Source organism: Streptomyces yongxingensis (genome assembly GCF_055597465.1).
The window spans coordinates 6567709-6798394 of sequence record NZ_CM145717.1 but is presented as its reverse complement, the minus strand read 5'-3'; the positions used below and the strand labels follow the sequence as shown (position 1 = coordinate 6798394).

Sequence of the window (230686 nt, the reverse complement as noted above, 5' to 3'; positions counted from 1 at the left end):
AGCACCAGGTCGATGTCACCGGGTTTGACGCCCGCCCGCCACTGCGCCTCGTGCACCGCCCGCGCGATGCCCTTGGGGTCGGGGGCGGTCACATGGTTGGCGTCGCAGTTCATGCTGACGGCGCGCACCCGGCCGAGCGCGCGGGTCTCCGCGCCGGGCTCCTCCCGGCGCAGCACCACGGCGGCCGCGCCGTCGCCCATCAGCACCCCGCGGCGGTCCCGGTCGAACGGCCGGACACGGTCGGGGGGTTCGCTGTTGACGCGGTCCAGCAGCCCGTACATCGACTCGGTGAGGGTGTCGACTCCGGCCACCACGACGGTGTCCTCGGCCCCCGTGGTCAGCAGGTCGGCGGCGAGTGCGAGCGCGTAGAGGGAGGCCGAGCAGGCCCCGGAGAAGGTGTGGGTGCGCACCGCGCCGAAACGTGCCCGCAGCGCGGTGCCGAAGTGCAGCCTGCCGATGTCGAAGGGGGTGCCGTCGCGCCAGGCGAGTTCGGCCGAGCGCAGTTCCCGCAGCCCGGTGCCGATGAGGACGGGCACCTCGCTCAGGTCCTCGCCGAGCCCGGCCTGGGCCGCGGCCTCGCCGACCGCGCGCAGCAGCCAGTCGGTGGCACGGCCGGGGAGGTCGGCGCCGGGCTCGGGGCGGTCGTCGATCTCGTAGGCGTGACGGGTCCGGTACCGCTCCCGGTCGAAGCCGCGCAGTTCGCCGAGTCCGCTGGTGCCCGCGCACAGGGCCCGGAAGACCTCGTCGACGCCCTCGCCCACGCTCGCCACCGCGCCCGCGCCCGTCACGAGCTGGCTCATGACCAGTCCGCTCGGGCCTTGCCGAAGATGACGACGGCGTTGTTGCCGCCGAAGGCCAGCCCGTTGTTCTGGACCACCTTCAGGTCCGCTGCCACGGCCTGGTTGGGCACACAGTCAAGACCGCACTCGGGGTCGGTGTGCTCATGGTTGATGGTCGGCGGGATGAAGCCCTCGGTGAGCGCGAGGGAGCAGGCGATCGAGGCCAAGGCCCCGGCGGCGCCCATGGAGTGGCCGATCATCGACTTGATGGAGACCGTGCGCGGCGGGGCGGTGTCCCCGAAGACCTGGCGGATGGCGCGGGCCTCGGTGATGTCGTTGGCCTTGGTGCCGGTGCCGTGCGCGGAGATGAAGTCGACCTCGTCCGGCTTGACGCGGGCGTTGTCCAGGGCGAGCCGCATACAGCGGACCACGCTGTCCTGATTGGGGGCCACGGGGTGGTCCGCGTCGCAGTTGAGGCCGTAGCCGAGCACCTCGGCGTAGATACGGGCGCCCCGGGCCAGCGCCGACTCCAGGCTCTCCAGTACCAGGATGCCCGCGCCCTCGCCGGTCAGGATGCCCTTGCGGTCCTTGTCGAAGGGCTGACAGCGCTCGGGGGCGATGGTGCCCAGGCGGTAGAAGCCGGTGAAGGTCTTGCGGCACAGCGCGTCGGCCCCGCCGCACAGCGCCAGGTCCACGTCACCGCCGCGGATGGCGTCGTAGCCGTAGCCGACCGCGTAGTTCCCGGCGGCGCACGCGGTGGGAAGGGTGACCGCCTCGGCGCGGGTGAGGCCGAACTCCTGGGCGATCGCGCTCGACAGCCGTCCGGCGGGCACCCGCCGGGCGACCGTGGGATCCATCCGCTCGGGCCCCAGGTCCACTTCCTCCTCGACCAGATGGTCCAGGTCCCTGGACTCGCCGTCGGTCGTGCCGACGGAGATCAGACAGGGTATGTCGCGCAGCGCGCTCTCCGGTTCGGGGAATCCGGCGTCGGCCACCGCCATACGGGCCGCCGCGACCGAGAACCGGCTCGCCCGGCCCAGCGTCCGCATATCGAGATTTCGAATCCACCGGCCCGGTTCGAAATCCTTGACCTCACACGCCGTAGAGCGGTCGAAGCCCTCCGTGTCGAACGCGGTGATGGGTCCCGCCGCGCTCTTCCCGGCGCGCAGTCCGGCGAGGAATTCCGCCGCGCCGATGCCGATGCCGGACACCGCCCCGAGGCCGGTGACAACGACCCTACGACCCGGCTCACCACGCATTTCGCCCTGCCTTCCAAGGAGTCCGCCAGGATCCGGCGGTCACCAGCCCGCCGCGTCGGAGACAACCTCATAGACGCCCCGGAGGTTCACCATCCGGCTGAGTTCGGACTGGTCTATGACAATGTTGAAGGTCTTCTCCAATGCCGCGAGTATTTCAATGGCACGCAGTGAATCCGCGTCATGCTCTTCTTTGAAGAGACTGGTCTCGGTGACCTCGTCGGGGTCGATCTCAAGAATATCGGTGACGATTTCCTTGATGGTTTCACGACGCTCTTCGACGATGGCGGTCATTACCGCGCACCTCCATTTTCGGGCATGGGCAAAGCGACGAAGCTTCCGCTGACGCTAGGCGCCGGTCCGGGAGGGGACAACCCCAGAGTCCACTAGCTGTCACGCGCCCGATGAACACCAGCGTTCGACTAGTCAGCGTGTCATAAAGCTGCAGACGGCAGCCGGTTACCCCACGGTCAGAAGATGGAATCTGCAGGAAGTTGCCAGGCCGTCGACGGACAGAAGCGTGCCAATAACGTTCAAACCGCCAACAACCCGGCTGCCGTCCCGGCGCGAGGGCCCGCCCCCTACTCGGAGTCGGACTCCATCAGCCCGGCGCGCACGGCGCGCACTCCGGCCTGGAACCGCGATTCGACCTGCAGGTCCCGCATGATGTCGGCCACATAGCGACGGTAAGTACGCACCGAAAGACCCAGCTTGCGGGCCGCGGCATCGTCCTTGTAGCCCTCCGCCATCAGCGTCAGCACCTCGCGCAGCACCCGGCCGCGCGCGCCGCCCTCGAACGACAGCGGCCGCATCGGGCGCTGGGCCGTGTCCCACATGCCGCACAGCAGTTGGTGCAGCATATCGGCCACGGTCGAGTTCTGGATCATCGAGGCGCGGGAGCCACCGGGCTCGCCCGGCGAGGCGTCGGGCGCGATGACCGCCGCGCCGTCCACGACCACCAGCTCCTGCCGCACCCCTTCGAAGACGCGCACCTCCAGGCGCGCCACGGTGCCCACCGAGCGCTGCCACACCGCGCCCCGGATGACCGCCGGGGGGCAGAGCATCCGGGTCCTGACCCCCTTGCCCGCCAGCTGGGCGAGCGTCTGCCCGACGAGCCGGGCGTGGTCCTCGCCCGTGACCTCCGGCAGACTCCAGATCACATCCCGCTCGGCGCGCAGCACCAGCCGCGCCACCCACCCGGCCACGGCCTCCCCGTCCACCGGCAGTTCGGCGGACGCCGAGGCCAGCGCGGAGCGGCGGTGGTGGTGCACGGCGGACTCCAGGAGGCGTAACGCCTGGCCCAGAGTCTCCTCCAGGTTGTCCGACCCCATGTCCGGCTCCGTTCGAACCGCCCCCGTGCCCACCTCCCCGTCAAATCCGTCAATAGGCACTCGCCCATTTGGTTGAATTCCGAAATGGCTCAAAGGACACCCCCGTTCCCTTTCCGGGAACAGTAACGAGCCCCCTGGCACACGGCAAGGAAGATCGTTCCTTATGGGACACTTCCCGCCGGGAAATACCCTCGCGTTCCGGCCACGACACCTCCCCGTGCCGGCAAGGGGCTGCGCCTCCGCTCGGCGGATTGGTAACTTCCTCTGGAGCCAGCACGCCATCCCTTGCCATACGACGCGGACCCCCCACCTTGCCTTGGGTCCCGAAAGGCGCCGCCACCATGGCTGCACAGAACACCGCGACCACCGATGCCACCCAGGCCGATGCTTCCCGCTCCCCCACCGGTCGCCAATGGCTCGCACTTTCGGTGCTCGTCCTGTCCCAACTCGCGGTGTGGCTGGACAACACCGTGCTGAACGTCGCCCTCAAGACCCTCGCCGACCCCACCGAGGGGCTCGGCGCCAGCCCCAATCAGCTCCAGTGGAGCATCAGCTCCTACACCCTGGTCTTCGCGGTGCTGCTGTTCACCGGCGGAGTGCTCGCCGACCGCTACGGCCACCGCCGCTTACTGCTCATCGGCATGGTGCTCTTCGGCGCGGCCTCCGCCTGGGCCGCCTACTCCGGCTCGGCCACCGAACTCATCGTGGCCCGCGGCGCGATGGGCATCGGCAGCGCCCTGATCATGCCCGCGACCCTCGCCCTGATCGCCCAGGTCTTCGACGAGCGGCACCGGGCCACCGCCATCGCCATCTGGTCGGGTTCCAGTGGAATCGCGATCGCCACCGGGCCGATGCTCAGCGGAGTACTGCTCGACCACTTCTGGTGGGGCTCGGTCTTCCTGGTGAACGTGCCGATCGTGCTGCTGTGCGTGGCCGGATCGTTCGTCTTCCTCCCCGGTGTGGTCACCCGGGTGCGGCAGAAGTTCGACCCGCTGGGCGTGGTGCTCTCCACCGCCGGGCTCTTCGCCATCGTCTGGGGCGTCATCGAGGGCGGCCACCGCAACGACTGGACCGACCCGGCCATCGTCGGCTCGCTGGCCGGGGGCGTGGTGCTGGTCGGGATCTTCGTCCTCGTCGAACTGCGCGTCGCCAACCCCAGCTTCGACGTCCGGCTCTTCCGCGACATCCGCTTCACCGGCGCCAGCGTCGCCGTCATGCTCACGTTCTTCGGGCTCAACGGCTCGATGTACTACACCAGCTTCTATCTCCAGGGCGTCCACGGCCAGACCCCGCTGGAGTGCGGTCTTTCCATCGCCCCGGTCGCGCTCGGCGTGCTGCTGGGCGCCCCGCTCTCGGCCAAGCTGGTACGGGCCCACGGGGTGCGCCCGGTCGTCACCGCGGCCATGCTGATCGCCACCACCGGATTCGCCGCGTACGTGTTCCTCGACGAGACCAGCGGACTGCCGCTGTTCTGGGTCTTCCTCATCCTCCAGGGCCTGGGGATGGGCGCGGCCGTCGCCCCCACCACCGAGGCCATCATGGCGATCCTCCCCGCCGACCGGACCGGCGCGGGCTCCGCCGTCAACAACTCACTGCGGCAGATCGGCGGCGTCCTCGGGGTGGCGGTCCTCGGCTCGGTCCTGGTCAGCGTCTACCGCGACCAGGTCACCCCGCGCCTCAGCGGACTGCCGTCCCGCGCCGCCGACAGCGCCGCGGAGTCGCCCGAGGCCACCCGGCTGCTCGGCGCGAAGATGCGGCTGCCCCGGCTGTCGGACATCGCCGACGAGGGGTTCGTCCACGCCATGCACGTGGCCTCCGTCGTCGGCGCGGCCGCCGCCGCAGCCGGAGCCCTGATCATCTGGTGGGGCTTCCGCAGGACATCTTCCGGAGCGCGATCCAGCATGTGATCGTTCTTCCTTGCCACCCCCGTCGCCCCGGCATAGCCTCCCGGCACAACGTCCTTAATCCGGAAGGCAGTTCACATGCGTACAGCTGTCATCACGGCGGCAGGCCAGGTGGAGACCAGAGAGATACCTGTCCCCGACATCGGTGACTCCGAGGTGCTGGTACGCATCGCGGCCTGCGGCATCTGCACCATGGAGGCCAATCTCTACGCGGGGCGGATGACGGTCTACCCCGCCGCCGCCGGACATGAGATATCCGGCTGGGTCGAACGGATCGGCGCCAAGGCCGCCACGCTGGAGGACATGCCCGCCGTCGGCTCCCTCGTCACCCTCGACGGGCTGCCGCGCTGCGGCGCCTGCCGTAGCTGCCGGCGCGGCCAGACCGCCATCTGTGTCGCGCTCCAGGGGCACAAGCGGGAGGACGGCGCGATCACCATGGGCGCGGGACTCGCCGAGTACATCGCCCTGCCCGCCTCGCGGGTGTGGTCGGTCGGCGACACCGACCCCGCCGTAGCCGCCATGGGCGAGCCGCTGGCCTGTGTGGTCCACTCGCTGCGCCGCGGCGGCTTCCGCGCCGGGGACCGGGTCACCGTCATCGGCGCCGGCTACATGGGCCATCTCCACCTCGCCGTCGCCGCGCATCTCCAGGCCCGCGGCGTCGCGGTGGTCGAACGGGACGAGCAGCGGCTGGCCGCCATCGCGGCGGCGGGCGCCGACGCGGCCGTCACGCCCGACGAGGTCGGCCAACTATCGCCCGCTGACGTGGTCTTCGTGACCATCGCGTCCAAGGAGGCCATCGCCTCGGCGCTCGCCGCGGTCGCCGACGGCGGCACCATCGTCCTCTACGGCGGCGGCCCCGGCGGCCCGCCCGCCGAGCTCCCCGGCTATGAGGTGCACCGCCGCCAGCTCACCGTCACCGGCTCCTTCAGCCATGAGCCGGACGACTGGCGCGCCGCCGCCGAACTGCTGCGCGGCGGACGGCTGTCCGGGCGGCTGGAGACGCTGGTCACGGCGCGCTACTCGCTGGACGAGGTCGAGAAGGCGCTCAAGCAGGCCGCGGAGACGCCCGTCTACCGCGTGGTCGTCACGCCGTAGCCGCCCGCGGCCCCCCGTCCGCCGCGGGCGCTCCCCGGGCGCACCGCCAAGAGAGCCGAACCGCCAAGAGTCGCACCGCGAGGAATGCCGACCCGCCAAGAGTCGCACCGCCAAGAGAGTCGCACCGCCAAGAGAGTCGCACCGCCAAGAGCCGCACCGCCAAGAGAAAGGATTCCCCTCCGTGTCCCTGCGCGTAGGCGTCCAACTCCACCCCCAGCACACCGGAATCGCCGAGCTGCGCACCGCGTGGCGGGAGGCCGACGCCATCGGGGTCGACTCGCTGTGGACCTGGGACCACTTCCTGCCGCACACCGGCGACCCCGCCGGACGCCACTACGAGTGCTGGTCGCTGCTGTCCGCGATGGCGGTCGAGACCCGGCGGGCCACCATCGGGCCGCTGGTGAGCTGCACCGCGTTCCGCAATCCGCATCTGCTGGCGGACATGGCCCGCACCGTCGACCAGCTCAGCGGCGGGCGGCTGGTGCTGGGTCTTGGCGCGGGCTGGTTCGAGGCCGAGCACGCCGAGTACGGGCTGCCCTTCCCCGGACCGGCCGGGCGCATGGACGCCTTCGCCGCCTCCGTCACCGCCGTCAAGGAGCGGCTGGCCAAGCTCAACCCCGGCCCGGCGGGCCCGCTCCCGCTGCTGATCGGCGGCGCCGGGCGGCGGCGCACCCTGGAGCTGGTGGCCCGGGAGGCCGACTGGTGGAACTGGTACGGCTGGGCCTCCGAGGACCCGGTCGCCGAGTTCCGCGAGCTCACCGGCGTGCTGGACGAGTGGTGCGAACGGGTCGGCCGGGACCCGGGCGCGGTGGCCCGTACGGTGATGGTCAACCCGGACCAGCTACCGCTGGTCGAGGGGTTCGCCGAGGCCGGGGCGGTCCATGTGGTGCTCTCCCTCCCGGCCCCGTACGACCTGCGCAGGGTCGAGGAGCTGCTCAAGGTGCGGGCCGCGCTCACCTCGTGACGGCCGTACGCGCCACGGCGCCCCGTACGCCCCTGGGGCGCCGCTTCGGCCTGCTCATGGGCGCGCTGCTGCTCTCCAGCCTGGGCAACGGGCTGTGCTTCCCGTTCACCTCGATCTACATCAGCCAGTTGCTGGGGCTCGGCGGCCGGGCGGCGGGCGGCTACTTCATCGCGATGGCCGCGGCCAGCTTCGCCGCCGCCCTGGCCGGCGGACCGCTGGCCGACCGGGGCAGCCCGCACCGGGTGGGCGCGCTGGGCGGCGCGGCGCTCGCGGTCGGGTACGCCCTGCTGGCACCGGCCGGTTCGGTGGCGCTGGTGCTGGCCTCGGGGGTGTGCGTCGGCGCGGGCTTCGGGCTCTTCTACGCCTCGATCGTGGGCATCGTGGACACCGCCGTCCCCGAGAGCGGCCGCCGCTCGGCCTTCGCCATCCGGCACATCGTCAACAACGCCGGGATCGGGCTGGGTTCGGTCGCGGCCGGACTCGCGCTGCACGGCGCGGCCACCCCGGTGGGGGCGCTGCGCTGGCTGTACCTGGCCAACGGGCTGGCGGCGCTGCCGCTGATCGCGGTGATCCTGGGCGTACGGCCCCGGACCCGGCCCGAGCCGGGGGCCCGGCCCGAGCCGGAGGAACGGCCCGAGGCCACTATGGGGGGCCGGACGGATCTGTCCCCCTCCCCGCCCCTTCCCGAAACTGGGGCTCCGCCCCATACCCCGGGGTCCAGGGGCGGAGCCCCCCACGCGGCGGAGCCGCAAAACGATGCTGCCGGGAAGGGGCGGGGAGGGGATCTGACGCCACCTGAGCCGTCCGGGGACGGGCCCACCTATCGCACGCTGCTGCGGGCCCGCCCGATGGCGCTGCTGATCCTGGCCCAGGCGCTCTTCGCGATCGTCGGCTTCACGCAGATCGAGGCGACCGTACCGCTGCTGATGCACGACCGCATGGCGGTCACGCTGGGCTGGGTCAGCGCGGTGGTGGCGGCCAACTCCTTCGCCCTGATCGCCCTGCAGCCGCTGCTGCGCCGCCGACTGGAACGGCTGCCGGAGACCGTGAGCCTGGCCGCCGGTCCGGTGCTGTGGACCGGGGCGTTCGGCTGCGGTCTGGGCGCGGCGCTGGCCGGGGAGGCGGCCCCGGCCGCCGTGCGGTACGGACTGCTGCTGGCCTTCGCGGTGATCTTCGCTGCGGGCGAGCTGATGTACTCCTCCGCCTTCTATCCACTGCTGCTGCGCTGGTCGGGCGAGGAGGCGGTGGGCCGGGCGAGCGCCCTGGCGTCGCTGGCCTGGAACCTGGGCACCGCCTCCGGCCCACCGATCGGGCTGTTCGTCGTGGCCAACGCCTCGGCCACGGGTAGCTGGCTGGCCCTCGCCCTGGGCGCGGCGGCCGCGTTCACGGTGGCCGCCGCGCTGCACAGCCGGACGGCGGGCAGCACCTGACCACCCGCCGGTCCCGGCTACGACTTGGGCAGATACGACGTGTCGTAGGCATCCTCAGGAGTGACGCTCTTCTCCAGGAGCCCCTGGTCATACATGAAGTCGGCCATCCGGGTCCAGGTCTGCGGATCGATCGCGCCCAGCTCGCCCTGGTCGTTCTTCATCAGCGGCGCCGTGGCCTTGAGCACCGCGCGGGCGTTGTTCCGCTGCTTCTCGCCGCGCAGTCCGGGGACGTACTTCTCGCTGAGCTTGATGGCCTCGTCCTGGTGGTCGATCGCATAGCGCAATCCGCGCAAAGAGGCGTCGACGAACTTCTTGATGTCATCGCCGCGCTTGTCGAGCGTCTTCTTCTTGGCGCCGAGACCCACGCCGACCAGTTGGTCCCCCGCCGAGCCCGAGTTGAGGGTAATGGACCGGACGTCCTTGCCCGCTTCCTTGAACGAGACGGCGTCATTGTTCAGATAGCCCATCACCCCCTCGACCTTGTTTCCGGTGAGGGCCGCCTGCTGGGTGAAGCCGATGTTCTGTACCTTGGCGTCCTTGGTAGAAAGGCCGCCCTCCTTCAGGAGCGCCAGCAAACCGAAATAGGTCTCGCCGAACGCACCGGGGGTGCCGATCTTCCGGCCCTTGAGGTCGGCGGGGGTCCGGATGTCGGAATCCTTGGGCACGATCAGCCCCACCGGGTACTTCTGGTAAAAGGTGGCGATGTCCACGACGGGCACATTCTTGGCGCGCGCCTGAAGCATCTCGTCGCCGCCCGCGTAGATCACATCTTCCTTGCCCGATGAGAGGGCCCCGAAAAGATCTTCGGCCGCGCCGTGGTGGCGCAGCGTCACATTGAGTCCGGCGTCCTTGTAGTAGCCCTTTTCGGCGGCCACGTAGAACGGCGAGAACTGGATGTTGGGGGTGTAGGTCAGCCCCACCGTGATGCTTGCGCCGCCCTTGGCCCCCGCGTTCTTCGGCTCCTCGGCGCATGAGGTCAAAGTGGCCAGTGCCACCACCGAGGCGAGGGCGGCCGCGCCCGTGACCCGATGTCTGTGAGCACGCCGCATGGACGTCTGCACGAAACGCACGTACTTCTCCTCTTGGGTGAAAGTTGTCAGTCGCGCTGAACGAGCCGCTCGACCAGGCGGACCACTCCGTACGAGACGGCGGCGAGAAGGCCGAGCATGACGAGCGTCGAGAACAGTCCGATGGTGTCGGCCTCCTGGCGCTGCACCGACAGCAGCTGCCCCAGTCCGTCGCCGCCCATCACGAATTCGCCGACGACCGCGCCGGTGATGGAGAGCGTGAGACCGTTGCGCACCCCTGCGAGGACGCTGGGCAGGGCGAGCGGAAACTCGATGTACCAGAGCATCCCCCACCACCCCACCCCGTCCACCCGTGCGGCCCCCATCACATCGGGGTCCAGCGAACGCAGCCCCAGCACGGTGTTGACGAGGATGGGGAAGAAGACCAGCAGCGCGCAGAGGACCGCGATGGGCAGCAGCCCGTATCCGATCCACAGGGCCAGCAGGGGGGCCAGCGCCACCGCGGGCATGGCCTGCGAGGCGGCCACATACGGCTGGAGGGCCGCCGCGGCGATCTCGCTGCGGGCGATCAGATAGCCGAGCGGCAGCGCCACTCCGATGCCGATACCGCTGCCCGCCAGCGCCTCCCACACCGTCTCCTTGGTGTAGTCGACGAGATCACCGTGGAACACGTCATCGAGGAATTGCCGCGCGAGGTCCAGCGGAGCCGGAAGATAGAACTCCGCAACGGCGCCGGTCCGGGTCACGACGTCCCAGACGACAAGCAGCAACAGCCCGAATACCAGCGGCGGCAGCACACCCCGGAGCAGCGTTCCGCGCCGACCGGCGAGAGCCGCTCCGGATGCCGCTCGGGTCATTTTCCGGCCGGCCCCGGACCGCGATTTCTCACCATTTCCGCCGCCGTCGCCGGTCTTTCGCGCATGTCCCGGTCGGGGTGAATGCGACTCGTCCGTGGCCGACTCGCCGTCCGCGCCCGCCGTGGCGGTCGCGCCCCTTCCGTGCCCTTCGGTCATCCCCAAATCCCCTTGCATTACCGGCTGTTGCCAGATCTCGGCACGCCCCAGGCAACCTATCGCCAGCACGCTCCGGATCACAATGTCGACGGGGAAAACGAAATTATCATGTGGACGTATTTCCAAGGATGCCGAGCTCAGTGGCGCGCACCCCCGCCTGGAAACGGGAGTTGGCCTCCAGCAGCTCCAGGATCCCGGTGACATAGCGGCGGTACGTACGCACCGAGATCGCCAGGTCGCGGGCGGCCGCCTCGTCGGTGACCCCGTCGCGCAGCCGGGCCAGCACCCGGCGGACCATTTCGGTGCGGGCGCGGTTGCCGAAGTCCAGCGGGCGGGCGGCGGGCACGGCACCGCCCCAGATGGAGCGGAACATGCCGTACAGGGTGGCCACCACCACCGGGTCCTCGATGACCGAGGTCTGCCGTCCCTCCTCGGCCTCGGTGCACACCAGGGCGGTCCGGCCGTCGGCGATCACCGCCGTGGGCAGCGGCACCGACGCGATCCGCACCTGCGCGGGGCGCGCGGCCCGGACGTCACCGGGCGCCTCGGCGGGCGGCGCGGGCCCGGGGATGGGCCGCGGCACGGGCCCGGACGGTGCCGCCCCGGCGGCCGGCCCTGGCCCGGAGGTGGGTCCGGCGGACGCCGTGGCCCCGGAAGCGGGCCCCGTGGATCCGGGGCCAGGGACGGATCTGCCGCGCAGCACCCGCACCCCGACCGGCTCGCCGAGGTCCGTGAGCAGCGCGCCGAGCGCGGCCTGCGCCGGCGCCATCCGGGCCGAGCACTCGGGGAAGACGGCGTCCACGCTCCGCCCCGCCTGGCCGATCACCTCCTCGGCGGCGGCGAGGAACGCGGCGTCCTCCACCCCCACCTCGGTGAACCGCGCGTCCCGGGTCCGCCGGGCGCGGTGCTGGATCACCGTGGACTCAATGAGGTCCCGGACCTCCCGTAGCGTCCCCTCCAGGGTGCTCCCCGCGAGCGCGGCCTCCGGTCCAGGATCGCGTCCGCGCTCCATCATGTCGACATTCCCGCACTTTCCGCCTCGTGACGTGGTCAAGGTCTCGAGCGCCGTCAGTGACGGCTGGGCAGCAGCCCCATTTCCACCGCCCGCACCCCCGCCTGGAAGCGGGAGCTGGCCCCCAGTTCGCGCATGATCTCCGCCACGTACCGGCGGTAGGTGCGCAAGGAGACCTGCATCTGGCGCGCCGCCACCTCATCGGTGTGGCCGGTGCGCAGACACTCCAGGATCCGCCGTACGGAGTCCGGGCACAACCGCCCGCCCAGCCGCGGATAGTCCGCGAGCGCCACGGCGTTCCCCCAGGTCCCGGCGAACATCATCTCCAGGGCCCGCACCGTGGCGGGGTCCTCGACGAGCGACGCCTGCCCCGGCCCCCGCCCCGGCTCCGACGGCCCCCTCCTGAGGTAGACCACCTCGCCGTCGATGAGCAGCGCCTCGGGTAACGCCGGAAGCCCGCCGTCGCAGATCCGGATCTCGCAGCGCGGATCGGTGCGCGCCAGCGCCCGCACCGCCCCCGAGGCCAGCACCGGCTCCTCGCACAACAGCCGTACGGCGACGGTGCGCCGGGCTCCCCTGGCCGGGCGGGCGAGCGCGGCGCAGACGGCCCGCGTCTGCTCCTCGTTCCCCGACAGCACCACGCTGACGGTCCGCTCGGCGCAGTCGACCAGGGTGTCGACGACCTCGGCGAGCGGCACCTTCCCCAGAGCCGTCCCCGCCCAGGAGTCCTGGGCCAGCTCCCTTCGGTGCCGGGTGACCGTGGACTCGATCAGGTCACGGGCGGCCAGCAGCGCGTGCTCGACATAGTCGATGGCGCCTGACGAGGGAGTCTCCGTGCTCTCCGTGCTCATGGGAGAAGGCTCGGACACCCTCACAAGACCAACCATGACTTCCCCTGCCGGGCGACAGTGACCTGGTTATGCGAATACCGGCCTGATTCTCGTCAATTTCGCCGCCCCGAAATGCGCGGGCAGCATTGTGCGAAATCCATGACGACACTAATTCGCACACAGCGACCGCGTCAACGCGGGGCGTGAGGTAAAGAGTTGTCAAAGCGTCGTGCGACGGCGCGCGTCGTGCTGTCGCGCCACCGGTGCGCCGGGGGCGCGTGTCCACAAGTTACCGGCGAGTGCACCTTCCGGACCAGGGAGACTACGGAGCGCAGCGAATCGACGCCGCTCGGCGACGCGGAGTGGGGCCGGTGTCCGGTTACTGCCAACTCGACACCGGACGTCCCCTCCCCTCATCCGGGGGTGGCCGCCGGTCTCAGCCACGGCCGATCGGCATCAGCCGAAGCTGATCGGCCCGTGGAAGTCCCGACCCTGGATGACCGGGCCGGTGATACGGGCATCGCCCGTGATGGAGTTGTGCACGGCACCCGGCTCCCCGGCCGCCTCGCCGTGCTCACGCATCCAGGCCGCCAGGTCACGGCCGAACTCCGGGTCCTGCCGGGCACGTTCGACCAGCAGATCGGCCAACTGGCGCAGCCGGGCGCGGTCGTCGTACGGAATCGCCACCGGGTCCGGACCCGGCTCCGGCTCACCGGCCGGTTCGCCCTCGCCCCGCCGCAGGACCCTGCGGACCAGCGTGCCGAAGGAGTCCAGGGCCCGCCGCCCGGCCTCGCCGCCGGCGCCCGACGCCGCCGCGTTCACCGCCGCGACCAGCGCACCCACCGTCACCGGGTCCATGGCCCACCCCCTGCCCTCGGTCGGGGCCCCACGCTACCGGCGCCGCCGGTCACGGTTCCAGCGCTTCCGCGCGGAGGGTGAACCAGACCGTCTTGCCCATCGGCGTGAGATCCGTGCCCCACTCATGGGCGGTCTTGCTCAGCAGGAACATCCCCCGGCCGCTCTCGGAGAGGAAGTCCGGCTCCTTGACCACCGGCATTGCGGACTCGGTGTCGCTGACCGCCGCGCGGATCCCGTACGGAAGGTTCTCCAGGGTGAGGACGCATTCGGGAGAGGCCGCGTGCTTGTGGACATTGGACAACAACTCGGTGACGCACATCCCCGCCGCGCTGATGAGCTCCTCGCGCCCCCACAGCCGCAGTCGCGCCCCTACGGCGCGGCGTACGTCGGCGAGTATCCGCGGATGGGCACGGAGGCGCAGTTCGTATCGCTGTGAGATGTTCTCAGCCATATGCTCCGGGGCCCCTCCACAGCACGGCGCGCTGCCGTGTCCCCTAGCGATCCTGGCCTATGGAACGTCCCACTCGCAATGTTTCGACCCACTCGCACAAGACTGGCATATGCCCGGCTGGTAGGCGTAGTTGGCAATACGACAGACTGGCGACATGTCCTACCAGCCAGTGCCCACCGTTCGGCGCAGGCGCCTGGGCTCCACGCTACGGAAACTGCGCACCGAAGCGGGGATGACACTGGACGCGGCGGCCGACGCACTCAATGCGGCCGCGAACGGATCGTCCGACGCCCGCCGCTGGACGGCGCCGAAGCTCTCCCGGATCGAGAACGCCAACGCCACGATCCGCACCACCGAGGTCGAAACCCTGCTGAGGGCCTATGCCGTCACCGACCCGGGCATCCGTATCGCCTTGGAGGGACTGGCCAAGGACGCGGGCAAACGCGGCTGGTGGCAGACCTATCGCGGCGTCGTGGGCCCCGCCTACGCCGACTACATCTCGCTGGAGAGCGACGCGGAGAGCGTCCGCGACTACGCCCCGCTGGTCGTCCCCGGTCTGCTCCAGACGGCCGACTACGCCCGCGAGACCATCGCGGCGAACGCCGTGGCCCGCACCGCCTCCGAGGTCGACGCCCTCGCCGAGGTACGCCTGGCCCGCCAGGCCGTTCTCACCCGCTCCCGCCACCCGCTGCGGCTGTGGGCCGTCATCCATGAGGCGGCGCTGCGCCGCCGGTTCACCGGCCGGCCCGGCATCATGGCCGCCCAGCTACGGCGGCTGCTGGACGTGGCGGACTGGCCCACGGTCACCCTGCAGGTGATGCCGATCGACGCGGCGCCCAATCCCGGGGACGCGGGAGCGTTCACACTCGTGGCCTTCCCGGGCCCGATGCCGGATGTGGTCACCCAGGAGAACCTGCGCGGCCCCACATACGTCGAAGGAGTCGACGACGTCAACGTCTTCGCCGACGCCTTCGGCCATATCGTGGACTGCGCGCTGTCCACGGATGCGACGAAGGCCCTCATCGCTGGTCTGGTAGGAGAAAGAGGGCCCCACATATGAACACCTCTGCAACGACCGCGCATCGCCACCCCCACTGGCGCAAGTCCTCGCACTCCGTGGGCGAGGGACAGTGCGTCGAGGTCGCCGCCGCCGGCGGCCGCGTCCGGCTGCGGGAGAGCGACGACCCCGGCACCGTCCTGACCACCGTGCCGGCGGTGCTCGCCGCCTTCGTCCGGAGCGCGAAGGCGGGCGCGTTCGACGCCTGATCGTATGACGACGGTGTGGTGCCGCCCCTGGACGGCACCACACCAGCGACGTCAGAAGACGTCAGAACTGGACGTCCGAGCAGGCGTAGAAGGCGTTCGAGGTGTCCGCGACGGTCCACACGGCGAGGATCACGTGTCTGCCGGTCTTACCGCTCGGGATGGTCCCCGAGTGGGAGAGCGTGGACGGCGGGCGCTGACCGTTGTACGGAACGGTCAGGAAGGGCTGGGACTCCAGGCTCGCACGGGTCAGCTTCTGGCTGGGGTTCCAGCCGTTCTTGGTGATGTAGTACTTGAAGTCCGTGGTCGCGTGGGAGGCCGTGAACCGCCAGTTGAAGGTGTAGCTGCGGCCGGCGGTCAGCTTGGTCGCGGGCCAGTTGCCGCCCCGCGGATCGTCGAGCTGCGAGAACCGGCTGTTGCCGCCCGCGCAGATGGTGCCGTCCGCGGGACCGCCCGAGGGGAAGCCCTTCGGACCCTCGACGCTCTGGGGCTCGTACTGGATCTCGCCGCAGCCCGTCACCGTGCCGTTGGCGCACAGCTTCTGGCGGCTGATGGGCGAGTCGGTGTAGCCGTGGCTGGAGGCGCTGCCGCCGGTCGCGAGGACGGAGATCGCCGCGAGCCCGATGCCGATGACGGCGGCGCTGATCTTCTTGCGCATGCTTCGCTCCTGAAGACGTGGGGAGTGCTTCGACGAGCCGTGCACGGCGGTCTAGACCAAGTTGAGAGTATCCAGGCCGAATAGTCATGTCCATACCAACGGACCAGGGTGAGCGCGGTGGGTGGACGCCGGGTGGGCGGACCCCGGCGGCGTCCTGAGCAGCCTCCCGGGTCGGGTAGGATTTCCACGTCAGCAGGCGCCGCTAGCTCAGTTGGTTAGAGCAGCTGACTCTTAATCAGCGGGTCCGGGGTTCGAGTCCCTGGCGGCGCACCTTGGCTTACGCCACCGACCTGGGGCTTCTCGGTTCTCCGAGAAGCCCCGGTCGCTTTTCGGCGGAGCATGGCGGCCTTCCTGGCCGCCATGACACCCGCCCTCCGAGTCCGGAGATAGTGACCAGAGACACATATCAACCCTCTGTATACCGTGCTCGTCGCCCATGAGTCGCTTTATCCCCTCATGGGGGACGCACCCGATACTTCCTCCGTGACGGCCCGCCACCGGAGGGTTCGGCTCCATTCCCCGCCCCGTCCAGACCCCTTGTCCAGGGCCATGACCAGCCCATAAGTTCCGTGCGACCACAGCGCGGAAAGCGCTTGTTGCCGCGTCGGGCCTTGGGGAGAGGCCCCCGCGTTCTTCGCTCTCATCAGCCTTCACGGGAGGGGTACGTCCATGTCCACGATCCTCAGATCCACCGTCGGTGCCGCCCTCGCCTCCGCCGCGGCCGCCGTCCTCACCCTGACCGCGCCCCCGGCCTCCGCCGCCGAGCGTCCCTCGGCGACCGACGTGACGGTGTCCCCGCGGGCATCGGCCGAGACCAGGGCGTTCGCCAAGGCCAACCCCGGGCCCACCGCGGCCGCCGCGACCGTGTGCGGCACCGGCTACGCGCTGGACAGAGCCATTCCGCTGCCCAAGGGCACCGACCCGAGCATGCGCCTGGCCACGCTGTTCAGCTACACCAACAGCAGCGGCAAGGGCTGCGCGATCCTGGACAACAACTACGGCGCCTCGCAGTACATGTACCTCAAGGTCTGCAAGATGGACGGCACCGGCTGCGACACCGACTCGGGCAACTTCAGCCAGTACGCGGGCCCGGTCTACGTCTCCGCCTTCGTCTGCGCCCCGGTGACCGCCAAGATGGGCAAGACCTCCAGCAACCTCTACATCGACTACAAGTCCGACTACGTCTTCGCGTGCAACTGACCCCCGTCACTCGGCACTGAAGGAGACGTCATGGCCGACGCCTTGGTCGTGCGGGCGCAGAAGTTCATCAACGACACGTACGGCGGGAAGCTGGGAATTCCGGCGCTCGAGGAAGACGGGAAGACGAGCTGGACCGTGATGTACGCGCTCACCCGGGCGCTCCAGTACGAGCTGGGCATCACCAGTCTCTCGGACAGCTTCGGCCCCACCACGCTGAGCACGCTCCAGTCGAAGTACCCCAAGCTCAACGCCAGTACGACGCCCTCGGCCAAGTTCACGAAGATCATTCAGTCGGGGCTGTACTGCAAGGGGTACAACGGCGGCGGGATCGACGGGGTGTTCAGCTCCACGGTGGCGAACTCGCTCACCGAGCTGATGACCGACATGGGCGTGGCGGGCGTCTTCGAGGCGGGCACCCTCTCCCCCAAGGTCTTCAAGGGGCTGCTCACCATGGACGCCTACATCGTCACCGGTGACGGCGGCACCGACATCCGCACCGTGCAGCAGCACCTGAACGCCAACTACGTCAAGCGCCAGGACTACTTCATCATCCCGTGCGACGGACACCACTCGCGGACCGTCGCCAAGTCCATGCTGCTGGCGGTGCAGTACGAGCTCGGCATGGCCGACGGCGTGGCCAACGGGAACTTCGGCCCCGGCACCCAGTCCGGGCTGAAGCAGCACACCGTCGCCTCGGGCGAGACCAGCACCTGGGTGCGGCTGTTCTCCGCCGCGATGATCCTGAACCAGCGGCCCAATGTGCCGTTCAGCGCCTCGTTCGGATCGGCGCTGCAGTCCGCGGTGAACGGCTTCCAGGACTTCGCCAAGCTCCCGGTCACCGGAAAGGGCGACTACTCCACCTGGGCGTCGCTCCTGGTCTCCTACGGCGACCAGGACCGCAAGGGTCAGGCGTGCGACGGCGTCACCAAGATCACCCAGGCCCGTGCCACCACCTTGAAGGCCGCCGGATTCAAGTACATCGGCCGCTATCTCACCAACCCCCTCAGCAACGACCTCCCAGAGAAGGCCATCCAGATCGGCGAGCTGGAGACCATCGCCGACAACGGGCTCCGGTGCTTCCCGATCTACCAGACCTTCGGCCGCGACGCCTCGGGCTTCAACTACGCCGCGGGCAACGCGGCGGCCATCGCGGCGGCGAACGCGGCCGACGACCACGGCTTCAAGGACGGCACCCGGATCTACTTCGCCGTGGACTTCGACGCGTACGACTACGAGGTCACCGACAATGTCCTGCCGCACTTCAAGGGCATCGAGGACGGCATGGCCATCGCCGGGAACCGGTACAAGATCGGGGTCTACGGACCGCGCAACGTGTGCATCCGGGTCTCCGAGGCGGGCCATGCCACGGCGAGTTTCGTCTCCGACATGTCCAGCGGCTTCTCCGGGAACTACGGCTATCCACTGCCGCCCAACTGGGCCTTCGACCAGATCGTCACCAAGACCATCGGCTCCGGCGACGGCTCCATCAACATCGACAACAACATCGCCTCCGGCCTGGACACCGGACAGGGGTCGTTCAACCCCCCGGTGGCGTCGATGCCGGACAGCCTCTTCAACCAGGCCTATTTCCCGGGGCTGCTCGCCGACGTCCAGACGTACATGAAATCCATCGGCTTCCCCGAGGACGACGGCCGCATCTACACCACCACCCAGTGCCTGGAAACGATCATCGCCGGGGATGTCGCCGTGACCAATACGGCACGGGCCTACGGCATGCGGAAGGCGCTCATCCAGACCACGGCGTTCTGGGAGTTCCGGCACTACGGCAATGAGGACCTGGTCAAGGACGCCGGGGTGTGGCTCTACCACAACGACTATGTGCCGGACTGGGCCAAGGACCTGCCCGGGGTGGTGTCGTTGCGCGACAGCAGCACCGGTGTGGCCCAGATGTTCGGACTGGTGGGCGTGCTCTGCTGGAACAACTCCATCAGGACCGGCCTGGTGACCGGCACCCCGAAGGACCCGGACAAGGACGCCGACATCTTCGCGATGTGGGACAGGCTCCGCACGGACAACGACTTCGCCCTCACCTCCGTCGGCCACGCCCACATCTGGGGAGCCGACGGCAAACCCGGCAGCGTCGACAAGGAGATAGGGATCCGCCGGCCCTCGCTGGACTACAAGGAGTCGGAGATCTACGAGGTGCTGCGGCGCTACCAGGGCCCGAAGGAGCCCGCCTTCACGGACGCCAAGAAGCGCATGCCGCTCTACTACATCTTCGAGAAGTACAACAGGATGATGCGATGAGCGAAGCGCCTTCATCCCATGCGTCCGATTCGGCGAACGGGATCGACTCGATCCTGCTGCTGTTCATCTGCCTGATCGGGGTCATCGTCATCTTCACCCTGGTCGGCATGGTCGGCTCCGGCATCGCCAAGCGCACCGGCCGCCGGAAGACGCGGGACGAATGGCTCGGGGGGATCGCCCTGCTGTCCGTCTGCGCGACCGTCGCCCTGTACATCTGGGGCGCGCTCCACGTGATGTTCATGGAGAGCTACAACATGCGCGAGGCGTGCGCCAAAGCGGGCGGGGAGGCGAAGGCGGCCCAGGTCGACCGCTACTCGGCGAGCTACTTCCCACTGCGCTTCACCTGCCGGATCGACGAGGGCGGCAGTTACGACGCCGCGGTCCCCGGATACGTCAACCCGGCCATGGCCATCGCCTTCGTCCTGGCCATCGCCACGGGCGCCGCATCCGTCGTGGCCCGCGACCAGAACCGGTCCACCAGCCCTACCGTCACGAGGGGACGATGAATGAGCGTGTTCGACCCATCCCGTAGGCAGGTACTCGCCCGCTCCGGTGCGCTGTTCGGCGCGGCCGCGCTGGCCTCCCTCCCCGGTTCCGCGCTGCTGGCGACGCCCGCGTACGCCGCGTCCTCGCACTCCAAGACGCCCACCGGCGAGGAGATCCGGACCGCGTACCGCCGCTTCCGGGCGAACCGGGCCCGGGTGCTGACCGGCAGACCGAGCCCCAACGGCTGGGAGATGGAGAAGGTCGCCGACGGCGGCGGAGCCATCTGGTCCCGCCCGGTGCCCGGCACCCCGCTGGAGGGCGTCACCGTCCGCATCGGCGCACCGGAGACCGTGCTGGTCCATGTGATCCGCCGCTTCCACTACGAGATCGACGAACTCCGCAAGGGCGATGTGATCGGCTGGCGCAGCCCCGGCACGGTCCACAAGGGGCTGCCGGAGGGCAACCAGGCATCCGGTACGGCGATCCGGATCCGCCCCGGCCACTACCCGACGGGCGTCAAGGGCGGCTTCTTCCCGCAGCAGGAGGTCGTGATCCGCGACATCCTCGCCGAGCTCGACGGCGTGGTCCGCTGGGGCGGGGACGACCGGAAGCCGGACGAGTCGCTCTTCTACGTGGCCGTCCATCCCGGCGATCGGCGGTTGACCGAGGTCGTGGCCCGGCTGGACCACTGGCGCGAGACGCCGGGCAGGGGCGCGGGCGCCCCCGTCGACGTCCTCGCGCCGGGGCGCCGCAAGGCCGCGACGTCCTTGGCCCGCAGCCAGCGCGCGGCGGCCTGACCGAAGTTCCGCGGAGGACTGGGGAGCCCCGGCGCGTGGGGCGCCGGGGACTCCCTTTCGCGATCAGTCGCAGGAGGGACAGGGTGTGCAGGCGCTGACCCTTACGTCGTCGATGACCGGCCCGTAGGCGCCGGTGCCGGTGCTGGTGCTGGCGAACGCCAGCGTCGTGGAGGTGCCACGGGCCACGAAGGTCACCTCCCGGGTGACATAGCCCATGTTCGCCATGGTCTTGCCCGTGACGTCGAAGCTGAAGTCCTGGAAGTTCTGCCCGTCGATCAGCACCTTCCCGGTCCTCACGGGCGGGCCTCCCGCCGGGTTGCCGGCCAGCGAGTACGTCACCGAGTACTTCTTCCCGGGGACGGTGGTGAAGGTCTGTGCCACCGTGCCGGCGTCATGACCATTGAGATCCACGGACTGGCCGCCCTCGGCCGCCTGCCAGAAGCCGTCCCCGATCAGATCCACGTCTCCGGCCGTGACCTTCCACGGTCCGATGGACGCGCCCGTCCCCAGGTTCACGAACGTGTTGTCCCCCACCGTGGGCGTCTCGAAGCTGCCGTCGTCGAAGCGGCTGACGGCGGCGGCTGTCGCGGTGCCGGACCCCATACCGACCAGCACTCCGGCGACGGCGAGCGATGCGAGAAAGATGCGAATAGGCGACATGTTCCCCTCCAGTGCGACTCATTCGGCAATACACCGAATTGATGGCGCAGCAGAATCTTCCGTACCGGAGGGACGCACGCCAGGGTTCGGCCCCCGGCGCACCGTGGTGCGGACCGGGTCGAGCGCGGCGGATGCGCCGGTCGATCACGGGTGGGCGCCGGTGGCGGCTACGGCGGTGATCCGCGCCCATACGGTCTTGCCCGGCCCCCTTCGCTCCCTGATGCCCCAGCGATCCGCCAGCGCCTCGACCAGGAGCAGGCCCCGCCCCTCCTCGTCGTCCGACGTGGGCGCCTTCGGCACGGGGCACTTCTCGTGGGTGTCGCTCACCTCGATCTCCAGGACGCCGCCCCGCTCGTCGTACGCCAGCCGCACCGCGAAGTCCCGCCCCGGTACGCGCCCGTGGAGCGCCGCGTTGGCGGCCAGCTCGGCGACGATCACGATCGCGGCGTCGTAGCCGCCCGTCCCCGGGGAGAACCCCCACGCGGCGAGCTGATGGGCGGCCAGCAACCGGGCGAGCCGGGCGCCGCGCCGGGTGGCGGAGAATCGCTGCGCGAACGTACGTACGGTGACGGGGACTTGGCCCTGTGGTGCGGTCATGGCGGAAGCGTCCCGGGCTCGCGGCGGCCACTGCCAGGCACGACACCCACCCAGTTTCGCTTGTACCAGTTCACCGACTGGACCGGGCCGGTCACCGCCCGTGACGATATGAGGATGACAAAAGACAGCGAACCGGAAACGTCGGAAAGCCTCAAGACCTTTGGCGCGGTACTGAAGGCGCTGCGCGATGAGGCAGGGCTGACGCAGGAGCAGTTCGCGCCACGGGTCCGGTACTCGGCGACGTACGTCGCGAAGATGGAACAGGGCAGGCGCTTCCCGCCGAAGGAACTCATCCCGCGCGCGGAGGAGGTCCTGGGCGCCCCGGCCGCGCGGGTTCTGGGCGCGGCGTACCGCAGTCTGACGCGGAGGGTCGGACTCGCGTCGTGGGTCCTGCACTGGGCGGGGATCGAGGAGGAAGCCGTCTCACTCCTCGCGTACGACTGCGCGGTGGTGCCGGGGTTACTTCAACCCGAGCCGTACATCCGCGCCGTCTTCGACCGCTACATCCCGCATACCCCTACGGAGGAGTGCGAGCAGCAGGTGATTGCACGCCTAGCGAGGCAGCAGCTGTTCACGGACCTGCCGAGCACCTCGTTCTGCTTCATCATCGAACAGGCGCTCCTGGACAGGCACTTCGGCGGCTCAGAGATCACCAGGGCCCTGCTCGACCACCTCCTTGAGCAGCAGCAGCGCCGCAACGTAGAGATCCAGATCATGCCGCTCCGGCAGGAGGATCACTCTGGTGCCGATGGATCGATGCGCCTCGCCGAAACGATGGAACACCGTTGGCTCGGCTACATCGAAGGGCACGGCAGCAGCATCCTGATCACCGATCCGAAAGCCGTCAGTGCCATGCACCAGCGCTATGGCAAACTGCGCTCACAGGCTCTGAGCCCTCAGGACAGCACGAGCCTGCTGGAGCAGATGCGAGGAGCGCTATGAGCAGCAGCACCACCACCGAACTCGACTGGTTCAAGAGCAGCTACAGCGGCGGCGGAGGCGGCGAGTGCGTCGAGGTCGCGATACGCCCCGAAGCCGTCCACATTCGCGACTCCAAGGACACCCAGCGGACCCCGCTCACCGTGTCCCCCGAAGCCTGGACCGCCTTCATCGCGCACATCTGACCTGCTCGCGCCGCCGCCGCTAAGCTGTTCGGATCGGAGGTGGCGGTGGCGGCGCACATACAGGAACGCATCAAGCGGCTGATCATCGACCAGCGGCTCCCCTCGGGCGCCCCGCTGCCCACCGAGACCGAGCTGATGGAACTCCTCGGCGTCAGCCGCAACTCCGTACGCGAGGCGCTCAAGGCGCTGCAGGCGATGGGGATCGTGGAGATCCGGCACGGCTTCGGGACGTACGTCGGCCCCATGTCGATGGCGCCGATGATCGAGGGGCTGATCTTCCGTACCGTCGCTGGGCACTACCGGGGCGAGGACAGCCTGCTCCAACTCCTCGAGCTGCGCGAGGCCGTGGAGACGGGGCTGATCGCGCGGCTGGCCGGGCGGATCCCGGAGGCGGACCTCGCCGAGCTGGACGCGGTCGTGCGGCGGATGGAGGCGGAGGCGGCGGAGGGCTCGGTGCGGGCCGAGACCGACCGGGCGTTTCACGCCGCGCTCTACGGGAGTCTGGACAACACGCTGCTGAGCGAGGTGCTGGAGGCGTTCTGGGACGCCTTCCACCGGGTGCGCACCGACCTCGTGGACGTGCCCACCGATCCGCGGGTCACCTGCAAGCAGCACCGGGAGATCCTGGAGGCGGTGCGTTCGGGGGACGCCCTACGGGCCGAAGAGGCGATCCGCGACCACTTCGGCAACATCCGCATCCGCCTGCGTTCGGCGGCGCACCGCGACTGAACGGCTCACGCCTGGGCGAGCAGAGGGTCGTAGGCCGTCGATCGTCGGCGGCCGGACATGAAGGCCAGGAAGTCCCCGATGAAGGCGCCGCGCGTGTAGGTACGGTCGGTGCCGACGGTGTCGCGGTGGAACGCGGTCTGGAACAGCGTCCGGTATTCGTCCGCGTCGATGTGCTGGTCGCCGTCCTTGTCCGTGGCGTCGAAGAGGACCTCGGCGACCTTGATCAGTGCGGGTCCGGCCAGGGAGGGAACGGCGGTGGCGTACTCGCGGGCGCTGACGCGGCCGTCCCCGTCGGTGTCCAGTGCCGTCTGGAGTTCACGCCACCAGTCGGCGTAGGCGTTGTAGAGCCTCGTTTCCTCGGGCTCCTCCAGATCGAGGCGGGTGGACAGTTCGCGGGCCATGGCGGCGAGGTCCGGCCAGTCCACGTACCCGTCGCCGGTCTGGTCGAGCACCTCGCGGAAGAACTCCTCCGCACCGCGTTCGGTGCCGGTGCGGGAGGCGGGTTCCGGTTGCGGAGGGAGCGGCGTGATGAGCCGGATCAGGGCACCGGCCCGCCGCATTTTGTCGTGCAGGGCGGTGACCGCCCGGGCTCGCGGGTCGTCGCTGTGGGGCGAGAGAGCCAGCAGGTCGGCGATGGCCTCGGCGCGGACCCAGCCGTTCGGCAGGAACCGGGCCAGGCCGACGGCCAGATACGCACCCTGCATCAGGGTCTGGGCTCCGGGCATCTCGGGCAGCCCGGCACGCCGGCGGAAGGGCTCCGGGAGCGAGGCGACGATGATCGCCCCGATGAGCGGGCCGGCGACGGCCCGGCCGGTGGCCCACAGCGTGGGCACCCCGCCCAGCAGGGCCGGAGCGGGCAGATGGTCGAACAGCTTGTAGAGGATGATCCGCATCGCCTCGGTGTTCTCCAGCTCCCGTTCCACCACGTGGTCGTAGTAGGGCCAGAACTCGGAGAGGGTGGGCGGCAGGTGACCGGACTCGTCTCCCATGGCGGCCAGATACGCCTGGAACTCGGCGTACAGCCGCTCCATGGCGTGCTGCTCAAGGGGCTGTCCGCTCAGTCGGCACATGGTCACGGTGGACTCGAAGATGGTCGCCACCACCCAGGCCCGTACAGCGGGGTCCATCGCGCTGTAGGTCCGGCCTCGCGGGTCGGTTCCGCTGAGTCGTGCGTGGAGGCGGTTCAGCCGTGCCGCCTCGCGGCGCCGTACCTCTTCGTCGTCCCCGAACATGCGCTGCAAGCTGCGGATGGTGTTGCGCAGCCGTCGCCACGGGTGGGCGACGAACGTGGAGTTCTCGATCAGCGCGGCGCCGACCTGCGGGTGCGCGGCCTCCAGCACGGTCGCCCGGACCATGGCCAGCGCCCACCGCGGATCGTTGACGAATTCCTGGAACCGCGAGCCCGCGCCGAACAACGGCTCCTGTCCGTTCGCCGCACTCGGCCGTGACGTACCGCCGTCGAACTCGGTCGCACCGCCCTGGGCACTGTCGGGGTGCCCGCCATCTGCGATGGTCACTATCGGGAGTCTCCGTTCCGCTCGGGCAGCACGCCGCCGAAGCGGCGATCGCGTTGCCGGTAGGTGTGCAGGCATTCGAGGAAGTGCGGCGCGCGGAAGTCGGGCCACAGCACGGTCGGGAAGACCCATTCCGCGTAGGCGACCTGCCAGAGCATGAAGTTGGAGATGCGCTGTTCCCCCGAGGTTCGGATGACCAGATCCACGTCGGGTGTGTCAGGGAAGGGCAGATGGGCGGCGAAACTCCGCTCGTCCACCGCCTCGGCCGCCACACCCGCGCGGATCAGTGACCGCGCGGCCGCGACGATGTCCCCGCGCCCGCCGTGATCGAACGCGACGGTCAAGGTCATGCCTCGGTTGTCGCCGGTCAGTGTCATCAGGTCGGCGAAGTCGCGTGCCAGCGCCCGAGGGATCCTCGGGTCGCTCACCCCGAGGAAACGGCAGCGGATCCCCCGCGCGTGCAGCAGCGGCGCGTGCTTGCGCACCACCCCGCGCACCAACCGCATCAAATAGTCGACCTCGGCACTCGGCCGGCTCCAGTTCTCGGTGGAGAAGGCGTACAGGCTCAGCCATTCGACGCCCGCAGTCCGGGCCGCCTCGATGACGTCGATCACGGTCGCCTCCGCCGCCCGATGACCCGACGTACGCGGCAGCGACCGCTGGGCCGCCCACCGTCCGTTGCCGTCCATCACACACGCCACGTGACGCGGCACGCCAAGCGACCGGTCACCATCGGCGAACCGCGACGCGGGAGTGGGATCGGCGAACGCATCGCCCACGGTGTGCCCAGCTATCACGCCAGCCCCCTTGGCCCACCACCACAGATCGACACGGCGATCGCATCTGAAGCAGATTGCCAGCCCCCGAGCCCGAATGCCGCACCGGAGCCACACATTCACCCTTGGAACAATTGCCCGAATCCAGTCTTCGGCGGGTCGCTCGCCTCTTCCTTCCACTTCGGCCACAGTCATCCCGCGATGACCGTTTTGGCATTACGTGCCCTGGCTGTCACAGCCGCGCCGATCATCGCCTGGCGGTGGACCGTCCGCCAGGAGAAACGGAACACGCAGCCCGCCCTTGGGGGACGATAAGAAGTGAAGTACCGACCGAGTCGCCGCACCCGCCGCTTCGGGATCGGTGCGGCGGCTGTCTTCGTGCTGGCCGGGATGAACGGCCCCGCCCTCTACCGTTTCAGCTCGGACAAGTACCACGCGTACAAAATCAACCAACCGGAGTACAAGGCGGAGAACGGCCACTGGGATGTGGTCGATGTCCCCGAGGAATACCGGATCAATACGATCCACGCCGCCCTGCTGCACACCGGAAAGGTGCTGCTGGTGGCCGGATCCGGGAACAACGCCAAGAACTTCGCCGCCAAATCCTTCCGCAGCGTCCTGTGGGACCCGGAGAAGAACACCTTCACCAACATTCCGACCCCCAAGGACCTCTTCTGCTCCGGGCACAGCCAGCTCCCGGACGGAAAGCTGCTGGTGGCGGGCGGCACCCAGCGCTATGAGAAGCTCAGGGGCGATGTCGAGAAGGCGGGCGGACTGATGTTCGTCCACAACGAGAACCCCGACAAGCCGAAGACCCTCCCCGCCGGGACCCGCTTCACGGGGAAGGAGAACGGCAAGACCTTCGAGTCCAAGGACCCGATTCTCGTTCCGCGTGCGAAGAAGGCCAAGAATCGCAAGGGGAAGGTCACCGTCACCGCGAGCACGGCGCGGGTCTATGTGGAGGCGCTGCGCAAGGGGAAGAAGTACCAGACGGGCACCGAGGACAATTACCGGATCTCCGGGCTGAAGGGAAAGGACAAGCGGAACTTCTACGGAATCGCCCAGAAGCTGTCGTTCGACAAGAAGGACTTCCAGGGCATCAAGCAGGCGTATGAGTTCGACCCGGAGGCCGAGCGGTACGTCCCGGTCGATCCGATGAACGAGGCCCGCTGGTACCCGACGCTGACCACCCTCCAGGACGGCAAGGTGCTCGCGGTCTCCGGGCTGGACGAGATCGGCCAGGTGGTGCCGGGGAAGAACGAGGTCTACAACCCCAGGACCAACAAGTGGAAGTACCTGCCCAAGAAGCGCTTCTTCCCGACCTACCCCGCGCTGTTCCTGACCGACAAGGGCCGGATCTTCTACACCGGCTCGAACGCCGGATACGGTCCGGACGACAAGGGCCGCACGCCCGGCGTCTGGGACCCGAAGACCAATCGGTTCGATGTGGTCCCGGGGATCAGCGACTCGGACGCCCTGGAGACGTCGATGTCGGTGCTGCTGCCGCCCGCGCAGGACCAGCGGTACATGGTGCAGGGCGGGGGCGGGGTCGGCGAGGACCCGAAGTCCACGGCGAAGACCCGGATCGTCGATCTGCACGCCGACAAGCCGCGGTTCCGCGATGGCCCGGATCTGTATGCGAAGGTGCGCTATCCGAGCAGTGTCATCCTGCCCGATGACACCGTTCTGACCACGAACGGCTCGGGCGACTACCGGGGGCGCGGCGCCACCAATGTGCTGAAGGCCGAGCTCTACGACCCGAAGAGCAACACCGCGCGCGCGGTGGCCGATCCGCTGGTGGGCCGCAACTACCACTCGGGGGCGCTGCTCCTGCCGGACGGCCGGGTTATGACCTTCGGCTCGGACTCGCTCTTCGCCGACAAGGCCAACACCACGCCGGGTGAGTTCCAGCAGCAGATCGACCTCTACACCCCGCCGTATCTCTTCCGCGACTCCCGTCCGAAGCTCGCCGACACCGCGCCCAGGACGGTCAAGCTCGGCGGGAAGACCACCTACCGGACCGCGCAGGCATCGGCGATCACCACGATGCGGCTGATCCGGCCCGGCTCCTTCACGCATGTGACCAATGTCGAGCAGCGGTCGATCGCGCTGGACTTCACCCGGACGGAGGACGGGGACGGGGTGACGGTGACCCTGCCGAAGGACTCGTCCGTGGTGCCGCCGGGGTGGTACATGCTCAACGCGGTGGATGGCCGGGGGACGCCGTCGAAGGCGGTGTGGGTGAAGGTGCCCGCGCCCAAGAAGAAGTGACGGCTAACTACTTCTACGGTCGGCGTTACGGGCGAGATCGAGCGCGTACCGGGGCCACCACCGACCTGCGGTGGGACCGCCCTTGCAGGTGCCGTCCGACTCGCCCGGACGCTTGATCCACAGATACGCGTCGATCCGCTTGTCCCCGGTGTCGACGGTCGGCCTCTCGCCCAGCGCCCGGCCCTTCGGATTGCACCACGCCTGCGGGTCGTTCTTGCCCGGGGCCGGGCCATTGCCGTTACGGCTGGTGTCGATCACAAAGGGCTTGCCGCCGATCAGCGCGGACAGCCGCTTGCCGTACGCCCGGTTCTCCTGGGTCGTCTGGTAGTTCGAGGTGTTCAGCGCGAAGCCGTCGGCCTTACGGATACCGGCCCGCTTCAGCGGCTCGACCATCCGCCGCGGGTCCTTGATCCAGTGGGGGTTTCCGGCGTCCAGATAGACCTTGGTGTGCGGCAGCCCCTTGAGCTTGTCCACGGCGCCGGTCAGTAAGTCGTACCGCTCTTCGTGGAACTTCTTGGGCGTACAGCCGTCCACCACGTGCGGCAGCGCGTCGGGCTCCAGGACGACCGTCGCCCGGCGGTCGCCGATCCCCCGGACCACCTTGTCCAGCCAGGCGCGATAGGCGTCGCCGTCGGCCGCGCCGCCCTTGGAGTACTGCCCGCAGTCGCGGTGCGGGATGTTGTAGAAGACCAGCAGCGCATCCCGGTTCACCTGGTCCGCGGCCGCGGTGAACCCCCGCGCCTGCCCCTCCGGGTCGTCCACCCCCAGCCACTCCGCGACGGGCTGCGCCGCGATCTTCTCTATCAGCCGGGCCCGGCCGTCCTCGCCCTTCTTCCGGTACGCCGCGGCCTGGCGCGCCGCGCTGCCGTCCGGATTCACCCAATAGGGGATCGTGGACTTGGGCCGCTGCTTCGGCTGCTGCCCGGCGAGCGAGGCACGCTCACTGTCCCCCTTCGAGGCCCCGAAGCACCCGCAGACGACGACGCACGACAGGAGCGCCCCGGCGATGGAGAGCACGCGGGTGCGGGTGCGGGTGCGGCTGCGGCTGCGGCTGCTGGAGTGGGTACGGGCAACGTGACCCGAACGGCCGGCGCAACTGCCGTACGTCCACTCCCCCTCGAGTGCACGCCCCAGGGAACGAACGGCGCTCCCCCGGCGGGACAAGACCGACCGAATCACCCCTCACACACCACCCCGAACCACCGTGCCCTCATCCACAACCCGCCCAGCTCTTCGCCCGTACGCCCGCGCCGGGCTGCGGCTTGGCGTATGTGACGGGGTGTCCGGCGAATCTCTCCCCTCCCCGCCCCTTCCCGTAACAGGGGCTCCGCCCCTGGACCCCGGGCAGGGGGCGGAGCACCGAGGGGGTCTGGGGCGCAGCCCTGGGTGGGGTGCAGGGGGCGGAGGCCCCTGGTTTCGGGGAGGGGCGGGGTGGGGGCTTCGCTCGCCGCAGGCGCCCACCCGCCGCCCGCACGCCCACCGCGCCCCGACTACCGCGCATTGCGGCTGCCCGCCGACACGTTGCCGGCAGAGCCCGTCGTACCCGTCAGGTAGGCCGAGACGACGACGTTCGCCGAGTACGTTCGGGTCGAGCGGTTGTACTTCCCCCCGCACGTGATCAGCCGCAGCTCCGCGCGGTCATGGGACCGCGCCCCGTACACCCGTCGCGCGTCGAAGTGCTTCTCCGGCACCACCTCGACGTCCTCGACCGTGAACTCCGCCGTCGTCCCGTCCGATCGCGCGACCCGCACCCGCTCCCCCCGCTTGAGGTCGCTCAGCTCGTGGAAGACGGCCGGTTTGCTCTTCGTGTCCAGGTGGCCGACCAGCAGCGCGGCGCCCGGGGAGCCGGGCTCGGGGCCGGCGCGGTACCAGCCGACCGTGCCGGGGCGGCTGAAGGGCGGAGGCATCACCGCCCCGTCGCGGTCCAGGCCGCTGGCGACGATCGGGGCGCGGACCCCCGCCGCCTCGATCACGACCCGCTTCGGCCGGGCGGAGGCCAGCGGCGCGTGCGCCGGGGGCAGCGGATGGGCGGACGGCCGCCCGACCGCGGCCACGTCCCCGGTCATCGGCGCCGGTCCACCCGTCCCCTCCGTGGTGTCCCGGCCCCACATCCACAGGCCCAGCAGCAGCGCCGCCCAGGCGAGTCCGATGGCCAGTCGCCCGAGGCCGGAGAAGCGATTCCCGATGCCGTCCATGTTTCCGTCGTTTCCGTCCGTCTCGGTGTCCAGGCCCATGGCGATCACGATCAGCTCGCGGTACGGGAGGGATGGCGGCGGCGGTGGACCGCGAGGCCGCCGACGGCCACGGCCGTACCGCCCGAGAGCACCAGGCCGTACGCCTCCGCGCCGCCGATGTCGTCGCGTGGCCGCGCCTCGTCGGGCGCGGTGCCGCCCCCTCCGGCGCGGACGGGGGCGACGGGCGAGGGCGGGCGCTCCACGGCGAGGGCGACCCCGCCCGCGCCGCCCTGCCCGTCCCCGCCCGCGCCGTCCGCGCGGTCCGCGCCGTCCGCGCCCGTTACGTCCTCGCGTACGAGGCCGGCGCCCGCGCAGTCGAGGGTGACCCGGTGCGCCCCCTTGGCCGCCGTCGAGCGGATCGTCGCCTCGCTGAAGAGCGCGTCCCCCTCCGGCGTCAGCTCCGCGTCGTCCACGAACACCGGTGACGAGGCGGTGGCCACCCGGTCCGGGCAGCCGAAGGCCCAGACCTCGACCTCGGCGCCTGGGGCGAGGGCCCTTGGACTGATCCGGATCGTGGTGGTGGCGGAGTGGCGCTGGTCGGCGAGGGCCGGAGCGGCGGCCGTCACCGCCACGACGGCGGCGCATGCTGCGATACAGAGAGTGAGTGCGACAACGCGCATGGTGAAACCTCCCGATACCAAGAGGCTCACGCGCCCGGCAGAGCGCCGCATCCGCTGCGGGCGCCTACTGCGCCATCCGGGGCACAGGGCTCACCGGCGGGTCACACCCGGGTTCACCATCGGGGTCACGCGAGGGCTCACCGGCGGTCATGCCAGCGCTCACCGGCGGGTCATACGACGCGTTCCACGAGGTCCGCGATGGACTCGACGACCGTGGACGGGCGGTACGGGTACCGGTCCACCTCTCCCGCCTTGGTCACCCCGGTGAGCACCAGGAAGGTCTCCATACCGGCCTCGAGCCCGGCCCGCACATCCGTGTCCATCCGGTCGCCTATCATCGCGCTGGACTCGGAGTGGGCGCCGATCGCGTTCAGCCCGGACCGCATCATCAGCGGATTGGGCTTGCCGACGAAGTAGGGCTTCTGGCCGGTCGCCTTGGTGATCAGCGCGGCCACGGAGCCGGTGGCGGGCAGCGCGCCCTCCGCGGAGGGGCCGATCTCATCGGGGTTGGTGGCGATGAACCGCGCACCGTCGTTGATCAGCCGGATGGCCTTGGTGAGCGCCTCGAAGCTGTACGTACGGGTCTCGCCGAGCACCACATAGTCCGGCTCGACATCCGTAAGGACGTAGCCGATGTCGTGCAGCGCGGTGGTCAGCCCCGCCTCCCCGATGACATAGGCGGTGCCGCCGGGACGCTGCTCGTCCAGGAACTGGGCGCTGGCCAGCGCCGACGTCCAGATGTTCGCCACGGGGACGTCCAGCCCGATCCGGGACAGCCGGGCGTGGAGGTCGCGCGGGGTGTAGATGGAGTTGTTGGTGAGCACCAGGAACGGCGTGTCCGAGTCACGCAGCCGCTTGATGAAGGCGTCGGCACCGGGCACCGGTATGCCCTCGTGCATCAGCACACCGTCCATATCGGTGAGCCATGACTCGATCGGCTTGCGCTCTGCCACTGGTTGCTCTCCGCTCGGAATCGGCGTCTGGCGACGACCTCAGCCTAACCGGGGAAAGTGCTGGGGAGACCGCCCTGTGTTCCGGAGCACGGTCCGTTCGCCGTGCGTTCGCGCTCCGTCCCAGCGCGACAGATCCGCACAGGTGTCTGATCCTGGGGAAGGGGCGGAATCCGCCCCTCCGTGGAACGAGCCGGACCGTAAGGCCGGACCGTAAGGAGGCCGCGATGGGCATGATGGACAAGCTCAAGGGCGCGATCAGCAGGAACCCGGACAAGGCTCGGAAGGGCGCTCGCAAGGGGGCCGAGACCGCGGACAAGAAGACCGGCGGCAAGTACTCGGAGCAGGTCCAGTCCGGCTCGGACAAGATCGACGACGAACTGCGCCGCCGGGGCGAGGGGCCCCGGGGCCAGTAGTTCGTCCGTGCGCCGGACGTGAGGGTGCCGGGGCGCCGGGGCTTCAGACCCCCGAGCGCCGTGACTTCACCATGAGGACGGTGCCGCAGGTCACGAGCGCGGCGCTGATGACGCCGAGCCCCGCGAGCAGGGCGGTGTGACGGCCCGTCGCGGCGAGTTCGGGCATCCGCTCGTTCTCGCGCTCGTGGCCGCCGTCCTCCTCGTGACGGCCGTCGCCGCCGGTACCGGTGCTGGGCTCGGCCTGGGGCTCGCGTCCGGGGTCGGTTTCGGTGCCGGGATCGGTCTCGGCATTGGGGTCGGTTTCGGAGCCCAGGTCGGAATCGGCGCTGGGGTCTTCGGTCTCCGTGCCCAGTTCGGTGTCGGTGCCGAGGTCGGTCCCCGCGTCGGTGCCGGGATCGGTCTCCGTACCGAGGTCGGTACCCGTGTCGAGGCCCTCGTCGAGGTCGGTGCCGGTGTCAGTACCCGCCTCGGTGCCGGTACCCGTCTCGGTGTCCGTACCCGTCTCCGTCTCGGTGCCGGTACCCGCATCGGCGTCCGCGCTTGAGTCCGAGCCCGCCTCGGTGTCCGCCCCGAGGTCGGTGTCCATGTCCGTATCGACATCCGCGCCCAACTCGGTATCCGTATCGGTATCGGTATCCGCTCCGGTCCCCGCGTCCTCTTCGGCGCTGGGATCGGTGTCGATGTCGGCCTCCGCGCCGACGTCGGCGTCCGCCTCCGTGTCGGCATCAACGTCGCTGTCGGCACGGGGCGGCACCGCGGCCGGGCTGCTCTCCTTACGGGTTGCGCCGGGACTTCTGGTGGCGCTCGGCTTCCGGCTCGGCGCGGCCGAGGCGGTCTCCTCGGACGTTCGGCTCGGCGTGGCCGTGGGGCGCTTGGAACGGGTGGTCGGCTGAGGAGCGGGCTTGGTCTCGGTGTCCCCGTCGGTGGCTTTCTGGGTCTCCGTAAGACCGCCGGAGCGCGTGGCCGCCCTCGTACGCGTTCCGGCGTCCGGACCCGTGGTTCCGGCACCGGTGCCAGGAGTACCGGCATCCGCGCCCGAACCCGTGCCCGTACCCGACCCCGAACCCGTGCCCGTACTCGTACCCGCCCCAGTACCCGACCCCGAACCCGAACCCGTACTCGTACCCGAGCCCGTGCCCGTGCCCGAACTCGTACCCGCCGCCGTCGCGCCGATGCGGAAGACGTAGTCGTTCGACTGCCCCACCCAGTCGCCGTCGTCCGCGCGCCGCTGTACGGCGATCGCGTTGGCCGTCACCGGCCCCTCGGGCGCGTCCGCGGTGAAACGCGCGCGCACCTGGACGTCGACGGTCTTGTGCGCGGGCACGGTGAAGCCCTTGAAGTGGTCGTCGAAGACCCCGATGTTCTCGTCTTCGTCCGTGGTCTGGAAGGAGACGGTCCGCCAGGTGGCGCCGCCGTCCGCGGAGGGGTCCAGGAACTCGAAGCCGATATGGCGGGGCCGCAGTTGATGGGCCTGGTCGACCAGGACGGCGATGGGGTGGATGGCGCGGCAGCCGGTGTCCGTGGCGTTGCGCAGTTCGAGGTGCCAGCCGCGCCAGCCGCCGCCCAGGGCGTACTGGTCCGGCCCGCCGCGCAGATGGGCTTCGATCGGGAAGTCGGAGGTGTTCCGGTCCCCGCAGGCGGCGGGCTCGGCCTCGGCGGCGTACGCCGGGACCCCGTAGAGGGCCGGGGCGAACGCGAGCGCGGCCGCCGGAAGGACAGCTCGTAGGGACAGTGCGGTGGGCAAGCGCATGAGTGACCTCTGCTGGCTGCGGTTTTCCCCGAGCACTCCGCTACATTCCGCGTCCGCACGCCGACACACCGCACCAGGCCCGGATTGCCCCCGACTGGCGGTCAGGATCCCCCTCGATCAGCCCAGTGCGAACAGCGGTGCGAGCACCAGCCGGGCGGCGCCCTCGACGACGGCCCGCTCGCCCCGCTCCACGACGTCCACGGAGACCGGGGGGCGGCTGGCGCGGGCGGAGTCCTCGGCGATCATCGTGGCCACACCGCGAACGTACGGCTCGGGGTCGGCCAGCACCATCCGGCCGCCCAGGAGCACCCGGTCGATGTCGAGGAGCCGTACGAGGTTGGTCGCGCCGATGCCGAGCAGCCGCGCGGCGTCCGTACGGTCGCCGCGCGCGACGGCGGCGAGGCACAGCGCCTCCAGACAGCCGTTGTTGCCGCAGTCGCAGGGCGGCCCGTCGAGCTGTATCACCTGGTGCCCGAACTCCCCCGCGTCGGTCCGCGCGCCCCGGTACACATCCCCGCCGAGCACCAGACCGGCGCCCAGGCCGGTGCCCAGGTGGAGATACGCGGCCGACTCGGCGGTCCCGGCGGTCACCAGCCCGAGCGCCGCGGCGTTGGTGTCCTTGTCGAGGACGACGGGGAGGGCGAGCCGCTCGGCGAGCGCGTCGCGCAGCGGGAAGCCGTCCCACTGGGGGAAGCCGGTGACGCGGTGCAGCACGCCGGAGCCGTGGTCGAGCGGTCCGGGCGCGGCGACACCGACGCCGAGCAGCCCGCCGCCCAGCGCGAAGCCGCTACCGGCGCCCGCGAAGCCGCTACCGGCGCCCGCGAAGCCGCTACCGGCGCCCGCGAAGCCGCTACCGGCGCCCGCGAAGCCGCTACCGGCGCCCGCGGCGCCGCCGGTCCCGACGCCTGCCGCGCCGCCGGTCCCGCCGAGGTCCGCGCCGCCAGTCCTGCCGAGGTCCGCGCCGCCGGTCCCGCCGCCCGCCGCGATATCTCCGCCCGCCGTTCCGCCCGCCACGCCGCTGGCCGCCGCGTCCGCCAGAAGCGCCCTGACCTCGGCCGTCGCCGCCGCGAGCGCCTCCTCCGCCGGCGCGCCGAAATCGAACGGGGCCGAGCGGGCCGCGACCGGGGTGCCCGCGAGGTCGACCAGCACCGCCGTCACCTCGTCGCGGTCGAGCTGGAGCCCGATCGCATGGCGGGCGTCCGGGACCAGCCGAAGGGCGGTGGGCGGTTTGCCGCCGGTCGAGGCGCGCTGACCGGCCTCCGCCAGCAGCCCCTCCGCCCTCAGCCGGGCCGTGATCTTGCTGACGGCCTGGGGGGTGAGGCCGGTGCGCCCGGCCAGCTCCGGGCGGCTGACGCCGTCCCCGCCCGCGTCCCGCAGCAGTCGCAGGACGAGTGCGGCGTTGTGGCTGCGCAGGGCGGTCAGATTGGCTCCGGGCCCGGCCGCTCCGGACATCGTGCTGTTCACCCCTCCATTGTGGCCACCGCTTGCACTTTGGCAACAGTGTTGCCAAAGTGGCTTCATGGATGCCACCGATGACAGCAGCACCACCCGAGTGGGACTGATCGGCTACGGCCTGGCCGGATCCGTCTTCCACGCCCCCTTGATCGCGGCCACCGAGGGGCTGGTCCTCGACACCATCGTCACCTCCAGCCCGGAGCGGCAGCGGCAGGCGCGCGCCGAGTTCCCCGACGTCCGGCTCGTGGACTCCGCCGATGAGCTGTGGGCCCGGGCGGATGAGCTGGACCTGATCGTCGTCGCCTCCCCGAACCGCACCCACGTCCCGCTCGCCCGCGCCGCCCTCGAGGCGGGGCTGCCGACCGTCGTGGACAAGCCGCTGGCCGCGACCGCCGCCGAGGCCGAGGAGCTGGCCGCGCTCGCCGAGGCCCGCGGGCTGCTGCTGACCGTCTTCCAGAACCGTCGCTGGGACAACGACTTCCTCACCCTCCGCAAGCTGCTCGCCGAGGGCGCGCTGGGCGAGGTGCGGCGCTTCGAGTCCCGTTTCGAGCGGTGGCGGCCGCAGCTCAAGGGTGGCTGGCGGGAGTCCGGCGACCCGGCCGAGGTCGGCGGGCTGCTGTACGACCTGGGCAGCCATCTGGTCGACCAGGCGCTCACCCTCTTCGGACCGGTCGAGTCCGTCTACGCCGAGGTCGATGTGCGCCGCCCCGGGGCGCAGACCGACGACGACACCTTCATCGCCCTCACCCACGCCGGCGGGGTCCGCTCCCATCTGTGGATGAGCGCGACCACCGCCCAGCTCGGCCCGCGCTTCCGGGTGCTGGGCAGCGAGTCGGGCTATGTGAAGTACGGCCTCGACCCGCAGGAGGCCGCCCTGCGCGAGGGGCTGCGCCCCGGCGACCCGTCCGTCGAATGGGGTGCCGAGCCGGAGGGCGACTGGGGGCGGCTGGGCGCGGGAGAGTCCCCGGCGACCGGCGGCGGCGCCCCGGTGGAGACCCTCCCGGGCGACTACCCCGCGTACTACGCCGCCGTCGCCGCCGCCCTCCGCGAGGGCACCCCGCCACCGGTCACCGCCGCCGAGGCCGCGGCCGCCCTGCATGTGCTGGAGGCGGCCCGGGTGGCGGCCGCGGAGCACCGTACCGTCCGGATCGAGGTCCCCGCATGAGCGAGCACACCGACGCGATATCCCGTGTGGCGGAGCTGGAGGAGCAGGAGCGCCGGCTGCGGCTGCCCCGGTTCGACAACGACGACGCCTGGCGCCTGGGCTGCCTCATCGCCGACCTGGCCCAGGAGCGCGGCGCCGCCGTGACGATCGGCATCCAGCGGGCCGGTCAGCGCCTCTTCCACCGCGCGCTGCCGGGCACTTCCCCGGACAACGACGCCTGGCTGGAGCGCAAGTGCCGGGTCGTGGAGCGCTACGGGGCGAGCTCGTTCCTGGTCGGCACCCGCTTCCGCGCCAAGGGCAGCAGCTTCGAGGAGTCCTCGCGCCTCGACCCCGACCGGTACGCGGCGCACGGGGGCGCCTTCCCGATCCATGTGACGGGCACGGGCGTCATCGGCGCGGTCGCGGTCTCGGGGCTGCCGCAGGCCGAGGACCACGCACTGGTGGTGGAGGCGCTGGAGCGCTATCTGTCGACGGCCGGGGCCTGAGTGGGCGGAGGGATGGCCCCACCGGGGCCACCCCTTCCGCGTTCACGTCAGCCGTCAGGCGTCCTTGAACTCCTGGCGCTGGCGGCCCAGCCCGTCGATCTCGAGCTCGACGACATCGCCGGCGCGCAGGTACGGCTTGGGCTCGGGGCGGCCCATGGCCACGCCCGCCGGGGTGCCGGTGTTGATGACATCGCCGGGGTAGAGGGTCATGAACTGGCTGAGGTAGCGGACCACCTGGGCCACGCCGAAGATCTGGTCCGCCGTGCTGCCGTTCTGCTGGAGCTCGCCGTTGACCCACAGGCGCAGGCCCAGGGCCTGCGGGTCGGGGACCTCGTCGGCGGTCACCAGCCAGGGGCCCAGGGGGTTGAACGTCTCGCAGTTCTTGCCCTTGTCCCACTGGCCGCCGCGCTCGATCTGGAAGGCGCGCTCGGAGACGTCGTGGGCCACCGCATAGCCCGCGACCGCGGCGAGGGCGGCCTCGTCGGAGTCGAGGTAGCGGGCGGTACGGCCGATGACGACGGCGAGTTCGACCTCCCAGTCGGTCTTCACGCTGCCGCGCGGGACGAGGACCGTGTCCTCGGGGCCGACGACCGTGTCCGGGGCCTTCATGAAGATGATGGGCTCTTCGGGGATGCTCGCGCCGGTCTCGGTGGCGTGGTCGTGGTAGTTCAGCCCGATGCACACGATCTTGCCGATACGGCCGAGCGGCGGGCCGATCCGCACCCCGCCGTCCTCGATCGCGGGCAGCGCGTCGTCCCCCTCGGCGGCCGCCGCCGCGCGCACCCGCGCGAGGGCGGCCTCATCGGCGAGGAGGGCGCCGTCGATGTCCGGGACCAGGGCGGACAGATCGCGCAGGGTGCCGTTCTGATCGAGCAGCGCGGGGCGTTCCGCGCCCGCCGGTCCGACTCGCAGCAGTTTCATCCCAAGACTCCCGAGGTCACAGGCCGGTGCGAGGCGCCTACCGGCCGATTGATCCTCCCTTCAGGGGCGTCCAGCCCGCAAGACCTCGTTCACGGACTGGGACATCGGTCCCAAGGGTGACCGTGGCGGGGGCCGCCGTCAGCGATGCAGCAGGGCCCGCTCCACCGCCGTCCACGTCGTGCTGGTCGCCAGGTAGAGCGCCGCCGCCAGCGGGACCACGGCGGCGGTGACGAGGGTGCCGAACGACAGCAGCGGCAGCGCCCGGGCCACTCCGGGCGCCCCGGGGACGGTCGCCTTACGGGCGCGGAGATACGTCCAGGTGGCCACTCCCGCGATCAGCGCGAAGAGCCCGAGGTAGACCAGCCCCGGCCCACCGCTGAGCACCCCGCCCCAGCGGGCGCCGAGCGGGGCCCCGGCGAGCGTGTGGTCGAGGAGGTCTCCGGCGCCACTGCCGGTGGAGAACACGTGGTACATGACGAAGAAGACCGGGAGCTGGGCGAGGGTCGGCAGACAGCCCGCCAGCGGTGACGCGCCCTCCTTCGTCTGGAGCTCCGCCATGGCGCGCCGCATCCGCTCCGGGTCGTCCCGATGCTTGCGGCCCAGCTCGGTGATCTTCGGCGCGAGCGCGGCCCGCGCCTTCTCACCGCGCACCGCGGCCCGGGCGAGGGGGTGCAGCGCGGCGCGGACGCACAGCGTGAACAGGACGATGGCGGCCGCCGCCGCGGACGCGCCGAAGAGCGGATCGAGGCCGTCCGCCATGGTGGTCAGCAGGGAGCCGAGGGAAGAGAAAAGGGACATGGGAGCCCTCCGCGGGTCTCGTCGTGCCGGAGTGAGGAAGACATCGGCGTGACGAGCCGCGTGGCGCGGCGGTACGGATCCTGGGGCTTCCGGGGCTCCGCCCCGGACCCCGCTCCTCAATCTCCCCCAGCTACCGCTGGGAGGTGCCCCCTGGAGAGGCTGGAGGTGCGCCGTACAGCGATAGGGGTGCGCCTACGCGGCCGTCGGCAGGCGACGGCCCGGCGCTCGGGGCCTCGGGCGTCCGGCGGCATCGGGATCCCGCTGCGGGAGGAACGCCGTACGGCGCTCCCGGTCCCGTATCGCGGTGCGAACCCGCCCGGCGGGGACGGGTATGCGGCCGCGGGAGGCGAGGATCGCGCACATGGCCAGCGCGGCGGCGACGGCGGTCGTGGTCGCGACGGTGGCGGCGAGGGCGACGGCGCTGACCACACCGCTCTGCGCCAGCAGAACCCCGGTCAGCAGGAACAGGCAGACGCCCAGATGCGTCCGCAGCGCCTCGAGTCGTCGCGACACCCTCACGTCCCCCTCTCCCGGCCGGTCTCCCCTCCTGGCTCCGCCAGTCTAAGCAGATCGGCGGCAGTCGGCTGCGGTTCGGAGGCGCCCCGAAAGGGCGCGGGGCATATCGATACTTCCCCCTCCCCGCCCCTTCCCGCTACCAAGGGCTTCGCCCCTGGACCCCGGGGTTAAGGGGCGGAGCCCCAGTTGTGGGAAGGGGCGGGGAGGGGAACAGCCCGCCGCAGGCGTCACGGTCCGTCGGGCGCCCCTCTAGCGGCCCCCGCCGACATCCCGTGGGGCCGCGGCCTTCAGCCGGGCCCAGACCACCAGGCGGTAGCGGGAGGTGAATTCGGGGGTGCAGGTCGTCAGCGTGAGGTAGTAGCCCGGCTCGGTGTAGCGGTAGCGGGGGTGGGCGGAGCTGTACGGCACCCGCGCGATCACCGTGCCGTCGGCGGGCGAGGTGCGCGGCAGGGTGCGCTCGATCACGTACGTATAGCGGGCGTCGGCGGTGTCGATGCGCACCGTGTCGCCCGGGCGCACCTCGTCCAACTGCCGGAAGGGCTCGCCGTGGGTGTTGCGGTGGCCCGCGAGGGCGACGTTGCCCGCCTGGCCCGGCTGGGCGGTGCGCGGATAGTGGCCCACATAGCCCTTGTTGAGCACCGCCGCCCGGCTGACGCCCTCGGCGATGGGCACCGTAAGGCCGATACGCGGGATCCGGAGCACCGCGTACGCCTGGTCCCGGCGCGGCCCTTGGCCCCCGGCACCGCTCCCGGTCGACCGGTCACGGTCACGGTCACGGCCGCGGTCGCGTTCGTCCCCCTGAGCGGAATCGGCCGATCCGGTCGCCCCCGGTGTCGGCGTCGCGGACTCCCCCGCCCCGTCCTGCCACCGCCGCTCCAGCACCGACACCTCGTGCCGGGCGCCCGCCCTCGCCTGACGGTTGGTCCACCACAGCTGGTGGACGACGAAGAGCAGCACCACGACCCCGAGGGTGACGGCGAGCTCACCGGCCGTCCACAGCCCCCGGGCGAGCACGGCACGCCCTCCACGACGTCGCACGCGCGCACCATAGGTCAGGCCGCGCACACCTTCCAGAGACGTGACGCGGCAATCCGCCCGGCACCACGAGCCAACTGCCCGCCACCCGCGGACTATCCGCCCAGCGCCCGCGAGACCGTATAGATCACCAGCCCGGCCAGGGCACCCACCACCGTGCCGTTGATCCGGATGAACTGCAGATCCCGGCCGATGTGCGCCTCGATCTTCCGCGAGGTGTGGTCCGCGTCCCAGCTCGCCACCGTCTCGCTGATCAGCGAGGTGATCTCGTCCCGATACGTCGTCACCACATAGACGGCGGCGTCCTCCAGCCAGCCGTCGATCTTGTCCCGCAGCCGTCGGTCCGTCACCATCCGCCCGCCCAGCGACAGAATCGCCGCCCGCGCCCGCCGGCGCAGCTCGCTGCGCTCGTCCTCGGCCGCGGCGACGATCATCGCCCGCACCGAGGCCCAGGCCGAGGCGATGAGGTCCTGGACGTCGCCGCGCCCCAGCACCTCGCCCTTCACCCGCTCCACCCGCAGCCGGGTGTCGGTGTCGGACTGCAGGTCCCCGGCGAAGTCGGTGAGGAAGCGGTCCAGGGCGCCGCGCGCCGGATGGTCGGGCATGTCCCGCATCTCGGTCACGAAGCGCAGCAGTTCCTTGTAGACGCGCTCGCCGACCTTGCGGTCCACGAACCGCGGCGTCCAGCCGGGGGCGCCGCCGGTCACCGCCTGCATCACCGAGTCGTTGTGCTCCACCAGCCAGTCGTGGGCGCGCAGGCACACCAGGTCCACGGCGCGGCGGTGGCCGCCGTCCGCGACCACCCGCTCCAGCAACTTGCCCAGGCCCGGCGCGATCTCCTGGCTGTCGGCCCGGCGGGTGATCGCCTCGCCCACCACCGCCTGCACATCGGAGTCGCGCAGCACCGTGAGCGCGCCGCGCAGCGCGGTGGCCAGCTCGGCGGTCACCCGGTCGGCGTGCTCGGGCTCGGCGAGCCAGGTGCCGAGCCGACTGCCGATGCCGACCGCGCGCAGCCGCATCCGTACGACGTCACCGGAGAGGAAGTTCTCCCCGACGAACTCCCCGAGGCTGGCCCCGAGCTGGTCCTTCTTGGTGGGGATGATCGCCGTATGGGGGATGGGCAGCCGCATGGGCCGCCGGAAGAGCGCGGTGACCGCGAACCAGTCGGCCAGGGCGCCCACCATGCCCGCCTCGGCGGCCGCGGCCACATAGCCGGGCCAGCCGCCGATGCCGGAGGACCGCGCCCAGGTGGCGAGCACGTACACCAGTGCGACGCCGAGCAGCAGCCCGGTGGCGAACGCCTTCATCCGGCGCACCCCGCGCCGCCGCTCCGCGTCGAGGGGGCTGTCGGTGACGAAGGGCACAGCCGCGCCCCGAGACGGCGGGGCCGCCGTCTCACCAGTCGTTCTTCGCTCCATACGCTCCACCTGGTCGACCCGTCTCCGCATGCATTGTCTCTTTCCGGTCTCAGTCGCCCATGTGTGGAACGAACGGTGAGTTCCCGTCGTCTGTCTGGGGGAGCGACCCAGCACATTGGGGGCAGGCCGACGGGCGGAGCCGGGTCCCATCATGGGATCATGAGAGACCGACCGGACCGCATCGGCACTGCCGGATACCACCCGCCGTTCCCGTCCACTTCCGGAGCCTCGGGCTCCGTCTGCCCGAGGAGACAACCCGCCCATGAGCATGCCCCCTATGCCCAGACGCACGGGGTATGCCGTGCTCGCTGCGCTGGCGGCTGTGGTGATCCTCGTCTCCACCGCGATATTCATCGGGCTCGGTGGTGACAAGGGCGGTTCGGACCCCAGCGCGCAGGGGGCCCGCGGTTCGGCCGCCCCGGCCTCGGCCGGTGCCTGGGTGGGCACCTGGTCCACCTCGGCCGCGGCCGCCGAGCCGAGGACGCTGCGCGGCGGCCTCTCGGGCATGTCGATACGGAACGTGGTGCACACCAGCATCGGCGGCACCAGCGCCCGGATCCAGCTCTCGAACTTCTACAGCAGCCGTCCGCTGACCATCACACATGCCTCGGTGGCCCTGGCCGCCGCGCCCAGCAACCCCACCGCGGCCGCCGGCACCATGCGCCGTCTCACCTTCAACAACCGCACCTGGGTGACGATCCCGCCCGGTAAGGCCGCCACCAGCGACCCGGTGCGGCTCACCGTCCCGGACGCGGCCGATCTGCTGGTCACCACCTACACCCCGCAGGCGTCCGGCTCCGTGACCTACCACCCGCACGCCCGCCAGACGTCGTACATGGCGCGTGGCGACCGTACGGAGGACACGGCGGGCGCCGCCTACACCCAGCAGAGCCCGTACTGGCGCTATCTGACCGGTGTGGACGTGTGGTCCAAGCAGGCCGAGGGCGCCGTCGCGGTGCTGGGCGACTCGATCACCGACGGCATCACCTCCACCGCCGGGGCCAACCACCGGTGGACCGACTTCCTCGCCGAGCGGCTGCGCAGCGAGCCCGGGGCGCCCCGCTTCGGCGTGCTCAACCAGGGCATCAGCGGCAACCGCGTGCTGAGCGACGGCACGCAGTTCCCGCCCAACAACCCCAGTGGACTGTCCCGCTTCGACCGCGACGTGCTGTCCCGTACGGGCGTCAAGGCCGTGATCATCGAGCTGGGCGTCAACGACATACTCCGCATCCCCCACCAGACCGACCCCAACCGGATCGTGTGGGGCCTGAAGCGGCTGACCGAGCAGGCCCACGCCCGGGGCCTGCGGGTCATCGGAGCCACCCTGACGCCCTTCTACGGGCACCGCGGCTACACCCCCCAGCTGGACGCCGTGCGCGAGCAGGTCAACGCGCGGATCCGCGCCGGGAGGGTCTTCGACGAGGTCGTGGACTTCGACAAGGCGCTGCGCGACCCGATCAGCCCGCTGCGACTGCGCCCGATGTTCGACTCGGGCGACCATCTGCACCCCAGCGACGACGGCTACCGCGCGATGGCGCGGGCGCTGAACCTGGACCACCTGCGGGGCCGCACGGCCGCCGAGCTCTAGAGAGCCTCCTCTTCACCCCCCCCGGGCACCTCCCGTAGCCCCGGGCCCCGAACGGATCAGCCGCCGGACGCGGCGGACAGGAGTACGTCCACGAGCCTGTCCGCCGCGTCCGGCCGTCCGTGCGCCCGAGCCGCCTCCGCCATCCCCGCGCGCCGCGCCGGGTCGGTGAGGAGCGGCCCGAGGGCGTTCCGCAGCCGGTCCGCGGTGACGTCCCCGGTGAGCGCGACGGCGGCGCCGGCCTTCTCGAGGTGCTGGGCGTTGTGCGCCTGCTCGTTCCCCGCCGAGGAGGCCAGCGGCACGAACACGGCCGGCTTACCGAGGGCAGTGAGCTCCGCGAGAGTGCCGGCGCCGCTACGGGAGACCACCACGTCGGCAAGCGCCAGAACGTCGGGCAACTCCGGCCCGACGAACCCGGTGAGGTAGTACCGGCCCGCGAGGCCGGGCGGGAGCGCCGCGGCGTTCCCGCGCAGGGGCTCGACGTTCGCCGGCCCGCACTGGTGCACGATGTTGGCGCGCTCCAACAGCCACGGGAGGGCGTCCCGCACGACGTTGTTGATCTGCTGCGCGCCCTGGGCGCCGCCGGTGATGTAGAGCGTCGGGAGCCGCCGGTCGAAGCCGGTCAGCCCGAGGGCGGCGACCGCCTTGTCGGCGTGTCCGGTCAGGACCTCCGGCCGCACCGGGTTCCCGGTGACGACGGCAGCGGACCGTACGGCCTCCGGGAGGAGCGGCAGCGTCGACTCCGACGACACGGCGATGCGCGTCGCGGAGCCGGCGAGCTTCCGATTCGCCAGCCCGAGCCGCACGGTCTGTTCGTGCAGTACCAGCGGGCGCTTGCACATGCGGGCGGCCAGCCCGGCCGGAACGGCGACATACCCACCCGTCGCCAGGACGACGTCCGGCCGGAAGTCCGACACGGTCTTGCGGGCCTGGGCGACACCGAGCGGCACCCGCGCCATGTCCTTGACATTCGCCGGGCTGATCAACTTCAGCGGGTTCGCGGACCGGCGGATCTTGCCCGTCGCCACCGTTTTGAAGGCGATGCCCTCGGCCGGGGCGACGCGGGCCTCCAGCCCGTCAGGCGTGCCGATCCAGAGGACGTCGAGCGTGCGGCCATCGGCCGCCAGCCGGGCCCGCAATGCCCGGACCGCGGTCAACGCGGGGTAGGTGTGGCCGCCGGTGCCTCCCCCCGTGACGATGAGGCGGAAGGTACTCGGCAGACGGGAAGCGCGTTCATTCACCCCGCGCACCCTAGTCGCTCAGCCTCGGCCCGAGCGCATATTCCGGACAGCCCGCTAGCCAGACTGGTCCTCGCGGCGTTCCTTCTCCAGGGACAGGCGGCGCTCCGCACGCTCCTCACGCCACTCATCGCGCCGTGCGCCCCGCAGTTCCCGGCGCTCGGCGCGCAGCTCCTCCCGGCGCTCGGCCTTCAGCCGGCGGCGCTCCTCCTTCATGCGCTTGTGCTCCTCCTTACGGAGCTTGCGCTCGACGCTGACCCCGCCGAAGAGCGCGAGGCCGGTCACGGTCACCCGGGGCCCGGTGGGGTCCCCGTCGGCGGACCCGGTGTGGTCGAAACCGCCCATGAGACCGATGCCACTGACATGCGTCTCCAGGTCCGGCGGGACGATGATCTCTACCCCACCCATGAGGGCGAAGCAGCGGATCACCACATCGCGGCCCTCGAACCGGGCCTCGCGCAGATCGATCTCACCGCCGCCCATGACGGTGACGGCGGTGAAGGCACGCGGGACGGTCCAGGTCCCCTTGCGCTGGAAGCCGCCCATGATCGCCACGGCCCACTTCGAGGTCGGGGTGCCGCCGATCCGCTCGGCCCAGCCGGTGCGGTCGGCGGGGGACGGCGGGGCCGGAGCGGCGCTGCCGGGCACCGGGAGGTCCCGTACCAGCGGCTCCAGCTCGCCATGGGTGCGTGCCGCGTAGGCCGCGCTCAGCCGCTCCTCGAACTCCTCCATGTCCAGGCGGCCTTCGGCGACCCCCTCGCGGAGAACTTCGGCGATCCGCTCACGCTCGGCGTCCGAGGCCCGCATCCCGGCCGGATCCGGGAGGTCGGGGCTCGCCCCCTGGGAAGAACCAGCGCTCGTCATACGGACAGACTAATGGCGGGCACCGGCCCTGACCCCTCTCACACACCGTGCCCCCGCCGTTCGCGCACCGCGTGCCCTTGCCCTCTCACACACCGCGCCCCGGTCGTTCTCGCGCACCGCACCCTGGCCCACGCACACACCGCGCCCTGGCCCCGCCCCGGCCTAGGCTCGCCCCGCCCGGTCCTCCGCCCCGTGCAGCATCCTCGCGATGACGTCCTCGATCTCGGGCTCGCGCACCGAGAGGTCCACCAGCGGATAGCCGTCGGCCACCGCCGCCACGATCGGCGCCGCGCTGCTGGTCGCCGGGAAGGCCAGCCACTGCCGGGGCCCCTCGACCCGCACCGTCCGGGCGCCGGGGACCTCGATGGGCGGCAGCTCCCGCTCCAGGTCGACCACGAGGGTGCGTTCGCTCTCGCCCACCGCGTGCAGCCCGTCCAGCCCGCCGTCGTAGACCAGCCGCCCGTGGTCGATGACCATCACCCGCTTGCACAGCAGCTCGATGTCGGTCAGGTCGTGGGTGGTGAGCAGCACGGTGGTGCCCTGCTCGGCGTTCACCTCGCGCAGGAACTCCCGCACCTTCGCCTTGCTGACCACGTCGAGCCCGATGGTCGGCTCGTCGAGATAGAGCACCTCGGGGTCGTGCAGCAGGGCGGCCGCGATATCGCCGCGCATCCGCTGGCCGAGCGAGAGCTGACGCACCGGCACGTCCAACAGCGCGCCGAGGTTGAGCAGTTCCACACAGCGGTCCAGGTTGTGGCGGTAGCGGTCGTCGGGGATCCGGTACATCCGCCGCACCAGCGCGTACGAGTCGCGCAGCGGCAGGTCCCACCACAGGGTGGTGCGCTGCCCGAAGACCACCCCGATCCGGCGCGCGAGTTTCGTCCGCTCCCTGGAGGGGTCGATTCCGGCGACCCTGAGCCGCCCGCCGCTGGGCACCAGGATCCCGGTCAGCATCTTGATGGTGGTGGACTTCCCGGCGCCGTTCGGGCCGATGTAGCCCACCATCTCGCCGCGCGGCACCCGGAAGCTGATCCCGTCCACGGCGCGCACCTCGCGGCGCTCACGGCGCATCAGCCCGGCCTTGCGCCGCACCTGGAACACCTTCTCGACGCCGTCGAGCTCGATCAGATCACCCACGGCACTCCCCGTGCCCTTCGCCACGGCATCCCCGACGCCATTCCCCACGCCCATCCCCTCAGCTCCCCGTGCTCTGATACGCCCGCAGCCCCGCCCGCCACGCCAGCCCCGCCACCGCACAGCAGCCGCACGCGACCAGCGGCGCCGCGAAGCCGATCCAGGCCGGGAGCCCCAGCGGATCGGGGCGGCCCAGGATGTGCAGCGCCGGCAGCCAGTTGACGAAGGCCAGCGGGATGACGAAGGTGACGCCCCGCAGCAGCTCCTTGCCGAAGACCGTCGGCGGGTACTCCAGCAGCGTGGTCCCGCCGAAGGTGAAGGCGTTCTGCACCTCGGAGGCGTCCTTGGCCCAGAACTGGAAGGCGCCGCCGACCACGAACAGCGCCCCGAAGATGGCGCCCCCGCTCAGCAGCATCACCGGCACCAGCAGCACCCGGTCCACCGTCCAGTCGATGTCCAGCCGGGCCAGCGACCAGCCGAGCAGCACCGCCCCCTGGGTGATCCGGCCCAGCCGGCGCAGCGCGAAGCGGTCGGCGGCCACTTGGGCGAGTATCGGCACCGGCCGCACCAGCAGGGTGTCCATCGTGCCGTCCCGCACCCGCTGCCCCAGTCGGCCCATGGTGCCCAGCGTGAGATCGGCGAGGCCGAAGGCGACGCTGGTGGTGCCGTAGAGGAAGGCGACCTCATCCAGGGTGAAGCCGCCCAGTTCCCCGATGTGGGTGAACATCAGCGCGATGGCGACGAAGTCAAGACCGGTCGCGAGGAAGTTCCCCAGCGTCATGATCAGGAACGAGGTGCGATACGCCATCGTGGAGCGCACCCACATCCCGACGATCAGACCGTAGGCCCGCAGCCCGGTGGACACGGCGGACTCAGCCACCCTGGACCACCACCTTCCGGGTCGCCGCCGACTGCAGCGCCCGCCCGGCCGCCAGCAGCGCCACCGCCCACCCCGCCTGGAAGGCGAACGCCCCCAGCAGCCCCGGCCCCCGGCGCTCCTCCAAAAAGACGTCCGCGGGCACCTGGAGCATCGCCGCCCAGGGCAGCGCGCGGGCTATCTCGCCGAGCTGCCCGGGGAAGACGTTGAGCGGCAGGATCATCCCGGAGAAGAACAGGCACAGCAGCCCGCTCAGCAGGGACAGCCCCGTCCCGTCGAGCAGCCAGAAGGAGGCGAGCGACACCAGATAGCGCACCGCGAAGCCGACGCACACCGCGAGCGCCACGGCGAGCAGGAACCACAGCCAGGTCAAGGGCGAGGCGGGCAGCCTCAGTTCGAACACCAGCGCCCCGACGGCCATCGGCACCACACCGCGCCCCAGCAGTTGGAACAGTGCCCGGCCGAGCTCGGTGGCCAGCCACCACATCTGGAGGTCGACCGGGCGGTAGAGGTCCACGGCGATGTCCCCGGAGCGGATGCGCTCCTGGAGCTCCTCCTGGAAGCCGCCGCCCATCAGCGCCACGGCCGCCAGCAGCGCCTGGCCGAGCCAGACGAAGGTCAGCGCCTGGGCGAGGTCGTAGCCGCCGAGGTGCGGCCGCTCGTCCCACAGCGCGGTGTAGGTGTAGGCGAGGATGAAGCCGAAAACGGTGTTGGTGAAGACCCCGGCCACCGTGGCGACCCGATACGTCGCGTAGCGTTTGAAGCCGCTGACCGCGACGGCCGTGTACAGCCGCATCCGCCCGTGTCTCCCTCCCTGACCGTACCGACCGGCCCGACCGACCGGCCCGACCGCACCGCCCCGACCGGCGCCAAAATCCGGAGCCTAGTGGGGTGACGGGAGAGACGGCCACGCATTATTCACCGGATGGTGTGAGCGGAATCATTCATTCCACCGGTCACAGACCAGTCACAGGTGCGCGCCACGTCCTCGGCCCGGAACGGATGATGCGACAGTGTTTTATCGGGCGTACGACGCGAATCGCCCGACCGTGCACGATCCCGCCGCCGCGCAACCCTCGACGGCGGCCGAGGAGTCTCAGGAGACATGAGCGACGAGCCCCAGTTGATCGATGGTGGCGCGGCCGGAACGGGTGACCGGCCCGGCACCGGCGATGGCAACCACGACACGCCGCACCGCGCGGACGGCCTGACGGTGGGCAGACCGGCCACGGGCAGAAAGGGGCGTCCCCAGCGCACCGGATGGCGCCGTCTGCTGCCCACCTGGCGCATGGTCCTCGGGGGCTTCCTGCTGATCGTCCTGCTGATCGCGGGCGGGCTCGTCACCGGCTATCTGCTCGTCGAGATCCCCCCGGCCAACCAGGCCGCCATCGCCCAGAGCAATGTCTTCCTCTACTCCGACGGCTCCCCGCTGGCCCGCGAGGGCACGGTCAACCGGGAGAACGTCCAGCTCAGCCAGGTGCCCAAGCGGATCCAGCACGCGGTGCTGGCGGCCGAGGACCGGGACTTCTACGCGGAGTCGGCCATCGACCCCCAGGCCATGCTCCGGGCCGCCTGGAACACCGCCACCGGCAAGGGCAAGCAGTCCGGCTCCACCATCACCCAGCAGTATGTGAAGAACTACTACCTGGACCAGGAGCAGACGGTCACCCGCAAGGCCAAGGAGTTCTTCATCGCGATCAAGCTGGACCGCGAGGTGAGCAAGGACAAGATCCTGGAGGGCTACCTCAACACCAGCTACTTCGGGCGCAACGCCTACGGCATCCAGGCCGCCGCCCAGGCGTACTACGGCAAGGACATCGGCGATCTCAACACCGCCCAGGGCGCGTATCTCGCCACCCTGCTGAACGCCCCCAGCTCCTACGACATCGTCGCCCACCCGCAGAACAAGGGCCGGGCCATGGCCCGCTGGAACTACGTCCTCGACGGCATGGTGAAGAAGCACTGGCTGAGCAGGGCCGAGCGGCAGAAGATGACCTTCCCCGGGCCCTCCGAGGCCAAGGCCGCCTCCGGCATGTCCGGCCAGCGCGGCTATCTCGTCGAGGCCGTCGAGGACTACCTCACCAGCAACGGGATCATCGACGAGCAGACCCTGGCGCGCGGCGGCTACCGCATCACCACCACGATCGACAAGGACAAGCAGGACGCCTTCACGGAGGCCGTGCGCGACCGGCTGATGAGCAAGCTCAGCAAGGACCGCAAGGTCGACGCCTACGTCCGCGCGGGCGGCGCCTCGATCGATCCCAAGACCGGGAAGGTGGTCGCCCTCTACGGCGGGATCGACTACACCAAGCAGTTCGTCAACAACGCGACCCGCCGTGACTACCAGGTGGGATCCACCTTCAAGCCATTCGTCTTCACCTCGGCGGTGCGCTACGGCGCCACCACCCAGGACGGCCAGACGATCACTCCGGACACCCTCTACAACGGTGACAACAAGCGCGAGGTCATCGGCTCCGACGGGCCCACCGGCTACGCCCCCGCCAACGAGGACGACGTCGACTACGGCGACATCGACGTCACCACGGCCACCGACAACTCGGTGAACTCGGTGTACGCGCAGATGGCCGAGGACGTCGGCCCCTCCAAGGTCAAGCAGACCGCCATCGACCTGGGCATCCCCAGGAGCACCCCCGATCTGCACGCCTCCCCCTCGATCGCGCTCGGCCCGGCCACCGCGAGCGTGCTGGACATGACCGAGGCGTACGCGACCCTCGCCAACCACGGCGAGCACGGCCGGTACAGCCTGGTCGAGGAGGTCACCAAGGACGGGGCGCGGATCAAGCTCCCGGCGCGGGAGAGCCGCCAGGCCATTCCGCGCGGCGCCGCCGACACCACCACCTCGATACTGCAGAGCGTGGTCGACGGCGGCACCGGCACCGCCGCCCAGGCCGCCGAGCGCCCGGCGGCGGGCAAGACCGGCACCGCGGAGGAGGACAAGGCCGCCTGGTTCGCGGGCTACACCCCGGATCTGGCGACCGTGGTCGCGGTGATGGGCCAGGACTCCAATACGGGCGTGCAGAAGTCGCTGTACGGGGCGACGGGCCTGGAGCGGATCAACGGCGGCGGCTACCCCGCCGAGATCTGGGCGCAGTACACGGCGGGGGCGCTGGACGGCAAGGAACCGGCCGAGTTCGATCTGCGGCTGGAGGACGGCGCGGACGCCCCCGACGGCTCCCAGACCAGCCCGCAGCCCCCGGGCTCCCTGCCGCCGGTGGTCACCACTCCCCCGACCGACACCCCGCCGGACACCTCGGTCCCCACCGCGCCGACCGACACCCCGCCGACCCTGCCGACGGACGAGCCGCCGATCACCACCCCGCCGACGGACTTCCCCACCGGCGGGCCGACGACCGAGCCCGGCCCGGGCGGTCCCGGCGACCCGGGTGGGCCGGGTGATCCGGGCGACCCAGGAGGCCCGGTGGGCGGCTGAGGGGCGCCCTGAAGGGGCGCGGGGGAGGCGCTTACGGGGACGCCTGCGGCGGGCTGATCCCCTCTCCCCCCGCCCCTTCCCGTAACAGGGGCTGGGGCGGGGAGGGGAACAGCGCGCCGCAGGCGTCACGACCCGGCGGGCACCCCTAGGGGGTCTACAGGTAGAGCCCCGTGGAGTCGTCCGCGCCCTCCAGCCGCTCGGCGGCCACGGCGTGCAGATCGCGCTCCCGCATCAGCACGTAGGCGACCCCGCGGACCTCGACCTCGGCCCGGTCCTCCGGGTCGTAGAGCACCCGGTCACCGGGCTCCACGGTCCGTACGCTCTGCCCGACCGCGACCACCTCGGCCCAGGCCAGCCGCCTGCCGACCGCCGCGGTGGCGGGGATGACGATTCCGCCGGACGACCGGCGCTCGCCCTCCGGGATGTCGGTGCGGACCAGCACGCGGTCGTGCAGCATCCGGATGGGCAGCTTGTCATGGGTCGTGTTCGCACTCACGCCATGACCGTACCTGGCCGGAGGACGGGATGACGCCTCAGGGCCGGAGCCCGCCGTCCTTCCCTCACCGGCGCCGCTTGCCGCACCACGAGGAGCGGGACGCCTTGGCGGACCGGGAGGACCTGGCCGAGAGCGCGAGCAGGCCGACCAGCCCGGCCACGAGGAGCGCGGCCGGCACGATCCGCTCCATGCGGGGCCCGCCCTCCTCCGACACCAGCTGGCCGCGCACGCCCGTCACCACTCGGTTGACGGACACATACGCCCGCCCGGCGGTCCGGTCCACGGCCGACGCCGCCTTCGCCTTCGCGTCCCCGATGATCGTCTTCGGGTGCACCCGCACCCCGATCTCGTCGAGCGTCACGGCGAGCTCCTGCCGCCTGCGGGCGATGTCCGCCTCGATCTGCGCAGGGGTCCTGGCATCCGACACCGCGCTGCCTCCGTCAATCTCGATGATTCGTAGTGGACAGTCTGTCAGCTCGCTCTCCTCGCCGCCCCGCGGCACCCCCGGACGGGAAGCTGGCTAATGTCGGGTGTGTACCCCCGATACCACGAGGAGCACCTGACCATGAGCGAGCGACTGCAGCCCGGCGACACCGCCCCCGCCTTCACCCTCCCCGACGCGGACGGCAAGCAGGTCTCGCTCGCCGACCACGCCGGCCGCAAGGTGATCGTCTACTTCTACCCCGCGGCCCTCACCCCCGGCTGCACCAAGCAGGCGTGCGACTTCACCGACAACCTCGAGTTCCTCTCCGGCCACGGCTACGACGTCATCGGCATCTCGCCCGACAAGCCGGAGAAGCTGGCCACGTTCCGCGACCAGGAGGGCCTGAAGGTCACCCTGCTCGCGGACCCCTCCAAGGAGACCCTGGAGGCGTACGGCGCCTTCGGCGAGAAGAAGCTCTACGGCAAGACGGTGACGGGCGTGATCCGCTCCACCGTCATCGTGGACGAGCAGGGCAAGGTCGAGCGCGCCCTCTACAACGTGAAGGCCACCGGCCACGTCGCCAAGATCATCAAAGACCTGGGGCTGTGACGGACCCGGGGTTCCGGCCCCGGCCCCCGTTCACCAGGCGATACCATGACCGTGCCGAGCGGCCGTGATGGAATTGGCAGTCATGCTGGGTTTAGGTCCCAGTGGGGTAACTCCCGTGAGGGTTCGAGTCCCTCCGGCCGCACGCCACGCATACACGGGCCCGGTCCGCCTCAGCGCGGGCCGGGCCCGCGGCGCTCTCCGGGGCCGCTCACCCCAGGAGTTCGCGGACGACCGGGGCGATGGCGCGGAACGCCTTGCCGCGGTGGCTGATGGCGTTCTTCTCGTCGGGGGTCAGTTCGGCGCAGGTGCGGGTCTCGCCGTGGGGCTGGAGGACCGGGTCGTAGCCGAAACCCCCGCCGCCCACGGGCTCGTGGCGGAGGTTGCCGGTGAGCCGGCCGGAGACCACGCGCTCGGTACCGTCGGGGAGGGCGAGGGCGGCGGCGCATTCGAAGTGGGCGCCGCGGTGTTCGTCGGGGACGTCGGCGAGCTGGGCCAGCAGCAGATCGAGGTTGGCGCGGTCGTCGCCGTGCCGGCCCGACCAGCGGGCCGAGAAGATGCCGGGGGCGCCGCCGAGGACGTCCACGCACAGGCCGGAGTCGTCGGCGATGGCGGGGTGGCCGGTGGCCCGGGCCAGGGCGTGGGCCTTGAGGAGGGCGTTCTCCGCGAAGGTCACGCCGGTCTCCTTGACGTCCGGGACCTCCGGATAGGCGTCGGCCCCGACGAGTTCGACGTCGAGGCCGGTCTCGCCCAGGATCGAGCGCAGCTCGGTGATCTTGTAGGCGTTGCGGGTCGCGAGGATGAGACGGCGGGGGTGCGGAGGGTGTCCCTCAGTGCGTTGCTGCATAACTCTCGATTATCGAGGGTGCGTGGCTCGTGCCGATCGAGGGGCGGTCAGGGCGAGCAGACGTTGGTCAGTTCGCCCGCGGCGTCCTTGACCGGGGTCAGATCGGGGTGCTCGCCGCTGTTCACGGACTTCTGGACGTTCTCCACGGCTTTCTGGAGGTCGTCGACGGCCTTGCCGACGTCCGCGTTGTCGGTGCGGTCGCCCACCTTGTCGATGTCCTTGTCGAGGGAGTCCAGGATCTTGTCGGCCTGCTGCGGGTCGACGGCGGCGCCGGTCAGGGCGTCCTGGAGGTTGTCCACGTCGTTGGATATCTCGACCGCGAGCTGGGCGCAGTCCAGGGCCTTCTCCACCGCGCCGCAGCCCACGGTGACCGGCACGGCGAGCGCGACGGCGGCGAGGGCGGTGACGGCGGTGGTACGGCGGTGACGGTGGCGCGGCGCCATGGAGTGGGTCCTTCCCCGGAGAGAGGTGCTGGTACCTGACTAAACGCCAGGCGCCGCGCGACGGTTGCCCGGTGCCGCCGTCAGTTCTCCTCGGCCAGTGCCGCGCGCTGGATTCCGGACAGGGTGTCGCAGCCAGCCACGGCGAGGTCCAGCAGCCCGTTCAGCTCCTCGCGGGCGAAGGGCTCGCCCTCGGCGGTGCCCTGCACCTCGACGAAGCGTCCGTCACCGGTACAGACCACGTTCATGTCGGTCTCGGCGCGCACGTCCTCCTCGTAACAGAGGTCGAGCAGGGGGACGCCGCCGACGATGCCGACGCTGACGGCGGAGACGGTGCCGGTCAGCGGCTGCCGGCTGGCCTTGATCAGCTTCTTCCCCCGGGCCCAGCCGATGGCGTCGGCCAGGGCCACATAGGCGCCGGTGATGGCGGCGGTGCGGGTGCCGCCGTCGGCCTGGAGGACATCGCAGTCCAGGACGATGGTGTTCTCGCCGAGCGCCTTGTAGTCGATGACGGCGCGCAGCGAGCGGCCGATGAGCCGGGAGATCTCATGCGTACGGCCGCCGATCTTGCCGCGGACGGACTCGCGGTCGCCCCGGGTGTTGGTGGCGCGCGGCAGCATCGCGTACTCCGCGGTGACCCAGCCCTCGCCGCTGCCCTTGCGCCAGCGCGGCACGCCCTCGGTGACGCTCGCGGTGCACAGGACACGCGTATCGCCGAAGGAGACGAGGACCGAGCCCTCGGCATGCTTGCTCCAACCGCGCTCGATGGTCACGGGGCGGAGCTGGTCGGGGGTGCGGCCGTCGATACGAGACATGGGATGAGCCTATCGGCATCGCGCGGGCCCCCGGTCCGCGTCCGGCGCGGGCCCCGCCCCGGGGACGGCGCGGTGGGCTCAGCGGCTCACATCAGGTCTTCGATCTCGGCGGCGACGGGGTCCGCGTCGGTGCCGATGACCACCTGGATCGCGCTGCCCATCTTCACCACGCCATGGGCGCCCGCGGCCTTCAGCAGCGCCTCGTCGACCAGGGAGACGTCCTTGACCTCGGTACGGAGTCGGGTGATGCAGCCCTCGACCTCGACGATGTTGTCGATGCCGCCGAGCCCCTCGACGATCTTCTCAGCCTTGCTGGCCATGTTCGCTCCCTGTCATCCGTTCGCCATGCGGCAAGTGGTCTACACCATTATGTGGGCGAAGACGTTACACGTCACTTGGAACGATAGATTCCTTCATCGGATCCCTCCGTGCTACAACAGGTCTACACCACATGTGGTTTAGACCATAAAGCGGGCCGTTCCTTCCCCCGAGAGCCCGCCTCACCAGGAGGAATCCGATGAGTACGGCCACCGCCAAGGCGGCGCCCGCCCAGAAGCGGGGTGCCGGCCTGTTCCAGGGACTCCAGAAGGTCGGCCGCAGCCTTCAGCTGCCGATCGCGGTCCTGCCCGCCGCCGGAATCATGGTCCGGCTCGGACAGCCCGATGTGTTCGGCGCCGACGGACTGGGCTGGGACAAGGTCGCCGCCGTGTTCAACAACGCCGGCGGCGCGCTCACCGGCGCCCTTCCGCTGCTGTTCTGCGTCGGAGTGGCCATCGGGTTCGCCAAGAAGTCGGACGGCTCCACCGCGCTGGCCGCCGTGGTCGGGTTCCTCCGGCCAGAGACCCTGCCGTCCCCTTCCGTGGTTCCCGGGCGGCGCCTTGTCCAGTGGAGGAACTCGTGACGACGACCAGCAGCGCCCCCGCGGCGGAGAAGAAGACGGGCGCCACTGTGATGGCTGCGCTCCAGCGCATCGGCCGCAGCCTGATGCTGCCGGTTGCGGTGCTGCCCGCCGCCGCCCTCCTGGTGCGCCTCGGCAACACCGACATGCTCGGCCGCCCGGAGTTCCCCGCCTTCATGACGAAGATCGCCTCCTTCATGGCCGCCGGCGGCAACGCGATCCTCGACAACATGCCGCTGCTGTTCGCCGTGGGCATCGCGATCGGCTTCGCGAAGAAGTCGGACGGCTCGACCGCCCTCGCAGCGGTCGTCGGCTACCTGGTCTTCAAGAACGTGCTCGGCACCTTCACCGACAAGAGCCTGCCGAAGGTGGCGACGGCCGTCGACGGCAAGGTCGTCATGGTGGACGCCCCGGCCGACGCCAAGGTGCTCGGCGGTGTGGTGATGGGGCTCGCCGTCGCGCTGCTCTACCAGCGCTTCTACCGCACCAAGCTGCCGGACTGGGCGGGCTTCTTCGGCGGCCGTCGGCTGGTCCCGATCCTGGCGGCCCTCGCCGGCCTGGTCCTCGGCATCGTCTTCGGCTACATCTGGCCGGTCCTCGGCACCGGTCTGCACAACTTCGGTGAATGGCTGGTGGGTTCGGGCTCCATCGGCGCCGGCATCTTCGGTGTCGCCAACCGCGCGCTGATCCCGATCGGCATGCACCACCTGCTGAACTCGTTCCCCTGGCTGCAGGCGGGCGACTACCACGGCAAGAGCGGTGACATCGCGCGCTTCCTGGCCGGCGACCCAACCGCGGGCCAGTTCCTGACCGGCTTCTTCCCGGTCATGATGTTCGGGCTCCCGGCCGCCTGCCTCGCCATCGTGCACTGCGCCCGCCCGGAGCGCCGCAAGGTGGTCGGCGGCATGATGCTCTCGCTCGCGCTGACATCCTTCGTCACCGGCGTCACCGAGCCGATCGAGTTCACCTTCATGTTCATCGCGCCGGTCCTGTACGCGATCCACGCGGTCCTCACCGGAATATCCATGGCTCTGACCTGGTCGCTGGGCATGCGGGACGGTTTCGGCTTCTCGGCCGGCGTGATCGACTGGGCTCTGAACCTGGGCATCGCGAGCAACCCGTTCGGACTGATGCTGGTGGGCCTGTGCTTTGGCGTCGTCTACTACGCCATCTTCCGCTTCGCCATCACCAAATTCAATCTGCCAACCCCGGGCCGGGAGTCGGACGAGGAGCTGGCAGAAATTCTGAAAGCCGAGGCCAAGTAGGACTTTCCCGAAACTCGAGCAACCGAATTCCCCGACCGCACCGCGGATCGGGGAATCGGTGTACCCGCTCCGTGAATCCCACCGAAAGCCCCCTGTTTACCAGACGCAATTTCCGGTCCGGAAGATGCAGTGATCGTTATCACGGACCCCACTCCTTGATCACTCCGAAATCCCCTGTCTAAGGTTTCGACCAGGTCGATCACGGCCGAGACCGACAACAAGTGGGGAAAAACGATGAGCCTGCAAGCTCTGCGTGAGCTGAAGTTCGCCGCTCTCAGCGACGAGGAGGCGGCCGCCGCCTCCGGCGAAGGCAAGAAGCCGAGCCGCGCCCAGTGCGAGTGGATTTTCGCTCAGATCGGCAATCCTATGGGCTGCAGCTACGGCGACTACTACAAGCTCTGGAAGTCGCTGGGCTGCGACAAGCTGTAGTAAGGATACGCGCCCGCCTCGTCCTGAGGCGGGCGCACTCTTTTCCCCGCCAGGAGTTATTCGGTGAAGTGGCAGAGGTACCACACCCATCAGTCGGGGGACACCGACTGCGGCCCGGCGTGTCTGCGCGCCGTGCTCATGCGGCACGGGGTCGTGGTCGACGCGGCGCTCCTGCGCGAGTCCACGGGACTCGGCGAACGCGGCTCCAATCTGCTCCGGCTGCGCGAGGTCCTGCGGGGTTACGGCGTCGACAGCGAACTCCTCCGGCTGGACACCGACCAGCTGCGGCAGGCCGTACGGCTGGCAGGGCCGACGATCATCCTGCTGGACGAGGACGGTGACCGGCACTTCGTTGTCGTCCACGAGGCCACCGACAGCGGCCACTTCATCGTCGGCGACCCGCTGCTCCAGCGTCCGATGCGCGTCGCGCCCGAGGTCCTCGCCGAGGTCTTCCACGGGGAGGCCCTGGTCACCGACCGGCCGATGGCGCGGCTGCCGCTGGGGGCCCGGATCCGCGCCTCCCGTGCGCAGGGTCTGGTGTGGCAGGCCGCCCGAGCCCATCGGGGGCGGCTCCTGCTGATCCTGGCGGCGACCGTCGTCGTGGCCCTGGTGGCCCTGCTGAACAGCCTGTTCGTCCAGATGGCCGTGGACCGCGTCATGCGGGACGGCTCGCGGCGGGCGCTGGCTGCCATGTCGGCCGAGTTCATCGGGATCGCCCTGGCGGCAGCGGGCGTCCAGTATCTGCGGGGCCGCGCCGTCGTGGCTCTGAGCCAGACGCTCCAACGGCAGTTGTCGGAACGCTATCTGCGCAAACTTCTACGGCTTCCGGCCGGTTACTTCAAAAGCCGCAGAGCCGGTGACCTGGTGAGCCGGATCGACGATGTGCAGGAAATCCAGGGACTCGTCACTGCGGCCTCCGTCAGGGCGGCCATCGACATCTGCGTCGTCCTCTCGGTCGGCGGATATCTGCTCGTGACCGGCCCCTCGCTCTTCCTGTTCCTGATTCCGCCCGCCGCGGTCAACGTGCTCAGCTCCGTCCTCCTCTACCCGCACATCAGGAACGCCGCGGCGGAAGCTCTCCAGCGGGACGCCACACTGAAATCCGAGACGCTCAACTCCCTCCGGGGACACACGGAGTTGACCGGCTATGGCAGGGGCGGCTACGCCTTCGACCGCATGAGCAGGGCGCTGCGGCGCAGAATCGAGTCGGAGACGCGGCTCGGCCGTCTGGAGAACGTCAACTCCGTGATCAAGACGGCCAGCCAGACCGTCTTCACGGTGGTGGCGGCCTGGGCGGGGCTGAGCCGCATGATGTCCGGGGCACTCACCGTCGGCCAAGTCTTCGGATTCCTGACCATGGCCGGCTACTTCCTCGGCGCCATGGACTCCGTCGCGTCCCTCCAGGTGACCGTTCAGCGCACCTCTGCCGCCCTGGGCCGATACCGGGACGTGGTGCTGCAACGCGACGACGCCCGGCTCTCGCTGCCGGCGGAGCAGGCGCAGACCCCACTGGAGGCGGCCGACCTCTCGATCAGGTCCCTGCGGTTCCGCCATCCCGGCGCCCGGCAGGACACGATCAGCGGGCTCGACCTCGACGTCCCGTACGGCGCAAGCATGCTCCTGCGAGGCGCGAACGGCTCGGGCAAGAGCACGCTCCTCACCCTGCTCGCGGGGATGCACCCCGGCTACGAGGGCAGTATCACCCTCGGTGGCGCCGAGATCAGCCATGTCCCATCGGCCGAGTTGCCGCGGCACGTCCTGTACGTCCCGGAGAACCCGGTCCTGCTCACCGCCTCCCTGCGCGAGAACCTGACCCTGGGTGTGCCGCACAGCACGGCCGACATCCTGGATGCCTGCCGCGTCGCCTGCTTCCTGGACGTTGTCGACAGCCTTCCCGAAGGGCTGGACGAGCCGGTGCGGGAGACCGGCGCGGGGCTCTCGCGCGGCCAGATCCAGCGTCTGTCGATCGCCCGCGCCGTTCTGCACGGCCCCCGGGTCTATCTCTTCGACGAGACGTTCAGCGGCATCGACCGGGACACCTTCACCCGGATCTGGGACGCGCTCCGCACAGTCGAGGGGACCAAGATCATGGTCTCGCACGGGCACGTCGGGGACTGTGCGTTCGACCTGGAGCACTCCCTCGCCCCCTCGTCCGACCTCTGCCCGGAAAGTCCTTTGCCGCGATGAAGTTCTCGCACCTGCTCGATCTCGTCCACGCGCCCGGAGGCATCCCCGCCTCCCGACTGGCGTCCGACCTGGCCCTGGTCACCTCCGTATCACTGGACCTCGCGGACACCCCGCTGTCCTCCGCCGACCCCGCGGACCTGGCGGCCGGCTACGCCTCGTATCGTCCCCGTCCGGTGACCGCCGTCGTGCTCACCTCAAATGAGGAGGAGCGCATCGCCGGCTGTCTGAACGCGCTCGCCGACGACGTCGACCACTGCCTGCTGGTCGATTCCGGGTCCGTCGACGGCACCGCCGAGCGGGCGCTGCGCGCCCGCGGCGACGCGCGGATCCTGTCCGCGCCCTGGGCCGACGACTTCTCCCGGCAGCGCAATCTCGCCTTCGGCGAGGTCAGCGACGGCTGGCTGTGCCACGTGGACGCCGACGAGATCCTCGCCCCGTCGCACGCGGGCCGGCTCCGCCGTGCGCTGTCAGTGCTCGACTACCTGCTGCCCGACTCCGATTTCGTCGTCTCCCCCGTCATCGCCGACGTGGGCGGCCCGGTGTACACCAACACCCAGCGGGTGCTGCGGGCGGACGGCCCGTTCCGCTTCCGGGGACGGGTGCACGAGCACCCGTACGACCCCGACGGCCACGCCCCGGCCCGAGTGCAGATCGACGCCCGCTTCGACCACTCCGGGTACCTGCCGGAAGTGGTCGACCAGAGGGGCAAGCGTGAGCGGTACGTCAGGCTGGACCGGCTGGCGCGGGCCGAGGAGCCGGACAATCCGAAGTGGGTGTATTACGAGGTCCGAGACGGGCTCGACCACCGGACAGCGTCCGAGGAGGAGCTGCGCGCGGCGTTCACACTGCTGGCCGCGCACGCGGGCGAGACCGTGCCCGCCGGTCCGCCCGGCTACCGGTCCGAGCGAATCGTCGACTCCTGGAGTCTGCTGTGCGAGCTGGCCCTCGGGCTCGGCGAGGCCGACGCCCTGCGGACCTACGCGGCCCTGCTCGGCGAGGCGGAACGGACCGTTGAGGCCACGTACTACCGCACGCTGCTGGAGTCGAGCCGGCTCCTCGGCCGACTCTCCACCCTCGTCGACGAGATCGGGGAGGTGCAGAGCGCCGAGGAACCGGCCAATCGCCACCTCATGGCCCGTCTGTTCGAACTACAGTCGACGCTGGCCCTCGCCAGCGGCCGCTACGAGACGATCCTGCCCGCGTACCGGAAGTCGGTCGAGCGTGGCGCCGGTCACAGTGTGACCGAGGACTTCGAGATGCTCGCCCGGGTGCTGGCACAGCTGCCGGACCGGGCCGCCTGACCCGGCGCGGTGCCCGCCCTGCCGCGGCTCCCGGAACTGGACCGTTCCGGGAGCCGCGGCAGGGCGGGGCGGGGCTCACACCTCGTAGACCGCCCCCGCCTTGGCCAGCTCCACCGGGCCGCCGAAGACCGCCTGGGCGTCGCGCTGGTTGATCTGGGGGTCCGTCCACGGCGGCACATGGGTGAGCACCAGGGCCCCGACCCCCGCCCGCAGCGCGTGCTCGCCCGCCTGGCGGCCGTTGAGATGCAGCCCCGGGATGTCCTCCTTGCCGTGCGTGAAGGCCGCCTCGCACAGGAAGAGGTCGCCGCCCCGGGCCAGGTCCACCAGGGCCTCACAGGGGCCCGTGTCGCCCGAGTAGACCAGCGAGCGGCCGGCGTACTCGATCCGGAAGCCGTACGCCTCCACCGGGTGGCAGACCCGCTCGGCGCGGATGGTGAAGGGGCCGATCCCGAAGCTGCCGGGCGTGAGCGTGCGGAAGTCGAAGACCTCGCGCATCGACTTCTCGTCGGGCACGTCGGCGTACGCCTGGACCAGCCGCCGCTCGGTGTCCTCGGGGCCGTAGACGGGGATCGCCTCGGCGCGGCCACCGTCGTGCCGGTAGTAGCGCGCGACGAAGTATCCGCACATGTCGATGAAGTGATCGGGGTGGAGGTGGGACAGCAGCACGGCGTCGAGGTCGTAAAGACCGCAGTGGCGCTGCAGCTCGCCAAGGGCGCCATTGCCCATGTCGAGGAGCAGCCGGAAGCCGTCGGCCTCGAGGAGGTAGCTCGAGCAGGCCGATTCCGCGGACGGGAACGACCCTGAGCATCCGACGACGGTGAGCTTCATGAAGCAGGAACCTCCTTGAGGGGTCCCCATGCCGAGGGCCATGGGCGGGTGCGGGGGGTCATGCGGTGCCCACGAGCGTAAGGCGCGAAAGCCCAGGCAGCTCCTCCACGGGCCCGCGTTGTGGGCGGAATCACCAGGACGGAGCCGGGTGGCGCCCGGCCATGCCCCGCCCGGCCATGCCCCCGCCGGCCGATCGGCCCCTACGCCCAGAGCTGGCCGTGCAGCGTCTCGATCGCCTCCTCGGTGGTGGCCGCCGTGTAGACACCGGTGGAGAGGTACTTCCAGCCACCGTCGGCGACGATGAAGACCACATCGGCGCTCTGCCCGGCCGTGACCGCCTTACGGGCGACACCGAGGGCGGCGTGCAGCGCGGCCCCGGTCGAGACGCCCGCGAAGATGCCCTCCTGGGCGAGGAGTTCCCGGGTGCGGGTCACCGCGTCCTCGGAGCCGACGGAGAAGCGGGTGGTCAGGACGGACTCGTCGTACAGCTCGGGGACGAAGCCCTCGTCGAGGTTGCGGAGTCCGTAGACGACGTCGTCGTAGCGCGGTTCGGCGGCGACGATCTGGACGTCCGGCTTGTTCTCGCGCAGGAAGCGGCCGACGCCCATCAGGGTGCCGGTAGTGCCCAGACCGGCGACGAAGTGGGTGATGGAGGGCAGGTCGGCCAGGATCTCGGGGCCGGTGGTGGCGTAGTGGGCACCGGCGTTGTCCGGGTTCCCGTACTGGTACAGCATCACCCAGTCCGGGTGCTGCTCCGCCAGCTCCTTGGCCACCCGGACGGCGGTGTTGGAGCCGCCGGCGGCGGGCGAGGAGATGATCTCCGCGCCCCACATGGCGAGCAGTTGGCGCCGCTCCTCGCTGGTGTTCTCCGGCATCACGCAGACGATGCGGTAGCCCTTGAGCTTGGCCGCCATCGCGAGGGAGATGCCGGTGTTGCCGGAGGTGGGCTCGAGGATGGTGCAGCCGGGGGTCAACCGGCCGTCCTTCTCGGCCTGTTCGATCATATGGAGCGCGGGGCGGTCCTTGACCGAGCCGGTGGGGTTGCGGTCCTCCAGCTTGGCCCAGATCCGTACGTCGGAGGAGGGCGAGAGCCGCGGCAGCCGGACGAGCGGCGTATTGCCGACCGCGGCCAATGGGCTGTCGTACCGCATCAGAGCATTCCCACCCGTCGCCCGGCCACCACCCCAGCAGGACGGGGCTCCGCCCCGAGAGCCCCACCGGCGACGGCGGGCAGGATCGTCACGCTGTCGCCGTCCGAGACCTTGGTGGAGATGCCGTCGAGGAAGCGGACGTCCTCGTCATTCAGATAGACGTTCACGAAGCGGCGCAGCTCGCCGCCGTCGACCAGGCGCTCCTGGATCCCGGAGTGCCGGCTCTCCAGGTCGGCGAAGAGCTCGGCGAGCGTGGCCCCGCTGCCCTCGACCGCCTTCTGGCCGTCGGTGTAGGTGCGGAGGATGGTCGGGATGCGGACCTCGATGGCCATGTCTGGGCTCCTGTCGGAGGGCGGGGTGGACTCCCGGACCGGGAGCGGCCGGGAAGGCGTCGTCGAAGGGCGTCGGGCGTCTCGGGGCGCGCTCAGGCGGCCACGGCGCGGCGCGGACACATCGCGCTGGCGAGCCGGCACAGGTCGACGTGGAGCCGCGCCACGAGCAGCATGCCCGGCGTCTTCTCGCTCACGTCATCGAAAACCATGGACTCATCGTATCGATTCCCGAACCGGGCTCCGGTAGGTGATCCCGCGATACGGACGGGTAGCGACCGTGATGCGAGACGATGCGGCGATTCAGCCACCCGGGACGATCTCCACCTCTTCCTCGGTGACCACGCCGTCCACGATCCGGAAGGACCGGAACTGGACGGGCCCCTCGTCATTGCCGCATTCGGCCGTGGAGACCAGGACGTAGTGGGCACCGGGCTCATTGGCGTAGGAGATGTCGGTGCGGGAGGGGTACGCCTCGGTGGCGGTGTGCGAGTGGTAGATGACGACCGGCTCCTCGTCCCGGTCGTCCATCTCGCGGTAGAGCTTGAGCAGGTCACCCGAGTCGAACTCGTAGAAGGTGGGGGAACGGGCCGCGTTCAGCATCGGGATGAACCGCTCGGGGCGGCCGCTTCCGGCCGGGCCCGCGATCACACCGCACGCCTCGTCGGGGTGGTCGGCGCGGGCGTGCGCGACGATCTTGTCGTGGAGCGCCTGGGTGATGGTCAGCATGACCACACAATAGGAGGCAGGCTCCGGACATTGGTCCGGAGCCCGCCTACTGAGATATGGCGCCCGAAAGGCGATACGGATTACTTGCGCGCGTACTCCGGCTCCGCCTCGGCCGAGGTACCCGGCTGGGCACCCCCGCGCGACTTCAGGAGGAACCAGCCGACCACCAGCAGCACGGCCCAGACGGCGCCCACGTACAGACAGACCCGCGCGTCCTTGTCGTAGGCGATCAGGCCGGTCACACCGATCAGGAAGATCAGCGCCACCCAGCTGAAGACGGCACCGCCCGGCGCCGGGAAGGACGAGGCGGGCAGCCGGCCCGAGGTCACGGCCTTCCGGTACTTGATGTGGCTGACCAGAATCATCGCCCAGGCCCAGATACCCGCGGCCGTGGCCACCGAGGTGACGTACTCGAACGCCTTCTCCGGGACCACGTAGTTGAGGATCACGCCGATGCCCATCAGCGCCACGGAGACGGTGATGCCGACGGCCGGGGTCTTACGGGCGTTGAGCATGCCGAAGATCTTGGGGGCCTCGCTGTTCGCGGCCAGGCCGCGCAGCATCCGGCCGGTGGAGTACATCCCGGAGTTACAGGAGGACAGGGCCGCCGTGAGCACCACGAAGTTGACGATGCCGGCCGCGAACGGAATGCCGATCTTGGAGAAGGCGTGCACGAAGGGGCTCTCGCCGGCCGAGAACTCGGTCCACTTGACGACGGCGAGCAGCACCAGCAGGGCGCCGACGTAGAAGATGATGATGCGCCAGGGCAGGGTGTTGATCGCCTTGGGCAGGGTCTTCTCGGGGTCCTCGGACTCACCCGCGGTGACGCCGACCAGCTCGACGGCGAGGTAGGCGAACATCACGCCCTGGAGGGTCATCAGGCTGTCGCCGATGCCGTTGGGGAAGAACCCGCCGTGCGACCAGAGGTTGGAGGCGGCCGCGGTGTCACCGGCGTCGGAGAAGCCGAGGGTGAGCACGCCCAGGCCGATGACGATCATGCCGATGATCGCGGTGACCTTGACCATCGAGAACCAGAACTCGACCTCACCGAAGATCTTCACCGAGATCAGGTTGACGCCGAACAGCACCACCAGGAAGACCAGGGCGCTGACCCACTGCGGGATCGAGGGGAACCAGTAGTTGATGTAGATGGCGGCGGCCGTGAGCTCGGCCATACCGGTCACCACCCACATCAGCCAGTAGGTCCACCCCGTGACGAAGCCGAAGAACGGGCCGAGGAACTCACGGGCGTACTCCGCGAAGGACCCGGAGACCGGGCGGTACAGGAGCAGCTCACCGAGCGCTCTCATGATGAAGAAGATGACCACACCCGCGAGGGCGTACATCAGGATGATGCTCGGGCCGGCCTTGGCGATGTTCGCCCCGGCACCCATGAACAGGCCGACGCCGATAGCGCCGCCGATAGCGATCATCTGGACCTGGCGACTGCCCAGGCCGCGCTCATAGCCCTCTTCAGGAGCCGCTGAGGTCATATTGCTGCGCCTTTCTCCCTGTGGCGGCTGGCTGCGATCGTGAAGATTTACCACGACCGCCACACTGATCGACTGCGTCGCGTGTGGTGCACGCCACAGGAAGAAGCGGACAAAAGTTGTGATGCGCAACAAAGTTAACGATCGCAGTGATGCGATCGTTATCCGGAGTTGAGCATCCTCTAAACGAACACTCAGTAATTGCCGGAGGAAATCATTCCGGCATGAGCGTCTCGATCAGGGTCTCCTGGAGCCCGCCGAGCCAGAAGTACGCCATGACCATCGGCTTGCGCGGATCGGAGTCCGGCAGCCGCAGCAGCTCACCGCCGTCGTCCTCGTCGGTGACCTCCAGCCGGGTCCCGATGGCCAGCCGCAGGTCGTTGAGCGCGCCCAGCCAGTGCCGGGACCGCTCCGGCGCCAGCTCCAGCACCGCCGGGGCCCCGCCCGAGGAGCCGGGGCCCAGCGCGTCCAGGTCACGCACCACCGTCAGGGCGTCGTCGCGCTTGCGCGCCCGCAGGTCGTTCTCGGTGAAGCGGCGGAACTCCGCGGACGCCTCCCGCGCCTCCTTCTCCTCCCGCGGCCCGAGCTCCTGGTCCGGCGGGGAGTAGGCGTCCGGGAAGAGCCGGGCGAGCGCCGGATCCTCCGGCGGCTTGGTGGGGCCGTCCGCGAAGAGCGCGTCCAGCGGGTCACCGCCCCCGGCGGGCTGGTCGCCCGGGCCGATCAGCTCGGCGAGCTGCATGGCCAGGCTGCGCAGAATGGAGATCTCCACCTCGTCCAGGGCGATGGCCGCGCCGCCGCCCGGCAGCGACTCGAAACGTCCCGACATCAGCGCTCCTGCTGGAGGGTCGCCCACAGGCCGTAGCCGTGCATCGCCTGCACGTCGCGCTCCATCTCCTCGCGGGTGCCGCTCGAGACGATCGCGCGGCCTTTGTGGTGGACGTCGAGCATCAAACGGTGCGCCTTGTCCTTGGAGTAGCCGAAGTAGCTCTGGAAGACGTAGGTCACATAGCTCATGAGATTGACGGGGTCGTTGTGGACCACCGTCACCCAGGGAACGTCGGGTTCCGGCACCGACGAGGGTGCTTCACGGGATTCGGGACGTTCGATCTCCACGGGCGTGACACTCACACGTCCCATGCTGCCACCCGGCACAGGCCGTCGCCTAAACCGGCACCCAGATCTCGTCACTCTGACGAGTACGGGAGGTAGCATCGTCAACCATGGACACTGCGGACTTGGGACTGCCGGTGGACGTACCGTCGACCGCGCTCTTCACCGACCGGTACGAACTCACCATGCTTCAGGCCGCGCTGCGGGCGGGCACCGCCGACCGCCGCTCGGTCTTCGAGGTCTTCACCAGGCGCCTCCCCGAGGGCCGGCGCTACGGCGTCGTGGCGGGCACCGGGCGGGTGCTGGACGCCGTCGAGAACTTCCGCTTCGACGCCGGCGTGCTGGACTTCCTCGCCCAGCACCGGATCGTGGACGAGCCCACGCTCGCCTGGCTCGCCGACTACCGCTTCCGCGGCGACATCTGGGGCTACCCCGAGGGCGAGGTCTACTTCCCCGGCTCGCCGATCATGCGGGTGGAGGGCACCTTCGCCGAGGCGGTGCTGCTGGAGACGGTCATCCTCTCCATCCTCAACCACGACTCCGCGGTGGCCGCCGCCGCCTCCCGGATGTCCACCGCCGCCGGCGACCGGCCGCTCATCGAGATGGGCGCCCGCCGCACCCATGAGCTGGCCGCCGTGGCCGCCGCCCGCGCCGCCTACGTCGGCGGCTTCACCACCACCTCCGACCTCGCGGCCGGATTCCGCTACAACATCCCCACCGTGGGCACCAGCGCCCACGCCTTCACCCTCCTGCACGACAACGAGCGGGACGCCTTCACGGCTCAGGTCCAGGCGCACGGCAGCGACACCACCCTGCTCGTGGACACCTATGACGTCGCCGAGGCGGTGCGCACCGCCGTGGAGGTGGCCGGCAAGGACCTGGGCGCCGTAAGGATCGACTCCGGCGATCTGCTGCTGCTCGCCCACCGGGTGCGCCAGCAGCTCGACGAGCTGGGCGCCAAGAACACCAAGATCGTGGTGACCAGCGACCTCGACGAGTACGCGATCGCCTCGCTGGCCGCGGCCCCCGTGGACGCGTACGGGGTCGGCACCCAGTTGGTCACCGGCAGCGGACACCCCACCAGCTCGATGGTCTACAAGCTGGTGGCGCGGGCCGGTTCGGACGACCGGGACGCGCCGCTGCTGCCGGTGGCCAAGAAGTCCATGGGCGCCAAGACCTCGGTGGGCGGCCGCAAATGGGCCGCGCGGCGGGTGGACGAGCACGGCGTGGCCGAGGCCGAGGTGATCGGCACCGGTGAGGTCCCCGAGGAGCTGGCCGGCCATCAACTGCTGGTGGAGCTGGTGCGCGGGGGCGAGATCGTGGCCCGGGAGCCGCTGGACGCGGCGCGGGACCGGCACATCGCGGCGCGGGCCGGACTGCCGCTGTCAGCGACCCAGCTCTCGCGCGGGGAGCCGGTCCTGCCCACCGAGTACGCGCGGTCCTGAGACGGACGGGTCATGAGCGGAATCGCGGGGCACGCCCACTGCCACAATCGACGCGGAGTGTCTACCCTCGGTGACATGCACCGGGCACTGATCGTCGTCGACGTCCAGAACGACTTCTGCGAGGGCGGAAGCCTCGCGGTGACGGGGGGCGCGGACGTCGCCGCCGCGATCACCGATCTGATCGGGGAGGCCACGCCCGGTTACCGGCACGTCGTCGCCACCCGCGATCACCACATCGATCCGGGCGATCACTTCTCGGACAACCCGGACTACGAGCACACCTGGCCGGTGCACTGTGTCGCGGGCACCGAGGGCGTCGGGTTCCATCCGAACTTCGCGCCCGCCGTCGCCTCCGGCGCGATCGACGGGGTCTTCGACAAGGGCGCGTACACGGGGGCGTACAGCGGCTTCGAGGGCACCGACGAGCACGGCACCCCGCTCGCCCAGTGGCTGCGCGAGCGGGAGGTGACCGAGGTGGACGTGGTGGGCATCGCCACCGACCACTGTGTGCGGGCCACGGCGCTGGACGCGCGCCGCGAGGGGTTCGCGGCGCACGTCCTGCTGGACCTGACCGCGGGCGTCTCCCCGGGCACGACCGAGCGCGCCCTGGAGGAGCTGCGGGCGGCCGGGGTCCAGCTCAGCGGGAAGCCGGTCGTCTGAGGGCGCCGGGGGCGCTCTGAGCGCCTCCCAGCCCCCTTCCCGGCGGCTTCCCGGCTTCCCTGCGGCTTCCCGGCGGCTTGAGCCGCCGCCCACCCGGGCCCCGGCGCTACGAGGCCGGGGCCGGCGGTCTGAGAAGGGCGGCCATGGGATGCCAGAGCTCCCCTCCGCGGTCCGGCGCGGTGCGCCAGACCACCCCGTCGGGATGGTGGAGCACCGCCGTCACCTCGTCGGGTGTCGGCGGCGCGGTGTTGCCGCGCAGATAGACGGCGCGAAGCCCGAGATTGCGGAGCCTGGTCAGGGCTCGCTGGCGGTTCGCGGCGTGTACCAGTACGCGGACGCCACCCTCGCCCAGCGGGCGCGGCAGCGTCAGTGCGACCACCACACTGCCGCCCGGCAGCTTGGTAAATCCTCCGTCGGCCATTGCGGGTCATGTCCCCCGTGAGACGTCGTGTCAACAAGAAGGTCGTAGGGGCATCTAAACGTGAACGGCCGCCGCCCGCTAGGGGGCGGCGGCCGCTACCGCTCTGACCTGCGAAGACGCAGACTGGTGTGGATCTAGGAGGCGGACGGTCCGACCTGGACGGTCATCGTCGAGCCACCCGGGAGCTCCTTGAGGATCTTGATCCGGGTGTTGGTGTCAGTAACCTCGACACTGCCGGTCGGGTTGCTCTTGTCCCAGTACGTACCCTTGTGGTCGTCGAAGACCGGGATGCCGGGCTTCGGCTTCACCTTGGCGGCCTTGCCGTCCTTGTGCAGCGTGAAGCCGTCCGAGGGGAGCCGGCTGAAGGGCGAGTCGTACGCCTGGATCCGGTTGCGCATCAGCGTGCCGTCCGCCCACTTCTCGGCGGCGGGGTGCGCGTCGATCGGCAGGATCAGACCGCTGCCCGGGTGGACGCCGACGTTGTTGTCCGGCTGCGAGGTGTCCCACTGCCAGATCAGCAGCCCGTTCTGGTACGGGAAGTGCTCGACCCAGTTGGGCCGGGTGGAGGCCCAGCCGAAGTTGTACGGACCGGTCTTGAGGGTCGTGTCGTACGACACGTACTGGCGGTTCTCGGCGAGGTAGTACTGCGGGTAGTCCTTGGTGAAGGAGCCGCCGATGCGCGAGAAGCCGTCTCCCGTCCAGCCGTTGTCATCGCCCTCGGCGCCGTCGGTGAAGACCGGGGCGCCGTCCGCGGTCAGGGTGATCGCGTCGGCCGCGAAGCCCTTCTGCGCCACACCGCCGTCGGTCTGGTAGCGGAAGCGCAGGTCGATCTTCTTGCCCGCGTAGGCGTCCAGCGGGAAGGAGAGCTTCTTGTACGCGCCCGAGGTGCCGGTCAGCGCGGGCTTGTCACCGGCGTCGCGCGGGATGGCCTTGCCGTCCGCGGTGCCGTCGATGGGCGTCCAGTTGGCGCCGCCGTCCGTGGAGACCTCGGCGTAGAGGTAGTCGTAGTTCTCCTCGATGTCCCACCAGCCCTGCAGGTCCAGACTGGCCTTGGACTTGCCCGTGAGGTCCACGGACCGGGTCAGGGTGTTCTTGAGGTCGTCACCCATCCCGCTCCACCACTGCTTGGAGCCCTCGGCGGGGGCGACCACCTCGGTGGTGACGGCCTTGGCGGGCAGTTCGACCACCAGCGCCTGCTTGTTCTTGGTGTTGTACTCGGCCACCCCGAGGGTGTGGGTGGACTTCTTACCGGCCTTGGCCGAGGCGTAGTTCAGCCAGCCGAGCTGGAGCTTGTCCCAGGCGTTCATGTCGCCGGGCAGATCGCCGATGGCGTCCTTACCGGTGCCGAGCCAGGATCCCGCGGACATCAGCGACCAGTAGGCGACGGACGACTCCCCCTTGCCGGTGGTGTCGTACTCGTCCGGCAGGCCCAGGTCATGGCCGTACTCATGGGCGAAGACGCCGAGGCCGCCGTTCTCCGGCTGCATCGTGTAGTCGCCGACCCAGATGCCGGTGTCGCCGATCTGCGTACCGCCCGACTTGTTCTCGCCGGGGCCGGTCTTGCCCGCGTCGGTGCCGTACGCGTACCAGCGGTGCGCCCAGATCGCGTTCTCGCCCTGGACCCCGCCGCCCGCGGACTCGTCCTCACCGGCGTGGACGATCTGGAAGTGGTCGATGTAGCCGTCGGGCTCGTTGAAGTTGCCGTCGGCGTCGTAGTCGTAGCGGTCCCACTGGTCGTACTTGGCCAGGTCCGCCTTGATCTGCGCGTCGGTGCGGCCGGCCGCCTTCTGGTCCTTGGCCCACTGGTTGACGCCGTCGCGGATCAGGTCCCAGGCGTTGGCGCAGTTGGTGTCGCCACAGTAGTTGGAGCCGTAGCGGGCCTCGTTCCAGTCGACCTTGACCCAGTCGGAGACCTCGCCGTCCACCGAGTAGCGGCCCGAGGACTGCTTCTCGTAGTACTTCTTCAGGGACTCCTTCTTCTTGTCCTTGGAGAAGTAGAGGTCCTGGAAGTGCTGGCGGTTGTAGTCCTTCTGCCAGGCCGTGCTGTTGTCGTCGGCGCGGTCCGGCTGGGCGATGGTGTTGTGCGCCGGGCCCGGGTCGCCGCCGTACTTCTTCACCGGCGGCTTGGGGCCGTCCCCGTCCGGGTCGTACATGGTGGTGTCGTCCACCTTGTCGCCGAACTCGACCAGGATGGTGAAGATCTTGTCGGTCTTCTCCCGGGCCAGCTCGACGTACTTGCCCTTGCCGAGCTTCACGACCTTGGACGCCCCGCGCGTGGTCGCCTTGGTGTCGCCGGAGATGACCTGACGCAGCGCCTCCTGGCGCTGGGCTTCCCGCTGCTTGCTGTACGGACCTTCGAGGTCGTGCTGGACATCCGTCTTCGCGGGCGCCGGATCATGGCGCTCAACACGCGTAGACGGTGCGTCCGCCTGAGCCATGCCGGTCGAGAGTGCCGCCGCTCCGAGCGCGGCCACCACTGTGGCTATGGCGGCCGATCTGGCCGTCCTCCGTTGGCTGTTCACTCGCTCAGTCCTCCCCTTTCCACACCAGTGCCGGACATTTGACCGGAGTGGCAGGAGAAAAGACAGACCTTGACTTGGACTGATGAGACAAGTACGTTCTGCGATCCCGACGTTCCGTTTAACGGACGGCAACGGGCGCGCCGTGCACGCCGGTTGGCACACCCGATGATTCCGTGCGCCCCCTGTGCAACGGCGCCGTGGGTGAGGTCACGCTTACTTCCGTTCCCCTCGGGCATGCAGGACCGTAGAGTCAGGACTGACGGTGCACTTCAGCCTGACTCATGCCCCCTGCATATCGCCCCTGAGGACGGATCCCGCCATGCCGCGTCCGACTCCTGCACAGCTTGCCTATGGTTCGGCCACCGTCGTTCTCTCGACCTTCGCCATGCTGCTGCTCTCCCAGACCCGATCGGGGCTCGGGGTGGCGGTGGTGACCGTGGTCGGGCTGGTTCTCGGGCTCCTCGTGGCCATCACCGTGCCGGTGGCCCGGATGTCCCGCCCCGGCCGCACCGTCCGCACCAGCCGCCCCGTGGCGGGGTCCGGACCGGCCGACCCGGCGCGGGCGCACGCCCGGGCGCACGCCGACTCACTGCACGGCTGACACCACGACGGTCCGCGCGGCCTTGTCGTGCAGACAGCGCTGGAACGGCTTGTCCCACAGCAGTGAGGCCGAGTTGACCAGCCAGAAGACCGTGCCGACCAGCAGCGGGATGAGCATCCCGGGCAGGACGTAGACCGCCGCGCGGACCCAGCCCTGACCGGCCGGCACATTCCCGTCGGACAGCATCGCCACCCGGATGCGCAGCGCCTTCTTGCCGAGCGTCTGTCCGCTGCGGGCCAGCATGACGCCCTCGTAGCCGAAGTAGAGCGCCATCGTGATGATGAGCGCGAGGGTCACCTTGCCGATGTCCTGCTCGCCCGGGTGGTCCATCGTGTACTGGAGCGCGCCGGTCGCCGTGAGCGCCACCGTCCAGATCGCGCCGAGGATGACGATGTCGATGAGCCGGGCGGCGAAGCGCTGACCAGGGGTGGCCAGCGGGGCCATCCCTGGGGGGAACACAGGCGGGGGCGAGGACAGCGGGTCGGGGGCCATGCCCCGATTACATCAGCGCCGCTGGAGGACCGGAAGCTCAGGGGGGCACCTCGGCGGCTCAGGGGCACCTCGGCGGCTCTGGGGGCACCTCGGGGCCCAGAGGGCACCTCGGGGCTCAGGGCACGGCCGAGACCACCAGCGTCTTGGCCGCCTTGTCGTGCAGGCACTGCCGGTAGGGCCGGTCCCAGGTGCACCACAACACATTGATCAGCCAGAAGAGGAAGCCGCAGCAGGGCACGATCTCGGGCAGGGCGTACACCCCGGCGCGCAGCCAGCCCGCCTGACCGACCGGCGGCCGGCCGTTCTCCAGCATGGCGACCCGGATCTTCATCGCCTTCTTGCCGACGGTCTGGCCGTCCCGGGTCAGCATCAGCCCCTCGTAGAGGAAGTACACCAGGACGTAGACCAGCGTGACGGTGGTCGACCGCGCGTTGCCCGCGACCGGGTCATAGCCCCCGGCGAGCGCGGTCACGACGAGCCCGACCGGAATGCCGATGAGCAGCGCGTCGATGATCCGGGCGGCCAGACGGCGGCCGAGGTGCGCGAGCGGGGGCATCCCGGCGTACGGCTCGGGCCCCGCGGTGTGGTCCCCGTGGTCCCCGTACGGGGAGCCGTTCGCACGCGGTTGTTTCGCGAACGGGTCGCTGCTGTCCCGGTCCCGGGGCTCATCGGGCCCGGGCGGCGGCTGGTCGGTGCTCATGGCCCGAGTCGACCCCGGAGCCGGGACTGTCGCATCCGGCGCGCCCCGTTCGGGCGACCGGGATCGTCCATCCGCCTCAGCCGGGGCGGATGTTCGGTTCGGCGGAGGGCGGCTCAGTCCGCCGAGTGCTCAGTCGGCCGACGCGACGAAGGTGCGGGCCGCCTTGTCGTGCCAGCACTGCCGCCACGGGCGGTCGAACAGGCACCACAGCACGTTCAGCACGCCGATGACGAGCACCCCCAGCACCGAGTAGACCAGCCAGCGGCGCAGCGCGGTGCCGAAGGACGGGGTGTCGTGCTCCTCGATGTCCAGCACCCGCACCCCGCACAGCCTCTTGCCGAGCGTACGGCCCCACTTGGCGGTCGGCAGCGTCTCCAGGACGACGCCGAGGACGAGCAGCAGACCGAGGACGATGCCCAGATAGCCGCTGGTGGTGCCGTCCAGGAAGTAGACCGTGACGGTCTCGCCGCTCTGCTTGGCCGCCTCGACCTTCTCGTCGATGTGGTCGCTCGCCTTGCTCCACAGCGGGAACGCGACGGCGCCGACGACACCGAGCAGCACGACCGAGTCGATCAGCCGGGCGGCGAGGCGGCGGCCGAGCGCGGCGGGCCGCCCCTCGGCCTGGGCGGCCAGCAGGAAGGGGTTGTCGACGGGCGGCTTCCAGGGGATGACGCCCTCGGGCGCGCCCGGGCCCGCGCCGTGCGGGGCCGCCTGGGGAGCGTGCGGGGCGGGCTGCGGCGGGCTCTGCGGCGTGCCGGGCTGCTGGGCGAACTGCCCCTGCGGCTGCCAGGCCGGGCCGCCACCCTGGGCGGGGATACCGCCGAAGGGCTGCGGGGGCTGGTGCGGCTGCGGGGGCTGCTGGGGCTGATGTGTCTGCGGAGGCTGGTGGGGCTGGTGGGGCTGGTGGGGCTGGTGCGGGGGCTGAGCCGGGGGTGCCGCTTCGGCGCCCTTGCGCGCACCGCCGCGGCCGATCGCCCGGATCGCCATCGTCCCGTCGTCGCGGCCGGCCGCCTGGTCCTGCCCCTGGCCCTGGCCCTGACCGGTGGTGGGTGCCGCTCCGCCGCCGCGCCCCACCGCGCGGAACGTCATCGTCCCGTCGCCCGCCGGAGCGGGGGTCTCGCCCTCGTCCGCCGGGGGCAGCTCCGGGGCCCGGCGGACCGGCGGCAGGGCCTGCGTCGAGCGGTCCGCCGTGCGCCCGCTCCCGCCCGCGCGCATGGTCAGCGTGCCGTCATCGCGCCCGGCGTCCTCACCCGGGCCCGCGCGCCGCGGGTCGGGCACCCCGGGCCACTGCCCGGCACCGGGCTGCCCGGCACCGGACTGGGCGCCACCAGGCTGCCCGGCACCGGACTGGGCGTCGCCGGGGGCGTCCGGCTCCGCGCCCCAGGAGACCCTGCGGTCCTGCTCACCCCCGAACCCGCCCTGCTGGGCGGCGTCCGCCTGCCAGGCCGACCCGGCGTCGGGGCGGGTGCCGTGCAGCCGCTGGGGATCGTTCCAGTCCACGGACGCCGGGACCCCGCCGGGCGGCACCGGCTGGGCCCCCATGCCACCGGCCGCCGCCTCGGGCGGCCCGCCCGCGCCCCGGACGTCCATCTCGGCGCTCCGGCGCAGCTCGGGCAGTGCGCTGCCGGTCTCCTCGGCAGCCCGCGGCGCCGGATCCTCGTCCAGGAACATCGGGCCCGTCTCGTCCGGCGGCGGGCTGATCACCTGGGTATGGGTGACCCCGGGCGGCGGCGCGGGCATGGCCTCGCCCTCGGCCGGGGCCGGACGGCTGGTGCCGGGCACCCAGGCGGCGCCGTTCCAGTAACGGATGTAGCCAGGGATGGACGGATCAGGATAAAAGCCAGGGATGGAGCTGCCGTCCGCGGATCCTGAGGTAGGGGCGCTCATGATCTCCGATGTCCCATATCTGCTCGGCCGTGCTGTACTGCGCTGCGCCTTTGCGGTGCCTCGCGGTGAGGGTGGGGCGTAAGCAGTTTGCCGTACAGGAGCCGCAGTGCAACCCGGAGCGCGCGGTCAAGGTCTATCAGACCGGCCCGCCGGCACCAGCCCACCGCTCCCGCCACCACTCTCCCGTGCGAGCGCCACGAAGCCAGACGAGCGGCGACGGCCCGCATGGCCCCCGACGGCCCGCATGGCCCCGCCCCGCCTAGGTTCAGCAGACCTACTCTGGCACGCTCAGACGCCCTTTCCATTGCCAATACTGGAACCCATGGACCGCAACACCGAGCTCAGTGAGTTCCTGCGGAGCCGCAGGGCACGTCTGAGTCCTGGCGACGCGGGCGTGAGCGTGAGCAACGACAGCCCCCGTCGGGTGCCTGGGCTGCGCCGCGAGGAGCTGGCGCAGCTGGCCGGGGTGAGCACGGACTACTACACGCGTCTGGAGCAGGGCCGTCACCTCAATGTGTCGGAGACGGTGCTGGACGCCGTGGCCCGCGCTCTGCAACTGGACGAAACCGAACGTGCGTACCTCTTCGAGCTGACCCGGCCGCGCCCCCGGCGCACGGTGCGCCGCCGGCCGCCCCGCCCCCAGCGGGTGCGGCCCGGGGTGCACGCGCTGCTGCGCACGCTGGACGGGGTCTCACCGGCCTTCGTCCTCGGGCGCAGGGGTGATGTCCTGGCCTCCAACCGGCTGGCCCGGGCGCTGATCATCGACTTCGAGGCGCTCCCGTACCACGAGCGGAACATGGCCCGTTTCATGTTCCTCGACGAGGCGGCCCGTTCGCTGTGGCCGGAGTGGGAGACGGTCGCGGCGGAGATGGTGGCGTCCCTCCGGCTGGAGGCCGGGCGGCATCCCGACGATCCCCGGCTGACCGAGCTCGTGGGCGAGCTCACCATCAAGAGCCCTGAGTTCCGCACCTGGTGGGCCGACCACAACGTGCGGGAGAAGACCCACGGCGTCAAGCTCTACCACCACCCGGTGGTCGGGGACATGACGCTGGCCTACGAGAACGTGACCGTGCCCGGCGATCCCGACCAGGCGCTGTGCATCTACACGGTCGAGCCCGGCTCCCCCTCCGAGGCGGCCCTGCGGCTGCTGGCGAGCTGGACCGCGACTCCCTCGGCCGATCCCGCCGCGCCCTCGTCCGAAGCGCGTCCTTCGGGGGGACCGTCCTCCGACGTCTCCCCCTGATCCCACCCTTTCCCCCGCACACCTTCCCCTTTTCCCCCGCACACCCTCCCCCTCCCCCTTCCCCTTCCTTGCTTCCCCCTTCCCTTCACCATCCCCTTTTTCCTCTTTCGTCACAGGGAGACACGATGATGACCACCAGCGTCACCGCCTACGCGGCCCCCGCTCCGAAGGCCCCGCTGGAAAGGACCACCGTCGAGCGCCGCGCCCTGCGCGAGCACGACGTGCTGATCGAGATCGCCTACGCCGGTATCTGCCACTCCGACATCCACCAGGCCCGCGAGGAGTGGGGCACCGCCCTCTTCCCGATGGTGCCCGGCCATGAGATCGCCGGTGTGGTCGCCGAGGTCGGCCCCGCCGTGACCAAGTACGCCGTCGGCGACCGGGTCGGCGTGGGCTGCTTCGTCGACTCCTGCCGCGAGTGCGAGAACTGCCTCGCGGGCGAGGAGCAGTACTGCCTCAAGGGCGAGGTGCCCACGTACAACGGCAACGAGTACGACGGCGCCCCCACCTACGGCGGCTACAGCACCCACATCGTGGTGGACGAGAACTACGTGCTGCGCATCCCCGAGGGGATCTCGCTGGACGTGGCCGCCCCGCTGCTGTGCGCCGGGATCACCCTCTACTCCCCGCTGGCCCACTGGAACGCCGGTCCCGGCAAGAAGGTCGCCATCGTGGGCCTCGGCGGCCTCGGCCACATGGGTGTGAAGATCGCCCATGCGATGGGCGCCGAGGTGACCGTGCTGAGCCAGACGCTCCGCAAGAAGGACGACGGGCTGCGGCTGGGCGCCGACCACTTCTACGCCACCAGCGACGAGTCCACCTTCACCGAGCTGGCCGGCACCTTCGACCTGATCGTCAACACGACCTCGGCGAACCTCCCGCTGGACGGCTATCTGTCGCTGCTGAAGCTGGACGGCACGCTGGTGCACGTGGGCGCGCCGGAGAACCCCAGCGCGTTCAACCAGTTCTCGCTGATCATGGGCCGGAAGTCGATGGCCGGATCGAAGATCGGCGGCATCCGGCAGACCCAGGAGATGCTCGACTTCTGCGCCGAGCACGGGCTCGGCGCGGAGATCGAGCTGATCGACGGCGAGCGGATCAACGAAGCGTACGACCGCGTCGTGAGCAGCGATGTGCGCTACCGCTTCGTGATCGACATCGCCTCGCTCAAGGCGTAATCACATCGCGCGCCGACAGCGTGATCACATCGCGTACTAACGGTGTGATCGGCTGCTGAGCCGAGGCCGTCCGGACCACCCCCGGGTCCGGGCGGCCTCACCGTCTCAGATCTTTATTTCAAGCTGCCTTCAGATGGGCGACTTCGCGCGCCCGTTCGGTGACGCTGCGCACAACCGGCAGCGACGCATACGGCTTGAGGCCGGTGCACAGGTTCCGCAGGTGCTCATCCCCCCGCGCAGAGCTGATCATCTGGTGCTCGTCGAGAAACTCGTTCCAGGTGGCACAGGCTGCCTCGACGTGCCGCATGGCCATCTGCCGTTGAGCGATCACCCCAAGGCAGTGCACTCGCCCCTGACGTTCTTGGAGGCCGCGGGCGGCGTTGGAGCGGCGCAGGGCCTTGATGCTGCCCGGCCCGTCCTTGAGTGACCACCTGACGTGCGCCTCGTGGAAGTGGAAGGCGGCTTCGTCGTACCCACCCACGGCATCCCGCCGGTTGTCCGCCTGAGCCAGGGCGGCCTCCGTCTCACGCAAGCGCGTCACAGCGGTGTTCCGGTCGCCGGTCATCGCCGCCGCGGCGGCCTGCTGCCCACGCAGGAACGCCACCAGGCGCGGCCCGGATGCGGGCGCGGCCTCCGCCGCCGCGTCCGCGAGTTCCAATGCCTTCGGCCCGTAGCCGAGGTGGGACGCCTGCAAGGACATGCCTCGCAGGGTCCGGCAGTAGGTGACGTGGTCCTCGCCGCTCGCCGCGAGGTCGAGCGCGCGCAGGTAGTACTTCTGCCCGAGCCCTTGCTTCATCTCGTACATCGCCATCCAGCCCGTGAGGTACACGAAGTCCGAGACGGCCGCGAGCATGGCCTTGCGCACCTTGTCCGAGGCGTCAGCGCGCAGATAGGTGCCGATGGTGTTGGTGATGAACGCCGCCGCCATCGGCCGAGCGTGACCAGCTCCGATCTCATCCAGGATCTCGGCGACCTTGTCCGTCATCCTGGTCACGGTCTCAACGTCGCTCATACCGATACGAAGAATGCGCCCCGCGCTGGTGCCCTTCACCCGCTGGTCCGGTTCTCCGGCCAGCTCGTCGTATGTGGGGACCACCAGCGTGGCCGCGTACATAGCCGCGGTCAGCACGCTGCGGCGGGACGGGTCCATATCCGCTCGGCTCAGCGCCATCACTCCCGAAACAACATCGCGCTCTTCGGCCGGACCGTCCCCCCAGCCGACTTCGGCGGACGTTACCGGCCGCCCGGCGAGCCGGGAGAGCGCTTCGAGGATCGCGGGCCGTGCCTGCGGCTTCGGCGTACTGCCGGCGAGCCACTGCGACACGCTCGACTTGTCGTAATGCAGCGTGACCCCGAGTTCTTTTCCGACGGCGTTTGTGCGCCGCGCCAGCTGCGCGTTTCCGATCCCCTCCGTCTGCATCAGGCCCGCGAGAGTCCTGTTCGGCGTGCGCGGTCGTCGTGCCATTCCCACCCCCGAGCTGTGTTCAACCAGTTCAACCGTGCCTCCACTCTGCTCCCTTACCCCGATGCACGCACTGGAGTTGAGTGATTACCGGCCGTTCGATGATCGAGATCGGGCGGCCGGTTGACGGTCGCACCGGTTTCTTCACCCCAACCTCCAAGAAGGACCGGCGCGGTTTTCCCCCGCCCCCTGACCAAGGCGTGATCCATGACGATGACGGCAAGCAGAGCCCGCGCGACGGGATGCCAGGGCTACAGCGAGACCCACCCGCGCAGAAAAGAGACGGCGTCCGTGGCGCGCGGCCTGGTCCGCACGGCGTGCGCCGCGTGGGGCCTCGGCGACGAGACGGCGGAAACCGCCGCGCTGGCGATGTCGGAACTCGTCACCAACGCCGTGAACCACGCCCGGGGGCACAGCCTGCGCGTGATCGTGGACCGCCCGGCGAATGACCGGCTGTACCTGGCGATCGTGGACATGCACCCGTCCCAGGTGCCGATGCTGCGCATCCCCGGCGGCGACGACACCGACGGGCGGGGCCTGGTCCTGGTCGACGTTCTTGCCGACCGGTGGGGCTACGACCTGTTGGGCCCCGCGCGGCGGCCGAACCGTAAGCGCTGCTGGGCAGAAATCAAGGCGGCCCCGTGCCTTGCCCGTGCCCGCCTCCGGGAACGGGGCGATTCGCACCGCACGACCACCGAGGCCACGCCGTCGGGGCGCGGCCGACCTGTCTCAGGAAGGAATGCGGAATGACCACAGTCACCGCTGATGTGAGGGAAGCCTTCCCGCTCGCGCCCGAGGGTGGGCGCATCCCGTACGGCAGCGCACCGCCGAGCGGACCGGACACGCGCCCATGGATTCTCCGTTTCGCCCGCGTTCCCGACGCCACGCAGGCGATCGTGAAGCCGCCGGCCGTCTACGACAACGAGTTACAGATGTCCAGGGGTTTACATGCAAACCCACAACCGTTCCTAAAGACTGAGCGGGAGTGAGTCCTGGTGCCAGGACTGGTGCTCAGCCGTGTGCCCCGAACGGTTGTGGGCACACTGGTCGCCCGCTTTCGCTCCGCGTGCGGCGCCGACGGATCGGGTCCGTGGTCCGGGAATGCGGGGGCGGGTTTCCTCACGCCCTGGGATGCCCGATGCGGCCTGGACGCTCCGATGCCCCACCGCATCGCTCCGGTGCGGTGGGGGCGGTTGCGTCCGTCGCCGGATGCGGGTATCCCAGGGCGCGCCTGCCGATCGCCACCGCTGCCGCGTGATGGCGAGTGGGCTTCCTGTTCTTGCCGGTGAGGGGTTTTTGCCAGTGCTGGGCGCCCCAGCGGCTGGTGTAGGCGGGATCGACGGCCACGACGGTGATGCCCAGCTCGGCGGCCATCGATACCAGCCGTGCCCGCAGCCTGGAGGTGGGCATGCCGCAGATCAGCTTGCGGAACCGCTTCCTGTATCCGTGCTTCTCGCGGGTCTTCTCGGCCGCGAAATCGAGGTCTTCGACCGCGATGGACACCTGGTGGCGCCTGGCCCAGTGCAGGAGGCGGATCAGTGCATGACGCACCTGCGCGTCCTGGTGCGGTGCGCGGCCGGACAGGTCGTAGCCGAACCGGCGCGGCTCGCCGACGGGGTTGCCGTGGACGTCCAGACGCCAAGCGGCCAGGTGGTCCGCGTTCATGTCGACACCGATCAGCCCGCCGGACCGGACCGCCTGCAACGGCACCGTCGTCACCGGCGGAATGTGCCAGGAGGCGGTCACGTACCAGCGGCCACGCTCCACGTCGTAGTGGATGCGGTAGGCCACGGCGCGGTTCGCCACGATGCGGTCGGCCCACTGCTCGCCCCGGTGTCCAAAGCGGACCCGGCAGGCCAGCACGTACCGGCCGTTCGGCGCGTTCGCCAGCCCGGCCAGCGGCGCCGGAAGCTTGATGCTCACTTCCCCGTCCGGCGCGATGCGGACTGTCTCGTTCCCGTACCGTTTCCCCGACTCCCCGTCGGCCTGGAGGAACCAGCGCTCGGCCTCCCACCGCGCACGCCACTGGGCCTCGGAAAGCTGCGCGGCTTGGAGGTGGTGCCGATGGCGCAGCAGCTTCTTTCCACCGCGCACCACCCGCACACGTCCGGCTTCACGGTCGGCCAGCTCCCGCTCCAGCCGGTCCTTCAGGAGGCGCAGGCGCCTTCAGGTCCCGGGAGGCCAGGGAGCCCAGCTGGCCACCGACCAGGCGCAGGACCATCGCGTCCTGCCTACTCAGGCCCTTGAGGCTGGTGCGGACGGCCACACCGGTCGGGCCGGGCGCCACGAACGGGGCAGCCACCTCACGCAAACCCCCCACCTCCACCCCCCTCACGCGACTCGAAAACTTCCCTTCACCACAGCCAACGAGCATCACCCGCAAAGGGTCACGCGTGCGATGCAAGAACTCTCGTTCCCTGCGAAACGCGTTACGCGGTCGCCGATGCTCACGCGCGCATACCAAAATGCGCTCAAGTGCTGTCAACCGACAGCAGCCCCCAACCCTCGCAAGGGCAACAGCCACACATGGGAAGACGTACAGAAAGAGCTCTGCGACGTCATCCTGACGAGCATGGTCGCGCTGCGGGCCATCGCTCCCGATGCCGCCAAGGTGTTCGTCGAGCGCCTCGACCACGTCGCCGCGAGACCCGAGGCGGGGACCTGCCAGGGCCGCCGTCAGAACAGCTTGCCGGGGTTGAGCAGGCCCAGCGGGTCGAAGACCTGCTTGATGCCGCGCTGCATCTCCACTCCCACCGGGCCCAGCTCACGCGCCAGCCACTCCCGCTTGAGGACGCCGACGCCGTGCTCCCCGGTGATGGTGCCGCCGAGCTCCAGGCCCAGCGCCATGATGGCGTCGAAGGACTCACGGGCGCGGCGGGACTCATCGGGGTCGGCGGCGTCGAAGCACACCGTGGGATGGGTGTTGCCGTCCCCGGCGTGGGCGACGACGCCGATGGTCAGGCCGTACTTCGTGGCGATGGCGGCCGTGCCGTCGATCATCTCGGCGAGCCGGGAGCGGGGCACACAGACGTCGTCGATCATGGTGACGCCCTTGACCGCCTCCAGCGCCGGAAGCGTCATCCGGCGGGCCTGGAGCAGCATGTCGGACTCGGCGGCGTCCTCGGCCGGGACCACCTCCGTGGCACCGGCCGCCGTGCACAGCTCGGCCACGGCGGCGAGGTCCGGGGCCGGGTCCGGGGTGTCGAAGGCCGCCATCAGCAGGGCCTCGGTGGACTCCGGGAGGCCCATGTTCCCCATCGCGTTGACCGCGCGGACGCTCGTACGGTCCATCAGCTCCAGCAGCGAGGGGGCGTGGCCGCGCTCCATGATCCGGCAGATGGCGTCGCAGGCGGACGCGGTGGAGGGGAACTCGGCGGCGAGCACGAGCTGTTCGAGCGGGGCGGGCTTGAGGGCGAGGACCGCGCGCACGACGATGCCGAGGCTGCCCTCGGAGCCGACGAAGAGCCGGGTCAGGTCGTAGCCCGCGACGCCCTTGGCGGTGCGGCGGCCGGTCTTCAGCAGCCGGCCGTCGGCGAGGACCACATCGAGCCCGAGGACGTATTCGGCGGTGACGCCGTACTTCACACAGCACAGCCCGCCGGACGCGGTGCCGATGTTGCCGCCGATCGTGCACTGCTCCCAGCTGGAGGGGTCCGGCGGATAGTAGAGGCCCTTCTCCATGACCGCGCGGGACAGGGTCGCGTTGATCACGCCCGGTTCGACGACCGCGATCCGGTCCACCGGGTTGATCTCCAGGATCCGGTCCATCTTGACCAGGGACAGCACGACGCAGCCGTCGGACGCGTTAGCCGCGCCCGACAGCCCGGTGCGCGCGCCCTGGGGCACGATCGGGACGCGCAGCGCGGTGGCGGTGCGGCACACGTGCTGTACCTGCTCGACCGTGCGCGGGAGGACGACCACGGCGGGCGCGCCCGCCTCGCAGAAGCTGGCCATGTCGTTGGCGTAGGCACCGGTCACATCGGGGTCGGTGAGCACCGCCTCCTCGGGGAGGCCCTCCCGCAGCAGCTCGATGAGGTCCGTCATATCTCCAGACTCGCACCCGGGAAGCGCCCGGGGAAGATCGCTGCAGCGGACGGATGACCGCGAGGAGGGCCTTGAGGGGGCCCGTGGGCAGGCCGTGAGCAGTGCCGTACGTACGGACGCTACTGCGGCTTGTAGTAGACGCTGACCTTACGGTCCCCGGCGGCGCCCGAGGCGAAGCCCATGCACAGTCGGCGCGGGCTGGAGAGCTGGACGGCCATCCCCTCGGGCTCGCGGTAGCTCAGCGAGTAGGCGGCCTCGGTGCGGGCGCGCTGGACGAGTTCGCCGGTGCGCAGATCGACGCAGGAGACGTAGGTGTTGCCGTGGCCGGAGGGCGGGTTGGCGCCGTCCTCGCCGGTGTAGGCGGTGCCGGTCAGCTGGTACACGTAGTCGCCGAGGACCGTGAAGCCCTGGAAGACCTCGCCGTCCTCGACGCCGGTCTGGGGTATGTCGTCGTACACGGCGGTGTAGTCGCCCGCGCTGACCCCGGACAGGCTCATCAGCCGGTAGCGGACCTCGCCGCCGAGGCGGTAGCGCAGCAGCAGCCGGCGGTTGAGCATGTCGACGGCGGGCTGGTTGCTGGTGGAGCCCGCCACCGGGCGGTGCTTGACCAGCGAGGACGAACCGGACGACAGCACCGTGCCGTCGGCGAACTTGAAGCGGCTGATCGCGCGGCCGTAGCCGGAGTCGGGGTTGGCGTCCGACTCGGTCCACAGATAGGCGGTGGAGCCGACCGGCTCACAGCCCATGGCGACGCCGTGCCCGAAGCCCTTGAGGTACATCGAGCCCAGCTCCGCCCCGGCCAGGGACAGCTTGGTGACGCACAGATCGCCGTGGGCGGCGCGGTCGGCGCCGGAGACGGGGGCGGACTCCCCGCTGAGCCGGATCCCGCCCTCCATCAGCTGGATCGTGTAGACGTGCCCGCCCACGTCGTCGAACGCGAAGGACTGCAGCACGGTGGAGTTGTGCGGGGTCTTCTCGCGGATGAGCTGGGTGGAGGGCACCGACAGGTCGAACCGGCCGCCCGCCACGGTGGCGGCCCCCGCGCGGGCGGCGAAGGCGCCGAGCGCGCCGGCCGCGGCGACTCCCCCACCGAGGGCGAACCTACGCCTGGTCAAACGGCCCGCAGCGTACTTTTCCGTGTGCATTGATACTCAACAACTCCCATGTGATCACGCCGTGTTGGAGTGAACAGATCGCCGTGAGTGTAGACGGTGGGAAAGCGCTCCCATTCGGGTGTTCGCATTTTCTGGCACCGACGGCGCATGGGCACGGGAGTGTGGGCGCATCTGCACGGAATTGGAGGGGGTGGGCGCGGCCGTGCGGGGTGGGCGCGGCCGTGCGGGGCGGACCCGCGGACTGCGGCCCGCCCCGCGCGGCGGTCAGAGGTTGCCGCGCTTGGCCTGCTCGCGCTCGATCGCCTCGAACAGCGCCTTGAAGTTGCCCTTGCCGAAGCCCATCGAGCCATGCCGCTCGATCAGCTCGAAGAAGACGGTCGGCCGGTCCTGGACCGGCTTGGTGAAGATCTGGAGCAGATAGCCGTCCTCGTCCCGGTCGGCGAGGATCTTCAGCTCACGGAGGGTCTCCAGCGGGACGCGGGTGTCGCCGACCCACTCCCCCAGCGTCTCGTAGTACGAGTCCGGGGTGTCCAGGAAGCTCACCCCGGCCGCGCGCATGGCCCGCACGGTGGCGACGATGTCGTTGGTGGCGAGCGCGATGTGCTGGACGCCGGGGCCGCCGTAGAACTCCAGATACTCGTCGATCTGGGACTTCTTCTTGCCGACCGCGGGCTCGTTGAGCGGGAACTTCACCTTGCGGGTGCCGTCCGCCACGACCTTCGACATCAGCGCGGAGTACTCGGTGGCGATGTCGTCGCCCACGAACTCCTTCATGTTGGTGAAGCCCATGACGTCGTTGTAGAAGCGGACCCACTCGTCCATCCGGCCCAGCTCCACATTGCCCACGCAGTGGTCGATGGCCTGGAAGTTCCGGCGCGCCGGCGGGGCGACGATCGGCTCGGCCTCGGCGTAGCCGGGGAGGTACGGGCCGAAGTAGCCGGTGCGCTCGACGAGGGTGTGGCGGGTGTCGCCGTAGGTGCGGATCGAGGCCATGACCACCGTGCCGTGCTCGTCCTTGAGCTCGTGCGGCTCCTCGATCCCGGTGGCGCCGTGCTCGAGGGCGTACGCGTACGCGGCGCGCGCGTCCGGCACCTCGACCGCGAGGTCGATCACACCGTCGCCGTGCTCGGCGACATGCTCGGACAGGAAGCGGCCCCAGGCGCTCACCGGCTTGATGACGGAGGTGAACACGAAGCGGGCGCTGCCCGAGACGAGGACGTAACTGGCCGTCTCCCGGCTGCCGTTCTCCGGACCGGAGTAGGCGACGAGCTTCATGCCGAAGGCGGTGGCGTAGTAGTGCGCGGCCTGCTTGGCGTTGCCGACGGCGAAGACGACCGCGTCCATCCCCTTCACGGGGAACGGGTCGGCGTGCCGTGCGTCCCCCTGCTGCAGCATCTCTGTCGTCTCAGTCATACTTCGAAGCGTCCCCCCGCGGCTCAAGGTGCGCAACACTTCGCGAAATCGCTGGTCAGCATGTATAGCCACGGCCGCATCCGGCAGCGCATCCTGTACAGGGTGACTACCGTCACAGAGGACACCTCGAGAGAAACCTGGGACCTGGAGGGGGACCGCATGGGAATCGACGGGCTCGACGCCCGCCTGATCGAGCTGCTCGCCGAGGAGCCGCGGATCGGGGTCCTGGAGGCGTCGCGCCGCCTCGGTGTCGCCCGCGGCACGGCGCAGGCGCGGCTGGACCGGCTGCGGACGCAGGGGGTGATCCGGGGCTTCGGCCCCGATGTGGACCCGGCGGCGCTCGGCTATCCGGTCACCGCGTTCGCGACACTGGAGATCAAGCAGGGGCAGGGGCAGGACGTACGGGCCCATCTGGCGACCGTCCCCGAGGTGCTGGAGCTGCACACCACGACGGGCCACGGGGACATGCTGTGCCGCCTGGTGGCCCGCTCCAACGCCGATCTCCAGCGGGTGATCGACCTGGTGGTGGGGTTCGAGGGGATCGTCCGGGCCTCGACGGCGATCGTGATGGAGAACCCGGTGCCACTGCGGATCATCCCGCTGGTGCGGCAGGCGGCGCGGGACTGAAAGCGGACCCAAAGAGTCCGTTGCAAAGAAAGCGTTGCAAGCACATCTTTGCATGGTTAGGCTCCGCTCATGGCAGAGAACGAACAGCCTGTGCCCGACGATGTCCGGGTGCTCGACCCACGCTCCCTGCGTGGACTCGCGCATCCGCTGCGGATACGTCTGCTCGGTGCGCTGCGCGAGTACGGACCGGCCACCGCGTCCCAACTGGCCGACCGATTGGGCGAGTCGAGCGGCGCCACCAGCTACCATCTCCGACAGCTGGCCGCCCATGGCTTCGTCAAGGACGACCCGGAGCGGGGCAAGGGGCGGGAGCGGTGGTGGAAGGCGGTGCACAGGGGTACGCGCTGGAACGCCGACAAGTTCCTGGCCCACCCCGACCCGGCCGTACGGGGGGCGGTGAACACCGCGCTGCACGAGGTGGCCACCCAGCACACGCAGGAGATGTCCACCTTTCTGGGCACCCTGCACGGCTGGTCGGATCAATGGCGGGCGGCCTCGGACCTCAGCGACTTCCACATGCGCCTCACCCCTGAACTCGCCCGCGAAATGCGCGACAAGGTGCACGAACTGATCGAGAGCTACCGCGAGAAGGAGGTGGACCGGGAGACCGAGGGCTCCGCCCCGTACCGCGTCCATCTGCACGCCTTCCCGCGCGACGAGGACTGACCGATCCCTGGGGGGAACCACACATGTACGGCGACGACATCCATCTGTGGCTGCACCACATACGCGCCGAGCGCCTCCGCGACGAGGCCCGCGAGGCGTCCCGGCCGCACCGCCGCTCCCGCCCCGCCCGCGCCCGGGTGCTGCGCGCCCGGGTCGGCTGGACGCTGGTGGAGGTCGGGCTGCGGCTGGCCACCCCACGGCTGCCGCAATCAGGTCTGACCGCCCGGTTCGACCACTGACATGACCTCCGACGACACAGGAGACGGAGAGCGCCGGGGGAACGGCGGGGACGACCGAAGACCGCTCTTACTCGTCCTCGCCGCCAACACCGTCTCCATAGCGGGCAATTCCCTCACCCTGATCGCCGTCCCGTGGTTCGTCCTGGAAACCACGGGCAGCGCGGCCAAGGCCGGGTTCGTGTCCTTCTGCGCGACCCTGCCGGTGGTCGTCTCCGCCGTCATCGGCGGGCCGGTCATCGACCGGGTCGGCCGCCGACGGGTCTCCGTCGCCTCCGACTCGCTGTGCGGGGTGGCCGTCGCCACGATTCCGGTGCTGCACTTCGCCGGGCTGCTGCGGTTCTGGCAGCTGTGCGCGCTGATGGCGTTCTGCGGACTGCTCCACGCGCCGGGCGAGACCGCCCGCCAGGTGCTCGTCCCCGCGCTGGCCGAACGGGCGGGCACCACCCTCAGCCGCGCGGCCAGCTTCTACGACGGGGCCTCGCGCGGGGCCCGGATGCTGGGCGCCGCACTCGGCGGGCTGCTGATCGCGCTGCTCGGCCCGCCGTCGGTACTGCTGCTGGACGGGGCCACGTTCGCGGCGTCCGCGCTGCTGATCATGGCGGGGCTGCGCGGACTGCCCGCCGCCGCGCCGCGCAAGCCCGTGGTGCCGGTGTCCGCCCGCGCCTACCGCGCGGAGCTGGGCGAGGGGTACCGCTTCCTGCTGCGCCACCGGCTGCTGCTGGCCATCGTGCTGATGGTCATGGTCACCAACGGCCTCGACCAGGGTCTGTCCTCCGTACTGCTGCCGGTCCACGCCGAGCGGCACCTGGGCGGTTCGGTGCACCTGGGGCTGCTCACGGCGCTGTTCGGCGGCGGGGCGCTGGTGGGGGCGCTGCTGTACGGGGCGGTGGGCGACCGCTTTCCGCGCCGGACCGTCTTCGCGGTGAGCTTCCTGGTGTGCGGGCTGCCGCGGTTCCTGATCGCCGCGTTCGTCCCCGGGGTGTCCCCGCTCGCCGTGACGATGGCGGTCAGCGGGGTCGCGGCGGGAATGCTCAACCCGATCCTGACCACGGTGACGTACGAGGCCGTCCCCGACGAGCTGCGCAGCCGGGTCTCGGGGGCGCTCACCGCGGGGGTGTGGGTGGTGATGCCGCTCGGCGGGCTGGCGGCCGGGTGCCTGGTGGAGGGGGTGGGGCTGACCGCCGCCTTCCTGGTGACGGGCGGTGTCTACTTCCTGGCCACGCTCAGCCCGCTGGTCTTCCCCGCCTGGCGCGGGATGGACGAGGGGGCGGCGGCGGACGAAGGAGCGATGGTGGACGAGGAGGCGGCAGTGGACAAGGGGGCGGCGGTGGACAAGGGAGTGACGGTGGACAAGGGAGTGACGGTGGGCAAGGGAGTGACGGCGCCGCTCAGCAGTGCGGGACCGCGCCGCCCGACCGCAGCGCCCGCAGAGCCGTCACCGCACCCTTGAGGGTGGTGACGGGGATCAGCCGCAGCCCCTTGGGCAGTTCGGACGTGGCGTCGGCGCATTCGGCCTTCGGCACGAGGAAGACCGTGGCGCCGTCCCGCTTGGCGGCCTGCGTCTTGAGCGGGACCCCGCCCACGGCCCCGACCTTGCCCTTGGCGTCGATGGTGCCGGTGCCCGCGATCGTCCGGCCGCCGGTGAGGTCGCCGCCGCGGCCGTCGCCGTCCAGCTTGTCGACGATGCCGAGGGAGAAGAGCAGCCCGGCGCTCGGACCGCCGACGTCGGCGAGGCGCAGAGTGACCTTGACGTCGCGCGGGGAGCGGTGGAGATAGCCGAGCGCGGCGCTGGTGGCCGAGGACTGGGACTCCCGCATCTCCGCGACGTTGTGCCGCTCGATCTCCTTGGTGGTGCCACCGACGTAGACCGAGTCATGCGGCATGACGGCGCGGTCGGTGGCGAACCAGCCGCTGACCACGTCCTTCAGCCGCACGGTGGCGTCCGGGCCGGTCGCCAGGATCGTCGTCATCCGAAGCTGCCCGGCGGTCTTGCGGGTGCCGGTCCCCGAAACGCTGATCACCTGCTTACCGCGGTCGGAGCCCAGGACGTTCACGGTCGAACCGGGCTGGGCCACGGTGAACGGCAGCGGCGCGAACGCGGCCACCGCGAGCAGGGCGAGCACGGGCGCGGAGCAGAGCGCGAGGATGCGGGCGCGGCGGGAGACGGCAGGCATGGTGCGAATCTAGTTGACCGCCGGGACGCGTGAGCCGCCACCCCGGCCCCGGGGGCCGCCCGGGGGGGGCCGCCCGGGGGCGGGGCCGGGCTTGTGCCGCCGGGCCGCCCGGCGCGGGCGCGGGCACGCGCGTGACGTCAGGTGCGAGGCACCTCGCTGTCCGGCGGGCCGCGATGCCCCGGGCGCCACGCGCCCGCGGCGCGCCCTCACCTCAGGGCGTCCGAGACCTCTCGGGCCGCGTCGACCACCCGGGGGCCGACGCGCTCCGGGACCGAGTCGCAGAGCATCACGACCCCGACGCTGCCCTCGATTCCCGTCACCCCGACGAGCGGGGCGGCCGCGCCGCTCGCGCCCGCCTCCAGTTCGCCGTGGGTGAGGGCGTACCCGGGGTCGTCGGGGCGGCCGGCGCGGGCGGCGAGGATCGCGCGCCCGGCGGCGCCCCGGTCGAGCGGATGCCTGAATCCGGCCCGGTAGGCCACGTGGTAGTCGGTCCAGGTCGGCTCGACGACCGCGACGGCGAGTGCCTCGGTGCCGTCGACCAGGGTGAGGTGGGCGGTCGCGCCGACGTCCTCGGCGAGGGAGCGCAGCGCGGGCAGCGCCGCCTCCCGTACGAGCGGATGCACCTGGCGGCCGAGTTGGAGCACTCCGAGCCCGACACGCGCCCGCCCGCCGATGTCCCGGCGGACCAGGGAGTGCTGCTCGAGGGTGGCCAGCAGCCGGTAGACCACGGTGCGGTTGACGCCGAGCTTGTTGGACAGCTCGGTCACGGTCAGCCCGTGGTCGGTGTCGGCGAGCAGTTTGAGGACGCGCAGTCCTCGATCGAGCGTCTGAGAGGTCTCCGCGGTCACGACGCCCCCTCCTCGGTGATGAGTGGCGGCTCTTCGTGAGGTGCCCCGCCGGTCCCGACGACGGCGCGCGAAGAGGCCGCCGGTCGCGGTGGTCACGCACCGGCTGCGCTCCGCGGCGGCGCTGCCACGGGGCGTGTGCGTGCCCGAACGCTAGCGAGCCGGTCCGCTTTGCGGAAGGGTTTGTCCAGAATCCGAGCGGAGCTGCCAATGAGTGGGGTACGCGAGCACCCCAAAACGTTCCGGTTTGCCTGGATTCATAAGGGGGGTCTGCGACCGGTTCATGAAATTTTTCGAAAGGGAGTTGCGCGGGACGGATCAGCGCCCATCCGCCTATGTCACGGCGCGGAAGTCCGACGGATCGCGACGCCTGCGGCGGGCTGCTCCCCTCCCCGCCCCTTCCCACAACTGGGGCTCCGCCCCAGACCCCGGACCAGGGGGCTTCGCCCCTTCCCGCAGCATCGATACCCGGCTCCACCACGTGGGGCGGCCCCGCCCCAGACCCCGGGCCAGGGCTCTGCCGCTTCCCGCAACCTCGATACCCGGCTCCACCGCGCGGCGCTGCCCCGCCCCAGACCCCGGACCAGGCCCCCACCCCAACCCGCAACATCGATACCCGGCTCCACCGCGCGGCGGGGCCCCGCCCCGAACCCCGGACCAGGGCTCCACCCCATCCCCACAACATCGATATGCGGCTCCACCGCGCGGCGGGGCTCCGCTCAAGACCCCGGGGTCCAGGGGCGAAGCCCCTGGTATCGGGAAGGGGCGGGGAGGGGAAAGATCCGCGCGTCAGCGCATGCGCGTCGCCCACTCCCGGACCTTCTTGATCCGCTCGCGGATCTGCCCCGCCGTCGCCTCCGCGCTCGGCGGGCCGCCGCACACCCGGCGCAGCTCGGTGTGGATCACGCCATGCGGCTTTCCGCTCTGGTGGACGTACGCCCCGACCAGTGAGTTGAGCTCCTTGCGCAGCTCCAGCAGCTCCTTGTGGGTGACCACCGGCCGCCGCTCCGCCGGAAGCTCCAGCAGATCCGCCTCCGCGTCCGGCTTCTTGCGGCTGTGCGCGATCTGCTTGGCCTGCCGCTTCTGGAGCAGCATCTGCACCTGGTCGGGTTCGAGCAGCCCCGGGATGCCCAGGTAGTCCTGCTCCTCGTCGCTGCCCGGATGCGCCTGCATGCCGAACTCGGCGCCGTCGTACAGCACCCGGTCGAAGACGGCGTCCGACTCCAGCGCCTCGAAGGGCAGTTGGTCCTGTTCGCCGGTGTCCTCGTCCTGCTGCTTCTCGGCCTCCTCGAGGAGCTTCTCCTCCTCCGCGTACGGGTTCTCCTCCTCGCCGTCCTTCTTGGGCTTGTCCAGGACGTGGTCGCGCTCGACCTCCATCTCATTGGCGAAGCCGAGCAGCGTCGGGATGGTGGGGAGGAAGACGGACGCGGTCTCGCCGCGCCGCCGCGACCGTACGAAGCGGCCGACGGCCTGGGCGAAGAAGAGCGGTGTGGAGATGGTGGTCGCGTACACCCCGACCGCCAGCCGGGGCACGTCCACCCCCTCCGACACCATGCGGACCGCGACCATCCAGCGGTCGTCGGAGTGGCTGAAGTCCTCGATCCGCTGGGACGCCGCCGCCTCGTCGGAGAGCACCAGCGTCGCCTTGGTGCCGGTGATCTCGCGGATCAGCTTGGCGTAGGCGCGGGCCGAGTCCTGGTCGGAGGCGATGACGAGCGCCCCCGCGTCCGGGATGCCCTTGCGGACCTCGGACAGCCGCTGGTCGGCGGCGCGCAGCACGTTCGGCATCCAGTCGCCGCGCGGATCGAGCGCGGTGCGCCACGCCTGGGAGACGGCGTCCTTGGTCATCGGCTCGCCGAGCCGCGCCGCGATCTCGTCGCCCGCCTTGGTGCGCCAGCGCATGTTGCCGCTGTAGGAGAGGAAGATGACGGGCCGCACGACGCCGTCCCCCAGCGCGTTGCCGTAGCCGTAGGTGTAGTCGGCCGAGGAGCGCCGGATGCCGTCGTTGCCCTCTTCGTAGGTGACGAAGGGGATGGGGTTGGTGTCGGACCGGAACGGGGTGCCGGTGAGCGCGAGCCGCCGGGTGGCCGGCTCGAACGCCTCCAGACACGCCTCGCCCCAGGAGCGGGAGTCGCCGGCGTGGTGGATCTCGTCGAGGATGACCAGCGTCTTGCGCTGCTCGATCCGGTTGCGGTGCAGCATGGGCCGGACGCCGACGCCCGCGTAGGTCACGGCGATCCCGTGGTACTCCCGGCCCAGCGGGCCCGCGCTGTACTCCGGGTCCAGCTTGATGCCGACCCGCGCGGCGGCCTCCGCCCACTGCTTCTTCAGGTGCTCGGTCGGCGCGACGACCGTCACCTGCTGGACGACGTGGTGGTGCAGCAGCCAGGAGGCGAGGGTCAGGGCGAAGGTGGTCTTCCCGGCGCCCGGGGTCGCCACCGCGAGGAAGTCCCGCGGCTGCTCCTGGATGTACTTGTCCAACGCGCCCTGCTGCCAGGCGCGCAGCTTGCTCGCGGTACCCCAAGGAGCCCGGCCGGGAAAGGCGGGCGAGAGGTGATGGCTGGTGGAGGCGGCAGTAGTACTCACGGTCTCCGTCGGGCTGACTCGGCGAGGTCGATCGGGAACCGCGTCAGCCTACCGGTGCCGTCCTTCACGCTCCGGGGTACGTGCGGATCCCACCCGAGGGTGGGATCAGACTCACATTCCCTCGTGCAGCCTGCGCAATCTGGCCGCGATGTCCCCGACGTCCTCGAGCGCGCCCGCGGCCACGCCGACCACCAGCTTGTACGCCTCGTCCTGGTCGACGTCGAGCATTTCGGTGCCGTTGAGATCGAGGAAGACCACCGTGCACATCCATGCCATCCGTTTGTTGCCGTCCACCAGCGGGTGGTTGACGGCAAGCGACTGGAGCAGCGCGGCGGCCTTCTCGAAGCGGTCGGTGTACGCCTCTATGCCGAACATCTGCGACTGCGGACGGTGCACAGCCGAGCTCAGCAATCCCAGATCGCGCACCGCGATCTGCTGCCCCCCGCAGGCGATTTCCGCCAGGTCCAGCACTTCCTGGACCGTCAGGTACTTCACTTACTCCCCCAGCCTCCGCAGAAGGTCCGCGTGGCGTGCCGCGTACTTCGCCCCCAGTCGCTGGACCGACTCCCGGTCCGCCTCTTGCTCGAGATACCGATCGATCGCCTGGAGCACTATGGCGTGCATACTGCGGCCCTCCTCCTCGGCCCGCTGCTTGAGCGCCTCTTGCTGGTCGTCGCGCAGTCGGAGATTCATAGCCATACCAAAACGGTACCATCAATGGGGTCAGAATGGTACTACGTCGTGACGGGCCGCAACCGCGTCGTCACCCACGCCCCCACCAGCGACACCGCCGCCATCGCCACGTAGACCGCCCCGAAGGCGGCCGGCTGGTGGGTGGCCGCGGTGCCGGTGGCGGCGATCTCGCCGCCGCCGAAGGTGACGAAGAGGACACCGCTGAGGCCGACCAGCGTGATGTTGCCGAGCGCGTCGGAGACCTGGAGGGAGGCGGAGTTGCTGCCCGCGTCCTCCGGGCGGGAGAGCTTCAGCAGCAGCACGCTCCCGCTGGAGATGGTCAGCCCCATTCCGTAGCCGCCGATCACCCAGGCCACGGCCACGATCCAGGCCGGGACGGAGTCGATGAGGCCCAGGAGCACCATGGCGATGGAGGCGGCGATGAGGAGCATGCCGAGGCCCATCAGCCGTTCGCGGTGCGGCTCCAGGCGAGGGCGGCTCTGGGTGTAGGAGCCCAGGGCCCAGGTGAGGCCGCCGGCGGTGAGCGAGAGCCCGGCGGCGGTCGCGGACAGGCCGCGCTGGGTCACCAGCATCAGCGGGACGAAGCTCTCCGCGCCCAGGAAGGACCCCGCCGCCACCCCGCGCAGCAGGATCACCGACGGCAGTCCGCGGGCGGCGCGGAAGGTGCCCTTGGGCAGCAGCCGCAGTACGCACGGGACGAGCAGGGCGAGCCCGGCGGCGGCCGGGACCAGGGAGAGCCAGGTCAGGTCCTGGCCCGCGTACTGGAGCAGCCCGGCGCCCACCGCGACGGCGAGCGCGAGCAGGATGCGGCGGCGGTTCATGGCCGCGGAGCGCTCGCTCGGGGGCAGGGCGCGCAGCGCGGGGAGCATCACCGCGAGCGGCGGCAGCACCAGCACCGGGATGGCGAGGAACACCCAGCGCCAGCCGGCCTGTTCGGTGACGGTCCCGGCGGCGAGCGGGCCGACGATGACCGGCAGCACCCAGGCGGCGGAGAAGGACGCCAGCACGGCGGGCTGGAGCCGCTGCGGATAGGCGCGGCCCACCACCACGTACAGCGCGACGATCACCAGCCCGCCGCCTATGCCCTGCACCGCGCGCCCGCCCACGAACATCCACATCCGCTGTGCGGAACCGGCCACCAGCAGCCCGGCGGCGAACGCCGCGATCCCGGTGAACAGCGGCGCCAGCGGCCCCTTGCGGTCGCACCACTCCCCCGACAGGGCCATCGCGAACAGGCTCGCGGTGAAGTAGGCGGAGAAGGCGTACGCGTAGAGCTCGACCCCGTCCAGCGCGCGGGCCGCGACCGGCATCGCGGTGTTGACCGCGCTCGCCTCGAAGGCGATGAGGGAGACGACGGTGACGATGCCGAGGGTGAGGGCGCGGTAGCGCCTCCCCAGTACGGTGCCGCCGGTGTCGCCGTCGCCCGCCGGGTCCAGGTCACCGGCTTCCGCCGGACCGGGGTCTCCGGCTTCCGGCTCGGGGCGGACGGCGGAGGCGGCGGCCGCCTGGGGCGGCGGGGCGCTGTCCGTGACGGCGGCGTCGGCGGCACCGACATCAAGGGGGTCACGAGGGGTCATGGCGTCAGGGTAAGTGGCGTTCCGGGATGTCACACCTGTCGCGGGACGGAGCCACGCTCGGCCGCTGGCCCTAGGACGCCCCTGGCCGTCGCCCCTGGCCCGTCGGGCCCTACGTGGTGAGCAGGACGCCCCCGTACGACGCGCCCGCGATCACCACCCACGCGCACAGCCCCAGCGCGGCGACCCGGGCGCCGGTGCGGGTGAGGGAGGGGAGGTGGACGGCGCTGCCGAGGCCGAAGAGGGCTGCGGCGAGGAGGAGTTCCTGGGCCGTGGCGGCGCTGTCCAGCACGGTGGTGGACAGGACGTCCGTGCTGCGCAGGGCGGTCATGGCGAGGAAGCCGAGGACGAAGAGCGGCACCAGTGGCGGCCGCCGCTCCGCCTTCTCCCCCTGTGCCGCCTGCCCCTCCGCCTTCTTGGCGCGCCCCCGCGCCCGTACGGACGTCGCGAGCACCGCGACCAGCGGGGCGAGCAGGGCCACCCGCACCAGCTTGACCAGCACCGCGTCGCCCAGTGCCGACGGCCCCGCGGTCTGCGCGGTGGCCACCACCTGGCCCACGTCGTGCACGCTCGCGCCCACCCACCGGCCGAACGCCTCGTCGCCGAGCCCCAAGGGGTGCTGGAGCAGCGGCAGGACGGCGATGGCGAGCGTGCCGCACAGCGTCACCAGCGCCACGGAGGTGGCCACATCGCGCTCGTCGCTGTCCGACACCTCGCTCACCGCGCCGATCGCGGAGGCCCCGCAGATCGAGTAGCCGGTGGCGATCAGCAGCGGCTGGTCGCCGCGCAGCCCCATCCGGCGGCCGAGCCACCAGGTGCCGCAGAAGGTGGCGGCGACCACGCCCAGGACCATCGCCACGGTGGCCCAGCCCAGGCCCAGCACATCGTCCAGGCTGAGCTTGAGGCCGAGCAGCACGATGCCCAGGCGCATCAGCCGCTTCCCGGCGAGCGAGAGCCCGGCGCGGCAGACGCCCCGGACCAGGCCGCGCGCCCCCGGCAGATGCGCGGCGACGATGCCCAGCACCACGGCGGCGGTCAGCAGGGGGACGGCGGGGAGCAGCCGGTGGACGCCCCAGGCTGCCGCGACCCCGGCCGCGGCCAGCCCGAGCCCGTACGCCGGGGCGGGCGGCCGCCATCCGGCGGCCTGCCGCGCCCGGCCGGGCGCGGCGGTCAGCGTCACTGGCCGTCCGCCGTCGGAAGGTGGTCATCCGCCGTCGGGAGGTGGCCGTCCGCCATCGGGAGGTGGCCGTCCGCCGCCGGGAGGTCGTAGACCCGCCGGACGCTGCTGCCCAGGCGGGCGATGTCCGCCCCGTAGACGTGGATCGAGATCGCCTTCGTCCCGCAGGCGTTCCACACCCTGTGGATATCTCCGGGCGGCGCGAATCCGCACACCGCGCCCCGCGGGTTGACCACGTCCTCCACCGCGATCAGCCGCGAGCCCGGGCCGTCCGGGACGAGGCGGTAGCGCCGCTCGTGCTCCTCGCCCTCGTGGACGCCGGTCACACACCAGGACACATGGTCATGGATCGCCGTGCGCTGGCCGGGCAGCCACACCAGCGCGACGATCGAGAAGCTGCCGTCGGGCTCGGCGTGCAGGATGTGCTGGCGGTAGCGGTCGGGGTCGCCCTCGCGCTGCTCGGGGGTGAGCAGATCGTCCGCGCCGAGGTGGGGCGCGAGCCGCTCGCCCACCAGATAGGCGGTCACATCGGGCGCCAGGCCCCGGCCGACGGCCTCGCGGACGTCGCCGACGAACGCGCCGAGGCGTGCCGTGAGAAGACGGGAGGACGGATACGCGGTCGGGGTGGTCATGGTGGCAGCGTCCTGCCGCCCGCACCATCACGTCCAACGACAGGTTGTTGAGCCGTCCCCAAGCTCCGCTTATGGATGCCTCATGGACGAGCGGTCAGTGGGTGCCTCATGGGCGAGCGGCCGGCGGGCGGCCCGCTCAGCACCCGACCCGGTTCCCGGCCACGGTCTTCAGCTCCTCCAGCACCCGCGCGGTGGCCGGTATCCCCAGGTGCTCGCGGAGGACGTACGCCGAGACACGGCGGCGGGAGGCGGGGTCCAGGGCGCGCCCGGTGACCTTCTGGTGGCACAGGAACGACAGCACCAGGCCCGGCATCATCGCCACGCCGAGCCCCGCCGCGACCATGCTCTGCACCACCAGATTGTCGTCCGTGGTGAAGGCGATGTCCGGGGCGAAGCCCTGCTCGGCGCATTCGTGGAGGAAGTTGGCGCGGCACCGCAGACATCCGGCGATCCAGCGCTCCTCGCTCAGCTCGGCCAGCTTGACCGCCCGCCGCCTGGCCAGCGGATGGCCGGTCGGCAGCAGCACCGTGAGCTGGTCCTCCAGCAACGGGATCTCCACCAGCTCGGCGGGGGTCTCCTCGCGCAGTCCGGGATAGGTGAAGGCGAGGGTGATGTCGCACTCCCCGCGCACCACCCGCCCCAGCGAATCCGGCGGCTCGCCCTCCTGCAGTTCCACCCGCACCCCCGGATGGGCGGCGGCGAGCCGGGCCATGGTCTCGGGGATGAGGGTCGCGTTGGCGCTGGGGAAGGCGCAGACCCGCACCCGGCCCGAGCGCAGCCGGGTGATGGCGCTCATCTGCTGCTGGGCGGTGGAGATGCTGGTGAGAATGGTGTCGGCGTGCCGGGCGAGGGTCTCCCCCGCCTCGGTGAGCCGCATCCCCCGGCCGACCCGGATGAACAGCGGGCTGCCCACGGCCCGTTCGAGCGCCTTCATCTGCTGGGTGATCGCCGGCTGGGTGTAGCCGAGGGCACGGGCGGCCCCGGAGTAGGAGCCGGAGCGGACCACCTCGTGGAACGTCTTGATGTGCCGGGAATCGAACACGTTCGCATCATACGGAGCCGGGGACGGAAACCATAAGCGGGATTTGGGGCCACACAAGATCGCCCCTACCCGCGCTTTTGCGTCACGCGGACCGCGGGGCCATGGAGCCGGACCACGGAGCCGCGTCACGGAGCCGCGCCGGAGCCGTCCCACGGCCCGGCGCCATGCGCGGACCACGGTCCGGCGCCGCACCCGGTGCGTGAGGACACCCGGTCAAGCACGGTCAAGACGACGAAGCTGGGGCAAGCTGACCCCATGCCGCACTACACCTCGTACGACGGAACCGAGCTGGCCTACCGCGTCCTGGAGGCCCGGGACGGCTCGGCGGGGCCACCGCTGATCTGCCTGGCGGGCGGGCCGGGGCGGAACGCCGCGTATCTGGGCGACCTCGGCGGGCTGGACGCCCATCACACCCTCCTCATCCCCGACAGCCGCGGCACCGGGGACTCCCCGCCGGCCGTCGACCCCATCGGCTACTCCTTCCCCGGGCTCGCCGAGGACCTCGAGGCGCTCCGCCACCATCTGGACCTCGTCCGCTTCCCGCTGCTCGCCCATGACGCGGCCGCCGCCACCGCCCAGGCGTACGCGGCCGCCCACCCCGAGCGGCTCAGCCGGCTGCTCCTGGTCAGTCCGGGCGCCCGGCTTCAGGGCGAACTCCCCGAGGACGCCCGGGAGATCTTCGAGTCCCGCGCCGACGAACCCTGGTGGCAGGAGGCGTACACGGCGGTGCGGTTGCTGCCCGACACCACCGACCTCGCCGAGATGCGCCGGCTGCTGCTCCAGGCCGCCCCCATGGCGTACGGCCGCTGGGAGGAGCCCCAGCGGGCGCACGCCGAGAGCGAGGGCGAGCAACTGGGGCCGGTGGCGCGGGCCGGCTTCTGGCAGGGCGTCGACGAGGCCGGGCGGCGCGCGGTGCTGGCCCGGCTGCGCGAGGTGCCGTGCCCGGTGCTGGCGATCACCGGCGACCGGGACGCGGTGACCGGGATGCGGGCCGGGGAGCTGGTGGCCGAGTCCTTCCCCGACGGCCGGGCGCGGCCGCTGCCCGGGGTGGGCCACTATCCGTGGGTCGACGAGCCGGACCTCTTCCGCCAGGTGGTCGAGGACTTCCTGGCGGACCGCCCCACGCCGTGAAGGCGGACCGTGCGCCCACGCCGTGAAGGGGCCCGGCGGGGGCGCGTCCGGCAGACCATGAAGGGCGAGCATGAACGGCGACCATGAACGCGGTGTGTCAGTCGTATGGCAGCCCCCGCCGCTCCGTTGTGCCCGCCCCGCCCCGGCCCTATCGTCGAGAACGCAAGCCGACACCGGCCGTGTGCCCGAGTGGTTGAGGGGCTCGACTGCAAATCGAGTTACGTGGGTTCGATTCCCGCCACGGCCTCCACACCCCGACGCGGGCGCCTCACTCGGCGCCCGCGCATTGGGTTGCCTCTCGGTGAACTCCCGACGTCCTCTGGACACTCGCGCCCGCAGGGCGCATGCTCATGCACGCGCTCATGCCGTTCCGGCATCGCGGATACTCCAGGTAAACACCTAGGGCCCGGCGATTTTCACAGTCTCGCCACCGAACGGTCTCTTGACCCCCGCACTGAGTGCAATTCCGTCTCATAGGGTCACGTGTGGTGCCTGCGACCGTGCGGAAAACTACTCCCGGTCGGCGGGCACATTTTCGACCGTGGTCCCATTCTCAGTGGGGGAAATGTGCAGCCCGCCGTACCGGCCACCCGTCTGCCGCTCTCGACCGGCCAGAGTGAAATCTGGTTCATAGAGCAGCTCGAGCCGCCGGAGAGCACCACCTTCCGGGTCGGTGAGTACCTGGAGATACAAGGACCGATAGACACCGAGCTATTCGAGCGGGCCCTGCGCAGGGCCGTGGCGGAGGCCGAGCCCTACAACATCCGGGTCGGCGAGGACGACGGGGAGCCCTGGCAGGCCCTCGACCCGGTGACCGACTGGGAGCTCCCGAAGCTGGACCTCACCGCCGAGGACGACCCCTGGGCCGCGGCCGAGCGGTGGATGAAGAACGACCTGGCCACGGGGGCGCTCAAGCTGGGCGACCACCCGGCGTTCTCGTTCGCCCTGCTCAAGGTGGAGGCCGAGCGCTTCCTCTGGTACCAGGGCACCCACCACATCGTCTCGGACGCCGGCTCGGCCGCCCTGCTGGGCCGGCGGACCGCCGAGGTGTACACCGCGCTCGTGGAGGGGACCGACCCGGCCGAGGGGGAAACGGTCTTCGGCTCCCTGCGGGCGATGCTCGACCAGGACGCGGAATACCGGGCCTCACCGGATTTCGCCAAAGACCGCGCGTACTGGCTGGAACACTTCGGTGATTCCCCGCGCCCGGCGCGGCTTTCCACCCACCCCACCAGGGAACTTTCCACCGTCCTCCGCCAGACCGCCTACCTGACCGAGGCGGAAGCGGTCGAGCTGCGGGCCGCCGCGCGTAAATACGCCACCCACTGGTCCGCTATGATCATTGCGGCGACCGCGCTGTATCTGCACCGATTGACCGGTAAATCGGACATCATTCTGACGCTGCCCGTATCCGGCCGTACCGATGCCACTTCCCGCGCCATTCCCGGGATGTTCGCCAATGTCGTGCCGCTGCGCATCCAGGTGCGCGCCGATATGCGAATACGGGAGCTGGTCCGGCAGATCTCACGGGAAGTGCGGCAGGCCCTTCGCCATCAGCGCTACCGCCGTATCGACCTGGCCCGGGATCTGCGACTCCCGGACGGCGGAAACGGATTGCTCGGCCCGCACGTCAACATCATGACGTACGACTACGACTTCCACTTCGCCGGTCACCGGGTCAAGGCGCACAACCTCTCCAACGGCACCGTCGAGGACCTCTCCATCATGGGGTACGACCGGTCCGACGGCACCGGTATCCGGATCGACCTCAACGCCAACTCCAACCTCTACACCGAGGATGCGCTCATCGGCCACCGGGAGCGCTATCTCGGCCTGCTGCGCACCCTCTCCGACACCTCCGACATGCAGCGCACCGTGGGCTCGCTGGAGCTGCTGTCCGCCGAGGAGCGCCGGCGGGTCCTGGGCGCGCCGGGCGACACGGCGCACCCCACCTCCGGCGCCACCCTCCCGGAGCTGCTGGCGGCCCAGGCCGCCCGGACCCCCGGCACCCAGGCCGTGGTCTGCGACGACACCGTGCTCAGCTACGCGGAGCTGGACCGGGCGGCCAACCGGCTGGCCCGGGTGCTCATCGCGCGCGGCGCCGGGCCCGAGCGCACCGTCGGCGTGGCCCTGCCCCGCTCCGCGGACCTGGTCATCGCGCTGATCGCGGTGCTGAAGACGGGGGCCGCGTATCTGCCCCTGGACCTGGACTACCCCGCCGAGCGGCTGGCGTACATGCTCGACGACGCGGGCCCCGCCCTCGTGGTCACCCGCGCCGACAGCGCCGGTGCGCTGCCCGCGCGCCACGGCGTGGGGCGGCTGCTGCTGGACGTCGTGGACCTCACGGGCACCGGCGGCGCCGCGGGCGGCTCCGCCCCGGCGGTGACGATCGACCCCGAGCACCCCGCGTACATCATCTACACCTCGGGCTCCACCGGCCGCCCCAAGGGCGTCCTGGTGCCTCACCGGGCCGTGGCCAACAGCATGGAGTGGATGCGGGACGCGTACGGCCTCGCCCCCGGGGACCGGATGCTCCAGAAGACCCCGGCCGGGTTCGACGCCTCCGTCTGCGAGTTCTTCCTTCCGCTGCTCAGCGGCGCCACCCTGGTGGTGGCCAAGCCCGGCGGCCACAAGGACCCGGCGTACCTGGCGCGCACGGTGCGCGAGGCGGGCATCACCGCGCTCCAGTTCGTGCCGTCGATGCTCCAGGCGTTCCTCGCCGAGCCGGGCGCCGCCGACGCGTGCGCGGGCGTCCTGCGGCGGGCCTCCAGCGGCGGTGAGGCGCTGCCGCGCGAGACCGCCGAGCGGTTCCACGAGCAATTCCCCGGCGTGCCGCTGAACAACCTCTACGGGCCCACCGAGACCACCATCCAGATCGCCCACCACCCCTCCGCGCCCGGCGGCGAGGGCCCGGTGCCGATCGGCCGGCCGGTGTGGAACACCCGGATGTACGTCCTGGACACCGCGCTGAAGCCCTGCCCGGCCGGGGTCACCGGCGAGCTGTACGTGTCCGGGGCCCAGTTGGCCCGCGGGTACCTCAACCGGGCCGCCCTGACCGCCGAGCGCTTCGTCGCCGACCCCTACGGCCCGCCCGGCACCCGGATGTACCGCACCGGCGACCTGGCACGCCTGCGGCCGGACGGCGACGTCGAGTACGTGGGCCGCACCGACGGCCAGGTCCAGCTCCGCGGCTTCCGCGTCGAGCTGGGCGAGGTCGAGGCGGCGCTGCGGGCGCTCCCCCAGGTGGCCGGGGCCGCCGCGGCGGTCCGCGCCGACCGGCCCGGCGACCAGCGGCTGATCGGCTATGTGACGGCCGCCGGGGACACCCCGCCGGACGCCGCCGCGGTCCGCGAGGCGCTGGGCGAGGTGCTGCCCGAGCACATGGTGCCCAGCGCGTTCGTGGTCCTCGACGCCCTCCCCCTGGACGCCAACGGCAAGCTGAACCGCGCCGCGCTGCCCGCGCCCTCCTTCGAGGCCACCACGGGCGGGCGCGCGCCCCGCACCCCGCGCGAGGAGGCGCTGTGCGCGCTCTTCGGCGAGGTCCTGGGCGTCGACGGGGTCACCATCGACGACGACTTCTTCCTGCTCGGCGGCCATTCGCTGCTCGCCTCCAAGCTGGCCAGCCAGGCGCGCGCCGCGCTGGCCACCGAGCTGTCGATGCGCGACCTCTTCGAGGCGCCGACCGTCGCCCGGCTGGTGGCCCGCCTGGACACCGCGGGACCGGCCGACGCGCACCTGAGGCAGCCGCTGGACATCCTGCTGCCGCTGCGCGGCGAGGGGACGCGCCCGCCGCTGTTCTGCGTCCACCCCGGCGGCGGCCTCGGCTGGTCGTATGCCGGGCTGCTCCGCCATCTCGCCCCGGACCAGCCGGTGTACGCCCTCCAGGCGCGCGGTCTCACCGAACCGGACGTCCTCCCCGCGAGCGTCGAGGAGATGGCCGCCGACTACCTGGAGCAGATCCGGACCGTCCAGCCGACCGGTCCGTACCACTTGCTCGGCTGGTCCTTCGGCGGGCTGATCGCCCACGCCATGGCCACCCGGCTCCAGGCGCTGGGCGAGGAGGTCGCCACGCTGGCCGTGGTGGACGCCTACCCCGACAACGCCCAGGCGCTGCCCGATGCGCCCGAGCTCAGCAAGCGCCAGTGGCTGGGGGTGCTGCTCGACGACATCGGCGGCGGCGACATCTTCGCCCCGGGCTGGCTGGAGGCGCACCCCGACGGGGCGGACGGCACCGCCGACCTGGTGGCGGACCTCTGCCGGGAGACCGGGCTGCCCGCCCGGCTGCTGGAGGGCGAGACCAGCTTCCCGCTGCTCGACATCCTGCTCAACGACCAGGAGCTGATGCGGAAGTTCGCGCCCGAGCGGTTCCAGGGCGACATGCTGCTGTTCCGGGCCCTGGAGGAGATCCCCGGCTACCGGCGCGATCCGCTGCACGTGGCGGACGCCTGGCTCGCCTTCGTGGACGGCGCCCTGGTGGTGCACGGCGTCCCCGATCACCACTACCGGATGATGCGGGAGGAGTCCCTGGCCCGGATCGGCCCGGTGGTGGCGGCGGCGCTCGCGTCCGGCCGCCCGGTGCCGAGCGGGGCCGCCGGGCGCTGAGCGGCACGGACAGTGGGCGCCCCGCTCGGCGGGGCGCCCACAACCGGCGCCTTACGGTCGCCGTACGGCCCTTACGGTCGCGGTGCGCGCCTTACGGTCGCGGTGCCCGCCTTACGGTCGTCGCGTCGTTCAGGTGCGGTTGACGACCGCCGCCTGGGGGCGGATCGGGAGGCGGTTGACCGGGCGGCCGGTGGCCGCGCGGACCGCCGCCGCCACCGCCGCCGGAGTGGTGACCACCGGCACCGCGCTGGCCGCCTTGGCGCCGAAGGGGGCCACCACGTCCCGCTCCTCGACCAGCTTCACGATGTGGATGTCGGGGACGTCCAGGGCGGTCGGCAGGGCGTAGCCGGTCAGGTCCGGGTGCCGGACCACACCGCGTGAGGTGCGCAGGTTCTCGGTGAGGGCCGCGCCGATGCCCTGGGCGACGCCCGCCTCGATACGGGTCCGTAGCTGACGCGGGTTGAGGACCCGGCCCACGTCCTGGGCCACCGTCATGTCGACGACCCGTACCGCGCCGATCTCGATGTCGACGTCCACCACGGCGCGCACCGCGCAGTAGGCGAGCCCGACGAAGGCGTCACCCTGGCCGGTCTCGTCCAGCGGCTCGGTGGGGTGCGGGCGGCACTGCGCGGTGGCCCACAGCTCCTTGCCCTCCAGGGCCTCCTCGACGGTGGTGCTGAGCACCCCGTCATACGAGGTGATCTTGCCGTCGGCGATGGTGAGCAGCTCGGTGGACATGCCGAACGTGTGCGCCAGGGGCTGCAGCAGCTGGGTGCGGACCATCTTCGCGGCGCGCTCGACCGCACCGCCCGAGACCCAGGTGTGGCGGCCGCGCGAGGCGGGCCCGGCCGGGGGCTGGTCGGTGTCGACGGGCGCCACATGGACCTCCTCGATACCGAGGACGTCCTGGACGATCTGGCGGGCCAGGGTGGTGAAGCCCTGGCCGGTCTCGACGGCCGCGCAGATGACGGTGGCCACCGGTCCGGTGACCTTGACCGTGGCGGTGGAGACCTCGTCGGTCCCCTCGGCACCGAGCATGTGGACCATGCCCAGGGCGTAGCCGACCCCGCGCCGCACCGCGGCCGGTTCGCCCGCGCCCTCCAGGCCGCCCGGCAGCAGCCACTCCTCCTCGGGGTCGTCCTTGGGGAGGGTGGGCAGCGGTGCGTCCCTTACGGCCTGCAGCAGCTCGGCGACCGGGGCCGGGCAGGTGACGGTCTGTCCGGTGGGCAGCAGATCGCCGGTCGCCATCACGTTGCGCATCCGGATCTCTACGGGGTCGAGGCCCAGCTTGGCCGCCAGCTTGTCCATCTGGCCCTCGTACGCGGCGCACACCTGCATCGCGCCCTCGCCGCGCACATGGCCGGAGGGCGGGTTGTTGGTACGCACCGCCCAGCCCTCGATGAAGGCGTGCGGGACGACATAGGGGCCGCAGGCGAAGGAGACGGCGGCGGCCAGTGTGTCCGAGGAGGAGTCGGCGTAGGCGCCCGCGTCCAGCAGGATCTGCGCCTCGACCTTGACCAGCTTGCCCTGGGAGTCCGCGTGGTGGCGGTAGCGCAGCAGGGTGGGGTGGCGGTGGGCGTGGCCGAGGAAGGACTCCTCACGGGTCGCGGCCAGCTTCACCGGATGGCCGGTGCGCAGCGCCAGCAGCCCCAGCGGCAGTTGCATCCCCGGGTCCTCGCGCTCGCCCATGGCACCGGGGACGCCGGTGACGACGACCTTCACCCGCTCCGGCTCAAGACCGAAGCAGGCGGCGGCGAGATCGCGGTCGGCGTGCGGATCGGTGGAGGCGGTGTAGATCTCCACCCCGCCGTCGGGGCGCGGAACGGCCAGGCCCGCCTCGGCGCCGATGGGCGCCGGGTCCTGGCGGCCGATGCGGTACAGCCCCTCGACGATGACCTCGCCGACCACGTCCGGGTCGCCGAAGGACAGCGGGATGTGACGGACCAGATTGCCGTCGGGGTGCAGCGGCTCGGCGGAGAACGCCTGCTCGGGGTCGGTGACCGGCTCCAGCACCTCGTACTCGACGGCGATGGCGGCGGCCGCCAGCCGGGCCGTGTCGGGGTGGTCGGCGGCCACCGCGGCGATGGGCTCGCCGTGGTGGCGGACCAGGTCCTTGGCGAAGACCGGACGGTCGGCGACCCGGCGGCCGTGGGAGGCGTCGCCGGGCACGTCGGTGTGGGTCACCACGGCCCGTACGCCGGGCATCTCGACGGCCTGCTTGGTGTCGATGGAGATGATGCGGGCGTGCGGGTGCGGGGCGCGCAGCACGGCGGCCCACAGCAGCCCCTCGGCCCACAGGTCGGCCGCGTACGGGAAGGTGCCCGAGGTCTTGGCCGCCGAGTCGGTGGGCGGCAGGGACACGCCGAGGCCCATGGTGGACGGGGGCTGGACGGGCGTTCCGGCGGCGGGGGTGGCGGTGACGGCGCCCGCGCCGTCCGCGATTCCGGTCATGCCGATGCCCTTCCGCTGCCGCTTCCGTTGACGCTCCCGTTACCGATGATGCCGTGCGGTCCCGTCTGGTGCGGGATGCGGGCCGGGTCCTGGTGGGCGTCGTGTCCCTCGTCCGCCTCGGCCTCCGCCTCCTCGGCGGCCTCGCGGCCCGCGACGACCTCACGAACGGCGTCGAGGACCCCGCGGTAGCCGGAGCAGCGGCAGAGGTTGCCGGAGATCGCCTGGCGGGTCTCCTGGTCGGTCGGGGCGTGGTTGCCCTCGAGGAGGTCGTGCACGGTCATCGCGAGCCCGGGCACGCAGAAGCCGCACTGCACGGCCCCGCACTCGGCGAGCGCGCGCTGGACGTCGGAGGGCTGTCCGCCGGTGGCGAGGCCCTCGACGGTGCGGACCTCGCTGCCCGCGGCGGTGGCGGCGGGCACCAGGCAGGAGGCGACGAGCCGCCCGTCGACCTGGACCGAGCAGGCCCCGCACTCGCCCTGGGAGCAGCCGTCCTTGGCCCCGGCGAGGCCGAGGCGCTCGCGCAGGACGTAGAGCAGCGACTCGCCGATCCAGACGTCGGTGACGGGGCGGTCGGCGCCGTTGACGTGCAGCACGTACGAGGCGAGCGGATGTTCGCTGTGGCTCGGGCTCTCGTCCGGGGCCGGGGCGGCCTCGGCGAGGACGGGCTCCGCAAGGGGCTCGACGGGGGCGTCAGCGGCCTCGGGAGCGTCCGCGGGGGTCCCAGCCGGGGCGGGCGCTCCGGCGGCGTCAGAGGCGTCAGGAGCGTCCGTGAACTCGCCCTCGGCGGCGGCCGGTTCGGGCTCGGCCGCGGGCTCGGTGAGCTCGGCCGCGGGCTCGGTGAGCTCGGGCCCGGCGTCGTCCGGCACCGCCTCGGCGGGGGCCTCGGCGGCGCTCGGCGCGGCCTCGGCGGCGTCGGTGTGGCCCGCGCCGTCCTCGGGGCCGGGGTGCGGGGCGTGGCCATGGGCATCGCCCGCGAAGGGGGCGCCCCCCAACCGGTCGTCCGTGAACGCGTCGTGCCAGGACGTCTCCTGGGGCAGCCCGGGTGCCGGGCTGCCGTGCGGCGGGGTCTCCAGCCCGGCGTGCTGCCCGTCGACCGGGAACTCGCCGGAGTCCCCGGCGGCCGGATCGCCCGGCCGCCGGCCGGGGTCGTCGGCGGCGGGCCGCCGCTCACCGGGCGCGGGGCTGCCGTGAGGCGGGGTGCCGTGAGGGGGCGTGCCGTGCGGCGGGGTGTGCAGCCCCTGGTGCCCCTCGGTCGCGAACTCGCCCGAGTCCCCGGCGGGGGGCCCCGGCCATGCCGGGTCCGCGGCCGGGGCCGGTTCGTCGCGGTCGGGCATGCGCAGCCGGCGGCGGGCGGGCGGCGGCGCGGACGCGGCCGGGCCCGGGTGGCCCTCGACCGCGTACTCCCCGGAGTCCTCCGTGCCCTCGTCGGCGGCCGGAACCGACCACTGGCCGGAGTGCCCCTGCTGCTGCCCGGACTGGGGCTGGTGGGGTTGATGCGGCTGCTGCGACTGATGGGGCTGCGGCTGATGGGGCTGCGGCTGATGGGGCTGCGGCTGCTGCGGCTGCTGCGGCTGCTGCCGGGGCTGCGCCGGCCCGGCGAACGGCATCCGCAACTGGGCCGTCGTCTGCGGGTCCTGGGGGCCGTCCGCGTGGCCGCCGTACGGAGGGGCGGCCGGGCCGGGGTGGTCGTCGACGCGGTACTCACCGGTCTCGTCCACACCCTCGTCGCCCGCGACCGGGATGGTCCACTGACTGGTGTGCACGGGCCCGCCGGTGCCGTCGTCGGACGGGGCGGGAACCGGCCAGTCGTCCACCGGCTCCTCGGCCGCCGGAGCCGGCCAGTGGCCGGTGTGCGGCGGGTGGTGGCCCTGCTGGTCCTCGGCGGGCACCGGCCACTGGCCGGACCCGTGGTGCGGATCGTGGTGGCCGCCGTAGAGGTAGCCGCCATCGGTCTCGGCAGTGGTCCAGTGCCCGGTCATGCCCTGGTCGTGGGGCGCGCCCTGGCCGTGGCCGGACGGCTGCCAGTGGCCGCCCTGGGACGGGTCACCGTGCCCGGTGTCCATCGGCGGGGGCGCGTACCCCGTGCCGGGCGCCGCGAGCGGGTCCCAACGGCCGGAGGGGTCGGTCGGGTCCGGGTGGGCGTAGTCGGGCGGCAGTTGGACGAAGGCCGTCGCCTCGGCGTCGTACTCCGGGCCGTGCGGCATCGGCTGCCATCCGCTCCCCGGCTCCGGCCGGTGCGGCTGCTGTTCATCACTCACGCGAGTGCCCTCCCCAGTGCTCGGCGGGCCAGGGCTGCCACGGTACGCCTCAGGTGGATCGCGGCGGGCGGCAGGGGGACCGGCTCGCTTCCGTCCTGCGGGGGCAGCGGATCGGGGATGCACGCGGCGGCGACGTACTCGCCGAAAGCGGTCGTGACCTGCGGGTCGAGGTGACCGCGATCACCGTCCCAGTCGATGAGCGAGGCGACCCAGCGCTCGGCCTCCAGGGGGCGCAGCGGCATGGGCGCGACCGCGCCGACGGCACAGCGCACCCCGCGCCGCGCGGGGTCCAGGACGAGGGCGACGGAGGCGGTGGCCCGGCCGGGTCCGGTGCGCCCGGTGGCCTTCAGGAAGGTCTGCGGGGCGTGCAGCAGCGGAACCCGGACGAATCCGACGAGTTCACCGGGGCGCAGCAGATCGACCCCGGCGAGCAGATGGCTGACCGGGATCTCGCGGCGGGATCCCTCGGGCCCGGCGATGATGACCGTGGCCTCCAGCGCGGCGAGCACCGGCAGCGCGTCGCCGGTGGGGGCGGCGGTGACGATGTTGCCGCCCAGGGTCCCGGCGTTGCGGATCTGCGGGGGCCCGGCGGCGCGCGCGGCCGCGGCCAGCGCCGGGATCAGCGCGGCGAAGTCGGGGCGGCCCATCCGGGCGTGGGTGAGTCCGGCGCCGAGGAGGGCGTGCCCGTCCAGATAGCGCCAGCCGCGGATTTCGCTGATCCGGCCGAGGCCGACGAGCGCGGCGGGCCGCAGCAGGCCGGAGTTGACCGCGGCCATCAGATCGGTACCGCCCGCCACGGGCACGGCGGCGGGCATGGCGGCCAGTGCCGCCACGGCCTCGTCGAGCGTGCCCGGCAACGTCACCGTGTGCGCCGCCTGCGGTGCGTGCGTGGTCAACCCAGCTGCCCCTTCCCCGGTGTCCCGGCTGTTGCGCCGTACGGTACGTGCTGACAGCCCGGACGTGGCAACTCTGGCACATCTTGCGAGCCCGCCGTCGCGGGGGTCCGTGATCCGTGGATCCGTCCCTGACCTGGGGGATGGTACGGGTTTCTTACGACGTCTCCGCCGGGAGTGGATTGCCACGTTTCAGGGACCCTTGTGCGATTTGGGCTTGCGCCGGTGGGACTACGCTCCCAGGGGCGGGGGAGCGCGGTGCGCACCTTACGGGCGGCTCACACGATCGGGGGCGCCCCCTCGCGCGGGCGTCCGAGAAGGCCGGGGCGCCGCTGCCAGGGAAGCGGCCCGGCGGGCGGGCGGTAGCTCACGCCGAGCGCGTCCAGGCGCGCGTAATGTGCCTCCATGCGCCCCTGGAACGCCTCGAAGTCCCGTTCGGGAGACGGCGGCAGAGCCGACCAGACGACCTCGGCGAAGGCGGCGAGCCGGGGGAAGACCTGGTAGTCCACCCGTCGGCGGTCCTCCATCACCTCGGTCCAGACATTGGCCTGGGCGCCCAGCACCCGGTCCGCGTACGAGCCGGTGAGCTGCGGTGGAACCGGTTCGAAACGGTAGACGTCCTCCAGGGTGCGGACATAGCCGATCGGCACCGGCTCGTCCTCGCCCGGGGCCTGCCGGTGGTCGAAGTACACCTGCTGCTCGGGGCACATGACGACGTCGTGGCCGGCCCGCGCGGCGGCGATCCCGCCCGCGTAGCCGCGCCAGGAGGAGACCGCCGCACCCTCGGGCAGCGGGGCGTCGGGCGCGCCGCCCTCGAGGATCTCGTCCCAGCCGATCAGCCGGCGGCCGCGCTCGGCGAGCCAGTGGCCGAAGTGGCGGATGAACCAGCTCTGCAGCTCGTCCTCATCGGCGAGGCCGAGGGCGCGGACGCGCTCCTGGGCGGCCGGGGACGCCTTCCACTGGTCCTTGGGGCACTCGTCGCCGCCGATGTGGACGAAGGTGCCGGGGAACAGCTCCAGGACCTCTTCCAGGACGTGTTCGTAGAAACGGAGCGTGTTGTCGGTGGGGGAGAGTACGTTCGGGTTGATGCCCCAGGTGGTCCAGACTCCGAGGGAGGCGGTGTCGATGACGTCGGTGTTGCCCAGCTCCGGGTACGCGGCGATGGCGGCCTGCGAGTGTCCGGGGATGTCGATCTCGGGCACGACGGTGATATGCCGCTCGGCGGCGTAGGCGACGATCTCGCGGATGTCGTCCTGGGTGTAGTGGCCGCCGTGCGGCCGCTCGTCCCACAGCGGGGACGCCCGGTGGCCCAGCTTGGTGCGCTCGCGCCAGGCGCCGACCTCGGTCAGCTTCGGGTAGCGGCGGATCTCGATACGCCAGCCCTGGTCGTCGGTGAGATGGAAGTGGAACACATTGAGCTTGTGGGCGGCGAGCAGGTCCAGATAGGCCAGGACGCCGTCCTTGGGCATGAAGTGACGGGCCACGTCCAGCATCAGCCCGCGCCAGGCGAACCGCGGCGCGTCCTCGACCGTCCGCTCCGCCAGCTCCCAGCCGGTCTCCGCGCCCCTGAGCGGGGCGCGGCGGAAGGCGTCGGGGCCCAGCAGCTGACGGAGGGTCTGCGTGCCCCAGTGGACGCCCGCGGTCGTGCCGCCCGCGATCTCCACCCGGCCGTCGGCCACGGTGAGCCGGTAGCCCTCGGGCTCCAGCGCGGCGTCGATCCGCAGGCTGATGGTGTCGTCGCCGCCCGGCTCGCCGTCCGGCAGGGACAGGCCGAGCGCCTGGCCGAGGGTGGTGCGCAGCAGCCGCGCCACCCCCTCGGTGCCGGGCCCGGCGGCCAGGGCGGTGCGCCGCGGGTGGATCCGCGCGCCCGCGCGGCCCGGTCGGCTCTGGTCATGGCGGGGCGCGGGAATCAGCCCCGCGGCGTCGTGAGTCATCTGCTCCCCTGTCAGCCCCTCGTCAGCTCTTGTCAGTCCTCGTCAGTTCTCATGCACTACTCGTCAGTCCTTCACCGCGCCGCCGAGTCCGGAGACCAGCCGGCGCTGGACGAGCACGAAGAAGATCAGCACGGGGATGGTCATGACGGTGGAGGCCGCCATGATCCCTCCCCAGTCGTTCCCCTCGTCCTTGAAGAAGACCAGCAGCGCCATCGGAAGGGTGGAGTTCTCGGTCGCGCTGATGATGAAGGACTTGGCGAAGAGGAAGTCGTTCCAGGCGGAGATGAAGGAGAAGACGCTCGTCGCCACGAGTCCGGGGAAGACGAGGGGGAAGAGGATCTGCCACAGGAAGCGGGAGCGGCTGGCCCCGTCCAGATAGGCCGCCTCCTCCAGCGCCTCGGGCACCGCCTTGACGAAGCCGCGCAGCATCCAGATGGCGAACGGCAGCGAGAAGGCGATGTGCGGCAGGATCAGCGAGCCCAGGGTGTTGAGCCCCACCCCCGGCACCGACTCCCCCAGATCGCGCATCAGGAAGAACATGGGGATGGTCAGCGCCTCGATCGGCACCATCTGGGCGACCAGGAACATGATCAGCAGCGTGGTGCGGAAGCGGAACCGGAAGCGCGCGACCGCCGTGGCCGCCAGGAAGGCGATCAGCGCCGAGGCGACCACCACCACCCCGGCCACGAACAGGCTGTTGAGGAAGTAGCGCCCGAAGTCCTCCTGCTGGAAGACGCGCCGGAAGGAGTCCAGCGACGGGGACCCCGTCCACGGCCGGGGCTCGGTGGACTGGATCTCCCCCTCGGGCTTGAAGGCCGAGAGCACCATCCAGTACAGCGGGAAGGCGACCACGGCCGCCACGAGCAGGGCGGTGGCCTCGGCGGCGAAGCGCCAGGGACGGCGGATGCGCAGCGAGACGCGCGAGTGGCTCACAGTTCTTCTCCCTGGCGTCGCAGCAGCCGCAGATAGACCAGCGTGACGACCAGCAGGATCAGCAGCATCACCACGCCGATCGCCGAGCCCAGGCTGTACTGCGAGGACGCGAACGCCTTCTGGTACGCGTACACGTTGAGCACCATGTTCTGGCCGGCGATCCCGCCGCCGTTCGTCATGACGTAGATCTGCGTGAAGACCTTGAAGTCCCAGATGATGGACTGGATGGTCACCACGACGAGGATCGGCCGCAGCATCGGCGCCATGATGGTGCGCCAGGTCCGCCAGGTGGAGGCGCCGTCGAGGGCGGCGGCCTCCAGCACCTCGGTGGGGATGGCCCGGATGCCCGCGTAGACGGTGACCATCACGAACGGGAACGAGCACCACACGACCTCGAACAGCACCAGGGCGAAGGCGCTGTAGCGGTCGTAGGTCCAGGAGTAGTTCTCGAAGCCGGAGAGGCCGAGCCGGACCAGGACCTTGTTCACCGGCCCGAAGTCGGGGTCGAAGAGGAAGACCCAGACCGTCGAGCCGGTGATCGCCGGGGTGGCCCAGGCGCCGAGCGCGGCCAGCATCAGCGCCAGCCGGGGAATGGCCCGTACGCGCGTCAGCAGCACCGCCAGCGCACAGCCGACCGCGAGGGTGGACACCACGCAGACGGCGGCGAAGAGCAGGGTGGCGACGACGACGTTCCAGAACTCGCCGTCGCCGAACAGCTCGGCGTAGTTGGCGAACCCCTGGAAGGTGGTCGGTTCACCGCCGCTGACCTGCGCCTGGGTGTACTCCAGGAAGGAGATCAGACCGAGCTGGTAGATGGGGTAGACGAGCAGCCCGCCCAGGACGACGAGCGCCGGGGCGAGATAGAGCCAGGGGGTCCAGGTGCCGCGCCGGGGGCCCTTCCCGGAGCGGCGCCCGGCCGGGACGGTGGGTCCCGGCCGGGACCGGCGGCCCCTGGCGGGGGCTCGCCGGGCGTGCTGTGCGGTGCCGGCGCTCACTGCTGGAATGCCTCGTCCATCTTCTTCGCGGCGTCCTGGGTGGCGGCCGGCACGCTCTTACGGCCGCTGACGATCTCCTGGAACATGGTGGGCAGGACGAGCTGCGCGTCGATGGCCGCCCAGCCGGGCGAGGCGGGCACGAACTTGGCGCTGTCGTTGAGGGTCTTCACGAAGGGCTTGACGAAGGAGTCCTTGTGGGCGACGTCGCCGCGCACATCGGTGAAGGTGGGCAGGAAGCCCATGGCGTCGTAGAGCTCGCGCTGGGTCCGCTTCCCGGCGAGCGTCTTGAGCAGGTCCACGGCGATCGTGCGGTGCGAGGTGCTCTTGAGCACTCCGAGGTTGTTCCCGCCCGCGAAGGCCGGGGCGATGTCGCCCTCCTTCACGCCCGGCAGCGGCACGACCTTGTACTTGCCCTTGGCCTTGCCCGCCTCGATGGCCTGGCGGTTGAAGTCGCCGCCGATCGCCATGGCCGCCTTGCCCGAGGCGAACGCCTCGACGGTGTCGTTGCCGCCCCACTGGGCGCACTTGGCCGCCGGGCAGTTGTCGTTGCCGAAGAGCGAGGTGTACGCCTTGACCCCCTTCTGGGCGTCGGCGCTGTCGATGGCCGCCTCGTACTCGTTGGAGCCGAACTTGCCCTTCTCGTCGGCGAGGTCGCCGCCGTTGGCCCAGATGAAGGGCATCGCGCCGTAGGTGTAGGCGCCGCCGACCGCGAGACCGTACAGATCCGGCCGCTCCGAGCGGATCTTCTTCGCGGTCGCAATCAACTCGTCCTGGGTGGCCGGCGGCTCCAGGTCGAGCTCCTTGAAGACGTCCGTCCGGTAGTACAGCGCCCGTACGCCGACGAAGAGCGGGGCGCCGTAGACCTTGCCGCCGATGGTCAGCGAGTACTTCGCGGTGGGGTCGATATTGGTCGAGTCGACCCAGGCGCCGAACTCCTTGCTGATGTCCAGCAGCCCACCGTCCTTGACATAGCCGGCGGTGTCGGTGTTGCCGAACTCGATGACGTCGGGAGCGCTCTTGGGGTCGTTGAAAGCCGCCTTGATCTTCTGCGCCCGGGTGTCGATGGGGATGTAGGTCACCTCGACATCGGTTCCGTCGTGCTCCTTCTCGAAGCCGGCGACCGCCTCGTCGATCACCTTCTTCTTGGGCGCGTTGTTGACCTCCTGGAAGAGCCAGACACGCAGCTTGCCGCTCTTCTCGTCCTCCTTGGAGCTGTTGTCGGAGGTGGAGGGGGCGCATCCGGTCGCGGCCAGCCCGGCCAGGGCGAGTGCCACCACGGGCACGGTGACACGGGAGGACAACCGGGAGAGAACAGAGAGATGGGACGGCTTCATGAGAACCCTTAACCATTTGGCGTTGCAAGTAATGCAACGCACGTTTCGCTCAGCACAATATGCGTGAGGCTAGGGAACCTTGAGCGACCCCACAAGAGGTCTGAACCACTCGGTGAGAAAACGAACCGGATCACTCCGCGACAAAAGGAACTTCGCGCTAGCGACGCGGCAACTCCTCGCCCGGATAGGCGGGTTCAACATACGGCACGGCCTCCACCCGCGCACCCGCTTCCGCCAGGCGCTCGACCACCCGGTCCCAGTCCGGCCAGGTCTTCCGGAACCGCTCCAGAACGCGGTCGCTGGCCACCAGCACCACGTCGGCGCCCGGGTCCTCCGCCCACTCCAGGAGCCTGGGAAGGGTCGGCTGGGCGACCGACATCACGCAGCCGCCGGAGAGCTGGTAGCCCCGCTCGGCGGCCAGCCGCCCGCACCGCTCCAGCTGGGCGTCCCAGTCCTTCTCGAACTGGCAGTAGGCGCTGGCGCCTTCCGCTTCGGGCTCGTCGACCTCACGCGCCCCGAACACCAGATAGGCGGCCCGCGCCGCCCCGTTCTCCGTACGCCCGCTCATGGGCCGACCCTACTGGGGCCGTCCGGCGCGCGGCAGGGCGCACAAGGCACGGCACGCCCGGCCCGCGACCCCGTCTCGGGATCGCGGGCCGGGCGTGCCGTCTGTTCGCGCGCGAGGCTTTTCGTCAGCGCCCAGGGCCGACGGGCCGGCTACTTCTTGCCGTCGCCGTCCTTGCCCTTGTCGCCGCCGGCACCCATGCCCTCGAAGATCTCCTTGCACATGGGACAGACCGGGTACTTCTTCGGGTCACGACCCGGGACCCAGACCTTGCCGCAGAGTGCGACGACGGGAGATCCGGAGAGGGCGCTCTCCATGATCTTGTCTTTCTGTACATAGTGGGCATAGCGCTCGTGGTCGCCGTCACCGTGCGACACCTGCGGTGTCGGCTCAACGAGGGTCCCCGTGCCTGCCCCGCGCTCGGGCTCAAGAGTGCTCATACAGCCCTAGGGTACTCATGCCTAGTTGAGAGAAGGGTCGTCCGGATACGTGGCGACCATGGCCAGCTCACTGCGCTGGCGGCGCAGCACCGCCCGCCACAGCCGCTCGGGGGCGGGCGAGGACACATCGCCCGGCTCGGACTCCACCACGTACCACGCGCCCTCGGCGAGCTCGTCCTCCAGCTGACCGGGCCCCCAGCCCGCGTAACCGGCGAAGATGCGCAAGGAGCCCACGGCCGCCGCCAGCAGCTCCGGCGGCGCCTCCAGGTCCACCAGGCCGATCGCGCCGTGCACCCTGCGCCAACCGAGTGGCCCGTCCTCACTGCGCGCCGAGGACCGGCCCGACTCGCCCGGTACGACGGCCACACCCAGCGCGGAGTCCAGCGAAACGGGACCGCCCTGGAAGACCACCCCCGGCTCCCCGGCCAGCGAGGCCCACGACTCCAGGATGTCGCCCACCCCCACCGGGGTCGGGCGGTTCAGGACCACGCCGAGCGAACCCTCCTCGTCATGGTCGAGGAGCAGCACCACCGCGCGGTCGAAATTCGGGTCAGCAAGCGCCGGTGTCGCGACAAGCAGCCGTCCTGTGAGCGAGGACACCTCGGTCATGGCCACATGATCCCCCATATCCGGGCCGGAGGGGGAGTGGAAGTCGAGTCCCGTATGAGAGCAGGTCGGGGCGCAAGAGGGCAGATGCGGCGCACGTGACTGTGGGCCCTCCGGCCGGAACGGAACGTGTTCCGTCGCCTACGGGGTGACGCAAAGGGTGCAAGAGCCTTACGGAGGCGGTCTCCGGGGCCATTACTCTTGCCCTTTGGCCCTTGTGCCTTTTGGCCCTTGCCCGTCTCAGGAACGCGAGACCAGATGACCCGCTCGAACGATGTCCTGCTCGTCCATGGCGGCACCCCGCTCGAAGGCGAGATCCGTGTCCGTGGCGCGAAGAACCTCGTGCCGAAGGCCATGGTGGCCGCCCTGCTCGGCAGTGCGCCCAGCAGGCTGCGCAACGTCCCCGACATCCGCGACGTGCGGGTGGTGCGCGGGCTGCTGCAGCTGCACGGCGTGACGGTGCGCCCCGGCGACGAGCCCGGTGAGCTGGTGCTCGATCCCACGCACGTGGAGAGCGCCAATGTCGCCGACATCGACGCACACGCAGGCTCCTCGCGGATCCCGATCCTCTTCTGCGGCCCGCTGCTGCACCGCCTCGGCCACGCCTTCATCCCGGGCCTGGGCGGCTGTGACATCGGCGGCCGGCCGATCGACTTCCACTTCGACGTGCTGCGCCAGTTCGGGGCGACGATCGAGAAGCGGGCGGACGGCCAGTACCTGGAGGCCCCGCACCGGCTGCGCGGCACCAAGATCCGGCTGCCGTACCCGTCGGTGGGCTCCACCGAGCAGGTGCTGCTGACGGCGGTGCTCGCCGAGGGTGTGACGGAACTCTCCAACGCGGCGGTCGAGCCGGAGATCGAGGACCTCATCTGCGTGCTGCAGAAGATGGGCGCCATCATCTCCATGGACACCGACCGCACGATCCGGATCACCGGTGTCGACCAGCTCGGCGGCTACAACCACCGCGCCCTCCCGGACCGCCTGGAGGCCGCCTCCTGGGCGAGCGCGGCGCTGGCCACCGAGGGCAGCATCTATGTGCGCGGCGCCCGCCAGCGCGAGATGATGACCTTCCTGAACACCTACCGCAAGGTCGGCGGCGCCTTCGACATCGGCGACGAGGGCATACGGTTCTGGCACCCGGGCGGCAAGCTCAACGCGATCGCCCTGGAGACCGACGTCCACCCCGGCTTCCAGACCGACTGGCAGCAGCCGCTGGTGGTGGCCCTGACCCAGGCGTCGGGCCTGTCCATCGTCCACGAGACGGTCTACGAGTCCCGGCTGGGCTTCACCTCGGCGCTGAACCAGATGGGCGCGCACATCCAGCTCTACCGCGAATGCCTGGGCGGCTCCGCGTGCCGGTTCGGCCAGCGCAACTTCCTGCACTCCGCGGTCGTCTCGGGCCCCACCAAGCTCCAGGGCTCCGACCTGGTCATCCCCGACCTCCGCGGCGGCTTCTCCTACCTGATCGCGGCCCTGGCCGCCCAGGGCACCTCGCGGGTCCACGGCATCGACCTGATCAACCGCGGCTACGAGAACTTCATGGAGAAGCTCGTGGAGCTCGGCGCGAAGGTGGAGCTCCCAGGCGACGGCAACGCCGTATAACCCTTCTCCCCCGACCCCACGGTCGGGCCCCAACTCCACCTCAGCCCGCCCCGGCACCCCCGGGACGGGCTGACCCATCCCACGCCCCGCGCCACGACGGCGACCCTCGGCTGGGGGCCGTGGGGCCTCGTAGCGGCTCGTGGGGCCTCCATAGGGCCTCATGGGGCCTCCGTAGAGCCTTGCGGGGCCTCGCAGAGGCTCGTGGACGGGCCTCAGGGCCCGTAGGAGCGCCAAAGGGGCGGCCACCCTCCCGGGTGGCCGCCCCTTTGTTCGCGGGGGCTTACTTGCCCTTGGCGGCTTCCTTGAGCTTGGAGCCCGCGGAGACCTTCACGCTGTAGCCGGCCGGGATCTCGATCGGCTCACCGGTCTGCGGGTTGCGCGCGGTGCGAGCGGCACGGTGGGTGCGCTCGAAGGTCAGGAAGCCGGGGATGGTGACCTTCTCGTCGCCCTTCGCGACGACCTCACCAGTCACCTCGGCGAGGGCGGCCAGCACGGCGTCGGCGTCCTTTCGGGTCACCTCGGCGCGCTCGGACAGAGCGGCCACCAGCTCACTGCGGTTCATGTTGTACTCCCGTGTTCATCTTGCCAATGAGGCGTGAGATCGAAGCCGATGCTGCCAGGGCCCTCGGACAGTCCCCGGACCCGGGTCTGCTGTTCAGACCCTCGCGCCCGGAACGCATCCTGCCCGCACCTGTGGCGGGAAAGCCAATCCGGAGCCCTGGAGAGTCACACGAAAAGCGCCGTGGCGGTCGTTTTCCTGCCCGCCACCCTATGGCCGCTTCCGGGACCCCGGAGCGCGCGACGCGCCGTGCCCCGCCTAGACCGCGGTGGTACCGGTCACAGCGCGCGCCGCGTCCCGCACGGCCCCGGCGACCGCCCCCGCGACCTTGTCGTTGAAGACGCTCGGAATGATGTAGTTGGCATTGAGCTCGTCGTCGTGGACGACATCAGCGAGCGCACCGGCAGCAGCCAGCATCATCTCGGTGTTCACCGTACGCGACTGCGCGTCCAGCAAACCACGGAAAACGCCCGGGAACACCAGGACATTGTTGATCTGGTTCGGGAAGTCCGAGCGTCCGGTGGCGACCACGGCGGCGGTCTGGCGGGCGATCGCCGGGTCCACCTCGGGGTCCGGATTGGCCAGTGCGAAGACGATCGCGCCGTCCGCCATGGCGGCCACGTCGTCGCCGGAGAGCACGTTCGGGGCCGAGACACCGATGAAGACGTCCGCGCCCCGCACGGCCTCGCGCAGGGTGCCCGTGACGCCCTCCGGGTTGGTGTTGTCGGCGATCCAGCGCAGCGGGGACTCCGGGTCGGCGGAGACCAGGTCCTGGCGCCCGGCGTGCACCACACCGTGGATGTCGGCCACCACCGCGTGCCGCACGCCCGCGGCGATCAGCAGCCGCAGGATGGCCGTGCCGGCGGCGCCCGCGCCGGACATGACGACCCTCACATCCTCGATCTTCTTGTCGACCACCCGCAGCGCGTTGGTGAGGGCGGCCAGCACCACGATCGCGGTGCCGTGCTGGTCGTCGTGGAAGACCGGGATGTCCACGGCCTCGCGCAGCCGCGCCTCGATCTCGAAGCAGCGGGGGGCGGAGATGTCCTCCAGGTTGATCCCCGCGAAGCCGGGGGCGATGGCCTTCACGATCGCGACGATCTCGTCGGTGTCCTGGGTGTCCAGGCAGATCGGCCAGGCGTCGATGCCCGCGAACCGCTTGAAGAGGGCCGCCTTGCCCTCCATGACCGGCAGGGCGGCCTTGGGCCCGATGTTGCCGAGGCCCAGCACCGCGGAGCCGTCGGTGACGACGGCCACACTGTTGCGCTTGATGGTGAGGCGGCGGGCGTCCTCGGGGTTCTCCGCGATGGCCTGGCAGACCCGGGCCACGCCCGGGGTGTAGACCATGGACAGGTCGTCACGGTTGCGGATGGGGTGTTTCGACGACATCTCGATCTTGCCGCCGAGGTGCATCAGGAACGTACGGTCGGAGACCTTGCCGAGCGAGACACCCTCGATGCCCCGCAGCTTCTCCACGATCTCCTGGGCGTGCGCGGTCGAGGTCGCGGCGATGGTCACGTCGATACGGAGCTTCTCGTGGCCGGACGCGGTCACATCGAGGCCCGTTACCGAGCCACCGGAGGACTCCACGGCCGTGGTCAGCTGGCTGACCGCGGTACCGCTCGCGGGCACCTCCAGCCGGACCGTCATCGAGTACGAGACGCTGGGCGCCGTTGCCATGGCCTGCTTCCTCTGCTTTCCCTTGTTCATGCTGTCCGGGCCACGCGATTGCCGGGCCACGTCCTCAGATGGTTACACCTACCTCTGGGTACGGGGTAACCCGGCCCGACTTTCGGACATATTGTTCTGACATAGCAGAGTGGGGTCAGCCGAGTGGAAAGCCCCACTCCTTCGCGGGAACGCCTGGCGAGGCGGGCCGTCCTCCGCAGCCGCCGCCCTAGGCTCTGGCGCGCTACAGCGTCGTAGGGACGTCGAGGAAGAGACAACGAGGAGCGCGGGCATGGCTCAGGGCACCGTGAAGTGGTTCAACGCCGAGAAGGGCTACGGCTTCATCGCCCAGGAGGACGGCGGACCGGATGTCTTCGTCCACTACAGCTCGATCGACGGCAGCGGCTACCGCAGCCTGGTCGACGAGCAGCGGGTCGAATTCCAGATCGTGCAGGGCCGCAAGGGCCCACAAGCCGAAGAGGTCCGCGTCCTGGGCGGCTGATGCCGCCGGGCGCGGACCTCTCACGGAAGAGATGAAAGGTGGCACCGACCCGCCATGCTCGCCTCGCGGCAAGTGGTCGCTCGAAGCGACGAAGGTTGGGCCCGGGGGCTTGGATCGAGCCGGTGCCACATCAAGGCTAACAAACAGGCCCGGGAAGGGATTCCCCTCCCGGGGGTGGATTTTTGAGGCCGTCGGAGCACCGGGCTCCGGGGTCCTCCGAGCACTTGGGTCCTCCGGATGCGGCTCCGCCGCGTGAGCGACCGAGCACGGCCGACCGTCGACAGGGGGCACCTCCCAGCGGTGGCCGGGGGAGGACGAGCCTCAAAAAGGGGGGTCCCGCAGCAGGTCCGGGACGGCGTTGCCGTCCGGCTCGTCGCGGTCGCCCGAGACCACCGTCAGCCGCTGGGTGGCGCGGGTGAGCGCCACGTACAGCACCCGGAGCCCCGCCGGGGACTCGTCGGCGATCTCGGCGGGCGAGACCACGACCGTCGCGTCGTACTCCAGCCCCTTCGCCTCCAGACTGCCCAGCGCCACCACCCGGTCGCCCAGGCCCGTCAGCCACTGACGGGCCTGGGCGCGCCGGTTCATCGCGACGACGACGCCGACGGTGCCGTCCACCTCGTCCAGCAGCCGGACCGCCTCGCGGCGCGCGGCCGCGCCGAGGCCGCCGTCCGCGCCCGGTGCGAAGCGCGGCGCCACGCCCGTGGAGCGGACCGCCTCGGGGGCGGGGGTGCCCGGCATGGCGAGGGCGAGGACCTTGGTGGCCAGTTCGGCGATCTCCGCCGGGTTGCGGTAGTTGACGGTGAGGGTGAAGCGGCGGCGCGGGCGGCTGCCGAGCGCCTCGTCCCGGGCCCGCCCCGCCTCGTCCGGGTCGGACCAGGAGCTCTGGGCCGGGTCGCCGACGACCGTCCAGGTCGCGTGGCGGCCGCGCCGTCCGACCATCCGCCACTGCATCGGGGTGAGGTCCTGCGCCTCGTCGACGATCACGTGGGCGTAGTCGGTGCGCTCCCGCTCGGCCCGGTCGGCGCGGTCGCGGCGGGGGCTGACCCGGTCGGCGTAGGTGGTCAGCTCCTCCAGACCGGTGAGGTGGTCCAGCGGATCGGCCTCGCGGGGGGCCGCGGGGCGGGCGGGGATGCCCAGGAGGGTGTTCAGCTCGTCCAGCAGCGCCACGTCGTGGACCGACAGCGGGCCCTGCCCGTCCGCGCCGAGCCGGGCCAGCGACCGGGCCACCTGACGGACCTCGCGGGAGCCCAGCACCCGCCGTGACCAGCGGCTCAGCCGCTTCTCATCGGCCATGGCGGCGAGGACGGAGCGGGGGGTGAGCTCGGGCCACCAGGCGTCGAGGAACTCCTGGAAGGAGTCCTCGGAGGAGATGTCCTCGTCGAAGCCCTCCCGCGCCTCGGCGGCCAGCTCGGGGTCGGTGTACCGCCCGGGGGCACCGGAGCGGGTCCACAGCGCGTCCAGGAGCAGCCGGCGGGCGCGGGGGCGCAGCAGATTGACGGGCGCGGTGCCACCCAGCACGTGTTGGCGGATGGTGCGCAGCTCATCGGCGTCCAGCTCGATCCGGGCACCGAAGGCGACCACGCGCAGCCGCTCGGGCGGACCGCCGGGGCCGGGCCCGGGTCCCGTGCCGGGTCTGCCGCCGTCGCCGGGGGCGCCGAGCGCCGCGTCGAGGGTCAACTGACCGTTGTCGGACGACGAGGCCGAGGACGGGGCCGAACCGGCGGGGGCGGCTCCGCGCGGCAGCTCCAGCGCGCCCCGGGCGGCGTTGCGCAGCACCTTCACCATCCGGGACGAGCCCTTGACCCGGGCCACGGCCGGGGTGTCGTACGTGGTGGCCTCGGCGCCCTCCACCAGCGAGCCCACCGCCCGGATGGCCACCTGGCCCTCCTCGCCCAGCGAGGGCAGCACGCCCTCGGTGTAGGCGACCAGCAGCGGGGTGGGACTGACCACGAGGATGCCGCCCGCGTACCGCCGCCGGTCCTGGTAGAGGAGGTACGCCGCGCGGTGCAGCGCGACCGCCGTCTTCCCGGTGCCGGGGCCGCCCTCGACCTCGGTGATGGAGGCGGCGGGGGCGCGGATCACCTGGTCCTGCTCGGCCTGGATGGAGGCCACGATGTCGCGCATGGTGTGGCCGCGGGCCTGGCCGAGCGCGGCCATCAGCGCGCCGTCGCCGACCACCGGCAGCGGCCCGCCGTCGAGGGTCACGCTGAGCTCCGGGCGCAGCAGGTCGTCCTCGACGCCGAGCACCCGGCGGCCCTTGCTGCGGATCACCCGGCGGCGGACGACGCGGCCGGGGGCGACCGGGGTGGAGCGGTAGAAGGGCGCGGCGGCGGGCGCGCGCCAATCGATCACCAGCGGGGCGTAGTCGGCGTCGAGGACGCCGATGCGGCCGATGTGCAGCGTTTCGGCGATCTCCGCGCGGTCGCCGTCCGGGCCGGTGCGGATGGCGTCGTCGGCGGGCTCCACGGAGGTGTAGGCGCCGTCGGGGCCGCGCCGGCCGTCCTTGCCCGGCAGCAGATCGATCCGGCCGAAGAGGAAGTCCTCGAACTCGCTGTTCAGCCGGTTGAGGTGCACCCCGGCCCGGAAGACCTGGGCGTCCCGTTCGGCGAGCGCGCCGGGCGTGCCGACCTGCCCGCGCTTGGCGGCGTCGTCCATGAGGAACTCCGCCTCGTGGATCTTCTCCGCGAGGCGGTGGTACACCCGGTCCAGATGCGCCTGCTCGATCCGGATCTCGCTGTCCCGGACCCCGTCCCCGCGGTTCCCCCGCGGTGCCGTCCGGTCGTCATGCGTGGCGTTGTGCGCGGCCACCCAGGGGCCCCCTTCTGTGTTCTTAAGGGCAGCCGTCAACCGTACACCTGAAGGGGAGGGGGTTTCTCAGAGCCTGACCTGGGCCAGGCGCTGGCCGTCCAGGGTGCGGACCTCGAACCGCTCGATCTCGTCGGTGTTCATGGCGGCGCCGCCCTGGGCGTAGAGCGGCTCCTTGCTCCAGCGGGAGCCGTCCCCGTCCTTGACGCCGTAGCCGGAGGTGGGCACGGCCCAGGTGGTGATGGTCTCCTCGTGGCCGTCCTTGCCGATGGCGACCAGGTCGCAGCTGCGCGGCCCCTTCAGGTTGCCCAGCTTGAGGGCGACGGAGGTCCCCCAGCCCTTCTGCTGGAGCGAGACGGAGGCGTCCACCTTGGTGACGGGGTCGACCGCGCTGAACTTCTCGCCCTGGTCGTACACCTGCTTGGAGGAGGAGGCCGCCACCTGGCCCTTGCCGCCGTCGTCGGAGCTCGCGGTGATGGCCGCTCCCGCGAGCGGGCCGCCGACGATGAGGACGGCGGCCGCGGCGACGAGGAAGAGACGCCGCCTGCCGGAGGCTTTGCGACTCACCGCGACGTCGTCCATCAGCCGGTCGAGCAGTTCGGGCCCCGGGCGGGCGGTGACCACCGCCGGATCCGGGAGCGCGGTGCCGTCGGCGGCGGTCGCGTACTCGGCCAGCAGCGGCGGGAGGCCCATCAACTCGTCGAGTTCGGCGGCGCACCGCTCGCACCCGATGAGGTGGTCCTCGAAGCGCGCCGCGTCGGCGGGGTCGAGCACCCCGAGCGCATAGGCGCCGACCGCGGTGTGCTGCTGGTCGTCCGCTGCCGGCATCATGCCGTGACCCCCCGTTCCTCGAGCGAGAGCTTCAGGGAGCGCAGCGCGTAGAAGACCCGGGACCTCACCGTCCCGGCGGGAACGCCCAGCACTTCGGCCGCCTCACTCACCGTCCGTCCCTTGAAGTATGTCTCGACGAGCGCCGCTCTATGTGCGTCGGTGAGGTCATTCAACGCGTCAGAAATGGTCATCTGACGCAATGCGCGGTCGATGTCGTCCGCGGCGGGCATCACATGGAGCGGCGCCGCGTCCACTTCGTGGGGACGTGCGCGGCGTTGGCGGTGGCCGTCGATGACGATGCGGCGGGCCACGGTCACCAGCCAGGGTCGTACCGATCCTCCGGAGCGCCGCAGTTGGTCGGCGTTGCGCCAGGCGCGCAGGAGGGTCTCCTGGACCACGTCCTCGGCGCGGTGCCGGTCGCCCGCGACCAGGCGCAGGACGAAGGCGAGAAGCGGGCCTGCGTGCTCCGCGTAGAGCGCGCGCATGAGCGCGTCGTCCGGTGTCGTCCTCTCGGTCACGAGGGCATCTTTGCGTACGCAAGCCGCCGGGTCGAGGGGGGTACGGGCTGGAAACGCTCGCCGTTCATCGGCCGACGTGTGATGTACATCCCATTTCCGGACTGAACATCTCCCGCCGTGCGGTGCGTACTTGAGTCCGAGTAAGGCCGACGCCGGGCGGGCGCCGGCCGTCAGGAAGGGCTCCCTCCCCAAATCCGCCCCGCAGGCCCCGGTCCCCCCATCCGGGGCCTGCGTCATGTCCGGGTCATGGCTGAATATCGCTCATGTTTTGCTGATGCTGGGGTTTGCGCGGCGGCGGTGACGGGCAACCCGCTCGCGGTTTCCGCAGACTTCGCTGGAGCACCAGCGGCGCCGGCGGCCGCGCGAGGTGTCGAGGTAGACCAGCGAGCAGGTCTCCCCCTCGCAGCGCCGCAACTGCCCGCGCGCCACCGGGTCGGTGAGCAACTGCACCGCGTCCCGGGCGATCTGGGAGAGCAGCGCACCGCAGTCCGGCTTCCCGGCGAGGGCGCGGGCCAGGGTGCCGTCCGGGGTCCGTACGGCGCGCAGAGCGGGCGGGGCGGTGGCGGCCAGCGCGTTCATCCGCTCCAGATCGGCGCCCGCGGCATGGCCCTCGACCTCGGTGTGGACGATGCGGTGCAGCAGGTCGCGAGCGGCCCGGAAGCGGACGAGCCAGCGGTGGTCCACGGCCTCGAGCGAGGTGCCGCCGGGCACCAGCCCGGCGCCCAGCAGCCACGCCCGGAGGGGCTCCACCCCGCCGAGCCGCTCGACGGGCGCCTCGCTGAGCCGGCCGCCGACCGTGGCCACCAGGTCCAGGCAGATCCGCCCCGAGTCGAACCGCAGGTCGTAGGGAGACGCCGACGCCATGTTCCCGTCACCCCTTCGGGGAAGGCCCGATCCGGTCACCCTTCAGAGTGCCCGCCCCGCCTGTCCCCCGGAACCCCTCAGGCCCAGGCCCCGGGCAAACGCCCGGGGAACCCTTCACGAGGCCGCGTGCGAAACCCCAGCCCCTCCGGCGGATCCAGCCCCTCCGACGAAACTCCAGCCCCTCCGGCGAAACTCCAGCCCCTCCGGCGCTTGAGGAGCGGGGCCGGGGGTAGAGCCCCACACCCCAGCCCCTCCGGCGCTCGAGGAGCGGGGCCGGAGGCAGAGCCCCACACCCCAGCCCCTCCGGCGCTTGAGGAGCGGGGTCCGGGGCGGAGCCCCGGCGGGGGCCGAGGGGGCGGCGCCCCATCGTTTCGGGAAGGGGCGGGGTGGGGGCTCACCGCCGGAGGCACCCACACCCCGCACCCACACCCCGCACCGGGCACCCCGCACCGGGCGCCCCGGCACCGGCTACGCGTCCGCGTACTTCGTGTCGGCCGACGGATCGAGCGCCAGCCGATACCCCCGCTTGACCACCGTCTGGATGAGCTTCGGCGAGCCAAGAGCCGTCCGCAGCCGGGCCATCGCCGTCTCCACCGCATGCTCATCGCGCCCGGCCCCCGGCAACGAGCGCAGCAGCTCGGAGCGGGCCACGACCCAGCCGGGGCGCCGGGCCAGGGCGCGCAGCAGCGCCATCCCGGCGGGCGGCACCGTACGCAGCTCCCCGTCCACGACCACCGCGTGGCCACGGATCTCCAGCCGCCGCCCGGCGACCGGCAACGGCCGCACCCGCCCCGGAAGTTCCGCGGTCAGCAGTTGCACAAGCGGCCCCAGCCGGAACCGTTCGGGCTGGGAGGTGGGGATGTCGTGGGCCTCCAGCGGCAGCGCGGTGACCGGCCCGACACACGCGGGCAGCACATCATGGCGGAGCGCCTCCACCAGCTCCTCGCGCATCCCGCGCCGCTCCGCCCGGTCCAGCAGGCTCGCGGCGGCGGGCGCGCTCGTGAAGGTGACGGCGTCCAGGCCGCGGGCGACCGTGGCGTCCAGCAGCCGGTCCAACGGCCCGATGTCCTCCGGTGGCATCCAGCGGTACACCGGCACCCCGACCACCTCCGCTCCCCCGGCCCGCAGCGACTCGACGAAGCCGGGCAGCGGCTCGCCGTGCAGCTGGACGGCGATGCGGTGCCCCTCGACGCCCTCCTCCAGCAGCCGCTCGAGCACCTCGGCCATCGACTCGGAGGCCGGGTACCACTCCTCGGTGAGCCCGGCGGCCCGGATCGCCCCGCGCACCTTGGGCCCGCGGGCCAGCAGCCGCACCTCGCGCAGCCGGTCGAGCAGGGCGTCGCCCACGCCCCAGCCGTCGGCGGCCTCGACCCAGCCGCGGAAGCCGATAGCGGTGGTGGCGACCACGACATCCGGTGCGCTGTCGATCAACTGCTTGGTGGCGGCGAGGAGTTCGGAGTCGTCGGCCAGCGGCACGATCCGCAGCGCGGGCGCGTGCATCACCTCCGCTCCGCGGCGCCGCAGCAGGGCGCCGAGCTCATCCGCGCGGCGCGCGGCGGTGACCCCCACGGTGAATCCGGCGAGAGGGCCGACGGGCACCTCGTCGCCCGCGGCTCCGGTCTGTTCTCGGTGCATGGCTCTCGTCCCGATCTCCCGATCCCCCGATTCACTCGCATATGGGCGCGTTCGGTTCCGCATCCTGTCGCCGTCCCGTGTCGGTGGCGGTTCACGGAGGTTTCCCAGGCGTAACGGAGCGGACGGCCGGGGGCTTCCCCGGCCGACCGTACGCCCCGGACCGCCGGGACGCCCGCCCGGAGGCCGCTCGGCGGCCTGGCCGGACGCCCTCTCGGCGCCCTCGCTCAGACACCCCTCGGCACACCGCTCAGACGCCCCCTCGGCGCCCCGCTCAGACGTCCGCGTAGGCGGGTTGCCGCTCCGACCGCGGATCATGCGCATCCGCCCGCGCGGCGGACACCGCGGCCCGGCGGCGGGCGCCACGGAGGTATACGGCCCAGGTGACCGCGGAGCACACCGCGTAGAAGCCGAGGAAGGAGACGAAGGCGGGGGTCCCGGAGTGGGCGCCCGCGAACGACTCCCGGAAGGCGAGGTTGATCCCGAGCCCGCCGAGCGCGCCGACCGCCCCGATCAGCCCCATCGCCGCGCCCGACAGCCGCCGCCCGTAGGCCGCGGCCTCCTCGCCGGTCAGGCCGCGGGCCGCGGCCTTCGCCTGGAAGATGCCGGGGATCATCTTGAACGTGGAGCCGTTGCCGAGCCCGCTGAGGACGAAGAGGGCGATGAAGCCGACGAGGAAGACGGACAGCGACTTCTGCGCGGAGGCGTAGACGACCACGACGGTCGCGGCGGCCATGGCGGCGAAGGTCCACAGCGTGATCTTCGCGCCGCCGTGGGCATCGGCGAGCCGACCGCCGACGGGGCGGATGAGCGACCCGAGCAGCGGCCCGATGAAGGTGAGCGAGGCGGCCTGCAGCGGGGTGCGGTCGAACTGGTTCTGCAGCACGAGGCCGAAGGCGAAGCTGTAGCCGATGAACGAGCCGAAGGTGCCGATGTAGAGCAGCGACATGATCCAGGTGTGGGCGTCCCGCGCCGCCTCCCTGGCCGCCCCGGTGTCGTTGCGCACCGGCGCCAGGTTGTCCATGAACAGCGCGGACAGCGCCGCCGCGACCACGATCAGCGGGATGTAGACGGCGAGCACGAGCCGCGGATGGGCCGCCCCGGCGGTGCCGATCACCAGCAGCCCGACCAGTTGGATCACGGGCACGCCGATGTTGCCGCCGCCCGCGTTGAGGCCGAGCGCCCAGCCCTTCTTGCGCAGCGGGTAGAAGGAGTTGATGTTGGTCATGGACGAGGCGAAGTTGCCGCCGCCGACACCGGTGAGCGCCGCGACCACCATGAAGGTGGTGTACGAGGTCCCGGGCTCCATCACCACGGCGGCGGTGATCGCGGGCACGAGCAGCATCCCCGCGCTGATGATCGTCCAGTTGCGCCCGCCGAACCGCGCGACGGCGAAGGTGTACGGCACCCGCAGCACCCCGCCCACCAGCGTGGGCATCGCGACCAGGAAGAACTTCCCGGCCGGGTCGACACCGTACTCCGGCCCCATGAACAGCACCATCACCGACCACAGGCTCCAGATGGAGAAGCCGATGTGCTCGGAGAGGATGGAGAAGACCAGGTTCCGGGTGGCTATCCGCTCCCCCTCCTCCCTCCAGAACGTCTCGTCCTCCGGGTCCCACTGCTCGATCCAGCGGCCCCCCTTGCGAGCGGCGGTGGTGGTCGGGGCAGTCATCACGCCTCCACAGTTCTCGGTGTCGCTGCCCGACGGTAGGGACGGCGGATTTCCGGGCTGTGGCGGCAGGTGACGCGGACGAAACCTTGCTCTCACCTGGGGGGCCGGGTGGCGGTGAGGGGGATTTCGGAGGTCCCCGGGCCGGAGTCCCGCCTCCCCGGGGTTTCCCTCGTGCGGTGGAGCCGTGCCCATCGCATACGCGACGCGAGGTATCGCCCGGTACCGTACGCGGTGCACCGCCCGCCCGCCCCGCCGGAGGATCGCATGAGCAGCCAGCCGGATCACCCGTACGACCCGGTGACCGCACAACCGGCCAGTACTCCCGAGGCGCTGCGCGCGGCAGTGGCGCAGGTCGCGCCCGGGTCCCTGGCCGCCTTCGACGCCGAGCGCGCGGAGGCGGCGCAGCAGGCCCGCGCCGAGGTGAGCGCGGCCCCGCTGCGCAGCTTCACCCGGCAATGGGCGGTCAACGTGGCGATCGCGCGCCACCCGGCGCGCGCTGCCCGTCTCCGCGAGCTGGAAGCGCTGATCGCGGAGACGGACGACCTCGTCCAGGCACGCGAGGCCGCCGCGGAGGTGGGCCGGATCCTGGACGCGGCGTTCGCCGAGGCCGGGGTGCAGCGAGGAGACGCGTGAGCGACGCATGGCGCTGGGAGTACGACCCGGACGAAGCGCACGTCGTCGCGGGGCTGCCCAGCCATGTGATCAGCGAGGTCGAGCGCCTCGCGCATGAACTGGTCGACCTCGCCGGCCTGGGCGTCGATGTCACGGATATCGGCAAGGGGCCTCAACCGGGTGTCCCGGGTGGGCTGCGCCGCCTCGGTATCGGCGGGGACGGCTGGCTGTATTTCCTGGCCATGCCACGTCTGCGGCTCATCGTCGTCACACGCGTCATTCCGCCGTACGAAGATCTCTGAGCACCCGATCCGCCTCGGGGCGCGGCAGCCATGAATCCGGTGGGCGGGCGAGCCAGCCGGACGCGGTGGCGAGCGCGCGGGCCGCGGCGTGGAGGGCGTCCAGGCCGGGGTGGGCGAGGCCCTTGCGCCACACGATGGACACCGGGGAGAGCGGAACGGGCTCGGTGAGGGGCCGCAGCACCGCGCCGGGGAGGTGGGTGAACACCTCGCTGGCCAGCACCGACCAGCGGCGCTTGGTCACCACCCGGATGAACTCCTCGTCCCCGTCGATCTCCGGGAACGGCTCCGCCATCGCGATCCCGCGTCCCGCGAAGAGCTGGTCGGCCAGGTCCGTCCACTCGGTGGTGGTGTCGTTGCCCGCCGCCGCGTACAGGGTCTCGCCCACGAGCGCGGACAGCGGGATCTCCTCGAGCCGGGCCAGCGGATGGTCCTCGCGCAGGACCACGGCGATGCGCTCGTAGCGGATCAGCCGGTGGTCCAGCCGGGCGAGCACGGCGGGGTCGAGGCCGCGGGCCCGGCCGAAGGAGACGTCGAGGCGTCCGGCGAGGAGTTCGGCGGCGGCCCCCGCCAGTCCGCTGTGGAAGCGGGCCACCAGCTCGGTCTCGGGGCCGATGCGGCGCCGCGCCTCCGCCAGCACCTGGCTTCCGGTGCTCACCGGGGCGCTCACGTCCACCAGCAGCGGGCGGTGCTCGGCCCCGCTGAAGGCCGCCGCCAGGTCGTCCTGGGCCTGGAGCACCCGCCGGGCGTACGGCAGCAGCCGTACGCCCGCGGCCGTGAGGGCGACCTGGCGGGTGGTACGGACGAACAGCTCCGCGCCCACCTCCCGCTCCAGGCGCCGGATGTCGCGGCTGAGGGCCTGCTGGGCGACGTAGAGGCGGGCGGCGGCGCGGGTGAAGTGCAGTTCGTCGGCGACGGCGGTGAAGGCGCGCAGCAGGCGCGGTTCGATGTCCCGGTTCACCCGCTCATGGTGACCGACGCGCCCCTCGATCCTCACCCGACCAGCATTGACAACAGAGATGCGTGAATGGCCCCGGATCAGGTGTTGGACCACCCCCGGCCGGGCCCGGGACCGTAGCAACATGATCCTCTTCCTCGCCTCCCGCCCCGTCGTCCCCCGCCCCTCCCGCCCCGGCACCGCCCCGCCGCGCCGCCGCTCCCCGCTCACCACCTTCGCGACCTCCGTCCGACGACTGCGGGCCCGGAACCGCACCCGCGTGGCCGAGCCGACACCCCCACCACACGCGTCCCGGTCGGCGCGACGCTGATGCCCCCGACCGGCGCGAGTCCCCTGCGAGGCCACGGCCGAGTGACCCAGCGGCGGTCATGAACCGGGCCGGCCGCCGTCGGCCTCCGCCAGGAAGGGCCTGAGCAGGGACAGCAGGGGGCCGGGGCGTTCCTCGGGGAGGAAGTGGCCGCTGTCGTCGATCACGGCGCCGCGGGTCGCCGGGGCGACCTGGCCGAGGCTGTGCACGGGAGCCGGGCCGCCGGCCCGGCCGCAGCCGATGGCCAGGGTGGGCATCGGGAGCGGAGTGCGGGCGAGTTCGGTGAGGGCGGCGGTGTCGGCGGGGGCGTTGCGGTAGTACGCGAAGCCGCCTGCCAGCCGGCCCGGGCGGGTGTAGCTGCGCAGATAGGTGTCGACGTCGGCGGGGCGGATGGCCCCGGTCTCCAGGGCGTGCCCGTAGAAGTGCTCCAGCAGGATCCGTTCCCGGCCCTCCGCCAGCTCCTCCGCGAGCCCGGGCACCGAGAAGAAACCGAAGTGCCAGAGCCCGGCGCGGGCGATCAGTTCGCTCAGCCCGAAGCCGTGCAGGGGCACGGCGAGCAGGGTGAAGCTGCGGACCCGGGCGGGGTGGGCGGCGGCCCACGCATAGCCGATCGGGCCGCCCAGGTCGTGGCCGACGACATGGACCCGGTCCAGGCCCAGCTCGGCGCGCCAGGCGTCGAGGAGGTCGGCGGCGATCTTGACGCCGTGGCCGTGCGGGGAGGAGCCCGAGTCGCCCAGGCCCGGCAGGTCCACCGCGAACACCTCGTGGTGGCGGGCGAGCTCGGGGATCACCTTGCGCCAGGCGTACCAGGTCTGCGGCCAGCCGTGGAGCAGGACCACGGGGGTCCCTGATCCCGGCCCCGCCGCCCGCACCCAGTGCAGCCGTACGCCCTCGATCGTCGTCTCGCGGTGTTCTCGCGTTTCGCTCATGCGGGCCAGTCGAACACCGGCGCGACGATGCTTTCCTCTTTGATATATGAGAGGTGAAGGGATTATCTGCGATCGGATATAGGCTTGGCTCTTATGGAGCTGCGCCACCTCCGCTACGCGCTCACCCTCTCCGAGCACGCCCACTTCGGTCGCGCCGCCGCCGCGCTGGGCATCCGGCAGCCCCCGCTGTCCCAGCAGATCAAGGCGCTGGAGACCGAGCTGGGCGTACGGCTCTTCGACCGCACCGGGCACGGGGTGCGGCCCACCGCCGCGGGTGAGGCGTTCCTGGCCCGGGCCCGTCAGGTGCTGGACCATCTCGACCTCGCCGTACGGGACGCGGCCGACGCCGGACGGGGCGAGACCGGTTCGCTCGCCATCGGCTTCCTCGGCACCGCGCTGGCCGCCGTGCTCCCCGAGGTGCTCACCGCCTTCCGGACCCGCCGCCCGCAGGTCCGGCTGGAGCTGCGGGAACTCCCCAGCACCCGGCAGATCGAGGCACTGCTGGACGGCAGCCTGGACGCCGGGGTCATCTGCGGCCCGCCGCCCGCGGCCGCCCGGCGGCGGCTGACCAGCCTGCCACTGGGCCGGGAGACCCTGGTGGCGGCGGTGCCGTCCGGCCACCCGCTGACCAGCGCCACGGCCGTGCCCGTACGGGCACTGGACAGCGAGCCGCTGATCCTCTCCTCGCGGCAGGCCGAGCCCGCCGCCGCCGATGTGGCGCTGGCCGTATGCCGCGCCGCCGGGGTCGAGCCGCGGATCGCGCACGAGGCGCACAATCTGCACACCCTGCTGGGGCTGGTCGCCTGCGGGCTCGGCATCGGCATCGGACCGGCGGGGATGCGGCGCTTCCGGCACGTGGGGGTGACCCTGCTGCCGCTGGAACCGGCCGCCGCCGGGCTGGAGTTCCACCTCGCCCACCGCTTCGGCCCGCTCCCGAGCGTCCTGGGCGCCTTCCTCCGCACGGTGCGCCAGGTCCACAAGGGCTGAGGCCCCCCGCGCTTCCGGGTACGCCCGTTTTGTCAACGGCATTGACATATCTCTACCACCCCTCGTATACCTCTCCCCATCGAAGCGCTTCGACGAACGTTGCACGTGCGCCCTTCCTTCCAACCCTCCCGGAGGCTGCGGATGTTGACGGCACGGAAACGAACGAAACGAACGGTGGCCGTCATCGCGGCCGCACTGGCCGCATCCCTGGTCATAGCGGGTTGCGGGGACAGCGGGGACGAGGCCGGGGACGGCAAGTCGCTCAAACTCTGGCACTACGAGGCGCCCAACAGCGCCATGGGCATCGCCTGGAAGCAGGCGATCGAGGAGTTCAAGAAGAGCCATCCGGGCGTCACCGTGAAGGTCGAGGAGAAGGGCTTCGAACAGATCCAGAAAACCGCCTCGATGGTCCTCAACTCCGGTGACGCGCCCGATCTGATGGAGTACAACAAGGGCAACGCCACCACCGGCCTGCTCTCCAAGCAGGGCCTGCTCACCGACCTCACCCCCGAGGTCACCAAGCGCGGCTGGGACAAGCCGCTCAGCCCCGGCGTGCGCACCACCAGCCGCTACGACGCCCAGGGCGTGATGGGCTCCGGCAACTGGTACGGGATCCCCAACTACGCCGAGTACACGATGGTCTTCTACAACAAGACCCTCTTCGCCGAGCACCACATCAAGGTCCCGACGACCTTCGCCGAATTCACCGCCGCCCTGAAGGCGTTCAAGGACAAGGGCGTCACCCCGCTCGCCGGCGCGGGCGCCGAATACCCCGCCCAGCAGTACGTGTACCAGCTCGCCCTCTCCAAGGCCGACCGCTCCTGGGTGGACGCCTACGAGCAGTACCAGGGCAAGCCGGACTTCCACGACGCCGCCTGGACCTATGGCGCGACCACCTTCGCCGACTGGGTGAAGAAGGGCTACATCGCCAAGAGCTCGAGCGGCGCCAAGGCCGAGGACGCGGGCGCGGCCTTCATCGCGGGGAAGTACCCGATGTTCTTCTCCGGCAGTTGGTGGTTCGGCCGCTTCACATCCGAGATGAAGGACGAGTGGGGCACCTTCCCCTTCCCCGGCTCCAAGCTCACCCTCGGCTCCGGCGGCAATCTCTGGGTCGTCCCCAAGGGCGCCAAGAACAAGCAGCTCGCCTACGACTTCATCGACATCACGATGAAGAAGGGCATCCAGAACACCCTCGGCAACAACGGCGGAGTGCCCGTGGCCGCCGATCCCTCGGCGATCACCGACCCCAAGTCCAAGGCCCTGATCAAGGACTTCACCACCTACGCCGACGGCGACGGCCTGGCCTTCTACCCCGACTGGCCGGTCCCCGGCTTCTACGACGTCCTCGTCTCCGAGACCCAGAAGCTGATCAACGGCAGCGCGGGGCCCGACGCCTATCTGGACGCGCTGAAGAAGGCGTACGACGCGGGCGCGCCGAAGGGATGAGCTCCCGATGAGCTCCCACAGCAAGGCACCGCTCCTACGGCGCCGCGAATATCCGTACGCCCTGTTCCTGCTCCCCGGCGCGCTGGCCTTCCTCGCCGTCATCGTCGTCCCGTTCCTGATGAACACCGGGATCAGCCTCACCCACTGGCAGGGCGTGGGCAGCCCCGAGTGGGCCGGTCTTGACAACTACCGCGATCTGCTGGACGACTCCGCCTTCTGGGAGTCCTTCCGGCACAGCCTGGCCATGGTGGTGGCGATGGCGGTGCTCCCCACCGCGCTCGGCCTGGTGCTGGCCGCCGCGCTCTTCGACTACATCGCCAAGCACATCGGCACCCGCACCGCGAGCGTGCTGCGCGCCTGCTTCTATCTGCCGCAGGTGCTGCCGATCGCGGTGGCCGGAATCGTCTGGAGCTGGATCCTGGCCCCGGAGAACGGCGCGCTCAACGAGGCGCTGGACGCCGTCGGCCTCGGCTCGCTGCGCCAGGACTGGCTGGGCGACCCGGACTTCGCGCTCTACAGCGTGATGGCCGTGATGGTGTGGGTCCAGCTCGGCTTTCCGCTGGTGGTCTTCATGGCGGGGCTGCAGCGCGCCGACCCGTCCCTGCACGAGGCGGCCGAGCTGGACGGGGCCTCGTGGTGGCGGCGGTTCTGGCATGTGACGCTGCCGCAGATCCGCCCGGAGATCTATGTCGTGCTGCTGTGGTGCACCATCGCGGCGCTCAAGGTCTTCGGCGCGGTGTATGTGCTCACCAAGGGCGGGCCGGGCGGGGCCACCAATGTCCCCTCGTACTTCTCCTTCCAGTCCTTCTTCGAGAAGACGCAGGTCGGGTACGGCTCCGCGGTCTCCACCGCCCTCACCGTGATCATCCTGGCGCTGGCCCTGGTGGCGTTGCGCCTGCAAACCCGGGCGGAGGACCAGTGAACGCCCTCGGAGGACCAGTGAACGCCGCCAAGCGACACCACGCCCCGGCCCGCTTTCCGGTGCTGGCCGCGCTGATCGTGGCGGCCGCCCTCATGGTGCTGCCGTTCCTCGTGGTGGCCCTCAACGCGGTGAAGTCGCCCGCCGACTACTCCGCGAACGGCCCGCTGAGCCTGCCCGAGGGGATCCACCTCGACGGCCTCAGGGACTTCTGGCAGCGGGTGGACTTCGGCCGGAAGCTGTTCAACTCCGCGCTGATCTCCGGCTCGGTGGCGGTGCTCGCCGCGCTGCTGTCGGTGCTCAACGCGTACGCGATCGGCATCGGGCGGGTCAGGGGCCGCCCCTGGGTGCTGGCCTTCTTCGTGCTGGCCAACATGCTGCCGCAGGAGGCCCTGGTCTACCCCGTCTACTACCTGTCCAAGCAGGTGGGCCTGTACGACACCCGGCTGAGCGTGATCATCGTCTTCACCGTGATCCAGTCGGCCTTCGGCACCTATCTGCTCTCCTCCGTGCTCGGCGCCTTCCCCAAGGAGGTCATCGAGGCGGCCCGGATCGACGGCGCCACCAAGTGGCAGGTGCTGTGGCGGGTCGTGGTGCCGGTCAGCCGCCCCACCATCGGGGTGCTGCTGGTCTTCTTCTTCATCTGGACCTGGAACGAGTTCCTGCTGCCCCTGGTGATGCTGATCTCCAACGACAACCAGACGGTCTCGGTGGCGCTCGGCGTCCTCCAGGGCCAGCGGCTGATGGACGCCACCATGACCAACGCGGCCGCCCTGCTGGGGGTGCTCCCCGCGTTCTGCTTCTTCCTGATCTTCCAGCGGACCCTGACCCGTGGCATCGCCATGGGCGCGGTCAAATGACGAGGAGGGCCGCATTCGCATGAAGTTCAGCGATGGCTATTGGAGGCTGCGCGAGGGCGTCCACGCCGCGTACCCCCAGGGGGTGCTCGATGTGGAGACCGGCCCCGGCACCCTCACCGTCCACGCCCCCACCCATCCCGTACGCCACCGCGGCGATCTGCTCAAGGGTCCCGCCCTCACCCTGACCTGCACCGCCCCCATGCCCGATGTGATCGCCGTCCGGATCACCCACTTCGCGGGCGGGGTGGATCGCGGCCCGTCGTTCGACATCGCCCGCCAGGAGGGCGATACCACGGTGCGCTGCGACGCCGAGGAGGCCCGGCTCACCTCGGGCGCGCTCTCGGTGCACTTCGCCCGCACCGGACCCTGGCGGATGGACTTCGAGGCCGCCGGGCGCACGCTCACCAGCAGCGGCGTCAAGGACATGGGCATCATGGAGACCGCCGACGGCCACCACTACCTGCGCGAACGGCTCGCGCTGCGGGTCGGCACCTCGGTCTACGGCCTCGGCGAGCGCTTCGGCCCGCTGGTGAAGAACGGCCAGGCCGTCGACATCTGGAACGCCGACGGCGGCACCGCCACCGAGCAGGCGTACAAGAACGTCCCGTTCCTCCTCACCGACGCGGGCTACGGCGTCTTCGTCGACCACCCCGGCCGGGTCTCCTTCGAGGTCGGCTCGGAGGCGGTCTCCCGGCTCCAGTTCAGCGCCGAGGACCAGGAGCTCACGTACTACGTCATCCACGGGCCAAGCCCCAAGGAGATCCTGCGCCGCTACACCGCGCTCACCGGCCGCCCCGCGCTGCCGCCCGCGTGGTCCTTCGGGCTGTGGCTGTCCACCTCCTTCACCACCTCCTACGACGAGGAGACGGTCGCCGGCTTCGTGGACGGCATGGCGGAGCGCGCGCTGCCGCTGTCCGTCTTCCACTTCGACTGCTTCTGGATGCGCGAGTACCAGTGGTGCGACTTCACCTGGGATCCGCGGGTCTTCCCCGACCCGGAGGGCATGCTGCGCCGGCTGCGCGAGCGGGGGCTGAGGATCTCCGTCTGGATCAATCCGTACATCGGCCAGCGCTCCCCGCTCTTCGCCGAGGGCAAGGCGGCCGGGCATCTGCTGAAGCGGCCGGACGGCTCGGTGTGGCAGTGGGACCTGTGGCAGCCGGGCATGGCGCTGGTGGACTTCACCAGCCCCGAGGCCCGCGCCTGGTACGCGGCCAAGCTGACCGCGCTGCTGGACATGGGCGTGGACTGCTTCAAGACCGACTTCGGCGAGCGGGTGCCGCTGGACGTGGTCTACGCGGACGGCTCCGACCCCGAGCGGATGCACAACTACTACACCCAGCTCTACAACCGCACCGTCCACGAGGCGCTGAGCGAGCGTCGCGGCGAGGGCGAGGCGGTGGTCTTCGCGCGCTCGGCCACGGCGGGCGGCCAGCGGTTCCCGGTGCACTGGGGCGGCGACTGCGAGTCCACTTACGAGGCGATGGCCGAATCGCTGCGCGGCGGGCTCTCGCTGGGTCTTTCCGGCTTCGGCTTCTGGAGCCATGACATCGGCGGCTTCGAGGGCACCCCGGACCCGGCCCTGTTCAAGCGGTGGATCGCCTTCGGGCTGCTGTCCTCGCACAGCAGACTGCACGGCTCGTCCTCCTACCGGGTGCCGTGGCTCTTCGACGAGGAGTCGGTCGAGGTGCTGCGCCACTTCACCCGGCTGAAGCTGCGGCTGATGCCGTATCTGTACGAGGCGGCACGGCAGGCGCACACCGAGGGCATCCCGGTGATGCGGGCCATGGTCCTGGAGTTCCCGGACGACCCCGGGTGCGCGGGGCTCGAGCGGCAGTACATGCTCGGCGGGGATCTGCTGGTCGCCCCGGTCTTCGACGACGAGGGCGAGGTGACGTACTACGTACCGGAGGGCGTCTGGACGCATGTGCCCAGCGGGCGGGCGGTGCGCGGCCCGCGCTGGGTGCGCGAGACCCACGACTTCCTCAGCGTCCCGCTGCTGGCCCGCCCCGGCGCGGTGATCCCGTTCGGGGCGGCCGACGACCGCCCCGACGCCGACTGGGCGGACGGGATCACGCTGCGGGTGTACGAACCGGCGGCGGACCCGGTCACGGTGCGGGTGCCGCGCCCGGACGGCACGACGGCCGCCACCTTCACCGTCGTCCGGGACGGGGCGGTGCTGCGCGCCGAGGCCACCGGCACCTCGGCGCCCTGGCGGCTGGAGGTGGCCGGCGGCCCGTCCGCGGACGCGGCGACGGGGACGGCGGTGCTGACGGTGCGGCTTCCGCCTGGCGGCGGCGGGGCCTGACCTCAGCTCAGCGGTGGGGCTTGACCTCAGCAGTTCCGGGGCCTGACCTCAGCAGCGGTGGGGCTTGGCCTCAGCAGCGGTGGGGCTTGGCCCAGGAGCACTCGCGTCCGGCGTCGGCCGTGGCGGCCGTGGCACCCGTGGCGTCGTCCCGTACGGCACGGGGCCGCACCGCCTCCGCATGGCCCTCGCCGGACTTCGCGAGCGTCACCACGATCGCGTCCTCCAGGTTCTTCACGGACGGGGCGAGGTAGTTGTTGAGGACCACGCTGTAGACCAGCTCCCTGCCGTCCGCGTCGGTGACATAGCCGGAGAGCGCGGAGGCGCCGGTCAGGGAGCCGGTCTTGCCGCGCGCGTTCCCGGCCGCCGGGGTGGAGCACATCCGCGTACGCAGGGTGCCGCCCACGAACCGGTCCGGGGCGCAGGCCACCGGCAGCGAGGCGTACCAGTCGGCGTACCAGGGCTCGTCGCGCACCGACAGCAGCAGCTCGGTGAGGCGCCCGGCGGCGATGTTGTCCATCCGCGACAGCCCCGAGCCGTCCACCTGGCGCACCGCGCCGGTGTCCACGCCCCGCTTCTTCAGCCAGTCGGCGATGGCGGCGAGCCCCGCGTCCCAGGTGCCGCGCCCGGCCGTCTCGTAGCCGATGGCCTTGGTGAGCGCCTCGGCGTGGATGTTGTTGGACAGCTTCATGAAAGGGATGAGCAGTTCCTTCAGCGGCATGGAGCGGTGCGAGGCGAGTGTGTGGGCATCCGCCGGGGCGGCCCGGCCCAGGCGGGTGGGCCCGGCCACGCGGACGCCGTGCCGTTCTAGGGCGTCGGCGAAGACCGAGGTGGCGTAGCCGGTGGGCGCCCAGACGCTGACCCACTCCTTGGCGGTCGCCGCCCCGGCCGGGAGGGCGCCGCTGACGGTGATGGTGTTGGAGCCGTGCTGCCGCTCGACGGTGAGGCTGCCGCTTCCGGTGGTCGCGCGGTTGTCGACCCGTACGTACGCGTTCGGCGGCGTGACGGTGACCTTCGGCCGGTCGCCGGCGGCCGCGCCCGGGGTGACCTCCACGATGACGCTGCCCGCGTCGTAGTCGGTGTCGGGGGCGAGGGTCAGCGCGGAGATCTGCGCCGCGTAGTACGAGGACTCGTCGTCGGCCGCCCAGGAGCGGCCCACCCGCTGGGCGTCGAAGCGGGTGTCATCGGCGATCAGCCGCCCGCTGACCTTGGTGATCCCCGCGTCGGCGACGCCCTTCGCCAGCCGGTCGTAGTCCCCGGCGAGCATCGTGGGGTCGCCGGTGCCGCGCAGGAAGAGATCGCCCCGGAGGGTGTGCCCGCGTCGGCTGCCGTCGGTCAGCACATCGGTGCGGAAGCGGTGGTCGGGGCCGAGCAGCCCCATGGCGGCGGCCGAGGTGAACAGCTTGGTGTTGGAGGCGGGCATCAGCCGGTCGTCGGGCCGGTGCCGGTAGACCACGGCACCGGAGTCGGCGTCGGCGACCACGACTCCGGCCGCGCCGCCCTTCAGCAGGGGGTCGGCGAGGATGGTGTCGATGGCGTCACCGATCCCGGCGCGGGAGGCGTCCGCACCGGCTGGTGAGCTCCAGGTGAGGGTGCAGGCGAGTCCGATGACGAGGGGCCAGATCCAGCCGTGCGCACGACGGTTCAAGGGTCTGCTCATGTCACGGGAGGATCCCGCACCGCATCGTTTCGCGACAGAGCGCGCGGGCGCGAGGCCATCCCCCGCAGCGCCGGGTCCAAAGCCATCCCCCGGCGCGGGGCCCACGGCCGTGTCAGCCACGTCCGCGCGGGATCCTCGGCCGTCAGCCGCCCCCGGCTGATCGCCCCACCGTCAGGGCGAGGCCGCCCGGGAGGGCGGCGACGGCCTCGCGGAGGCGGTCGGCCAGTTCCTCGGCGGTGGGCGGCTCGGTACGGCCCGCCTCGCGCGCCTCGTCCGCCCGCGCCACCCAGCCCGCCAGCGCCCCGTGGAACGCGGCGACCAGCATGTCCACGGCCAGCCGCGGCCGGAGGTCGCCCAGCGTGCCGAGGCCGAATCGGCGGTGCAGTATCGCCAGCGCCTCCTGCGTGGTGGCCTCGCAGAACTGCAAACCGTGCGCGCCCATCGAAGGCGTCCGCTCGGCCAGCCGCCGACTGAGCAGCAGCCGGCGGGCCCAGCCCTCGTCGTCCATCCGCGCCAGCGCGGCCAGCAGCGCGTCCCGCCCCAGCTCCACCACCGGCAGCCCGTCCGGCTCCGCCGTCTCCAGCTCCTCCAGGAAGGCCCGCCACAGGTCCTGGTCGGGGGCCATCGCGACGTCTTCCTTGCTGGTGAAGGTGCGGAAGAAGGTGCGCTTGGAGACCTCCACCTCCTCGCACAGCTCATCCAGCGTCACCCCGCCGAAGCCGCGCCGGGTGAACAGCTCCAGCGCGGTGTCTATCAGCGTCTGACGGGTGCGCCGCTTCTTGCGTTCGCGCAGTGAGGAGTCGGGAGCGGCAGTCACGGCGAAAAGTGTAGCCGTCATCGACGATGCCACTTGCACGCGTTTGCCACTCAGTGGCATAACTGATGTCGCCATCATTCACCGGAAAGGCGAACCGCCATGCGCGCCCTGCTCGTTGACCACTCCTCCCCCTCCGGCCTCCGCATCGGCGAAGCCGCCGACCCCGAACCCGCCCCGCACCAGGCGCTGGTCCGGGTGACCGCCACTTCCCTCAACTACGGCGAGGTCGCCCACCGGACCGAGGTCCCTGACGGCACCGTCCTGGGCTGGGACGCCGCCGGAGTGGTCGAGCGCGCGGCCGCCGACGGCTCGGGACCGGCCGCCGGAACCCCCGTCGTCACCCTGGGCGCGGACGGCGGCTGGGCGGAGCTGCGCGCGGTGGACACCGGGATGCTGGGCGTCCCGCCCGCCGGTGCCGACCCCGGCGCGATCAGCACCGTCCCGGTCGCGGGCGGCAGCGCCCTGCGCGCGCTGCGCCGGATCGGCGACACCCTCGGCCGGCGCATCCTGGTCACGGGCGCCACCGGCGGAGTCGGCCGCTATGCCGTCCAGCTCGCCCGGCTGGGCGGCGCGTACGTCATCGCCTCCACCGGCGATCCGGCGGCCCACGGCGACGGTCTGCGTGCCCTGGGCGCCCACCAGGTGGTCACGGACCCGGCGGAGATCGACGAGCCGGTGCACGGAGTGGTGGACAACGTCGGCGGACCACAGCTGGTGGCGGCGTACGACAAGCTCGCCGCGCACGGCACCCTGGTGTCCGTCGGCCATGTGACGGGCCAGCCCGAGACCTTCCCGTTCGGCGCCCTCTACGGCAACGAAGGCCGCCACAACCGCTCCATCGTCACCTTCTACCTGCTGGACCGCCCCGACATCGGCGCGGACCTCGGCTGGCTCGCGGAGCGCGTAGCGACGGGCGACCTGGACCCCCAGATCACCTGGCGCGGCGGCTGGGACCGAGCCGAGGAGGCCGTCACCGCCCTCACCGAGCGCCGCCTCCACGGCAAGGCGGTCCTGGACATCGGCTGACCCACCGGCCGAACGACAGCCCTACGCCCGGACGGGGCGCACCATCACCGTCAGTACCGGCGCCTCCGGCGAAGACTGCGCGGTGCCCACCGTCCGGTAGCCCCATGACACGTAGAGGGCCTGCACCCTCCCGTCCTGGTTCAAGGGGTTCACCATCAAGGAGACCTGTGTCTCGGGCCGCCCGGCCAAGAGCACGTCATGGAGCTTGCGGGCAGTCCCCTGCCTGCGCCACCGCTGGCGGACCATCATCTCTTTCACCGCGACTGTGGAAACCCCCGCGACGGTCGGCTCAGCCTCCGGGCGGGTGCGACGCCACCATCGGTCATCCGCTCCGGTGAGCCGGTTGGCGTAGATGTAGCCGATGGGCTCACCGGAGTCATACGCCACCACGGCCTCCCACCCCGGTTCCCCGGCATGTCGGTGCAGCCGCTCCCCGAATGTCTCCGGGGCGTAGTGCGGCAGGTGGAGCTTGTGCGCCCAGCACTCTCGGTAGATGCCCAGCAGGTCATCCCACACGGACTCCACGTCACCAATCCGAACGAAGCTCACGTTGCCTTCCGCCGCTGCCCCGGTCATGAGGAGACCGTCAGCTGGGCAGGGCCCCGGTGCGGGCCGCGAATTCCCGCACGCCCGGCACGCGGGCGGGCAGGTACAGCAGGTCCGCCGTCAGGGCACGCAGTGCGGGCCGCCGCGCTTCCTGCGGCGCCTCCTGCTCCACCTTGCGGAGCGCCGCGAAGGTCTGCGGATGGTCGCCGAGGGCGTGCCACATGCGAGCCGTATCCGTCCAGGCCCGGGCGCGGCGCTCGGCCGTCGGCATGCGGTCGATGTTCAGCCGTGCGGCGACCTTCACGCCCTCGTCAGGCGTGCCGAGTGCGTTGAGCACGCCGATCCGGTACACGTCCACCTGCGTCTGGCTGGCGTCCACGGTGAACAGTCCCGGTACCGCTTGGCGCCGCTCCGTCTCCTCCTGAGCTTCGTCCAGCAGGCCCAGCGCCGTGGCGCGGTCCCTGCTGGTGGCCGCTGTGTACGCGGCCGTCAGCAGCAGCGTCGTACGCACCGCCCCGGTCGAGGACCGGTCCACATCCAAATCGGCCGCCTCCTGGGTGAGCAGCCGCACCGCGGCCGGGCACCGCCCCGAGCGCCGCATGGTGATCGCGAGCACCCGGGAGGACTCACCAATCGGAACCGGGTGGCCGCTGGCCCGGGCCGCGGCCAGCGCACGGTCGGCAGCCACCCAGGCCGCGTCGTTGTGCTGTTTGAGCGCCAACTCGGCGGCCAGCACATATGCCCGCGCGAGCACCATGCTCACCTGCTCGCGCGCCCGCCCGCTCGACGCGTCCCGCGTCGCCGAGGCCGCGGCAAGCAGGCCCGGGAGCGCGCGACCGAGAGAGGTGTAGCGAGCGGCGCAGAAGTCCGATCGTGCGGCCGCTGCCTGCTGGACGAGGCGGGCCGGCGGAACCGGGGCAGCAGAAGGGAGCCGGAAGAGAGCGTCCTCAAGTCCGGCCGCCGGGTCGAAGGGGCCGGACGCGGCACCGGCTGGTGCGGTGCCGACAACGGCCGTTGTCCCGGCTGCCAACGCACCGGTGAGCAGTTCCCTACGACGCACCGCATCCTCCTCGCCCGATGGACACTCCACGGTATCGACCATGGGTCCGCCCGGCACAGGAGTCGCGATCAGCCGGTCGAGTGGGAGGTGCAAGAACGCCGCGAACCGCACCAGCGCAGCGTGGTCGAGCCGCATGCGACCGGACTCGATCCGGGAGACGGCCGACGCGGAGTAGCCACACGCCTGACCGACTTGCGCCTGAGTGAGGCGGGCGGCGCAGCGGGCGCCACGAAGGATCGCCCCGATGTCAACTCTCGCTGAACCAACGTCCATAGGTACCTCCTACGGAACAACGGGAGACACGACATTAGGGATACCGCGGGCGGGTGGGGAGGGCGTACGGAAGCACGCCATGTGCGGGTTCGGCACACGACGTGCGGAATGCCACCTCACGCTCCCGCACGAGGCGGTGGGCCGCGATGGTGATGACACGCCCGGCGGCAGACCGGGCATTCCCAACGGCATGCGGCGAGCCCCATTCCCCGGGGTCTCCACGCTGCCTGGCCCACTCACCAGAAGGCCGACGAGATGACCACGATGATGATCAGCAAGCCCTCACCGCTCACGCCCACCTGCACAGGCCATCCGACCTACACCCAGTCGCTCCCATGCACCGAGGAGGCCGTGGGCATCGCGCGCCTGTCCGTCGCCGCGACCCTGCACGCCTGGGGGCTGGAGGACTTGGTGGACGACGCCCGCTTGATCGCCTCAGAGCTGGCCACCAACGCGATCCGGCACGTCACCCGCCACATCCCCGATCCCGAGCAGCGCGGCTGCTTCCGCCTCAAGGTCGAACGCCCCAGCGATCACCTGGTACGAATCTCGACGTTCGACCGATCCCGCACGATCCCCCGCGTCATCGAGGCGAGCGAAACAGCTGAGTCCGGGCGCGGCATGGCCGTAGTGGACGCCGTCTCCTGCCGGTGGGGTATCGACCCCAAGCCGTGGGGCAAAGGCGTCTGGGCAGAGTGTGCCACCCCGGGTGACCTCCCGTGACGCACGACCGGCGATGGGCGCCCGTCCCTCACCCCTGAGCGAAGAATGCGGGCACACCACATCCACCTACACGAATGGAGAAACCATGACCACGTGCACCACCCCCAGCCAGCCCGCCCCGGTCCGCCCGTGGGGCCTGGGCCGACTCGGCCCGTACCCCACGGCGGCGGAGGTGCCGTTCACCACCGTCACCATCGACCCGGACACCCAGACCGGCGTTTTCCGCGACCGTGCCGGCCTGGTAGTCGAGATGGGCAGGCACGGCACCAGCTCCGCCACCTCAACATCGACCGTGACGAAACTGGACTCGCGCAACGACGCGGGCTCCGACCAGGACTCCCAGCAGGACTGACAGCCCGATGGCCGACACCAAACCGGTCCTCGTGGTCACGGAACCGCTCGACATCACCGCCGACATGGTGCTCACCCATCTCAACGAGCGCGGTGTTCCCGTGGTCCGTTTCAATCCTGCGGATCTCCCGGCCGGGGAGCTGACGGTCTCGGCGCGATTCGGTGACCGCCCGGCCTCCACCCCGGTGGCCGGGCGGCTCCGTACGCCGTCGAGGACCGCCGACCTGGAGCATGTACGGGCGGTGTACTGGCGCCGCCCTGTCTGGCCCGCATTCGAGCACCTGGACGCGGACGACGCACGCTACGCCGCCGCGCAGGTCCGCCACGGGATCGCGGGCGTCCTCCACGCCCTCGACGGCCCGCTATGGGTCAACCACCCCGTCCGCAACGCGGCGGCCGACCACAAACTCACCCAACTCGCCACAGCCGTACGCCTCGGCCTCACCGTGCCCGCGACGCTGGTGACCAACGACCCCGGCGAGGCACGCAGGTTCATCGCCGCGCACGGACAGGTGATCACCAAGACGCTGCGCTGGACCCCGTACGAGCGAGACGGCATCGGCATGACGAGCTGGGCAGAGCCGGTCACCGCCGACGAGGTCGACGACACCGTGTCCGTGGCTCCGCACCTGTTCCAGGCCCGTGTGGACAAGGTGGCCGACCTTCGAGTGCTGGTCGTCGGGCAGCAGTCGTTCGCCGTCCGCATCGACTCCGGCCTGCTGGACTGGCGCAAGGACTACTCCGCCCTCTCCTACCGCGTGGTAGACCTGCCGAATCGGCTGGAAAAGGCGCTCCTCGCCTGCCTCGACCACTTCGCCCTCCCTACCGGCAGCTTTGACCTCGCCCTCGACCGCCACGGCGAACCCCACTGGCTCGAGCTGAACCCGAACGGCCAATGGGGGTGGCTGGAAGAGAGGACCGGCCTGCCGATGGCCGCCGCCTTCGCCGACCTACTCGCGCAAGGAGACACCTCCCGATGACACCCGACACCGCACCGGAGCGGCGTGCCCTCGCCGACCGGCTCGAGGAGGCCGGAGTCCTCACCCATCCGAAGTGGCGCGCGGCGGTCGAGGCCGTACCCCGTGAGCTGTTCCTCCGGCCCGGCGTGTTCCTGCCCGCCGACGATGGGCGCTGGCGGCCCGTCACCGCACTCGGCACCGACCCGAAGGAATGGTCCGAGATCGCCTACCGCGACGAGTCTCTGGTGACACAACTGGACGGGCACCTCACCGCCGACCAGGCCACCGAACCCGTCCCTGGCGTGCCCACGTCGTCATCCACCACGCCGGTGACGGTCGTCGGCATGCTCGAGGCCCTGGATATCGAGGACGGTCACACCGCGCTGGAGGTCGGCACCGGTACCGGCTACTCCACCGCCCTGGTGTGCCACCGGCTCGGAGAAGACAACGTCACCACGATCGAAGTGGACCCGGGCGTGGCCGCCCGTGCGGATGCCGCCTTGGAGGCTGCCGGATACTCCACATGGACCGTGACCGGCGACGGCCTCCTCGGCCACCCCCGCCGCGCCCCTTACGACCGCGTCATCGCCACCTGTGCGGTACGCCGCGTCCCCCATACCTGGGTACGCCAGACCAAGCCGGGCGGCATCGTCCTCACCACCCTCGCCCCCGGCTCATGGGCGTACGGCACCGGCCTCGCCAAGGTCACCGTGAACGACGACGGCACAGCCGAGGGGCGGATCGTCGGGGAGTCGTCGTTCATGCAGGCCCGTTCCCAGGCCGTCGTGCCGCTCGCCGGCGACCTGTCGGCGCGCACCGCCTACGCCGACAGCGAGCGCGAAGCGAAGGTGCCGCCGACCCTGCTGGAGCAGTGGATGCCCGCCTTTCTCGCTCAGCTCACCGCGCCCGGCGCCCAGCTCGTACGTGCCACTGGGAGCAATGGCCGCCGACAGCTCTACGTCTTCGATGCCGACCGCGAGTCCTTCGCCGCGTTCACCGGGAACGGATCCGGCTGGACCGTCCGGCAGGGCGGGCCGGTGGCACTGTGGGACGACATCGAGCGGACGCTCATCGCCTGGCAGGACGCCGAACGTCCCGACATCAGCACCGTGCGGCTCCGCGTCACCCCCCGCTCGCACACGTACTGGATCGGCGACCGGCCCGCACTGCGCTGGGAACACCGGCTCGACTGATCACAGGCCATACACACGACGAAGGGCCCCGCCGTGGTGGCGGGGCCCTTCGTCGTACATGGGATGAGTGGAGATGGCGGGAATCGAACCCGCGTCCAACGGTGCGGAATCAGGGCTTCTCCGAGCGCAGTCCGCTGTGCTTTTCTCGGCCCCGGAGATCACGCGGACAAGTCTCCGACGGGCTCAGTCACTGTTTGATTTCCCACTACACCCCGTGACCGGGTCTAGTGGTTTAGTTCCCTAGTCGATGCCAGGATCCGGGTCGGGAACAGCCCCGGGCTGACACTTCGCAAGTCGCTACTTAGGCAGCGAGGGCGAAGGAATCGCGCTTGGTGTTGGCGATTATTGGTTGCGACATATGGTTAACGAGATCATTGCCGCTTCCTCGGCTCGCTTCCCCTGCTTCGACAGCCGCTGTCGAAACCGATCATCCCCATGTGGTGTTTTCAAGGTGGTGCCACGCCCTCGGTGGGGCGCAGAGCCATCATAGGTGAACAACGCGCGACAAGGCCACATCATTCCCGCCGCCCGGAGCGTCGCCCGGGGCGCGCGGCCCGGCGGCCTTCCGGCTGGTCAGGCCCGCTGCCGCCGCCGCGCCGCCGACATCGCCCGCTCGGCCTCGCGGCGGTCCTGCTTCTCCCGCAGGGTCTGGCGCTTGTCGTACTCCTTCTTACCCTTGGCCAGCGCGACCTCGACCTTGGCCCGGCCGTCCTTGAAGTACAGCGCCAGCGGCACCAGCGTGTGGCCGGTCTCCTGGGTCTTGCCGATCAGCTTGTCGATCTCCGCCCGGTGCAGCAGTAGCTTGCGCCGGCGGCGCGCCGAGTGGTTGGTCCAGGTGCCCTGGCTGTACTCGGGGATGTGCACGTTGTGCAGCCATGCCTCGCCGCCGTCCACCTGGGCGAAGCCGTCCACGAGCGAGGCCCGCCCCTGGCGCAGCGACTTCACCTCGGTCCCGGTCAGCACCAGACCGCACTCGTAGGTGTCCAGGATGTGATAGTCGTGCCGCGCCTTCTTGTTCTGCGCGATCAGCTTGCGACCCGTCTCTTTAGCCATGGTCAGGCCATTCTCGCACTAGGACCCGCCCCCGAGGCCACTCAATACCGTGCGCGCCCGCGCCTCCGCGGACGGGCCGTCGTCGCCCTTGACCGTCAGGTCCGGATCGATGCCCTCGCCGTCGACGTTACGCCCGGCCGGGGTCCGGTAGTGGCCGACGGTCAGCTCGGCGACCGAGCCGTCGGGCAGTTCGCTCGGCATCTGCACCGAGCCCTTGCCGAAGGTCCGGGAGCCCACGACCACGGCGCGGCCGCGGTCCTGGAGGGCGCCGGTGAGCAGCTCGGCGGCGCTCATGGTGCCGCCGTCGACCAGCACCACCAGCGGGCTGTCGGTGTCGCCGCCCGGTCGCGCGTCGAGAACGCGCTGGTCACCACGGACGTCATAGGTGGCGACCAGGCCACCGTCGAGGAAGGAGGAGGCGGCGGTGACGGCCTCGGAGACCAGCCCGCCGGAGTTGCCCCGCAGATCCAGCAGGATGCCGTCGCCCCGGGGGATGGCGCGCACCGCGCGCCGGATCCGCTCTCCGGTGCCCTTGGTGAACGAGTCGACCTTGATCCGGACGGCGCCGGGTCTGTGGTCGTCGTAGCCGCTGAGCCGGTCGACGGTCACCGGGTCCGTGGTCAGCCGGGCCCGGCGGAGCTCCTGCGTCCATGCGTGGCCGCCGCGCCGCAGCCCGAGCTCCACCCGGGTGCCCGGGGAGCCGTCGGCGGGGCCGCGCAGCAGCGCCACGACCTCGGTGACGGGCCGCCCGGTCACGGCCCTGTGGTCGACCGTGCGCAGTCGGTCACCGGCCCGGACCCCGGCCTTCTGGGCGGGGCTGCCGGGCTCGACGCGCTCCACCGCGATCCGCCCCTGGGCGTCCCGGCGGGCGGAGATCCCGACGCCGACGTAGGCGCCGTCGAGGGTCTGGCGGTAGCCCTCGTACTCACGGGCGCTGTAGACCGCGCCCCACCGGTCTCCGCTGCGGCTCACCACCTCACGGGCGGCCTTCGAACCGGACTTCCCGTCCTCCTGGGCCGCGGCCGCGGCCGCCTTGACCTGGTCGCTCTCGACCGCGCCGACGTAGGCGCGGGCCGGTATCCGGGCGGCTTGGGGGTCCCGGCGCGGTCCGGGCTCGGCGCCCCAGGAACCGACGGCCGCTCCGGTGGCGAGCACGCCGGCGAAGACCAGTGTCAGGGCGGCCCCGCGGCGAATGCGGCGGGGATGGACGAACAAACACGGGCCCGACATGCCGGTGAGTGTAGGGCACCAACAGGCGCCGTACCGGGGGTTGTCCGGTACGGCGCCCTGGGCGAATGTCACACCTTGAGGTACTTGCGGAGCGCGAAGAACGCCGCGAGAGCGGGCATGAGCAGGCCAATCGCCAGCACCAGTGGCAGCTTCGCCAGCACCGCGTCCCAGCCGATGAAGTTGATCACATCGATCTTGTCCACCAGCCAGTTGTTGACCAGGAAGTACTGCCCGCTCACCAGCAGTACACAGGCGAAGCCCGCGCCCAGCAGCCCCGCGATGGCGGCCTCCATGATGAACGGCATCTGGATGTAGAAGCTGGACGCGCCGACCAACCGCATGATCCCGGTCTCCCGGCGGCGGCTGAACGCCGACACCCGCACCGTGTTGACGATCAGCATCAGTGCGACGATCAGCATCAGCGTCATCACGCCGAGCGCCGCGAAGTTCATGCCGTTGAGCAGGTTGAACAGGTCGTCGACCAGGGCCTTTTGGTCCTGGACCTCCTGCACCCCGGGGCGGGCGGCGAAGGCCGTGGAGATGACGTCATAGCGCTCGGGGTCCTTCAGCTTGATGCGGAAGGACTCCTGCATCTGGTCCGGGGTCAGCGAGTCGGCCAGCGGTGAGTCGCCGAACTGCTCCTTGTAGTGCTTGTACGCCTCCTCACTGGTCTCGAAGTGCACCGACTCGACGATGTTCATCTGCTTGAGCTCGGACTCGATCTCCTGCTTCTGCGCCTCGGTGACCGCGCCCTTGGCGCAGTTGGCCGAGGTCTCCTTGTCATTCTTGTTGCAGAGGAAGATCGAGACGTTGACCTTGTCGTACCAGTAGCCCTTCATCGTGCTCACCTGCTCGCGCATGAGCAGGGACCCGCCGAACAGGGCGAGCGAGAGGGCCACGGAGACGATGACCGCGAAGGTCATCGTGAGATTGCGGCGGAGACCGACGCCGATCTCCGACAGGACGAACTGGGCGCGCATGGCGTCCTTTCAGTGCTGGTAGCCGTAGACGCCGCGGGACTGGTCGCGGACGAGGCGGCCCTTCTCAAGTTCGATCACGCGCTTGCGCATCTGGTCCACGATCTGCTGGTCGTGGGTGGCCATGACGACCGTGGTACCGGTCCGGTTGATCCGGTCCAGCAGCTTCATGATGCCGACGGAGGTCTGCGGGTCCAGGTTTCCCGTCGGTTCGTCGGCGATCAGCAGCATCGGACGGTTGACGAACGCGCGGGCGATGGCCACCCGCTGCTGTTCACCACCGGAGAGCTCGCCGGGCATACGGTCGTCCTTACCGCCAAGACCCACGAGATCGAGCACCTCGGGAACGGTTTTCCGAATGGCGCCGCGCGGCTTGCCGATCACCTCGAGCGCGAAGGCGACATTCTCCCCGACCGTCTTGTTGGGGAGCAGCCGGAAATCCTGGAAGACGGTCCCCAACTGGCGGCGCATCTGCGGCACCTTCCAGTTGGACAGCCGCGCGAGATCCTTCCCCAGCACATGGACCGCGCCATGGCTGGCCCGCTCCTCGCGGAGCAGCAGCCGGAGGAAAGTGGACTTTCCCGACCCCGAGGAGCCCACCAGGAAGACGAACTCGCCCTTCTCGATCTCGAGCGAGACATCCCGAAGTGCGGGACGGTTCTGCTTGGGGTAGGTCTTGGATACGTTGTCGAATCGGATCACTGGAGCACCACGGTGACCTGGGTAGCGGTACGGGCTGCCGCCGAAGCGGCTCCCGTCGGTGAGCGTGACCATACGCGAAGCGCGCATGGCCGCGCAGTCCGCCGTCCGGCGTGGGTGGGTTTCTTCACTGCACTATTGGGGTCAAACGGTTGACAAACCGCCTGCCGGGGCGGCTGAAACGGCCACGAAACCGGTACGGATGCGGCACGGAATCGTGCGGGGCGCGCCGAACCGGACGGAAGCTGGCACAGTGGAAGGGGAACCAACCCATTTCCCTGAGCGTTGGCCCCGTGTCTACTGCGGCACCGCCGCGCGGGAGGAGAAAGCGCATGACGTACGACAGGCTCGTCTGCGCCAACTGCGCGAGCCCCGTCAGCGAGGGCCGCTGCCCGGTCTGCCGGGCCAGCAGGGAGCGCCTCCAGCAGGAGGGCATGTTCGGCGGGCTGACCCCGGCCGCACTGATAGCGCTGCTGGTGGCGCTCATCGCGGTGGCCGTGCTCGCGCATGAGATGGCGACGGCGTAACCCAGCGTTACGAGGCGATCCGCCGGACCGGGCGCCCCTGACCGCACCAGGGGTCCGATGAACGCACAAGGGGCCCGGAGCGCTGCAGCGCTCCGGGCCCCTTACCGTGCGTGAGGCGCGCGATCAGGCCACGTTGTTGCGGTTCACCAGACGCGGCACGAAGCGGAAGCCGATACCACCGGCGATCATCGTCGCGGCGCCGACCAGCAGGAACGTGGTCTCGGAGGCACCGGTCTCGGCGAGCTGCTCCTTGGCCTTGCCCTGCTCCACCGGCTTGGAGCCGACGTTGTCGGTGCCGGTGTTGTCGTCGCAGTTGGTGCTGTCGAGGTCCACCGTGCAGGTGCTGTCGTCGCCACCGCCACCGCCGGTGCCGCCGCCGTGGCCGGGCGTGCTCGGCTGGGCGGTCGGGCCGTCGGTGGGCTCGCCGCTCGGCTCGCCGGTCGGCGGCTTGGTGGGCTCGTCCGTCGGCGGCTGCGTCGGCTCGTCCGTGGGCGGCTGAGTGGGCTCGTCCGTCGGCGGGTCGGTCGGCTCGTCCGTGGGCGGGTCGGTCGGGATCGACGTCGGGTCGTCGGTCGGCGGCTGGGTCGGGTCCTCGGTCGGGTCGTCCTTGCCGATGCCGACGCCGACGTCCAGACCCTTCTCGTCCGCGTTGGCCGAAACGTTCACGCCGCCGATACCGACATCAACACCAACGGCCGATGCGGCGCCGGCGGCGGTGAGCGACGCGCCGGCGGCGATCACCGCACCGGCCGCTATTCGCGCCACGCGCAGCCGCGTCTTCTTCGTCATCTGCCTGCTACCCCCAGTAGCTTTACTCGTCAATGGAGCAGCTATGCACGGGGCAACGGCTCGGGGTTCTCAGTCTCCGCGGGCCCCTATCCCTCTGAGGCGGTCCGCCGGCCCCCGTTCAACACGCGCCCCAGTCATACGCATGCCGCGCGTCAGCTTTCCCAGTTTTCAAACCACCGTCAAGGCCATTGCATGCGAGATGTCCGCTATGGAAGTGCTTGCCGCGTGCATGGGTACAGGACTGTGACCAAAAACGCGGTGCGCGCGGCCCGTTGGGGTGAGCGGGAAGGTTACTTCTCCTGCTCCTGCTGCTTGCGCCAGCGGATCCCCGCTTCGAGGAAACCGTCCAGCTCGCCGTCGAGCACCGCCTGCGGATTGCCGACCTCGAATTCGGTGCGCAGGTCCTTGACCATCTGATACGGGTGCAGAACGTACGAACGCATCTGGTTGCCCCAGGAATTGCCGCCGTCGCCCTTGAGCGCGTCCATCTTGGCCTGCTCCTCCTGGCGGCGCCGCTCGAGCAGCTTGGCCTGGAGGACGTTCATCGCGGTGGCCTTGTTCTGGATCTGCGAGCGCTCGTTCTGGCACGAGACGACGATGCCGGTGGGGATGTGGGTCAACCGCACCGCGGAGTCGGTGGTGTTGACGCCCTGGCCGCCGGGGCCCGAGGAGCGGTAGACATCCACGCGCAGCTCGGACTCGTCGATCTCGATGTGGTCGGTCTGCTCGACGACCGGCAGCACCTCGACGCCCGCGAAGGAGGTCTGGCGGCGGCCCTGGTTGTCGAACGGCGAGATCCGCACCAGCCGGTGGGTGCCCTGCTCGACCGAGAGCGTCCCGTAGGCGTACGGGGTCTGCACGGCGAAGGTGGTCGACTTGATGCCGGCCTCCTCCGCGTACGACGTCTCGTAGATCTCGGTCTTGTAGCCGTGGCGCTCGGCCCAGCGCAGGTACATCCGCTGGAGCTGCTCGGCGAAGTCGGCGGCGTCCACCCCGCCCGCCTCGGCGCGGATGTTCACGACCGCCTCACGGGCGTCGTACTCGCCGGACAGGAGGGTGCGCACCTCCATCTCGTCGACCGCCTTGCGGACGGCCTCCAGCTCGGCCTCGGCCTCGACGCGCGCGTCGTCGTCGCCCTCGTCGGCGGCGAGCTCGAACAGCACCTCGAGGTCGTCGATCCGGCCGCGCAGCTCCTCGGCCCGGCGCAGGTGCCCCTGGAGATAGGAGAGCTTGCTGGTGACCTTCTGCGCGTTCTCCGGGTCGTCCCACAGGGACGGGGCCGCCGCCTGCTCCTCGAGCACGGCGATGTCGGCCCTCATCTTGTCGAGGTCCAGGACGGCCTCGATCGACCCCATGGTCGAGGAGAGGGACTTCAGCTCTTCGGATACATCGACGACTGCCACGGCACCAGCGTAACCGCTGCGGAAGACTGACCGTCCCCGGTCATGGCGTACCGGGGTCCTGGGAGGTGGAGTGCTCGCCGCCCTTGGGCGGGTCACCGCCGTCGTCGCCGCTCGCCGCCAGCCATCCGCCGAGCCCCACCGCGACCAGCGCGGCCAGGGTGACCGCGGCCACCTTGAGCCGACGGCGGCGCAGCGCGCCCGCGACCGCGGGGTTGCGGGCCGAGCCCGCCCGGCGCTGGCCGTGCACCCGGGGGGCGCGCGCGGTGCCGTGGGCGCCGCCCGAGAGTTCGTCCGCGCTGGGCACCCGCATGCTGGTGTGGGTCTCGCGGCTGGAGTCCGGCACCGCGCCCGGGACCAGCGGCACCGCGCCGCGCCGCCGCGGGGGCGTATGCGGGGCGGGCCCGGAGGCGGGGACGGAGACGCCGCGGTGCGGGGTCTCGGCCTCCGCGCCCTCCCGCTCGCCGCCCTCCTGCTGCTCATCGGGCTCGTCGATGTCCAGCGGCGGATATCCGGCCAGGCCGGGCAGCAGCTCGCGCAGCCGGGCGGCCAGCTCGGAGGCGCGCAGCCGGGAGGCGGGCGCCTTGGCCAGGCACTGGAGGAGGAGCTGCCACAGCTCGTCGGGGATCCCGGGCAGCGGCGCCACGGTCTCGGTCACATGGCGGCGCAGGATCGCGCCCGGGTGGCCGCCGCCGAAGGGCGTGAAGCCGGCCAGCATCTCGTAGAGGACCGTCGCCAGGGCGTAGACATCCACGCTGGCCCGGGGCGGCAGCCCCTCGACGATCTCGGGGGCGAGATAGTCCGGGGTGCCGATCACGCTGCGCGGGTTCGGCGAGCGGCCCTGGGAGGACTGCCGGTCGCGGGCGGGCTGGGCGCGGATCGGGGTCGGCTCGTCGACCAGCCGGGCGATGCCGAAGTCGGTGAGCAGGGCGGGGTGCGCACCGCCGGGGCCGAGCGGACCCCGCATGTCCAGCAGCACGTTCTCCGGCTTGACGTCGCGGTGGACGACCCCGGCGGCGTGCGCGGCGGCCAGCGCGTCGGCGACGTCCGCCGCGATCGCCACGGCGGCCTCGGGGGCGAGCCGGCGCTCGCGGTCGAGGCGGGTGCGCAGATCCGTACCGCGGATCAGGTCCATGACCAGCGCGAGGTCATTGCCGTCGACCACCAGGTCGCGCACCCCGACCACCCGGGGGTGGTCGAGGCCGAGCAGTGCGGTGCGCTCCTGGACGAAGCGCTCCACGAGTTCCTGGTCGGAGGAGAGGTCCTCACGCAGGAGCTTGATGGCGACGGGTCCCTCGGGCCCGTCGCCCAGCCACACCGCGCCGGCGCTGCCGCGCCCCAGGAGCTGATGCGCGGTGTACCGACTGCCGATCTTCCGTGACAAGACTGCTCCGAATCCTCACGAACAAGGGGGGCACGTTGGCGACAAAGCTACGCGGCTACTGGCGCGTTGGGGGCACCAGACAACGCCAACTGTCACTTCTGCGGCGGAAAACACCCTTCGGATGTCGACAAATCACCGAAGTGGGAGGTACGGAGGCGGAGGTACGGGGTCGGGAACGGGGAGGGACCGGGGCGGGGAGGGACCGGGGGCGGATCAGCTGCTGGGCCCGCCGAGGTCCTCGATCCACTTCCGGACGTCGCCGATCCAGCCCGAGACCGCGTCCCAGTAGCCCTTGCCGTCGGCGATCCAGTCCTTGAGCGGGCTCAGCTCCCAGACCAGCCAGGAGCCGATGACCAGGACCACGATCACGAACAGACAGCCCTTGAGGCACCCCAGCCCCGGGATCTTCATCCGGTTGGGGCTGGAGCTCCGCTGGCGGGGCTCGCGGCGCGGCTCCGGCTGCTGCGGCGGCGGGGCGTAGCGCTGCGGCTGGGGCTGCTGGGGGTGGTGCGGCGCCGGGGCGTACTGCTGCGGCTGCTGCTGGGCGTACGGCGGCGGCTGCTGGCGGCCCCGCTGACGCTGGGGCGGCTGCTGGGGCTGCTGGTACTGCTGCGGCTGCTGGTATTGCTGCTGGTACTGCTGTTGCGGCGCGGCCCGGTGGGGGCGGCGGCGCAGCGGGTCCTCGCTCGGGTCGAGGTACTGGACCTGGGTCTGCTCATTGCGGTCGCGGGCCGCGCGCAACTGGTTCTGCCAGGGGTGCGGATCGTCCTGGCCCGGCCCACCGGGCGGTACGGGCGGCATGGCGCGCGTCGGATCGGCGCCTCCGGCCGGTCCGGAGCCGCTCGGCAGCACCTGGGTGGGGTCGGCGTTGGCCCCGGCGTTCGCTCCTGTGGTGGGCATCACATTGGTGGGCGCCGCGGGGTCGTACGAGGGGGTGCCGCCCGGGGCGTTCGTGGGGAGCACCTGGGTCGGGTCGGCCGAGTCCGCGGGCGCGGTGTCCGGGACCGGGGCGGGCGCCGGGTCCGGGGCGAGCAGCGCGGCGACGCCGAGCGCCTCCTCGGCCTGCGCGGCCGAGGCGTGCACGCCGACACCGGCGGCGACCACGCGCAGCGCCCGGGCCAGGCTCTCGGCGCTCGGGCGCTCCTCGGGCCGCTTGCGCAGACAGCGCTCTATGACGGTCCACAGCGGCTCGGGCACGGTCGAGGGGCGGCGCGGCTCCTCGCTGAGGTGGCGGTGGAGCACCTCGAGGGCGGTGTTGCCGGCGAATGGCGGACGGCCGGTGACCAGCTCGTAGAGCATGATGCCCGCGCCGTAGATGTCCACCGCGGAGGTCTGCGGACGGCCCTCGGCGGACTCCGGCGCCACATAGGCGGGGGTGCCGACGAACTCCTGGGTGCGGGTGAGGCCGGGCGAGTCGGCGAGGCGCGCGATGCCGAAGTCGGTCAGCATCGGGTGCATCTCCTGGCCCTCGCCGGTGCCCGCGAGCAGCACGTTGGCCGGCTTCAGGTCGCGGTGCACCACGCCGTCGGCGTGGCTGGCGGCGAGCGCGTCGGCGATCTGGGCGGTGAGGAGCGAGGCGGCCACTGGGGTGAACGGGCCGTTGGCCCGCAGGTAGTTGTGCAGGTCCGGGCCGTCGATCAGATCCATGACCAGGGCCAGCAGATCGCCCTCGACCACCAGGTCGCGGGTGCGGACGATGTTGGGGTGGGTGAGCCTGAGCAGCACCGAGCGCTCGCGGAGGAAGCGCATGACGATGTCCGCGTCGTTCGCGAGCTCCTCCTTGAGGACCTTGATCGCGACGGTCTCGCCGGGCTGCCCGGCCACGGCCGCCTCGGCCCCCGCCGTCTCGCGCTGGCGGGCTCGCCAGACGGTGCCCGTGGCTCCGCGCCCGAGCGGCTCCTCGAGCAGGTATTTGCTGCCTACCGGCCGCACGTCATGCGCTCCCTGATCGTGGTCTTACATCGGTGGACTGCGATGGTCTGCTGGTGATCTGCTGTGTGGGTCTGCTCTGGTGCTCGTCTTGTGATGCTCGTCCGCCCCACTGTAATGGCGACGCACGGCGAGCCCTATCCGATCACCACACGAGGGTCCGGCGCGGGGGCCCGGCGCGGGGGAAGACGTGTGATCCGGTCGGATGGTTGCCAACGGTGACCCGGGGCGCTCGGTGACCGCTCAATCGCCGCTCAAACGGGCGTGGCGGGGCGCGGAGGGGCGCGGCGGCCGGGCGGCTTCCGTCGCCTCAACGGCGGCACAAGGGCGGCACAAGGCCGGCTCAACGGCAGCCGTTCCGGTCGCAATCAGCCAGTTTCGGCCGACTAGCCGACCAATCAAGATCATGTAGCGCCGGGCGGCGGGCGAACTGTCGGTGGCAGGTGCGAGGATGCAGGCAGCACGGAAGCGCCGAGCGCCGGGAGGCTCACGCTCCGTGAGCCGTACGACCCCGTACGGACCTGTACGTGCCGAAGGGCCTGGGGGCGGTGGTGGGGGTCGGCACCCCTGCCCGGCCCCCCGGACAGAAGGGACCGTTGACGGCGATGCAGATTCGGCTGACCGTCCTCGGGCCGCGCAGCGCCCACCCGGGCCGTTCCGGCCACCATCCTGCGCCCGCGTCCGGGCCGTACGCCCTCGTGGGCGCGGTGGACGTCCTGGTCACCGCCCCCGTCGGCACGGCCCTCGCCGCGGTCGCCAGTGGCCTGGCCGACGCGGTCGCCGCGGCCGGGTACGAGGCGGGGGGCGCCGGCGGTGGGGGCGGCGGCGCGGTGGTGCTGTACGCGGGGGGCGAGCGGCTGGACCCGCAGCGCTGTGCGCTCGGCGAGCCGCCGCTGGTGGACGGCGCGGTGCTCTCGCTGCACGGCCCGGCCGACCCCGACTCCGACCACTACCCCGGCTACCCCGGTCTGCCCGAGACCGCCGTCGCCGACGCCACGGTCCACCTGGACGTGGTCGCGGGGCCCGACGCGGGCGGCGTCCATCTGCTGCACGGCGGCCAGGTCCGCATCGGCCGCTCCGCCGACGCGGACGTCCCCCTGGACGACCCCGACGTCTCCCGGCTGCACTGCGCGGTCACGGTCGCCGAGGACGGCCGCGTGACCATCGCCGACCTGGGCTCGACCAACGGCACCGCCGCCGACGGCGTCCCGGTGGGCCCCCAGCCGGTGCCCCTGGAGCCGGGGGCGCTGCTGCGGATCGGCGAGTCCGCCCTACGGCTGCGCGTCCCCTCCACGACATCGGCGTCGCCCTCGGCCCCCACGCGCCTCCCCGTCCAGCCGGACGGCGAGGGCCACCTCCGCGTCACCCCCGCCGGGGACCACCCCACCCACACCAAGGCCCCCTGGACCGGCGCCCCCCAACCGGCCGCCCCCACCCACACCGCCCAGGGCCCGTGGACCCCGCCCACCCGCCGCCCCGGCACGGGCTGGACGAGGGTCGCCGGGCCCGGTGACGAGTCTCACGCGGCCCACGAGAGGGCCGGCGCCCACGGAAGCGACGACGGCTGGGGCGCGGGCGCGGCCCCCGGGCCGCGCGGCGGTACAGGCACCGGGCCGCGCGGCGACGCGGGCACCGGTACCCCGGGCGGGGCGAGCTCCTACGCCCACCGGAACGACGACGGGTGGGGCCCCGGTGAGGGCCCGGCCCCCGGGCCGCGCGGTGAAGCGGCCGACCGCGGCCGGGCCCCGCAGCGCCCCTCGGCCCCCGGCGACCGGCCCACGCACGATGACCCACGCCTCACGCCGGGTGCCCCCGGCGATCGCGGCCCGAGCCACGCCCAAGACGTGCGGGCCGACCGGGGGACCGGCGCCCCGGCGAGCCCCGGCGCGGGGGCCGCCGGACAGCGGAGCCCCGGCGCACCCGAGGACACGGGCTACGGCCCCGCCTCCGCGGACGTCGGCCACCGTGGTGGGGAGCGCGGCGGCGCGGCCCGACGCGGCCAGCCGTACGACGACCCGTCCACCGCCCGCACCCGGCGGAGCGACCGCGCCCCCGGGGCCGCGGGGCACGCCCCGGCGGGGCAGCCCGCGCGGGCCGACCAGGGCCGACCCGGCGCGGGCGGCAGCGCGCATCCGGCCCACGGCCCCCGGCCGACCGGCAGCCGCCACTCGGACGCCGCCCAGGACCACCGGCCCACACCCCGTGGAACCGCCGACGACCCGGCAGGTCCCGGTGGCCCCCCTTACGACGGCGCGGCCGCGGGCCGCAGCCGGCACCGCGAAGGCGACGCCGACTCCGGGCGGCAGCCCGGCCCGGGCGCGGCCTACGGCGACGCCCGGCGCGGCGGTCAGCCGTACGGCCAAGGACGCGACCAGGAGAGCCCGCAGGGGCCCTCCGCCGACGCGGGCTACGGTGAGGCGCCGTACGGCGGCCGGTCCGCCGCTCCCGAACAGCGCACCCCCTACTCCGGCGGCCGGCCGGGCGCCGGGCCGCGCAGCAGCCTGGGCTCCGGCGGCACCGACTCGGGCCGCGCGGGCCACGGCGGGCCTCCCGCCGATTCCGGCCCACGCGGCGGGCGGCCGCAGGCCGGCGGCGCGGGGGCCGGCGCCCCCGGGCGGCGGGGCGCCGGGGAGCGTACGCATGGCGCGGGGTATGCGCTGGACGCGCCGGGGGCGCAGGCTCGGCGGCGGGGGATAGGGGCCTGGGTGCGGCAGTTGGCCGGGGGGAAGGCGGCCGAGCGGGGTGGGGTGCGGGAGGACCGGGGCGCGGCGGCGCGGGCGGCCGCGGAGGCGGAGGCGTTGCAGCGGCGGTGGCCGGATCCGGCCACCATGCTGATGACGGCGCTGGGGCCGGGCTCGCGCCTCTGGGAGCGCGCCCCTGGGCATCCGGACGCGCTCACCGTGCGGCTTGGCTCGGCCGACCAACTGGCGGCCGACGGCGGGCTGCTGCCCGCCGCGCCCGTGACCGTCGATCTGCGGCAGTGCGGCTCGCTGGGCCTCGCGGGCCCGCGGGCGCGGGTGGCGGGGCTCGCCCGGTCCGTCGTGGCGCAACTGGCGGCCCTGCACTCACCGGCCGCGTTGGAGATCGTGCTGATCAGCGGCGCGGAGCGGCTCGCGGACTGGTCGTGGCTCGGCTGGCTGCCGCACGTCCAGCCGTCGCGCGGGCAGGACTGCCGGCTGCTGCTCGCGTACGACGCGGAGCAGGCCGCGGCCCGTGCGGAGGAGCTGACCCGGCGGCTTGAGGACGGTCCGCTGGGCCCCGGCTGGGCGAGCGCCTCCCCGGCCGCCGCGCGGTCCGCGGCCGCACGCCACTTCGGGCCGTACACCGTGGTGGTCGTGGACGGCGGCCCTGGTCCGGCCGCGCTGCACGACACGCTGGCCCGGCTGGCGGTGAGCGGTTCCGCGGCCGGAATCCATCTGCTCTGTCTGGCCGAGGCGCCCGCCGCGTCGCCCACGTCCCCGCTGCCGATGAGCTACGAGGCCGCGCGTTCCGCGTCCGCCGCCTTCGCGGCGTGCGGGGTGGCGGCCGTGCTGAGCGGCGATGTGGCCACAGGGCTCCAGATCGTCCACGGGGACGGGACCGCGCCCGGCGCCGACGGGGTCAACGGGATCACCGGCGCGACCGGCGCCACCACGACCGTGACCGTGGACGCGGTGTCGGCGGCGTGGGCCGAGCGGTTCGCGCGGGCCCTCGCGCCCCTGCGCCCGGCCGCCTCCGCGCAGGACGGCGCGTTCGGTGGCTCCGACGGCCCGCCGACCGTCCCGCTGCCGGACTCGGCGCGGCTGCTGGACGAGTTGGGGCTCGCGCGGGCCACGCCCGCGTCCCTGCTGGCCCGTTGGGCGGCCGCAGCGGACGAGGTCCCGGCGGGCGGCCGGGCACTGGCGGTGCTCGGCGCCGGTCCGCGCGGCCCGCTCGCGGTCGACCTGGCCGCCGAGGGTCCGCACGCACTGATCGACGGCGCGGCGGGCACCGGTAAGACGGAGCTGCTGCGCTCGTTCGCCGCCTCGCTCGCGGCCGCCGAACGGCCGGACCGGCTCGAGCTCATCCTCGTCGACGGCGCCGGGTCTGCGGCCGGGGGCGGGGCCGGAGCGGGCGAGGGGCTGCGGGTGTGCACGGATCTGCCGCATGTCTCGACGCATCTGGCGGCCACCGACCCGGTGAGGATGCGGGAGTTCGCGCAGGCACTCAGCTCGGAGCTCAAGCGCCGCGCCGAACTGCTGGGCCAGCGGGACTTCGTTGCCTGGCACGACCGGCCCCACCACCCCGGCGACGGCGAGAGCGGCGGCGACGGCGCCACCGCCCCGGGCTCGGGCGGCACCGTGAGCGCCAACACGGGCGCGTCCCGCACTGGCGCGCCGGGTGCGGCCGGTGGGCTTGGTGCACGCCGTACATCCGATGTGCCCGGTACACCCGGTCCGGCCCGCGCAGCCGGTGCAGCCGGTGCGCCCGGCGCCAGTTCGCCCGGGGCGCCGGGTGGGGCCGGTGCGGCCGGTGGGGCCCGCGCAGCCGGGACGTCCGGTACGGCCGGCGCACCCGGCGCGTCCGGCGCCGGTTCGCCCGGGGCGCCGCGTTCGGCCGGTACGACCGGTGCGGCCGGTACAACCGGTACGTCCAGCGCACCCAGCGCCGGTTCGCCCGGTAGGCCCGGTGCAGCCGGTACACCCGGTGCGGCCCGCTCAGGCCGTGCCCCCAGTACACCCGGCGCGGCCGGTGCCTCCGGCGCCGGTTCGCCCGGGACGCCGCGTTCGGCCGGTACGACCGGCGCCCCCGGTACGACCGGTGCAGCCGGTGCGGCCGGTACAACCGGCGCCCCCGGTACGACCGGTGCAGCCGGCACGCCCGGAGCCGCACATGCCGCCCGCGCGGCCCACGCAGCCCGCACGGCCGGTGCGCCTCGCGTCGTCGCGCCTCGTCCGCCCGGCGATATCGACCCTCCCCCCAGCGACACCCTCCGCACGCTCAATCTGCGCGCCCAGCGCACCGCGAGCGCGGCGCCCGCCCGTCCGCGCTCCCTCCTCCCCCGTCTCGTCGTGATCGTCGACGACTTCGACGCGCTGGTGGCCCCGGCCCTCGGCAGCCCCGGCCGTCCGGCGGCCGGTTCGGTCGTCCGCGCGCTGGAGGCGATCGCCCGCGACGGCGCACGCCTCGGGGTGCATCTGGTCGTGGCGTCCGGCCGTCCGGACCGTACGGCGGACACGGCGGCCGTCGAGCGGGCCGCGCTGCGGATCGCCCTGGACGCGCGCCCACTGAACACCGGCGCGCCCGCACACCCAACCGGCCCCGCACACCCAACCCACCCCACCCACCCCGGCGAGCCCGAAAGGCCCGATACATCCCCCGCCGCATCGACACGCTCGGTCACATCCACCCCCGCCGCCGCAGCCGCCCCGGGCGGCGACCCGGCGCCGGGCCGTGGGCGGCTGTTCCACCCCGATGACGCCGCCGGAACGCCGTTTCAGGCGGGCCGGGTGACCGGACGGATACCGCGCACCGCGACCCAGCGGCCCACCGTCGTACCGCTGGAGTGGCGGCGGATGGGTGATCCGCCCGCCCGCCGGCCGCTGCGCGAGCTCGGAAACGGCCCCACCGACCTGGCACTTCTCGCCAGTGCGCTGCAGCGCGCCGCGCAGTCGGCGGACGCGCCCACCGCACCCGCGCTGATCTGACCGGCCCTGCCCGCCCCCGCCCACACCCTGCCCGATTCCTGCCCGTTTCGTGCCCGTTCCCGAGTGTTCCCGTCATCCCTGGCCGAGTTTCCGATCCGTTCCGGCCATCCTCCCGTCTGTCCCACCTGCCCCGTTTCACAGCCGACCCTTCATCACGGCCCGGTCACGATCCGTGAGTGAACGCCGGACGCAGTATTGCCACGTTCGGTGACCGGGCGTAGGACTACTCAGCACGGGACACGGCCGCACGGGGGCGGCCGGCATCGGAGGGAACACGGGGATGCACGTATCGCTTCCTACGAAGCGTTCGACACGAGCCGCGGTGGCCCTGCTGGCGGCGGGAGCACTCATGCTCACCGCCGCGGGCTGCGGCGGCGACGACGGAGACACGGTCAGCGGCGGCCCGCCGCCCAACACCGTGGAACTACCGAATCTGAAGGGGCAGAAACTCCAGGTCACCGCGGTCTGGACGGGCACCGAGCAGGAGAACTTCACCAAGGTGCTGGGGGAGTTCGAGAAGCGCACCGGCGCCAAGGTCTCCTTCGTACCGAGCGGTGACGACATGGCGGGCTTCGTCGGCTCGAAGATCGCGGGCGGCGCTCCGCCGGATGTCGCGATGGTCGGACAGGTCGGCGTCATGCGCGAGTTCGCCCAGAAGGGCTGGGCCAAACCGCTCGACGCCGCCGCCAAGGCCGAGTTGGCCAAGAACTTCGCCAAGGGCTGGCAGGACCTCGGCTCGTACCAGGGCAAGCCCTACGGGGTGTATTTCAAGGCCAGCAACAAATCCCTGCTCTGGTACAACACCTCCGCGTTCGACTACGCGGGCGCCAAGGTGCCCAAGACCTGGCAGGAATTCCTGGAGCAGGCCCAGCTCATCTCCGACTCCGGCACCGACGCGGTCGCGATCGGCGGCCAGGACGGCTGGACGCTCACCGACTGGTTCGAGAACGTCTATCTCTCCCAGGCGGGCCCGGAGAAGTACGACCAGCTCGCCCAGCACAAGATCAAGTGGACCGATCCCTCGGTGAAAAAGGCGCTCGAGACGCTCGCCGAACTCTGGGGCACCAAGGGCCTGGTCGCGGGCGGCCGGGGCGGCGCGCTCCAGACCGCGTTCCCGGACTCCGTCACCAAGGCGTTCGGCAACAAGGCGGAGCCGGACGCGGGCATGGTCTTCGAGGCCGACTTCGTCGCCGCCAACGTCGCCGACGCGGGCGCGGAGCTGGACCGGGACGCGAAGGTGTTCCCGTTCCCGGCGGTGGGCGCGGACGCGCCCGTGGTGACCGGTGGCGACGTCGGCGTGGCGCTGAAGAACAGCAAGGCGGCGCAGGCGCTGCTCACCTTCCTCGCCTCGCCCGACGCCGCGACCATCTGGGCCCAGTCCGGCGGGTTCATCTCGGCGAACAAGAACGTCAAGTTCAGCGCCTATCCCAATGCTTCGATGCGCAAAATCGCACAGGCGCTGATCGCGGCGGGCAATGACTTCCGGTTCGACATGTCCGACCAGGCTCCCGCCTCCTTCGGCGGCAAGCCGGCGCAGGGCGAGTGGAAAGCGCTCCAGGACTTTCTCAAGAACCCGAGGAATGTCGAAGGCATCCAGCGCCAGTTGGAGCGGGATGCCGCCAAGGCGTACAAGAACTGACGACTCGACCGGGAGAACCACATCATGTCGACCGCGACAGCGGACGGCGCGGCCACACCTGGCCGGGCATCGTCCTCCCCACCGGCCAAACGGCCGAGCGCAAGCAAGCGGAAGAGCCTCATGGGCACCCGGCCCTGGCTGGCGGCGGTGTTCCTGCTGCCCGCCCTGGTGCTGCTCGGGGCGCTCGTCGTCTATCCGATCGGCTACTCCGTCTACCGGAGCTTCTTCGACGCCTCGGGCAACGGCTTCGTCGGCCTGGACAACTACCAGGAGATGTTCTCCGACGACGCCACCAAGACGGCCATCAAGAACAACGTCATCTGGCTGATCCTGGCCCCGACCGTCTCCACCGCGCTGGGCCTGATCTTCGCCGTGCTCACCGAGCGGGTGCGCTGGGCCACCGCCTTCAAGCTGGTCGTCTTCATGCCGATGGCCATCTCGATGCTGGCGGCGGGCATCATCTTCCGGCTGGTCTACGAACAGGACCCGGACAAGGGCGTGGCCAACGCCATGTGGGTGAGCGTGCATGACTCCTTCAGCGAGTCACCGCCGTTCCCCGGCGCCCATCCGCGTCCCACCGCCGGGCTGACCGAGGCGCCGAACGGCTCGTTCACCACGCGGGACACCCTCCGCGCGGGCTCCCCCACCTCGCTGCCGCTCGTCGCCGCCAAGCGCGATGACATCGGCGGCGCACAGGACGCCAGGACCGCCAAGCCCGAGCCGGGGAAGATCACCGGCACGGTCTGGTTCGACTTCACCCGCGGCGGCCTCGGCAAGGAGGGCGCCATCGACAAGGGTGAGAAGGCGATGGCCGACCTCAAGGTGGAGGCGGTCAAGGACGGCAAGGTCGTCGCGCGGGCGAAGACGGCGGCGGACGGCACGTACTCCCTCCCCGCCAAGGCCGAGGGCGCCCAGCTGCGCCTGCCCGCCTGGAACTTCTCCGAGCCGTACAACGGCGTGGACTGGCTCGGCCCGTCCCTCGTCACCCCGGCCATCATCGGCGCGTACGTCTGGATCTGGGCCGGTTTCGCGATGGTGCTGATCGCGGCGGGGCTCGCGGGGGTGCCGCGCGAGCTGATGGAGGCCGCGCGGATGGACGGCGCCAATGAGTGGCAGGTCTTCCGGCGGATCACGGTGCCGATGCTGGCGCCGGTGCTCTCGGTCGTCGTCGTCACGCTGATGATCAACGTGATGAAGATCTTCGACCTCGTCTACATCATCGCGCCCGGCCCCTCCCAGGACGACGCCAACGTCCTCGCCCTCCAGCTCTTCCAGTCGTCCTTCGGCACCGACGTCAACCAGGGCCTCGGCAGCGCGATCGCCGTGCTGCTGCTGTTGCTCGTGCTGCCCGTCATGTTCATCAACATCCGCCGGATCCGAAGGGAGAGCCGCCGATGACCAGCGCGGACACGGTCGTACAGGCGAAGCAGTCCCCGGTCGCGCGGATCGCCGCCCGCGCCGGCGGCGGGGCCCTGCGGGTCGTCCTGATCCTGGTCGGCCTGCTGTGGCTGATGCCGACCGCCGGACTGCTGCTGTCCTCCCTGCGGGACCCGTCGCAGGTGGACCTCTCCGGGTGGTGGAAGGTCTTCACCGACCCCGGACAGCTCACCTTCAGCGGCTATGACCATCTGCTGGGCAATCAGCAGATCACCGATTCGCTGTGGACCACGCTCGCCATCACCGTCCCGGCGACCCTGCTGGTCGTGGTGATCGGCGCCCTGGCCGGCTACGCCTTCGCCTGGATGGACTTCCCCGGCCGCGACGTGTGGTTCCTCATCGTGGTCGGCCTGCTGGTGGTCCCGATCCAGGTGGCGCTGATCCCGGTGGCCAAGCTCTTCGGCGAGATCGGCATCTTCCAGACCACCACCGGTGTGGTCCTCTTCCACACCGCCTTCGGCCTCCCCTTCGCGATCTTCCTCCTCCGCAACTTCTTCGCGGAGATCCCCCGCGAACTCCTGGAGGCCGCCCGCCTGGACGGCGCGGGCGAACTGCGCCTCTTCCTGCGCGTCGTCATGCCCCTGGGCGGCCCGGCCATCGCCTCGCTGGGCATCTTCCAGTTCCTCTGGGTCTGGAACGACATGCTGGTCGCCCTGATCTTCGCCGACAGCGGCAACCCCCCGATCACGGTCGCCCTCCAGCAGCAGGTCCGCCAGTTCGGCAACAACATCGACATCCTCGGCCCCGGCGCCTTCGTCTCGATGCTGATCCCGCTGGCGGTCTTCTTCGCCTTCCAGCGCCAGTTCGTGGCGGGCGTGATGGCGGGCGCGGTGAAGTAACGCGCGCCCCGCGACGGCGGGCGGCCCGGCACCCCTTCGGGGGCGCCGGGCCGCCCCTTTTCAGCTCACGGCGCACCGCACATCAGGGCGCCCCTCACGTCACGGCGCACCGCACTCCGCCCACACCGTCTTACCAACGGGATGACGAGGCGTCGTCCCCCAGCGGACGGCCAGCAGATCCACCAGGAGGAGCCCACGGCCCGACTCGTCATCGGCCGTCGGCGCCGACGGCATGGCCGGGAGGCGGTCCTCGCGGGCGTCCGAGACCTCGATACGGATCGTCCGCGTCGCGGGCGCGCAGGCGAGACGGAGCCGGAAGTCCCGCCCGGGTACGCGGCCGTGCCGTACGGCGTTCGAAGCCAGCTCCGCCACCAGCAGGGCCACCGTGCAGCACGCGTCCGACGCGGGCGGATAGCCCCACTCCTCCATGCACCGCACGGCAAGCCGCCGCGCGAGGCGCGCTCCGCGCGGCGTGGCGGGGAACTGCTGGGTGAGCTCCCGGAGTTCGGGCTCGGGGTCGGGCGCCGTGGTCGTCTTCAGCACGGTGTTGTCCATTTCCGTCCGATCGATTGTCCGTACGATTCGCACCGTGTGCGCATCGTGACGTTCCGTGCCCAAGGATCGCGGCGCGGGTCTACGCTCGAAAGGCCGTAACGCCTTACCTTTCAGGTCGTAAGGAACGGAAGTGATGTTTTGGCCAAAGAAGTTGATCCCCGCTCATCGATGGCGGCGCTGTTCGGGTCTCGGGTCCGCAGACTGCGTACGGCCGCCGGTCTGACCCAGGCCGAGCTGGGTGAGCGCACGCATGTGGTCAGCACCCGGATCACCCAGATCGAGCGCGCGTCCGGAGCGAAGCCGACCTTCGAGCTGGCCCGGACCCTCGACACCGTCCTCGGGGCGGACAGCCTGCTGGTGGACATGTGGCCGTATGTCTACCGGGAGGCGTTCCCGGACTGGTCGCGGGCGTTCATGGCGTACTCGGAGCGGGCCAACTCTGTTCGTGAGTACGCGGCCCACGTTGTCCCGGGTCTACTGCAGACCCCGGACTACGCTCGGGCCGTCCTGAGCGTGGGTGTGTCGCTCACCAGTGAGGAACAGTTGCAAGACCGCTTGGCCGCCAGGCTCAGGCGCCAGGAACGGCTCTCCTCGCCCGACCGCCCCGAGCTGTGGGTTGTCCTGGACGAGGCGGTGCTGAGGCGCCCGATCGGTGGCTGGGCAGTCATGCGAGCCCAGTTGTCCCGACTGCTGGAGGTGACCACGCAACCCCACATCACGGTGCAGGTACTGCCATTCGACCAGAGAGAGCACGACGTGATGGGCGGCTCCCTGACCATCCTGACGGCATCTGACGGTTCGGAAGTGGCCTACACGGAAGGTGCCCACTACGGCCAACTCATCGAGGAACCGGACGACGTCAAGCGCTTCTCCCTGTCCTACGATCGGCTGCGGGCAGCGTCCCTGCCCCCGCTCATGTCACTCGACATGATCCGATCCGTGATGGAGGGCAACCACCGTGGAGCGAGTGTCCCGTCCCGATCTGAACGGCGCCGCGTGGCGCGCGAGCAGCTACAGCAATCAGGAGGGTGGCAACTGCGTGGAGGTGGCCGACGGCATACCCGGCGTCGTCCCCGTCCGTGACAGCAAGCGGCCCGATGGCCCAGCTCTGGTCTTCCCGGCGGCCTCCTGGACCGCCTTCGTTGATGAGCTGACGACCGGCCGTAGCCTCTGATCCCCGTTTTGCCTGGTCGCCGTTGCGGTGTCCGCCCCACGACGCCGCAACGGCCCGCACCGGATAAGTTCTCGTCATACGGCCGCACTTGGGCGCCTGACTGTCCGAAATAGGCTCTTCGGCACACGGAACCTCCCCCAGGCATCGCACATCTTCCGGTGCGCAGGCACGCACTGACATCGCGCGCCGATTCTTATGCGAGGGGAACCCCACACTTCATGAAGAGCAAGCTGACCGCCGTGGCCCTTGCGGCCCTCGTCCTCGCGGGTACTGCCGCTACCGCCATCCCGGCCTCGGCCGCCACCGCCAAGGCCGCGCCGACCCGTTGCCACACCGCCGACCTGAAGGCCGGCTTCGCCACGGGGGAGGACGCGAGACCGGAGATGGATCAGACCGAGAAGCAAACCCAGGCGCACATCTGGTTCACCAATCAGAGCAACCGCACCTGCACCCTGTCCGGCTTCGCCGGTGTCGACATGATCGGCGCTCAGGCGACCGACGGCACCTGGTCGCTGGCGCGCTCCTCCAAGACGCCCGAGAAGATGGTCCTGGAGCCGGGAGACACGACCGACTTCAGCATCACCCTGCTCCCGGTGGCCGCTTCCACGCCGCAGAAGGAGAAGTTCGTTCCGGCGAAGTTCCTGGTCACCCCGCCGAACGAGACGGAGCACTTCACCCTGAAGTGGCCGTTCGGCGGCCAGATCCTCAAGCAGGACGGCGCCACCCACCCGGCCACCTACCTCAACCCGGTCGGGCTGTAACCAAGCTGGACAGCCCCTGAGCTTCGGCGAGCTGAAGACCCCACCGTTCCTGAGTCGGCCAGGGGCCGGTCCGCATCGTCATTCCGGTCCCGCCGGGCCCTCGTACACGAGGGTCCGGCGAGCCGCGAACTCCCCCAAAGAACCGGGATAAAGAACTCCCGCCCACCCACCCTTCCTGCTCGACCGCCAGGTGCAACTTGGTGGTCAGCCCACCCCGGGAGCGTCCGAGACCGTGGTCGTCCGGCTCGGTGAACAGACCACCGGGCGGCTCGATCTGCAGATCCCCCCCATGGGCCGTACCGCTCGGGCACGTCCCGCCACGGAGCACCGGCGCGGGCGCGCCAGCGTATGCCGTCTATCAACCATCGTGCCTCCCCATGAAGTGGATTGCCTCACTCAGAGGGTCAGCACCTCTACCAAGCGGGGGGTTACCCCCATTACCTGCCGTGCCTCCACTGCGTAGCGTGATCGTCGTTCCCAGTTCTGTTCAATTCGGTGGAGGAATAGCGACAATGAGGTACAGGCTTCGTCGGCGGGGTGGTCAGCAAGGGAAGCGCCTCGTGACCCTGGCGACGGTCACCGCGGCGATTGTTTCGGGGATGATGGTGTCGGGGAGTGGGCCGGCCGTCGCGCACGCAGTGGTGGAGCCATCCGTTCGCAGTGCCACCGCGTCACTGCGAAGTGACCTCGAGAAATACCTGGACGCTCAGGGCACTAAGGATCATTTCTCAGCGGTCTCCCTTCGGGTGACCTATGCCGATCAGCGACCTGATATCTCGGTCGATGCGGGGACGTCCCGCTACGGCGGTGGTCGACCGGTGAACAGCAAGGCGCTGTGGCAGATAGGCAGCAACACCAAGGCGTTCACGTCCGTGCTGCTGCTTCAACTGGAGGCCGAAGGAAAGCTGTCCATACGGGACAAGCTGGGAAAGTGGCTTCCCCAGTATCCGGCGTGGCGCGATGTCACCATCAAGCAACTGCTGTCGATGACCAGCGGCATCCCCAGCTACACCGAGCAGAATGCGTTCCTGAAGGATTTCGACGCCAATCCCTCCACGCGCTTCACGCTGGAGCGCCTGCTGTCCTATGTGGAGGGCCTGCCACTGGGTCCCGCGAAGTACGAGTACTCGAATACGAACTACCTACTCGCGCAGATGATTGTCGAACGAGCGTCGCACGATACTTACCATGAGCGGCTCGCCGAGCGCATCATCGAACCTCTCGGAATGAACGACACCTGCCTCCCCCCGGACTGCCCTCCGGACACGGCCTCGCGCATGCCGACGCCGTACTCCACCCATTCCGTCCTGCCGAAGCATCTCAACAAGTCACTTCCTCGGCTCCGCCTGTCCTGGGCGCAGGGGGCGGGTGGCCTGGTGAGTTCACTGCGAGACATGACGGCTTGGGACAGGGCGCTGTACAGCGGTCGACTGCTGCCCTCAGCGCAGCAGCGCGAGCTGGAGTCCCTGGTCTCGACGAAGACGAGTAAACCCATCAAGAGCGTCACGGCCGACGATCCCATGGGTTTCGGACTCGGTGTCGTGAAGTTGGTCCATCCTGTGGCCGGGACGGTCTGGGCCTATGAGGGGGCCACTTATGGAAACCGGGTGCTGCACATGTACTTCCCGAAGACTGGCATGATCATCGGCATTGCTGTCAACAGCGCCGTTGGCGAAGGGGACACGCTGCCCGACCTCGCCGGCACCGTCTACAAGACTCTTTCGGCGCAGAAGGCACAGGCTCTCCCACGGCACCAGTAGCCCCGGAGCCAGCTGCGTGACTTCCAGGTAGCTGCACTGCGAGGTCTGAGCTCCCTTCTTCCTGAGCTTGGCCTTTAACGTCGCAGGTCACTCGGCCTGCTGAGGCCCCGGGAATCGGCAGGCCGTGATGCGGCCATTCTTCGCGGTGGCGACGAGGTACGACAAGCTCGCCGTCCGCTATGAGGCGACCGTGCTGGTCGCGGCCATCAACGAATGGCTGTGACCAGCACTGCCCGTACCCACCCCGGTCGCCCCGCCCAGCACACCGCCCGTCCTCCCCTGGCGCACCTGCAAAGGCTGCGACCGCGCCTTCCGCTCCGCGAACAGCGGCCGCTGCCGCGACTGCCGCGCCGCCCATCCTGGCCGCCCAGCCGCGTGAGGGGGCGATGACCCCGCACGTCCCTCAAGGCAGCACACCACGCGCCGCACCGGCCGACGGCGGCCGGTTGCTCACGCCAACAGTTCTTCGGAGCGATTCCACAGGTGACGGGCGAGGTCGCTGTCGAGCACCTGCGGATTGATCCGCTTGGCGCACTCGCGCTTCTCGTAGTACACGCCGGATTCCCAGTCGACGCCGGGCCGGCTCTCGGCGAGCCAGACCAACTGGTCGGCACCCTTCTCCGGCGTGATCAGCATGGCGCGGGTAACGCGGTTCGTGGTGATGAACTTCATCAACCGGCTCTCGGACTGCGTTCCGAAGCTCGTTGCGACGTTGCCGGGGTGGAATGCGGCAGCGCAGACGCCCTGGGAGTGGAAGCGGCGGTGCAGTTCCCTGGTGAAGAGAATGTTTTCGAGTTTGGCCGCGCCGTAGGCCCGGATCGGATGGAAATTCCGGTCGTGGTTGAGGTCGTCGATGTCGAGCTTGCCGGCCATGCGTGCGGCGACGCTCGAGGTCTGGATCACCGTTGCCTCCGCGGCGACCAACTTGTCGATCAGCAGCTTCGTGAGCAGGAACGGAGCCAAGTGGTTGACCTGGAAGGTCTTTTCGAACCCATCGACAGTCCGGGTCGGGTCACCGAAGACGCCTCCCGCGTTGTTGGCGAGCACATCGATGCGCGGGTACGCGGCGTCCAACGCGGAGGCCAGTTCGCGCACCTCGTCGAGGCGAGCGAAGTCGGCGACGAAATGATCGGCGCCGATCTCATGGGCAACGGCCTGGGTCTTCTGGGGAGAGCGGCCGACGACGACAACCCGGTGGCCGTTCCGGTGCAGCCGACGAGCCGCAGCGGCGCCGATGCCGTCGCTCGCGCCCGGCCGGCGAGGAGATCTGGACGTCCCTCCACCGCGTCTTCGACGTACTCGCATCGCTCGCGGAGACGCCGGGCCACGAACAGATGGTGGAGCCGATCCATCGGGTGGTCTTCGGAACTCCCGCACTGCTTGCCGGTTACCTCCAGAAGCTGCAGCGCGTACAGGATGCCGTCGTGGCCGAACTGCTCGCACGCGCCGAGGCGGCGGGCAGGCCGTACGCCGCCGACGATCCGGCCCCCCGTGCCCTGACCGCCGCGGCCTTCGGATGCCTCGTGGCCGCGCAGTACTCCTGGCTCGCCTCCGGCGCGAAGGGGTCCTTCGCCGACGCCATCGACCGCGCCATGGCGACGGTGGGCCCCCGTACCTGACTCACCAAACGCCGAGTCCGCCCGTGTGGCGGATGACGCGCGCCACCAGCGTCCGCCCTGGGCTCGGAGCCCGACCGTCGGCACCCGCCCACGGGCCAGGCCGGGCGTTCGGCCGAACGGGGGCTTTTGCGGGTGGTCCGCCATGGCGTCGCCCCATCCGGCGGGCGTTCAGATGATGGTGTGAGAAACCATCCGTGCCGCGTCAACCGATGGGATGCGCCGTGCCCCGGTTCACGATGCCCCTCACCGCACCGCCCGCCGCCCCCCGCCCCTGGCTCGCCGACCCGCCGCCGCTGGTGCGCGGATACCGGCGTACGGTCCCGCTGCCGTTGCGCCGCGCGGTCGTCGCCGTGACCGGCCCCGGGCTGCGCCGGGCGGCCATGCGGGGGCTCGGCGGGCTGTCGGCCGCGTCCCGCGCGCTGCGGCTGCGCCGGGCGCGGCGGCGGATGCGGCGGTCGGGGCTGCTGGCGGGGTCCGGACGGATGGTGATCGCCGACCGACGGGGCGGCGCCCGGGTGGCGACCGTGGTCCCCTCCCCCACCCCGCTGTTCGCGCGCGCCGAGAATCTGCGGCTGGTGTGCGAGGCCCTGGACCGGGCCCGGATCGACCACTTCGTGGTCCGCTGCTACAGCAACGTCGGCTCGGCCGTGGGCGTCCGGGCCGATCAGCGGGCCGAGGTGGTCAAGGCGCTGGCCACGCTGTGCGCGGAGGAGGCGGGCTATGTCTCGCTGCCCCCGGGGCGGGGCCGCCCGGCGGCCCCGCCCCGGCTCGGCGGTACGCGACGGGCCTGGCGGCGGCTGGCCGCCGCCCCCGTGGTCCGTTTCACCCGCTTCCACGCCGGGCCGGGCGGACGGATGGTCCTCGGCCCGGCGCACGGCTGCGACATCGAGTTCTGGGAGCCGGGCGGGCGGGGCGAGGAGCGGGTGCTGATCGCGCCGCGCTTCAACCGCACCACCGCCTCCGTACCGCTCGTGGGCGAGCCGGTGCGCGCGCCCGACCAGCTGTTCACCCGGCTCGCCCCGTCCATCGGCTGGCAGCCGGGGCCGTTGGTGCGCACCCGCCCGGAGTTCCTCACCCGGCTGCCGGACGAGGTCCGCTTCCCCATCGACGTCGTCTACACCTGGGTGGACGGCTCGGATCCGCAGTGGCAGCGGCGGCGGGCGGCCCTCGCGGGCACGGGGTATCACGCCCAGGCCGCCAACGCCGCCCGCTACGCCAACCGCGACGAGCTGCGCTATTCGCTGCGCTCGCTGTATCTGTACGCCCCCTGGGTGCGCCATATCTACGTGGTGACCGACCGTCAGGTGCCCGGCTGGCTCGACGTCTCGCACCCGGGGATCACCGTCGTGGACCACCACGACATCTTCGACGACCCCGATGTGCTGCCCACCTTCAACTCCCACGCCATCGAGACCCGGCTGCACCACATCGACGGACTCGCCGAGCACTTCCTCTACTTCAACGACGATGTCTTCCTCGGCTCGCCGGTCATCCCGCAGGACTTCTTCCTGGCCAACGGCGTCTCCAAGTTCTTCCCGTCCCGCGCGCTGATCCCGCTGACCCCCGTGGGCCCCGGTGACGTGCCCGTATCGGCGGCGGGCAAGAACAACCGGGCGCTGCTGGAGGAGCGGTTCGGCCCGGCCGTCACCCAGAAGATGAAGCACACCCCGCACGCCCTGCGCACCAGCGTGCTCACCGAGATCGAGAAGGAGTTCCCGGACGCGGTCCGCGCGACCATGGCCAGCCGGGTGCGCTCGACGTCGGACATCTCCGTACCGTCCTCGCTCCACCACTACTACGCGTTCCTGACCGGGCGCGCGGTCCCCGCCCAGCTGCGCTACGACTACTTCGACCTGGCCCAGCCCACCGTCCGCGCCCGGCTGGCCAGGCTGCTGCGGGCCCGCCACTGCCAGGCGTTCTGCCTCAACGACACGGTCTCCTCCGAACACGACCTCGAGGACCAGCTTGCGCTGGTCCGCCCCTTCCTCGACGCCTACTTCCCCTTCCCCAGCCCGCTGGAGCGGGCCGTCACCCGACAGGAGACGCGGCAGCCATGCCCCTCGCCATCACCCTTCCCCTGAACCCGGACGTCCTCGAGGCGGGCGGGCCGTATCCGCGGGCGCTCAATGTGCTCAGCCGCAAGCAGACCGCCGTACAGCGGCAGTTGCGGCGCGCCGGGCTCGCGGGCTACGAGCCGACCACCCAGGCCACCTTGCTGGCCCTGGCCCAGCAGGCGCCCGAGGGCAGCGCGGTGTACGACATCGGCGCGCACATCGGGCTGTACTCGGCGCTGATCAGCGCGGTGTACGGGGACGGCGGGCCGCGGGCCATCGCGTTCGAGCCGACGCCGGAGACGGCCGCGCTGTGCCGCCGGATCCGGGAGTGCAACCGGCTCGGCTTCGAGGTGCAGCAGACCGCGCTGGCCGATGAACCGGGCACCGCCGAGCTGTACTTCTCCCTCAAGTCGGAGTCCTCCAACTCGCTGAACCCGGCCCACCGCCGGCACGCCGAGTCGGTCACGGTGCCGGTCACGACGGTCGACGCGTTCACCGGGGAGCGCGGCCTCGCCCCGCATCTGATCAAGATCGACGTGGAGACGTTCGAGGCGGCGGTGTTGCGCGGGTCGTACGGCACGATCCGGCGTCACCGGCCGTGGATCGTGTGCGAACTGCTCCCCGGCGCGGACCACAACGCGCTGCGCACCGCCCTGGCGCCGCTGACCGCCATGGACTACGGCCTCCACCCGATCACGCCGGAGGCGCCGTGGCACCGCTACGACGAGACCACGTACCGGTCCGCGGTGAGCGGCCAGTGCCGCGACTGGCTGCTGGCGCCGCGGCCGCTGACGCCCGCCTTCCACCGGGTGGTGCGGCGGTGGCTGATCGCGATTCTGGCGTGCGACGAGACGACGAACATCATCACGACCGACAAGGCGTCCTTCCCCTACGGCTGGAACGCGCCGTACCGCTCGCCGCGGGGTGCGGCCCGCGTCCCCCGCACGGGCCCGCGCGGTGCGTCGCGCGTCCCCCTCACGGGGCTGCTGCGCCTGGCGGGCGCCGCCGCCCTGGCCCGCCGCGCCGTCGTCCCGGCCCGGCGGACACCTGGGGCGCAGGCCACGGGGAGTGGGTCGCTGCGGGGGTGAGGTGAGCGGTGGCTTTCCCCACCCCGCCCCTTCCCGAACCAGGGGACTCCGCCCCCTGCCCCCACCGGAGCTCCGCCCCGGACCCCGGATCGGCTCGCGGCGCGGGTGAGCGGCGGGGCCCGTAGGAGTGATCGCCGAGGTGCCCTCGGTCAGCGGTGTCCCGGGGCCCTCGGTTCAGGGCGCGGGCCCCGGCCGCACATAGCGCTCCAGGCGAATGCCGGGGAGGCACAGCGAGTACGCCAGCCGGAAGTGCCCCGTCAGCACGGCCGCCTTCGGGCCGCGCGCCTCCGGCTCGTCGGCCGCGATCAGCCATGCCGAGCGTGCCCCGTCCAGCCGTCGCAGCAACTCGGTGGGGCCGACGTCCACCCCGTAGAGCGTGCCCGAGGCCGGGCCGGGGGTGCTCAGCGCGATGTCGCGCAGCCCGGCGAGGGGGCGCGGATAGGCGATCGCGATCCGCCGTTCCTTGGGCGGGTCGTACAGGACCGGCTCACCCGGTCGGGTGAGGCGCCCCACCGCAGTGGACAGCGCCGCCAGGTCGTCCTGACGGCTCAACGGCTCCCGCTCCCGCTGGTGCAGCGGGAGCTGCCAGACGAACGCGCAGCCGACCGCGAGGGCCCCGGCCGCGGCCACCACGACGCGGTGGCGACGGGCCACCACTCGGGCGAGCCGACCCGCCACCGACCTGGGTGGCCGGTCCGCCCCCGCCCCGGGTGCCTCGTCGGTCACCACCCCCACCGGCCGGTCCGCCACCACCGCGGCCAGCCGGGCGGCCTTCCCCCGGCCCAGCCGACCCGCCACCACCCCGGCCAGCCGGTCCACCCCCGCCGCGGCCACACGCCCCGCCACCGCACGGGCGAGCCGACCCGCCACCGACCTGGGTGGCCGGTCCGCCCCCGCCCCGGGTGCCTCGTCGGTCACCACCCCCACCGGCCGGTCCGCCACCACCCCGGCCAGCCGGGCGGCCTTCCCCCGGCCCAGCCGACCCGCCACCGCCCCCGCCAGCCGGTCCACCCCCGCCGCGGCCAGTAGAGGGATGCCTGCCAGGGCGAAGAGGAGGTAGCGCTCGTGGAAGCAGGGGCGGTGGAGGGCCAGGGCGAAGAGGAGGATGGGCGGGACGCAGATCAGGGGCAGGGCCAGCGCGGTCAGCGAGCGCCAGCGGGGGCGGATCACGGCGAGCGCGATCAGCAGGAGGTTGGCGGCGAGGACGAGCGCGCTGGGGCCCGCGAACTCCTCGACCACCGCCCACAGCCGACCCGGCGTCGGATGGCGTATCCAGGCGATCTGCGCGCTCTGCCGCCGGGCCACCACCGCCAGCGGCACCACCGCCCCCACCGCTCCGGCCGCCGCGCTCCCCCAGCCCCACCACACGCGGCGCGGGGCGCGCGAGACGAGCAGCGTCAACGCGTGCGCGACGAGCATGAGCACCGCGAACACGTGCAGCAGCGCGGTCACGGCCACCACGCCCCCGTACGCCACCCAGCGCCACACCGCCGCATGCCCCCTCGCCCCGAGCCCGCCCGGACCCGGCGCCAGGCGGGGAACGTCGCCGGGGGCCCGTACGGCCGAACGGACCCGTGTGGCCGACGCCGCCTCCCCCGCGGGCCCGGCCGTACGGGACGCCACCCCGCGACCGGGCGCGGGCGCGGGCGCGGGCGTGGGGGCCGCACCCGGCGCGGGGCCGGGCGCGAGGGCCGGACCCCGCGCGGGCCGGTCCGCCTGGCTGCCCGCCCGGCCGGCCGTTCTCCTGCCCGTCCGGCCGGTCGTCCGGGTGCCCTCCCGGCCGGTCGCCCCGCCGCCCGCCCGTCTGCCCCCTCGGCTCGTCCCCGGCGCCAGCCCGGCCGCTCCCACCAGCAGGTACGTCGCCCCCGCCGCGCTCGCCGCGACCAGGGCGTAGGAGCGGCCCTCCTGGGCGTAGTGGGTGACCACGGGTGTGGTCGCGTACAGCAGACCGGCCCACAGGCCCACCCGGGGGCGGGCGAGGCGGCAGCCCAGGGTGGCGACGAGCGCGGTGGCGGCCACGGCGGCGAGCACCGAGGGCAGACGCATGGTCACCTCGGAGGGCCGCAGCGCCAGGACGGGGTGCATCAGCAGGTAGTAGAGCCCGTGGACGGCGTCCACCGTGCCGAGCGCGTCACGGATCTGAGGGAGGGTCCGCCGGGCCATCTGGTACGTCGCGGACTCATCGCGCCACATCGTGCCCCGGTCCAGCCCCCACAGCCCCAGCCCGAGCATGACGGCCGTCGGGAGCACGATCGCCGCCTGCTTGGAGATCCCGCGCTTCCCCACGCTCAGCCTCACTCTCACCCGCGACAACAAAAGGCATAAATACGACTATTCGCCTACAGTGTGCAGTCAGGACGACTCATCCGCCGCGAAGGGCACGCGTCATGAACCGCCTCGGTATCGAAAGCCCCCGCGGTCTCGTGGCCTTCGCCGCGCTGACCGGGTGTCTGGTGACCATGGCGGTGGCGGCGCTCACCGGGGCCGGAGGGGTCTTCGCGGCCGCCGGGCTGGCCGGGTGCGGTTGCGAGCTGCTGCTGCACCGCACCGCGCCGGGGCTGATGACCCGTCTGGGGCGGCTCCACATGGGTGCCACGTCACGCTTCGAGTTCCGCTGCGTCCTGCTGCTCCTGCTGCTCGGCCGACTCCACGTCACCGGGCCCATCGGCCTCGCCGCGGTCATGACGCTGGTGCTGTGTCTGCTCGCCGGGCAGGCCCTGCACGCCGCGCTCACCACCCTCATCCGGCGGCGCCGCGCCCTCGCGGTCGCGGCCCGCAACATCGATCTGCGCCGGCTGAACATCAGCGACCGGCCGCCCCGCAGACTCACCGAATGGCCCGGTCAGCGGATCCTGGTCTACGAGCTGTCCGCCCTGCTCGGGCTCACCGCGTCGCTGACGACCGGTGACGCCCGCTGGGTGGTGGCGGCGCTCACCCTCGCCGCCGGATCCTCCCTGATCACGGTGGTGGCGCTCGTTCCGTACCTCGTCCGGGCCACCCGCCGGCTGCCCGGCGCCGCCGAGGTGCTGGCCGAGGTGGACGCCTGGCTGATCCGTCACCGCCCCCGCACGGTGCTCTACTTCTCCGGCCCGCGAGAACGCGCCGACCAGGTCACCCGATGGCTGGGACCCGTGGCCGCGCTGCACACCCCGTCCCTGGTCATCCTGCGCGAACGGGAACTGCTGGAGGCCCTGGAGCCGACCCCGCTGCCGGTGCTGTGCGTGCCGAGCGCCGCCCATCTGTCGCAGTTGGACCTGAGCGGAGTACGGGTGGCGCTCTACCCCGCCAACACCGGCCGGAACATCCACCTCCTGCGGATCCCCACCATGCAGCACGTCTTCCTGGCCCCCGGCGACGGCGACGAGACCGCCGCCGTCGATCCGTACAGCAAGGTCTACGACCAGGTGTGGGTCGCGGGCGAGGCGGGGCGCCGCCGCTATGTCCAGGCCGCGGTCGGCGTCGAGGACGCCGACATCGTGGAGATCGGCCGTCCCCAGCTCGACGGCCTGCGCGTCGCGGGAACCGGCCATCCCCCCGCCCCCGCGCCCACGTCCCTGCCCACCGTGCTGTACGCACCCACCCGTGACCTCGCGGCGGGTGAGCCGATCGTACGAGCGCTGCTGGAGAGCGAACGCCCGGTCCGGGTGCTCTACCGGCCGCATCCGCCCACCGGCCACCGCTCCCCCGAGGACCACGCCGCCCACCGCCGCATCGTCGCCCTGATCCAGGCCGCGAACGAACGGCGCGCCGCGGAGGCCCTCGCGGCGGACGCCGGCACCGCGGGCGCACCCGGCGAGGACGCCCCGGGCGAGGACGCCCCACGCGAGGAGCCCGCCGACGCCGAAACCCCCCACACCGACAGCCCGCACACCGAAGCCGCCCGCCACCGCGCCGAGTTGACCAAGCGCATCGCCGCGCTCGACGCCCGCCTGCGCCGGGCGGACGCCGACGAGGCCATGCTCACCAGAGACCGCGCCGCACCCGATCCGGCCCTGCTCACCGAGGCCGAGGGGCTGCGCCGGGAGTGGCACCAGGCCCACTGGGCGGCCTCACCGCCCTGGCTCCACCAGGTGATCGAGGGGGACACCCCCACCCTCCACTCCTGCTTCGACCAGGCCGATCTGCTGATCGGCGACCCCTCCGACGTGGTCGGCGACTTCCTCGCCACCCTCAAGCCGTACGCCCTCATCGTTCCGCCGGGGCTCGGCGAGGAGGAGTTCCGGCGGCAGAACGTCATGGCCAGGGCGGCCTATCCACTCGGTCCCGGGGCATCAGGAACGCAGAACCTCCTGCGCCCGCTCTTCGACCCCTCCCTCGACGAGCTGCGCACCGCCCGCCGCGAGGTGAGGGAGTTTCTCCTCGGCCCCGCCACACCACCGTCCATCCAGCGCTTCACCGACGCCGTCGACGCGCTCGCCGAGAAGGGAGAGGCGGTCGTCCGGCTGCGCGACCTCCACACGGCCTCGCCGCCCGGCGCCGGACGCTGGTCCGTCACCCGGTAGCAGCACTTCCCACACCCGGACCTCACCCCAGGCCCTCACCATGAGCTTCCACCCCCGCCCTGTCCCCCGGCCCTGTCCCCCGGCCCCGTCCCAGGAGCCCCCCACTCCCATGCCTCCTGAGCCCCCCGCACACCTTCCGGAGCCAGCATGCCGCGCAATCACCGCCCCGGCCCGCCTCCCCGTGTCAGCGTGATCGTCCCCGCCCGTGACGCCATGCCCGGAATCACCCGGGCCGTCACCTCCGCCATGGAGCAGACCCTCGGGCTCAGCCGCCTCGACATCATCGCCGTCGACGACGGATCGGCCGACGGCACCGCGGAGGAGCTGGACCGGCTCGCCGCCGGCTGCCCCTCGCTCCACGTGGTCCGCGACCCCCACCCCCGCCGCGGCGGCGCCGGCGGCCCCCGCAACACCGGGCTGGCCCGCGCCACCGGCGACTTCGTCTTCTTCCTGGACGCCGACGCCCGGCTCGCGCCCGACGCGCTGCGCCGCATGGTCGCGATGGCCGACCAGAACGGCACGGACGTGGTCCTGGGCAAAATGGTCTCCCCGGACGGGCGCGCCGTCCCCAAGGCGGTCTTCCGCCACAACCAGCTGCGCACCGACGTCCACAGCTCCCACGCCTACGCGAGTCTGGAGCCCTGCAAGCTCTTCCGCCGCTCCCTGATCGAACGGCTGCGGCTGCGCTTCCCCGCCCACCTCCGCCACGGCGAGGGCAAGCCCTTCACCGCGGCCGCCTACCTCAACGCCTCCGGGATCTCCGTCGTCGCCGACTACGACTGCTACCACCTGGGCCCGAACCGGGGCCGCGCCGCCCCCGGTCTCGCCGAGCGCGTCGAGGCCATGCGGCCGCTGTTCGAGACCGCCGCCCGGCACACCCGGGCCGGCGCCCGCCGCGACGCGGTGATGCGCCACCACATCCGGCGCGAGCTGTGCCCGGCCCTGCGCGCGCTGCCGCGCGAGGACGAGGCCGAGGTCCGCGAGCGGTTCCTGCCCGAGCTGCGCCGGTGGGCGCTGGCCCACTGCTCCGACGCGCTCTTCCCCACCCTCACCGCGCCCGAGCGGCTGATGGTCCATCTGCTGCGCACCGGCCGCTACGAGGATCTGCTGTCCGTCGTGCGCAACGCCAAGCGGGACGCCCGGTGCGGCCACCTGGTCGAGAAGGGCAGCGTCTACTGGCTGCACCCCTTCTTCCGCGATCCCGACGCCGAGGTCCCCGACGCCTGCTTCGACGTCACCGACCGGCTGCCGGTCCGTCACCACCTCGCGGGCGCCGGCTGGCACGGCCGCAGCACCCTGCGGGTGCGCGGCCGGGCGGCCATCGACGGGCTGGAGGCCGACCCCGAGGAGGACCGTGCCGAGCTGGTGCTGCGCCGCCGTGAGGCGCGGGACGAGGTGCGGATCCCGGTGGAGGCCACGGCCGAGCACGACCCCGCGCAGTTCGCGGCGGACGTGGACATCGCCACCGCCGACGGCGGCGCACCGCTGCGCCCCGGGGTCTGGGACGTCTTCCTCGACGTCCGCGCCCAGGGCATCAGCCGCACCGTACGGTTCGGCAACCGCCATGACGACCTGCTCGACATCGGCACCGCGCGCCGGGTGGTGGCCGCCGGGCCCGGGCTGCGCGTCCGGGTCACGCCGTACTTCACCAGCCCGTACCGCAATCTCTCCCTCGACATCGGCCCGGCCCCGCGCGGGGCGCCCTGCGAGGTCACCGAGGCCGTCTGGCATCCGTCGGACAAGGGCACCCTCGTCGTCGCCGGACGGCTGCTGCCGCCCGGCTCCCCGGCGCGCGGGCGCGTGCTGCGGCTGCGCGCCGAGCACACCGACGGAAGGGTCCACGACCATCCGGTGCGGTTCGCCGCGGGGCATCCGGCGGGCGCCTTCACCGCCCGGCTGCCGGTGCGGGACCTGGACCGCGGCCGGTGGACGGTGACGCTGGCCGTCGTCGCCCCCGGCGACCAGGGCCCGGGGCGCACCGCGCCCGCCGCGCCCGTGCCGCCGCCCGCCCGGCTGCCCGGCGCCCGCTGGGTGCGGCGCGGCCGGCCGTACTACGCCAAGCCGCTCATGGGGCGCGGCGAGGTGACCCTGGAGCTGCGGGTGGCCCCGGTCCGGCTGCTCGCCGCCGTACGCAACCGGCTGGGCCTGAACTGACCGGCTACGGCGGTGATCCCCGGGCCGGGGGCCCGACGGACGTGGCCGCGGCTCACCACCCCAGCCGCCGTCGCACCCCCGTGACGACCTTGATCGGAGCCACCTCCAGGCCCAGGGCCCGCGCCGGGCCCAGGGCCACCGGCTTGGCGTAGTACGGACGGCAGCCGAAGCGGAGCCAGCGGGTGGCGGCCAGCCGGTCGAAGTACGGCACGATCGCGGTGCGGCGCGGCGCGTCCTCCCCGGGTCCTTCCATGATCAGCGTCAGCGTCCAGCAGCCCGCGCCCAGGCGGCCGATCGGCAGCCGGGCGGTGAAGACGGTCACGGAGCCGCCCGGCTCACCGCGCGCCGGCACCTCGTGCACCGCGCCCGTCCCCGTCTCGGCGCGCAGCCGCAGCGCCCCGCCGTCCCGCACCGCCTCCTCGGTCAGCCGTCCGCCGACCAGCAGGGTGCCGCGGGTGCGCCAGATGGTCCGGAGCACCTGGCAGGGCGGGTCGAGGGGGTGGGCCACCTCGCCGACGTCGAGCGAGAGATTGCCGTACGGGGTGAAGTACGGCACCACCGTCACCGGTCCCCGGGAGGTGGTGACGCGGCGCCGGGTGGGATGGGTGACCTCACCGCCCTCGCGGCGGTTGCCGAACCGCACCGTACGGCTGACGCCCTGGGCGCGGACGTCCAGATAGATGTTCCACAGCCCCCGCTCCAGCGGGGCGCCGCCGTCCGCGGTGGCCGGGTCGATCTCGGCGGCGAAGCCCGCCATCTCGTACCGCCGCCCCTCCCCGGGCAGCGGATGGGCGGACAGGCACGGGGTGGTGGGCACCCGGACCTCGGGGCGGTCGGACCGGTACTTGCGCAGCACGATCTCGGTGGCCGGGTCGAGGGAGTCCACGTCCTCGACATACGCGTGCCCGGCCAGCCGCAGCACCCCGCCGTGCCAGCTCGCCGCCTCCAGGTGGTGCTGGACCGGCAGCCGGTCGGTCACGTCGAAGCAGATGTCGGGGACGGCGGCGGCGTGGTCCCGGAAGAAGGGGTGCAGCCAGTAGACCCGGCCCTTGTCGACGAGATGGCCGCGCCGCTCGTCCTTCTTGGCGTTCCGGGCCACCGTCAGCACATCGTCGAAGCGGTCGGCGCGCAGCAGATGGATCAGCAGCCGGTCGGGGGCGTCGAGCCTTGGGAAGAGGGCGTCGGTCACCCACGTGCTCGCCCAGTGCCGGAACTCGGGGAAGTACTTCTCCCGCGCGTCCTGCTCGTTCTCGCGGGGCAGCAGGGCACGCAGCGGACCGCACAGCTCCCACTCCACATGGCGGCGCATGATCTGGTCCCGGCGCGGACCCGGCTCCAGATAGCGGGCCACGGTCTCGAAGCACAGCCGGGTGCCGTCCATGCGGTGGGCGAGATCGGAGGCGGTGAGGGTGAGGTTGCTGCGGTTCTCGCGGTAGCGGACGTAGTAGCAGTCGTAGTCGGCGACCACGGAGATCCCGGAGGCGTTGAGGTAGGCGGCCGCGGTGAACGGCTTGTCCTCGCAGTTGCGGTAGGGCGGGAAGCGCAGGCGCAGCCGCTCGATGAGGGAGCGGCGGAACAGCTTCCACGGGCCCAGGGTCAGATAGGCGTGGGAGGAGAAGATGTCCGTACGGGGCTGATTGCGCTGGAAGACGGCCCGGGGCACGGCGCGTCCGCCCACGGAGGCGATCTTGCCGAGGACGATGTCGGTGCCGTGGGCGTCGGCCATGGCGACCATGCGGCGCAGCGCGTCCGGGCCCAGATAGTCGTCGGAGTCGAGGAAGAAGACGAAGTCGCCCCGGGCGTGGTCGAGTCCGGTGTTGCGGGGGACGCCCGCACAGCCGGAGTTCTCCTGGTGGATGACGTGGAGCGCGGGGCAGGTGCGGGCGAGCCGCTCCAGCTCCTCGCCGGTGCCGTCGGTCGAACCGTCGTCCACCGCGATGATCTCGACCCGGTCCGGGCCGAGGGTCTGGTCCATCGCGGAGGTGACGGCCCGGGTCAGCTCCGGCAGGGCGTTGTAGGCGGGGATGATCACACTGACACGAGGTCGGGGCAGAGCGGGCATGACGGCCTCCTGACTCCGGGCTCTCGACGGGTCGGGGTCGGGGTCACTCGGCGGATCGGGTCACTCGGCGGTGAGGACACCGCCGCGCGGCCCGGCCGGGGCGCTGTCCGCCAGGGGCCGCGTCTGTGGCGTGGGGGCGAGCGGGAGCGCGATGTCCTGGCCCAGCATCAGGGCCCGCACCACCCGCTCGGCCGCGTGGCCGTCGTCGAACCGGCAGAAGCGGGCCCGGAAGGCGGTCCGCAGCGCGGTCGCGGCCGCGTCGCGCCAGCGGCCCTCGCGGAAGACCTCGACCAGCTCCCGCTCGGTGCGGGCGACGGCCCCCGGGGTCTCGCCGGGGGACCCCGAGAGCAGGTCGAAGTAGACGCCGCGGGAGGAGCGGTAGATGTCCCAGTCGTCGGCGTAGATCACGACGGGCCGGTCCAGCAGGGCGTAGTCGAACATCATCGACGAGTAGTCGGTGATCAGCGCGTCGGCCGCCAGGCACAGCTCCTCCACCGACCGGTGGCGCGAGACGTCGATCACCAGCCCGGCCTCCTGGAGCCGGGCCAGCTCGTCCTGCGGCCGGTAGGAGTAGTGGGCCCGCACCAACAGCGTGGTCCCGGGGCCGAGTTCGCGGCTGAGCCGCTCCAGGTCCAGCCGGGGGGTGAACCCCTTCTGGTAGTCGCGGAGGGTGGGCGCGTAGAGGAGGGCGGTGTTCCCGGCCGGGATTCCCAACTCCTCACGGATGCGTCGGATGTCCTCCTCGGTCGCGGTGAAGAAGACGTCATTGCGCGGATATCCGTATTCCAGCAGCCGGTACGCGGCGGGGTAGACCCGCTCCCAGATCTGGCTGGAGTGCGGATTGGAGGAGAGGGCGAAGTCCCAACGGTCGATGCGCTTGAGCAGATTGCCGAAGCTCATCCCGCCCGCGGCGGCGGGATAGCGCTGCTGGTCCAGGCCCATGCATTTGAGCGGGGTGCCGTGGAAGGTCTGCAGATGCACCGTGCCCGGCCGCTTCACCACCTCATTGGGGAAGTTGACGTTGTTGATGAGGTATTTCGCGCGGGCCACGGTGCGGTAGAAGTCGCGGGTGCCGGTGACGACGTAGTCGACGCCTTCCGGAAGGGTCTCGATCTCCGACTTCTTGACCGCCCACACCCCGTGGATCTCCGGCGCCAGCTCCCGCGCCTTGTAGTAGATCGCCCCCGGATTGCACAGCACCCCACGGCCCCAGTACGCGGAGTAGACGGCGAGCTGGGGGTCGACCGGGCGCTGCCGGTGCAGCCGGTACAGGCCCTGCTTGGCGCGCGCCGCCAGCGGCGGCCGGACGGTCCGGCGCAGCTTGCGGGCCCCGGCGGCCGCCCGTACGGCCAGCTCGTGCTCGCGGTAGCGGAGGAAGGAGCCGGACGCCAGCGCCTCGAAGCGCCACCGGCCCTCGACCGGCGGGGTGAACCCGGCCGGGAGGTGGGCCCGGTACCACTCGGCGGCCCGCGCGAAGAAGCGCGGCCGGTCCGCCGTCGCCACCCGGGAGGTCCGGTCCAGGCAGAACAGGAAATGCGATACGGCCCGCTCGAAGAGCAGCGGGCGCAGCGGATCCAGATGCGGCCGGTCGTCGAGGAAGTCGAAGAGCCGGGTGTACTGCTGGAAGATGACGAAGTGCTTCTCGCCGGGGCTCCCGGTACTGGCCCCGACCCGCCGCTGCCGGTATTCCAGGCCCACCAGGTCCACACAGGCTATTCGCCGCGCGGTGAGCATCGTCTTGTACGAGAGCAGGGCGTCCTCGTAGATGCCCTCGCTGAACGCGAAGCCGTGGCGGGTGTAGAAATCCCGGTGGTAGACGCGATTGGACGACATCGCGAAGAGCCGCAGGAATTCCGGGCGTTCGACGGCGGAGAAGACATCGGTGCCCGCCGAGGCCAGCAGTTCCCCGAAGAGGCTGGGGGCCCGGCGCTCCGACCAGTAGGTGCGCACATGGTTGAAGTAGAGGATCTCGGGGTCGTGGCAGAGCGCGAGCCGGTCGGCGAGGCCCTGGAGGGTGCCCGGGGCGAGGGTGTCATCGCCGTCCAGGAAGAGCAGATAGTCCCCGCCGGCCCGCTCCACCCCGGCGTTACGGGCCCGGCCGGGACCGGAGTTGACCCGCTGATGCACGGGCACGACCCGGCTGTCGCGCGCCGCGTACGCGTCGATGATCGCGCCGCAGTGGTCCGGTGAGCGGTCGTCCACGGCGACCACCTCGAGGTCGGGATACGACTGCGTCAGCACGGAGTCCAGGCAGGCGCTCAGATAGCCCTGGACGCGATAGGCGGCGATGACGATGGTGAAGCGGGGCATAAGGCTCCTCGGGACGCGGTGGCGGTTCGAGGCGCGAAGCACTCACTGACCACCCACGCTAGGTGGGTTCGTCCCGGTATGCCCGCTCGGTCGTTGGAGGGGCGCCCAAGCGGGTGACAAACGCCCCCGGCGGACATGAAGTCCACCGGGGGCGCGGCAGCCGTGTGCCGTTGTCGTCAGCTATGCGTGCGCAGCAGCGTCCGCATCGTCCGCATCGCGACCGACAGATTGGCCAGGTCGAAGGTCTCCGACGACTGGATCTCATCGAGCGTGGTGCGGGCCCGCTGCAGGATCGCGGCGTTCTTCTCCTCCCACGCCTTGAAGCGCTGCTCGGGCGTGGAGCCGCCGTTGCCCACCGACAGCACATCGGCGGTCAGGGCGGCCTGGGCCGCGTACAGGTCCTCGCGGATGGAGACCCGGGCCATGGACTGCCACCGGTCGGCGCGCGGCAGCTCGATGATCCGGTCCATGAGCTGGCTGATCCGCAGCCGGTCGGCCAGGTCGTAGTAGACCTCGGCGACCGCCAGCGGGTCCTTGCCGGTGCGGTCCGCGATGGCCACGATGTCCAGCGTCGGGAAGGCCGAGGAGAAGCCCGCCACCCGGGTGGCCAGGTCCTCCGGGACGTGCGCCCCGGTCAGGTCGTCGTAGATCCGCTGGTACCACTCGATGTCGGAGCCGCGCAGCAGCTTGGGCAGTTGCGCCCGGACCGCGCCGACCCGCTCGCCGAAGAAGTCGATCGTCTCGGCCAGCGCGAGCGGCTGCGGCCGGTTGTTCAGCAGCCAGCGGGTGCCGCGCTCGACCAGCCGGCGCGAGTGCAGCCGCATCCGGGTCTGGATGTCGGCGGGGACGACCGTGTCCAGCGCCTCGGCCTCGTCCCACACCTGGTTCAGCTCGAAGATCGCGCGGGCCGCGGTCTGGGCGCGCACGACCTCCTCGGTGGAGGCCCCGGTCTCCTCCCGCATCCGGTGCAGGAAGGTCGTACCGGCGGTGTTGACGGTGTCGTTGACCAGCACCGTGGTGATGATCTCGCGCCGCAGGGCGTGGCCGTCGATGTGCTCGGGGAACTTCTGCCGCAGCGCCTGCGGGAAGTACGCGTGCAGCAGCCGCTGGAGGTACGGGTCGTCGGGCAGCCCGGTGGTGATCAGCTCATCGGCCACCGTGATCTTGACGTAGGCCAGCAGCACGGCCAGCTCGGGCTGGGTCAGACCGCGACCGGCGGAGAGCCGCTCGCGGATCTGGCGGTCGGTGGGCAGGAACTCCAGCGCCCGGTCCAGCCGCCCCTCGCGGCCCAGGCGGCGCATCAGCCGCTGGTGGGCGTGGAGCAGGCTGGGGGCCTGGGCGGCGGAGTTGGCCAGCGCCACGTTCTGCGCGTAGTTGTTGCGCAGCACCAGCGCGCCGACCTCGTCGGTCATCTCGGCGAGCAGCTTGTTGCGCTGCTTGAGGGTGAGGTCTCCCTCGGTGACCAGGGCGTTGAGCAGGATCTTGATGTTCACCTCGTGGTCGGAGGTGTCCACACCGGCGCTGTTGTCGATCGCGTCGGTGTTGATCCGGCCGCCGTTGGTGGCGAACTCGATCCGGCCGAGCTGGGTCAGGCCCAGGTTGCCGCCCTCGCCGACGACCTTCACCCGCAGATTCTGGCCGTCCACCCGGATCGCGTCATTGGCCTTGTCGCCGACATCGCCGTTCGATTCGGTGGACGCCTTGACGTAGGTGCCGATGCCGCCGTTCCACAGCAGGTCCACCGGGGCCTTGAGGATCGTCTTCATCAGATCGGCCGGGGTCATCTTGGCGACCCGCTTCTCGATCCCGAGCGCGGCCCGCACCTGCGGGGTGATCGGGATGGCCTTGGCCGTACGGGGGTGGATGCCGCCGCCCGCCGACAGCAGCTCGGCGTTGTAGTCCTCCCACGAGGAGCGCGGCAGCTCGAACAGGCGGCGGCGCTCGGCGTAGGAGGTGGCCGCGTCCGGGTTCGGGTCCAGGAAGATGTGCCGGTGGTCGAAGGCGGCGATCAGCCGGATGTGCTCGCTCAGCAGCATCCCGTTGCCGAACACGTCGCCGGACATGTCGCCGACGCCCACGACCGTGAAGTCCTGCGTCTGGGTGTCATGGCCCAGCTCGCGGAAGTGGCGCTTGACCGACTCCCAGGCGCCCCGGGCGGTGATGCCCATGCCCTTGTGGTCGTATCCGGCGGAGCCGCCGGAGGCGAAGGCGTCCCCGAGCCAGAAGCCGTACGCCTGCGCCACGTCGTTGGCGATGTCGGAGAAGGTCGCGGTGCCCTTGTCGGCGGCGACGACGAGATAGGTGTCGTCCCCGTCGTGGCGGACCACGTCCTTGGGCGGCTCGACCTGCCCGGCGACCAGGTTGTCGGTGATGTCGAGCAGACCGGAGATGAAGGTCTTGTAGCAGGCGATGCCCTCGGCCATCCAGGCGTCGCGGTCCACCGACGGGTCCGGCAGCCGCTTGCCGACGAAGCCGCCCTTGGCGCCCACCGGCACGATGACGGTGTTCTTGACCATCTGCGCCTTGACCAGGCCGAGGATCTCGGTGCGGAAGTCCTCACGCCGGTCGGACCAGCGCAGGCCGCCGCGCGCGACCTTGCCGAACCGCAGGTGCACACCCTCGACCCGCGGCGAGTAGACCCAGATCTCGTACGCCGGGCGGGGCGCCGGCAGATCCGGCACCGCCTGCGGGTCCAGCTTGATCGACAGGTAGTCGTGCGGCTTGCCGTGGGCGTTCTTCTGGAAGTGATTGGTCCGCAGCGTCGCCTTGATCAGGGTGAGGAAGGAACGCAGGATGCGGTCCTCGTCCAGCGAGGCCACCTGGTCCAGCGCCGCGTCCAGCTCCTCCAGCAGGGCGTCGGTCAGCTCCAGCCCCGCCCGCTGCCGCTCCGGCGACATCCGCGCCTCGAAGAGAGAGACCAGCAACCGGGTGGTGTGCACATTGTTGCGGAGGGTGTCCTCCATGTACGACTGGCTGAAGGTGGACCCGGCCTGCCGCAGGTACTTGGCGTAGGCCCGCAGCACCATCGCCTGCCGCCAGTCAAGACCCGCGCCCAGCACGAGCTGGTTGAAGTCGTCGCTCTCGGCCTGGCCGGTCCACACCGCGGCGAACGCGTTCTGGAAGCGCTCGCGGGCGTCGTCGGCGAGGGCCTCGCCCTCGCGCAGCGGCAGCCGCAGCCCGAAGTCGTAGATCCAGGCGGTGGTCTTGTCCGAGCAGCGCAGCTCGTACGGGCGCTCGTCCACCACCTCGACGCCGAGGGTGTTGAGCACCGGGAGCACCGCGGACAGCGAGATCTGGGCCCCGGCCCGGTAGATCTTGAAGCGGCGCTCGGCGTGGGCCGCGCCCACCGGCTCGTAGAGGCTGAGCGCGAAGTCCTTCTCCCCGTCCTTCAGCCGCTCCAGGTGCTGCAGGTCGGCGACGGCGCCGCGCGGGGTGTGGTCCGCCTTGTAGCCCTCGGGGAAGGCGTGCTGGTAGCGGCGGAGCAGCTCGGCGGCGCGCTCCTCGCCGACCTCGGAGACCAGCGCGTCGGTGAAGCCGTCGGCCCAGGAGCGGGCGGCCTCGATCAGCCGGCCCTCGATCCGCTCCACATCGGCGTCGGTGAGGTCGGGCAGCTCGGTGCCGGGCTGGACACGGACCACGAAGTGCAGCCGCGAGAGCACCGACTCGGTGTGCAGGGCGGTGAAGTCGACCGGCGGGCGGCCGCTCAGCTCCTCCAGCAGGATGTCGGTCAGCCGCAGCCGCACGTCGGTGGTGAAACGATCACGCGGAAGGTAGACCAGCGCGGAGTAGTAGCGCCCGTACTCGTCCTGGCGCAGGAACAGCCGCAGCCGGCGGCGCTCCTGGAGGTAGAGCACACTGGTGGCGATCGAGCGGAGCTGGTCGACCGGGGTCTGGAACAGCTCGTCGCGCGGATAGGTCTCCAGGATCTGCAGCAGGTCCCGGCCGTCGTGGCTGTTGGCCGCGAAGCCCGCGCCCGCGAGCACCTCGTCGACCTTGCGGCGGATCACCGGGACCCGGCGCACCGACTCGGTGTACGCGGCGGAGGAGAACAGCCCCAGGAAGCGGCGCTCGCCGATCACATTGCCCTCGGCGTCGAACTTCTTCACGCCGATGTAGTCGAGGTACGAGGGGCGGTGGACGGTGGCGCGGCTGTTCGCCTTGGTCAGCACCAGCAGCTTGCGCTCGCGCGCCTTGGCGCGGGCGTCGGCCGGCAGCCGGTTGAAGGCCGGGGAGACGGGGGTGCCGGGGCCCGCGTGAGCGCTCTCGTCGGCGTCCTTGTGCTGCGGGTCGGAGCGGAGGATGCCGAGGCCGGTGCCGGGCACCGCGGTCAGCGCGTCCTCCTCGCCACCGGCCTCGGTGGGGACCTGCGTCAGCTCGTACTCGCGGAAGCCGATGAAGGTGAAGTGGTCGTCCGCGAGCCAGCGCAGCAGCTCACGGGCCTCCTCCACCTCCTCCTGACGGACCTCGGCGGCCTTCGGCTCGTCCGGCAGGCCCTCGGCGATGCGCAGCGCGGAGTCGCGCATCTTCTCCCAGTCCTCGACGGACTCGCGAACATCGGACAGGACGCGCAGCAGATCGGCGGTGATCTGCTTCAGATCGCCGCGGTCGGTCTCGCGATCGGTCTCGACATGGATCCAGGACTCCACGACCGCGTCATGCGGGAGCTTCTTCCGGGCCGGGCCGTCCGGGGAGACGTCGAGCAGCTCGATCAGCTTGCCGGTGATGTCACGGCGCACGATCGCCTGCGGGTGGATCACGACATGGATGCCGCGCCCCTGGCGGGTGAGCTCATTGGTGACCGAGTCGACCAGGAACGGCATGTCGTCGGTGACCACCTCGACCACGGAGTGGCTGCAGGTCCAGCCGTGCTCCTCGACGGTCGGGGTGTGCACCCGGACGTTCGCCGTGCCCTGCGGACGCACCTCGGCGAGCCGGTAGTGGGAGAGCGCCGCCCCGAAGACATCGACCGGGTCGCGGTCGGCGAGGTCCTCGGGAGGCGTGTGCAGGTAGTAGTGCTGGAGGTATGCGGTCAGGGTCTCCGGTCCTGGGCCCTGCACCGGTTGCCCCCCGGCAGGGCTGTTCTCAGCGACCCGGGCGGCCCGTTCGAGCAACTCGGCCTTGGCTTCGTCCAGCTTGGTCTGCATGTCCTCTGGCTCCTGTCGCGCGCCGTTGCGTGACATCGATGGCGGTGGCATGACGCCGCGACGCGAAAAATCCGGTCGTGGACGACGGTATGCCGGATCGGGAAATGGCCGGGGTGTACTCGGCCGTAAGTGACCAAGACCCCACGCGCCACGGGTCAGCGGCGGCTCGGGCCCGGGCCTGGTGGGGCGCCGGGCGCGGAGCGAGGGCCTCGTTGCCCTCACGGACTATCGCGCTGATCACGCAGTAAGGCTATCGCTCCTCCCCAGGGGGTCGTCATGAGCCGTTCGTGTACAAAACCGGGCCCTGAAGTTTGACGAAATGGACAGCGACCGGGAGGGGCGCACGGGCCGATGATGCGCCGCTCATGCCCTCTTGGCAAAGCGTGGGCGCGGATGCACCGTGATCTGGACGGTGGTAAGCACGGTGGTAGGCGTGGACCTGGAGGTGCGTGGCATGGCTGCGAAGATCCTGCTGGTGACCGGCGACGCGGCCGAATCGCTGGAGGTGCTCTACCCGTATCAGCGGCTGCGCGAGGAGGGGTACGAGGTCCATATCGCGGCCCCGAGCCGCAAGACGCTGCGCCTGGTGGTCCATGACTTCGAGGAGGGTTTCGACACCTACACCGAGAAGCCGGGCTATACGATCCCCGCCGACCTGGCCTTTTCCGAGGTGGACCCCGGGGAGTACGCCGCCCTGGTGATCCCGGGCGGCCGGGCCCCGGAGTACCTGCGGAACGACCCCGAGCTGCGCAAGATCTGCAAGGCGTTCTTCGACGCGGACAAACCGGTGGCGCAGATCTGCCACGGCCCGCTGCTGACGGCGGCCGTGGGCGGCCTGAGCGGGCGGCGGGTCACCGCGTATCCGGCGCTGGAGCCGGACATGCAGGCGGCGGGGGCGGACTACCAGGACGCGGAGGTCGTGGTCGACGGCACGCTGATCTCGTCGCGGGCGTGGCCGGACCATCCGGCGTGGATGCGGGAGTTCCTGGCGGCGCTGCGGTCGAAGGCGCCGGTGGTGTGAGGGGGTGCGGCCTGGGGTGCGGCCTGCGGGTTGGCCGGGGACTTGGGCCGGGCCCGGGGCCGCATGGGGGGCGTATGGGGGCGAGAGGGGGCGCATACGGTGCGGTGAGCGCCTGAACGGACTTCGGGCCCAGGAGCCAGGACGGCCCGCAGCGGGCGGCCCCGGCTCACGTCGCCCGGCTCACGTCGCCCGACTCACGTCACCCGGCTCACTCGTCGGCCATGCGCTCGGCCTCCCGTACGGCCTCCTCGAGCGTGTCCACGACCGGCACCCCGGCCGCCTCCAGGCTGGCCCGGCTGTGCGAACCGCCCGTGTAGAGCACGGCCCGCGCCCCCACGTGCCGCGCCGCCACCGCGTCGTCCAAGGCGTCCCCGATCACCACCATCCGCTGCGGCGGCACCCCTTCGAGCGCGGCGATATGGCGCATCATCTGCTCGGCCTTGCCGGTGTTGCTCTCGCCTGTGCGGCCGTCCACCCGGACGAAATGGCGCTCGATGCCATGCGTCCGCACCAGGGGAAGCAGATACTCATGCGGGGCCAGTGAACACAGCGACTGGGTGAGACCCGCCTCCTGCCACTCGGTGAGCAACTGCCGGGCGCCGAACGCCAGCCCGGCGGTCTCGGCCAGCGCCCAGTAGTGCCGGTGGAACGCCTCGTCCATGACCGCCCACTCCTCGTCGGAGGGCAGCCGCCCCATCAGCCGCTCGTAGAAGCGGGGCACCGGGACGCAGTACAGGTCGCGATAGCGCTCGAGGGTGATCGGCGGCAGCCCGATCTCCTGGAACGAGGCGTTCGTCGCCGAGATCACGGCGTCGATGTCGTGGAGCAGCGTGCCGTTCCAGTCCCAGACGAGGTGCGTCACGTGGTTCTTCCCCATCCCACGACCGTACCCGGCGGGTCGGACAGCGGGCATCACCCGATCAGATTGGGGATCTCCTGGGTGGCGTACCAGAGCAGCTCGTGGTCCTCGGCGCCGTCCACGGTGAACTGCGCGTCGTCGTCACCGAGGTCCGCCGCGCCCAGCGCGTCGGCGGCCGCGGCGATGTCCCGCTCGGCCTCATCGGCGTCCAGGTGCACGGCGGCGGCCTTCGCGAGCGGTATGGCGGCCTTGATCCGCACCTCGCCCAGCGCGGACTGGTCCAGCCCCCGGTCCGGATCGGCGACCGCCTGCCCGTCGGGCACGTCCACGGCCACCACGACCCGGCGGCGGGGCGCCCGGGGGTCGACGGCGAGCAGCCGCAGCGACGCCTGCGCGGCCCGGCTCAGCGCCGCGTACTCCAGCTCCTCGATGTCGTCGGACACATACCACTCGCGGAGCGCTGGGGTGACCGCGTAGGCGGTCAGCGGCGTCGGCCCCAGATGGCCCTCCTTGTGCGCCTCGGCGAGACCGGAGAGGGTCAGAGGGACGTAGACGCGCATGGCTGCCGCTTTCATCAGAGACCAATAGGCCCCCAGCATACGATCGCCCGTCCCCTCTCCCGAGCCTTCCGCGAAGGGCCGGTGGTCCCCTTTCGGGGGACAGGGGCCGACGGGGCCGTACGAAAGCGGGACCGAGCCGCGCTCGAGCCGATGACCGGGGCCGATGAACGGCCGCATGCCCCGAATAGGTGAACCGCGGTGTGAGCACGAAGGGGGCCGGGCGCTGATTGCGGAGGCCGAAAAACCGCCGGTAGAAGACTTTCCGACGAAAGCTACCGCCCGGTATTCGGCCGGGCCACGGAGAACGGGGCGAGCAGCATGGGTGAGGGCGTCCGGGCGACGGATCGATCCACGAACCGGGCCACGACGGCGCGGGAGGCCGCACGACGGACCGCGGCCGGGGAGGCCGCGCGACGGACCGCGGCCGGGCAGGCCGCGCGACGACGCGGCGGCAGCGGCCCAGGGCGAAGCGGCCCGCCCAGCCGCAAAGACCCCCGCCGCCCCCGCGCCACCCCTACAACGGCAACACCCCACACAACGGCCGCGCCGCCCGCGACCGCACCGCCCCAGACGCCCCGCACGACGGCCGCACCGCCCACGACGACGGCACCACGCAGCGCTACACCGCCCACCCCGGCCGCATTACGCGGCACACCCGCCACCAGCGGCGCCCCCGCATCGCATGACGCAGTCACACCCCGCAGCACCGCGCCACCCACCCCGGCCGCGCGCCGCGTGCCCACCGCGTCCCGCGCCGCGGCCGTATCGCGGTCGGCGGCGGCCGCCGCGGCGTGGCGGGAGCGGGATCGGCTGCCGCGCTACTGGTTCGCCAACCGGCTGGTGCTCACGCTCAGCGGTCAGCGCCCCGTCCACACCCTCCTCGGGCACGCCCTCCCGGCCGCCTACGACCAGCTGATCGAGCTCGCCCCGCGCGCCCCGCTGCGGCCCGCCGGAGAGCGGGCCACAGCGCCCCTGGTACGGCGCTGCGGCGAGTACCAGCCCCGGCACGGGGTCATCGAGGCGTTCGCCCGGATCGCCTCCGGAGACCGGCTCACAGCGCTCGCCTTCCGGCTCGAGCTCGGCGCCGACGCCCGCTGGCGCTGCGCCGCCATCGACCTCGGCCCACTCGCCTAGGGGTGTCCCACGGATCGTGGGTATGCGGCTCCGCCCCGTGGCAGGGCTCCGCCCTGGACCCTCGGGGTCCGGGCTCGACCGCCTCGGTCTCCACACGGGTGAGCCAGGCTCCGCCCCCGGGGTCCAGGGGGGGGAGCCCTGCCACGCGGCGGGCCGGGGTGCCACGCTCTCGCGCGGCGCCCCGGCCCGTTCACGGCACCCGATGACTACTTCTTGCGGCGGCGGCCCTTCTGCGCCTTGCGCCGCTCCGCACGCGTCAGCCCGTCGGCCTCCGACCGGGGCGGCGGGGGCGTCTCGCCGTTGGGGAAGTCGCCCTCCACGACGCCGCCCTCTCCGTCCACCGTCGGGGCGGAGAAGTGCAGCCGGTCCGGCCGCTGCGGGGCCTCCAGGCCCTTGGCGCGGATCTCGGGGCGGGCCGAGGAGCCCGCGGACGGCGCGCCCGCCGGCACCGCGTCCTGCACGTCCTTCTCGAGGACGACCTGCTCCTCCGGCGCCTCGACCGGGACCTCCTCGACCTGCTGCTCGACCTGGACCTCCAGGTTGAACAGATAGCCGACGGACTCCTCCTTGATGCCCTCCATCATGGCCTGGAACATGTCGAAGCCCTCGCGCTGGTACTCGACCAGCGGGTCCTTCTGGGCCATCGCGCGCAGCCCGATGCCCTCCTGGAGGTAGTCCATCTCGTAGAGGTGCTCGCGCCACTTGCGGTCCAGCACGGAGAGCACGACCCGCCGCTCCAGCTCACGCATGATCTCGGAGCCCAGCTGCTCCTCGCGCGCCTCGTACTGCTGGTGGATGTCGTCCTTGATGGACTCCTCGATGAACTCGGCGGTGATCCCGGCGCGGTCGCCGGCCTCCTCCTCCAGCTCCTCGATGGTCACGCTGACCGGGTAGAGCTGCTTGAAGGCGTTCCACAGCCGGTCCAGGTCCCACTCCTCGGCGAAGCCCTCGACCGTCTCCGCCCGCACATAGGCTTCGATGGTGTCGTCCATGAAGTGGCCGACCTGGTCCTGAAGGTCCTCGCCCTCCAGGACGCGGCGGCGCTCGCCGTAGATGACCTCACGCTGGCGGTTGAGGACCTCGTCGTACTTCAGGACATTCTTACGGGTCTCGAAGTTCTGCTGCTCGACCTGCGACTGCGCGGAGGCGATGGCCCGCGTGACCATCTTGTTCTCGATCGGGACGTCGTCCGGGACGTTCGCCATCGCCATGACGCGCTCGACCATCTGGGCCTTGAACAGCCGCATCAGATCGTCGCCGAGCGAGAGGTAGAAGCGGGACTCGCCGGGGTCGCCCTGACGGCCGGAGCGGCCGCGCAGCTGGTTGTCGATCCGGCGCGACTCATGGCGCTCGGTGCCCAGCACATACAGCCCGCCGAGCTCCTTGACCTCCTCGAACTCGGCCTTGACCGCGGCCTCGGCCTTCTCCAGGGCGGCGGGCAGCGCGGCGGCCCACTCCTCGGAGTGCTCCACCGGGTCCAGACCGCGCTGGCGCAGCTCGGCCTCGGCGAGGTCGTCGGGGTTGCCGCCGAGCTTGATGTCGGTGCCGCGGCCCGCCATGTTGGTCGCGACGGTCACGGCGCCCTTACGGCCGGCCTGGGCGACGATCGTCGCCTCCCGGTCGTGCTGCTTGGCGTTGAGCACCTCATGCGGCACCCCGCGCTTGGCGAGCTGCTGGGAGAGGTACTCGGACTTCTCCACGGAGGTCGTGCCGACCAGGACCGGCTGGCCCTTCGTGTGCTTCTCGACGATGTCCTCGACCACCGCGTCGAACTTCGCGACCTCGGTGCGGTAGATCAGGTCGGACTGGTCGAGCCGGGCGAGGGGGCGGTGGGTCGGGATCGGGACCACACCGAGCTTGTAGATCTGGTGGAACTCGGCGGCCTCGGTCATCGCCGTACCGGTCATGCCGGAGAGCTTGTCGTAGAGGCGGAAGAAGTTCTGGAGGGTGATCGTGGCGAGCGTCTGGTTCTCGTCCTTGATCTCCACCCCTTCCTTCGCCTCGATGGCCTGGTGCATGCCCTCGTTGTAGCGGCGGCCCGCGAGGATACGGCCGGTGTGCTCGTCGACGATCATGACTTCGCCGTCCATGACGACGTAGTCCTTGTCCTTCTTGAAGAGCTCCTTGGCCTTGATCGCGTTGTTGAGGTAGCCGACCAGCGGGGTGTTGACCGACTCGTAGAGGTTGTCGATCCCCAGCCAGTCCTCGACCTTGGTGACCCCGGACTCATGGATGCCGACGGTCCGCTTCTTCTCGTCGACCTCGTAGTCCCCGGTCTCCTCCTGGCCCTTCTGCGGCTCGGCGGCCTGGCCCCGGCTGAGCCGGGTGACCAGCTTGGCGAAGTCGCCGTACCACTTGGTGGCCTGGTCGGCCGGGCCGGAGATGATCAGCGGCGTACGGGCCTCGTCCACCAGGATCGAGTCGACCTCGTCGACGATCGCGTAGTTGTGGCCGCGCTGCACCAGCTCGTCCTTCGACCACGCCATGTTGTCGCGCAGATAGTCGAAGCCGAACTCGTTGTTGGTGCCGTAGGTGATGTCGCACGCGTACTGCTCACGGCGCTGCGCCGGGGTCATGTTGGCGAGGATGCAGCCGACCTCCAGGCCGAGGAACCGGTGCACCCGGCCCATCCACTCGGAGTCGCGCTCGGCCAGGTAGTCGTTGACCGTGATCAGGTGGACACCCTTGCCCGACAGCGCGTTCAGATACGCCGGGAGGGTGCCGACCAGGGTCTTGCCCTCACCGGTCTTCATCTCGGCGACATACCCGAGGTGCAGCGCCGCGCCGCCCATCAGCTGGACGTCGTAGTGACGCTGGCCGAGCACCCGCTTGGCCGCCTCGCGCACCGTGGCGAACGCTTCGGGCATCAGGTCGTCGAGGCTCTCACCGTCGTCGTACCGCTGCTTGTACTCGTCGGTGAGGGCGCGCAGCTCGGCGTCGGAGAGGGACAGGAAGTCCTCTTCGATGGAATTGACCTGGTCCGCGATGCGGTGCAGCTTGCGCAGGATCTTTCCTTCGCCTGCACGCATGAGCTTGTTGAGGACGGACACGTAGGCTGGCTCCTTGCCGGTCGGGCCTGGCACGGTCGGGGTGCGCTGGCGCGGCATTGTCAAGGGGCGCAGGCCCCGCCGCAACGGCCATCGTAAGACAGACCCCGGCACGCCGGGAGGTCCGTCACCACGAGGACCGGATGTCACCTCACCGTGTCAACGCCCGAGAGGCCCCCCAGGTGCCCTCCAATTCACCGAAACCGCTCGCGGTGAGTGACGACGGCGGCGCAGACTCGGGTCGCATGGAGCCTGTCACCCTCACCACCGAGCGCCTGGTCCTGCGCCCCTTCCGCCCCTCCGACACGGACGCGGTCTTCGCCGCTTGTCAGGATCCGGACATCCAGCGATGGACCAGCGTGCCCTCCCCGTACGAACGCGCGCACGCGGAGGACTTCACCCGCCGGATCTGCCCGGAGAACTGGCGTGACGACGTGACCTACGACTTCGCGGTGGTCACCAAGAGTGACGGCGCCCTCGTCGGTGCCATGAGCCTGGTCCGGCTGGCCCATCTGCGCTCCCCCGAGCACCAGGCCGAGCTGGGCTACTGGACGGCGCGCGAGCACCGGCGGCACGGCTACACGGGTGAGGCGGCGCGGGCCGTGATCGAGTGGGCGTTCACCCGGCTCGGGGTGGAGCGCCTGGAGTGGTGCAGCGAGGCCGGGAACGAGGGCTCGCGGGCGGTCGCCCTCGGCGTGGGCTTCCGGATGGAGGGGACGGACCGCGCCCGGATCGTCCACCAGGGGACCCGGCGGGACGCCTGGCGGGGCGCGCTGCTGCCCTCCGACTGGGGGCTGCCCTCGACGACGCCGTATCTGCCCGCCAAGGAGTCCGAGGCGGTCAACGCGCCCCGGCGGGAGTCGGAGGCGTCCGGCCCGTCCGGCCGGGCGTCCACGGCGCCGTCAGCGGGCTGAGGGCGGCGTCGGGGAGCTGAGGGCGGCGTCGAGGGGTCTGAGGATCGGCCGTCCCAGGGCCATCCGGCGGCACGGGCGGCGTTGTCAGGGGGTGCCACTACGGTGGCGCGCATGACGAACGCCGCCACCGGGTCCGCCGTGGACCGCACACCCGAGGCCACCCTCTCCGCCGACGAGGCGCGCCGGATCGCGCTGCGCGCCCAGGGGCTGCTGGGCGCCCCCGACCGGCGCGGCGGGGTGCGGGGCGTGCTGCGCCACCTGGGCGCCGTGCAACTGGACACGATCTCGGTGCTGGCCCGCTCCCATGAGCTGATTCCGTACGCACGGCTGGGCGCGGTCGGCCGTAAGACGGTCGAGTCGGCGTACTGGACCGGCACCCACGCCTTCGAGTACTGGTCGCATGCCGCCTGCGTGCTGCCGATCGAGGAGTGGCCGCACTTCGCCTTCCGCCGCCGCGCCTACCGCGACCGCCCGCACTGGAACCACGAGCTGCCGGACGGGGTGTACGAGACGGTGGTCAAGCAGCTGCGCGCGGAGGGCCCGCTGACCGCGACGGAGCTGGGCGGGGCCAAGAACGGCGGGCCGTGGTGGGACTGGTCGGCCGCGAAGATCGCGGTCGAGCGGGCGCTGATGTTCGGCGAGGTGGTGTGCGTCGAGCGGCGCGGCTGGAAGCGGGTGTACGACCTGGCGGAGCGCGCCGTGCCGGACGACCTGCTCCATGACGACCTGGACGACCTGGAGTGTCTGCGTCGGCTGGTCCGGCTGGCCGGACAGTCCCTGGGCGTGGGCACGCGGGCGGACATCGCCGACTACCACCGGCTCAAGGGCGAGCAGGTGGAGGCGGTGATCGCGGACTCGGGGCTGGTGCCGGTGGCGGTCGAGGGCTGGGACAAACCGGCCTGGGCGGACCCCGAGGCGCTGGCCACCCCGCCGCGCGGGCGGCACCGCACCACCCTGCTGTCGCCCTTCGACTCGCTGATATGGGACCGGGCGCGCACCGAGCGGATCTTCGGCTTCACCCATCGGCTGGAGGCGTATGTGCCCAGGCCCAAGCGGATCCACGGCTACTTCGCCATGCCGCTGCTGTCGGGCGGGCGGCTGCTGGGCCGGGTCGATCCGGCCCGGGAGGGGACGACCCTGGTCGCCCGGCAGGTGTCCCTGGAGTCGCCGAAGGCCGTGGCCCCCATGGCGCGGGCGCTGCGGGAGGCGGCCGAATGGGTGGGCTGTGACTCCGTACGGGTCGAGCGCGTCGACCGCCCGGAGCTCGCCGCACCGCTCGCGGCGGCGGTCTCGGCGGCGGTCGCCTGACCCGTTCTCGGCTCACCCGGGGCTTCGGCCCCGGGCCCCGAGCTTCGGCCCGGGCTCTGGGCTTCGGGCTCCGGGCTCCGGGCTCCGGGCGAGGCGAAACCCTCACCTGATCTCGAGGATCTTCTCCCGCATCGCGTACACCACGGCCTCCATCCTGGAGTGCAGCTGCAATTTCTCCAGAATGTTGCGCACGTGGTTCTTCACGGTGTTCTCGCTGATGAACAGCTCCTTGGCGATATCCCGGTTGTTCATTCCGGTCGCCACCAGCTTGAGCACCTCCAGCTCCCGGTCGGTGAGCCGGGGCGCGGGCACCAGCCGCCGCTCGTCGGTGCGCTGGATCATCGACTTGAACTCGGTCAGCAGCTTGGCCGCCATCGACGGGCTGATCTGCGACTGGCCGTCCGCCACCGCCCGGATGGCGGTCGAAACCTCGTCGGTCGAGATCTCCTTCAGCAGATAGCCCGTGGCCCCTGCCTTGATCGCGTCGTAGAGATCGGCTTCCTCATCGCTGATCGTCAGCATGATGATCTTGGCGCTGGGTGCCACCTCCTTGATGGCGGTGCATGCCTCGATCCCCCCGCGCTTGGGCATCCGCACATCCATCAGGACGATGTCCGGCAGCAGATCCGCCGCCTTGTCCACGGCCTCGGCCCCGTCCCCCGCCTCGCCGACGACCTGGATGTCCTCCTCCTGCGCCAGGACGATCTCCAATCCACGCCGGAAGAGCGCGTGGTCGTCCACGACGAGGACCCGAATCGGCTCCTTGCGCGGCTCACCGCGCGGCTCGCCCCCGTCCGGACCGACGCCATGGTCCTCACCGGCGTCGGACACGGGCCCGAAGCTGTCCGCCATCGTTCCTCCCCCTGAAGGCCATGGCCCTTGCGGTCCGCACCTTGGGTGCACTCGGTCTGGCGTCAACCGGTGCTTTCGGTACACCGGTTGGCCGCCCGGCCATGATTTCATGCCCGGACGGCGGAATGGTCCCGCCGTGGTCGCACGGAGGTGCCCCGGGGGGCGCGCAGGCGCTCCGGGGCACCACTCACATGTCAGGCTGGATTCGGCTGAATTTCTCGGTCAGCCACCGAGTGCGCCGCCGGCGCCGCCGGGTGCCTCTCCGACGAACGCTTCCGGCTGAAGATGAATCACCCCGTAGTCATAGCCATGCCGCCGGTAGACGACGCTGGGCTGATTGGTGTCGGAGTCGACGAACAGATAGAAGTCGTGCCCGACCAGCTCCATCTCGTAGAGAGCCTGGTCGAGCGTCATGGGAGCCGCGGCGTGAGTCTTCTCCCGGACCACCAGGGGGCCCTCGCCCTGGATTTCCAGGGGGCCCATCCGGGTGGTGGGGACGGTCTCCGTCGTGCGCTGGGGGGCGATCTCGCCGTGCCCGTTGATGCGCGCCGCGTTGGGCACGGTGATGGCCACGTCGCTGGCCGGAATGCGACCGTTGCCACGGCGCGTATGGCGCTTGTCGTGCTGCTTGCGCATCCGTGCCTCCAGCTTGCTGGCGGCCAGGTCCAGCGCTGCGTACGGATCGGCCGCGGCGGCCTCCGCCCGGATCACCGGGCCCCGCGAGCGGAGCGTGATCTCCACTCGGTCGGCGCGGTCGGACTGCCGCGGGTTGTGCTCCTTGGACACCTCGACGTCGAGGCTGATCACCTTGCCGTCGAGCTTCTGGATCTTATCCAGCTTCAGCTTCTCGGCCACGTGCTTCCGGAACCGCTCGGGCACCTCAGTTTTACGGCCCTTGACGACGATGTCCACGCAGAACTCCGTTCCCGGGTAGCTCCAGTCAGTATCGGAGCGTCATCCCTTGTGCACTTGGCTCCGGCGTCTTCCGGAGCCACCGGCTTGGCGCTTTCAGCTCCTCCTTCCCACGGAGAGGATCTCAATCCCGTTTGTTCCAAGCCTCACCAGAATGCAGGCAAAACACGCCAAGCGGATGAGTGAGTCATAGCACCCGCCATTCCTCACAACCGAACATAGCTCGACCGGTCGGAAGTCGGCACCCCCTACCGGCCCGTACCTCCGATCAGGTGCTTTGCTGTGCTTATCACCTGCAACGACGCGGCTTCGTCATCAGTTCCGGTTGGTAGGCGTCAGGGGTGCGGCGACCACGGCAGCGCCGATGACCAGCCCTCCGGCCGCCGTCACCGCGCGCGCCGCCTCCGCGAGCGAGGCCCCTGTGGTCATCAGATCGTCCACCAGCACTACCGGGCCCGTCGCCAGCAGCCGGCCGCTGCCGGGGACCGCCCCCAGCGCACCGGTCACATTCGCCCGCCGCTGTCGCGCGTCCAGCCCCGACTGGTCGGTCACCCGGCGCCGCTGGCACAGCACGGCCGGGACTCTCGCCGGGCGCCCGTCGACGCGCAGCACGCCCGCCGCGGCGAGCGCGATCCGCCGGGCCGGGTCATGCCCCCGGGCGCCCACCGAGCGCCGGGCCGACGGCACCGGCACCAGCAGCAGCGGCGCTCCGCGAGGTCTCGCCCCCGGTCCGACACCGGGTCTCGCACCCGGTCTGGCCTCCTGTCTCGTCCCCGGTCTCGCCCCGCATACCGCGCCCGATCCCACGGCCGCCCTCCCTCGGGGCCCCGCACCGGGCTCGCCGCCGGAGCAGGCCGCCCGCACGGCTCTCGCCAGCGCCTCGCCCAGCGGCCGCGCCAGCCGGAGCGCTCCCCGCTCCTTGTGCGCGAGCAGCACGGCCCGCGCCTCGTCCACGTAATCCACCGCCGCATGGACCACCGGCAACCCCGGCGGCACCGGGCTCGGCTCCACCCGGCGCACCCCGGTCCCCCGCAGCGCTCCACGACAACGGTCACACAACGTGCCTCCCGGCCGACCGCATCCGGCACAGTCGGCCGGCAGCACCAGATCGGAGATCTCCTGCCACCAGCCCCGCATGAACACCACTGTCCCGGTGGTCAGGCCACCGCGCCACCCCTTGTGGACAACCGCGCACATGTGGACAACCGGCCACCCCCGATCGGTGTCCTGACCTAAGAGCCCGAGGCAACCAGGGCAGACCCAACCAGCGCAGACCTGGCCGGGGCAGACCTAGCCGGGGTAGACCGGCGCCGAGCCGTCCTGGTCCACGGTCTTCCAATCGGTGTTCGGCAGCAGCCGCACGATGCCGTTCTCCCTGGTCTCGGCGATCAGCGGCCTGGTCTGGTCCTCCGAGGCGCCGATCGACTGCACACCGTTCGGCCCCGGCACCTCCGGGACGTTCGCCGGGGAGCCGTCCGACTCCACGTACTGGAGCTGCTGCACCCCGTCCGACTCCCGGCCCGCGACCACCAGCCGGCTGTTCCCCGCCCAGGAGAAGGTGTCCACGTCCTCCAGCTTCGGCGCGACCGCCCGCAGGGCCCCCACCGACAAGTGGGGGGCGTCCGCGGTGCCCCGCCGCTCGATCCGGCCGAGCCGCAGCGTGGTGTGGCCGGACCGCTTGACCAGCATCGCGATCCTGGAGCCGTCCGCGGATACCCGCAGCGCCGTGATCCGGCCACCGTCCAGCTTCGGCAGCCGCACCTCGTCCGCCGGTCCGGTGCCGCCCCGCAGCCGCAGCAGCCTCGGCTGCCGCGGGTCCCGGTCGGCCACCCACAGACCGCCCAGCCCGTCCCAGCTGGGCGCCGTCAGACCGTGCTCCACGCTGCCGCCCCGGCTGCGCACCCGCACCTTGCCGCGCTCGGCGCCGGACGCCAGCTCGGTCACATACAGCGCCTGGCCGTCGGCGGTGACCCCGGCCGCGTCCCGCTCGTCGCGGGAGACCGCCACCGAGCCCAGACCCGCGTCATCGGCGCCGAACGGCCCCGGAACGGGCTGTGGCCGGTCCTCGTCGTCGGACAGCCGGACCATCCGGCGCTGGGAGTCCACGAAATACTGGTGGCGCGGATGGCCCTCGACCCCGGCCGGGGCGTAGGCACGCGCCGCGTCACTGGAGAGGGCACACAGCTCCGAACCGTTCTGCCGCTCCAGCCGCACCCCGCTGACCTGGGACGATCCCTCGCCCAGATCCTGGACCGTGAACAGCGTCTGCGCCGCCATCCGGGCGCAGCGCGCCGCGCTGATCCGCGCGGCGCGGTCGTTCAGCCGGATCTTCAGCGCGTTCGAGTCGTCCAGTGACAGCCGCTCGTCCCGGCGGCCGAGCGCCGCACCCCGCGGGAAGGAGCTGCTGACCACCGGCTCCAGCCACCCCGTCGGACCGTCCAGCAGCGCCTTGACGGTCGCGGTCACCGGGTCGATACGGCGCCGCACATAGACCGGATCGGCCACCAGCACGTTGTCCCCGGCCTTCGACTCCTCGGCGTCCGGGCCGAGATCGGCGAAGTAGTACTTGTTGACCGAGCGGTAGATGCGCTGGAAGTCGGACTCGCCGAGGATCAGCCCCCGCGGCGGCCCGTCGATCCGCCACTCCGAACCGCTCAGGGTGAGATGGATGCGCTCCTCGTACGGCTGCTCATCGGGCTTGTAGGCGTGGGTCTCGTCCACGACGGCGATCCGCTTGCCCGACAGCACGACCGTCTTACCGTTGCCGTCCCGGTCGCCCGGGTCCGTCTCCACCCGCACATCAGGCGCCTGCTCCAGCACAGTGGTGGCCGCGAACGGCTGCCACCGCTTGACCGCGCTCTTGGTCAGGTACTCCTTCGCCGTGCCGAAGTTCTCCTCGTCGCTCGTCGTGGCCTCCAGGAAGCCGGAGACCAGCTCCGCGGGCTGCTCGCCCTTGCCCGGGCTCACCCCGTACACCCGCACCTGCGAATCCACGTCGGAGCGCGGTGAGGAGTCCACCCGCCGCACATCGCCGCTGTCGGGCATCGAGGCGCAGCCGGACAGCAGCAGGGCGCCACAGGCCAGCAGCACGGGCGCGCTCAGGCCCCGGCCGCCCGGGCGGCGCCCACGGCGGCGGAAACGGCGACGGTCGGCACGGTCAGCGCCCACGAGGGCGGCCCTCCCCTTCGTTCGATGGCGTCGGCCGGGCGGCCGGCTCCTGGCCGCCCCTCGGCCCGTCGGACGGCGCCTCCGGGGTGCCACGCACCACCCGGGCCCCATTGCCCGGCAGGGCCGTCGGATCGGCGGACGGCGCCGCGGTGTCGGCGGGCAGCGCGGACCGCGGCTGCGCGGGCACCGCCGCCAGCCGCTCCGCCGCGGGCTCCGGGGCCGCGGTGTCGACCGGACGGCGGTTGCGCCGGGAGTCCTCGGGTTCCAGGGGGATCGGCGAGCCGCGCAGCACATCGCCCGCGGTGCGCGGCAGCGTCAGCCGGAACTGCGAACCGCCGCCGGGCTCGCCCCACGCCTGGAGCCAGCCACCGTGCAGCCGCGCGTCCTCCACCGCGATCGACAGGCCCAGGCCGGTGCCGCCGGTGGTGCGCGCACGGGCCGGATCGGCCCGCCAGAAGCGGTTGAACACCCGCGTCGCCTCGCCGGGCTTGAGCCCGACGCCGTAGTCCCGCACCGCGACGGCCACCGCGCCGCCCGCCGTCGCGAGCCGCACGACCACATCGCGGCCCTCGCCGTGCTCCACGGCGTTGACCACCAGATTGCGCAGCACCCGCTCGACGCGACGGGGGTCCGCCTCGGCGATCACCGGCGCCTCGGCGCCCCGCACCAGGATCCGGGTGGCCTTGGCCTCGGCGAGCGGCTCGGCCCCGTCCACCACCCGGTGCACCACATCGCGCAGATCGATCGGCTCGGCCTCCAGCGCGGCCGCGCCCGCGTCGAACCGGCTGATCTCCAGCAGATCGCTGAGCAGCGACTCGAAGCGGTCGACCTGGCCCCACAGCAGCTCGGCCGAGCGCGCGGTGACCGGATCGAAGTCCTCACGCGCCTCATGGATGACGTCCGCCGCCATCCTTACGGTCGTCAGCGGGGTGCGCAGCTCATGCGAGACATCGGAGACGAAGCGGCGCTGCATCCGGGAGAGCTCCTCCAGCTGCTGGATCTTGAGCTGGAGGTTCTGCGCCATCTTGTTGAACGACTCCCCCAGTCGGGCGATGTCGTCCTCTCCGGTGACCTTCATCCGCTCCTGGAGCAGCCCGGCCGCCAGCCGCTCGGAGATCCCCGCCGCCATCCTTACGGGCGTCACGACCTGCCGGACCACCACCCAGGCGATGGCCCCGAGCAGCACCACCACGAACACCCCGGCCGTGGCCAGGGTGCCCTTGACCAGGCTCAGGGACTTCTCCTCCTGGGTGAACGGGAAGAGGTAGTAGAGCTGGTAGGCGTCGCCGTTGTTGTCATCCAGGCGCTTGCCGATGATCAGCGCGGGCTCGGAGTCCCCGGAGCCCGCGTGCACGATCTTCCCGTAGCGCTCGTACGGCGCGGTCCGGCCCTCGTCCACCCGACGGCGCAGATCGGCGGGCACGCTGTCCGGCTGAACATCGCCGGAGGCCCGCGGCCCCCGACTGGCCACATAGGGCGTCTCACCGGAGTCGGAGCTGAGCGCCACCACCGAGTACGCGCCCTTGCCGCCGCTGGCGAGCTGCTCCACCAGCGCGTTCAGCCAGGCACCGGAGTCCTGGGCACCGGCCCCGGCCCCGTCCTGGCCACGGTTGTCGCTCTTGCGGTCGGCCATCTGCTCGGCCACCTCGAAGCCGCCGACGGCCTGGCCCTGCGCCGCATGGCGCTTGGCATCCAGCAGACCGTTGCGCACCTGCCCGATGACCACCAGGCCCAGCAGCAGCACCACACCGAGCGACATCAGCAGCGTGGTGGCGACCACCCGCAGCTGGATGTTCCGCCGCCACAGCCGGGCAGCGGGCAGCAGCGGACGGCGCACCCACCGGCCGAACAGCCGGATCACCGGGTGGGCCGGCCCTCCGGACGCCCCGTCGGGCAGCAGATGCCCGCCGCTCCACAACCGGCGCAGCAGCGGTATCTCACCCGCCGGGTCGGGCCGCCCGATCCGGGCACCCTCCGGAGCCCCGCCGCCCGGTCCACCGGGCTGCGGCGCCGTACCACCCGTCATCTCAGCTGGGCCCGGCCTTGTAGCCGACACCGCGCACGGTCACGACGATCTCCGGCCGCTCCGGGTCCTTCTCGACCTTCGACCGCAGTCGCTGCACATGCACATTCACCAGCCGGGTGTCGGCGGCATGCCGATAGCCCCACACCTGCTCCAGCAGCACCTCACGGGTGAACACCTGCCACGGCTTACGGGCCAGCGCCACCAGAAGATCGAACTCCAGCGGCGTCAGCGCTATCGACTGGCCGTCCCGCTTCACCGAGTGCCCCGCCACGTCGATCACCAGATCGCCGATGGCCAGCTGCTCCGGCGCCGGCTCCTCCGAACGCCTCAGCCGGGCCCGGATCCGGGCCACCAGTTCCTTCGGCTTGAACGGTTTGACGATGTAGTCATCCGCCCCGGACTCGAGCCCGACCACCACATCGACCGTGTCGCTCTTGGCCGTGAGCATGACGATCGGCACCCCGGACTCGGCCCGGATCAGCCGGCAGACCTCGATGCCGTCCCGTCCGGGCAACATCAGATCGAGCAGCACCAGATCGGGCTTGGTCTCACGGAAGGCGGCAAGAGCCTTGTCGCCGTCCGACACGAACGACGGTTCAAAGCCTTCGCCGCGCAGCACGATGCCGAGCATCTCTGCCAGTGCGGTGTCGTCGTCGACGACAAGGACGCGTCCCTTCATATCGACATCATCCCATTACCCGATCGTGACCTGGCCCACAGCTCGGCGATACCGTCCGCGGTGACCGGGGAAATGACGCCGTCCTCGGTGACGATCGCCGTCACCAACTCCGGTGGTGTGACGTCGAAGGCCGGATTGTGGGCCTGTGTGCCCAGCGGGGCGACCGGTATTCCGGTGCCCGCCTCCTGACCGGCGATGGGAACATACGGAATTGTGATGTCTGTCACTTCATGTCCAGGGCGCTGTTCGACCTCGATCGCGGCTCCGTCGGGGGTGGCCGGGTCCACCGTGGTGGTCGGGGCGACCACCACGAACGGCACATGGTGGTAGCGGGCCAGCACCGCGAGCGGATAGCTGCCCACCTTGTTGGCCACCGAGCCGTCCGCGGCGATCCGGTCCGCGCCGATCAGCACCGCGTCCACCTCACCGGCCGCGAAGAGTGAGCCCGCCGCGTTGTCGGCGAGCAGCGTGTACGCCATACCGGCGCGCGCCGCCTCGTACGCCGTCAACCGCGCCCCCTGGAGCAGGGGCCGGGTCTCGTCCACCCAGAGCCGCCGAAGCTGCCCCGCCCGGTGCACCGCCTTGACCACGGCGAGGGCGGTCCCCTCGCCCCCGGAGACCAGGGCGCCGGTGTTGCAGTGGGTGAGGATCCGATGACCCCCGGCAGGCAGCAGCTCCTCGAGGAGCGCCTGACCATGGGCCGCCATGCGTTCGCTGGCCTCGGCATCCTCCCGGTGCAGGGCGCGGGCCTCGGCGAGGGCTGCCGCAGCGGCCTGGGCGTCGTCCGCGTCGTCCCGGACCGCGGCGTGGTACGCGGCGACGGCCCGTCGGACGCCATAGGCGAGATTGACGGCCGTGGGACGGGCATGGGCGAGCGACTCGGCGGCCTCGTCCACATCGAAGCCGCGGGCCGCGGCGAGCGCGATCCCGTATGCCCCGGCGAGGCCGAGCAGCGGGGCGCCGCGCACGGCGAGGGAGCGGATCGCCTCCACCAGCGCCGGCACATCGGTGCACACCAGATCGACCTCTTCGGCGGGCAGCCGGGTCTGGTCGAGAAGTACCAGTACGGGCCCCTCCGGGGGCTCCTCCCAGCGCAGCGCCAGAGCGGTGGGCGGTATGGAGCCTTCCGGGGACACCGGATGCTGATCAGCCATCCGCCCAGTTTGCCCTGTGCGCCACCGACTATTGAAGTGCCGGACCGCCCCCAGTGACCGGTACGGGGCGGAACGCACCGTGGCACGATGGCTGACATCCGCCCGCCGCGGACGCCGCGGCCGGTCAACGAACAACTTACGGAGCGACGATGAATGACTCTCCGGGCTGGGCCCCGCCCGGATCGTCCCCTTCCGACGAACCGGACCACGGCGCTCAGCAGCAGGGCGAGCCCGCCGACCAACCCGCCCCGGAGCAGCGAGCATGGGGCGAACAGTGGGCCCGCCGCCAGCCGCCGCCCCGCAGTTGGGCCGCGACGGGAGACCGCACGCCACCGCCGGTGCCGCCCGCTCCCGCCCCCGGCGGATGGAGCACCGGCCGGCGTCAGACGCCTGCTCCCCGCCCCGGTGTCATTCCGCTGCGGCCGCTGGGCGTCAGCGAGATCCTGGACGGCGCGGTGGCCATCATGCGCGCCCACTGGCGCACGGTCCTCGGCATCTCGCTGATCGTCTCGATCGTCACCCAAGGTCTGATGACGGCCGCCACGGGACTGTGGTTCAACGGCGGCCGAGGGAACGAGAGCGATGTCCTCGACGATCCGGACGCCACCGTCGGCCAGGCGCTGCGCGCCGTCGGCGACACGCTCGGGGACAGCGGAGTCACCCTGCTGCTCGGCGTCCTCGGAACGATCGTCACCACCGCCCTGCTGACCGTGGTCGCCGCACGGGCGGTGCTGGGCCGGAACGTGTCCGCCAGGGAGGCATGGGCCGGTGCCCGGCCGCATCTGCTTCAGCTGTGCGGGCTGCTCCTGCTGATCCCCGCCATCGCCGCGGCCGTCATCGCCGCCGGTATGACGCCGGGTCTGCTGCTGGCCGTCGCGGGCGTGCCGAGCGAGGGTGCCGCGCTGGCCTCTCTGGGCGGGCTCGCCGCGGCATGCGTCGCCGCCTGGCTCTGGGTCCGCTTCAGCCTCGCCGCTCCCGCGCTGATGCTGGAGAAGCAGGGGGTCATCAAGGCCCTGCGACGCTCCTTCAAGCTGGTGCGCGGCTCGTGGGGCCGCGTCTTCGGCATCCAACTGCTGGCCGTCGTCCTGGTCTTCATCGTCGGTGCCATCGTCGAGATCCCCACCAGCCTGGTCGCCATGGTGATCGGCGGGGACAACGCCTTGGACTGGCTGTCCGGCGGATCCGTCTCCGTCGGCTGGACCTTCCTGATCGTGGTCGGCGTCGGCGGTGTGATCAGCTCGGCCATCACCTTCCCGATCAGCGCGGGTGTGACGGCCCTCCTTTACATGGACCAGCGCATCCGGCGCGAGGCCCTCGACCTCGAGCTCGCCCGCGCCGCGGGGATGCCGGGAGTCTCGACAGAAGGTCATGGCGAGGACCAGCCGACCGTCGGCTCCACGTCCTGGAACTGACGGCATCACAACAGGCGGGGACGAACGGGGCGTCACCCTACGCCCCTTCACCGCACAGCTCGTCATGCTCACAGGCCATCACCTCCCGCTCCGCCCGCTCGGCGCATACGTCTGCTGTCTCTTGGGCCTCTTGACTGGTGGTCAACGGACCGCCTGACTGGCCCTCACTGACTACTCTGCGTGACCTCGACCACGCCACGCCAGAGCGCTGATGCCTTTTCACTCGATCCGGTGGAACATCCGATCGAGTGGGAACGCAAAAATGCCTCGGTCCCGAGCACTATGTACTCGGGACCGAGGCTAAAAATCGTTCGGCGGCGTCCTACTCTCCCACAGGGTCCCCCCTGCAGTACCATCGGCGCTGAAAGGCTTAGCTTCCGGGTTCGGAATGTAACCGGGCGTTTCCCTAACGCTATGACCACCGAAACACTATGAAACAAACACCGGACACAACCCATACACATGGGGGTCAAACGGTTCATTGCTTCAGAACCAACACAGTGGACGCGAGCACCTGAGGACAAGCCCTCGGCCTATTAGTACCAGTCAACTCCACCGGTCACCCGGCTTCCATATCTGGCCTATCAACCCAGTCGTCTACTGGGAGCCTTAACCCATCACGTGGGTGGGAGCCCTCATCTCGAAGCAGGCTTCCCGCTTAGATGCTTTCAGCGGTTATCCCTCCCGAACGTAGCCAACCAGCCATGCCCTTGGCAGAACAACTGGCACACCAGAGGTTCGTCCGTCCCGGTCCTCTCGTACTAGGGACAGCCCTTCTCAAGACTCCTACGCGCACAGCGGATAGGGACCGAACTGTCTCACGACGTTCTAAACCCAGCTCGCGTACCGCTTTAATGGGCGAACAGCCCAACCCTTGGGACCGACTCCAGCCCCAGGATGCGACGAGCCGACATCGAGGTGCCAAACCATCCCGTCGATATGGACTCTTGGGGAAGATCAGCCTGTTATCCCCGGGGTACCTTTTATCCGTTGAGCGACGGCGCTTCCACAAGCCACCGCCGGATCACTAGTCCCGACTTTCGTCCCTGCTCGACCCGTCGGTCTCACAGTCAAGCTCCCTTGTGCACTTACACTCAACACCTGATTGCCAACCAGGCTGAGGGAACCTTTGGGCGCCTCCGTTACCCTTTAGGAGGCAACCGCCCCAGTTAAACTACCCACCAGACACTGTCCCTGATCCGGATCACGGACCCAGGTTAGACATCCAGCACGACCAGAGTGGTATTTCAACAACGACTCCACACTAACTGGCGTCAATGCTTCACAGTCTCCCACCTATCCTACACAAGCCGAACCGAACACCAATATCAAGCTATAGTAAAGGTCCCGGGGTCTTTCCGTCCTGCTGCGCGAAACGAGCATCTTTACTCGTAATGCAATTTCACCGGGCCTATGGTTGAGACAGTCGAGAAGTCGTTACGCCATTCGTGCAGGTCGGAACTTACCCGACAAGGAATTTCGCTACCTTAGGATGGTTATAGTTACCACCGCCGTTTACTGGCGCTTAAGTTCTCAGCTTCGCGGGATCGAAACCCCACTAACCGGTCCCCTTAACGTTCCAGCACCGGGCAGGCGTCAGTCCGTATACATCGCCTTACGGCTTCGCACGGACCTGTGTTTTTAGTAAACAGTCGCTTCTCGCTGGTCTCTGCGGCCACCACCAGCTCAAGGAGAAAATCCCATCACCAGCAATGGCCCCCCTTCTCCCGAAGTTACGGGGGCATTTTGCCGAGTTCCTTAACCATAGTTCACCCGAACGCCTCGGTATTCTCTACCTGACCACCTGAGTCGGTTTAGGGTACGGGCCGCCATGAAACTCGCTAGAGGCTTTTCTCGACAGCATAGGATCATCCACTTCACCACAATCGGCTCGGCATCAGGTCTCACCCTTAAATGAGGGACGGATTTACCTACCCCTCGGGCTACACCCTTACCCCGGGACAACCACCGCCCGGGCTGGACTACCTTCCTGCGTCACCCCATCACTCACCTACTACAAGTCTGGTCCGGCGGCTCCACCACTCCCCTTCACCCGAAGGATCCAGGGCGGCTTCACGGCCTTAGCATCGCCTGATTCAGCGTTGACGCTTCAAAGCGGGTACCGGAATATCAACCGGTTGTCCATCGACTACGCCTGTCGGCCTCGCCTTAGGTCCCGACTTACCCTGGGCAGATCAGCTTGACCCAGGAACCCTTAGTCAATCGGCGCACACGTTTCTCACGTGTGTATCGCTACTCATGCCTGCATTCTCACTCGTGAACCATCCACAACTCGCTTACACGGCTGCTTCACCCGGCACACGACGCTCCCCTACCCATCACAGCCCCCGTTAGGGGTCATGCTGCAATGACACGACTTCGGCGGTACGCTTGAGCCCCGCTACATTGTCGGCGCGGAATCACTTGACCAGTGAGCTATTACGCACTCTTTCAAGGATGGCTGCTTCTAAGCCAACCTCCTGGTTGTCTCTGCGACTCCACATCCTTTCCCACTTAGCGTACGCTTAGGGGCCTTAGTCGATGCTCTGGGCTGTTTCCCTCTCGACCATGGAGCTTATCCCCCACAGTCTCACTGCCGCGCTCTCACTTACCGGCATTCGGAGTTTGGCTAAGGTCAGTAACCCGGTAGGGCCCATCGCCTATCCAGTGCTCTACCTCCGGCAAGAAACACACGACGCTGCACCTAAATGCATTTCGGGGAGAACCAGCTATCACGGAGTTTGATTGGCCTTTCACCCCTAACCACAGGTCATCCCCCAGGTTTTCAACCCTGGTGGGTTCGGTCCTCCACGAAGTCTTACCTCCGCTTCAACCTGCCCATGGCTAGATCACTCCGCTTCGGGTCTTGAGCGCGCTACTAAACCGCCCTATTCGGACTCGCTTTCGCTACGGCTTCCCCACACGGGTTAACCTCGCAACACACCGCAAACTCGCAGGCTCATTCTTCAAAAGGCACGCAGTCACGACCGTGCTCCAAAGAACACGGCGACGCTCCCACGGCTTGTAGGCACACGGTTTCAGGTACTATTTCACTCCGCTCCCGCGGTACTTTTCACCATTCCCTCACGGTACTATCCGCTATCGGTCACCAGGGAATATTTAGGCTTAGCGGGTGGTCCCGCCAGATTCACACGGGATTTCTCGGGCCCCGTGCTACTTGGGTATCGCACAAGCAAGTTGCTGACATTTCAGCTACGGGGGTCTTACCCTCTACGCCGGGCCTTTCGCATGCCCTTCGCCTACATCAACAATTTCTGACTCACCCAGCCGCCGGCAGACGACTGAAGTACGAACCCACAACCCCGCATGCGCAACCCCTGCCGGGTATCACACACATACGGTTTAGCCTCATCCAGTTTCGCTCGCCACTACTCCCGGAATCACGGTTGTTTTCTCTTCCTGCGGGTACTGAGATGTTTCACTTCCCCGCGTTCCCTCCACATACCCTATGTGTTCAGGTATGGGTGACAGCCCATGACGACTGCCGGGTTTCCCCATTCGGACACCCCCGGATCACAGCTCGGTTGACAGCTCCCCGGGGCCTATCGCGGCCTCCCACGTCCTTCATCGGTTCCTGGTGCCAAGGCATCCACCGTGCGCCCTTAAAAACTTGGCCACAGATGCTCGCGTCCACTGTGCAGTTCTCAAACAACGACCCGTACCCCGTCACCCACACTCACCGTGCAGTACACCGGGACCGGCCCGAAGGACAGACCCATGGCCCGTACCCTCAGACACCCAACAGCGTGCCCGGCACTCTCAACCCTCCATCTCACGTTCCACGCCGAAGCAGTACTAGCGACCAGAGCAGGTCAAGTGTGCCGAATAGTCAACGTTCCACCCATGAGCAACCGTGCAAGACACTTGCTTGCAGTCGGCCATGTGCTCCTTAGAAAGGAGGTGATCCAGCCGCACCTTCCGGTACGGCTACCTTGTTACGACTTCGTCCCAATCGCCAGTCCCACCTTCGACGGCTCCCTCCACAAGGGTTGGGCCACCGGCTTCGGGTGTTACCGACTTTCGTGACGTGACGGGCGGTGTGTACAAGGCCCGGGAACGTATTCACCGCAGCAATGCTGATCTGCGATTACTAGCGACTCCGACTTCATGGGGTCGAGTTGCAGACCCCAATCCGAACTGAGACCGGCTTTTTGAGATTCGCTCCACCTCACGGCTTCGCAGCTCATTGTACCGGCCATTGTAGCACGTGTGCAGCCCAAGACATAAGGGGCATGATGACTTGACGTCGTCCCCACCTTCCTCCGAGTTGACCCCGGCAGTCTCCTGTGAGTCCCCATCACCCCGAAAGGCATGCTGGCAACACAGAACAAGGGTTGCGCTCGTTGCGGGACTTAACCCAACATCTCACGACACGAGCTGACGACAGCCATGCACCACCTGTACACCGACCACAAGGGGGACCCTGTCTCCAGGGTTTTCCGGCGTATGTCAAGCCTTGGTAAGGTTCTTCGCGTTGCGTCGAATTAAGCCACATGCTCCGCCGCTTGTGCGGGCCCCCGTCAATTCCTTTGAGTTTTAGCCTTGCGGCCGTACTCCCCAGGCGGGGAACTTAATGCGTTAGCTGCGGCACGGACAACGTGGAATGTCGCCCACACCTAGTTCCCAACGTTTACGGCGTGGACTACCAGGGTATCTAATCCTGTTCGCTCCCCACGCTTTCGCTCCTCAGCGTCAGTATCGGCCCAGAGATCCGCCTTCGCCACCGGTGTTCCTCCTGATATCTGCGCATTTCACCGCTACACCAGGAATTCCGATCTCCCCTACCGAACTCTAGCCTGCCCGTATCGAATGCAGACCCGGGGTTAAGCCCCGGGCTTTCACATCCGACGCGACAAGCCGCCTACGAGCTCTTTACGCCCAATAATTCCGGACAACGCTTGCGCCCTACGTATTACCGCGGCTGCTGGCACGTAGTTAGCCGGCGCTTCTTCTGCAGGTACCGTCACTTGCGCTTCTTCCCTGCTGAAAGAGGTTTACAACCCGAAGGCCGTCATCCCTCACGCGGCGTCGCTGCATCAGGCTTGCGCCCATTGTGCAATATTCCCCACTGCTGCCTCCCGTAGGAGTCTGGGCCGTGTCTCAGTCCCAGTGTGGCCGGTCGCCCTCTCAGGCCGGCTACCCGTCGTCGCCTTGGTAGGCCATCACCCCACCAACAAGCTGATAGGCCGCGGGCTCATCCTGCACCGCCGGAGCTTTCCACCACCAGACCATGCGGTCGGTAGTCATATCCGGTATTAGACCCCGTTTCCAGGGCTTGTCCCAGAGTGCAGGGCAGATTGCCCACGTGTTACTCACCCGTTCGCCACTAATCCCCGGCCGAAACCGGTTCATCGTTCGACTTGCATGTGTTAAGCACGCCGCCAGCGTTCGTCCTGAGCCAGGATCAAACTCTCCGTGAATGCTTCCGGGCTATCCCGGCAACACATCACGAGAGCGGAACGGAACCGGAGGAATAACCCGGACCGTCCACAGCGTCCTCGCTGTTGTGTTTCTTCAAAGGAACCTCGTCCAAGAAGGACGGGGTATCAACATATCTGGCGTTGACTTTTGGCACGCTGTTGAGTTCTCAAGGAACGGACGCTTCCTTCGAAACCGTTTCACCGGCTTCTCCGGGCGCTTCCCTTCGGTGTTTCCAACCTTACCAGATCCGATTTCCGGTCGTTTCCGATCCGAATTCCGTTTCCGATGGCCGGTTGGGTGGCCCTGCCTTTCGGCGTGTTTTCGACTTTAGCAGACGATCATCCGCCGAACCTAATCGGCTTCATGTGATGCCCGCGGGTGTCAAAAGGTGCTCCGTTTGGATTTCCATCCGTCTGCGGAGCGGTTCAGATGCGTTTTCGGGGTGGGCAGACTCTGCTCACCACAACCGTTTAAACCTACCTCCCCGGGCGACCTTGGTCAAGGACTCCCGGCAAGATTCTTTGTACGGTCCGTCCGAAGCGCCTGTGCACTCCGTTCGCCGCGACCTTCAAACGTACGCACCGGGGCTCCCTGGGTCAATAGGTTCCCGGAAGTTTCTCAACGCCGCAGGTCAGGGGGGTCGTCAGGCCGCGAAGGACGACGGTGGGCTCTCGAGATGCTCCAGCTCGATGCCGGGGGCGGCGAGCACCACGTCGCCGGCGATGTGGATCGTCCGGACCTCTCCGGTGTCCAGCTCGCTGACCTGGTACTCATCCACAACGAGCGGCACGGTGTCGGTGGTGTGACCGGTTCTGCCGAGAAGTGCCCAGGACTGATCCAGGGTGAGGGGCGCGAGGACCGGATCGGTGAAGGCCACGAGGCGGACGCGGACGGCTCCGTCGCCCGGTTCCAGGCGCAGCAGGCGGGAGACGGCGACCAGGAAGGCCGGGGAGGCGCCGGTGAAGGAGTGGGCGCGGACATTGCCCTCGGTCGCGTGCTCCCCCGTGGGGTCCGTGCGGACCCAGGTGACCCCGTCCAGCGCGGCGCCCCTGACCCGCCAGCTCGACGCGTGCAGTTCCACCCTGAGCGGGCGGCCGAGTTCGTCGAGGGTGAGGTCCACGGACCCGGTGTGATCGCCGGAGGGCGAGGTCCGCTGTGCGACATAGCGCCAACCGCTGGGGCCGGGAGCGCACTGGAAGTGCTCTTCGCCCAGGGGGGCGTGATCGTGCGGGTCGTGGAGGGAGTAGCGGCCGCGGGGCATGGTGAGGTCCTTGACGTGCGTCGGGCCCGCCCGGCCGGATGGCGCGGACGGGCCCTGGGGCCCCCGCCGGGGCGGGGGCCGGGTCAGCGGCCGCCGACGGTGCTGTCGGCGGCGCCGGTGCGATCAGCGGATGCGATCAGTAGCGGTAGTGGTCGGGCTTGTACGGGCCCTCCACCGGGACGCCGATGTAGGCGGCCTGCTCGGGCCGGAGCGTGGTCAGCTTGGCCCCGAGCGCGTCCAGGTGGAGGCGGGCGACCTTCTCGTCCAGGTGCTTGGGGAGCACATAGACGTCGATCGGGTACGACTCCGGCTTGGTGAAGAGCTCGATCTGGGCGATGGTCTGGTTCGCGAAGGAGTTGGACATCACGAACGACGGGTGACCGGTCGCGTTGCCGAGGTTCAGCAGACGGCCCTCGGAGAGCACGATGATCTTCTTGCCGTCGGGGAAGGTCCAGGTGTGAACCTGCGGCTTGACCTCGTCCTTCACGATGCCCGGAAGGGCGGCGAGCCCGGCCATGTCGATCTCGTTGTCGAAGTGGCCGATGTTCCCGACGATCGCCTGATGCTTCATCTTGGCCATGTCCGAGGCCAGGATGATGTCCTTGTTGCCGGTCGTGGTGATGAAGATGTCGGCGGTCTCCACCACGTCGTCCAGGGTGGCGACCTGGTAGCCGTCCATCGCGGCCTGGAGCGCGCAGATCGGGTCGATCTCGGTGATGATCACCCGGGCGCCCTGGCCGCGCAGCGACTCGGCGCAGCCCTTACCGACGTCGCCGTAGCCGCAGACGACCGCGACCTTGCCGCCGATCAGCACGTCGGTGGCGCGGTTGATGCCGTCGACCAGGGAGTGGCGGCAGCCGTACTTGTTGTCGAACTTGGACTTGGTGACCGCGTCGTTCACGTTGATCGCCGGGAAGAGCAGCGAGCCGTCCCGCTGCATCTCGTAGAGGCGGTGAACGCCGGTGGTGGTCTCCTCGGTGACCCCGCGGATCTCGGAGGCCAGCTGCGTCCACTTCTGCGGGCTCTCCGCGATGGTGCGGTTCAGCAGCTCGAGGATGACGCGGTGCTCGTCGTTCTCGGCGGTGGCGACGTCAGGGGCGGCGCCGGCCTTCTCGTACTCGACGCCCTTGTGGACGAGGAGGGTGGCGTCGCCACCGTCGTCCAGGATCATGTTGGGCCCGCCGGTGGGGGTCCCGGGCCAGGTCAGGGCCTGCTCGGTGCACCACCAGTACTCCTCCAGGGTCTCGCCCTTCCAGGCGAAGACCGGGATGCCCTGCGGGTTCTCCGGGGTGCCCTCGGGGCCGACGGCGACCGCGGCCGCGGCGTGGTCCTGAGTGGAGAAGATGTTGCAGGAGGCCCACCGGACCTGGGCGCCGAGGGCGACCAGGGTCTCGATCAGCACGGCGGTCTGCACCGTCATGTGCAGGGAGCCGGTGATACGGGCGCCGGCCAGCGGCTGCTGCTCGGCGTACTCCTTACGGATCGCCATCAGGCCGGGCATCTCATGCTCGGCGAGGGCGATCTCCTTACGGCCGAAGGCAGCCAGGGAGAGGTCGGCGACCTTGAAGTCCTGACCGGAGACGGCTGTCGTCATGAGTGCTGCTCCTCCTCGATCGTGTGCGAGCGAGAGTGGTTCGGCTGGGCATGCGAGGCGTCGGGCAGGGCCCCCGCGACAGCGGGCACACCTGTCCCCTTGTACCTCACAGTGCGCAGTCCGTCGGAGGCCCTCTCTCCCTCGGCCGGCCCGGAGTGCGGACCGCCCGACCGCCATCAGCAGCGACGTCTGGCTCGGTCACGAATCTACACCGATCGGCGGAGCGAACCCCAGCCCCCATCGGTCATCTTCGGCCGTACGGCTATGACCAGGGGCGGCGGATGCGCTGCCCCGGGGAGCGACGGCCGCGCTGTTCGGGGACGAGGGTCGCGTTGCTTCGGAGGGTCGACGGCCGCGTCGTTCGCGGGTCGACGGCCGCGTCGTTTCCGGAGTCGGGGGTTCAGGCCGTCGCTTTGATCCCGGCCGGACGTATTGCACGATGCCGCGAGCGCGGGGACGCTGGCAGCTTCCCGCGCCCGCTCAACGCGTTAAGGAGAACCACGTGACCAGTCCAGCCGATCCCCCCAACGGTGCGGGGGCCAGCGGACCGGGGCTCAAACTGCTCGCGGTGACCGCGTGTCCCACGGGTATCGCCCATACCTATATGGCCGCCGAGAAGCTGGCCCAGGCGGCGGAGTCGCTCGGCCACAGCATGAAGGTGGAGACCCAAGGCTCGATCGGGGCCGAGAACGTACTCTCTGACAACGATGTCAGCCAGGCTGACGGCATCATCATCGCCGCCGACAAGGACGTCGACCGCAGTCGTTTCGTCGGTAAGAGAGTGCTTGTCGTCGGGGTCGCCGATGGCATTCACCGGCCGCAGCGGCTGATCGAGCAGGTGCTGGACGCGCCGGTGTACGAGGGCGACGGCTCTGGTGCCGGGCGCGGTGCCCCGGGGGCGGCGGCTTCCGGGGGTGGTCGTAACGCTGGTGGCGGCGGTAAGGGGCGCAGCGTCACCTATAAGGCGCTCATGAACGGTGTCTCGTACATGATCCCGTTCGTGGTGGTCGGCGGTCTGCTGATCGCGGTCTCGCTCGCCCTGGGCGGTGATACGACGTCCAAGGGCATCGTCATCCCCGACGACTCCTTCTGGAAGACGGTCAACGACATCGGGAGCATCGGCTTCGAGCTGATGATCCCGGCCCTGTCCGGCTATATCGCCTACGCCATCGCGGACCGGCCCGCGCTGGTGCCCGGCATGGTGGGCGGCTGGATCGCGGCGCACGGCGAGCTGTACGACAGCGAGGCGGGCGCCGGCTTCATCGGGGCGATCGTCACCGGCTTCCTGGCCGGTTATCTGGTGCTGTGGATCAAGCGGGTCAAGGTTCCGAAGTTCGTCCAGCCGATCATGCCGATCATTGTGATCCCGATCGTGGCGACCTCGGCGCTCGGCCTCTTCTTCATCTATGTCCTCGGCGAGCCGATCTCCTGGGTCTTCGAGCAGCTCACCGACTGGCTCGGCGGACTGACCGGCACGAGTGCGGCGGTGCTCGGCATCATTCTCGGGTTGATGATCGCGTTCGATATGGGCGGTCCCGTCAATAAGACGGCGTTCCTCTTCGGTGCCGGGCTGGTGTCCAAGAACCCCGAGGTCATGGGGGCGTGTGCGGCGGCCATTCCGGTTCCTCCGCTGGGCCAGGGGCTGGCCACGCTGCTGCGTCGCCGGATTTTCGACGACCAGGAGCGGGAGACCGGGCTCGCGGCGCTCTTCATGGGCTTCTTCGGCATCACGGAGGGCGCGATTCCGTTCGCGGCGGCGCGTCCCGCGCGGGTCATTCCGGCGAACATGGTGGGCGGTGCGGTCGCCGGGGCGATAGCCGGAGTGGCGTCGGTCGAGGACAACGTGCCGCATGGGGGGCCGATTGTGGCGGTGCTTGGTGCGGTTGGTGGGGTGCCGATGTTCTTTGTCGCGGTGGTGGTGGGTACGGCGGTGACGGCGTTGGTGACGATTGGGTTGATGTCGGTGGGTGGGGGCGCTGTGGGTTCCACCGCGGGTGGCGCGAGTGCTGCGGGGGCTGTGGGTGGTGGCTCCGGGGCGCCGTCGGTCGCGGCTGAGCCCGTCCTTGCCGGGGTGGGCGGCGGTGACCGTACCCGGGAGGCGACTGGTGCTGCGGATGCCCGTAAGGCGGTCGCTCCTCAGGGGGTGGCCGCCGAGACCGGCGAGGTCGAGGCCGTTCCTGCGGGTCAGGTGCTGTCCGGGTATCTCACTGAGCAGACCGTGAAGGAGCGGTTGGCGGCTGACGGTAAGGACGCCGCGATCCGTGAGATGGCTGAGCTGCTGGCCGCGACCGGCAAGGTGACGGATACGGCGGAGCTGGTGCGGGCCGCGTTTGCCCGGGAGGACCAGGGCACGACCGGGCTCGGCGAGGAGATCGCTATTCCGCATGCCAAGACGGATGCGGTGACCGCTCCGGTCGTCGGCTTCGCGCGTTCTCCCGAGGGGATCGAGTGGGGTGCGCCGGATGGGACGAAGGCTCGGTTGGTCTTCATGATCGCGGTGCCGGAGGCGGATGCGGGGGATGAGCATCTGCGGATTTTGGCGTTGCTGTCGCGGAAGTTGATGGCTGCGGAGTTTCGGGAGCGGTTGTTGGGGGCGGGGGATGTGGAGGGGATATTGGGGGTGCTTGGGGAGATTGAGTAGGGCGGCGGCGGTTGGGGTGGGCTCCCCCCGCCCCTTCCCGAAACCGGGGCAAACCCCCCGGGCCCCCACCGGGCTCCGCCCCAGGCCCCAGCTCAGGTTCTCCGCCCGGGGCTCTACCCCAGGGCCCCGCCCCCAGCGGGTAGCTGGGGGCGGAACGGGTGCCCACGAACCGGGTGACATGTGTTGGCCCTCCGAACCCGCGATCTCGGGTTCGGAGGGCCGACGCGCGGGGCGGCTCCGCCGGGTTCGCTCAGGTGGAGGTTGAGGTCCGGAGGATGTCGGGTTCCAGGTAGATGACTCGGGCGATCGGGACCGCCTCGCGGATGCGGGCTTCCGCGGCGTCGATGGCGCGGGCGACCTCTGCCGCCGTGTCGTCGTGCTGGACCGCGACCTTGGCGGCGACCAGCAGTTCCTCGGGGCCGAGGTGGAGGGTGCGCATGTGGATCACGCTGGTGACGGTGTCGCCGTCCACGACGGCTTCGCGGATCTTGGCGACCTCCGTGGCGTCGGCCGCCTCGCCCAGGAGCAGCGACTTGGTCTCGGCCGCGAGCACCAGGGCGATCAGCACCAGCAGGATGCCGATGCAGAGGGTGCCGATGCCGTCCCAGACGCCGTCGCCGGTCAGCAGGGTGAGGCCGACGCCGCCGAGCGCGAGGACCAGGCCGACGAGGGCGCCGAAGTCCTCCAGGAGGACGACGGGGAGCTCGGGGGCCTTGGCGCGGCGGACGAACTGGGACCAGCTCAGCTTGCCGCGGATCTCGTTGGACTCCTTTATGGCCGTACGGAAGGAGAAGCCCTCGGCGATGATCGCGAAGACGAGCACCCCGACCGGCCAGTACCAGTGCTCCAGCTCATGGGGGTGCTGGATCTTCTCGTAGCCCTCGTACAGCGCGAAGACACCACCGATGGTGAACAGCACGATGGAGACGAGAAAGCCGTAGATGTAGCGCTCGCGGCCGTAGCCGAAGGGGTGCTCGGGGGTGGCCTCGCGCTTGGCCTTCTTCCCGCCGAGGAGCAGCAGCCCCTGGTTGCCCGAGTCGGCGATCGAGTGCACGCCTTCGGCGAGCATCGACGACGAGCCGCTAAAGGCGAACGCCACGAACTTGGCTGCGGCGATGGCCAGGTTCGCGCCGAGCGCGGCAACAATCGCCTTGGTTCCGCCTGATGCACTCATATGTGCCGAATTTCCCTTCCGCTTACATGGCAGCTCTTTGGCGGCTTTGCCAGTGCTTTACCGCCTCACGGCGGGCCATTGTTCCAGCCACTCGAGCGGGCCGTACCTCAGGCGGTCACTGTGGCCCTGAACACAGTGCCACCGCCGCTCAGGGCGGCCTCCTCGCCGGCCGGTACGAAGGCCGATTCCCCCCGCTTCAGCGGGAGTTCACCGTTCGCGCCGCGCAGGGAGACCTCGCCCGAGGCGCAGAGCAGGATCTGCGGGCCGGTCGTCGGCAGCGGGTGGGGCGCGGCGCCGTCGGCCAGGACGTGCCGGGAGAGCCGGAACTCGTCGATCGGGGTGGTGTAGAGCTCCTCGCCGGAGGAGTCCGCCTCGGGCCGCAGCACGGCGGGGGCGGCGCTCTCGAAGCGGACGACGCGCAACAGCTCGGGGACGTCCACGTGCTTGGGCGTCAGCCCGCACCGCAGCACATTGTCGGAGTTGGCCATGATCTCGACGCCCAGGCCGTCGAGATAGGCGTGCGGTACGCCGGCGCCGAGGTAGAGGGCCTCACCGGGCTGGAGGGTCACGAAGTTGAGCAGCATCGCGGCGATCACGCCGGGGTCGCCCGGGTAGTGCCGGGCGATGGAGGCGTACGCCGCGTACGCCGGGGCGTGCGGTCCGTCCTGCGCGCCGAGCCGCTCGGCGGCGGCAGTGGCCTGCCTTACGGTCTCCGCCATCGCCTCGGGGTCGGCCGTAAGGACGGCGGTCAGCACCTCGCGCAGGGCGTGCGACTCCGGGTGGGCGTGCAGGATGTCGACGTACGGCTTGAGCGAGTCGACCTCGAGGGCGGCCAGCAGCTCGGCCGCCTCGTTCGGGTCGCGGAAGCCGCACAGCCCGTTGAACGGCGTGAGCGCGCATATCAGCTCGGGCTTGTGGTTGGCGTCCTTGTAGTTGCGGTGCGGGGCGTCGGCCGGGACGCCGCGCTCCTCCTCGTCCGCGAAGCCCTCCTTGGCCTGCGCGAGGTCGGGGTGGACCTGGAGCGACAGCGGCGAGGCGGCGGCCAGCACCTTCAGCAGGAACGGCAGCCGGGGCCCGAAGAGCCTTACGGCGTCCGCGCCGAGCTCGCCCTCGGGATCCGCGGCGATCACCTCGGAGAGCGCGACGGAGCCCGCGCCCCGGTCGACCCGGGACGGCGCCCCGGGGTGCGCCCCCATCCACATCTCCGCCTGCGGCTCCCCGGTCGGCCGGACGCCCAGCAGCTCCGGGATGGCGGTGGTGGAGCCCCAGGCGTAGGGGCGCACGGTGTTGACGAGGCGGTCCATGCGGTGCGGTTCCTGACTGTGCAGTGAGGGACGTGGGGCGGGTGGTGCGTGCCTTACGGCATTGAGTACGGCCTTACGGTCGTACTCAATGCCTATGACGGCCTCAAGTTCTATCCGGCGAAGCGAGCGCGAGGTAAACGGCGGCGAAATCCGTGATGGCGAGAAGTTCCGCGGCGCTCTCCAGCAGGGTGCCCTCGGCCGGTTCCAGCTCGCTGAACGCGGTCTCGTGCGCCAGCGCGAGCTCCCGGGCGGTCGGCACGGCGGAGATGGGGCCCACCGGCTCGTCGTGGAGCAGCACGATCCGGGCGCGGAGCGCCTCGGGCTCCTCCACCCGGTCGCGGAAGAAGTCGTCCGGGTCGGCCCCGCCCGCGAACGCCCCGGTCAGCAGCGCGCCGTGCGCGGCGAGCGCCCCGGGGAGCTCGGCGACGAGCGCGGGGCGCCCGGCGAGCGCCGCGAGCAGCCCCGAGAAGCGCCGTCCGGTCGCGGCGGCGACCGGGCCCTCGGTCCACAGCAGCGGAAGCGCCCCGGCGAGCTCGGCCGCGAGGGTCTTGGCGGGGTTGGTGTAGGTGGCGATGGCCGGGCCGCAGCGCTCGGCGACCTGGTCGAGCCGGTCGGCGACCTGCTGCAGCGCGGTGGGCGGCGCGGACACCAGACCGATCCGGTCGACCAGCAGGAGCAGCGGGGTGAGCAGGGCCCACAGCGTGCCGGGCAGCGCGGGGCCGGTCATCTCGTCGGGGGCGGTGCCGGGCGGCTCGACGGGCTGCGGGACGGAAGGCGTCCCGTACGTGGCGGGGGCGCCGCCCAGGGCGCCCTCGGCGAGGGCGGTGTTCTCGGGGCCGGGCGCGCGCGGGTCCCCGCGGTACGGGTCGGTGCCGTACCCGCCGGTGGCGTACGGGGCCGAGCCGTACGGCTCCGTGGCCAGCGGCACCATCAGGCCGCGGGCCTGGGTGACCGCGTCGGCCAGCGGGGACTGGGCCGGGGCGACGGAGACGATGGCGCAGCCGCGGCGGTACGCCTGTTCGGCCAGGCGCGGAAGGCCCGGTTCCGTGCCGTCCGGGGTGGCGATGACCAGCAGGTCCAGCGGGCCCGCCCAGCCGGGCAGCGTCCAGCGCAGCGCGCCCGGCGCGGGGGCCACACCGGTGGGCATGATCAGGCTGACCGGGCAGTTGCCCCCGCTGAGCCCGCCGAGGAGGTCGGCGGTGCAGCTTCCGGCCGCCCCCGGGCCCGCGACCATGACGGCGCGCGGGCGCCCGTCCGGTTTGAGGTCGCCTATCCCGGCCTCGGCGGCGTGCCGGGCGGCGGTGCGGACGCGGGCGCCGGCCTCGGCGGCTCCGCGCAGCAGCCCGCGGGTATCCGCGCGGGCGAGGGCCTCGGGGGCGTCGAGGAGGGATTCGTCGAGCATCGTGCTTCGGCCTCCGATCGCCGTGGCGGGCGGTACGCGTGGGATCGCGCGGGGCTTACGCGTGGGACCGCGCGGGGCTGGGGCCCCGGCGGGCCGCCGGGTCAGGCCGGGCGGCGCGCCTCGTCGACGAGCAGCACGGGGATGCCGTCCCGCACGGGGTACGCGAGACCGCACCCCTCGCCCGTGCACACCAGCTCGAGGTCCTCCGGGGACTGCTCCTCGCGCAGCGGGGCGTGGCACGCCGGGCAGGCGAGGATCTCCAGAAGACCGGCTTCGAGCGGCATGGGGTCGTCCCTTCGGGTATGGGTCCAGCCGGACATCGGCCCGGCGAGGTCAGCGTACCGCCGGGCGGGGCCGGGGCGCGGCCGGTGTACACCGGAGCCCGGGGACTCCCCCGGGCTCCGGAAACGCTGTGGGTCCCGCGCGCGGGCCTCCGTAAGGGCGCGGGGGCCCGGTGGGCGCCGCGGACCTCGTAAGGATGCGGACGGCCGCGGGGGCCGCGCGGTGAAGGGCGTAAGGGCGCCGCGAACCTCCCTGCGGGCCCCGTAGGACGCGGACGGCCGCAGAGGCCACGCGCGGACGTCCGTAAGGACACGGACGGCCACGGGGCTGCGCGCGGACAGCCGTAAGGGCGTGCGGGGCTTCCTGCTCCCGTCCGCCTCCCTGAGGAGGCGGACGGGCGCGCGTCGACCGTCGTAAGGGCTAGGCGCGGACGATGGAGAGGACCTCGTCGCGGACCTCGGCTGCTGTCTCCGCGTCTCGGGCCTCGACGTTCAGGCGGAGGAGCGGCTCGGTGTTGGAGGGGCGGAGGTTGAACCACCAGTTGGCGGTGGTGACCGTAAGGCCGTCGAGTTCGTCGAGTTCGGCGCCCTCGCGGCGCTCGTACGCCGCCTTGACGGCCTCCATGCGCCCGGCCTGGTCGTCAACGGTGCTGTTGATCTCGCCGGAGGCCGCGTACCGGTCGTACTGGGCGACCAGGTCCGACAGCGGGCCCTTCTGGCCGCCGAGTGCGGCCAGGACGTGCAGGGCGGCCAGCATGCCGGTGTCGGCGTTCCAGAAGTCGCGGAAGTAGTAGTGCGCGGAGTGCTCACCGCCGAAGATCGCGCCGGTGCGGGCCATCTCGGCCTTGATGAAGGAGTGGCCCACGCGGGTGCGGACGGGGGTGCCGCCGTTCTCCTTGACGACCTCGGGGACCGACCAGGAGGTGATGCAGTTGTGGATGACCGTCCCGCCCGGGTGCTTGCCCAACTCGCGGGAGGCGACCAGGGCGGTGATGGCGGAGGGGGACACCGGCTCGCCGCGCCCGTCCACGACGAAGCAGCGGTCGGCGTCGCCGTCGAAGGCGAGCCCGATGTCGGCGCCGGTCTCCCGGACCCGGGCCTGAAGGTCGACGATGTTCTTGGGGTCGAGGGGGTTGGCCTCGTGGTTGGGGAAGGTGCCGTCCAGCTCGAAGTAGAGGGCGTCGAGCTCGAGCGGGAGCCCGTCGAAGACGGTCGGGACGGTGTGGCCGCCCATGCCGTTGCCCGCGTCCACGACGACCTTCAGCGGCCGGATGGCGGTCAGGTCCACCAGCGAGCGCAGATGGGCGGCGTAGTCGGCGAGGACGTCCCGCTGGGTGATGGTGCCGGCCTCGGCGGCGGGCTCGGGCGCGCCGCTGTCCGCCCAGCCCTCCACCAGGGCGCGGATCTCGGCGAGCCCGCTGTCCTGGCCGATGGGGGCGGCGCCCGCGCGGCACATCTTGATGCCGTTGTACCGCGCGGGGTTGTGGCTGGCGGTGAACATCGCGCCGGGCAGGTTGAGGTAGCCGCTCGCGAAGTAGAGCTGATCGGTCGAGCACAGTCCGATCTCGGTCACATCCACCCCGAGCGAGGCGGCGCCGCGCGCGAAGGCCCGCGCCAGACCGGGCGAGGAGGGGCGCATGTCATGGCCGACGACGATCGCGTCCGCGTCGGTCACCCGGGCGAAGGCGGCGCCGAAGAGTTCGGCGAGCGACTCGTCCCACTGGTCCGGGACCACACCGCGCACGTCGTACGCCTTCACGATCTGCGACAAGTCGGGCACAGCCAACCCCTTCTGGAGGTCCTGGTGGAGATGTCTCTACGGACGTCTCTGCCGACGTCCCTGCGGACCTCAAAACCTACCCGCAGGACCTGGGCCGGAACTGTGAGCCCCGTCGCGCGGCGTGCTGTCGGCCAACCCGGGCGGCGTGCCGCGGGTCACCCCCGGCCGGATCACGGCAGCATCCAGCCCAGCAGGAACGACGACTGGGCGACGACGATCAGGCACATCACCAGCAGCAGCGCGAGGCTCCACGGCAGCACCTTACGGAGCAGATCCCCCTCACGCCCCTTCAGCCCGACCGCCGCGCACGCGATGGTGAGGTTCTGCGGGGAGATCATCTTGCCGAGCACCCCGCCCGAGCTGTTGGCGGCGGCGAGCAGATCCGGGGAGAGCCCGGACTCGCGGGCGGCGGTCACCTGGAGGGCGCCGAAGAGGGCGTTCGCGGAGGTGTCCGAGCCGGAGACGGCGACGCCGAACCAGCCGAGCACCGGGGAGAGGAAGGCCAGCCCGGCCCCGGCGGCCGCGACGAAGTGACCGATGGTGGCGGCCTGCCCGGAGAGATTCATGACATAGGCGAGCGCGAGCACCGAGGTGACCGTAAGGATCGCATGACGCAGTTCGCGCACCGTGGCCGCCCACTCCCGCAGGGCATCGCCCGCGGTCACCTTCAGCACGGCGGCGGTGGCCACCCCGGCCACCAGCACCAGGGTGCCGCCGGTGGCGATCAGCGGCATCGAGAAGACATTGGCGCCCACCGCCTTTCCGCCGGAGTCGGCGACGTCCAGGAAGGGCCAGTCGAAGGTGCGGGTGGCCTTGGCCAGGAGGTCCTTGACCGGGCCGATCTGGGCGATGGAGAAGATCGCGACGATGAGCGCGTACGGGGCGTAGGCGCGCACCACCTCCCGGCGCGGGTCCTCGCGGTCCAGGTCGTCGCTGCGTACGCCGGTGAGTACGGCGGCGCGCACCGGCTCCTCGGCCGGGCGCCGGGCGGCGGGCACGGCCACCAGCACGGCCGCGCCGACCAGCGCCGCCGCGATGTCGGCGAGCTGGACGGAGAGGTAGTTGGAGACGGTGAACTGGGCGATGGCGAAGGCGACCCCACAGGCGAGCGCGGGCGCCCAGGTCTCGCGCAGCCCGCGCCGCCCGTCGACGAGCGCGACCAGCAGCAGCGGGACGACGAGGGCGAGCAGCGGGGTCTGCCGGCCCACCACGGAGGCCACGGAGTCCAGCGGCAGCCCGGTGACCTGAGCGAGGGTCACCACCGGGGTGGCCATGGCGCCGAAGGCGACCGGCGCGGTGTTGGCGACGAGCGCGACGACGGCGGCGCGCACCGGGTCGAAGCCGAGCGCCACGAGCATGACCGAGCAGATCGCCACCGGTGCGCCGAACCCGGCGAGCGCCTCAAGGAGCGCACCGAAGCAGAAGGCGATGACGAGGGCCTGGACGCGGGGGTCGTCCGAGAGCCGGCCGAACGAGCGGCGCAGCACGTCGAAATGGTCGGTGCGGACGGTCATCCGGTACACCCACAGGGCGTTGACGACGATCCACAGGATGGGGAAGAGGCCGAAGAGCGCCCCTTGGGCGGCGCTGGAGACGGTCTGGCCGACGGGCATCCCGTACGGGAGCCAGGCGACGAGGGCCGCGACGACGAGCCCTATGGGGCCCGCGTAGTGGGCGCGCATCCGCACCCCGCCGAGCAGGACGAGGACGGTGACGAGGGGAAGGGCGGCGACGAGGGCGGACAGGGAGAGCGAATCGGCGACGGGGTCCAACTGCTGCACGAACACACGGGCCTCCCGGCATGGGCCATCCCTGGAAGGTCACATCCGTGATGCGGAAACGGAGGACCCTGGGGTGCAGGCATGGTCGTGTCCGCGCCAAGTCACAGTCAATGCTCCGTCAGCAAGTGATCGCGGGGAACGCCGCGGAACGCGGGAAGATCGCTGAGAAAGCGGGTCAGGGTACGCGCGAAGGTCGGTGGCACCTGCGGCGGGCTGTTCTCCCCTCCCCGCCCCTTCCCGACACCTGACGATATGCGGCTCTGTCGCGTGTGGGGCTCCGCCCCTGAGCCCCGGCCGGACAACCCGGATGTGCGCGGGCGCCCGAGACCTTCTCCCCGACGAAGCCGAGCAGGTCCCGCTCGCCGTAGACGTTGCGAGAGATCGCGGGAAAGGTCGCGGGAGAGATCACGGAAGAGGTTGAGGAAGATCGCGGGAAAGGCTGAGGAAGATCGCGGGAAAGGTCGCGGAAGATCGCCGGAGCGAAAGCCGATCAGGGTTCGGGCGACCGCAGGACCCGCAGATGGCCGCGGCGCGCGACCTCACGCGGATCGCCCTCCCGGCCGCCGTGACCGCCCCCTGAGCCCCCGGAACCGGCCGCCGCCCCCGCCGCGCGCTCATGCGGGCGGGCGGCCTCGCGGACCGCGTTGGCCAGTGCCTCCAGATCGTCACCGCTGGGCCGGGGCGGACCGCTGTCGACGGCGAGCCGGACGACCTCCCAGCCGCGCGGGGCGGTCAGCCGCTCGGAGTGCTCCGAGCACAGGTCGTAGCAGTGGGGCTCGGCGTAAGTGGCGAGCGGCCCGAGAACGGCGGTCGAATCCGCATAGACGTACGTCAGCGTCGCGACGGCGGGGCGGCCGCAGGCGGTGCGCGAACAGCGACGTACAGGGCTCACGACGTTGGACGGTACCGCACTCTTGAGCGGGCCGCGACGACTCTCCACCAGCTCACTCCGCCGTGTCGTCCCGGTTCGCACCGTGCACCCGAAACGTGAACTTACTGGCTGACCAGCGCGGACCTCCGACGCGGCCAGAACCGCCGACAACGAATCCGGTCAGCACTCGAACCGAGAGGGATCATCCTGAGCCAGGGAAGCGACTCAAGAGACGTCCGTTTTTGGACCCAAGCATGGCTGGAATGTTCATTTGGCGACATCCGGCACGGCTGTCCGGTAAGCGCATGAGGGCGGGTCGGCGACGGCTACCCTCGGAGTG

Annotated in this window: 193 protein-coding genes, 3 tRNA genes, 3 rRNA genes, 1 other RNA gene and 3 pseudogenes (1 of these 203 cut by a window edge); 77 read left to right on the top strand and 126 right to left on the bottom strand. The window is 71.1% G+C overall.

The window, feature by feature from the left end; all coding sequences use genetic code 11:
• The 4 genes from ACZ6TD_RS29415 to ACZ6TD_RS29400 all read right to left on the bottom strand — a co-directional run.
• A protein-coding gene (locus tag ACZ6TD_RS29415; RefSeq protein WP_471343023.1) for a beta-ketoacyl-[acyl-carrier-protein] synthase family protein crosses the window boundary here: on the bottom strand, positions 1–800 show its 5' portion. The gene continues 346 nt to the left of window position 1, outside the view; the window shows 800 of its 1146 coding nt (coding positions 1–800); its start codon is at positions 798–800; its stop codon lies off the left edge, out of view.
• A complete protein-coding gene (locus ACZ6TD_RS29410) occupies positions 797–2038 on the bottom strand; it encodes a beta-ketoacyl-[acyl-carrier-protein] synthase family protein (RefSeq protein WP_471343021.1) in 1242 nt (413 codons plus the stop codon). Before ACZ6TD_RS29410 ends, ACZ6TD_RS29415 begins: the two co-directional genes overlap by 4 nt.
• A gap of 39 nt (positions 2039–2077) precedes the next feature.
• Positions 2078–2329 carry an acyl carrier protein gene (locus ACZ6TD_RS29405; RefSeq protein ID WP_020871025.1) on the bottom strand — a complete coding sequence of 84 codons (252 nt, stop codon included), beginning with the start codon at positions 2327–2329 and terminating at the stop codon, positions 2078–2080.
• A 287-nt stretch (positions 2330–2616) separates the two neighbouring features.
• The gene (locus ACZ6TD_RS29400; protein ID WP_471343020.1) at positions 2617–3366 is read right to left on the bottom strand and encodes a helix-turn-helix transcriptional regulator; all 750 of its coding nucleotides are present in this window, start codon (positions 3364–3366) and stop codon (positions 2617–2619) included.
• Positions 3367–3707: 341 nt separating this feature from the next.
• Here ACZ6TD_RS29400 and ACZ6TD_RS29395 point away from each other — a divergent pair, with 341 nt between their 5' ends.
• The 4 genes from ACZ6TD_RS29395 (at position 3708) to ACZ6TD_RS29380 (ending at position 8759) form a co-directional block, all read left to right on the top strand.
• Positions 3708–5273: an MFS transporter gene (locus ACZ6TD_RS29395; protein WP_471343018.1), complete on the top strand. Its 1566-nt coding sequence runs from the start codon at positions 3708–3710 to the stop codon at positions 5271–5273.
• A 75-nt stretch (positions 5274–5348) separates the two neighbouring features.
• Positions 5349–6365: a zinc-dependent alcohol dehydrogenase gene (locus tag ACZ6TD_RS29390; RefSeq protein WP_471343017.1), complete on the top strand. Its 1017-nt coding sequence runs from the start codon at positions 5349–5351 to the stop codon at positions 6363–6365.
• Between the two features lie 181 nt (positions 6366–6546).
• Positions 6547–7329 (top strand): LLM class F420-dependent oxidoreductase, encoded by a 783-nt coding sequence (locus ACZ6TD_RS29385; RefSeq protein WP_471343015.1) that lies wholly within the window; start codon positions 6547–6549, stop codon positions 7327–7329.
• Complete coding sequence (locus tag ACZ6TD_RS29380; RefSeq protein ID WP_471343013.1) at positions 7326–8759, top strand: MFS transporter; 1434 nt, start codon at positions 7326–7328, stop codon at positions 8757–8759. The genes ACZ6TD_RS29385 and ACZ6TD_RS29380 overlap by 4 nt, the downstream gene beginning before the upstream one ends.
• Positions 8760–8776: 17 nt before the next feature.
• On the opposite strand, the gene ACZ6TD_RS29375 is transcribed toward ACZ6TD_RS29380, so the two are convergent.
• The 6 genes from ACZ6TD_RS29375 to ACZ6TD_RS29350 all read right to left on the bottom strand — a co-directional run bounded on the left by ACZ6TD_RS29375 (position 8777) and on the right by ACZ6TD_RS29350 (position 13951).
• Positions 8777–9829 carry an ABC transporter substrate-binding protein gene (locus tag ACZ6TD_RS29375; protein WP_471343011.1) on the bottom strand — a complete coding sequence of 351 codons (1053 nt, stop codon included), beginning with the start codon at positions 9827–9829 and terminating at the stop codon, positions 8777–8779.
• 26 nt (positions 9830–9855) lie between these two features.
• Positions 9856–10419, bottom strand: a complete 564-nt coding sequence (locus ACZ6TD_RS29370; protein WP_256654975.1) for an ABC transporter permease — start codon at positions 10417–10419, stop codon at positions 9856–9858.
• Between the two features lie 487 nt (positions 10420–10906).
• Positions 10907–11815 carry a helix-turn-helix transcriptional regulator gene (locus ACZ6TD_RS29365; protein WP_471343009.1) on the bottom strand — a complete coding sequence of 303 codons (909 nt, stop codon included), beginning with the start codon at positions 11813–11815 and terminating at the stop codon, positions 10907–10909.
• A 53-nt stretch (positions 11816–11868) separates the two neighbouring features.
• Positions 11869–12663: a helix-turn-helix transcriptional regulator gene (locus ACZ6TD_RS29360; RefSeq protein WP_471343007.1), complete on the bottom strand. Its 795-nt coding sequence runs from the start codon at positions 12661–12663 to the stop codon at positions 11869–11871.
• Positions 12664–13098: 435 nt separating this feature from the next.
• Positions 13099–13500, bottom strand: coding sequence for a hypothetical protein (locus tag ACZ6TD_RS29355; protein WP_471343005.1), 402 nt, complete (start codon positions 13498–13500; stop codon positions 13099–13101).
• Positions 13501–13549: 49 nt separating this feature from the next.
• Positions 13550–13951, bottom strand: a complete 402-nt coding sequence (locus ACZ6TD_RS29350) for an ATP-binding protein (RefSeq protein WP_471343003.1) — start codon at positions 13949–13951, stop codon at positions 13550–13552.
• A 154-nt stretch (positions 13952–14105) separates the two neighbouring features.
• On the opposite strand from ACZ6TD_RS29350, the gene ACZ6TD_RS29345 reads away from it, so the two are divergent.
• Both ACZ6TD_RS29345 and ACZ6TD_RS29340 read left to right on the top strand, forming a co-directional pair.
• Complete coding sequence (locus tag ACZ6TD_RS29345; RefSeq protein WP_471343002.1) at positions 14106–15011, top strand: DUF5753 domain-containing protein; 906 nt, start codon at positions 14106–14108, stop codon at positions 15009–15011.
• Positions 15008–15217: a DUF397 domain-containing protein gene (locus ACZ6TD_RS29340; protein ID WP_471342999.1), complete on the top strand. Its 210-nt coding sequence runs from the start codon at positions 15008–15010 to the stop codon at positions 15215–15217. Before ACZ6TD_RS29345 ends, ACZ6TD_RS29340 begins: the two co-directional genes overlap by 4 nt.
• A 61-nt stretch (positions 15218–15278) precedes the next feature.
• On the opposite strand, the gene ACZ6TD_RS29335 is transcribed toward ACZ6TD_RS29340, so the two are convergent.
• Complete coding sequence (locus ACZ6TD_RS29335) at positions 15279–15872, bottom strand: lytic polysaccharide monooxygenase auxiliary activity family 9 protein (protein ID WP_471342998.1); 594 nt, start codon at positions 15870–15872, stop codon at positions 15279–15281.
• A 196-nt stretch (positions 15873–16068) separates the two neighbouring features.
• On the opposite strand from ACZ6TD_RS29335, the gene ACZ6TD_RS29330 reads away from it, so the two are divergent.
• The 5 genes from ACZ6TD_RS29330 to ACZ6TD_RS29310 all read left to right on the top strand — a co-directional run bounded on the left by ACZ6TD_RS29330 (position 16069) and on the right by ACZ6TD_RS29310 (position 20623).
• Positions 16069–16142 (top strand) — tRNA-Lys (locus ACZ6TD_RS29330).
• A 399-nt stretch (positions 16143–16541) separates the two neighbouring features.
• Positions 16542–17072 (top strand): hypothetical protein, encoded by a 531-nt coding sequence (locus ACZ6TD_RS29325; protein ID WP_471342996.1) that lies wholly within the window; start codon positions 16542–16544, stop codon positions 17070–17072.
• Between the two features lie 30 nt (positions 17073–17102).
• Entirely contained in the window at positions 17103–19340 is a 2238-nt protein-coding gene (locus tag ACZ6TD_RS29320) for a glycoside hydrolase domain-containing protein (RefSeq protein ID WP_471342995.1), read from the top strand.
• Positions 19337–19846, top strand: a complete 510-nt coding sequence (locus ACZ6TD_RS29315; protein ID WP_471342993.1) for a hypothetical protein — start codon at positions 19337–19339, stop codon at positions 19844–19846. The genes ACZ6TD_RS29320 and ACZ6TD_RS29315 overlap by 4 nt, the downstream gene beginning before the upstream one ends.
• A complete protein-coding gene (locus tag ACZ6TD_RS29310) occupies positions 19847–20623 on the top strand; it encodes a hypothetical protein (protein ID WP_471342991.1) in 777 nt (258 codons plus the stop codon).
• Between the two features lie 63 nt (positions 20624–20686).
• Here the strand turns inward: ACZ6TD_RS29310 and ACZ6TD_RS29305 are convergent, their stop codons facing one another.
• Together ACZ6TD_RS29305 and ACZ6TD_RS29300 are read right to left on the bottom strand one after the other, a co-directional pair.
• Positions 20687–21283 carry a choice-of-anchor C family protein gene (locus tag ACZ6TD_RS29305; RefSeq protein ID WP_471342990.1) on the bottom strand — a complete coding sequence of 199 codons (597 nt, stop codon included), beginning with the start codon at positions 21281–21283 and terminating at the stop codon, positions 20687–20689.
• Positions 21284–21427: 144 nt separating this feature from the next.
• On the bottom strand, positions 21428–21880 hold the full coding sequence (locus ACZ6TD_RS29300; protein WP_471342987.1) for an ATP-binding protein: 453 nt from the start codon (positions 21878–21880) through the stop codon (positions 21428–21430).
• A 108-nt stretch (positions 21881–21988) separates the two neighbouring features.
• Between ACZ6TD_RS29300 and ACZ6TD_RS29295 the strand changes: the two genes are divergently transcribed.
• The 3 genes from ACZ6TD_RS29295 to ACZ6TD_RS29285 are packed head-to-tail and all read left to right on the top strand — an operon-like array spanning position 21989 to position 23733.
• A complete protein-coding gene (locus ACZ6TD_RS29295) occupies positions 21989–22822 on the top strand; it encodes a helix-turn-helix domain-containing protein (RefSeq protein ID WP_471358141.1) in 834 nt (277 codons plus the stop codon).
• Positions 22819–23004, top strand: a complete 186-nt coding sequence (locus ACZ6TD_RS29290) for a DUF397 domain-containing protein (protein ID WP_471342985.1) — start codon at positions 22819–22821, stop codon at positions 23002–23004. The genes ACZ6TD_RS29295 and ACZ6TD_RS29290 overlap by 4 nt, the downstream gene beginning before the upstream one ends.
• A gap of 45 nt (positions 23005–23049) precedes the next feature.
• Complete coding sequence (locus ACZ6TD_RS29285; RefSeq protein ID WP_471342982.1) at positions 23050–23733, top strand: FadR/GntR family transcriptional regulator; 684 nt, start codon at positions 23050–23052, stop codon at positions 23731–23733.
• Positions 23734–23738: 5 nt separating this feature from the next.
• Here ACZ6TD_RS29285 and ACZ6TD_RS29280 read toward each other — a convergent pair whose 3' ends face one another.
• Positions 23739–25148 carry an oxygenase MpaB family protein gene (locus tag ACZ6TD_RS29280; protein ID WP_471358139.1) on the bottom strand — a complete coding sequence of 470 codons (1410 nt, stop codon included), beginning with the start codon at positions 25146–25148 and terminating at the stop codon, positions 23739–23741.
• A 101-nt stretch (positions 25149–25249) separates the two neighbouring features.
• Complete coding sequence (gene uppS, locus ACZ6TD_RS29275; RefSeq protein ID WP_471358137.1) at positions 25250–25936, bottom strand: polyprenyl diphosphate synthase; 687 nt, start codon at positions 25934–25936, stop codon at positions 25250–25252.
• A gap of 405 nt (positions 25937–26341) precedes the next feature.
• Between uppS and glxA the strand changes: the two genes are divergently transcribed.
• Entirely contained in the window at positions 26342–28294 is a 1953-nt protein-coding gene (glxA, locus tag ACZ6TD_RS29270; protein ID WP_471342981.1) for a radical copper oxidase GlxA, read from the top strand.
• A 3-nt stretch (positions 28295–28297) separates the two neighbouring features.
• Here glxA and ACZ6TD_RS29265 read toward each other — a convergent pair whose 3' ends face one another.
• The 4 genes from ACZ6TD_RS29265 to ACZ6TD_RS29250 all read right to left on the bottom strand — a co-directional run bounded on the left by ACZ6TD_RS29265 (position 28298) and on the right by ACZ6TD_RS29250 (position 32101).
• Positions 28298–29311 (bottom strand): glycoside hydrolase family 6 protein, encoded by a 1014-nt coding sequence (locus ACZ6TD_RS29265; RefSeq protein ID WP_471342979.1) that lies wholly within the window; start codon positions 29309–29311, stop codon positions 28298–28300.
• Positions 29312–29784: 473 nt separating this feature from the next.
• Positions 29785–30528 (bottom strand): class F sortase, encoded by a 744-nt coding sequence (locus ACZ6TD_RS29260; protein ID WP_471342977.1) that lies wholly within the window; start codon positions 30526–30528, stop codon positions 29785–29787.
• Positions 30529–30539: 11 nt separating this feature from the next.
• Complete coding sequence (locus ACZ6TD_RS29255; protein WP_471342976.1) at positions 30540–31148, bottom strand: hypothetical protein; 609 nt, start codon at positions 31146–31148, stop codon at positions 30540–30542.
• Between the two features lie 170 nt (positions 31149–31318).
• Complete coding sequence (locus ACZ6TD_RS29250; protein ID WP_471342975.1) at positions 31319–32101, bottom strand: HAD-IIA family hydrolase; 783 nt, start codon at positions 32099–32101, stop codon at positions 31319–31321.
• A gap of 224 nt (positions 32102–32325) precedes the next feature.
• Between ACZ6TD_RS29250 and ACZ6TD_RS29245 the strand changes: the two genes are divergently transcribed.
• A complete protein-coding gene (locus ACZ6TD_RS29245) occupies positions 32326–32514 on the top strand; it encodes an antitoxin (RefSeq protein WP_471342974.1) in 189 nt (62 codons plus the stop codon).
• Positions 32515–32557: 43 nt separating this feature from the next.
• Here ACZ6TD_RS29245 and ACZ6TD_RS29240 read toward each other — a convergent pair whose 3' ends face one another.
• Positions 32558–34258 (bottom strand): hypothetical protein, encoded by a 1701-nt coding sequence (locus ACZ6TD_RS29240; RefSeq protein ID WP_471342972.1) that lies wholly within the window; start codon positions 34256–34258, stop codon positions 32558–32560.
• A 123-nt stretch (positions 34259–34381) separates the two neighbouring features.
• The gene (locus ACZ6TD_RS29235; RefSeq protein WP_471358133.1) at positions 34382–35716 is read right to left on the bottom strand and encodes an ROK family transcriptional regulator; all 1335 of its coding nucleotides are present in this window, start codon (positions 35714–35716) and stop codon (positions 34382–34384) included.
• Positions 35717–35783: 67 nt separating this feature from the next.
• Here ACZ6TD_RS29235 and ACZ6TD_RS29230 point away from each other — a divergent pair, with 67 nt between their 5' ends.
• Positions 35784–36884 carry a Gfo/Idh/MocA family protein gene (locus ACZ6TD_RS29230; protein WP_471342971.1) on the top strand — a complete coding sequence of 367 codons (1101 nt, stop codon included), beginning with the start codon at positions 35784–35786 and terminating at the stop codon, positions 36882–36884.
• Positions 36881–37369: a heme-degrading domain-containing protein gene (locus ACZ6TD_RS29225; RefSeq protein ID WP_471342970.1), complete on the top strand. Its 489-nt coding sequence runs from the start codon at positions 36881–36883 to the stop codon at positions 37367–37369. The genes ACZ6TD_RS29230 and ACZ6TD_RS29225 overlap by 4 nt, the downstream gene beginning before the upstream one ends.
• 54 nt (positions 37370–37423) lie before the next feature.
• Here ACZ6TD_RS29225 and ACZ6TD_RS29220 read toward each other — a convergent pair whose 3' ends face one another.
• The 5 genes from ACZ6TD_RS29220 to ACZ6TD_RS29200 form a co-directional block, all read right to left on the bottom strand.
• Complete coding sequence (locus tag ACZ6TD_RS29220; protein WP_471342969.1) at positions 37424–38290, bottom strand: fumarylacetoacetate hydrolase family protein; 867 nt, start codon at positions 38288–38290, stop codon at positions 37424–37426.
• A 138-nt stretch (positions 38291–38428) separates the two neighbouring features.
• Positions 38429–39088 (bottom strand): YidC/Oxa1 family membrane protein insertase, encoded by a 660-nt coding sequence (locus ACZ6TD_RS29215; RefSeq protein WP_471342968.1) that lies wholly within the window; start codon positions 39086–39088, stop codon positions 38429–38431.
• 192 nt (positions 39089–39280) lie between these two features.
• Positions 39281–39601 carry a DUF6412 domain-containing protein gene (locus ACZ6TD_RS29210; protein ID WP_471342967.1) on the bottom strand — a complete coding sequence of 107 codons (321 nt, stop codon included), beginning with the start codon at positions 39599–39601 and terminating at the stop codon, positions 39281–39283.
• A 252-nt stretch (positions 39602–39853) separates the two neighbouring features.
• Positions 39854–40642 carry a class E sortase gene (locus ACZ6TD_RS29205; protein WP_471342964.1) on the bottom strand — a complete coding sequence of 263 codons (789 nt, stop codon included), beginning with the start codon at positions 40640–40642 and terminating at the stop codon, positions 39854–39856.
• A gap of 92 nt (positions 40643–40734) precedes the next feature.
• Positions 40735–42087, bottom strand: coding sequence for a DUF445 domain-containing protein (locus ACZ6TD_RS29200; protein ID WP_471342962.1), 1353 nt, complete (start codon positions 42085–42087; stop codon positions 40735–40737).
• A 247-nt stretch (positions 42088–42334) separates the two neighbouring features.
• Between ACZ6TD_RS29200 and ACZ6TD_RS29195 the strand changes: the two genes are divergently transcribed.
• Positions 42335–43645 (top strand): SGNH/GDSL hydrolase family protein, encoded by a 1311-nt coding sequence (locus ACZ6TD_RS29195; RefSeq protein ID WP_471342960.1) that lies wholly within the window; start codon positions 42335–42337, stop codon positions 43643–43645.
• A 56-nt stretch (positions 43646–43701) separates the two neighbouring features.
• On the opposite strand, the gene ACZ6TD_RS29190 is transcribed toward ACZ6TD_RS29195, so the two are convergent.
• From ACZ6TD_RS29190 to ACZ6TD_RS29170, 5 genes are all read right to left on the bottom strand, one after another.
• On the bottom strand, positions 43702–44883 hold the full coding sequence (locus ACZ6TD_RS29190) for a UDP-N-acetylglucosamine--N-acetylmuramyl-(pentapeptide) pyrophosphoryl-undecaprenol N-acetylglucosamine transferase (protein ID WP_471342957.1): 1182 nt from the start codon (positions 44881–44883) through the stop codon (positions 43702–43704).
• A 54-nt stretch (positions 44884–44937) separates the two neighbouring features.
• Positions 44938–45744: a DUF1707 SHOCT-like domain-containing protein gene (locus ACZ6TD_RS29185; protein ID WP_471342954.1), complete on the bottom strand. Its 807-nt coding sequence runs from the start codon at positions 45742–45744 to the stop codon at positions 44938–44940.
• Positions 45745–45906: 162 nt separating this feature from the next.
• Entirely contained in the window at positions 45907–46935 is a 1029-nt protein-coding gene (locus ACZ6TD_RS29180) for an ABC transporter ATP-binding protein (RefSeq protein WP_471342952.1), read from the bottom strand.
• 4 nt (positions 46936–46939) lie between these two features.
• A complete protein-coding gene (locus tag ACZ6TD_RS29175) occupies positions 46940–47704 on the bottom strand; it encodes an ABC transporter permease (RefSeq protein WP_471358131.1) in 765 nt (254 codons plus the stop codon).
• A gap of 46 nt (positions 47705–47750) precedes the next feature.
• Complete coding sequence (locus tag ACZ6TD_RS29170; RefSeq protein ID WP_471342950.1) at positions 47751–48551, bottom strand: ABC transporter permease; 801 nt, start codon at positions 48549–48551, stop codon at positions 47751–47753.
• A 309-nt stretch (positions 48552–48860) separates the two neighbouring features.
• On the opposite strand from ACZ6TD_RS29170, the gene ACZ6TD_RS29165 reads away from it, so the two are divergent.
• Positions 48861–51206 carry a transglycosylase domain-containing protein gene (locus ACZ6TD_RS29165; RefSeq protein ID WP_471342948.1) on the top strand — a complete coding sequence of 782 codons (2346 nt, stop codon included), beginning with the start codon at positions 48861–48863 and terminating at the stop codon, positions 51204–51206.
• Positions 51207–51360: 154 nt separating this feature from the next.
• Here ACZ6TD_RS29165 and ACZ6TD_RS29160 read toward each other — a convergent pair whose 3' ends face one another.
• Both ACZ6TD_RS29160 and ACZ6TD_RS29155 read right to left on the bottom strand, forming a co-directional pair.
• A complete protein-coding gene (locus tag ACZ6TD_RS29160) occupies positions 51361–51663 on the bottom strand; it encodes a GroES family chaperonin (protein WP_198270465.1) in 303 nt (100 codons plus the stop codon).
• Between the two features lie 103 nt (positions 51664–51766).
• A complete protein-coding gene (locus ACZ6TD_RS29155) occupies positions 51767–52129 on the bottom strand; it encodes a DUF3618 domain-containing protein (protein ID WP_471342946.1) in 363 nt (120 codons plus the stop codon).
• A 138-nt stretch (positions 52130–52267) separates the two neighbouring features.
• Between ACZ6TD_RS29155 and bcp the strand changes: the two genes are divergently transcribed.
• Both bcp and ACZ6TD_RS29145 read left to right on the top strand, forming a co-directional pair.
• Positions 52268–52735, top strand: coding sequence for a thioredoxin-dependent thiol peroxidase (gene bcp, locus ACZ6TD_RS29150; RefSeq protein WP_471342944.1), 468 nt, complete (start codon positions 52268–52270; stop codon positions 52733–52735).
• Positions 52736–52793: 58 nt separating this feature from the next.
• Positions 52794–52877: transfer RNA gene (locus tag ACZ6TD_RS29145), tRNA-Leu, on the top strand.
• Positions 52878–52943: 66 nt separating this feature from the next.
• Here ACZ6TD_RS29145 and rdgB read toward each other — a convergent pair.
• The 4 genes from rdgB to ACZ6TD_RS29125 form a co-directional block, all read right to left on the bottom strand.
• Positions 52944–53579 (bottom strand): RdgB/HAM1 family non-canonical purine NTP pyrophosphatase, encoded by a 636-nt coding sequence (rdgB, locus tag ACZ6TD_RS29140; RefSeq protein WP_471342942.1) that lies wholly within the window; start codon positions 53577–53579, stop codon positions 52944–52946.
• Between the two features lie 47 nt (positions 53580–53626).
• Positions 53627–54022 (bottom strand): hypothetical protein, encoded by a 396-nt coding sequence (locus tag ACZ6TD_RS29135; RefSeq protein ID WP_471342940.1) that lies wholly within the window; start codon positions 54020–54022, stop codon positions 53627–53629.
• A gap of 80 nt (positions 54023–54102) precedes the next feature.
• Complete coding sequence (rph, locus tag ACZ6TD_RS29130; protein WP_471342938.1) at positions 54103–54834, bottom strand: ribonuclease PH; 732 nt, start codon at positions 54832–54834, stop codon at positions 54103–54105.
• Positions 54835–54920: 86 nt separating this feature from the next.
• Positions 54921–55154, bottom strand: a complete 234-nt coding sequence (locus ACZ6TD_RS29125; protein ID WP_069863737.1) for a PTS sugar transporter subunit IIB — start codon at positions 55152–55154, stop codon at positions 54921–54923.
• A gap of 197 nt (positions 55155–55351) precedes the next feature.
• Here ACZ6TD_RS29125 and ACZ6TD_RS29120 point away from each other — a divergent pair, with 197 nt between their 5' ends.
• From ACZ6TD_RS29120 to ACZ6TD_RS29100, 5 genes are all read left to right on the top strand, one after another.
• Positions 55352–55735 carry a PTS transporter subunit EIIC gene (locus ACZ6TD_RS29120; RefSeq protein WP_471342934.1) on the top strand — a complete coding sequence of 128 codons (384 nt, stop codon included), beginning with the start codon at positions 55352–55354 and terminating at the stop codon, positions 55733–55735.
• Positions 55732–56997 (top strand): PTS transporter subunit EIIC, encoded by a 1266-nt coding sequence (locus ACZ6TD_RS29115; protein ID WP_471342931.1) that lies wholly within the window; start codon positions 55732–55734, stop codon positions 56995–56997. The genes ACZ6TD_RS29120 and ACZ6TD_RS29115 overlap by 4 nt, the downstream gene beginning before the upstream one ends.
• Positions 56998–57231: 234 nt before the next feature.
• Positions 57232–57426 carry a hypothetical protein gene (locus ACZ6TD_RS29110; protein WP_069863733.1) on the top strand — a complete coding sequence of 65 codons (195 nt, stop codon included), beginning with the start codon at positions 57232–57234 and terminating at the stop codon, positions 57424–57426.
• Between the two features lie 63 nt (positions 57427–57489).
• A complete protein-coding gene (locus ACZ6TD_RS29105) occupies positions 57490–59613 on the top strand; it encodes a peptidase domain-containing ABC transporter (RefSeq protein WP_471342928.1) in 2124 nt (707 codons plus the stop codon).
• Positions 59610–60914, top strand: coding sequence for a glycosyltransferase (locus tag ACZ6TD_RS29100; protein ID WP_471342926.1), 1305 nt, complete (start codon positions 59610–59612; stop codon positions 60912–60914). The genes ACZ6TD_RS29105 and ACZ6TD_RS29100 overlap by 4 nt, the downstream gene beginning before the upstream one ends.
• Positions 60915–60989: 75 nt before the next feature.
• Here ACZ6TD_RS29100 and ACZ6TD_RS29095 read toward each other — a convergent pair whose 3' ends face one another.
• The 8 genes from ACZ6TD_RS29095 to clpS form a co-directional block, all read right to left on the bottom strand.
• Positions 60990–61742: an MBL fold metallo-hydrolase gene (locus ACZ6TD_RS29095; protein ID WP_471342923.1), complete on the bottom strand. Its 753-nt coding sequence runs from the start codon at positions 61740–61742 to the stop codon at positions 60990–60992.
• A gap of 200 nt (positions 61743–61942) precedes the next feature.
• Entirely contained in the window at positions 61943–62893 is a 951-nt protein-coding gene (locus ACZ6TD_RS29090) for a PLP-dependent cysteine synthase family protein (protein WP_471342921.1), read from the bottom strand.
• Entirely contained in the window at positions 62893–63225 is a 333-nt protein-coding gene (locus tag ACZ6TD_RS29085; protein ID WP_471342919.1) for a MoaD/ThiS family protein, read from the bottom strand. The genes ACZ6TD_RS29090 and ACZ6TD_RS29085 overlap by 1 nt, the downstream gene beginning before the upstream one ends.
• Before the next feature lie 92 nt (positions 63226–63317).
• The gene (locus ACZ6TD_RS29080; protein WP_014061047.1) at positions 63318–63434 is read right to left on the bottom strand and encodes a putative leader peptide; all 117 of its coding nucleotides are present in this window, start codon (positions 63432–63434) and stop codon (positions 63318–63320) included.
• 91 nt (positions 63435–63525) lie between these two features.
• Complete coding sequence (locus tag ACZ6TD_RS29075; RefSeq protein WP_471342916.1) at positions 63526–63951, bottom strand: M67 family metallopeptidase; 426 nt, start codon at positions 63949–63951, stop codon at positions 63526–63528.
• Positions 63952–64031: 80 nt separating this feature from the next.
• Entirely contained in the window at positions 64032–65444 is a 1413-nt protein-coding gene (locus ACZ6TD_RS29070) for an amino acid permease (RefSeq protein ID WP_471342914.1), read from the bottom strand.
• Positions 65445–65655: 211 nt separating this feature from the next.
• Complete coding sequence (locus tag ACZ6TD_RS29065; RefSeq protein WP_471342912.1) at positions 65656–66267, bottom strand: DUF2017 domain-containing protein; 612 nt, start codon at positions 66265–66267, stop codon at positions 65656–65658.
• Positions 66267–66578 (bottom strand): ATP-dependent Clp protease adapter ClpS, encoded by a 312-nt coding sequence (gene clpS / locus ACZ6TD_RS29060; RefSeq protein WP_137978163.1) that lies wholly within the window; start codon positions 66576–66578, stop codon positions 66267–66269. The genes ACZ6TD_RS29065 and clpS overlap by 1 nt, the downstream gene beginning before the upstream one ends.
• A gap of 83 nt (positions 66579–66661) precedes the next feature.
• Here clpS and ACZ6TD_RS29055 point away from each other — a divergent pair, with 83 nt between their 5' ends.
• Positions 66662–67996: a nicotinate phosphoribosyltransferase gene (locus ACZ6TD_RS29055; protein ID WP_471342909.1), complete on the top strand. Its 1335-nt coding sequence runs from the start codon at positions 66662–66664 to the stop codon at positions 67994–67996.
• A gap of 75 nt (positions 67997–68071) precedes the next feature.
• Complete coding sequence (locus tag ACZ6TD_RS29050) at positions 68072–68656, top strand: nicotinamidase (RefSeq protein ID WP_471342907.1); 585 nt, start codon at positions 68072–68074, stop codon at positions 68654–68656.
• Between the two features lie 106 nt (positions 68657–68762).
• Here ACZ6TD_RS29050 and ACZ6TD_RS29045 read toward each other — a convergent pair whose 3' ends face one another.
• Positions 68763–69077, bottom strand: coding sequence for a hypothetical protein (locus ACZ6TD_RS29045; protein ID WP_086886108.1), 315 nt, complete (start codon positions 69075–69077; stop codon positions 68763–68765).
• Positions 69078–69211: 134 nt separating this feature from the next.
• Complete coding sequence (locus ACZ6TD_RS29040; RefSeq protein ID WP_471342904.1) at positions 69212–71599, bottom strand: immune inhibitor A domain-containing protein; 2388 nt, start codon at positions 71597–71599, stop codon at positions 69212–69214.
• A gap of 319 nt (positions 71600–71918) precedes the next feature.
• Here ACZ6TD_RS29040 and ACZ6TD_RS29035 point away from each other — a divergent pair, with 319 nt between their 5' ends.
• Positions 71919–72200: a hypothetical protein gene (locus tag ACZ6TD_RS29035; RefSeq protein ID WP_471342902.1), complete on the top strand. Its 282-nt coding sequence runs from the start codon at positions 71919–71921 to the stop codon at positions 72198–72200.
• On the opposite strand, the gene ACZ6TD_RS29030 is transcribed toward ACZ6TD_RS29035, so the two are convergent.
• From ACZ6TD_RS29030 to ACZ6TD_RS29020, 3 genes are all read right to left on the bottom strand, one after another.
• Entirely contained in the window at positions 72186–72692 is a 507-nt protein-coding gene (locus ACZ6TD_RS29030; protein WP_470010488.1) for an RDD family protein, read from the bottom strand. The two genes, ACZ6TD_RS29035 and ACZ6TD_RS29030, sit on opposite strands and share 15 nt — an antisense overlap.
• A gap of 115 nt (positions 72693–72807) precedes the next feature.
• Positions 72808–73392: an RDD family protein gene (locus ACZ6TD_RS29025; protein WP_471342900.1), complete on the bottom strand. Its 585-nt coding sequence runs from the start codon at positions 73390–73392 to the stop codon at positions 72808–72810.
• A 129-nt stretch (positions 73393–73521) separates the two neighbouring features.
• Positions 73522–75279, bottom strand: coding sequence for an RDD family protein (locus ACZ6TD_RS29020; protein ID WP_471342898.1), 1758 nt, complete (start codon positions 75277–75279; stop codon positions 73522–73524).
• Positions 75280–75601: 322 nt separating this feature from the next.
• On the opposite strand from ACZ6TD_RS29020, the gene ACZ6TD_RS29015 reads away from it, so the two are divergent.
• Entirely contained in the window at positions 75602–76522 is a 921-nt protein-coding gene (locus tag ACZ6TD_RS29015) for a helix-turn-helix transcriptional regulator (RefSeq protein ID WP_471342895.1), read from the top strand.
• A gap of 128 nt (positions 76523–76650) precedes the next feature.
• The gene (locus ACZ6TD_RS29010; protein WP_470010480.1) at positions 76651–77700 is read left to right on the top strand and encodes an NAD(P)-dependent alcohol dehydrogenase; all 1050 of its coding nucleotides are present in this window, start codon (positions 76651–76653) and stop codon (positions 77698–77700) included.
• Positions 77701–77818: 118 nt separating this feature from the next.
• On the opposite strand, the gene ACZ6TD_RS29005 is transcribed toward ACZ6TD_RS29010, so the two are convergent.
• The gene (locus ACZ6TD_RS29005) at positions 77819–79165 is read right to left on the bottom strand and encodes a hypothetical protein (protein ID WP_471342893.1); all 1347 of its coding nucleotides are present in this window, start codon (positions 79163–79165) and stop codon (positions 77819–77821) included.
• Positions 79166–79369: 204 nt separating this feature from the next.
• Here ACZ6TD_RS29005 and ACZ6TD_RS29000 point away from each other — a divergent pair, with 204 nt between their 5' ends.
• Together ACZ6TD_RS29000 and ACZ6TD_RS28995 are read left to right on the top strand one after the other, a co-directional pair.
• Positions 79370–79912 carry an ATP-binding protein gene (locus ACZ6TD_RS29000; protein ID WP_471342890.1) on the top strand — a complete coding sequence of 181 codons (543 nt, stop codon included), beginning with the start codon at positions 79370–79372 and terminating at the stop codon, positions 79910–79912.
• A complete protein-coding gene (locus ACZ6TD_RS28995; protein ID WP_471342888.1) occupies positions 79909–80151 on the top strand; it encodes a putative ATP-grasp-modified RiPP in 243 nt (80 codons plus the stop codon). The genes ACZ6TD_RS29000 and ACZ6TD_RS28995 overlap by 4 nt, the downstream gene beginning before the upstream one ends.
• On the opposite strand, the pseudogene ACZ6TD_RS28990 reads toward ACZ6TD_RS28995, so the two are convergent.
• A pseudogene (locus tag ACZ6TD_RS28990) lies at positions 80131–81482 on the bottom strand (nuclease/transposase family protein). The gene ACZ6TD_RS28995 and the pseudogene ACZ6TD_RS28990 overlap by 21 nt on opposite strands.
• A 177-nt stretch (positions 81483–81659) precedes the next feature.
• On the opposite strand from ACZ6TD_RS28990, the pseudogene ACZ6TD_RS28985 reads away from it, so the two are divergent.
• Positions 81660–81809, top strand: a pseudogene (locus ACZ6TD_RS28985) (nucleoside triphosphate pyrophosphohydrolase family protein); the annotation flags it as partial.
• 29 nt (positions 81810–81838) lie between these two features.
• On the opposite strand, the gene ACZ6TD_RS28980 reads toward ACZ6TD_RS28985, so the two are convergent.
• From ACZ6TD_RS28980 to hppD, 3 genes are all read right to left on the bottom strand, one after another.
• Positions 81839–83206, bottom strand: coding sequence for an FAD-binding oxidoreductase (locus tag ACZ6TD_RS28980; RefSeq protein WP_471342885.1), 1368 nt, complete (start codon positions 83204–83206; stop codon positions 81839–81841).
• A 119-nt stretch (positions 83207–83325) separates the two neighbouring features.
• A complete protein-coding gene (locus tag ACZ6TD_RS28975; protein ID WP_471342883.1) occupies positions 83326–84321 on the bottom strand; it encodes a phage baseplate protein in 996 nt (331 codons plus the stop codon).
• 264 nt (positions 84322–84585) lie between these two features.
• Positions 84586–85734 (bottom strand): 4-hydroxyphenylpyruvate dioxygenase, encoded by a 1149-nt coding sequence (hppD, locus tag ACZ6TD_RS28970; protein ID WP_471342880.1) that lies wholly within the window; start codon positions 85732–85734, stop codon positions 84586–84588.
• A gap of 159 nt (positions 85735–85893) precedes the next feature.
• On the opposite strand from hppD, the gene ACZ6TD_RS28965 reads away from it, so the two are divergent.
• From ACZ6TD_RS28965 to ACZ6TD_RS28950, 4 genes are all read left to right on the top strand, one after another.
• Positions 85894–86361, top strand: coding sequence for an Lrp/AsnC family transcriptional regulator (locus ACZ6TD_RS28965; protein ID WP_471358127.1), 468 nt, complete (start codon positions 85894–85896; stop codon positions 86359–86361).
• A gap of 69 nt (positions 86362–86430) precedes the next feature.
• On the top strand, positions 86431–87027 hold the full coding sequence (locus tag ACZ6TD_RS28960; protein WP_471342877.1) for an ArsR/SmtB family transcription factor: 597 nt from the start codon (positions 86431–86433) through the stop codon (positions 87025–87027).
• Positions 87028–87050: 23 nt separating this feature from the next.
• Positions 87051–87266, top strand: coding sequence for a hypothetical protein (locus ACZ6TD_RS28955; RefSeq protein ID WP_210949802.1), 216 nt, complete (start codon positions 87051–87053; stop codon positions 87264–87266).
• 1 nt (position 87267) lies between these two features.
• Complete coding sequence (locus tag ACZ6TD_RS28950) at positions 87268–88716, top strand: MFS transporter (RefSeq protein ID WP_471342873.1); 1449 nt, start codon at positions 87268–87270, stop codon at positions 88714–88716.
• Here ACZ6TD_RS28950 and ACZ6TD_RS28945 read toward each other — a convergent pair.
• The 9 genes from ACZ6TD_RS28945 to ACZ6TD_RS28905 all read right to left on the bottom strand — a co-directional run bounded on the left by ACZ6TD_RS28945 (position 88655) and on the right by ACZ6TD_RS28905 (position 97989).
• On the bottom strand, positions 88655–89440 hold the full coding sequence (locus ACZ6TD_RS28945; protein WP_471342870.1) for a S16 family serine protease: 786 nt from the start codon (positions 89438–89440) through the stop codon (positions 88655–88657). The genes ACZ6TD_RS28950 and ACZ6TD_RS28945 overlap by 62 nt on opposite strands.
• A gap of 206 nt (positions 89441–89646) precedes the next feature.
• Positions 89647–90288, bottom strand: a complete 642-nt coding sequence (locus tag ACZ6TD_RS28940) for an IclR family transcriptional regulator (protein WP_037962091.1) — start codon at positions 90286–90288, stop codon at positions 89647–89649.
• Positions 90289–91074: 786 nt separating this feature from the next.
• Positions 91075–92871, bottom strand: a complete 1797-nt coding sequence (locus ACZ6TD_RS28935; RefSeq protein WP_471342867.1) for a DEAD/DEAH box helicase — start codon at positions 92869–92871, stop codon at positions 91075–91077.
• Between the two features lie 111 nt (positions 92872–92982).
• Positions 92983–93366 (bottom strand): type II toxin-antitoxin system death-on-curing family toxin, encoded by a 384-nt coding sequence (locus ACZ6TD_RS28930; protein ID WP_471342865.1) that lies wholly within the window; start codon positions 93364–93366, stop codon positions 92983–92985.
• Positions 93367–93564: a ribbon-helix-helix protein, CopG family gene (locus ACZ6TD_RS28925; protein ID WP_014061073.1), complete on the bottom strand. Its 198-nt coding sequence runs from the start codon at positions 93562–93564 to the stop codon at positions 93367–93369.
• A gap of 41 nt (positions 93565–93605) precedes the next feature.
• Positions 93606–95141, bottom strand: a complete 1536-nt coding sequence (locus ACZ6TD_RS28920; protein ID WP_471342862.1) for an MFS transporter — start codon at positions 95139–95141, stop codon at positions 93606–93608.
• Positions 95142–95250: 109 nt separating this feature from the next.
• Positions 95251–96318, bottom strand: coding sequence for a YeiH family protein (locus ACZ6TD_RS28915; RefSeq protein WP_471342859.1), 1068 nt, complete (start codon positions 96316–96318; stop codon positions 95251–95253).
• Positions 96315–96947: a cysteine dioxygenase family protein gene (locus tag ACZ6TD_RS28910; protein WP_471342856.1), complete on the bottom strand. Its 633-nt coding sequence runs from the start codon at positions 96945–96947 to the stop codon at positions 96315–96317. The genes ACZ6TD_RS28915 and ACZ6TD_RS28910 overlap by 4 nt, the downstream gene beginning before the upstream one ends.
• A 136-nt stretch (positions 96948–97083) precedes the next feature.
• Positions 97084–97989, bottom strand: coding sequence for a LysR family transcriptional regulator (locus tag ACZ6TD_RS28905; RefSeq protein WP_471342853.1), 906 nt, complete (start codon positions 97987–97989; stop codon positions 97084–97086).
• A gap of 255 nt (positions 97990–98244) precedes the next feature.
• Between ACZ6TD_RS28905 and ACZ6TD_RS28900 the strand changes: the two genes are divergently transcribed.
• From ACZ6TD_RS28900 to ACZ6TD_RS28890, 3 genes are all read left to right on the top strand, one after another.
• Positions 98245–99120: an alpha/beta fold hydrolase gene (locus tag ACZ6TD_RS28900; protein WP_471342850.1), complete on the top strand. Its 876-nt coding sequence runs from the start codon at positions 98245–98247 to the stop codon at positions 99118–99120.
• A gap of 175 nt (positions 99121–99295) precedes the next feature.
• Positions 99296–99370 (top strand) — tRNA-Cys (locus ACZ6TD_RS28895).
• A gap of 317 nt (positions 99371–99687) precedes the next feature.
• Positions 99688–103722 (top strand): amino acid adenylation domain-containing protein, encoded by a 4035-nt coding sequence (locus ACZ6TD_RS28890; RefSeq protein ID WP_471342847.1) that lies wholly within the window; start codon positions 99688–99690, stop codon positions 103720–103722.
• 129 nt (positions 103723–103851) lie between these two features.
• Here the strand turns inward: ACZ6TD_RS28890 and ACZ6TD_RS28885 are convergent, their stop codons facing one another.
• From ACZ6TD_RS28885 to ACZ6TD_RS28840, 10 genes are all read right to left on the bottom strand, one after another.
• The gene (locus tag ACZ6TD_RS28885) at positions 103852–106173 is read right to left on the bottom strand and encodes a xanthine dehydrogenase family protein molybdopterin-binding subunit (protein ID WP_471342844.1); all 2322 of its coding nucleotides are present in this window, start codon (positions 106171–106173) and stop codon (positions 103852–103854) included.
• On the bottom strand, positions 106170–108431 hold the full coding sequence (locus ACZ6TD_RS28880) for a (2Fe-2S)-binding protein (RefSeq protein WP_471342841.1): 2262 nt from the start codon (positions 108429–108431) through the stop codon (positions 106170–106172). The genes ACZ6TD_RS28885 and ACZ6TD_RS28880 overlap by 4 nt, the downstream gene beginning before the upstream one ends.
• Entirely contained in the window at positions 108428–109327 is a 900-nt protein-coding gene (locus ACZ6TD_RS28875) for an FAD binding domain-containing protein (RefSeq protein ID WP_137978186.1), read from the bottom strand. The genes ACZ6TD_RS28880 and ACZ6TD_RS28875 overlap by 4 nt, the downstream gene beginning before the upstream one ends.
• Before the next feature lie 275 nt (positions 109328–109602).
• Entirely contained in the window at positions 109603–111258 is a 1656-nt protein-coding gene (locus tag ACZ6TD_RS28870) for a beta-N-acetylhexosaminidase (RefSeq protein ID WP_471342838.1), read from the bottom strand.
• A 63-nt stretch (positions 111259–111321) separates the two neighbouring features.
• Positions 111322–112191, bottom strand: a complete 870-nt coding sequence (locus ACZ6TD_RS28865) for a carbohydrate ABC transporter permease (protein WP_471342835.1) — start codon at positions 112189–112191, stop codon at positions 111322–111324.
• Positions 112188–113186, bottom strand: a complete 999-nt coding sequence (locus ACZ6TD_RS28860) for a carbohydrate ABC transporter permease (protein ID WP_471342832.1) — start codon at positions 113184–113186, stop codon at positions 112188–112190. Before ACZ6TD_RS28860 ends, ACZ6TD_RS28865 begins: the two co-directional genes overlap by 4 nt.
• Positions 113183–114520: an extracellular solute-binding protein gene (locus tag ACZ6TD_RS28855; RefSeq protein ID WP_471342830.1), complete on the bottom strand. Its 1338-nt coding sequence runs from the start codon at positions 114518–114520 to the stop codon at positions 113183–113185. Before ACZ6TD_RS28855 ends, ACZ6TD_RS28860 begins: the two co-directional genes overlap by 4 nt.
• A gap of 157 nt (positions 114521–114677) precedes the next feature.
• Positions 114678–115088 carry a recombinase family protein gene (locus ACZ6TD_RS28850; RefSeq protein ID WP_471342827.1) on the bottom strand — a complete coding sequence of 137 codons (411 nt, stop codon included), beginning with the start codon at positions 115086–115088 and terminating at the stop codon, positions 114678–114680.
• Positions 115089–115237: 149 nt separating this feature from the next.
• The gene (locus ACZ6TD_RS28845) at positions 115238–115525 is read right to left on the bottom strand and encodes a DUF3039 domain-containing protein (RefSeq protein WP_075200572.1); all 288 of its coding nucleotides are present in this window, start codon (positions 115523–115525) and stop codon (positions 115238–115240) included.
• Between the two features lie 21 nt (positions 115526–115546).
• On the bottom strand, positions 115547–116134 hold the full coding sequence (locus ACZ6TD_RS28840) for a YqgE/AlgH family protein (protein ID WP_137978191.1): 588 nt from the start codon (positions 116132–116134) through the stop codon (positions 115547–115549).
• A 255-nt stretch (positions 116135–116389) separates the two neighbouring features.
• On the opposite strand from ACZ6TD_RS28840, the gene murA reads away from it, so the two are divergent.
• Positions 116390–117733, top strand: coding sequence for a UDP-N-acetylglucosamine 1-carboxyvinyltransferase (gene murA / locus ACZ6TD_RS28835; protein WP_256653094.1), 1344 nt, complete (start codon positions 116390–116392; stop codon positions 117731–117733).
• A 280-nt stretch (positions 117734–118013) separates the two neighbouring features.
• Here murA and ACZ6TD_RS28830 read toward each other — a convergent pair whose 3' ends face one another.
• Complete coding sequence (locus ACZ6TD_RS28830; RefSeq protein ID WP_009717479.1) at positions 118014–118295, bottom strand: HU family DNA-binding protein; 282 nt, start codon at positions 118293–118295, stop codon at positions 118014–118016.
• 255 nt (positions 118296–118550) lie between these two features.
• On the bottom strand, positions 118551–119972 hold the full coding sequence (locus tag ACZ6TD_RS28825; protein ID WP_471342824.1) for an NAD-dependent malic enzyme: 1422 nt from the start codon (positions 119970–119972) through the stop codon (positions 118551–118553).
• A gap of 280 nt (positions 119973–120252) precedes the next feature.
• On the opposite strand from ACZ6TD_RS28825, the gene ACZ6TD_RS28820 reads away from it, so the two are divergent.
• On the top strand, positions 120253–120462 hold the full coding sequence (locus tag ACZ6TD_RS28820; protein ID WP_020870916.1) for a cold-shock protein: 210 nt from the start codon (positions 120253–120255) through the stop codon (positions 120460–120462).
• Between the two features lie 321 nt (positions 120463–120783).
• On the opposite strand, the gene ACZ6TD_RS28815 is transcribed toward ACZ6TD_RS28820, so the two are convergent.
• From ACZ6TD_RS28815 to ACZ6TD_RS28790, 6 genes are all read right to left on the bottom strand, one after another.
• A complete protein-coding gene (locus tag ACZ6TD_RS28815) occupies positions 120784–123273 on the bottom strand; it encodes a HelD family protein (protein ID WP_471342821.1) in 2490 nt (829 codons plus the stop codon).
• Positions 123274–123339: 66 nt separating this feature from the next.
• Positions 123340–124101, bottom strand: a complete 762-nt coding sequence (locus ACZ6TD_RS28810; RefSeq protein ID WP_471342819.1) for an anti-sigma factor family protein — start codon at positions 124099–124101, stop codon at positions 123340–123342.
• The gene (locus ACZ6TD_RS28805; protein WP_166484273.1) at positions 124098–124586 is read right to left on the bottom strand and encodes a sigma-70 family RNA polymerase sigma factor; all 489 of its coding nucleotides are present in this window, start codon (positions 124584–124586) and stop codon (positions 124098–124100) included. Before ACZ6TD_RS28805 ends, ACZ6TD_RS28810 begins: the two co-directional genes overlap by 4 nt.
• A gap of 294 nt (positions 124587–124880) precedes the next feature.
• Positions 124881–125483, bottom strand: coding sequence for a CGNR zinc finger domain-containing protein (locus tag ACZ6TD_RS28800; RefSeq protein ID WP_471342816.1), 603 nt, complete (start codon positions 125481–125483; stop codon positions 124881–124883).
• A 468-nt stretch (positions 125484–125951) separates the two neighbouring features.
• Positions 125952–127118 (bottom strand): uroporphyrinogen-III synthase, encoded by a 1167-nt coding sequence (locus tag ACZ6TD_RS28795; protein WP_471342814.1) that lies wholly within the window; start codon positions 127116–127118, stop codon positions 125952–125954.
• A 271-nt stretch (positions 127119–127389) separates the two neighbouring features.
• On the bottom strand, positions 127390–128790 hold the full coding sequence (locus ACZ6TD_RS28790) for a nitrate/nitrite transporter (RefSeq protein WP_471342811.1): 1401 nt from the start codon (positions 128788–128790) through the stop codon (positions 127390–127392).
• Between the two features lie 264 nt (positions 128791–129054).
• Here ACZ6TD_RS28790 and ACZ6TD_RS28785 point away from each other — a divergent pair, with 264 nt between their 5' ends.
• Positions 129055–129423 (top strand): hypothetical protein, encoded by a 369-nt coding sequence (locus ACZ6TD_RS28785; RefSeq protein WP_471342808.1) that lies wholly within the window; start codon positions 129055–129057, stop codon positions 129421–129423.
• The gene (locus ACZ6TD_RS28780; RefSeq protein WP_471342806.1) at positions 129420–129704 is read left to right on the top strand and encodes a hypothetical protein; all 285 of its coding nucleotides are present in this window, start codon (positions 129420–129422) and stop codon (positions 129702–129704) included. The genes ACZ6TD_RS28785 and ACZ6TD_RS28780 overlap by 4 nt, the downstream gene beginning before the upstream one ends.
• Here the strand turns inward: ACZ6TD_RS28780 and ACZ6TD_RS28775 are convergent.
• A complete protein-coding gene (locus ACZ6TD_RS28775) occupies positions 129679–130662 on the bottom strand; it encodes a LysR family transcriptional regulator (RefSeq protein ID WP_471342804.1) in 984 nt (327 codons plus the stop codon). The two genes, ACZ6TD_RS28780 and ACZ6TD_RS28775, sit on opposite strands and share 26 nt — an antisense overlap.
• Positions 130663–130783: 121 nt before the next feature.
• Between ACZ6TD_RS28775 and ACZ6TD_RS28770 the strand changes: the two genes are divergently transcribed.
• Entirely contained in the window at positions 130784–130969 is a 186-nt protein-coding gene (locus tag ACZ6TD_RS28770; protein ID WP_471342801.1) for a hypothetical protein, read from the top strand.
• A 56-nt stretch (positions 130970–131025) separates the two neighbouring features.
• Here the strand turns inward: ACZ6TD_RS28770 and ACZ6TD_RS28765 are convergent, their stop codons facing one another.
• Complete coding sequence (locus tag ACZ6TD_RS28765) at positions 131026–131895, bottom strand: alpha/beta fold hydrolase (RefSeq protein WP_471342799.1); 870 nt, start codon at positions 131893–131895, stop codon at positions 131026–131028.
• 93 nt (positions 131896–131988) lie between these two features.
• On the opposite strand from ACZ6TD_RS28765, the gene ACZ6TD_RS28760 reads away from it, so the two are divergent.
• The 5 genes from ACZ6TD_RS28760 to yicI all read left to right on the top strand — a co-directional run bounded on the left by ACZ6TD_RS28760 (position 131989) and on the right by yicI (position 138412).
• A complete protein-coding gene (locus ACZ6TD_RS28760; protein WP_471342797.1) occupies positions 131989–132882 on the top strand; it encodes a LysR family transcriptional regulator in 894 nt (297 codons plus the stop codon).
• 141 nt (positions 132883–133023) lie between these two features.
• Complete coding sequence (locus ACZ6TD_RS28755) at positions 133024–134328, top strand: ABC transporter substrate-binding protein (RefSeq protein ID WP_471342794.1); 1305 nt, start codon at positions 133024–133026, stop codon at positions 134326–134328.
• A 7-nt stretch (positions 134329–134335) separates the two neighbouring features.
• Complete coding sequence (locus ACZ6TD_RS28750) at positions 134336–135250, top strand: carbohydrate ABC transporter permease (RefSeq protein WP_471342793.1); 915 nt, start codon at positions 134336–134338, stop codon at positions 135248–135250.
• A gap of 92 nt (positions 135251–135342) precedes the next feature.
• The gene (locus tag ACZ6TD_RS28745; RefSeq protein ID WP_121825177.1) at positions 135343–136107 is read left to right on the top strand and encodes a carbohydrate ABC transporter permease; all 765 of its coding nucleotides are present in this window, start codon (positions 135343–135345) and stop codon (positions 136105–136107) included.
• 19 nt (positions 136108–136126) lie between these two features.
• On the top strand, positions 136127–138412 hold the full coding sequence (yicI, locus tag ACZ6TD_RS28740) for an alpha-xylosidase (RefSeq protein WP_471342789.1): 2286 nt from the start codon (positions 136127–136129) through the stop codon (positions 138410–138412).
• 70 nt (positions 138413–138482) lie between these two features.
• Here the strand turns inward: yicI and dacB are convergent, their stop codons facing one another.
• Positions 138483–140069: a D-alanyl-D-alanine carboxypeptidase/D-alanyl-D-alanine endopeptidase gene (gene dacB, locus ACZ6TD_RS28735; protein ID WP_471342786.1), complete on the bottom strand. Its 1587-nt coding sequence runs from the start codon at positions 140067–140069 to the stop codon at positions 138483–138485.
• A gap of 142 nt (positions 140070–140211) precedes the next feature.
• On the bottom strand, positions 140212–140886 hold the full coding sequence (locus ACZ6TD_RS28730; RefSeq protein ID WP_471342783.1) for a TetR/AcrR family transcriptional regulator: 675 nt from the start codon (positions 140884–140886) through the stop codon (positions 140212–140214).
• Between the two features lie 99 nt (positions 140887–140985).
• Here ACZ6TD_RS28730 and ACZ6TD_RS28725 point away from each other — a divergent pair, with 99 nt between their 5' ends.
• Entirely contained in the window at positions 140986–141912 is a 927-nt protein-coding gene (locus ACZ6TD_RS28725) for a zinc-binding dehydrogenase (protein ID WP_471342781.1), read from the top strand.
• 21 nt (positions 141913–141933) lie between these two features.
• Here ACZ6TD_RS28725 and ACZ6TD_RS28720 read toward each other — a convergent pair whose 3' ends face one another.
• Together ACZ6TD_RS28720 and ACZ6TD_RS28715 are read right to left on the bottom strand one after the other, a co-directional pair.
• Positions 141934–142488: a GNAT family N-acetyltransferase gene (locus ACZ6TD_RS28720; protein WP_137978208.1), complete on the bottom strand. Its 555-nt coding sequence runs from the start codon at positions 142486–142488 to the stop codon at positions 141934–141936.
• A 10-nt stretch (positions 142489–142498) separates the two neighbouring features.
• The gene (locus tag ACZ6TD_RS28715; RefSeq protein ID WP_471342777.1) at positions 142499–143791 is read right to left on the bottom strand and encodes a helix-turn-helix domain-containing protein; all 1293 of its coding nucleotides are present in this window, start codon (positions 143789–143791) and stop codon (positions 142499–142501) included.
• Positions 143792–144046: 255 nt separating this feature from the next.
• Between ACZ6TD_RS28715 and ACZ6TD_RS28710 the strand changes: the two genes are divergently transcribed.
• The 4 genes from ACZ6TD_RS28710 to tgmC all read left to right on the top strand — a co-directional run bounded on the left by ACZ6TD_RS28710 (position 144047) and on the right by tgmC (position 147017).
• On the top strand, positions 144047–144514 hold the full coding sequence (locus tag ACZ6TD_RS28710; protein WP_471342775.1) for an ATP-binding protein: 468 nt from the start codon (positions 144047–144049) through the stop codon (positions 144512–144514).
• Between the two features lie 85 nt (positions 144515–144599).
• Positions 144600–144866 carry a putative ATP-grasp-modified RiPP gene (gene tgmA, locus ACZ6TD_RS28705; RefSeq protein ID WP_471342772.1) on the top strand — a complete coding sequence of 89 codons (267 nt, stop codon included), beginning with the start codon at positions 144600–144602 and terminating at the stop codon, positions 144864–144866.
• 7 nt (positions 144867–144873) lie between these two features.
• On the top strand, positions 144874–145845 hold the full coding sequence (tgmB, locus tag ACZ6TD_RS28700; protein ID WP_137978212.1) for an ATP-grasp ribosomal peptide maturase: 972 nt from the start codon (positions 144874–144876) through the stop codon (positions 145843–145845).
• Entirely contained in the window at positions 145842–147017 is a 1176-nt protein-coding gene (gene tgmC / locus ACZ6TD_RS28695; protein WP_471342770.1) for an ATP-grasp peptide maturase system methyltransferase, read from the top strand. The genes tgmB and tgmC overlap by 4 nt, the downstream gene beginning before the upstream one ends.
• A 65-nt stretch (positions 147018–147082) precedes the next feature.
• Here tgmC and ssrA read toward each other — a convergent pair.
• The 5 genes from ssrA to ftsE form a co-directional block, all read right to left on the bottom strand.
• Positions 147083–147452: a transfer-messenger RNA gene (gene ssrA / locus ACZ6TD_RS28690) on the bottom strand.
• 138 nt (positions 147453–147590) lie between these two features.
• Positions 147591–148070, bottom strand: a complete 480-nt coding sequence (smpB, locus tag ACZ6TD_RS28685; RefSeq protein WP_137978213.1) for an SsrA-binding protein SmpB — start codon at positions 148068–148070, stop codon at positions 147591–147593.
• 18 nt (positions 148071–148088) lie between these two features.
• On the bottom strand, positions 148089–149300 hold the full coding sequence (locus ACZ6TD_RS28680; protein WP_471342767.1) for a S41 family peptidase: 1212 nt from the start codon (positions 149298–149300) through the stop codon (positions 148089–148091).
• 68 nt (positions 149301–149368) lie between these two features.
• The gene (gene ftsX / locus ACZ6TD_RS28675) at positions 149369–150280 is read right to left on the bottom strand and encodes a permease-like cell division protein FtsX (RefSeq protein WP_020870885.1); all 912 of its coding nucleotides are present in this window, start codon (positions 150278–150280) and stop codon (positions 149369–149371) included.
• Positions 150281–150289: 9 nt separating this feature from the next.
• On the bottom strand, positions 150290–150979 hold the full coding sequence (ftsE, locus tag ACZ6TD_RS28670; RefSeq protein WP_069863504.1) for a cell division ATP-binding protein FtsE: 690 nt from the start codon (positions 150977–150979) through the stop codon (positions 150290–150292).
• 329 nt (positions 150980–151308) lie between these two features.
• Between ftsE and ACZ6TD_RS28665 the strand changes: the two genes are divergently transcribed.
• The gene (locus ACZ6TD_RS28665) at positions 151309–151503 is read left to right on the top strand and encodes a hypothetical protein (RefSeq protein ID WP_020870883.1); all 195 of its coding nucleotides are present in this window, start codon (positions 151309–151311) and stop codon (positions 151501–151503) included.
• A 123-nt stretch (positions 151504–151626) separates the two neighbouring features.
• On the opposite strand, the gene ACZ6TD_RS28660 is transcribed toward ACZ6TD_RS28665, so the two are convergent.
• The 4 genes from ACZ6TD_RS28660 to ACZ6TD_RS28645 all read right to left on the bottom strand — a co-directional run bounded on the left by ACZ6TD_RS28660 (position 151627) and on the right by ACZ6TD_RS28645 (position 157008).
• Positions 151627–152292, bottom strand: coding sequence for a hypothetical protein (locus ACZ6TD_RS28660; RefSeq protein ID WP_471342764.1), 666 nt, complete (start codon positions 152290–152292; stop codon positions 151627–151629).
• Positions 152293–152582: 290 nt separating this feature from the next.
• Positions 152583–153695, bottom strand: a complete 1113-nt coding sequence (gene prfB / locus ACZ6TD_RS28655; RefSeq protein WP_470010375.1) for a peptide chain release factor 2 — start codon at positions 153693–153695, stop codon at positions 152583–152585.
• Positions 153696–153735: 40 nt separating this feature from the next.
• Positions 153736–155076 carry a serine/threonine-protein kinase gene (locus ACZ6TD_RS28650; protein WP_471342761.1) on the bottom strand — a complete coding sequence of 447 codons (1341 nt, stop codon included), beginning with the start codon at positions 155074–155076 and terminating at the stop codon, positions 153736–153738.
• A gap of 213 nt (positions 155077–155289) precedes the next feature.
• Positions 155290–157008 (bottom strand): serine/threonine-protein kinase, encoded by a 1719-nt coding sequence (locus tag ACZ6TD_RS28645; RefSeq protein ID WP_471342758.1) that lies wholly within the window; start codon positions 157006–157008, stop codon positions 155290–155292.
• Between the two features lie 602 nt (positions 157009–157610).
• Between ACZ6TD_RS28645 and ACZ6TD_RS28640 the strand changes: the two genes are divergently transcribed.
• The 4 genes from ACZ6TD_RS28640 to ACZ6TD_RS28625 all read left to right on the top strand — a co-directional run bounded on the left by ACZ6TD_RS28640 (position 157611) and on the right by ACZ6TD_RS28625 (position 166586).
• A complete protein-coding gene (locus ACZ6TD_RS28640; RefSeq protein WP_471342756.1) occupies positions 157611–162671 on the top strand; it encodes an FHA domain-containing protein in 5061 nt (1686 codons plus the stop codon).
• A 280-nt stretch (positions 162672–162951) separates the two neighbouring features.
• Positions 162952–164310, top strand: coding sequence for an ABC transporter substrate-binding protein (locus ACZ6TD_RS28635; protein ID WP_471342754.1), 1359 nt, complete (start codon positions 162952–162954; stop codon positions 164308–164310).
• A 24-nt stretch (positions 164311–164334) separates the two neighbouring features.
• Positions 164335–165708: a carbohydrate ABC transporter permease gene (locus tag ACZ6TD_RS28630; RefSeq protein WP_471342751.1), complete on the top strand. Its 1374-nt coding sequence runs from the start codon at positions 164335–164337 to the stop codon at positions 165706–165708.
• Positions 165705–166586 carry a carbohydrate ABC transporter permease gene (locus ACZ6TD_RS28625; RefSeq protein WP_471342749.1) on the top strand — a complete coding sequence of 294 codons (882 nt, stop codon included), beginning with the start codon at positions 165705–165707 and terminating at the stop codon, positions 166584–166586. The genes ACZ6TD_RS28630 and ACZ6TD_RS28625 overlap by 4 nt, the downstream gene beginning before the upstream one ends.
• A 99-nt stretch (positions 166587–166685) precedes the next feature.
• On the opposite strand, the gene ACZ6TD_RS28620 is transcribed toward ACZ6TD_RS28625, so the two are convergent.
• A complete protein-coding gene (locus tag ACZ6TD_RS28620) occupies positions 166686–167141 on the bottom strand; it encodes an ATP-binding protein (protein WP_471342746.1) in 456 nt (151 codons plus the stop codon).
• Positions 167142–167309: 168 nt separating this feature from the next.
• Between ACZ6TD_RS28620 and ACZ6TD_RS28615 the strand changes: the two genes are divergently transcribed.
• The 3 genes from ACZ6TD_RS28615 (at position 167310) to ACZ6TD_RS28605 (ending at position 169076) form a co-directional block, all read left to right on the top strand.
• On the top strand, positions 167310–168224 hold the full coding sequence (locus ACZ6TD_RS28615) for a helix-turn-helix domain-containing protein (protein ID WP_471358123.1): 915 nt from the start codon (positions 167310–167312) through the stop codon (positions 168222–168224).
• A complete protein-coding gene (locus ACZ6TD_RS28610) occupies positions 168181–168315 on the top strand; it encodes a DUF397 domain-containing protein (protein WP_471342743.1) in 135 nt (44 codons plus the stop codon). The genes ACZ6TD_RS28615 and ACZ6TD_RS28610 overlap by 44 nt, the downstream gene beginning before the upstream one ends.
• A 218-nt stretch (positions 168316–168533) precedes the next feature.
• On the top strand, positions 168534–169076 hold the full coding sequence (locus ACZ6TD_RS28605) for a DUF4232 domain-containing protein (RefSeq protein WP_471342741.1): 543 nt from the start codon (positions 168534–168536) through the stop codon (positions 169074–169076).
• 257 nt (positions 169077–169333) lie between these two features.
• Here the strand turns inward: ACZ6TD_RS28605 and ACZ6TD_RS28600 are convergent.
• Positions 169334–169444: pseudogene (locus ACZ6TD_RS28600) on the bottom strand (transposase); the annotation flags it as partial.
• A gap of 192 nt (positions 169445–169636) precedes the next feature.
• On the opposite strand from ACZ6TD_RS28600, the gene ACZ6TD_RS28595 reads away from it, so the two are divergent.
• Complete coding sequence (locus ACZ6TD_RS28595) at positions 169637–170836, top strand: serine hydrolase domain-containing protein (RefSeq protein WP_471342739.1); 1200 nt, start codon at positions 169637–169639, stop codon at positions 170834–170836.
• A 450-nt stretch (positions 170837–171286) separates the two neighbouring features.
• On the opposite strand, the gene ACZ6TD_RS28590 is transcribed toward ACZ6TD_RS28595, so the two are convergent.
• A complete protein-coding gene (locus tag ACZ6TD_RS28590; protein WP_471342737.1) occupies positions 171287–172141 on the bottom strand; it encodes an SDR family NAD(P)-dependent oxidoreductase in 855 nt (284 codons plus the stop codon).
• 29 nt (positions 172142–172170) lie between these two features.
• Here ACZ6TD_RS28590 and ACZ6TD_RS28585 point away from each other — a divergent pair, with 29 nt between their 5' ends.
• The 3 genes from ACZ6TD_RS28585 to ACZ6TD_RS28575 all read left to right on the top strand — a co-directional run bounded on the left by ACZ6TD_RS28585 (position 172171) and on the right by ACZ6TD_RS28575 (position 175597).
• Positions 172171–172455 (top strand): acyl-CoA-like ligand-binding transcription factor, encoded by a 285-nt coding sequence (locus tag ACZ6TD_RS28585; protein WP_471342735.1) that lies wholly within the window; start codon positions 172171–172173, stop codon positions 172453–172455.
• A 221-nt stretch (positions 172456–172676) separates the two neighbouring features.
• Positions 172677–174536: a stealth family protein gene (locus ACZ6TD_RS28580; RefSeq protein WP_471342733.1), complete on the top strand. Its 1860-nt coding sequence runs from the start codon at positions 172677–172679 to the stop codon at positions 174534–174536.
• Entirely contained in the window at positions 174509–175597 is a 1089-nt protein-coding gene (locus ACZ6TD_RS28575; RefSeq protein ID WP_471342731.1) for an FkbM family methyltransferase, read from the top strand. Before ACZ6TD_RS28580 ends, ACZ6TD_RS28575 begins: the two co-directional genes overlap by 28 nt.
• A gap of 174 nt (positions 175598–175771) precedes the next feature.
• Here the strand turns inward: ACZ6TD_RS28575 and ACZ6TD_RS28570 are convergent, their stop codons facing one another.
• Positions 175772–177829 (bottom strand): hypothetical protein, encoded by a 2058-nt coding sequence (locus ACZ6TD_RS28570; RefSeq protein WP_471358120.1) that lies wholly within the window; start codon positions 177827–177829, stop codon positions 175772–175774.
• A 155-nt stretch (positions 177830–177984) separates the two neighbouring features.
• Here ACZ6TD_RS28570 and ACZ6TD_RS28565 point away from each other — a divergent pair, with 155 nt between their 5' ends.
• Entirely contained in the window at positions 177985–180099 is a 2115-nt protein-coding gene (locus ACZ6TD_RS28565) for a hypothetical protein (RefSeq protein WP_471342729.1), read from the top strand.
• A gap of 147 nt (positions 180100–180246) precedes the next feature.
• Positions 180247–182253 carry a glycosyltransferase gene (locus ACZ6TD_RS28560; protein WP_471342728.1) on the top strand — a complete coding sequence of 669 codons (2007 nt, stop codon included), beginning with the start codon at positions 180247–180249 and terminating at the stop codon, positions 182251–182253.
• Between the two features lie 52 nt (positions 182254–182305).
• On the opposite strand, the gene ACZ6TD_RS28555 is transcribed toward ACZ6TD_RS28560, so the two are convergent.
• The 3 genes from ACZ6TD_RS28555 to ACZ6TD_RS28545 all read right to left on the bottom strand — a co-directional run bounded on the left by ACZ6TD_RS28555 (position 182306) and on the right by ACZ6TD_RS28545 (position 191769).
• Positions 182306–184315, bottom strand: a complete 2010-nt coding sequence (locus ACZ6TD_RS28555; RefSeq protein ID WP_471342725.1) for a glycosyltransferase family 2 protein — start codon at positions 184313–184315, stop codon at positions 182306–182308.
• 60 nt (positions 184316–184375) lie between these two features.
• Positions 184376–186625: a bifunctional glycosyltransferase/CDP-glycerol:glycerophosphate glycerophosphotransferase gene (locus ACZ6TD_RS28550; RefSeq protein ID WP_471342723.1), complete on the bottom strand. Its 2250-nt coding sequence runs from the start codon at positions 186623–186625 to the stop codon at positions 184376–184378.
• Positions 186626–186801: 176 nt separating this feature from the next.
• Entirely contained in the window at positions 186802–191769 is a 4968-nt protein-coding gene (locus ACZ6TD_RS28545; RefSeq protein WP_471342721.1) for an NAD-glutamate dehydrogenase, read from the bottom strand.
• Positions 191770–192223: 454 nt separating this feature from the next.
• On the opposite strand from ACZ6TD_RS28545, the gene ACZ6TD_RS28540 reads away from it, so the two are divergent.
• Positions 192224–192790 carry a DJ-1/PfpI family protein gene (locus ACZ6TD_RS28540; RefSeq protein ID WP_471342719.1) on the top strand — a complete coding sequence of 189 codons (567 nt, stop codon included), beginning with the start codon at positions 192224–192226 and terminating at the stop codon, positions 192788–192790.
• Between the two features lie 208 nt (positions 192791–192998).
• Here the strand turns inward: ACZ6TD_RS28540 and ACZ6TD_RS28535 are convergent, their stop codons facing one another.
• Positions 192999–193667 carry an HAD family hydrolase gene (locus ACZ6TD_RS28535; protein WP_471342716.1) on the bottom strand — a complete coding sequence of 223 codons (669 nt, stop codon included), beginning with the start codon at positions 193665–193667 and terminating at the stop codon, positions 192999–193001.
• Positions 193668–193702: 35 nt separating this feature from the next.
• Positions 193703–194209 (bottom strand): DUF6912 family protein, encoded by a 507-nt coding sequence (locus ACZ6TD_RS28530; protein WP_471342714.1) that lies wholly within the window; start codon positions 194207–194209, stop codon positions 193703–193705.
• Positions 194210–194944: 735 nt separating this feature from the next.
• On the opposite strand from ACZ6TD_RS28530, the gene ACZ6TD_RS28525 reads away from it, so the two are divergent.
• Positions 194945–195343: an Rv3235 family protein gene (locus ACZ6TD_RS28525; protein WP_471342711.1), complete on the top strand. Its 399-nt coding sequence runs from the start codon at positions 194945–194947 to the stop codon at positions 195341–195343.
• Positions 195344–195549: 206 nt separating this feature from the next.
• Here the strand turns inward: ACZ6TD_RS28525 and secA are convergent, their stop codons facing one another.
• Positions 195550–198393 carry a preprotein translocase subunit SecA gene (gene secA / locus ACZ6TD_RS28520; RefSeq protein ID WP_471342708.1) on the bottom strand — a complete coding sequence of 948 codons (2844 nt, stop codon included), beginning with the start codon at positions 198391–198393 and terminating at the stop codon, positions 195550–195552.
• A gap of 242 nt (positions 198394–198635) precedes the next feature.
• On the opposite strand from secA, the gene ACZ6TD_RS28515 reads away from it, so the two are divergent.
• Together ACZ6TD_RS28515 and ACZ6TD_RS28510 are read left to right on the top strand one after the other, a co-directional pair.
• Positions 198636–199304, top strand: a complete 669-nt coding sequence (locus ACZ6TD_RS28515) for a GNAT family N-acetyltransferase (RefSeq protein WP_471342706.1) — start codon at positions 198636–198638, stop codon at positions 199302–199304.
• Between the two features lie 111 nt (positions 199305–199415).
• Positions 199416–200612 carry a winged helix-turn-helix domain-containing protein gene (locus ACZ6TD_RS28510; protein WP_471342703.1) on the top strand — a complete coding sequence of 399 codons (1197 nt, stop codon included), beginning with the start codon at positions 199416–199418 and terminating at the stop codon, positions 200610–200612.
• 102 nt (positions 200613–200714) lie between these two features.
• Here the strand turns inward: ACZ6TD_RS28510 and ACZ6TD_RS28505 are convergent, their stop codons facing one another.
• The 7 genes from ACZ6TD_RS28505 to mtnA form a co-directional block, all read right to left on the bottom strand.
• The gene (locus tag ACZ6TD_RS28505; RefSeq protein ID WP_014061176.1) at positions 200715–201464 is read right to left on the bottom strand and encodes a response regulator; all 750 of its coding nucleotides are present in this window, start codon (positions 201462–201464) and stop codon (positions 200715–200717) included.
• Between the two features lie 222 nt (positions 201465–201686).
• The gene (gene hpf / locus ACZ6TD_RS28500) at positions 201687–202376 is read right to left on the bottom strand and encodes a ribosome hibernation-promoting factor, HPF/YfiA family (protein WP_470010335.1); all 690 of its coding nucleotides are present in this window, start codon (positions 202374–202376) and stop codon (positions 201687–201689) included.
• A gap of 315 nt (positions 202377–202691) precedes the next feature.
• Positions 202692–203513 (bottom strand): ComF family protein, encoded by an 822-nt coding sequence (locus tag ACZ6TD_RS28495; protein ID WP_471358117.1) that lies wholly within the window; start codon positions 203511–203513, stop codon positions 202692–202694.
• 153 nt (positions 203514–203666) lie between these two features.
• Positions 203667–205544: an LpqB family beta-propeller domain-containing protein gene (locus tag ACZ6TD_RS28490; RefSeq protein WP_471342699.1), complete on the bottom strand. Its 1878-nt coding sequence runs from the start codon at positions 205542–205544 to the stop codon at positions 203667–203669.
• Complete coding sequence (mtrB, locus tag ACZ6TD_RS28485; RefSeq protein ID WP_471342696.1) at positions 205534–207570, bottom strand: MtrAB system histidine kinase MtrB; 2037 nt, start codon at positions 207568–207570, stop codon at positions 205534–205536. The genes ACZ6TD_RS28490 and mtrB overlap by 11 nt, the downstream gene beginning before the upstream one ends.
• Position 207571: 1 nt before the next feature.
• Positions 207572–208249, bottom strand: coding sequence for a two-component system response regulator MtrA (gene mtrA / locus ACZ6TD_RS28480; protein ID WP_014061181.1), 678 nt, complete (start codon positions 208247–208249; stop codon positions 207572–207574).
• Positions 208246–209403: an S-methyl-5-thioribose-1-phosphate isomerase gene (gene mtnA / locus ACZ6TD_RS28475; RefSeq protein ID WP_471342694.1), complete on the bottom strand. Its 1158-nt coding sequence runs from the start codon at positions 209401–209403 to the stop codon at positions 208246–208248. Before mtnA ends, mtrA begins: the two co-directional genes overlap by 4 nt.
• A gap of 149 nt (positions 209404–209552) precedes the next feature.
• On the opposite strand from mtnA, the gene ACZ6TD_RS28470 reads away from it, so the two are divergent.
• A complete protein-coding gene (locus tag ACZ6TD_RS28470; RefSeq protein ID WP_471342691.1) occupies positions 209553–210815 on the top strand; it encodes a DUF7544 domain-containing protein in 1263 nt (420 codons plus the stop codon).
• 309 nt (positions 210816–211124) lie between these two features.
• Here the strand turns inward: ACZ6TD_RS28470 and rrf are convergent.
• The 5 genes from rrf to ahcY all read right to left on the bottom strand — a co-directional run bounded on the left by rrf (position 211125) and on the right by ahcY (position 219112).
• Positions 211125–211241: ribosomal RNA gene (gene rrf, locus ACZ6TD_RS28465) — 5S ribosomal RNA — on the bottom strand.
• 90 nt (positions 211242–211331) lie between these two features.
• A 23S ribosomal RNA gene (locus ACZ6TD_RS28460) occupies positions 211332–214452 on the bottom strand.
• A 277-nt stretch (positions 214453–214729) separates the two neighbouring features.
• Positions 214730–216256, bottom strand: a 16S ribosomal RNA gene (locus ACZ6TD_RS28455).
• The 16S, 23S and 5S rRNA genes sit together here, the layout of an rRNA operon.
• Before the next feature lie 644 nt (positions 216257–216900).
• The gene (locus ACZ6TD_RS28450) at positions 216901–217518 is read right to left on the bottom strand and encodes a hypothetical protein (protein ID WP_471342688.1); all 618 of its coding nucleotides are present in this window, start codon (positions 217516–217518) and stop codon (positions 216901–216903) included.
• A gap of 136 nt (positions 217519–217654) precedes the next feature.
• Positions 217655–219112 (bottom strand): adenosylhomocysteinase, encoded by a 1458-nt coding sequence (ahcY, locus tag ACZ6TD_RS28445; protein WP_471342687.1) that lies wholly within the window; start codon positions 219110–219112, stop codon positions 217655–217657.
• Positions 219113–219614: 502 nt separating this feature from the next.
• On the opposite strand from ahcY, the gene ACZ6TD_RS28440 reads away from it, so the two are divergent.
• Positions 219615–221753 (top strand): fructose-specific PTS transporter subunit EIIC, encoded by a 2139-nt coding sequence (locus ACZ6TD_RS28440; protein ID WP_471342684.1) that lies wholly within the window; start codon positions 219615–219617, stop codon positions 221751–221753.
• Positions 221754–222003: 250 nt separating this feature from the next.
• Here the strand turns inward: ACZ6TD_RS28440 and ACZ6TD_RS28435 are convergent, their stop codons facing one another.
• From ACZ6TD_RS28435 to ACZ6TD_RS28405, 7 genes are all read right to left on the bottom strand, one after another.
• Complete coding sequence (locus tag ACZ6TD_RS28435) at positions 222004–222927, bottom strand: cation diffusion facilitator family transporter (protein ID WP_471342682.1); 924 nt, start codon at positions 222925–222927, stop codon at positions 222004–222006.
• A 107-nt stretch (positions 222928–223034) separates the two neighbouring features.
• Positions 223035–224231 carry a mannose-6-phosphate isomerase, class I gene (gene manA / locus ACZ6TD_RS28430; RefSeq protein WP_471342681.1) on the bottom strand — a complete coding sequence of 399 codons (1197 nt, stop codon included), beginning with the start codon at positions 224229–224231 and terminating at the stop codon, positions 223035–223037.
• A 103-nt stretch (positions 224232–224334) separates the two neighbouring features.
• Positions 224335–225633, bottom strand: a complete 1299-nt coding sequence (locus tag ACZ6TD_RS28425; RefSeq protein WP_471342679.1) for an SIS domain-containing protein — start codon at positions 225631–225633, stop codon at positions 224335–224337.
• Positions 225634–225734: 101 nt separating this feature from the next.
• Complete coding sequence (locus ACZ6TD_RS28420) at positions 225735–225917, bottom strand: Trm112 family protein (RefSeq protein ID WP_471342677.1); 183 nt, start codon at positions 225915–225917, stop codon at positions 225735–225737.
• A gap of 418 nt (positions 225918–226335) precedes the next feature.
• A complete protein-coding gene (locus tag ACZ6TD_RS28415) occupies positions 226336–227694 on the bottom strand; it encodes a phosphomannomutase/phosphoglucomutase (protein WP_471342675.1) in 1359 nt (452 codons plus the stop codon).
• A gap of 170 nt (positions 227695–227864) precedes the next feature.
• Positions 227865–229481, bottom strand: a complete 1617-nt coding sequence (locus tag ACZ6TD_RS28410) for an L-lactate permease (protein ID WP_471342673.1) — start codon at positions 229479–229481, stop codon at positions 227865–227867.
• Positions 229482–229965: 484 nt separating this feature from the next.
• Positions 229966–230415, bottom strand: coding sequence for a DUF3499 domain-containing protein (locus ACZ6TD_RS28405; protein ID WP_020870815.1), 450 nt, complete (start codon positions 230413–230415; stop codon positions 229966–229968).
• Positions 230416–230686: the final 271 nt, after the last annotated feature.

Coding starts and splice junctions, on each gene's coding strand:
- ACZ6TD_RS29410 (WP_471343021.1), bottom strand. CDS start 2,038: ATGCGTGGTGAGCCGGGTCGTAGGGTCGTTGTCACCGGCCTCGGGGCG.
- ACZ6TD_RS29405 (WP_020871025.1), bottom strand. CDS start 2,329: ATGACCGCCATCGTCGAAGAGCGTCGTGAAACCATCAAGGAAATCGTC.
- ACZ6TD_RS29400 (WP_471343020.1), bottom strand. CDS start 3,366: ATGGGGTCGGACAACCTGGAGGAGACTCTGGGCCAGGCGTTACGCCTC.
- ACZ6TD_RS29395 (WP_471343018.1), top strand. CDS start 3,708: ATGGCTGCACAGAACACCGCGACCACCGATGCCACCCAGGCCGATGCT.
- ACZ6TD_RS29390 (WP_471343017.1), top strand. CDS start 5,349: ATGCGTACAGCTGTCATCACGGCGGCAGGCCAGGTGGAGACCAGAGAG.
- ACZ6TD_RS29365 (WP_471343009.1), bottom strand. CDS start 11,815: ATGATGGAGCGCGGACGCGATCCTGGACCGGAGGCCGCGCTCGCGGGG.
- ACZ6TD_RS29360 (WP_471343007.1), bottom strand. CDS start 12,663: ATGAGCACGGAGAGCACGGAGACTCCCTCGTCAGGCGCCATCGACTAT.
- ACZ6TD_RS29355 (WP_471343005.1), bottom strand. CDS start 13,500: ATGGACCCGGTGACGGTGGGTGCGCTGGTCGCGGCGGTGAACGCGGCG.
- ACZ6TD_RS29350 (WP_471343003.1), bottom strand. CDS start 13,951: ATGGCTGAGAACATCTCACAGCGATACGAACTGCGCCTCCGTGCCCAT.
- ACZ6TD_RS29345 (WP_471343002.1), top strand. CDS start 14,106: ATGTCCTACCAGCCAGTGCCCACCGTTCGGCGCAGGCGCCTGGGCTCC.
- ACZ6TD_RS29340 (WP_471342999.1), top strand. CDS start 15,008: ATGAACACCTCTGCAACGACCGCGCATCGCCACCCCCACTGGCGCAAG.
- ACZ6TD_RS29335 (WP_471342998.1), bottom strand. CDS start 15,872: ATGCGCAAGAAGATCAGCGCCGCCGTCATCGGCATCGGGCTCGCGGCG.
- ACZ6TD_RS29325 (WP_471342996.1), top strand. CDS start 16,542: ATGTCCACGATCCTCAGATCCACCGTCGGTGCCGCCCTCGCCTCCGCC.
- ACZ6TD_RS29320 (WP_471342995.1), top strand. CDS start 17,103: ATGGCCGACGCCTTGGTCGTGCGGGCGCAGAAGTTCATCAACGACACG.
- ACZ6TD_RS29315 (WP_471342993.1), top strand. CDS start 19,337: ATGAGCGAAGCGCCTTCATCCCATGCGTCCGATTCGGCGAACGGGATC.
- ACZ6TD_RS29310 (WP_471342991.1), top strand. CDS start 19,847: ATGAGCGTGTTCGACCCATCCCGTAGGCAGGTACTCGCCCGCTCCGGT.
- ACZ6TD_RS29305 (WP_471342990.1), bottom strand. CDS start 21,283: ATGTCGCCTATTCGCATCTTTCTCGCATCGCTCGCCGTCGCCGGAGTG.
- ACZ6TD_RS29300 (WP_471342987.1), bottom strand. CDS start 21,880: ATGACCGCACCACAGGGCCAAGTCCCCGTCACCGTACGTACGTTCGCG.
- ACZ6TD_RS29295 (WP_471358141.1), top strand. CDS start 21,989: ATGAGGATGACAAAAGACAGCGAACCGGAAACGTCGGAAAGCCTCAAG.
- ACZ6TD_RS29290 (WP_471342985.1), top strand. CDS start 22,819: ATGAGCAGCAGCACCACCACCGAACTCGACTGGTTCAAGAGCAGCTAC.
- uppS (WP_471358137.1), bottom strand. CDS start 25,936: ATGGACGGCAACGGACGGTGGGCGGCCCAGCGGTCGCTGCCGCGTACG.
- ACZ6TD_RS29260 (WP_471342977.1), bottom strand. CDS start 30,528: ATGGGCCTGGACACCGAGACGGACGGAAACGACGGAAACATGGACGGC.
- ACZ6TD_RS29255 (WP_471342976.1), bottom strand. CDS start 31,148: ATGCGCGTTGTCGCACTCACTCTCTGTATCGCAGCATGCGCCGCCGTC.
- ACZ6TD_RS29245 (WP_471342974.1), top strand. CDS start 32,326: ATGGGCATGATGGACAAGCTCAAGGGCGCGATCAGCAGGAACCCGGAC.
- ACZ6TD_RS29235 (WP_471358133.1), bottom strand. CDS start 35,716: ATGTCCGGAGCGGCCGGGCCCGGAGCCAATCTGACCGCCCTGCGCAGC.
- ACZ6TD_RS29230 (WP_471342971.1), top strand. CDS start 35,784: ATGGATGCCACCGATGACAGCAGCACCACCCGAGTGGGACTGATCGGC.
- ACZ6TD_RS29225 (WP_471342970.1), top strand. CDS start 36,881: ATGAGCGAGCACACCGACGCGATATCCCGTGTGGCGGAGCTGGAGGAG.
- ACZ6TD_RS29220 (WP_471342969.1), bottom strand. CDS start 38,290: ATGAAACTGCTGCGAGTCGGACCGGCGGGCGCGGAACGCCCCGCGCTG.
- ACZ6TD_RS29215 (WP_471342968.1), bottom strand. CDS start 39,088: ATGTCCCTTTTCTCTTCCCTCGGCTCCCTGCTGACCACCATGGCGGAC.
- ACZ6TD_RS29200 (WP_471342962.1), bottom strand. CDS start 42,087: ATGCGGAGACGGGTCGACCAGGTGGAGCGTATGGAGCGAAGAACGACT.
- ACZ6TD_RS29195 (WP_471342960.1), top strand. CDS start 42,335: ATGCCCAGACGCACGGGGTATGCCGTGCTCGCTGCGCTGGCGGCTGTG.
- ACZ6TD_RS29185 (WP_471342954.1), bottom strand. CDS start 45,744: ATGACGAGCGCTGGTTCTTCCCAGGGGGCGAGCCCCGACCTCCCGGAT.
- ACZ6TD_RS29180 (WP_471342952.1), bottom strand. CDS start 46,935: ATGGGCGTGGGGAATGGCGTCGGGGATGCCGTGGCGAAGGGCACGGGG.
- ACZ6TD_RS29175 (WP_471358131.1), bottom strand. CDS start 47,704: ATGTGGGTGCGCTCCACGATGGCGTATCGCACCTCGTTCCTGATCATG.
- ACZ6TD_RS29170 (WP_471342950.1), bottom strand. CDS start 48,551: ATGCGGCTGTACACGGCCGTCGCGGTCAGCGGCTTCAAACGCTACGCG.
- ACZ6TD_RS29165 (WP_471342948.1), top strand. CDS start 48,861: ATGAGCGACGAGCCCCAGTTGATCGATGGTGGCGCGGCCGGAACGGGT.
- ACZ6TD_RS29160 (WP_198270465.1), bottom strand. CDS start 51,663: ATGCTGCACGACCGCGTGCTGGTCCGCACCGACATCCCGGAGGGCGAG.
- bcp (WP_471342944.1), top strand. CDS start 52,268: ATGAGCGAGCGACTGCAGCCCGGCGACACCGCCCCCGCCTTCACCCTC.
- rdgB (WP_471342942.1), bottom strand. CDS start 53,579: ATGCAGCAACGCACTGAGGGACACCCTCCGCACCCCCGCCGTCTCATC.
- ACZ6TD_RS29135 (WP_471342940.1), bottom strand. CDS start 54,022: ATGGCGCCGCGCCACCGTCACCGCCGTACCACCGCCGTCACCGCCCTC.
- rph (WP_471342938.1), bottom strand. CDS start 54,834: ATGTCTCGTATCGACGGCCGCACCCCCGACCAGCTCCGCCCCGTGACC.
- ACZ6TD_RS29125 (WP_069863737.1), bottom strand. CDS start 55,154: ATGGCCAGCAAGGCTGAGAAGATCGTCGAGGGGCTCGGCGGCATCGAC.
- ACZ6TD_RS29120 (WP_471342934.1), top strand. CDS start 55,352: ATGAGTACGGCCACCGCCAAGGCGGCGCCCGCCCAGAAGCGGGGTGCC.
- ACZ6TD_RS29110 (WP_069863733.1), top strand. CDS start 57,232: ATGAGCCTGCAAGCTCTGCGTGAGCTGAAGTTCGCCGCTCTCAGCGAC.
- ACZ6TD_RS29100 (WP_471342926.1), top strand. CDS start 59,610: ATGAAGTTCTCGCACCTGCTCGATCTCGTCCACGCGCCCGGAGGCATC.
- ACZ6TD_RS29095 (WP_471342923.1), bottom strand. CDS start 61,742: ATGAAGCTCACCGTCGTCGGATGCTCAGGGTCGTTCCCGTCCGCGGAA.
- ACZ6TD_RS29090 (WP_471342921.1), bottom strand. CDS start 62,893: ATGCGGTACGACAGCCCATTGGCCGCGGTCGGCAATACGCCGCTCGTC.
- ACZ6TD_RS29085 (WP_471342919.1), bottom strand. CDS start 63,225: ATGGCCATCGAGGTCCGCATCCCGACCATCCTCCGCACCTACACCGAC.
- ACZ6TD_RS29080 (WP_014061047.1), bottom strand. CDS start 63,434: ATGGTTTTCGATGACGTGAGCGAGAAGACGCCGGGCATGCTGCTCGTG.
- ACZ6TD_RS29075 (WP_471342916.1), bottom strand. CDS start 63,951: ATGCTGACCATCACCCAGGCGCTCCACGACAAGATCGTCGCGCACGCC.
- ACZ6TD_RS29070 (WP_471342914.1), bottom strand. CDS start 65,444: ATGACCTCAGCGGCTCCTGAAGAGGGCTATGAGCGCGGCCTGGGCAGT.
- ACZ6TD_RS29065 (WP_471342912.1), bottom strand. CDS start 66,267: ATGTCGGGACGTTTCGAGTCGCTGCCGGGCGGCGGCGCGGCCATCGCC.
- clpS (WP_137978163.1), bottom strand. CDS start 66,578: ATGGGACGTGTGAGTGTCACGCCCGTGGAGATCGAACGTCCCGAATCC.
- ACZ6TD_RS29055 (WP_471342909.1), top strand. CDS start 66,662: ATGGACACTGCGGACTTGGGACTGCCGGTGGACGTACCGTCGACCGCG.
- ACZ6TD_RS29050 (WP_471342907.1), top strand. CDS start 68,072: ATGCACCGGGCACTGATCGTCGTCGACGTCCAGAACGACTTCTGCGAG.
- ACZ6TD_RS29045 (WP_086886108.1), bottom strand. CDS start 69,077: ATGGCCGACGGAGGATTTACCAAGCTGCCGGGCGGCAGTGTGGTGGTC.
- ACZ6TD_RS29035 (WP_471342902.1), top strand. CDS start 71,919: ATGCCGCGTCCGACTCCTGCACAGCTTGCCTATGGTTCGGCCACCGTC.
- ACZ6TD_RS29030 (WP_470010488.1), bottom strand. CDS start 72,692: ATGGCCCCCGACCCGCTGTCCTCGCCCCCGCCTGTGTTCCCCCCAGGG.
- ACZ6TD_RS29025 (WP_471342900.1), bottom strand. CDS start 73,392: ATGAGCACCGACCAGCCGCCGCCCGGGCCCGATGAGCCCCGGGACCGG.
- ACZ6TD_RS29020 (WP_471342898.1), bottom strand. CDS start 75,279: ATGAGCGCCCCTACCTCAGGATCCGCGGACGGCAGCTCCATCCCTGGC.
- ACZ6TD_RS29015 (WP_471342895.1), top strand. CDS start 75,602: ATGGACCGCAACACCGAGCTCAGTGAGTTCCTGCGGAGCCGCAGGGCA.
- ACZ6TD_RS29010 (WP_470010480.1), top strand. CDS start 76,651: ATGACCACCAGCGTCACCGCCTACGCGGCCCCCGCTCCGAAGGCCCCG.
- ACZ6TD_RS29005 (WP_471342893.1), bottom strand. CDS start 79,165: ATGGCACGACGACCGCGCACGCCGAACAGGACTCTCGCGGGCCTGATG.
- ACZ6TD_RS29000 (WP_471342890.1), top strand. CDS start 79,370: ATGACGATGACGGCAAGCAGAGCCCGCGCGACGGGATGCCAGGGCTAC.
- ACZ6TD_RS28995 (WP_471342888.1), top strand. CDS start 79,909: ATGACCACAGTCACCGCTGATGTGAGGGAAGCCTTCCCGCTCGCGCCC.
- ACZ6TD_RS28980 (WP_471342885.1), bottom strand. CDS start 83,206: ATGACGGACCTCATCGAGCTGCTGCGGGAGGGCCTCCCCGAGGAGGCG.
- hppD (WP_471342880.1), bottom strand. CDS start 85,734: ATGACTGAGACGACAGAGATGCTGCAGCAGGGGGACGCACGGCACGCC.
- ACZ6TD_RS28965 (WP_471358127.1), top strand. CDS start 85,894: ATGGGAATCGACGGGCTCGACGCCCGCCTGATCGAGCTGCTCGCCGAG.
- ACZ6TD_RS28960 (WP_471342877.1), top strand. CDS start 86,431: ATGGCAGAGAACGAACAGCCTGTGCCCGACGATGTCCGGGTGCTCGAC.
- ACZ6TD_RS28955 (WP_210949802.1), top strand. CDS start 87,051: ATGTACGGCGACGACATCCATCTGTGGCTGCACCACATACGCGCCGAG.
- ACZ6TD_RS28950 (WP_471342873.1), top strand. CDS start 87,268: ATGACCTCCGACGACACAGGAGACGGAGAGCGCCGGGGGAACGGCGGG.
- ACZ6TD_RS28945 (WP_471342870.1), bottom strand. CDS start 89,440: ATGCCTGCCGTCTCCCGCCGCGCCCGCATCCTCGCGCTCTGCTCCGCG.
- ACZ6TD_RS28925 (WP_014061073.1), bottom strand. CDS start 93,564: ATGAATCTCCGACTGCGCGACGACCAGCAAGAGGCGCTCAAGCAGCGG.
- ACZ6TD_RS28920 (WP_471342862.1), bottom strand. CDS start 95,141: ATGACCCCTCGTGACCCCCTTGATGTCGGTGCCGCCGACGCCGCCGTC.
- ACZ6TD_RS28910 (WP_471342856.1), bottom strand. CDS start 96,947: ATGACCACCCCGACCGCGTATCCGTCCTCCCGTCTTCTCACGGCACGC.
- ACZ6TD_RS28900 (WP_471342850.1), top strand. CDS start 98,245: ATGCCGCACTACACCTCGTACGACGGAACCGAGCTGGCCTACCGCGTC.
- ACZ6TD_RS28885 (WP_471342844.1), bottom strand. CDS start 106,173: ATGACCGGAATCGCGGACGGCGCGGGCGCCGTCACCGCCACCCCCGCC.
- ACZ6TD_RS28870 (WP_471342838.1), bottom strand. CDS start 111,258: ATGACTCACGACGCCGCGGGGCTGATTCCCGCGCCCCGCCATGACCAG.
- ACZ6TD_RS28855 (WP_471342830.1), bottom strand. CDS start 114,520: ATGAAGCCGTCCCATCTCTCTGTTCTCTCCCGGTTGTCCTCCCGTGTC.
- ACZ6TD_RS28850 (WP_471342827.1), bottom strand. CDS start 115,088: ATGAGCGGGCGTACGGAGAACGGGGCGGCGCGGGCCGCCTATCTGGTG.
- ACZ6TD_RS28845 (WP_075200572.1), bottom strand. CDS start 115,525: ATGAGCACTCTTGAGCCCGAGCGCGGGGCAGGCACGGGGACCCTCGTT.
- ACZ6TD_RS28840 (WP_137978191.1), bottom strand. CDS start 116,134: ATGACCGAGGTGTCCTCGCTCACAGGACGGCTGCTTGTCGCGACACCG.
- murA (WP_256653094.1), top strand. CDS start 116,390: ATGACCCGCTCGAACGATGTCCTGCTCGTCCATGGCGGCACCCCGCTC.
- ACZ6TD_RS28830 (WP_009717479.1), bottom strand. CDS start 118,295: ATGAACCGCAGTGAGCTGGTGGCCGCTCTGTCCGAGCGCGCCGAGGTG.
- ACZ6TD_RS28825 (WP_471342824.1), bottom strand. CDS start 119,972: ATGGCAACGGCGCCCAGCGTCTCGTACTCGATGACGGTCCGGCTGGAG.
- ACZ6TD_RS28820 (WP_020870916.1), top strand. CDS start 120,253: ATGGCTCAGGGCACCGTGAAGTGGTTCAACGCCGAGAAGGGCTACGGC.
- ACZ6TD_RS28810 (WP_471342819.1), bottom strand. CDS start 124,101: ATGATGCCGGCAGCGGACGACCAGCAGCACACCGCGGTCGGCGCCTAT.
- ACZ6TD_RS28805 (WP_166484273.1), bottom strand. CDS start 124,586: ATGCGCGCGCTCTACGCGGAGCACGCAGGCCCGCTTCTCGCCTTCGTC.
- ACZ6TD_RS28800 (WP_471342816.1), bottom strand. CDS start 125,483: ATGGCGTCGGCGTCTCCCTACGACCTGCGGTTCGACTCGGGGCGGATC.
- ACZ6TD_RS28795 (WP_471342814.1), bottom strand. CDS start 127,118: ATGCACCGAGAACAGACCGGAGCCGCGGGCGACGAGGTGCCCGTCGGC.
- ACZ6TD_RS28790 (WP_471342811.1), bottom strand. CDS start 128,790: ATGACTGCCCCGACCACCACCGCCGCTCGCAAGGGGGGCCGCTGGATC.
- ACZ6TD_RS28785 (WP_471342808.1), top strand. CDS start 129,055: ATGAGCAGCCAGCCGGATCACCCGTACGACCCGGTGACCGCACAACCG.
- ACZ6TD_RS28770 (WP_471342801.1), top strand. CDS start 130,784: ATGATCCTCTTCCTCGCCTCCCGCCCCGTCGTCCCCCGCCCCTCCCGC.
- ACZ6TD_RS28765 (WP_471342799.1), bottom strand. CDS start 131,895: ATGAGCGAAACGCGAGAACACCGCGAGACGACGATCGAGGGCGTACGG.
- ACZ6TD_RS28760 (WP_471342797.1), top strand. CDS start 131,989: ATGGAGCTGCGCCACCTCCGCTACGCGCTCACCCTCTCCGAGCACGCC.
- ACZ6TD_RS28755 (WP_471342794.1), top strand. CDS start 133,024: ATGTTGACGGCACGGAAACGAACGAAACGAACGGTGGCCGTCATCGCG.
- ACZ6TD_RS28750 (WP_471342793.1), top strand. CDS start 134,336: ATGAGCTCCCACAGCAAGGCACCGCTCCTACGGCGCCGCGAATATCCG.
- ACZ6TD_RS28745 (WP_121825177.1), top strand. CDS start 135,343: ATGGTGCTGCCGTTCCTCGTGGTGGCCCTCAACGCGGTGAAGTCGCCC.
- yicI (WP_471342789.1), top strand. CDS start 136,127: ATGAAGTTCAGCGATGGCTATTGGAGGCTGCGCGAGGGCGTCCACGCC.
- dacB (WP_471342786.1), bottom strand. CDS start 140,069: ATGAGCAGACCCTTGAACCGTCGTGCGCACGGCTGGATCTGGCCCCTC.
- ACZ6TD_RS28725 (WP_471342781.1), top strand. CDS start 140,986: ATGCGCGCCCTGCTCGTTGACCACTCCTCCCCCTCCGGCCTCCGCATC.
- ACZ6TD_RS28720 (WP_137978208.1), bottom strand. CDS start 142,488: ATGACCGGGGCAGCGGCGGAAGGCAACGTGAGCTTCGTTCGGATTGGT.
- ACZ6TD_RS28715 (WP_471342777.1), bottom strand. CDS start 143,791: ATGGACGTTGGTTCAGCGAGAGTTGACATCGGGGCGATCCTTCGTGGC.
- ACZ6TD_RS28710 (WP_471342775.1), top strand. CDS start 144,047: ATGACCACGATGATGATCAGCAAGCCCTCACCGCTCACGCCCACCTGC.
- tgmA (WP_471342772.1), top strand. CDS start 144,600: ATGACCACGTGCACCACCCCCAGCCAGCCCGCCCCGGTCCGCCCGTGG.
- tgmB (WP_137978212.1), top strand. CDS start 144,874: ATGGCCGACACCAAACCGGTCCTCGTGGTCACGGAACCGCTCGACATC.
- tgmC (WP_471342770.1), top strand. CDS start 145,842: ATGACACCCGACACCGCACCGGAGCGGCGTGCCCTCGCCGACCGGCTC.
- smpB (WP_137978213.1), bottom strand. CDS start 148,070: ATGGCTAAAGAGACGGGTCGCAAGCTGATCGCGCAGAACAAGAAGGCG.
- ACZ6TD_RS28680 (WP_471342767.1), bottom strand. CDS start 149,300: ATGTCGGGCCCGTGTTTGTTCGTCCATCCCCGCCGCATTCGCCGCGGG.
- ftsX (WP_020870885.1), bottom strand. CDS start 150,280: ATGCGCGCCCAGTTCGTCCTGTCGGAGATCGGCGTCGGTCTCCGCCGC.
- ACZ6TD_RS28665 (WP_020870883.1), top strand. CDS start 151,309: ATGACGTACGACAGGCTCGTCTGCGCCAACTGCGCGAGCCCCGTCAGC.
- ACZ6TD_RS28660 (WP_471342764.1), bottom strand. CDS start 152,292: ATGACGAAGAAGACGCGGCTGCGCGTGGCGCGAATAGCGGCCGGTGCG.
- ACZ6TD_RS28640 (WP_471342756.1), top strand. CDS start 157,611: ATGCAGATTCGGCTGACCGTCCTCGGGCCGCGCAGCGCCCACCCGGGC.
- ACZ6TD_RS28635 (WP_471342754.1), top strand. CDS start 162,952: ATGCACGTATCGCTTCCTACGAAGCGTTCGACACGAGCCGCGGTGGCC.
- ACZ6TD_RS28630 (WP_471342751.1), top strand. CDS start 164,335: ATGTCGACCGCGACAGCGGACGGCGCGGCCACACCTGGCCGGGCATCG.
- ACZ6TD_RS28625 (WP_471342749.1), top strand. CDS start 165,705: ATGACCAGCGCGGACACGGTCGTACAGGCGAAGCAGTCCCCGGTCGCG.
- ACZ6TD_RS28620 (WP_471342746.1), bottom strand. CDS start 167,141: ATGGACAACACCGTGCTGAAGACGACCACGGCGCCCGACCCCGAGCCC.
- ACZ6TD_RS28615 (WP_471358123.1), top strand. CDS start 167,310: ATGGCGGCGCTGTTCGGGTCTCGGGTCCGCAGACTGCGTACGGCCGCC.
- ACZ6TD_RS28605 (WP_471342741.1), top strand. CDS start 168,534: ATGAAGAGCAAGCTGACCGCCGTGGCCCTTGCGGCCCTCGTCCTCGCG.
- ACZ6TD_RS28590 (WP_471342737.1), bottom strand. CDS start 172,141: ATGCGAGTACGTCGAAGACGCGGTGGAGGGACGTCCAGATCTCCTCGC.
- ACZ6TD_RS28585 (WP_471342735.1), top strand. CDS start 172,171: ATGGTGGAGCCGATCCATCGGGTGGTCTTCGGAACTCCCGCACTGCTT.
- ACZ6TD_RS28575 (WP_471342731.1), top strand. CDS start 174,509: ATGCCCCTCGCCATCACCCTTCCCCTGAACCCGGACGTCCTCGAGGCG.
- ACZ6TD_RS28570 (WP_471358120.1), bottom strand. CDS start 177,829: ATGCTCGGGCTGGGGCTGTGGGGGCTGGACCGGGGCACGATGTGGCGC.
- ACZ6TD_RS28565 (WP_471342729.1), top strand. CDS start 177,985: ATGAACCGCCTCGGTATCGAAAGCCCCCGCGGTCTCGTGGCCTTCGCC.
- ACZ6TD_RS28560 (WP_471342728.1), top strand. CDS start 180,247: ATGCCGCGCAATCACCGCCCCGGCCCGCCTCCCCGTGTCAGCGTGATC.
- ACZ6TD_RS28555 (WP_471342725.1), bottom strand. CDS start 184,315: ATGCCCGCTCTGCCCCGACCTCGTGTCAGTGTGATCATCCCCGCCTAC.
- ACZ6TD_RS28550 (WP_471342723.1), bottom strand. CDS start 186,625: ATGCCCCGCTTCACCATCGTCATCGCCGCCTATCGCGTCCAGGGCTAT.
- ACZ6TD_RS28545 (WP_471342721.1), bottom strand. CDS start 191,769: ATGCAGACCAAGCTGGACGAAGCCAAGGCCGAGTTGCTCGAACGGGCC.
- ACZ6TD_RS28540 (WP_471342719.1), top strand. CDS start 192,224: ATGGCTGCGAAGATCCTGCTGGTGACCGGCGACGCGGCCGAATCGCTG.
- ACZ6TD_RS28535 (WP_471342716.1), bottom strand. CDS start 193,667: ATGGGGAAGAACCACGTGACGCACCTCGTCTGGGACTGGAACGGCACG.
- ACZ6TD_RS28530 (WP_471342714.1), bottom strand. CDS start 194,209: ATGCGCGTCTACGTCCCTCTGACCCTCTCCGGTCTCGCCGAGGCGCAC.
- ACZ6TD_RS28515 (WP_471342706.1), top strand. CDS start 198,636: ATGGAGCCTGTCACCCTCACCACCGAGCGCCTGGTCCTGCGCCCCTTC.
- ACZ6TD_RS28510 (WP_471342703.1), top strand. CDS start 199,416: ATGACGAACGCCGCCACCGGGTCCGCCGTGGACCGCACACCCGAGGCC.
- ACZ6TD_RS28505 (WP_014061176.1), bottom strand. CDS start 201,464: ATGGCGGACAGCTTCGGGCCCGTGTCCGACGCCGGTGAGGACCATGGC.
- ACZ6TD_RS28495 (WP_471358117.1), bottom strand. CDS start 203,513: ATGCGGGGCTGGTGGCAGGAGATCTCCGATCTGGTGCTGCCGGCCGAC.
- mtrB (WP_471342696.1), bottom strand. CDS start 207,570: ATGACGGGTGGTACGGCGCCGCAGCCCGGTGGACCGGGCGGCGGGGCT.
- mtrA (WP_014061181.1), bottom strand. CDS start 208,249: ATGAAGGGACGCGTCCTTGTCGTCGACGACGACACCGCACTGGCAGAG.
- mtnA (WP_471342694.1), bottom strand. CDS start 209,403: ATGGCTGATCAGCATCCGGTGTCCCCGGAAGGCTCCATACCGCCCACC.
- ACZ6TD_RS28470 (WP_471342691.1), top strand. CDS start 209,553: ATGAATGACTCTCCGGGCTGGGCCCCGCCCGGATCGTCCCCTTCCGAC.
- ACZ6TD_RS28450 (WP_471342688.1), bottom strand. CDS start 217,518: ATGCCCCGCGGCCGCTACTCCCTCCACGACCCGCACGATCACGCCCCC.
- ahcY (WP_471342687.1), bottom strand. CDS start 219,112: ATGACGACAGCCGTCTCCGGTCAGGACTTCAAGGTCGCCGACCTCTCC.
- ACZ6TD_RS28435 (WP_471342682.1), bottom strand. CDS start 222,927: ATGAGTGCATCAGGCGGAACCAAGGCGATTGTTGCCGCGCTCGGCGCG.
- manA (WP_471342681.1), bottom strand. CDS start 224,231: ATGGACCGCCTCGTCAACACCGTGCGCCCCTACGCCTGGGGCTCCACC.
- ACZ6TD_RS28425 (WP_471342679.1), bottom strand. CDS start 225,633: ATGCTCGACGAATCCCTCCTCGACGCCCCCGAGGCCCTCGCCCGCGCG.
- ACZ6TD_RS28420 (WP_471342677.1), bottom strand. CDS start 225,917: ATGCCGCTCGAAGCCGGTCTTCTGGAGATCCTCGCCTGCCCGGCGTGC.